At 68.1% G+C, this 164,846-nt stretch carries 140 protein-coding genes, 2 tRNA genes and 2 riboswitches; of the genes, 64 read left to right on the top strand and 78 right to left on the bottom strand.

Annotated elements, in window-relative coordinates:
* Window positions 1-381: 381 nt before the first annotated feature.
* The 12 genes from LDO27_RS24520 to LDO27_RS24465 all read left to right on the top strand — a co-directional run bounded on the left by LDO27_RS24520 (window position 382) and on the right by LDO27_RS24465 (window position 12,506).
* Window positions 382-2,055 (top strand): AMP-binding protein, encoded by a 1,674-nt coding sequence (locus tag LDO27_RS24520; protein WP_224044505.1) that lies wholly within the window; start codon window positions 382-384, stop codon window positions 2,053-2,055.
* A gap of 45 nt (window positions 2,056-2,100) precedes the next feature.
* Window positions 2,101-2,487 (top strand): DUF488 domain-containing protein, encoded by a 387-nt coding sequence (locus LDO27_RS24515; RefSeq protein WP_222203255.1) that lies wholly within the window; start codon window positions 2,101-2,103, stop codon window positions 2,485-2,487.
* Window positions 2,488-2,601: 114 nt separating this feature from the next.
* The gene (locus LDO27_RS24510) at window positions 2,602-3,849 is read left to right on the top strand and encodes a nucleoside recognition domain-containing protein (protein ID WP_222203254.1); all 1,248 of its coding nucleotides are present in this window, start codon (window positions 2,602-2,604) and stop codon (window positions 3,847-3,849) included.
* Window positions 3,850-4,279: 430 nt separating this feature from the next.
* The gene (locus LDO27_RS24505) at window positions 4,280-6,361 is read left to right on the top strand and encodes an FUSC family protein (RefSeq protein WP_224044504.1); all 2,082 of its coding nucleotides are present in this window, start codon (window positions 4,280-4,282) and stop codon (window positions 6,359-6,361) included.
* Window positions 6,362-6,478: 117 nt separating this feature from the next.
* A complete protein-coding gene (locus tag LDO27_RS24500) occupies window positions 6,479-6,757 on the top strand; it encodes a DUF1488 family protein (protein WP_222203252.1) in 279 nt (92 codons plus the stop codon).
* Between the two features lie 179 nt (window positions 6,758-6,936).
* Entirely contained in the window at window positions 6,937-7,959 is a 1,023-nt protein-coding gene (gene paaA, locus LDO27_RS24495) for a 1,2-phenylacetyl-CoA epoxidase subunit PaaA (protein WP_222203251.1), read from the top strand.
* A 22-nt stretch (window positions 7,960-7,981) separates the two neighbouring features.
* The gene (gene paaB, locus LDO27_RS24490) at window positions 7,982-8,269 is read left to right on the top strand and encodes a 1,2-phenylacetyl-CoA epoxidase subunit PaaB (protein WP_222203249.1); all 288 of its coding nucleotides are present in this window, start codon (window positions 7,982-7,984) and stop codon (window positions 8,267-8,269) included.
* Between the two features lie 12 nt (window positions 8,270-8,281).
* On the top strand, window positions 8,282-9,115 hold the full coding sequence (paaC, locus tag LDO27_RS24485) for a 1,2-phenylacetyl-CoA epoxidase subunit PaaC (protein WP_224044503.1): 834 nt from the start codon (window positions 8,282-8,284) through the stop codon (window positions 9,113-9,115).
* Between the two features lie 19 nt (window positions 9,116-9,134).
* The gene (paaD, locus tag LDO27_RS24480) at window positions 9,135-9,749 is read left to right on the top strand and encodes a 1,2-phenylacetyl-CoA epoxidase subunit PaaD (RefSeq protein ID WP_224044502.1); all 615 of its coding nucleotides are present in this window, start codon (window positions 9,135-9,137) and stop codon (window positions 9,747-9,749) included.
* Between the two features lie 47 nt (window positions 9,750-9,796).
* The gene (paaE, locus tag LDO27_RS24475) at window positions 9,797-10,888 is read left to right on the top strand and encodes a 1,2-phenylacetyl-CoA epoxidase subunit PaaE (protein WP_224044501.1); all 1,092 of its coding nucleotides are present in this window, start codon (window positions 9,797-9,799) and stop codon (window positions 10,886-10,888) included.
* 133 nt (window positions 10,889-11,021) lie between these two features.
* Complete coding sequence (locus LDO27_RS24470; RefSeq protein WP_222203245.1) at window positions 11,022-11,816, top strand: DUF1835 domain-containing protein; 795 nt, start codon at window positions 11,022-11,024, stop codon at window positions 11,814-11,816.
* Window positions 11,817-11,888: 72 nt separating this feature from the next.
* Window positions 11,889-12,506, top strand: a complete 618-nt coding sequence (locus LDO27_RS24465) for a TetR/AcrR family transcriptional regulator (RefSeq protein ID WP_222203244.1) — start codon at window positions 11,889-11,891, stop codon at window positions 12,504-12,506.
* Window positions 12,507-12,572: 66 nt separating this feature from the next.
* Here LDO27_RS24465 and kefC read toward each other — a convergent pair whose 3' ends face one another.
* Together kefC and kefF are read right to left on the bottom strand one after the other, a co-directional pair.
* Window positions 12,573-14,387 (bottom strand): glutathione-regulated potassium-efflux system protein KefC, encoded by a 1,815-nt coding sequence (kefC, locus tag LDO27_RS24460; RefSeq protein WP_224044500.1) that lies wholly within the window; start codon window positions 14,385-14,387, stop codon window positions 12,573-12,575.
* A 10-nt stretch (window positions 14,388-14,397) separates the two neighbouring features.
* Window positions 14,398-14,982: a glutathione-regulated potassium-efflux system oxidoreductase KefF gene (gene kefF / locus LDO27_RS24455; RefSeq protein ID WP_224044499.1), complete on the bottom strand. Its 585-nt coding sequence runs from the start codon at window positions 14,980-14,982 to the stop codon at window positions 14,398-14,400.
* A 376-nt stretch (window positions 14,983-15,358) separates the two neighbouring features.
* Between kefF and LDO27_RS24450 the strand changes: the two genes are divergently transcribed.
* Window positions 15,359-16,057 carry a GNAT family N-acetyltransferase gene (locus tag LDO27_RS24450; protein WP_224044498.1) on the top strand — a complete coding sequence of 233 codons (699 nt, stop codon included), beginning with the start codon at window positions 15,359-15,361 and terminating at the stop codon, window positions 16,055-16,057.
* A 94-nt stretch (window positions 16,058-16,151) separates the two neighbouring features.
* Here LDO27_RS24450 and LDO27_RS24445 read toward each other — a convergent pair whose 3' ends face one another.
* On the bottom strand, window positions 16,152-16,643 hold the full coding sequence (locus LDO27_RS24445; protein WP_222203239.1) for an Lrp/AsnC family transcriptional regulator: 492 nt from the start codon (window positions 16,641-16,643) through the stop codon (window positions 16,152-16,154).
* A 260-nt stretch (window positions 16,644-16,903) separates the two neighbouring features.
* On the opposite strand from LDO27_RS24445, the gene hppD reads away from it, so the two are divergent.
* Entirely contained in the window at window positions 16,904-17,995 is a 1,092-nt protein-coding gene (hppD, locus tag LDO27_RS24440) for a 4-hydroxyphenylpyruvate dioxygenase (protein ID WP_224044509.1), read from the top strand.
* Window positions 17,996-18,094: 99 nt separating this feature from the next.
* On the opposite strand, the gene LDO27_RS24435 is transcribed toward hppD, so the two are convergent.
* From LDO27_RS24435 to LDO27_RS24425, 3 genes are all read right to left on the bottom strand, one after another.
* Complete coding sequence (locus tag LDO27_RS24435) at window positions 18,095-18,751, bottom strand: EF-hand domain-containing protein (RefSeq protein WP_224044497.1); 657 nt, start codon at window positions 18,749-18,751, stop codon at window positions 18,095-18,097.
* Between the two features lie 168 nt (window positions 18,752-18,919).
* The gene (locus LDO27_RS24430; protein WP_224044496.1) at window positions 18,920-19,564 is read right to left on the bottom strand and encodes a type II secretion system protein N; all 645 of its coding nucleotides are present in this window, start codon (window positions 19,562-19,564) and stop codon (window positions 18,920-18,922) included.
* Window positions 19,565-19,688: 124 nt separating this feature from the next.
* On the bottom strand, window positions 19,689-19,946 hold the full coding sequence (locus LDO27_RS24425) for a hypothetical protein (RefSeq protein ID WP_224044511.1): 258 nt from the start codon (window positions 19,944-19,946) through the stop codon (window positions 19,689-19,691).
* Here LDO27_RS24425 and gspG point away from each other — a divergent pair.
* From gspG to gspF, 11 genes are all read left to right on the top strand, one after another.
* On the top strand, window positions 19,936-20,319 hold the full coding sequence (gene gspG / locus LDO27_RS24420) for a type II secretion system major pseudopilin GspG (RefSeq protein WP_233472373.1): 384 nt from the start codon (window positions 19,936-19,938) through the stop codon (window positions 20,317-20,319). The genes LDO27_RS24425 and gspG overlap by 11 nt on opposite strands.
* Window positions 20,320-20,359: 40 nt before the next feature.
* Window positions 20,360-20,869, top strand: coding sequence for a GspH/FimT family pseudopilin (locus LDO27_RS24415; protein ID WP_222203233.1), 510 nt, complete (start codon window positions 20,360-20,362; stop codon window positions 20,867-20,869).
* Window positions 20,866-21,285 (top strand): type II secretion system minor pseudopilin GspI, encoded by a 420-nt coding sequence (gene gspI / locus LDO27_RS24410; protein ID WP_222203232.1) that lies wholly within the window; start codon window positions 20,866-20,868, stop codon window positions 21,283-21,285. Before LDO27_RS24415 ends, gspI begins: the two co-directional genes overlap by 4 nt.
* On the top strand, window positions 21,263-22,003 hold the full coding sequence (locus LDO27_RS24405) for a PulJ/GspJ family protein (RefSeq protein WP_224044494.1): 741 nt from the start codon (window positions 21,263-21,265) through the stop codon (window positions 22,001-22,003). The genes gspI and LDO27_RS24405 overlap by 23 nt, the downstream gene beginning before the upstream one ends.
* The gene (gspK, locus tag LDO27_RS24400; RefSeq protein WP_224044492.1) at window positions 22,000-23,037 is read left to right on the top strand and encodes a type II secretion system minor pseudopilin GspK; all 1,038 of its coding nucleotides are present in this window, start codon (window positions 22,000-22,002) and stop codon (window positions 23,035-23,037) included. Before LDO27_RS24405 ends, gspK begins: the two co-directional genes overlap by 4 nt.
* A gap of 234 nt (window positions 23,038-23,271) precedes the next feature.
* Entirely contained in the window at window positions 23,272-24,654 is a 1,383-nt protein-coding gene (gene gspL, locus LDO27_RS24395) for a type II secretion system protein GspL (protein WP_224044490.1), read from the top strand.
* Between the two features lie 49 nt (window positions 24,655-24,703).
* Window positions 24,704-25,315 carry a type II secretion system protein M gene (locus LDO27_RS24390; protein WP_224044488.1) on the top strand — a complete coding sequence of 204 codons (612 nt, stop codon included), beginning with the start codon at window positions 24,704-24,706 and terminating at the stop codon, window positions 25,313-25,315.
* A complete protein-coding gene (locus tag LDO27_RS24385; RefSeq protein ID WP_224044487.1) occupies window positions 25,315-26,136 on the top strand; it encodes a type II secretion system protein N in 822 nt (273 codons plus the stop codon). The genes LDO27_RS24390 and LDO27_RS24385 overlap by 1 nt, the downstream gene beginning before the upstream one ends.
* A gap of 66 nt (window positions 26,137-26,202) precedes the next feature.
* Complete coding sequence (gene gspD / locus LDO27_RS24380; RefSeq protein ID WP_224044486.1) at window positions 26,203-28,641, top strand: type II secretion system secretin GspD; 2,439 nt, start codon at window positions 26,203-26,205, stop codon at window positions 28,639-28,641.
* 15 nt (window positions 28,642-28,656) lie between these two features.
* The gene (gspE, locus tag LDO27_RS24375; RefSeq protein ID WP_224044485.1) at window positions 28,657-30,261 is read left to right on the top strand and encodes a type II secretion system ATPase GspE; all 1,605 of its coding nucleotides are present in this window, start codon (window positions 28,657-28,659) and stop codon (window positions 30,259-30,261) included.
* A 49-nt stretch (window positions 30,262-30,310) separates the two neighbouring features.
* Window positions 30,311-31,528 carry a type II secretion system inner membrane protein GspF gene (gene gspF, locus LDO27_RS24370; RefSeq protein WP_222203224.1) on the top strand — a complete coding sequence of 406 codons (1,218 nt, stop codon included), beginning with the start codon at window positions 30,311-30,313 and terminating at the stop codon, window positions 31,526-31,528.
* Window positions 31,529-31,730: 202 nt separating this feature from the next.
* On the opposite strand, the gene LDO27_RS24365 is transcribed toward gspF, so the two are convergent.
* A complete protein-coding gene (locus LDO27_RS24365; protein ID WP_224044484.1) occupies window positions 31,731-33,137 on the bottom strand; it encodes an NYN domain-containing protein in 1,407 nt (468 codons plus the stop codon).
* Window positions 33,138-33,427: 290 nt separating this feature from the next.
* Between LDO27_RS24365 and LDO27_RS24360 the strand changes: the two genes are divergently transcribed.
* Window positions 33,428-37,021: an indolepyruvate ferredoxin oxidoreductase family protein gene (locus tag LDO27_RS24360; RefSeq protein ID WP_224044483.1), complete on the top strand. Its 3,594-nt coding sequence runs from the start codon at window positions 33,428-33,430 to the stop codon at window positions 37,019-37,021.
* Between the two features lie 188 nt (window positions 37,022-37,209).
* Here LDO27_RS24360 and LDO27_RS24355 read toward each other — a convergent pair whose 3' ends face one another.
* Window positions 37,210-37,839 (bottom strand): HD domain-containing protein, encoded by a 630-nt coding sequence (locus tag LDO27_RS24355; protein ID WP_224044482.1) that lies wholly within the window; start codon window positions 37,837-37,839, stop codon window positions 37,210-37,212.
* Between the two features lie 194 nt (window positions 37,840-38,033).
* On the opposite strand from LDO27_RS24355, the gene LDO27_RS24350 reads away from it, so the two are divergent.
* Window positions 38,034-39,302 carry an MFS transporter gene (locus tag LDO27_RS24350; protein WP_224044480.1) on the top strand — a complete coding sequence of 423 codons (1,269 nt, stop codon included), beginning with the start codon at window positions 38,034-38,036 and terminating at the stop codon, window positions 39,300-39,302.
* 97 nt (window positions 39,303-39,399) lie between these two features.
* Window positions 39,400-40,596, top strand: a complete 1,197-nt coding sequence (locus LDO27_RS24345; RefSeq protein ID WP_224044478.1) for an MFS transporter — start codon at window positions 39,400-39,402, stop codon at window positions 40,594-40,596.
* A 39-nt stretch (window positions 40,597-40,635) separates the two neighbouring features.
* Here the strand turns inward: LDO27_RS24345 and LDO27_RS24340 are convergent, their stop codons facing one another.
* A complete protein-coding gene (locus LDO27_RS24340) occupies window positions 40,636-41,526 on the bottom strand; it encodes a DODA-type extradiol aromatic ring-opening family dioxygenase (protein WP_224044476.1) in 891 nt (296 codons plus the stop codon).
* 276 nt (window positions 41,527-41,802) lie between these two features.
* Between LDO27_RS24340 and LDO27_RS24335 the strand changes: the two genes are divergently transcribed.
* Window positions 41,803-42,138 (top strand): hypothetical protein, encoded by a 336-nt coding sequence (locus LDO27_RS24335; RefSeq protein WP_222203218.1) that lies wholly within the window; start codon window positions 41,803-41,805, stop codon window positions 42,136-42,138.
* Between the two features lie 114 nt (window positions 42,139-42,252).
* The gene (locus LDO27_RS24330) at window positions 42,253-42,879 is read left to right on the top strand and encodes a DNA-3-methyladenine glycosylase I (RefSeq protein ID WP_222203216.1); all 627 of its coding nucleotides are present in this window, start codon (window positions 42,253-42,255) and stop codon (window positions 42,877-42,879) included.
* Here LDO27_RS24330 and LDO27_RS24325 read toward each other — a convergent pair.
* The gene (locus LDO27_RS24325) at window positions 42,876-43,820 is read right to left on the bottom strand and encodes a DUF808 domain-containing protein (RefSeq protein ID WP_224044474.1); all 945 of its coding nucleotides are present in this window, start codon (window positions 43,818-43,820) and stop codon (window positions 42,876-42,878) included. The genes LDO27_RS24330 and LDO27_RS24325 overlap by 4 nt on opposite strands.
* A 1-nt stretch (window position 43,821) precedes the next feature.
* Window positions 43,822-43,944, bottom strand: a complete 123-nt coding sequence (locus tag LDO27_RS25605) for a hypothetical protein (RefSeq protein ID WP_290368855.1) — start codon at window positions 43,942-43,944, stop codon at window positions 43,822-43,824.
* A gap of 236 nt (window positions 43,945-44,180) precedes the next feature.
* Here LDO27_RS25605 and LDO27_RS24320 point away from each other — a divergent pair, with 236 nt between their 5' ends.
* The 4 genes from LDO27_RS24320 to LDO27_RS24305 are packed head-to-tail and all read left to right on the top strand — an operon-like array spanning window position 44,181 to window position 49,960.
* Window positions 44,181-47,336, top strand: coding sequence for a hybrid sensor histidine kinase/response regulator (locus LDO27_RS24320; RefSeq protein ID WP_222203212.1), 3,156 nt, complete (start codon window positions 44,181-44,183; stop codon window positions 47,334-47,336).
* Entirely contained in the window at window positions 47,318-48,178 is an 861-nt protein-coding gene (locus tag LDO27_RS24315; RefSeq protein WP_222203211.1) for a CheR family methyltransferase, read from the top strand. The genes LDO27_RS24320 and LDO27_RS24315 overlap by 19 nt, the downstream gene beginning before the upstream one ends.
* Window positions 48,175-48,822 carry a chemotaxis protein CheB gene (locus tag LDO27_RS24310; RefSeq protein ID WP_224044473.1) on the top strand — a complete coding sequence of 216 codons (648 nt, stop codon included), beginning with the start codon at window positions 48,175-48,177 and terminating at the stop codon, window positions 48,820-48,822. Before LDO27_RS24315 ends, LDO27_RS24310 begins: the two co-directional genes overlap by 4 nt.
* A 7-nt stretch (window positions 48,823-48,829) precedes the next feature.
* Entirely contained in the window at window positions 48,830-49,960 is a 1,131-nt protein-coding gene (locus LDO27_RS24305; RefSeq protein ID WP_224044471.1) for a hybrid sensor histidine kinase/response regulator, read from the top strand.
* A 32-nt stretch (window positions 49,961-49,992) separates the two neighbouring features.
* On the opposite strand, the gene LDO27_RS24300 is transcribed toward LDO27_RS24305, so the two are convergent.
* Window positions 49,993-54,147: a CheR family methyltransferase gene (locus LDO27_RS24300; protein WP_224044469.1), complete on the bottom strand. Its 4,155-nt coding sequence runs from the start codon at window positions 54,145-54,147 to the stop codon at window positions 49,993-49,995.
* A gap of 546 nt (window positions 54,148-54,693) precedes the next feature.
* Here LDO27_RS24300 and LDO27_RS24295 point away from each other — a divergent pair.
* The 6 genes from LDO27_RS24295 to LDO27_RS24270 all read left to right on the top strand — a co-directional run bounded on the left by LDO27_RS24295 (window position 54,694) and on the right by LDO27_RS24270 (window position 65,846).
* Window positions 54,694-57,207, top strand: a complete 2,514-nt coding sequence (locus LDO27_RS24295) for a hypothetical protein (RefSeq protein WP_224044468.1) — start codon at window positions 54,694-54,696, stop codon at window positions 57,205-57,207.
* A gap of 340 nt (window positions 57,208-57,547) precedes the next feature.
* Window positions 57,548-59,962, top strand: coding sequence for a type I restriction-modification system subunit M (locus LDO27_RS24290; RefSeq protein WP_224044467.1), 2,415 nt, complete (start codon window positions 57,548-57,550; stop codon window positions 59,960-59,962).
* On the top strand, window positions 59,962-61,107 hold the full coding sequence (locus LDO27_RS24285; RefSeq protein ID WP_224044466.1) for a restriction endonuclease subunit S: 1,146 nt from the start codon (window positions 59,962-59,964) through the stop codon (window positions 61,105-61,107). Before LDO27_RS24290 ends, LDO27_RS24285 begins: the two co-directional genes overlap by 1 nt.
* On the top strand, window positions 61,100-64,210 hold the full coding sequence (locus tag LDO27_RS24280) for a type I restriction endonuclease subunit R (RefSeq protein WP_224044465.1): 3,111 nt from the start codon (window positions 61,100-61,102) through the stop codon (window positions 64,208-64,210). The genes LDO27_RS24285 and LDO27_RS24280 overlap by 8 nt, the downstream gene beginning before the upstream one ends.
* Window positions 64,207-64,929 (top strand): M48 family metallopeptidase, encoded by a 723-nt coding sequence (locus LDO27_RS24275; RefSeq protein WP_224044464.1) that lies wholly within the window; start codon window positions 64,207-64,209, stop codon window positions 64,927-64,929. Before LDO27_RS24280 ends, LDO27_RS24275 begins: the two co-directional genes overlap by 4 nt.
* Window positions 64,930-65,096: 167 nt before the next feature.
* A complete protein-coding gene (locus tag LDO27_RS24270; protein WP_224044463.1) occupies window positions 65,097-65,846 on the top strand; it encodes a hypothetical protein in 750 nt (249 codons plus the stop codon).
* A gap of 380 nt (window positions 65,847-66,226) precedes the next feature.
* Here LDO27_RS24270 and LDO27_RS24265 read toward each other — a convergent pair whose 3' ends face one another.
* The 21 genes from LDO27_RS24265 to LDO27_RS24165 form a co-directional block, all read right to left on the bottom strand.
* A complete protein-coding gene (locus LDO27_RS24265; protein ID WP_224044462.1) occupies window positions 66,227-69,010 on the bottom strand; it encodes a TOPRIM and DUF927 domain-containing protein in 2,784 nt (927 codons plus the stop codon).
* A gap of 10 nt (window positions 69,011-69,020) precedes the next feature.
* The gene (locus LDO27_RS24260; protein ID WP_224044461.1) at window positions 69,021-69,230 is read right to left on the bottom strand and encodes a helix-turn-helix transcriptional regulator; all 210 of its coding nucleotides are present in this window, start codon (window positions 69,228-69,230) and stop codon (window positions 69,021-69,023) included.
* Between the two features lie 133 nt (window positions 69,231-69,363).
* Window positions 69,364-70,122, bottom strand: coding sequence for a hypothetical protein (locus tag LDO27_RS24255; RefSeq protein ID WP_224044459.1), 759 nt, complete (start codon window positions 70,120-70,122; stop codon window positions 69,364-69,366).
* A 105-nt stretch (window positions 70,123-70,227) separates the two neighbouring features.
* On the bottom strand, window positions 70,228-71,442 hold the full coding sequence (locus tag LDO27_RS24250) for a tyrosine-type recombinase/integrase (RefSeq protein WP_224044458.1): 1,215 nt from the start codon (window positions 71,440-71,442) through the stop codon (window positions 70,228-70,230).
* Between the two features lie 164 nt (window positions 71,443-71,606).
* A tRNA-Ala gene (locus LDO27_RS24245) sits at window positions 71,607-71,682 on the bottom strand.
* 79 nt (window positions 71,683-71,761) lie between these two features.
* A complete protein-coding gene (soxB, locus tag LDO27_RS24240) occupies window positions 71,762-73,483 on the bottom strand; it encodes a thiosulfohydrolase SoxB (RefSeq protein ID WP_224044456.1) in 1,722 nt (573 codons plus the stop codon).
* A 67-nt stretch (window positions 73,484-73,550) separates the two neighbouring features.
* Window positions 73,551-74,051 carry a TlpA family protein disulfide reductase gene (locus LDO27_RS24235; protein WP_224044454.1) on the bottom strand — a complete coding sequence of 167 codons (501 nt, stop codon included), beginning with the start codon at window positions 74,049-74,051 and terminating at the stop codon, window positions 73,551-73,553.
* 12 nt (window positions 74,052-74,063) lie between these two features.
* On the bottom strand, window positions 74,064-74,753 hold the full coding sequence (gene soxX / locus LDO27_RS24230) for a sulfur oxidation c-type cytochrome SoxX (RefSeq protein WP_222203205.1): 690 nt from the start codon (window positions 74,751-74,753) through the stop codon (window positions 74,064-74,066).
* A gap of 18 nt (window positions 74,754-74,771) precedes the next feature.
* Complete coding sequence (soxA, locus tag LDO27_RS24225) at window positions 74,772-75,602, bottom strand: sulfur oxidation c-type cytochrome SoxA (RefSeq protein WP_224044453.1); 831 nt, start codon at window positions 75,600-75,602, stop codon at window positions 74,772-74,774.
* A 111-nt stretch (window positions 75,603-75,713) separates the two neighbouring features.
* Window positions 75,714-76,187 carry a DsrE family protein gene (locus LDO27_RS24220; protein WP_224044451.1) on the bottom strand — a complete coding sequence of 158 codons (474 nt, stop codon included), beginning with the start codon at window positions 76,185-76,187 and terminating at the stop codon, window positions 75,714-75,716.
* Between the two features lie 120 nt (window positions 76,188-76,307).
* A complete protein-coding gene (soxZ, locus tag LDO27_RS24215) occupies window positions 76,308-76,619 on the bottom strand; it encodes a thiosulfate oxidation carrier complex protein SoxZ (protein ID WP_222203202.1) in 312 nt (103 codons plus the stop codon).
* Between the two features lie 60 nt (window positions 76,620-76,679).
* Window positions 76,680-77,135, bottom strand: a complete 456-nt coding sequence (gene soxY / locus LDO27_RS24210) for a thiosulfate oxidation carrier protein SoxY (RefSeq protein WP_222203201.1) — start codon at window positions 77,133-77,135, stop codon at window positions 76,680-76,682.
* A gap of 193 nt (window positions 77,136-77,328) precedes the next feature.
* Window positions 77,329-77,658, bottom strand: a complete 330-nt coding sequence (locus LDO27_RS24205; protein ID WP_224044449.1) for a c-type cytochrome — start codon at window positions 77,656-77,658, stop codon at window positions 77,329-77,331.
* Between the two features lie 119 nt (window positions 77,659-77,777).
* The gene (locus tag LDO27_RS24200) at window positions 77,778-78,845 is read right to left on the bottom strand and encodes a c-type cytochrome (RefSeq protein WP_224044447.1); all 1,068 of its coding nucleotides are present in this window, start codon (window positions 78,843-78,845) and stop codon (window positions 77,778-77,780) included.
* Window positions 78,829-80,175: a sulfite dehydrogenase gene (soxC, locus tag LDO27_RS24195; protein WP_224044446.1), complete on the bottom strand. Its 1,347-nt coding sequence runs from the start codon at window positions 80,173-80,175 to the stop codon at window positions 78,829-78,831. Before soxC ends, LDO27_RS24200 begins: the two co-directional genes overlap by 17 nt.
* Window positions 80,176-80,262: 87 nt before the next feature.
* On the bottom strand, window positions 80,263-80,673 hold the full coding sequence (locus tag LDO27_RS24190; RefSeq protein ID WP_222203197.1) for an ArsR/SmtB family transcription factor: 411 nt from the start codon (window positions 80,671-80,673) through the stop codon (window positions 80,263-80,265).
* A 64-nt stretch (window positions 80,674-80,737) separates the two neighbouring features.
* Window positions 80,738-81,640 carry an EamA family transporter gene (locus LDO27_RS24185; protein WP_224044444.1) on the bottom strand — a complete coding sequence of 301 codons (903 nt, stop codon included), beginning with the start codon at window positions 81,638-81,640 and terminating at the stop codon, window positions 80,738-80,740.
* Window positions 81,641-81,799: 159 nt separating this feature from the next.
* Window positions 81,800-83,083: an NAD(P)/FAD-dependent oxidoreductase gene (locus tag LDO27_RS24180; protein ID WP_224044442.1), complete on the bottom strand. Its 1,284-nt coding sequence runs from the start codon at window positions 83,081-83,083 to the stop codon at window positions 81,800-81,802.
* A gap of 10 nt (window positions 83,084-83,093) precedes the next feature.
* Entirely contained in the window at window positions 83,094-83,432 is a 339-nt protein-coding gene (locus tag LDO27_RS24175; RefSeq protein ID WP_224044441.1) for a c-type cytochrome, read from the bottom strand.
* 288 nt (window positions 83,433-83,720) lie between these two features.
* Entirely contained in the window at window positions 83,721-84,590 is an 870-nt protein-coding gene (locus LDO27_RS24170) for a BON domain-containing protein (RefSeq protein ID WP_224044439.1), read from the bottom strand.
* A gap of 97 nt (window positions 84,591-84,687) precedes the next feature.
* Entirely contained in the window at window positions 84,688-85,062 is a 375-nt protein-coding gene (locus tag LDO27_RS24165; protein WP_222203191.1) for a YraN family protein, read from the bottom strand.
* Window positions 85,063-85,077: 15 nt separating this feature from the next.
* Between LDO27_RS24165 and rsmI the strand changes: the two genes are divergently transcribed.
* Window positions 85,078-85,983, top strand: coding sequence for a 16S rRNA (cytidine(1402)-2'-O)-methyltransferase (gene rsmI / locus LDO27_RS24160; protein ID WP_224044438.1), 906 nt, complete (start codon window positions 85,078-85,080; stop codon window positions 85,981-85,983).
* A 55-nt stretch (window positions 85,984-86,038) separates the two neighbouring features.
* Here rsmI and LDO27_RS24155 read toward each other — a convergent pair whose 3' ends face one another.
* Window positions 86,039-86,824: a septal ring lytic transglycosylase RlpA family protein gene (locus LDO27_RS24155; protein WP_224044436.1), complete on the bottom strand. Its 786-nt coding sequence runs from the start codon at window positions 86,822-86,824 to the stop codon at window positions 86,039-86,041.
* 253 nt (window positions 86,825-87,077) lie between these two features.
* Between LDO27_RS24155 and LDO27_RS24150 the strand changes: the two genes are divergently transcribed.
* The 4 genes from LDO27_RS24150 (at window position 87,078) to LDO27_RS24135 (ending at window position 89,022) form a co-directional block, all read left to right on the top strand.
* The gene (locus LDO27_RS24150; protein ID WP_224044435.1) at window positions 87,078-87,728 is read left to right on the top strand and encodes an MBL fold metallo-hydrolase; all 651 of its coding nucleotides are present in this window, start codon (window positions 87,078-87,080) and stop codon (window positions 87,726-87,728) included.
* 4 nt (window positions 87,729-87,732) lie between these two features.
* Complete coding sequence (locus LDO27_RS24145) at window positions 87,733-88,371, top strand: exonuclease (RefSeq protein WP_222203183.1); 639 nt, start codon at window positions 87,733-87,735, stop codon at window positions 88,369-88,371.
* A 189-nt stretch (window positions 88,372-88,560) separates the two neighbouring features.
* Window positions 88,561-88,779, top strand: coding sequence for a hypothetical protein (locus tag LDO27_RS24140; protein ID WP_222203304.1), 219 nt, complete (start codon window positions 88,561-88,563; stop codon window positions 88,777-88,779).
* 105 nt (window positions 88,780-88,884) lie between these two features.
* Window positions 88,885-89,022, top strand: coding sequence for a type II toxin-antitoxin system VapC family toxin (locus LDO27_RS24135; protein WP_224044433.1), 138 nt, complete (start codon window positions 88,885-88,887; stop codon window positions 89,020-89,022).
* Window positions 89,023-89,065: 43 nt separating this feature from the next.
* Here LDO27_RS24135 and LDO27_RS24130 read toward each other — a convergent pair whose 3' ends face one another.
* Together LDO27_RS24130 and LDO27_RS24125 are read right to left on the bottom strand one after the other, a co-directional pair.
* Window positions 89,066-90,334, bottom strand: a complete 1,269-nt coding sequence (locus LDO27_RS24130) for an ArgE/DapE family deacylase (RefSeq protein ID WP_224044431.1) — start codon at window positions 90,332-90,334, stop codon at window positions 89,066-89,068.
* 60 nt (window positions 90,335-90,394) lie between these two features.
* The gene (locus LDO27_RS24125; protein ID WP_224044429.1) at window positions 90,395-91,651 is read right to left on the bottom strand and encodes an allantoate amidohydrolase; all 1,257 of its coding nucleotides are present in this window, start codon (window positions 91,649-91,651) and stop codon (window positions 90,395-90,397) included.
* Window positions 91,652-92,103: 452 nt separating this feature from the next.
* Between LDO27_RS24125 and LDO27_RS24120 the strand changes: the two genes are divergently transcribed.
* Together LDO27_RS24120 and LDO27_RS24115 are read left to right on the top strand one after the other, a co-directional pair.
* Complete coding sequence (locus LDO27_RS24120; protein WP_224044428.1) at window positions 92,104-93,546, top strand: C4-dicarboxylate transporter DctA; 1,443 nt, start codon at window positions 92,104-92,106, stop codon at window positions 93,544-93,546.
* 50 nt (window positions 93,547-93,596) lie between these two features.
* Complete coding sequence (locus LDO27_RS24115) at window positions 93,597-94,289, top strand: GntR family transcriptional regulator (protein WP_222203176.1); 693 nt, start codon at window positions 93,597-93,599, stop codon at window positions 94,287-94,289.
* Between the two features lie 23 nt (window positions 94,290-94,312).
* Here the strand turns inward: LDO27_RS24115 and LDO27_RS24110 are convergent, their stop codons facing one another.
* Window positions 94,313-94,684 (bottom strand): DUF2784 domain-containing protein, encoded by a 372-nt coding sequence (locus LDO27_RS24110; protein ID WP_224044426.1) that lies wholly within the window; start codon window positions 94,682-94,684, stop codon window positions 94,313-94,315.
* A 2-nt stretch (window positions 94,685-94,686) separates the two neighbouring features.
* Window positions 94,687-95,607: a LysR family transcriptional regulator gene (locus LDO27_RS24105; RefSeq protein WP_222203173.1), complete on the bottom strand. Its 921-nt coding sequence runs from the start codon at window positions 95,605-95,607 to the stop codon at window positions 94,687-94,689.
* 169 nt (window positions 95,608-95,776) lie between these two features.
* Here LDO27_RS24105 and gcl point away from each other — a divergent pair, with 169 nt between their 5' ends.
* The 6 genes from gcl to ypfJ all read left to right on the top strand — a co-directional run bounded on the left by gcl (window position 95,777) and on the right by ypfJ (window position 103,443).
* On the top strand, window positions 95,777-97,561 hold the full coding sequence (gene gcl, locus LDO27_RS24100; protein WP_224044424.1) for a glyoxylate carboligase: 1,785 nt from the start codon (window positions 95,777-95,779) through the stop codon (window positions 97,559-97,561).
* A 50-nt stretch (window positions 97,562-97,611) separates the two neighbouring features.
* The gene (gene hyi, locus LDO27_RS24095; protein ID WP_222203170.1) at window positions 97,612-98,394 is read left to right on the top strand and encodes a hydroxypyruvate isomerase; all 783 of its coding nucleotides are present in this window, start codon (window positions 97,612-97,614) and stop codon (window positions 98,392-98,394) included.
* Between the two features lie 120 nt (window positions 98,395-98,514).
* Window positions 98,515-99,540, top strand: coding sequence for a 2-hydroxy-3-oxopropionate reductase (locus LDO27_RS24090; RefSeq protein ID WP_322790825.1), 1,026 nt, complete (start codon window positions 98,515-98,517; stop codon window positions 99,538-99,540).
* 67 nt (window positions 99,541-99,607) lie between these two features.
* The gene (locus LDO27_RS24085; RefSeq protein WP_224044423.1) at window positions 99,608-100,915 is read left to right on the top strand and encodes a glycerate kinase type-2 family protein; all 1,308 of its coding nucleotides are present in this window, start codon (window positions 99,608-99,610) and stop codon (window positions 100,913-100,915) included.
* Between the two features lie 73 nt (window positions 100,916-100,988).
* Window positions 100,989-102,467 carry a pyruvate kinase gene (gene pyk, locus LDO27_RS24080; protein ID WP_224044421.1) on the top strand — a complete coding sequence of 493 codons (1,479 nt, stop codon included), beginning with the start codon at window positions 100,989-100,991 and terminating at the stop codon, window positions 102,465-102,467.
* A 97-nt stretch (window positions 102,468-102,564) separates the two neighbouring features.
* Window positions 102,565-103,443: a KPN_02809 family neutral zinc metallopeptidase gene (gene ypfJ, locus LDO27_RS24075; protein WP_222203166.1), complete on the top strand. Its 879-nt coding sequence runs from the start codon at window positions 102,565-102,567 to the stop codon at window positions 103,441-103,443.
* 154 nt (window positions 103,444-103,597) lie between these two features.
* On the opposite strand, the gene LDO27_RS24070 is transcribed toward ypfJ, so the two are convergent.
* From LDO27_RS24070 to LDO27_RS24060, 3 genes are all read right to left on the bottom strand, one after another.
* Complete coding sequence (locus LDO27_RS24070; RefSeq protein ID WP_224044420.1) at window positions 103,598-103,954, bottom strand: hypothetical protein; 357 nt, start codon at window positions 103,952-103,954, stop codon at window positions 103,598-103,600.
* A 347-nt stretch (window positions 103,955-104,301) separates the two neighbouring features.
* Window positions 104,302-104,718: a nucleoside diphosphate kinase regulator gene (gene rnk, locus LDO27_RS24065; protein WP_224044418.1), complete on the bottom strand. Its 417-nt coding sequence runs from the start codon at window positions 104,716-104,718 to the stop codon at window positions 104,302-104,304.
* A 400-nt stretch (window positions 104,719-105,118) separates the two neighbouring features.
* Window positions 105,119-105,613: a Cd(II)/Pb(II)-responsive transcriptional regulator gene (locus LDO27_RS24060; RefSeq protein ID WP_224044417.1), complete on the bottom strand. Its 495-nt coding sequence runs from the start codon at window positions 105,611-105,613 to the stop codon at window positions 105,119-105,121.
* Window positions 105,614-105,815: 202 nt separating this feature from the next.
* Between LDO27_RS24060 and LDO27_RS24055 the strand changes: the two genes are divergently transcribed.
* Both LDO27_RS24055 and htpX read left to right on the top strand, forming a co-directional pair.
* Window positions 105,816-106,238 carry a hypothetical protein gene (locus tag LDO27_RS24055; protein WP_224044416.1) on the top strand — a complete coding sequence of 141 codons (423 nt, stop codon included), beginning with the start codon at window positions 105,816-105,818 and terminating at the stop codon, window positions 106,236-106,238.
* A gap of 112 nt (window positions 106,239-106,350) precedes the next feature.
* Window positions 106,351-107,229, top strand: coding sequence for a protease HtpX (gene htpX, locus LDO27_RS24050; protein WP_224044413.1), 879 nt, complete (start codon window positions 106,351-106,353; stop codon window positions 107,227-107,229).
* A 31-nt stretch (window positions 107,230-107,260) separates the two neighbouring features.
* Here htpX and arfB read toward each other — a convergent pair whose 3' ends face one another.
* The 3 genes from arfB to LDO27_RS24035 form a co-directional block, all read right to left on the bottom strand.
* Window positions 107,261-107,659, bottom strand: coding sequence for an alternative ribosome rescue aminoacyl-tRNA hydrolase ArfB (gene arfB / locus LDO27_RS24045; RefSeq protein ID WP_222203158.1), 399 nt, complete (start codon window positions 107,657-107,659; stop codon window positions 107,261-107,263).
* 67 nt (window positions 107,660-107,726) lie between these two features.
* The gene (locus LDO27_RS24040; RefSeq protein WP_224044410.1) at window positions 107,727-108,137 is read right to left on the bottom strand and encodes a VOC family protein; all 411 of its coding nucleotides are present in this window, start codon (window positions 108,135-108,137) and stop codon (window positions 107,727-107,729) included.
* A 72-nt stretch (window positions 108,138-108,209) separates the two neighbouring features.
* A complete protein-coding gene (locus LDO27_RS24035) occupies window positions 108,210-108,650 on the bottom strand; it encodes a helix-turn-helix transcriptional regulator (protein ID WP_222203154.1) in 441 nt (146 codons plus the stop codon).
* 231 nt (window positions 108,651-108,881) lie between these two features.
* Between LDO27_RS24035 and LDO27_RS24030 the strand changes: the two genes are divergently transcribed.
* Window positions 108,882-110,075 (top strand): hypothetical protein, encoded by a 1,194-nt coding sequence (locus LDO27_RS24030; protein WP_224044403.1) that lies wholly within the window; start codon window positions 108,882-108,884, stop codon window positions 110,073-110,075.
* Between the two features lie 100 nt (window positions 110,076-110,175).
* On the opposite strand, the gene LDO27_RS24025 is transcribed toward LDO27_RS24030, so the two are convergent.
* A tRNA-Arg gene (locus LDO27_RS24025) sits at window positions 110,176-110,251 on the bottom strand.
* A gap of 330 nt (window positions 110,252-110,581) precedes the next feature.
* On the opposite strand from LDO27_RS24025, the gene LDO27_RS24020 reads away from it, so the two are divergent.
* Window positions 110,582-111,496 carry a c-type cytochrome gene (locus LDO27_RS24020; RefSeq protein ID WP_224044401.1) on the top strand — a complete coding sequence of 305 codons (915 nt, stop codon included), beginning with the start codon at window positions 110,582-110,584 and terminating at the stop codon, window positions 111,494-111,496.
* Window positions 111,497-111,593: 97 nt separating this feature from the next.
* Here LDO27_RS24020 and hemN read toward each other — a convergent pair whose 3' ends face one another.
* The 3 genes from hemN to LDO27_RS24005 form a co-directional block, all read right to left on the bottom strand.
* The gene (hemN, locus tag LDO27_RS24015; protein WP_224044400.1) at window positions 111,594-113,093 is read right to left on the bottom strand and encodes an oxygen-independent coproporphyrinogen III oxidase; all 1,500 of its coding nucleotides are present in this window, start codon (window positions 113,091-113,093) and stop codon (window positions 111,594-111,596) included.
* A 142-nt stretch (window positions 113,094-113,235) separates the two neighbouring features.
* The gene (locus tag LDO27_RS24010) at window positions 113,236-114,306 is read right to left on the bottom strand and encodes a tetratricopeptide repeat-containing glycosyltransferase (protein ID WP_224044399.1); all 1,071 of its coding nucleotides are present in this window, start codon (window positions 114,304-114,306) and stop codon (window positions 113,236-113,238) included.
* Between the two features lie 215 nt (window positions 114,307-114,521).
* Window positions 114,522-116,630, bottom strand: coding sequence for a UvrD-helicase domain-containing protein (locus LDO27_RS24005; protein WP_224044397.1), 2,109 nt, complete (start codon window positions 116,628-116,630; stop codon window positions 114,522-114,524).
* Between the two features lie 174 nt (window positions 116,631-116,804).
* Window positions 116,805-116,894, top strand: a riboswitch (glycine riboswitch).
* A 28-nt stretch (window positions 116,895-116,922) separates the two neighbouring features.
* A riboswitch (glycine riboswitch) is annotated at window positions 116,923-117,066 on the top strand.
* A 121-nt stretch (window positions 117,067-117,187) separates the two neighbouring features.
* On the opposite strand from LDO27_RS24005, the gene gcvT reads away from it, so the two are divergent.
* From gcvT to LDO27_RS23975, 6 genes are all read left to right on the top strand, one after another.
* Entirely contained in the window at window positions 117,188-118,315 is a 1,128-nt protein-coding gene (gene gcvT / locus LDO27_RS24000) for a glycine cleavage system aminomethyltransferase GcvT (RefSeq protein ID WP_224044395.1), read from the top strand.
* 92 nt (window positions 118,316-118,407) lie between these two features.
* Window positions 118,408-118,788: a glycine cleavage system protein GcvH gene (gene gcvH, locus LDO27_RS23995; RefSeq protein ID WP_377747570.1), complete on the top strand. Its 381-nt coding sequence runs from the start codon at window positions 118,408-118,410 to the stop codon at window positions 118,786-118,788.
* Window positions 118,789-118,879: 91 nt separating this feature from the next.
* Window positions 118,880-121,810, top strand: a complete 2,931-nt coding sequence (gcvP, locus tag LDO27_RS23990; protein ID WP_224044394.1) for an aminomethyl-transferring glycine dehydrogenase — start codon at window positions 118,880-118,882, stop codon at window positions 121,808-121,810.
* A gap of 112 nt (window positions 121,811-121,922) precedes the next feature.
* Complete coding sequence (locus LDO27_RS23985; RefSeq protein WP_224044392.1) at window positions 121,923-122,456, top strand: DUF421 domain-containing protein; 534 nt, start codon at window positions 121,923-121,925, stop codon at window positions 122,454-122,456.
* A gap of 63 nt (window positions 122,457-122,519) precedes the next feature.
* Window positions 122,520-123,896, top strand: coding sequence for an L-serine ammonia-lyase (locus LDO27_RS23980; RefSeq protein ID WP_224044390.1), 1,377 nt, complete (start codon window positions 122,520-122,522; stop codon window positions 123,894-123,896).
* Between the two features lie 139 nt (window positions 123,897-124,035).
* Window positions 124,036-124,773: an MBL fold metallo-hydrolase gene (locus tag LDO27_RS23975; protein ID WP_224044507.1), complete on the top strand. Its 738-nt coding sequence runs from the start codon at window positions 124,036-124,038 to the stop codon at window positions 124,771-124,773.
* A gap of 95 nt (window positions 124,774-124,868) precedes the next feature.
* Here LDO27_RS23975 and LDO27_RS23970 read toward each other — a convergent pair whose 3' ends face one another.
* The 23 genes from LDO27_RS23970 to LDO27_RS23860 all read right to left on the bottom strand — a co-directional run bounded on the left by LDO27_RS23970 (window position 124,869) and on the right by LDO27_RS23860 (window position 155,162).
* The gene (locus tag LDO27_RS23970; protein ID WP_224044388.1) at window positions 124,869-125,984 is read right to left on the bottom strand and encodes a YbdK family carboxylate-amine ligase; all 1,116 of its coding nucleotides are present in this window, start codon (window positions 125,982-125,984) and stop codon (window positions 124,869-124,871) included.
* A complete protein-coding gene (locus LDO27_RS23965) occupies window positions 125,984-127,207 on the bottom strand; it encodes a cation:proton antiporter (protein WP_222203137.1) in 1,224 nt (407 codons plus the stop codon). Before LDO27_RS23965 ends, LDO27_RS23970 begins: the two co-directional genes overlap by 1 nt.
* Window positions 127,208-127,388: 181 nt before the next feature.
* Window positions 127,389-129,311 carry a tetratricopeptide repeat protein gene (locus LDO27_RS23960; protein WP_224044386.1) on the bottom strand — a complete coding sequence of 641 codons (1,923 nt, stop codon included), beginning with the start codon at window positions 129,309-129,311 and terminating at the stop codon, window positions 127,389-127,391.
* A 161-nt stretch (window positions 129,312-129,472) separates the two neighbouring features.
* Window positions 129,473-130,624: a branched-chain amino acid ABC transporter substrate-binding protein gene (locus LDO27_RS23955; RefSeq protein WP_222203135.1), complete on the bottom strand. Its 1,152-nt coding sequence runs from the start codon at window positions 130,622-130,624 to the stop codon at window positions 129,473-129,475.
* Between the two features lie 168 nt (window positions 130,625-130,792).
* Window positions 130,793-134,770, bottom strand: a complete 3,978-nt coding sequence (gene putA / locus LDO27_RS23950) for a trifunctional transcriptional regulator/proline dehydrogenase/L-glutamate gamma-semialdehyde dehydrogenase (protein WP_224044384.1) — start codon at window positions 134,768-134,770, stop codon at window positions 130,793-130,795.
* 156 nt (window positions 134,771-134,926) lie between these two features.
* Entirely contained in the window at window positions 134,927-137,242 is a 2,316-nt protein-coding gene (locus tag LDO27_RS23945; protein WP_224044382.1) for a primosomal protein N', read from the bottom strand.
* A 575-nt stretch (window positions 137,243-137,817) separates the two neighbouring features.
* Entirely contained in the window at window positions 137,818-138,909 is a 1,092-nt protein-coding gene (gene hemE, locus LDO27_RS23940) for a uroporphyrinogen decarboxylase (RefSeq protein ID WP_224044380.1), read from the bottom strand.
* 67 nt (window positions 138,910-138,976) lie between these two features.
* The gene (locus LDO27_RS23935; protein WP_224044378.1) at window positions 138,977-139,933 is read right to left on the bottom strand and encodes an alpha/beta hydrolase; all 957 of its coding nucleotides are present in this window, start codon (window positions 139,931-139,933) and stop codon (window positions 138,977-138,979) included.
* 837 nt (window positions 139,934-140,770) lie between these two features.
* Complete coding sequence (locus LDO27_RS23930) at window positions 140,771-141,187, bottom strand: F0F1 ATP synthase subunit epsilon (protein ID WP_222203128.1); 417 nt, start codon at window positions 141,185-141,187, stop codon at window positions 140,771-140,773.
* 74 nt (window positions 141,188-141,261) lie between these two features.
* Window positions 141,262-142,665, bottom strand: a complete 1,404-nt coding sequence (gene atpD, locus LDO27_RS23925; protein WP_224044376.1) for a F0F1 ATP synthase subunit beta — start codon at window positions 142,663-142,665, stop codon at window positions 141,262-141,264.
* Window positions 142,666-142,698: 33 nt separating this feature from the next.
* Window positions 142,699-143,574 carry a F0F1 ATP synthase subunit gamma gene (gene atpG, locus LDO27_RS23920; RefSeq protein ID WP_222203124.1) on the bottom strand — a complete coding sequence of 292 codons (876 nt, stop codon included), beginning with the start codon at window positions 143,572-143,574 and terminating at the stop codon, window positions 142,699-142,701.
* Between the two features lie 77 nt (window positions 143,575-143,651).
* Complete coding sequence (atpA, locus tag LDO27_RS23915; protein ID WP_224044375.1) at window positions 143,652-145,193, bottom strand: F0F1 ATP synthase subunit alpha; 1,542 nt, start codon at window positions 145,191-145,193, stop codon at window positions 143,652-143,654.
* 37 nt (window positions 145,194-145,230) lie between these two features.
* Window positions 145,231-145,773 carry a F0F1 ATP synthase subunit delta gene (locus LDO27_RS23910; protein WP_224044373.1) on the bottom strand — a complete coding sequence of 181 codons (543 nt, stop codon included), beginning with the start codon at window positions 145,771-145,773 and terminating at the stop codon, window positions 145,231-145,233.
* Between the two features lie 2 nt (window positions 145,774-145,775).
* The gene (locus LDO27_RS23905; RefSeq protein ID WP_222203119.1) at window positions 145,776-146,246 is read right to left on the bottom strand and encodes a F0F1 ATP synthase subunit B; all 471 of its coding nucleotides are present in this window, start codon (window positions 146,244-146,246) and stop codon (window positions 145,776-145,778) included.
* A gap of 99 nt (window positions 146,247-146,345) precedes the next feature.
* A complete protein-coding gene (atpE, locus tag LDO27_RS23900; protein ID WP_222203118.1) occupies window positions 146,346-146,612 on the bottom strand; it encodes a F0F1 ATP synthase subunit C in 267 nt (88 codons plus the stop codon).
* 61 nt (window positions 146,613-146,673) lie between these two features.
* Window positions 146,674-147,537, bottom strand: a complete 864-nt coding sequence (atpB, locus tag LDO27_RS23895) for a F0F1 ATP synthase subunit A (protein ID WP_222203117.1) — start codon at window positions 147,535-147,537, stop codon at window positions 146,674-146,676.
* 273 nt (window positions 147,538-147,810) lie between these two features.
* The gene (locus LDO27_RS23890; RefSeq protein WP_377747562.1) at window positions 147,811-148,347 is read right to left on the bottom strand and encodes an ATP synthase subunit I; all 537 of its coding nucleotides are present in this window, start codon (window positions 148,345-148,347) and stop codon (window positions 147,811-147,813) included.
* Window positions 148,348-148,664: 317 nt separating this feature from the next.
* Window positions 148,665-149,567 (bottom strand): ParB/RepB/Spo0J family partition protein, encoded by a 903-nt coding sequence (locus tag LDO27_RS23885; protein WP_222203116.1) that lies wholly within the window; start codon window positions 149,565-149,567, stop codon window positions 148,665-148,667.
* Window positions 149,568-149,620: 53 nt separating this feature from the next.
* Entirely contained in the window at window positions 149,621-150,406 is a 786-nt protein-coding gene (locus tag LDO27_RS23880) for a ParA family protein (protein WP_222203115.1), read from the bottom strand.
* 25 nt (window positions 150,407-150,431) lie between these two features.
* Window positions 150,432-151,145 (bottom strand): 16S rRNA (guanine(527)-N(7))-methyltransferase RsmG, encoded by a 714-nt coding sequence (gene rsmG, locus LDO27_RS23875; RefSeq protein WP_224044372.1) that lies wholly within the window; start codon window positions 151,143-151,145, stop codon window positions 150,432-150,434.
* A complete protein-coding gene (mnmG, locus tag LDO27_RS23870) occupies window positions 151,146-153,083 on the bottom strand; it encodes a tRNA uridine-5-carboxymethylaminomethyl(34) synthesis enzyme MnmG (RefSeq protein ID WP_224044370.1) in 1,938 nt (645 codons plus the stop codon). It lies immediately after the preceding gene.
* A gap of 227 nt (window positions 153,084-153,310) precedes the next feature.
* The gene (locus tag LDO27_RS23865; RefSeq protein WP_224044368.1) at window positions 153,311-154,165 is read right to left on the bottom strand and encodes an N-formylglutamate amidohydrolase; all 855 of its coding nucleotides are present in this window, start codon (window positions 154,163-154,165) and stop codon (window positions 153,311-153,313) included.
* 4 nt (window positions 154,166-154,169) lie between these two features.
* Complete coding sequence (locus tag LDO27_RS23860) at window positions 154,170-155,162, bottom strand: tripartite tricarboxylate transporter substrate binding protein BugE (RefSeq protein ID WP_224044366.1); 993 nt, start codon at window positions 155,160-155,162, stop codon at window positions 154,170-154,172.
* Between the two features lie 120 nt (window positions 155,163-155,282).
* On the opposite strand from LDO27_RS23860, the gene LDO27_RS23855 reads away from it, so the two are divergent.
* Entirely contained in the window at window positions 155,283-156,269 is a 987-nt protein-coding gene (locus tag LDO27_RS23855; RefSeq protein ID WP_222203110.1) for a LysR substrate-binding domain-containing protein, read from the top strand.
* A gap of 75 nt (window positions 156,270-156,344) precedes the next feature.
* On the opposite strand, the gene LDO27_RS23850 is transcribed toward LDO27_RS23855, so the two are convergent.
* The 7 genes from LDO27_RS23850 to LDO27_RS23820 all read right to left on the bottom strand — a co-directional run bounded on the left by LDO27_RS23850 (window position 156,345) and on the right by LDO27_RS23820 (window position 164,634).
* Complete coding sequence (locus LDO27_RS23850; protein WP_222203109.1) at window positions 156,345-157,088, bottom strand: ABC transporter ATP-binding protein; 744 nt, start codon at window positions 157,086-157,088, stop codon at window positions 156,345-156,347.
* Window positions 157,089-157,097: 9 nt separating this feature from the next.
* Window positions 157,098-158,876, bottom strand: a complete 1,779-nt coding sequence (locus LDO27_RS23845) for a branched-chain amino acid ABC transporter ATP-binding protein/permease (protein ID WP_224044365.1) — start codon at window positions 158,874-158,876, stop codon at window positions 157,098-157,100.
* 22 nt (window positions 158,877-158,898) lie between these two features.
* Complete coding sequence (locus LDO27_RS23840) at window positions 158,899-159,951, bottom strand: branched-chain amino acid ABC transporter permease (protein ID WP_222203107.1); 1,053 nt, start codon at window positions 159,949-159,951, stop codon at window positions 158,899-158,901.
* Between the two features lie 308 nt (window positions 159,952-160,259).
* Complete coding sequence (locus LDO27_RS23835) at window positions 160,260-161,411, bottom strand: ABC transporter substrate-binding protein (protein WP_222203106.1); 1,152 nt, start codon at window positions 161,409-161,411, stop codon at window positions 160,260-160,262.
* A gap of 297 nt (window positions 161,412-161,708) precedes the next feature.
* A complete protein-coding gene (locus LDO27_RS23830) occupies window positions 161,709-162,185 on the bottom strand; it encodes a hypothetical protein (RefSeq protein ID WP_224044363.1) in 477 nt (158 codons plus the stop codon).
* 524 nt (window positions 162,186-162,709) lie between these two features.
* Complete coding sequence (locus tag LDO27_RS23825; protein ID WP_224044361.1) at window positions 162,710-163,750, bottom strand: branched-chain amino acid ABC transporter permease; 1,041 nt, start codon at window positions 163,748-163,750, stop codon at window positions 162,710-162,712.
* Window positions 163,750-164,634, bottom strand: a complete 885-nt coding sequence (locus LDO27_RS23820; protein WP_222203104.1) for a branched-chain amino acid ABC transporter permease — start codon at window positions 164,632-164,634, stop codon at window positions 163,750-163,752. Before LDO27_RS23820 ends, LDO27_RS23825 begins: the two co-directional genes overlap by 1 nt.
* Window positions 164,635-164,846 lie beyond the last annotated feature (212 nt).

The following is a 164,846-nucleotide window of genomic DNA, read 5'->3' as shown; positions in this document are numbered from 1 at the left end:
CGTCTGCCCCGGCTCGCTTTGCTTCGCCAGGCGCTGCTTCGTCAGCAGCAGAGAAACGAGATTATGTAGATCTTTTCGTTTCCCGTCAACAGGGCAGCGCACTTTTTTTCGCCGCCGCAGTGCCGGTCATCCTGCCCCGCCACTACCCCCTGCCAACCCCGCAACGCGCGCCGCGCCTGCCTTGCAGGTCCGCTGTCGTGTTGCGAGGGGGCGAATATTAAGTCAGCCAACCGGGGCTGGCAAGTACTTTTTGGCGCAAGATCGTAACGTCATATTTTGTGCGCGATGAAGCACCATTGTCTTCCCCGTGACAGCGATGGAACCCGGCTGCAGCTAAGGTGGGTCTCATCCACTACGGCGCAAGAAAGCGAAGGAGACAACGTGGCCTCTATTCCCGAGAACGGTCTTTCCCACGTCTTCGGATCGACCGACATTCCCCTGTCCGACCAGACCATTCCCGAATTGCTCCGGGCCGCCGTGGAGGCCCAACCCCAGGCGCCGGCCGTGGTGTTCCGGGAACAGGGGATCCGGTGGTCCTGGCAGCAGTTCAGCGAGCAGGTGGACCGCCTCGCCACCGGTCTGCTGAACCGGGGCGTCCAGCCCGGCGACCGCGTTGGCATCTGGTCGCCCAACCGGGCGGAGTGGCTGGTGACCCAGTTCGCCACCGCGCGGATCGGTGCGATCCTGGTCAACATCAATCCCGCCTACCGGCTGTCGGAGGTGGAATATGCGCTGAACAAGGCCGGCGTCAGGATGCTGGTCACGGCGCCCCGCTTCAAGTCGAGCGACTATCTCGGGATGCTGCAGGCGCTGGCGCCGGAACTGGGCGAGTGCCCGCCGGGCGAGCTGCAGGCCGCGAGGCTGCCGCAACTGCGCCATATCGTCAGGATGGGAAGCGAGAGCAGCCCGGGCATGTACAACTATGAAACGCTGCTCGCCGACGTCGATGCGCAAACCCTGGCGCGCGTCACCGCCGGCCTGACCACCCACGACCCGATCAACATTCAGTTCACCAGCGGCACGACGGGGAACCCAAAGGGGGCCACGCTGACGCACCACAACGTGGTCAACAATGGTCGCTTTGTGGCGATGGCCATGCGCCTGGGCGAGGAGGACCGGCTTTGCATCCCCGTTCCGCTCTATCACTGCTTCGGCATGGTGCTATCCGTGCTGGCCTGCGTTTCGGTGGGCGCCTGCATGGTCTTCCCGGGCGAAGCCTTCGATCCGCTCGCCACGATGCAGGCGGTGAGCGAGGAGCGCTGCACCGCCCTGCACGGCGTGCCGACGATGTTTATCGCCCAGCTCGACCATCCGGATTTCGGCACTTTCGACTTTTCGACCCTGCGCACCGGCATCATGGCCGGCGCCCCGTGCCCGATCGAGGTGATGAAGCGGGTCATCGCGGACATGCATATGGCGGAGGTGACCATCGCCTATGGCATGACGGAAACCAGCCCGGTGTCGTTTCAGAGCGCCACCGACGATCCGCTCGAGAAACGGGTCGCCACGGTGGGGCGGGTCCAGCCGCATCTGGAGTGCAAGGTGGTGGACGCGGACGGCGCCGTGGTGCCGGTCGGCGCGACGGGGGAGCTGTGCACGCGCGGCTATTCCGTCATGTCGGGGTACTGGGACGATGAGCCGCGCACCCGGGAGGCGATACGCGATGGCTTCATGCATACCGGAGACCTCGCGACGATCGACGCCGACGGCTACTGCAACATCGTGGGACGGGTAAAGGACATGGTGATCCGCGGCGGCGAGAATATCTATCCGCGGGAAATCGAGGAATTTCTGTTCCGCCATCCCAAGATCCAGGCGGTGCAGGTGTTCGGCGTGCCGGATCCGAAGTACGGCGAGGAGGTGTGCGCCTGGATCGTCCTCAAGCCGGGGCAGACCGCCACCGAGGACGAGGTGCGGGCGTTCTGCCGCGACCAGATCGCGCATTACAAGGTCCCGCGCTATATCCGCTTTGTGGACGACATGCCGATGACGGTGACCGGCAAGGTGCAGAAGTTCGTGATGCGGGACACCATGATCAGGGACCTGGCGCTCTAGCCTTGCGCCGGCCGTATCGACTTCGACTATAAGAAGGAGCCTCCCATGGCCGTCCGTATCGTCCGCCTGGGTACGCCGCGCGCGGCGGAGGAAGGGTTGCGCATCGGCACGGTGCGCCGTCCGCCCCGGGGCGTGCCCAAGGCGGAATTCGCCAGCCGCGATTTCTACGATGTCTGGTATCCCAATCTGTCGCCGTCGGCCGAACTGGTCACGCAGGCGCTCCAGGCGGATGACGCGGCCAGCTGGCGGCAGTTCGAGCGACGCTTCCGGGCCGCGATGGCCGAACCCGAGGCGTCGCGCACCCTGGACCTGCTCGCCGCGCTCTCGCACCAGACCAACTTCTCGGTGGGCTGCTATTGCGAGCGGGAGGAGCGGTGCCACCGCTCCATCCTGCGCGCGCTGCTGGCCAAACGCGGCGCTGACATCATCTAGCCGGCGGCAGCGGCGCTGTTTAGGCAACATTCCGAGCGGGCCGCCCGCTATGATGGGTGGCTTCGCGGCGCCGGCTCCCGGCCGGGGCCGTCAACCACGCGCCGCATTCCGCCGATGGCATTGAACCTGGTCTGGCTGTCCTTCTTCCTGATTTCCTTCGCCGTCGCCGGCATTCGCCTCATTGACGGCGACACCGCGGTATTCCCCGCCATGCTGGCCAGCCTGTTCGACAGCGCGCGCACGGCCTTCGAGATCTCGCTGGGGCTCGCCGGAATCATGAGTCTGTGGCTGGGGATCATGCGCATCGGGGAGCGAGGGGGCGTCGTGGCCGGTTTCGCCCGCGCGGTCAATCCGCTGCTGCGGCATTTCTTTCCCGGCGTGCCGCAGGGCCACCCGGCGCAGGGCGCGATGATGATGAATGTCTCCGCCAACATGCTGGGCCTGGACAACGCCGCTACCCCGCTGGGGCTGAACGCAATGCGCGAGCTGCAGTCGCTCAATCCCCGGCCCGACAGCGCGAGCGATGCCCAGATCATGTTCATCGTGCTGAACACGGCGGGGCTGACGCTGATTCCGACTTCGGTCATCGCGATGCGCCAGGCCGTTGCCATCAAGCAGGGCCTGGTCGGGTTCAACGCCGCCGACATCTTTCTGCCGACGCTGCTGGCGACCTGCGTGTCCTTCGTCGCGGGGCTCGCCGCGGTTGCCTGGACGCAGCGCCTCAATCTGCTCAAACCCGCGGTGCTGATTACGGCCGGCGTGTTCGCCTCCCTGGTGGGCGGCCTGCTGGCCTGGCTGCTGCATGCGCCGGCAGCGCAGGTCAGCACGCTGACCGCGGTAAGCGGGAGCGTCTTCATCCTGGCCCTGATCGTGGTGTTCCTGGTCTGCGGCGCCGCGCGCCGCGTCAATGTCTACGAGGCCTTCGTCGACGGTGCCAAGGAGGGATTCGGTGTCGCGGTGCAGATCATTCCTTACTTGGTCGCGATCCTGGTGGCCATCGGCCTGTTCCGCGCCAGCGGCTGCATGGATGTGTTGATGCAGGCGCTTTCGCGTGGCGTCGAAGGACTGGGCGTGGATACGCGTTTCGTGCCCGCGCTGCCCGTAGGGCTGATGAAGATCCTGTCCGGCGCGGGCGCGCGCGGGCTGATGGTGGACGTGATGACGGCCTACGGCGTCGACTCCTTCCAGGCGAGACTGGCCGCCATCATCCAGGGGTCGACCGAAACCACCTTCTACGTGCTGGCGGTGTATTTCGGCAGCGTGAATGTCAGGAACACGCGCCACGCGCTGGGCTGCGCGTTGTTCGCCGACCTGGTCGGCCTGATGGCCGCCATTGGCATCGCGTACGCCTTCTTTGGTTAGCCCTGCTCCGCTATCCGCAGCCAAAAATCGTTGCGCCGATGCAACGATCTGCCGCCCGATCGCAACGCTTTGCAGATGGAGCTTGGTGCGTCGCAACAAACCGAGTATAGTGACATCTGTCTCCTCCACCACCTCGGTGGATTCCAGCCCGCGCACAACCTGCGCGGGTTTTTTTTCGTCCCGCGTTTTTCGGCGAGGTGACGCATATGGATATGCGTGGGCTTGGATGTCGCTCCCCGCGCCAAGCGTTCGTGACGCCGCTCGCACCAAGTCGTCGCGCGCAGCGCACCACGCCGACGCACCGCGCACCACGGCGGCGAAAAACCCCAGGCAAGCAGCAAAATGTTGCGATGCACCACACCGACTTCTACAGTGTGACGGTGTGACCGCGCCCCGACGTCCTGTAGGGCGGTCGCCTGCTCCAGTTCCCATGTCCGCCGTTGCTCGCATTCGCTCCTTTTCCTTACCCGCCAGCGCGGTCCGGCGCGGCGCGGTGTACGCCGTTACGTTCCTCGTGCTGGCCGCGGCCGGCTGGATGACGGGCGACGGTGGCTACTACTGGTCCGCGACGGCGGCCATCTGGACCTGCCTGGCCGATACGCCGGGCACCGCGCGGCAGCGCCTGCTGGCGCTCGCCTGCGTGGGGACCGGCGGCGCGCTGGCCAGCATCCTGGGCGCCGCGCTCGGCCTTCAGCCCGCCGTGGCAGTGGCCTTCGTGCTGGCGGCCGGACTGGCGGCCGGCTTCTGCGAAATCCGCGGGCCGGTGGCGGCCATGTGCGCGAAGCTGCTGTATGTCGCGCTGATCGCCGCGACGCTGCAGCCTGCGCTCGATGCGGGCAGCGCGGACCGCGCCCTCGAACTCGGACTGCACTTCCTGCGCGGCGGGCTGGTCGCCTGCGCGATGTGCCTGGCATTCGTGCCCTCCCGGCGGGATACACGGCCTCGCGGCGAGGTCGTCGCGGTGTTCGAGGCGCTGCAGCGCTTCACATCGACGCTGGCGGCGACCGACGGGGAGGCACGCGCCAGCGACTGCAAGGGCGACATCCGCAGCCGCATCGAGGCCGCCCGGCTGGCGATCGCGGCGCGCCGCGGCATCGGCGACCCGGCGGGCTGGCTCCACTATCACTATCTGGTCAGCGCGGCCGACGCCATGTTCGCCCTGCTGATCGTGGCCGCAGAACTGCGCACGCGCGGCAACGCGGCCGGGCTGCCGGTGCGGCACCTGGAGCGCTGCGTGGCCGACATGCTGGAGCAGGTACGCGGCGCGCTGAACCGGCATGCCCCTGACCTGCCGGCGCTGTCCAGCGCGGTTCACAGGGAATTGCGCCGGCTGCACGGCCCCATCGCCAATGCCGGCGCGCCGGCGATCTACCAGTCCGCGCTGGCCGGCCTGGCGCGCTTTCGTGCGTTCGATGCCTGGTGCGCCAATTTCCGCGGCTCGCGCTCGGGCGTGTCGCACTGGCGGCGCCGCTGGGGCGAGGCGCTCGCCGACCACGGGGCGCGCGACGCGCGGGTCCTGCGCCATGCGATCCGGCTTGCGTTGGCCGGCGCGCTGAGCCTGATCCCGGCGCAGCAACTGGACCTGCATCACGGCTACTGGGTCGCCGTCACGGTGATCATGGTGCTCAGTCCGCAATTGCAGACCACACGGCAGATCTCGATGAAGCGGTTCAGCGGGTCGCTGGCCGGCGCGCTGCTGGCCAGCCTGATCGGGCTGGCCCATCCGACGCCCGCCATCGCCCTGGCGATCAGCGCCGGTTGCCTGGCCGCCGCCTACATCACCCGGCTGGCCGGCCAGCCCGGCCGCTTCGCCTTTTTCCTGACGCCAGCGGTCATCCTGTTCTCGTGGGTCGCCGAGCCCGGCACGGACAGCAGCCACTTCGCGGCGCTGCGCGGAGTGGACACGGCGCTGGGCTGCGCGATCGCGCTCATCTGTTACCTGGTGCTGGGGCAGCGCGCCGAGGTTTCGCGCTCGTATCGCCACAGCATGGACGCCGTGGCGGTCAACGCCGTGTATCTGCGCGCGGCCTTCGCCACCGCCGGCCTGGGCGGCCCGTCCACGCCCGAGCGGATGGAAGCGCTGCGCGTGGCGGCCGGCCGCGGCTCCACCCGCGCGGAGCGGACGCTGGCCGAGGCAGGGCCCGAACTGGCGCCGGCGCTCGCCGCGCATTACGCCGCGTTGCACGCGACCCTGCGGCGGATGGCGGCGCTGGCCGGCGTGGTGCGGGCCGAAGCCGAGGCGGCCGACGTTCCCGCGCGACCCACGCCCGCGACCATCGCGCTGCTGGACGACCTGCAGCGCAACCTCGCCGAACTCGCGGTCCGGCCGGGCACCGAAGCGCCCGCCCCCGACCGCGCGCCGGCGCTCATCGACCTGCCCCCGCGCGATGGTTTCCTGTCGGAGCAGGCCGGCTTTGCCCAGGGCTACGCGGCGGCCGCCCATGCCAGCGTCGCAGCGGTGCGGGCCATCACGCACAAGGCGCCGCCGCGGCCGCTGGGCGGCACCGCCTGAACGCCCCGTCCGCGAGAGTCGGATGATCTGCGTCAAGCGCGCCGCCGATCGGCCTTGGCGCCCGACGAGCGTGTCCTAGAATGGTCCCATTGTCCGTTGCCAGGCGCGAGGCATGCCATGTCGAAAGTGTCCTTCCCTTCCAGCGCTCCCAGCTATTGCGCCGCCAGTCTCACGCTGTCGTGCCCGGCCACGGTGAACGGCACCAGCACGCGCTACTCCATCACCGCCGAGGCGCTCGAGTCCCATTTCGGCGCCCGCTCGCCTCGCCGCGAGGATCTGCTGCAGGCCTTCACCAGCCACCGCGAGCGCATCGAGAGCACCGCCCAGAGCGTGTTCGAGATGACGCAGGCCAAGGAGATCCTGCTGCGCAGCGGCCACTTCCGCTTCGTGAACTGACCGCCTCGCACGGCACTGCGTCACGCCGCACCGGCGCCGCCATGTGACGGCCCTTCCGCCTGCCGATCCTTCGCGCAACGATAAATTGACCGACTGGTCGGTTTATATATAATGAGCCCGTTCACCGCCGACGACGCGCGCCCCAGCGCGAGCCGCGCGGTCTCGCTGAAGGAGGCGCCATGTACACCCAAAGTCTGGATCTGCCCGGCGGTCTGCCCGCCAACGGGCCCGCCGATGCCGACAACCGTCCGGAGGCCGAGCGCCAGGCCGCCTTCGACGCCCGGCTGGCCGAGGACGGCAAGATCGAGCCGCAGGACTGGATGCCCGCGGCCTACCGCAAGACGCTGGTCCGCCAGATCTCCCAGCACGCGCATTCGGAGATCATCGGCATGCTGCCGGAAGGTAACTGGATCAGCCGCGCGCCGTCGCTCAAGCGCAAGACCATCCTGCTGGCCAAGGTGCAGGACGAAGGCGGCCACGGCCTGTACCTGTACTCCGCGGCCGAGACGCTGGACGCCTCCCGCGACGAACTGGTGGACGCGCTGCATGCCGGCCGCGCCAAATACTCGTCCATCTTCAACTACCCCACGCTGACCTGGGCCGACGTGGGCGTGATCGGCTGGCTGGTCGACGGCGCGGCGATCATGAACCAGATTCCGCTGTGCCGGTGTTCCTACGGACCCTATGCGCGCGCCATGATCCGCATCTGCAAGGAGGAGTCCTTCCACCAGCGGCAGGGCTTCGACGCGCTGCTGGCGATGATGCGCGGCACCGAGGCGCAGCGCGAGATGGTGCAGGACGCGGTCAACCGCTGGTGGTTTCCGGTGCTGATGATGTTCGGCCCGCCCGATGCGGAGTCGACCAACAGCGCGCAGACGATGGCCTGGGGCATCAAGCGCATCTCCAACGATGACCTGCGCCAGAAGTTCGTGGACGCGGCCGTGGAGCAGGCACGGGTGCTGGGCGTGACGCTGCCCGACCCGGGCCTGCGCTGGAACGAGGCGCGCGGCCATCATGACTACAGCCCGCTGGACTGGGACGAATTCTGGCGCGTGATCAACGGCGACGGCCCCTGCAACAAGGAACGCCTGGCCACCCGCGTGAAGGCGCACGAAGACGGCGCCTGGGTTCGAGAGGCCGCGCTGGCTCACGCCGACAAGCAGGCACGGCGCGCGGCGGACATGCAACGGGCCGCCGCCTGACCGCCATCGACTGGAGACCGACATGACGCAAAAGGAATGGCCGCTGTGGGAAGTGTTCGTGCGCAGCAAGCAGGGCCTGGAACACAAGCACTGCGGCAGCCTGCACGCCGCCGACGCGCAGCAGGCGCTGCACATGGCCCGCGACGTGTACACCCGCCGCCAGGAAGGGGTGTCGATCTGGGTGGTGCCATCGGCCGCCATCACCGCCAGCGCGCCGGAGGAAAAGCCGGCGCTGTTCGATCCGATGGCCGACAAGATCTACCGGCATCCGACGTTCTACCAGCTGCCCGATGAAGTCAACCATATGTAGGCGCGCCCGACCATGACGACATCGCCCACCGCCACCGCCTCCCTGCCGCGCACCGCGCCGCACCAGTACGTGCTGCGCCTGGCCGACAACGCCCTGATCCTCGGCCAGCGCAATGCCGAGTGGTGCGGCCATGGACCAGTGCTGGAAGAGGACATCGCGCTGGCCAATATCAGCCTGGACCTGATCGGCCAGTCGCGCCTGCTCTATACCCGCGCCGGCGAGCTGGAAGCCGCGCTGACGAACCAGCCGCCACGCGGCGAGGACGACTACGCGTTCTGGCGCGACGAGCGCGAGTTCCGCAACTGGACGCTGCTGGAGCTGCCGCACACGGGGCCGCTGGCCGGCACCGCGGCCAGCGATCGCGACTACGCCGTCACCATCGTGCGCAACTTTCTCTATGGCGCGCTGATGGTGGAGCTGTGGACCCGGCTGCAGGCCAGCGGCGATGCGGGACTGGCCGCCATCGCGGCCAAGTCGGTCAAGGAGGCGCGCTATCACCTGCAGCACGCGGCCGGCTGGGTGGTGCGGCTGGGCGACGGCACCGAGCATTCGCACCAGCGCACGCAGCGCGCGCTGGACCACCTGCTGCCCTATATGAACGAGTGCTTCGCCGACGACGACATCGATCGAGAAGCCGCCGCGCAAGGGATTGGCGTGCTGGCGTCCGACTGCCGCGCGGCCTGGGACGCCACCGTGCGCGACACGCTCGCGGCCGCCACCCTCGCCATGCCCGCGGCCACCGGCTTTCTGTCGACCGGCAAGCAGGGCGTGCATTCCGAGCATATGAGCTACCTGCTCGGCGAGATGCAGGGGCTGGCGCGCGCCCACCCCGGCGCGCAGTGGTGAGCCGGCGGAGGACACCAGCATGAGCGCCGTTTCCATCCGACCGGGCCCGAAAGACCTTGCCGCGCCGCCCGTGCAGGCATGCGGCCCTGACGGCGGCGACCGCGCCGCCCGCGCATGGGCCGCACTGCAGGCCGTGCCCGATCCGGAGATTCCCGTGGTGTCGATCCAGGACCTGGGCATCCTGCGCGAGGTCACCATGGCCGGCGACGGCACGCTGGAGGTGGTGATCACGCCCACCTATTCCGGCTGCCCGGCGATGGCCGAGATCGCCGAGGACATCGGCCGTGCGCTGGACGCCGCGGGCCTTGCGCCCTGGCGCATCCGCACCACCCTGGCGCCTGCGTGGACCACCGACTGGATCACCGCCGAGGGTCGCGCGAAGCTGCGCCAGTACGGCATCGCGCCGCCGGGCCGCTGCGGCGAGGGCGAAGGCGGCGCCCGCACCGCAGGCGCCAAACGCATGCAGTTCGTTCCGCACGCCGCGCGCGCGGCGGCCGCGCTGGACCTGGTGGCGTGCCCGCGCTGCGGCAGCCTGCACACCGAGCAGCTCGCCCGCTTCGCCTCGACGGCTTGCAAGGCGCTGTACCGCTGCCGCGATTGCCGCGAGCCGTTCGACTACTTCAAACCCTATTGAGCCGGGCGCGGCCCCCGCGCACCGCCCTTCGCGCCAGAGCACCGTCCATGACCCCACAGTTCCATCCGCTGCGCGTGGCGCAGGTCCGTCCCGAAACGCCCGACACCATCTCCGTCGCCTTCGAGGTGCCCGAGGCGCTGCGCGAAGCCTACCGCTTCACGCAGGGCCAGTTCCTGACCATCAAGGTGCCGATCGCCGGCAAGGACGTGCGCCGCTCCTATTCCATCTGCTGCGGCGTGCAGGACTACGCCGAGCGGGGCGAGCTGCGGGTGGCCATCAAGCGCGTGGACGAGGGCCTGTTCTCCTGCCATCTGCACGACCATCTGGCGCCGGGCCAGACCCTGGACGTGATGACGCCCGACGGCCGCTTCCATGTACCGCTGGACCCGGGCGCGGCGCGCCACTATGTCTCCTTCGCCGCCGGCAGCGGCATCACGCCGGTGATGTCGCTGATCCGCACCACGCTGGCCACCGAGCCGCACAGCCGCTTCACGCTGGTCTATGGCAACCGCGCGGTGGACACCATCATCTTCTCCGAAGAACTCGAGGACCTGAAGAACCGCTACCTCGCGCGCTTCACGCTGTACCACGTGCTCTCGCGCCAGCCGCAGGAAGTGGACCTGCTGCATGGCCGCCTGGACCAGGCGCGCGTGAAGGCTTTCCTCGAGACGCTGATTCCGGTCGACGACATCGATGCCGCCTTCGTCTGCGGCCCCGCCTCGATGATCGACGAGGTGGAGGCGGCGCTGAAGGACGCGGGCCTGGACCCGCACCGCATCCATGCCGAGCGCTTCGGCGTGCCGGTGGCGCGCGCGCCGAAGCCGGCCGCCGCGCACGACCATGCGCATCACGCCGGCACCGCCGAACTGGTGGTGGTGCTCGACGGCAAGCAGCACAGGATGCGGCTGCCGATGGAAGATGCGAACGTGCTGGACACCGCGCTGGCGGCCGGCCTGGACCTGCCCTACGCCTGCAAGGGCGGGGTCTGCTGCACCTGCCGCGCCAAGGTGCTGGAGGGCGAGGTCGAGATGGAGAAGAACTACACGCTCGAGCCGTGGGAGATGGACAAGGGCTTCGTGCTGACCTGCCAGGCGCGGGCGCTGACGCCGCGCGTGGTGGTCAGCTACGACGAGCGCTGAGCCGCCGGCCGGCGGCCGCGATGGCCGCCCGTGAGTAAAATGGATTTCACCCCGTCATGCCGGATCCTTTCCGCGCGCGGCTGGGGTGCCGGACGGTGACTGTGCGCCGCCCTATCCATATACAATCACGCCCATGCAATACATCCACGTCGTCAACGGTGACGTAGCGGGCAACACGCTGCGCCAGGCACTCACTCAGGCCGCGAGACCGGACGCGGTCGTCGTGCTGCGCGACGATCTGGCCGTGGGTCCGATCAGCGACGTCGACGGCTCGGGCTTTACGCGCGCCGGCTTCTGGCAGCGGGTCGCCCCGCACTCCAATATCGATTTCGTCGCCGAGATGCGGCAGGCGCTGAACCAGCTCCACGGGCTGCGCCAGGGCGAACTGGAAGTCGCCATCTGGCACGGCCAGAGCCCCTCGGACCAGCTGATGCTGCGCCGTGCGGTCTTCCATCTGTACCAGATGCCCCAGCGCATCAACGAGGTGGCGATGGACATCCGCGAACTCGATGTGCCCGCGCCCAACCATCTGGCCGCCATCGGCATGTATCCCGCCGCCAAGCTGGCGCGCCGCTTCTCGACCATCGCGCCGGTCTCGGTGCTGCGGCTCGGGCGCCTGGGTTACGAGTGGCAGCAGAACGTGAAGGAAAACGCCGACGTGCGGCTGTGGAAGGGCAATACGCTGGTGCCCGCGGCCTATCACACCGTCGACGAGGTGATTCTCGATCGCGCGCCCGCGCAATGGACGCCTGCCGCGCAGCTGGTGGCGAGCATCATGGGCGCGGTCGAAGGCCTGCAGGCCAGCGACTGGTTCGTGTTCTGGCGCTGCCGCGAGCTGATCGGCGCCGGCCAGATGGTATTGCGCGGCAACGCCGACTCGCTGCAGACCTGCGAGCTGCGCCGCAACCTCTCCGCCGGCGCGGAATAGGCGCAGCGGTCCGCGCCGCGCCGGAACACTACGACCCGCCCCGACGACCCCGACAGCGAGACCAGCCCTTTCATGGCCCGTACCAAGGCGCCCGATTTCGAGGCACAACGCGAACAGATCCTGGAACTGGCCGCCGCCGCCTTCGCCGCCACCAGCTACCCGAGCACCTCGATGGCCGACCTGGCCGCCGCCTGCGGCACCTCCAAGGCGCGGCTCTATCACTATTACGAGAGCAAGGAAGCGATCCTGTTCGACCTGCTGGACCGCTACACCCGCAGGCTGATGCTGATCGTCACCGAGGTGGAGGCCGAAGCGGAGCGGCAGGGGGCCAGCGACCAGCAGAGCTTCGCCAACCTGATCCGCGCCTTCCTGGCCGAATACGAGACGTCCCAGACCCGCCATATCGCGCTGATCAACGACGTGAAGTTTCTCGCCGACGAGCAGCGCGACCTGATCCTCAAGCGCGAACGCGATGTCGTCGCCGCCTTCTCGCGGCAGCTGCGCCGGGCCTATCCGGACAGCGTCACGCGCGAGAACCAGACCGCACTGACCATGACGGTCTTCGGCATGATCAACTGGACCTTCACCTGGCTCAAGCCGGGCGGCAAGCTGTCGTACGCGGACTTCGCGGAGATGGTGATCTCGCTGCTGGCCGGGGGATTGCCGGGCGCGCCGGCGCGGGCGGCGTAGGCGCCGGCGGGCCCTCACGCCCGGCCCCTCTTCCGCTGGCGCTAGAGCCGCGCACATCGGCGGCCATCAACTCCACTCCGCCTCTTCGCGCTTCCTGCGCTCCTCGCGGTCCTGGCGGAACATTTCCTCCAGTTCGTCGCGCGCCTGCCGCGCCAGCGACACCAGCTTCTTCTGGTCGGTGTAGTGCGGGTAGAAGCGGTCGATGGCCTGGATGTTGTGGCGGCGGAATTTCAGCGCCGCGTTGCGCGCCTCCATCGGATCGAAGCCCAGCCCTTCCAGCACCCGCCGGCCCAGCATTAGCGAGCCCTCGAACATCTCGCGCTCGAACAGATGCACGCCGCGGTCCTTGAGCAGGTAGACGTGCGAGACATGGCGCGCCCGCGCATAGATCTGCAGATGCGGAAAGCGCTGGCGCACGCCGTCGATCAGCGTCAGGCTCTCTTCCAGCCCGTCCACCGCCACCACCAGAATGCGCGCCTTGGCCGCGCCCGCGGACTCCAGCAGGTCCATACGCGTGGCGTCGCCATAGAAGATCTTGAAGTCGTACTGGCGCAGGAATTCGATCTGGTCGGGGTCGTGGTCCAGCACGGTGACGCCGATGCCCTGCGCGTACAGCATGCGGCCGACGATCTGGCCGAAGCGGCCGAAGCCGGCGATCAACACCGGGTTGTCCTGGGGTTCGATCACGTCGTCGGGCCGCTTGGACATCCCCCGCAGCCGCGGCGCCACGATCTTGTCGTAGGCGACCAGCAGCAGCGGCGTGGTGACCATCGACAGGGCCACGACCAGCACCAGCAGCGAGGCGGTCGCGGGGTCGATCAGCGCGGCGCCCTTGGCCACGCCGAACACCACGAAGGCGAATTCGCCGGCCTGGGAGATCAGCAGCGCGAACAGCAGCCGCTGGCCGCGGGCGATGCCCAGCCGCGCCGCGAGCAGCCGCATCACCAGCGCCTTGACCCCCACCACCCCGGCCACCAGCGCCACCACCAGCACGGGCTCGCGCATCATCACGCCGAAATCGATCGACATGCCCACGGCCATGAAGAACAGGCCCAGCAGCAGGCCCTTGAACGGCTCCAGGTCGGCCTCCAGCGCGTGCCGGTATTCCGAGTCGGCCAGCAGCACGCCCGCGAGGAAGGTGCCCAGCGCCATCGACATGCCGACGCCCTCCATCATCATGGCGATGCCCACCACCAGCAGCAGCGCGAAGGCGGTGAACATCTCGCGCATGTCCGTGCGCGCGATGAAGCGCAGCGCCGGCCGCACCAGATAGCGGCCGCCCACGACCACCAGCGCGATCACGCCGAGCGCGGCGCCGGCGTCCACCCAGTCGCCGTGCCCGGTGGGCTGCCCCGCCGCGCCCTGCACGGCGAGCATCGGCAGCAGCGCGATCATCGGAATGGCGGCCATGTCCTGGAACAGCAGGATGCCGAAGCTGGCGACGCCGGCCGGCGTGTTGAACAGGTTGCGCTCGGACAGCGTCGCCAGCGCGATCGCGGTGGACGACAGCGCCAGCCCCAGCGCGGCGACCAGCGCCGCCTGCCAGGACAGGCCCAGCAGCACGGCGGCGATGCCGATGGCCAGCGCGCAGCCGGCCATCTGCGCGCCGCCGTAGCCGAAGATGCTCCGGCGCAGCGCCCACAGTTTCTTCGGCTCCAGTTCGAGGCCGATCACGAACATCATCATCACCACGCCGAACTCGGAGAAGTGCAGGATCGACTCGACATTGGTGACCAGGCCGAACGCCCACGGACCGATCGCGACCCCGGCCAGCAGGTAGCCAAGCACCGCGCCCAGGCCCAGCCGCCGCGCGAGCGGCACGGCCGCCACCGCGGCGAACAGGAAGACCAGCAGCGCGATCATGAAATCATGGAAATTCATCGCGTTCCTTTCAGTATGAGTCGGCCAGCGAGTCGGCCGGCGGCGCCGGAACGGGCATCGCCGGCGGCTCGGCGCTCAAGCGCGCCTTTACCTCGTCGATATACCGGGAGAGCTCGTCCGCTTGCAGGTAGTGCGCGTCGTGCGCGACGGCCGGCGCCAGCCAGTTCATGCCGCACAGGCGCGCAGTCTGCGCCAGCGGCAGCAGGAAGGCCTCGACCTCGTGCCGGTGCGCGCCCGCGGGGGAATAGGACTCGGCGGTGCCGCCGGTGGTCGCGGCCACCAGCAGCGACTTGCCGCGCAGCGCGGTGCCGCCGGGACCGTAGGCCCAGCCGCGCTCGAGCACCTCGTCGAGCCACAGCTTGAGCAGCGGCGGCACGCTGAACCAGCGCAGCGGGAACTGGAGCACCACGGTGTCGGCCGCGGCCAGCGCGCGCTGCTCCGCGACGATGTCGATGTTGTAGTCGGTGTAGTCGCGGTACAGGTCGCGTACCTGCACCTGCGGCAGCGCCGCCAGGGCTTCGGCCAGGGGCCGGTTGACGCGCGATCGGTGCGGGAACGGATGCGCATAGATCACGACGGTAGAACGCAGGTTCATGCGGGTAGAGGTAAGAAGCGGAGAACGGGTGGCTGCGCGGGGATCACGAGTGTCGCGCTCGTGCGAGCGCCGCGCGCTGGGGAAAGGAACCGGATGTTAACTGCGGCGTTGCAACATTTCCACACCATTGGGCGAACCCGATCCTGCGCTCGGTACATAAATTATTGATTTCACTGGCATTTTCTTACCCTGCACGCCGGCAGCCGAGGCGGTGCATCGCACAAGGGTTACGAGAAATCGTCAAATTCGCTACAATACTTTCCGCATCACGGCAAGACGGTAATTTCCCCATGCAGCCAAGGATCTGGTCAAAGTGGAGGGACAACCACGCCGGCGGTGCTATGTTTATACCCGAAACACCAACGAAGGAACGCAAGTGAATCCGCTCGAACTGAGCCGGGCCGTCGGCGCCGTGACCGACGAAGATCTCCGCAAAGCTGCCGCCGCGCAGGCCGCCCAACGTCCCACCACCCTGGTGCGCGAACTGGCGGCCCATCATCGCTCGCGCCTGCTGAAGCATTTCCTCGCCCTCGGCGAGGAGGATCGCCTGCTCCGTTTCGGCCAGTCCGTTGGTGACCACGTGATCGAAGCCTATGTCGACAGCATCGACTTCGACCACGACAGCGTGTTCGGCGTCTACGACGAACATCTGGAACTGGTCGGCGTGGGCCACTTCGCCAACCTGCGCGACAACGCGCAGGGCCGGGTCGCCGAGTTCGGCGTGTCGGTATCGCAAAGCGCGCGGGGCCGCGGCATCGGCAGCGCGCTGTTCGAGCGCGCCGCCATGCACGGGCGCAACAACCATGTCCGCACGCTGTACATGCACTGCCTGTCGCGCAACGCCGCGATGATGCATATCGCCAAGAAGGCCGGCATGAAGGTGCAGTACGCCTACGGCGAGGCCGACGCGTACCTGGAGCTGCCGCCGGCCGACACGGTCAGCCGGCTGACCGAGGCGCTGGACGAGCAGGTGGCGGATCTGGACTACCTCGTGCGCCGCAACCTGCGCGATGCCCGCCGCTTCGGCCTGCGCTTCTGGCGCTCGATGGTGCCGCAGAAGCGTACCGCCGCCTGAGCCGCGCTTCGCCCCGCCGACGAAACAATGGCGCGCCTTCGGGCGCGCCATTGTCATTGGGGCGGCAGTTCCCGAGCCGGGCCGCTGGCGGGCCCTACGCGCCGACCACCGGCAGCGCCGTGGTGTCCTTGATCGATTCCAGCGCGAAACTCGACCGCACGTCGATCACCGCCGGGTGGGCCAGCAGCTGGTCCTTCATGAAGCGCGCGAAGTGCTCCATGTCTTCCACGTAGACCTTGAGGAGCAGGTCCATTTCCCCGGTCATGGCGTGGCAGGCGGCCACCTCGGGCCAGATGGCGATGGCGGCACGAAACAGGTCCAGCGGCGCCTTGCCCTTGGGCGCGCCGCCGTGCTTCTCCAGCCTGACATTGATATACGCAAGCAGTCCGAGCCCGATCTTGCCCGGTTCGAGCAAGGCGGCGTATTGCCGGATCACTCCGATCTCCTCGAGCCGACGGATGCGGCGCAGGCACGGGCTCGGCGAGAGGTTGACGCGCTCGGCGACCTCGAGATTGGTCAGCCGGCCATTGGTCTGCAGGACCTCCAGGATTTTCCGGTCGATCTTGTCCAGCTCCACCTTGCTCACGATATTGTTGCTCCGCAATATGTTTGTCGGCAATTTTTTTGCGCAAATTTAGCAAAGCGTGCACAACTACGCAATTTTTAATGTAACTCGGGGTCATACACTCGGCGGTATCAGAAAACCTGCCGCTGCCTGACGTCGCCCCGCCTTGCCCCGGGCAGCGCCATCCAAGGAGGATTGACATGACCACCACCGCTGGCACTCCCGAGACGACCCAGGCCCAGGCCGCCGCTCCCGACCGCTTCACCGGCTGGGAAAATCCCATGGGCACCGACGGCTTCGAGTTCATCGAATATGCCGCGCCGGATCCCGCCGCCATGGGCCAGCTGTTCGAACGCATGGGCTTTACCGCGGTGGCGCGTCACCGCCACAAGAACGTCACGCTGTACCGCCAGGGCGGCATCAACTTCATCATCAACGCGGAGAGCGACTCGTTCGCGCAGCGCTTCGCGCGCCTGCACGGGCCCTCGATCTGCGCCATCGCCTTCCGCGTGCAGGACGCCGCCAAGGCTTACCAGCGCGCACTGGAACTGGGCGCCTGGGGCTTCGACAACAAGAGCGGCCCGATGGAGCTGAACATCCCCGCCATCAAGGGCATCGGCGATTCGCTGATCTATCTGGTGGACCGCTGGGAAGGCAAGGATGGCGCCAAGCCCGGCGACGTCGGCAACATCAGCATCTACGACGTGGACTTCGTTCCCATCGCCGGTGCCAATCCGAACCCGGTTGGCCATGGCCTGACCTATATCGACCACCTCACGCACAACGTCCATCGCGGCCGGATGAAGGAGTGGGCCGAGTTCTACGAGCGCTTCTTCAACTTCCGCGAGGTGCGCTACTTCGACATCGAGGGCCAGGTGACCGGCGTGAAGTCCAAGGCCATGACCAGCCCCTGCGGCAAGATCCGGATTCCGATCAACGAGGAAGGCACCGAGAAGCCGGGCCAGATCCAGGAATACCTGGACATGTATCGCGGCGAAGGCATCCAGCATATCGCGCTGGGCTCGACCGACCTGTACCGCACCGTGGACGCGCTCAACGCCGCGGGCGTCAAGCTGCTGGACACCATCGAGACCTACTACGAGCTGGTGGACAAGCGCATCCCCGGGCACGGCGAGAATGTCGCCGAACTGAAGAAGCGCCGCATCCTGATCGATGGCATGCCCGGCGACCTGCTGCTGCAGATTTTCTCCGAGAACCAGCTCGGCCCCATCTTCTACGAGTTCATCCAGCGCAAGGGCAACCAGGGCTTCGGCGAAGGTAACTTCAAGGCGCTGTTCGAATCGATCGAGCTGGACCAGATGCGCCGCGGCGTGCTGACCGACGACCGCCAGGACAAGAAGCAGCCGGCATAACGGCCGCGCCCTTTTCCCCGCCGCAACGAACAACGCGCGACCCTTGCGGGTCGCGCGTTGTCGTTTTCAGGCCGGCGCGCGAGCCGGCGGCCGCGGGCCTCAGCCGCCGCGGGTCGAGGGCACGGCCGGGTTCGTCGTCGTAGCGCCGCCGTTACCGCGCTGGGTGCGGTCATGGCGCGCCTTCTGCATGCCGCTCGCCAGTTCCTGCTGCGTCAGCTTGCCGTCGCGGTTTGCGTCGAGGCGGTCGAAGCGCTCGCCCAGCCGCGGCATGCCGGCCTGGGCCTCCTGCTTGCTCAGCGCGCCGTCGGCGTCCTTGTCCGCGGCCTTGAAGCGCTCGTCGAAGCGCTGGCGCATCTCGGCGCGATGCTGCTCGAACTGGGCCTTGCGATAGGCGCCCATTTCGGCGCGCTCCAGCTTGCCGTCCTTGTTGGCGTCGACCTTGTCGAAGAACGCGTTCGACTCGGCCCTGGAGATCGCGCCGTCGCCGTCGGTGTCCACCGACTTCATGAACATCGCGCCGTGCATGCCGTGGTGGTGACCGTGGCGATGATGCCCGTGGCCCTTGCCGTGCTCGCCGTGGCGATGCATGCCGTCGTGGCGCGGGGCGGCCTGTTCGGGCGCGGTGGCCGCGGCCGGAGGAGCCGCCGAGGGGGCAGGCGTAGCGGTCTGTGCGAAGGCGCTGCCGCCGACTGCGAGGAACACCGCCGAAGCGGCCAGCAGTTGCTGGAGGGGGCGGGAGGTGAAATGGCGTTGCATATCTGGTTCCTTTCGTCTGAACAGGTCTCACTGACCTTGTACCGATTAGAACGCAGCAGATGCGGGGAAGTTGATGAGATTAATACGATGTTACCGGGCTCACAGAATGGCCTGTGCAGCGTAATGCGTGGCAATATTCGCGAATATCGCGACCGGTTGGGCGCGGCCTCAATCCTTGGCCGCGAACGGCTGGCCACCGGCCAGGCCGTCAGGCTGTTGCTGCTGTGGCTGCTGCTGCGGCACGGCACCCTGCGGCATCGGCGCGGAGGCCGGCACTACCTGGGGCACGGGCATCGGCGTGGACAGTGGCGCGGCGGCGCCCGCCGGCGGGGTCGCCGGCAGCGCGCCGGCCCGCGGCGCGCCACGCGAGGCAACGGGCTCCGCAGGCAGGATGATCTCCTGGCGCACGCCGCCGCGATCGATCACCACCGCGCGGCCGCGGATCTCGGCCAGCTTGATCTGCGGCGAGATCGCGCCGCCCGCGCGTACCGCCTTGGGCGGGCCGCCGTCGACCGAGACGATGGCCGCGCCGGTGCCGCTGCCCAGTTCCGCCACCACGCCGAGCAGGCGCACGTCGCGCACGCCCGACTGCGGCGTGCCGCCGAACAGCGTCGCCACGGCGCCGGTCTCGACCGCTTCGGTCTGCGCCACGCGCGCGGTCTTGGGCACGGGGATGGTGTCCATCGCGCTGAAGCGCAGCACCCACCAGGTGACCAGCGCGCACAGGGCGATAAACAGCGCCACGGTGGCGGCGCGCGGCAGCCAGGCGGTGGCACCACCGATGCGGAGAGCGGGCTGAAGAGTCAGGGGCACGGCAATGAACGCGGATGACGCGGGAACTCGGACGCGGCAAGCGTAACAGAGCGGCATGGCAGTTGTCTTTCCCGGCCGTCGCACGCGCCGCCGCGCCGCGCCGGTACGCGGGCACATCGGGCCGTCACACGCCGGGAGTTATACTGAGCGACCATCCGGTCCACGCCGTGCACGCGGCCAGCATCGTGCCCGGCCGACCGCGCAGACTTTCCATAAGGCTTGAACCGATGCGCAGATCCGCTTTGCTGTTTTCCCGCCGTTCCGCTTCCATGCGTCCCGCTTCCTCGAATCCCTCCCCGAACACTTCCGCCGCCCTCGCCGCGCGTGCGGCCGGCAAGCGCCGCGCCGCGGGCTTCACGCTGATCGAGATCATGGTGGTCATCGTGATTCTCGGCGTGCTGGCCGCGTTGGTGGTGCCCAAGATCATGAGCCGTCCCGACGAGGCGCGCATCGTCGCGGCGCGCCAGGACATCTCCTCCATCATGCAGGCGCTCAAGCTGTACCGGCTCGACAACAGCCGCTATCCGACCACCGAGCAGGGCCTGGCCGCGCTGGTGAGCCGGCCCACCACCGAGCCGATCCCGAACAACTGGAAGGGCGGCGGCTATCTGGAAAAGCTGCCGAAGGATCCGTGGGGCCAGCCCTACCAGTACCTGAACCCGGGCGTGCGCGGCGAGATCGACGTATTCAGCCTCGGTGCCGACGGCCAGGCCGGCGGCAGCGCCAACGACGCCGACATCGGCAACTGGGAATAAGCTCCCCGGCCCGCCGCCCCTCAGCCGCACCCTCGCCACCATGACGTTCCATCCGCGCCGCGCGCCGGCCGCCGGCCTCCGGGCGCGGCGGGCGCGCGGCTTCACGCTGCTCGAGTTGCTGGTGGTGATGGTGATCGCCGGCATCGTGGTGTCGATGGTCGCCATCAATGCCACGCCCAACGAGCGCGGCCGCGTGCTCGACGACGGACAGCGCGTGGCGCGCCTGTTCGAGCTGGCGCAGGAGGAAGCGCAGCTGCGCGCCCGCGCCATCGCCTGGGAGGCGGACCGCGGCGGCTGGCGCTTCCTGGAGGCCTCGCCGTCCGGCTGGATTCCGCTGGCGGGCGACCTGTTCGGCCCGCACCCGTGGCGCCTGCCGCTCGACGGCGTCTCCGTGCTGTCGGGCGCGGCCGGCACCGGCAATGGTCCGGCGCGCCTGGTCTTCGGCCGCGAGTGGATCGACGCGCCGCAGCGGCTGGTACTGGTGCGCGGGGCCATCCGCGTCGAGGTGGCCGGCGATGGCAGCGGCCGCTATTTCGCCAACGCGCAATGACCCCGCTTTCCTCCGGGCACCGGACCCGGCGCGGACCGCCGGCCCGCGGCTTTACGCTGATCGAGGTGCTGGTGGCGCTCACCATCCTGGCCGTCGCGCTGACGGCGGCGATGCGGGCGATGGGCTCGATGATCGACGCCGGCACCTCGCTGCAAACGCGCATGCTCGCGACCTGGAGCGCGGAGAACCATCTGGCCGCGCTGCGCCTGGGCAAGGTCTGGCCCGAACCCGGCACGCGCGGCGTCAATTGTCCGCAGGGCGGCGTCGCGCTGTACTGCGAGGAGACCGTTTCCGGCACGCCCAACCCGGCGTTTCGCCGCGTGGAGATCGCGGTCTATCCCTCGGCCTCCGACAAGTCCGTCCGGCTGGCCTGGCTAGTCACCATCCTTCCCCATGAAACGCGCAACGTGCTGTAGGCCCGGCAGCGGACGCACCGGCGCGCGCGGCTTCACGCTGATCGAGATGCTGGTGGCCATCACGCTGCTGGCGGTGATGGCCGTCATCGCCTGGCGCGGGCTCGACGCGATGACGCGCGGCAGCGAGCGGCTGACCGACCACGATGCGCGGCTGAACGCCCTCAAGCTGCTCTACGGCCAGTTCCAGACCGACTGCGAGCATCTGGCCGACCCGGCCGCGCTCCAGGCCAGTCCGCTCGAGATGTCCCCCGGCCAGCTGCTGCTGGTGCGGGACCGCCGCGACGAGGGCCGGCCCGCTGCCTGGCAGGTGGTGGCCTACCGGCTGGACGGCAACACCGTGGTGCGCGCGGCCGCCGCGCCGGTGCAGAGCCGGCAGGCGGTGCAGTCGGCGCTGCTGGCCTTGCGCGGCGCGGAGCCGGCGGCGGGCATCGTCGCGCGCCCGCTGGTGCCCGATGCGGACCAGCTGTTCGGCCGCGCCTGGGTCGAGCCGGTCGGCTGGCTCGCCGACACCGGCCGGGTGCGCGCCGCACTGCCCATCGTGCCCGCCGGGGTGCGGGCCGCGGCGGACCAGACCGACGCCAGCGCGGCGGCCGCCAACAACGCGGCCATCGGCGCGCGCGCCGGCGTGGTGCGCGCCGTCGAGCTGACCATCAGCGCGCGCATGGGCGACGGCAATACGCCGCGCCGCTACCAGAAGGTCTGCATGACCGGCCTATGAAGACCGCCCGCCCTCGCTTCGCTCCCCTCGCATCGCGCCCGCGGCTCGGCCGCCCACCGCGCGGTGCCGCCGTGGTGACCGCGCTGCTGGTCGTCACGCTGGCCGTGGTGGTGGTATCGGGCATGCTGTGGCGCCAACAGGTCCAGATCCGCTCGGTGGAGAACCAGCGCCTGGTGGCGCAGGCCGCGTGGATCGAGCGCGCCGCCGTGGACTGGGCGCGCCTGATCCTGCGCGACGACCAGCGCCGCTCCCGCGTGGACCATCTCGGGGAGCCGTGGGCCGTGCCCATCGCGGAGACGCGGCTGTCCGACTTCCTCGGCGCGGGCCTGCGCACGGACCAGTCCGGCGAAACGTCTTTCCTGTCGGGGCGCATCGTGGACGCGCAGGCGCGCCTGAACCTGACCAACCTTGTGCTGTGGACGGCATCGGCGGAAGGCCGCACCGCCACCGTTGACCCGGCCGCGCTGGCCGCCTACCGGCGCCTGCTGCAGACGCTCGGGCTCAATGCCTCGCTGGCCGAACCCACGGCCCGCTACCTGCTCGATGCCGAGCGCGGCGGCACGGGGTCGGGACGGCCCGCGCCGCGCCCGCTCGACGGCGTCGACGACCTGCTGGCGATTCCCGGCTACAGCCCGGAGCTGATCCGCACGTTGTCGCCGTTCGTCGTGGTGCTGCCCGAGCGCACCACGGTCAACGCCAATACCGCCGAGGCCGAGGTGCTGGCGGCGGTCATCGACAAGCTGCCGCTCGATCGCGCGCGCGAACTGGTACGCCAGCGCGATCGTGCCTACTTCAACAACCTGGGCGACGTGCAGACGCAGCTGAGCGCCATCGCGCCGCAGGCCGATACCGATACGACCGGCGGCACGCTCGATGTGCGCTCCCACTACTTCCTGATCTATGGCCTGGTGCGGCACGAGCGCGCGAGCCGCCTGCAGGTGTCGCTGATCCACCGGGCCGACGTGCTGGGCACGGCCAGTGCGACGCGCATCGTATGGATGCGCGACACCGACCGGCTGCCGGAGCAGCGCTGACCGGGAACCCGTGGAAAACCCGAGCGCCCGGCCGCGCCGCGGGGCGTAGACTATTGACGCCAATCCGCCACAAAGGCACTGTATGCTGTTGCCTGGCGGAAGCGCCTTTTCCGCCACCCGTCACCGCACGTCCGACGCGGCGCGCCAGCGCGGCATCGGCCGCTATCGCCGCCCGTGGCGCGGCAGCCCGGCGCACCGGGCCGACCGTGTGACCAAACACGCAGTAAGGACATCTTGAGTACCACCCTGTACGTTCGTCTGCCGCACCGGCCGCACGACCAGCCCCAGCCTTGGCATTTCGGCGCGCTGCCGTTTGCGCTGGTCCGCGCGCCGCTGGCGGACAAGGGCAAGGGCAAGGCCGGGCGCCTTGCCGCCACCGGGCCCCATCTGTTGCGCGAGGGCCACGCCACTGTCGAGGCCCTGCCCGCCGCAGACCGGCTCGTGCTGATCCTGGCCGCCAGCGACGTGCTGCTGACCCCCGCCACTGTGCCGCCGCTGGCGCCCGCGCGCCTGCAACTGGCACTGCCAAACCTGGTGGAAGACGTACTGGCCGCCGACGCGCAGCCGTGTCACATCGCCGTCGGTCCCGCGCTGGACGAGCCGGCCACCGGCAAGGCCGCGCGCGGTGCGCGCCGCCGCCTGCTGATGGTGACCGAGCGCGCCTGGCTGCGCGCCGTGCTCGACGCCTTCGCCGGCCACCGCCATCGCACCCGCCATGTGCTGCCCGCGCAGCTGTGCCTGCCGCTGTCGACGCTCGACGAGGCGCCGGCGGCCACGCTCGCGCTCGAAGCCGCCGCCGATGCGGTGGCGGCCGACGCCTCGCTGCTCGGCGCCGACGAGATCGCCGCCGCCCCGGCCGCGTCCGGCGCGCGCCAGTGGCAGCTCACGGTGCGCACCGGTCCCGCGGCCGGCTATGGCCTGCTGCTGGGCGACGATGCGCTCGCGGCCTGGCAGGCGCTGGCCCCTCCGGGCGTCTGGTACGGCGACCGCGCCGCCGCCGACGCCATGGCCGTGCAGCCGCTGACCTGGCAGACCTGGATCGACGGCGCACAGCAGAGCCTGCACGACCGCTCGCTCGACCTGGCCCAGTTCGAATTCGGCCAGGGCCGCGCCGACCGCTGGAACCTGCGCGCCTGGCGCTGGCCCGTGGCGCTGGCCGCCGGCCTGCTGCTGGTGCAGCTGGTCGGCATGAACGCGCACTGGCTGATGCTGCGCCAGGAGCAGCAACGCCTGCAGGCCGCGCAGACGCAGGCGCTGCGCGCCGCCTTCCCGCAGACGCCGGTGGTGGTGGACCCGCCGCTGCAGATGCGCCGGCAGGTCGAGCAGTTGCGCGTGGCCAGCGGCCGCAGCACGCCCGACGATTTCCTGCCGCTGGCGGACCGCTTCGCGCAGGCCGGACGCCAGCTCGCGCCCGACGCGCTGCGCGCGCTCGAATACCGCGGCCGCACCCTCTACGTCACGCTCAAACCCGGCACCGACACCGCGGCGCTGCGCAGCGCCGCGCGCCAGGCCGGCCTGACGATGGAAGAGGACAAGGGCCCGTCCGACGCCGCGCGGGGCATTCCCGGCGCCGCGCCGCAGGAAGGCTCGCGCTGGACCATCAAGCCCTCGCTGTAGCCCTTTCGCCCATGCCCCGTCGACCGCGCCCATCCATGCTTCGCCCGCAATGCCGATAAAGACCAACCTCTCCGCCCGCGGCCCGGCCGCCTCCGGCCTGTCCGCGCGCCTGTCCAGGCTGCGCCCGCGCGTGCCCGCCCGCTTGAGGGAGCGCTTCGACGCCTTCTGGTCGGCCCGCAACCCGCGCGAGCAGGCGATCCTGGCCGGCGGCGGCGCGGTGCTGGCGCTGGTGCTTGGCTACCTCGTGCTGTGGGAGCCGGCGGCCGACGGCCGCGCCGCGCTGACGCGCACCCTGCCGGCGCAGCGCGCGCAGCTGGCCGAGATGGAGACGCTGGCGCAGGAGGCGCGCGGCCTGTCGGCCAGCCCCGCCCCCGCGCTGCGCGGCGAGGCGCTGACCCAGGCGCTGCAGGACAGCCTGGGGCAGCACGGCCTGAAGGCCACGCGGCTGTCCGCCACCGGCGACAGCGCGGTGCAGGTGCAGCTGGACAAGGTGCCGTTCGGCGCGGTGGCCAGCTGGCTGCAGGACGTGCGCCAGCAGCAGCGGATGAAAGTGACCGAGACCCGCATCGTGTACGTGGGCGCCACCGCGGTGGTCAATGTCACCGCCACCCTGCAGGGACCCGGCAGCACAGGTGCCGGCAGCGGCGGCGGACGCGGCTGATGGCGCGGCTGGAAGCGCTCAGGCTGGCGCGGCGCGATGTCCGTCCGGCACGGATCGGACGCACGCTGGGCTGGCTGGTGCTGGGCCTGGCGGCCGTGCTGGCGACCATCGCCGCGGCGCTGCCCGCGGCGTGGCTGGCCGACGGCATTGCGCAGCGCACCGAGCGGCGCGTGCTGCTGGCCGATGCCGAAGGCACGCTGTGGCGCGGCAGCGCGACGCTGGCGCTGTCCGCCGGCGCCGGCAGCGCCACCGCGACCGTGCTGCCCGGCCGGCTGCAGTGGTCGGTCGCGTTCTGGCCGCTGCTGACCGGCTCGCTGCGCCTGTCGCTGAACCATACCGAGGCGATGGCCGCTCCCGTGGCCGTCACCGTGACGCCCACCGGCTGGCGCGCGCAGTCCGGCGCGCTGCGGCTGCCGGCCTCCCTGCTCGAAGGCGTGGGCGCGCCGTTCAACACCCTGCGCCCGGACGGACTGATGCGCGTGGACTGGTCCTCGCTGCGCGGGCGCTTCTTCGCCGGCGGCGGCGAGCCTGCCGGCATGCAGGGCCATCTGAGCCTGCGCATCGAACAAGTATCATCGGCGGTCAGCCGGCTGCGGCCGCTTGGCAGCTACCGCGCCGAAATCGACTGGGCGGGCGCCACCGGCACGCTCAGGCTGACCACCATCGACGGACCGCTGCACCTGGAGGGCGGCGGTCCGCTGGGACGCCGGGCCCGCTTCGAGGGCACCGCGCGCGCCGATCCCGATGCCGAAACCCAGTTGGCGGCCCTGTTGAGCCTGCTGGGACGACGTGAGAACAATGTGACCAGGCTGCGCTTTTGAGAGAGCCGGCGATGGCAGGCGCGGCCTAAGCCGCGCAGGCCCCGCCATGCAGCACCCGAACCAACTATGACGACATCAGCTCACCGCCCTTTCTTCAAGACCGCCTGCGCACGCGCGACCCTGCTGCTGTGCGGACTGTCGCTGCTGGCCCCCGCCCCGCTGTGGGCCCAGCAGCCGAACCAGCCGAGCGCGCCGCCCGACATCACGCCGCGCAACCGCGACCAGGTCGTGCTGAACTTCGTCAATGCGGATCTGGACGCGGTGGTCAAGGCCGTCGGCCAGGCCACCGGCAAGAACTTCGTGATCGACCCGCGCGTCAAGGGCACGGTCAATCTGGTGACCGAGGAACCGGTGTCGCGGGCGCAGGCGCTGCAGACGCTCGGTTCGGTGCTGCGCATGCAGGGCTACGCGATGGTGGAGAGCAACGGCTTTACCAAGGTCGTGCCCGAGGCCGACGCCAAGCTGCAGGGCTCGCCCACCGTGATCGGCGGCGCGCCCAGCCGCGGCGACCAGGTGGTGACGCAGGTCTTCCGCCTCAACTACGAATCGGCCAACGCGCTGGTGCCGGTGCTGCGCCCGATGATCGCGCCCAACAACACGATCACCGCGTACCCGGCCAATAACACGCTGGTAATCACGGACTACGCGGACAATCTGCGGCGCATCGCCCGCATCATCGCCGCCATCGACGCGCCGGCCTCCGGCGAGGTCGAGCTCATTCCGCTGCGCCACGCCATCGCCAGCGATGCGGCCATCGTGCTGCAAAAGCTGCTGGACCCGGCCGCCGCGGTGGGGGTGCCCGGCGGCGGCGGCGCGGCGGGCGGCGACGCCAGCCTGCGCACCACCGTGGTGGCCGAGCCGCGCAGCAATTCGCTGATGATCCGCGCCTCCAGCCGCGCCCGGGTGCAGCAGGCGCGCCAGCTGATCGAGAAGCTGGACCAGCCCCATGCCCGCGCCGGCAATATCTGGGTGGTGCCGCTGAAGAACGCGGACGCCGTCAAGCTGGCGCCGACGCTGCGCGCGATCGTCGCCGCCGACAGTACCTTCAACGTATCGCAGACGGGCACGGGCGCGGGCGCGACGGCCGGCGGCATCGCCAACCTGCAGACCGCCGCCACGCAGGCGAGCCCGCAGTTTACCGGCGGCAACACCGGCAGCGCCGGCGTGGCCGGCATGGGCATGGGCTCGGGCCAGGGCGGCAACTCCGCCTTCGCGGCCTCGTTCGCGCCGAACCAGGCACCCACCACCGGCGGCATCATCCAGGCCGACCCGGCCACCAACTCGCTGATCATCACCGCCAGCGAGACCGTGTACCGCAGCCTGCGCAGCGTGATCGACGACCTGGACGCGCGCCGCGCGCAGGTCTATATCGAATCGATGATCGTCGAAGTCTCGTCCACGCAGTCCGGCCAGCTCGGCATCCAGTGGCAGGGGCTGATCAGCTCGTCCGGCGGCAACAACAACTTCTTTGCCGGCACCAACTTCGGCACCGGCGGGCAGAACATCATCAACCTGACCGGCGCGGTGGCCGCGATCCGCGAGGGCGGCGCCGGCGCGATCCCGGATGTCGCGGGACTGGTGCCCGACGTGGCCGGCCTGAACGTGGGCGTGGTCAACACCGCGCTGGGGCTGGGCGCGCTGCTGCGGGCGCTGGGCACCGACGGCAGCGTCAACCTGCTGTCCACCCCGAACCTGATCACGCTGGAAAACGAGGAAGCCAAGATCCTGATCGGCCAGAACATCCCGATCACGACCGGCTCCTACGCGCAGAACAACGCCGTGGGCGGCGGCACGCCCTTCAACACGTTCGACCGCAAGGACGTGGGCATCACGCTGCGCGTCAAGCCGCAGATCACCGACGGCGGGCTGGTGCGGCTGCAGATCTTCCAGGAGTCGTCGTCGGTGGTGCCGAGCACCGCCGCGCTGATCCAGGGCCCGACCACCAACGTGCGCTCGATCGAGACCAACGTGCTGGTCAACGACGGCCAGATCATCGTGCTGGGCGGCCTGATCGAGGACAACTACAGCGACGGCGTGCAGAAGGTGCCGCTGCTGGGCGACCTGCCGCTGGTCGGCGGCCTGTTCCGCTACGAGAACAAGGCGCGCGGCAAGACCAACCTGCTGGTGTTCCTGCGGCCCTACGTGATGCGCACCTCCGGCGCCACCGACCGCATCTCGCAGGACCGCTACGGCTATATGCGCGCGCAGCAGCAGGGCTACGTGTCGCCCAACATCATGCTGCGCTCGGGCGAGACGCCGGTGCTGCCGCCGGCCGACGCGCCCGGCGCGCCGTTCGTCGACCCGCGCGCCAACGGGCCGGTGCCCGGACCGCTGCCGGTGCCGCAGACCCTGCCGCCGCCGGAGCCACGGCCGCCCGCGACCGGGCCCGCCCCGGGCAGCACGCCCGCGCCCGTCGCTCCGGCCGCGCCGCCCGTCCGTGCGCCGGCGCCCAGCGTCCCGGCCAACGAAACCGGCACGCCGTCGGCATTCAGCCAGGGCGGCTGAGCGAAGGGGATCGCCATGGTTGAACCGCATCTCTCGACGCCGCCCGCCGCGTCCCCCGCCGGGCCGGCCACGGCGCCACCGCGTCCGCTGCCGCCCGCCGCGCCGCTTGCCGCACAGTCTGCCGAGCTGGAGCCGCCCTCGCCGATGGCCGCGCGCCTCGTGTCCTACGGCTTCGCGCGCGAAGGCAAGCTGCTGATCGCCCACCAGCGCCCCGACGGGCTGGAGGTGTGGGTGAGCGCCGCCACCGCGCCCGCGGCGCTGGCCGAAGTGGCCCGCGTGCATGGCGCGCTGCGCCTGCGCGTGATGGATCCGGACGCGGTCGAGCGCGCCATGACGGACGCCTACAACCGGCAGGACGGCAGCGCCGCGCAGGTGGTGGGCGAGGTCGAGGGCGAGGTGGACCTGTCGCGGCTGATGCAGGACATCCCCGCCGTGGAAGACCTGCTGGAGTCCGAGGACGACGCGCCGATCATCCGCATGATCAACGCGCTGCTGACCCAGGCGGCGCGCGAGGGTGCCTCCGATATCCATATCGAGCCCTTCGAGTCGGCGTCGGTGGTGCGCTTTCGCGTCGACGGCACGCTGCGCGACGTGGTGCGGCCCAAGAAGGCGCTGCACGGCGCGCTGATCTCGCGCATCAAGATCATGGCGCAGCTCGATATCGCCGAGAAACGCCTGCCGCAGGATGGCCGCATCACGCTGCGCGTGGGCGGCCGGCCGGTCGACGTGCGGGTCTCCACGCTGCCCACTGGCCACGGCGAGCGCGCGGTGCTGCGTCTGCTGGACAAGGAGGCGGGCCGGCTGGATCTGGCCAAGCTCGGCATGGAGCGCGACACGCTGGCCAGCTTCGACGCGCTGATCCGCCAGCCCCACGGCATCGTGCTGGTGACCGGCCCGACCGGCTCGGGCAAGACCACCACGCTGTACGCGGCGCTGTCGCGGCTCGATGCGCAGGCCACCAACATCATGACGGTGGAGGACCCGATCGAGTACGACCTGGACGGCATCGGCCAGACCCAGGTCAACGCGCGCATCGACATGACCTTCGCCAAGGCCCTGCGCGCCATCCTGCGCCAGGACCCGGACGTGGTGATGATCGGCGAAATCCGCGACCTGGAGACCGCGCAGATCGCGGTGCAGGCCTCGCTGACCGGCCACCTGGTGCTGGCCACGCTGCACACCAACGACTCGGCTTCGGCGGTGACCCGCCTGGTCGACATGGGGATCGAGCCCTTCCTGCTGTCCTCGTCGCTGCTGGGTGTGCTCGCGCAGCGCCTGGTACGCCGGCTGTGCCCGCACTGCAAGCGCGAGGAGACCATCGAGGTCACCCCGGCGCAGGCCGAGGCGCTGCTGGCCGAAGGCAGGCCGCTGCAACGCGTGTGGCACCCGGTGGGCTGCGACAAGTGCGGCCAGTCGGGCTACCAGGGGCGCATGGGCGTCTACGAGCTGCTGGCCGTGGACGACGCGATCCGTACCATGATCCACCGCCAGTCGCCCGAGTCCGAGATCAAGGAAGTCGCGCTGGCGCGCGGCATGCACACCATGCGGCGCGATGCGCAGCGCTGGATCGACAGCGGCGCGACCTCGCTCGAAGAGGTGCTGCGCGTGACGGGCGACTGAGGGGCGGTCCATCGATGGCTAAACACGATATGCAGGATATGCACCGGCCATGACCGCCTTCCGCTACGAAGCCGTCGATGCCGTCGGCAAGACCGACCGGGGCGTGATCGAGGCCGACAGCCCCAAGCAGGCGCGCAACCAGCTGCGCACGCGCGGGCTCACGCCGCTGACGGTGGCCGCCATCGGCAGCGCCGAGGCGGCGCGCCGCAATACCGCGGGCGGCATCGTGCGCCGCCTCTCGACGCAGGAACTGGCGCTGTTCACGCGCCAGCTCGCCAGCCTGATCGTCGCCGGCCTGCCGCTGGACGAGGCGCTGGCCGCGCTGGCCGACCAGGCCGAACGCGCCTATGTGCACGAGCTGCTGGCCAATGTGCGCGCCGACGTGATGGGCGGCAACGCGCTCTCGGCTGCGCTGATGCAGCATCCCCGCGATTTTCCCGACATCTACCGCGCGCTGGTCTCTGCCGGCGAGCATTCCGGTCATCTGGGCGTGGTGCTCGAGCGCCTTGCCACCTATATCGAGACGCGCAATCAGTTGACGGCCAAGATCCGGCTGGCGTTCACCTATCCGGCCATCGTCACCGTGGTGGCGTTCGCCATCGTGATCTTCCTGCTGTCGTACGTGGTGCCGCAGGTGGTCAGCGTGTTCGCCAACACCAAGCAGAAGCTGCCGACGCTGACCATCGTGATGCTGGCGCTGTCCGACTTCGTGCGCAACTGGTGGTGGGCGGCGCTGGCCGTGATCGTCGCGGTCGCGCTGCTGGTGCGCAGCGTGCTGCGCCAGCCGGACGTGCGCCTCGAATGGCATCGCTGGCTGCTGACCGCGCCGCTGGTGGGCAAGCTGATCCGCGGCTACAACACCGCGCGCTTTGCCAGCACGCTGGCCATCCTGGTATCGGCGGGCGTGCCGATCCTGCGCAGCCTGCAGGCCGCGGGCGAGACGCTGACCAACGATGCGCTCAAGGCCAATGTGGAAGACGCCACCACGCGGGTGCGCGAAGGCGCGTCGCTGGCGCGCGCGCTGGCCGCGCAGAACCAGTTTCCGCCGGTGCTGGTGCATCTGATCCGCTCGGGCGAGGCCACCGGCAACCTGCCGGTGATGCTGGAGCGCGCGGCGCAAGGCGAAGGCCAGGAACTGGAGCGGCGCACGCTGTTCCTCACCAGCCTGCTGGAGCCGCTGTTGATCCTGACGATGGGGGTGGTGGTACTGCTGATCGTGCTGGCGGTGCTGATGCCGATCATCGAGATCAATCAGCTGGTGCGGTAGGGGATCGGGCACCGGGGCTTCGGCGGGCGGTCACCCTCACCCCCGGCCCCTCTCCCGCGGGCGGGAGAGGGAAGCGAACCGGCAGTACGGGGCAGGCAAGCAGCCATTGCGCTCGCACACCGACGGTGTGCTCCCTCTCCCGCTAGCGGGAGAGGGTCGGGGCGAGGGTGACCGCCCGCAACCGCGACAAATCCCGCCCGTCTTATTCCGCCGCCTTCGCCGACTTGCGCGGCGCGCGCTTGCGCGGGGCCGCGCTGCGGCGCTTGGTGGCCGGTGCGGGAGCGGCCGGCTCGGCGACGTTCCCGTTGACATCGTCTTCCCGCTCGTCCTCGTCCTCCTCGGGCGTGTCGACCGCGGCCATGGTCGCCGGCACCAGCACCGCGCTGTCGATCGGCCAGGGCGTCTCGCTCAGCTTGACCTCAGGCTTGCGCTGCGGACGGCGCGCGCGGCTCCGGGACCTGTCGTTCTCCACCGGGGGTTCGGCGTCCGCCGCCGGCGTGGGCGCGGCATCGTCGGGCACGGACTCGCGCGGCGCGGGGGCCTGTTCCGGCATGGATGGCGGCGCCTGGTCGGGGATGACCGGCGGCAGCGTAGCGACTTCCACTTCAGGCATGGCCGGCGGCTGCTGGCGTTGCGCCTGCGCCAGGCGCTCGCCCGTCTGCGGCTCGGCGGCGCGCTCCTGGCCGCGCTGGTCGCCTTGCCGAGGTTCCCTGCCCTCGCCCTGCCGGCCCTGTCCGCGCCCTTCGCCTTGCCGGCCCTCGTGCCGCCCTTCCTGACGCCCTTCTTGACGCCCTTCTTGACGTCCTTCCTGACGTCCTTCCTGCCGGCCCTCTTCCTGCCGGGCCTCGCCCTCGCCCTTGTTCCGGCGCTTGAGCCGCACCCACAGCGTCTTGTTGTTGCCGCCGTTGCGCGTCTCCACCTCGAACAGGCCCGTGGCGGTCACCAGCTCGGAAAGCTTGCCGTAGCCGTAGTTGCGCGAATCGAATTCCGGCGCCTGCTTGGCGATATGGGTGCCCATGCTGCCCAGCGTGGTCCAGCCCTCCTCGTCGGACACGGCCTGCGCCGCCGACTGCAGCAGCCGCACCAGGCGCGAGTCCTGGCGCAGTTCGCCGCCGTTGCGCTTGCGAGTGGGCGCGACGGTCTCGTCGGCCTCGCCCTCGGCGCGCAGCACGTCCGAGTAGATGAACTTGTCGCAGGCGGTCACGAAAGGCTTGGGCGTCTTGCGCTCGCCGAAGCCGTACACGGTCAGCCCCTGTTCGCGGATGCGCGAGGCCAGCCGCGTGAAGTCGCTATCGCTGGAGACGATGCAGAAGCCGTCGAAGCGGCCCGTGTACAACAGGTCCATCGCGTCGATGATCATCGCGCTGTCGGTGGCGTTCTTGCCCACTGTGTAGCGGAACTGCTGGATCGGCTGAATGGAATGCGACAGCAGGCATTCCTTCCAGCCCGACAGGTTGGGCTTGGTCCAGTCGCCGTAGATGCGCTTGACCGCGGCGACGCCGTACTTGGCCACTTCGGCCAGCAGGCCTTCGACGATGCCGGGCGCGGCGTTGTCCGCGTCGATCAATACGGCCAGGGTCGCGGTGCCCTGGCGGGAAGAGGTATTCATGTCTGGTCCTGGAGGCCGGTCGGCCTCGGAGTGGGTTGTACCGCCGCCTGGGTGGGGCGTCCGTTTCGGCTTGGATGCAGCGCAGTGTACACGCCAGCCCTTGTCCATCCGGGAAACCGAGGGGAAGCGGGGGCCGCACATGGTGCGCCGCGCCGTGCCGGCAACTCCGCTGCGGTGCTACCATGCCGCACAGAGACACGGTCGCGCAAGCCTTCACAAGAGGCGACGGCGACCGCCCATAACTGAAGTGTGTCGGCGATCCCGACTGCCTTTCCCACAGAGGAGCACTCATGAATGCCCCCTTGACCGCCCCGGTCAGCGACGCCATCCGTCGCGCGCTCGCCAACGTTACCCTCGACGACAAATACACGCTGGAGCGCGGCCGCATCTATATCAGCGGCACCCAAGCCCTGGTACGCCTGCCGATGCTGCAGCAGGAACGCGACCGCGGCGCGGGCCTGAACACCGCCGGCTTCATCTCGGGCTATCGCGGCTCGCCGCTGGGCGCGCTGGACCAGGCGCTGTGGAAGGCCAAGCCCCACCTGAGCGCGCACAACATCGTGTTCCAGCCCGGCCTGAACGAGGACCTCGCCGCCACTGCGGTATGGGGCTCGCAGCAGGTCAACATGTACCCCGGCGCCAAGTTCGACGGCGTGTTCGGCATGTGGTACGGCAAGGGCCCGGGCGTGGACCGCACCGGCGACGTCTTCAAGCACGGCAATTCGGCCGGCTCCTCGCCCCATGGCGGCGTGCTGGTGCTGGCGGGCGACGACCACTCCGCCAAGTCCTCCACGCTCGCGCACCAGTCCGAGCACATGTTCAAGGCCTGCGGCCTGCCGGTGCTGTTTCCCTCCAACGTGCAGGAATACCTGGACTACGGGCTGCATGGCTGGGCCATGAGCCGCTACTCGGGCCTGTGGGTGGCGATGAAGTGCGTGACCGACGTGGTGGAATCGTCCGCCTCGGTCGAGCTCGATCCGCACCGCGTCGAGATCGCGCTACCGCAGGACTTCATCATGCCGCAAGGCGGCCTCAATATCCGCTGGCCCGATCCGCCGCTGGAGCAGGAAGCGCGGCTGCTGGACTACAAGTGGTACGCGGCGCTCGCCTATGTGCGCGCCAACAAGCTGGACCGCATCGAGATCGATTCGCCGCAGGCGCGCTTCGGCATCATGACCGCGGGCAAGGCCTATCTGGACACGCGCCAGGCGCTGTCCGACCTCGGCCTCGATGAACAGACCTGCGCGCGCATCGGCATCCGGCTCTACAAGGTGGGCTGCGTGTGGCCGCTGGAGGCGCAGGGCGCGCGGGCCTTCGCCCAGGGGCTGCAGGAAATCCTCGTCGTCGAGGAAAAGCGCCAGATCATGGAGTACGCCCTCAAGGAAGAGCTGTACAACTGGCGCGACGACGTCCGCCCCAAGGTCTACGGCAAGTTCGACGAGAAGGACAACGCGGGCGGCGAGTGGTCGATCCCGCAGAGCAACTGGCTGCTGCCGGCGCACTACGAACTGTCGCCCGCCATCATCGCCAAGGCCATCGCCACGCGGCTGCAGAACTTCGAGCTGCCCGCCGACGTGCGCGCCCGCATCGCCGCGCGCATCGCGCTGATCGAGGCCAAGGAGAAGGCGCTGGCCACCCCGCGCGTGGCGGCCGAGCGCAAGCCGTGGTTCTGCTCCGGCTGCCCGCACAACACCTCGACCAACGTGCCCGAGGGCTCGCGCGCGATGGCCGGCATCGGCTGCCATTACATGACCGTGTGGATGGACCGCAGCACCAGCACCTTCAGCCAGATGGGCGGCGAGGGGGTGGCCTGGATCGGCCAGGCGCCCTTTGCCGGCGACAACCACGTGTTCGCCAACCTGGGCGACGGCACCTATTTCCACTCGGGCCTGCTGGCGATCCGCGCCTCGATCGCCGCGGGCGTCAATATCACCTACAAGATCCTGTACAACGACGCGGTGGCGATGACCGGCGGCCAGCCGGTGGACGGGCAGCTGTCGGTACAGGACATCGCGTTCCAGGTCGCCGCCGAGGGCGCGAAGAAAATCGCCATCGTCACCGACGAGCCGGACAAGTACAACGCCGCCATCAAGCTGCCCGATGGGGTGCAGGTGCACCACCGCGACCGGCTCGACGACGTGCAGCGCGAGCTGCGCGAGATTCCGGGCGCCACCATCCTGATCTACGACCAGACCTGCGCCACCGAGAAGCGCCGCCGCCGCAAGCGCGGCAGCTATCCCGACCCGGCGCGGCGCGTGTTCATCAACGACACGGTGTGCGAAGGCTGCGGCGACTGCTCGGTCAAGTCCAACTGCCTGTCGGTGGAGCCGCTGGAGACCGAACTGGGCACCAAGCGCCAGATCAACCAGTCGTCCTGCAACAAGGACTTCTCGTGCCTGAACGGCTTCTGCCCGAGCTTCGTCACGGCCGAGGGCGCCCAGGTACGCAAGCCCGAGCGGCACGGCGTGTCGATGGACAGCCTGCCCGCGCTCCCCGAGCCCGCGCTGCCGGCGCTGGACCATCCCTACGGCGTGCTGGTGACGGGCGTGGGCGGCACCGGCGTGGTGACCATCGGCGGCCTGCTCGGCATGGCCGCGCACCTGGAGAACAAGGGCGTGACGGTGCTGGACATGGCCGGCCTCGCGCAGAAGGGCGGCGCGGTGCTGTCGCATGTGCAGATTGCCGCGAAGCCGGAGGATATCCATGCCACGCGCATCGCGATGGGCGAGGCGGACCTGGTGATCGGCTGCGACGCCATCGTGTCGGCCACCGACGAGGTTCTGTCCAAGACCCAGGCCGGCCGCACCCGCGCCATCGTCAACACGGCGCAGACGCCGACCGCCGAGTTCATCCGCAATCCCAAGTGGCAGTTCCCGGGCCTGTCCGCCGAGCGCGACGTGCGCAACGCGGTGGGCGAGCAGTGCGAGTTCGTCAACGCCAGCGCGCTGGCCGTGGCGCTGCTTGGCGACGCCATCTATACGAACCCGCTGGTGCTGGGCTATGCCTGGCAGAAAGGCTGGCTGCCGCTGTCGCTGGACGCGCTGGTGCGGGCGATCGAACTGAACGGCGTGTCGGTCGACAGGAACAAGGCCGCCTTCGAGTGGGGCCGCCAGCTGGCGCACGACCCCGAGCACGTGCTGTCGCTGACCGGCTCGCTGCGGACCAGCGCCGAGGGCGCGGACGTGGTGAAGCTGCCGACCTCGTCGGGCGCGCTGCTCGAGAAGCTGATCCAGCAGCGGATGGCGCATCTGACCGGCTACCAGGACGCGGCCTGGGCGCAGCGCTTCCGCGACGACGTGGAGCGCGTGCGCGCGGCCGAGGTGGCGCTGGTGGGCGCCGGCAAGCCGCTGCCGCTGACCGAGGCGGTGGCGCGCAACCTGTCGAAGCTGATGGCGTACAAGGACGAGTACGAAGTGGCGCGGCTCTATACGGACCCGGCCTTTCTCGACAAGCTGCGCCACCAGTTCGAAGGGGAACCGGGTCGCGACTACCAGCTGAACTTCTGGCTCGCACCGCCGCTGCTGGCGAAGCGCGACGCCAAGGGCCATCTGGTCAAGCGCCGCTTCGGTCCGTCGACGCTGACGCTGTTCCGGCTGCTGGCCCGGCTCAAGGGCCTGCGCGGCGGTCCGCTCGACATCTTCGGCAAGACCGAGGAACGCCGCACCGAGCGCGCGCTGATCGACGAGTATCGCGCCATGCTCGATGAGGTGACCGCGGGGCTGAACGCCGGCAACCACCAGACCGCGGTGGCGCTGGCGAGCCTGCCGGACGATATCCGCGGCTTCGGGCACGTGAAGGAGAACAACCTGAAGGCGGCGCGCGGGCGCTGGACCCGGCTGCTGGAGCAGTTCCGGCACCCGGAGGCGGGGCAGCGGGCGGCTTGATTGAGTTACGCTGACGTGGGCGGCTGCGGCTGGCGGTCACCCTCACACCCGACCCCTCTCCCGCAAGCGGGAGAGCGGAGCACGCCTACCGCAGATTGAGACACCACTGGTTTGCTCCCTCTCCCGCCGGCGGGAGAGGGCCGGGGTGAGGGTGACGGCCCCCACGAGCCCAGGCACCCGACCCGCCCTCACTCGACCTGCGCCACCGTCCCCTCTCCCTTCTTCACATACATCGAATTGCGCGGCTGCGCGAACACCCGCCGCACCATCGGCTCGAAGAACGACAGCGGCAGCGTGTCGTAGTCGGCCATGAACGCGGCCGCGTCGTACTTGGCGCAGAACTCGGCGGTGCGCTCGAACAGCTCCGGCTGGTTGCGAAACTGCTCGCGCAGGTTGCGGTCCAGCCCCAGGTGGTGGAAGAAGTAGTAGCCCTGGAAGATCCCGTGCTTCTCCACCATCCACAGGTTCTCCGGGCTGACGAAGGGCTTGAGGATGGCCGCCGCGATATCCGGATGGTTGTAGCTGCCCAGCGTGTCGCCGATGTCGTGCAGCAGCGCGCAGACCACGTATTCCTCGTCGCGCCCGTCGCGGTGCGCCAGCGTCGCGGTCTGCAGGCTGTGGGTCAGGCGGTCCACGGGAAAGCCGCCGCAGTCACCGTCCAGCAGGCGCAGATGCGCCAGCACACGGTCGGCCTGCGCCGCGGCGAACGGCATGAATTCGGCCGAGATGGCGGCCCAGTCCTCGCGCGTGCCCTGCTCCATATGGCTGAAGCGGGCGCGGCGAAGGGTTTCGGGCGGGTCGGTAAGGATCTCTGACATGGGGTCTCCTGTGGCGGCGCACTGCGGCGCCTTGTGTCCGGCCCATTGTGGCATTGGCCGTGGCGCGACACTGTCAAGCCGACGACAGTCCTCCGGCGCACTCGCCGGCGCCAACCCCGCTACAATCCGCACAGAGCCAACTTTGTGCCGCCGACACCGCATCGGCGGCCTCGCGCCAGCGGACTGGCGCCACCATGACAACCTCCGATCTCTCTCCGGGCCCGGCCGCGAATCTTGCCGATGGCCCCGCTCCGACGCCCTCTCCGCCCCGCGGCCTCGCCTGGGTGCTTGGCATTACCGAGACCATCTCCTGGGGCACGCTGTACTTTGCCTTCACGGTGTTCATCGTGCCGATGCAGGAAACGCTGGGCTTTTCCAAACCCTTCCTCGCCGGCGGCTATTCGCTGGGACTGCTGGTCTGGGCGCTGTGCACCTTCGCGGTCGGCCGGCTGCTGGACCGCGTCCACGCCCGCTTCGTGATGGGCATCGGCTCCGTGCTGGCCGCCGCGGGGCTCGTGCTGTGGGCGTGGTCGCCCACGCCCACGCTGTTCCTGCTGATGTGGATTCCGCTCGGGCTGGCGATGGCGACCACGCTGTACGAGCCGGCCTTCATGGTGATTCGTCAGGCCTATGGCGACGGCTACCAGAAGCCGATTTTGGTGGTGACGCTGGTCGCTGGCTTCGCCAGCACCATCTTCATTCCGCTGGCGCAATGGCTGGTGCTGCATGTGGGCTGGCGGGCCACCCTGCTGGGCTTTGCCGCGCTGCATCTGCTGGTCTGCGCGCCGCTGCATGCGCGGCTGCGCTATGTGCCGCATCCCAGCTATGGCGCGGTGCAGCCGGCCACGCCGCTGGCGGGTTCCACCGCGCCGGGCATCGGCCACCTGGCGCTGCGCCAGCCGGTGTTCTGGGCGGTGGTGCTGGCCTTTACCGCGCTGGCCATCGTCGCCTCGCTGCTCGGCGCGCACCTGATCCCGATGCTGACCGAGAAGGGCCTGCCGGTGGCGGAGCAGCTGTGGGTGGCGGCGCTGATCGGGCCGGCACAGGTGGTGGGCCGCGTGCTGATGGCGCGCCTGTCCGTGCGGCAGCCGGTGCGGCTGGCTATTCCGGTCTACTGCGTGATGAGCGCGGGGCTGCTCGCCTTCGCGCTCGGCCATGGCGCGTGGCTGCTGGTCGCGGCGGCGCTGTACGGCTGCGCCAACGGCATCAACACCATGCTGCGCGCCATGGCGATGCCCGAACTGATCTCGCGCCATCATTACGCCACCCTCAACGGGCTGATGATGACGCCGGTGCTGCTGATGCAGGCGGCGGCGCCGTGGCTGGGCGCCCTGCTGTGGCGCGCCGCCGGCGGCTACTGGCTGATGCTGTGGCTGATGGTGGCCCTGGCGCTGACGGCGCTGGCGGCCTTCGCCTATGCGCTGCGCCAGCGCGGCATGCTGGGTACGCCTGCCAGCGGATGACCGACATCGGCGGTCACGGCGGTATGAGACCATGGCACGCCCGGGCACCGAACGGCATCGCGCCCGGGGCCCGACCGGTTTCCCACCCGCCGTACCCATGACCGATTATTCGACCGACCTGTCCTCCGCCTCGCCACCCTCCGCCGCGCGTACCGCGCATGCCACCCGCGCCACCATGGCGCTGTTCTTCGTCAACGGCGCGACCTTCGCGACCTGGGGCGTCCATATCCCCACCATCAAGGCCCGCTTCGAGCTGTCCGACGCGGTGCTGTCGCTCGCCATGCTGGCCGTGGCGGGCGGCGCCATCGTGGCGATGGGGCCGGTCGGGCGCTGGATCTCGCGCGTGGGCAGCACCCGCGCCTGCATGACCGGCGGCGTGGCCTATGCGCTGGCGACCATCGCCATCCTCGCCATGCCCAGTTTCCTCGCCCTGGTCCCGGCCCTGATCGCCTTCGGCATGGCCAGCGCGGTGTTCGACGTGGCGATGAACGCGCAGGCAGCCACCGTCGAGGCGAGCCGCTCCCGGCCCATCATGTCGGCCCAGCACGGGATGTTCAGCCTCGGCGGCATGGTCGGGGCCGCGGTCGGCGGACTGCTGCTGACGCTGGGCGTGGCGCCGCTCGCCCACGCCTTCGGCATGGCGGCCGTGACCGCGGCGGTGGGCCTGGGCGCCGCGCGCTGGCTGCTGGCCGACCATCCCGCCCCGCCGCAGTCCGCCCATCACGCCCGGCAGGCGGTGCGCGCGCTGTGGCTGCTCGGCTTCATGGCGTTCCTGGGGCTGGTCGGCGAGGGTTCGATGTATGACTGGACCAGCGTCTACATGCGCGAGGTGGTGACCGCGCCGGCCAGTTGGATCAGCTTCGGCTATGCCGCGTTCTCGGGCGGCATGGCAGTCGGCCGCTTCAGCGGCGATATCGCGCGGGCGCGCTGGACCGATGGCGGCACGCTGCGCTTCAGCGCCTGGCTGGCCTTTGCCGGCATCGCGCTGGCGCTGGTGTGGCCCGCGCCGCTGCCCAGCCTGCTGGGCTTCGCGATGATGGGCCTGGGCGCGGCCAACATGGTGCCGATCTTCTTCGTGGCCGCCTCGCGCCTGCCCGGCGTGGCGCCGGCCGAGGGCATCTCGCAGGTGGCGCGCTTCGGCTATATCGGCCTGATGCTGGGCCCGGTGATGATCGGCGGCATGGCGCACGCCACCAATCTGCGCTACGGCCTGGCGCTGGTGGCGCTCACCATGGGCTGGATCGCGCTGGCCGGCGCGCGCAAGGCCACCCCGTACCTGGGCAACGGGCGCTGAGCGCGCCTTGGCCCCGGCCAGCCCGGGTTCGGAACGACGTCAGGCCACCGTGGCGGCCTGGCTCGCCGCGCCCATTCCCTCGAACACGAACGTATCCATCGCCAGCACGCCGTAGGTGACGTCGCGCGCGGCGCGCGAGACCGCCAGCGGTGCGGCCGTGGGCATGCCGGCCGCCGGGCCGAGCGCCGCGCCCAGCGCGACGAAGAACGGCAGCAGATGCTCGTCGGTCGGGTGCGCGCGCCGCGCGAACGGCGCCTGGGCACGGTAGTCGGCGATCAGGCTGGTGTCGCCGCCGGCGACGGCGGTTTCCAGCGCCGCCAGCATCCAGTCGCGGAAGGCGTCCACATACGGCTCGGTGCGCGGTCCATGCTGCGCCGGCCGCTGGCCGCGCTCGCCGCCGAAGATCTCCTGCAGGTTGTGGGTGAAGCTGCCCGAGCCCATCACCAGCACGCCCTCGTCGCGCAATGGCGCCAGCGCGCGGCCGATCTCGATCTGCACCGCGGGCGACAGGTAGGGATTGAGCGCGAGCTGCACCACCGGCACGTCGGCGTCGGGAAAGAAGTGCCGCAGCGGCATCCAGGCACCGTGGTCCAGCGGCCGTTCCTCGTCGGCGGCCACGAACCCGGCGCCGGCGACATGGGCCGACTCGACCAGCGTCTTGACGCGCTGCGCGAGCCACGGCGCGCCGGGCGCGTCGTAGCGCAGCGCATAGAGCTCGCGCGGGAAGCCGCCGAAGTCGTGCCAGGCCTGCTGGCGCTCCCGCGTGCTGACCGCCAGGGTGCTGTAGATCCAGTGCGCCGACACCACCAGGACGGCGCGCGGCCGCCGCGCGCGCAGGGTGGCGCCGAGCGCGTCCAGGGCGGGCCCGCTCGGGCCGGGCTCGATCGCCAGCATCGGGGAACCGTGGGACACGTAGAGCGCGGGTTGCATGATGTGGTCCTTCACAAGGCATGAGTCTGTGCCTGCCAGTTTGACGTTGCGCACGGCGCCGTTGTGGTGCCCTTTTCCGAGCAGTCGGTCAAAAACGTTGAACGGCGGCACGGCTTTGTGGCGTGCGGCCTACGCCTGTGTGGGGCGGCCCACACGGAGCGCGGGGGCGACGCTCCTTGGCGCGCGCAACGGCCTATGATGGCAACAGGCCCCTGCCTTCGCGCACGGGCCCAGCCATATCAGCCCAAACGGACGCCCCGCGCGTTGGAGAGCATCGTGGTCAAGCCATTCCGACCCAGGCGGACGGAGCCCCGGCAACACTGGTGGCAGCCGGGGTTGTACGCGAGCGTGCCCGCCGTGATGCTGTGGATCGCCGCGCGCCTGCCGGCGGGCCTGCTCGATGGCGCCATCGGCGTCTATCCGCTGCCGCTGCTGCTCAACCATGTCGGCGATACCGTGTTCGTGGCCGGCTGGCTGGCCAGCGGCCTGTGGCTGTGGCTTGGACGCGGCCATGCCGGCCCCCTGCCGGGCGGCGACCACACCGCCACGACCGGCACTGCGCCCGACTCCGGCGCCCGCAACGGGCCCGAACCGCGCCCCGGCGCGCACTGAGCCCGTCACCGCCCCCTCCGCTGCGCTTTTTGCCTCGCCGTCACATTGCTGGTGGCGCGCGCCGGGTCGCTCTAAGATGCTGCTCTTTGCGTCCGCCACGAGGAGATCCGGTCCATGCCCAATGCCCAGGCCCTGCCCGCCGACATCCAGCGCTGCAGCTGGTGCGGCACGCTGGAAGACTATTGCCGCTACCACGACGAGGAATGGGGGTTTCCCGTGGCCGACGAACGCCGGCTGTTCGAGAAGCTGTGCCTGGAGGGCTTCCAGGCGGGCCTGAGCTGGCTGACGATCCTGCGCAAGCGCGAGAACTTCCGCCAGGCGTTCGCCAACTTCGATATCGAAAAGGTGTCCCGCTTCGGCGAGCGCGATATCCAGCGTCTGCTGGGCGACGCCGGCATCGTGCGCCACCGCGGCAAGATCGAGGCGGCCATCAACAACGCCCAGCGCGCCTGCGAGTTGCTCGACACCGAATCGTCGCTGGCCGCCTATCTCTGGCGCTTCGAGCCCGACCCGGCCTCGCGCCCGGCCAGGCTGACGCCTGAGGTGCTGCGCACCATGACGACTTGCCCGGAGGCCACCGCGCTCTCGAAGGACCTGAAGAAGCGCGGCTGGCGCTTCGTCGGCCCCACCACGATGTACGCGCTGATGCAGGCCATGGGGCTGGTCAACGACCACCACGAGGGCTGCTGGGCGCGCGCCGAGGCGCTGCGCCAGCGCAAGGCATTCCGGGTCCCGCGCTAGCGGGCCGCCGGGCGCAGCGTGCGCATGCCCCATTTGACCGCCATCACGCCGGCCAGCACCAGCGCACCGGCGACCACGCCGGCGAGCCCGCTGAGCAGCAGCGGGCCGATCACCGCCAGCACGCCGCCCACGCCCGGCACGCCGGCGAGCCAGTGCGCGAAGCCCTCCTCCAGGTGATGGGCCGCGGGCAGCCCGTGCATCAGGATGCCACCGCCCACCAGGAACATCGCGGCCGTACCCACCACCGACAGCGTCTTCATCAGCCAGGGCGCCGCGGTCAGGATGCCGCGGCCGAACGCCCGCGCCCCTGAGGAACCGGCCCGGCTCAGGTACAGCCCCGCGTCGTCCAGCTTGACGATGCCGGCCACCAGGCCGTAGACGCCCACGGTCATGATCAGCGCGATCGCCGTCAGCACGCCGAGCTGGCTGATGAACGGCGCATTGGTCACGGTGCCCAGCGAGATCACGATGATTTCGGCCGACAGGATGAAGTCGGTTCGGACCGCGCCCTTGATCTTGTCCCGCTCCAGGGCCACCAGGTCCGTGGACGGGTCCACTACCGCCTGCTGCAGTTCCGCCCGGTGGCGGTCATCCTCCTCCTTGGGGTGCAGGAAGCGGTGCGCCAGCTTTTCAAAGCCCTCGTAGCAGAGGAAGGCGCCACCGATCATCAGCAGCGGCACCACGGCCCACGGTATCCAGGCGCTGATCGCCAGCGCCGCCGGCACCAGAATCACCTTGTTGAGCAGCGAGCCGCGCGCCACCGCCCACACCACCGGCAGCTCGCGCTCCGCGCTCAGCCCGGTGACCTGCTGCGCGTTCAGCGCCAGGTCGTCGCCGAGCACGCCAGCGGTCTTGCGGGCGGCCACCTTGCTCATGGTGGCGACGTCGTCAAGGATGGTCGAGATATCGTCGATCAGCGCGAGAAGACTGGCTCCGGCCATCTCAGCGGCTCCCTGCGACGGCGACCGGCGCGCTGGCGATGCTGCTGCGGCGAAAAATTGGCATTCTTGCTGCTCCTTCGAGGAAGAAAACGGACGGATTGGCAAAACCATCCATGGTGGGCATGGGCTGGCGGGCACCGCCGCGCCGCGTTGCCATGCGGCCATACTGCCATAGCGCGCATGCGGCACAGCTTTTACCTGCAGGATTCGCGCCTGAGCGGAGCGCCCCGGAAGACGTGCCGAATCGACATATTCGCCGGGCTGCGGTATCAGTTTGATAACATTTGTGTCCTTGCGCAGGTCCCCAGCCGGTTTTCTGCGCCGGCACTGCGCCCGCTGTCAGACCCATTGGCCATCCGTATGCCCCAATCGTTTGCGCGGAGCGATCTGCTCCAACGCGTGTTTGTGCCGCTGTTGTTCGTGGTGATTTTCGCGATCGACCTGATCACCCCGCTTGGCCTGGCCGAGTGGCTGTTCTATCTGGTGCCGATCTGCCTGTGCATCTTCGCCGCGCGCCCGATCACCGCGCTGTACACGGCGGGCGCGGCGACCACGCTGCTGATTGCCGGCTTCCTGCTGTCCCCGGCGGGCGGCAATCCGATGATGTCGATCGCCAACCGCAGCTTCGGCTTCCTGCTGATGTGGTTCGTCGCCGCGGTGGTGTACCGCTACGTTGAGAGCCAGAATGGCATGCGCCGCGTCGCGTGGCTGCAGGAGAGCCATCTGCGCGTGATCCAGCAGACCCGGGGCATCCAGACGCCCGCCGAAGCGGCTGCGGCCTTCCTGCGCTCGCTGGCCGCCAATACCAACGCCCACGCCGGCGTGGTGTACCTGCTCGAAGACGGCCTGCTCCGGCGCCTGGCCGCATGGGCCGCGCCCACCGACCTGGCGGAGACGCTGGTCCCCGGCCAGACGCTGGTGGGACAGGCTGCCGCCGAGAACCGCACCATCGTCGCCGGCGCCTTGCCCGGGCACTACCTGCAGATCGCCTCCGCGCTGGGCAAGACCGCGCCGAACGCCGTGGTCGCGGCCCCGCTGACGGCCGAGGGCGAGGTCATGGCCGTGGTGGAACTGGGTTTCATCGACAGCCCGCGCCCACTGGAAGACGTGGCCGAACTGCTCGGCCGTACCGCCGAGACCCTGGGCACCGCGCTGCGCACCGCCGCCTATCGCGGCCGGCTCGAGGCCCTGCTGGCCCAGACGCAGCGCCAGGCCGAGGAAATGCAGGTGCAGCAGGAAGAGCTGCGCGTCTCCAACGAGGAGCTGGAAGAGCGCGGCCGCGCGCTGATGGACTCGCAGGCGCGGCTGGAGACCCAGCAGGCGGAACTGGAACAGACCAACGTCCAGCTGGAGGAACACACCCAGCAGCTGGAGAGCCAGAAGGTCGAACTGCTGCAGTTCCAGGCGGAACTGGCGGCCACGGCCAAGGCCCTGCAGCGCTCCAACGAATACAAGTCCGAGTTCCTGGCCAATATGTCGCACGAGTTGCGCACGCCGCTGAACAGCGCGCTGATCCTGGCCAAGCTGCTGCAGGACAACAAGGAAGGCAACATGACGCCGGAGCAGGTCCGGTACGCGGCCACCATTCACTCCTCGAATACCGACCTGCTCAATCTGATCAACGATATTCTCGACCTGTCCAAGATCGAAGCCGGGCACATCGTCGTCGAGCCCGAGTCGGTCCCGCTGGACACGGTCGCCTCGGCGCTGGAGCGCGCCTTCGCGCCGGTCGCCGAGCAGCGCAACGTCGCCTTCCGCATCGAGCGCGCGCCGGGCGTGCCGGCCAGCATCGTGACGGACGACCAGCGGCTGCAGCAGATCCTGCGCAATCTGCTGTCCAACGCCTTCAAGTTCACCGAGCGCGGCGAGGTCACGCTGGCGATGGCCCGCGACGGCGACCACGCGGTGCGCTTCGAGGTCCGCGACACCGGCATCGGCATTCCCAAGGACAAGCAGGAGATCATCTTCGAGGCGTTCCAGCAGGCCGACGGCACCACCAGCCGGCGCTTCGGCGGCACCGGCCTGGGCCTGTCGATCTCGCGCCAGCTCGCCGGCCTGCTCAAGGGCTCGCTGTCGGTGGCGAGCGAACCCGGGGTTGGCAGCGTGTTCACCCTCGTGCTGCCGGTGGCGTTCGAGGCCGCCGAGGGCGCGCAGGCCGTGCAGGCGCTTGACGCCGGCAGCCCGGCACCCGTGCCGGCGCCAGCGGGCGCTCCCCAGTCCGCGGCCGCGTGGCTGGCGCAGCAGGCCGCGCTGCCGGCTGCCCCAGCCCCTAGCGCTGGCGGCACGCCGTTCCCCTTCCCCGCGCCGATCGCCGATGACCGCGCACAGCGCTCGCGCGGCAAGCGGCTGATCCTGGTCATCGAGGACGACACCGACTTCGCGCGCATCCTGTACGACCTCGCGCACGAGCTCGACTTCGACTGCATCCACGCCACCAGCGCCGACCAGGGCCTCGCGCTGGCGCGCCAGCACCAGCCGTGCGGCATCCTGCTGGACGTGGCGCTGCCCGACCATTCCGGCCTGACCCTGCTCGACTGGCTCAAGAGCGATCCGGCCACGCGCCACATCCCGACCCACCTGATCTCGGTCAGCGACCACGCGGAGGCCGCCCTGCACCGCGGCGCCATCGGCTACACGCTCAAGCCCAGCGGGCGCGACAACCTCGCCGCGGTGATCCGCCGGCTCGAGGCGCGCATGGCCCAGCAGGTGCGGCGCGTGCTGGTGATCGAGGACGACGCGGTGCTGCGCGAGAGCATCCGCGCACTGCTGCAGTCGCTGGCGGTGGAGATCGTCACCACCGACACCGTCGCCGGCGCGCTGGCCTGCCTGCAGCAGCAGCCCTTCGACTGCGTGGTGATGGACATGGTGCTGCCCGACGGCAGCGGCCACGACCTGCTCGAGCGGATGGCGGCCGATCCGGACCGTGCCATTCCGCCCGTCATCGTCTACACCGGCCGGCAGTTGTCGGCCGATGACGAGCAGCGCCTGCGCCGTTATTCGAAGTCGATCATCATCAAGGGCGCCCGCTCGCCGGAGCGCCTGCTCGACGAGGTGACCCTGTTCCTGCACAGCGTGGAATCGGCGCTGCCGCCCGAGCAGCAGCGCATGCTGCGCGCGGTGCGCAGCCGCGACGACGCCTTCGAAGGGCGTACCCTGCTGCTGGTAGAGGACGACGCGCGCAATATCTTCGCGCTGTCCAAGGTCATCGAGCCGCTGGGCGCCACCGTGGAGATCGCCCGCAACGGCCGCGAGGCGCTCGAGGTGCTGGACGGGCGCGACGATATCGACCTGGTGCTGATGGACGTGATGATGCCGGAGATGGACGGCCTGACCGCGATGCGCCATATCCGCGAGCAGCCCAGGCACGCCACGCTGCCGATCATCGCGCTCACCGCCAAGGCGATGTCCTCCGACCGCGAGGCCTGCCTGCTGGCCGGCGCGAACGACTACATCGCCAAGCCGATCGAAGTGGACAAGCTGCTGTCACTGTGCCGGGTATGGCTGCACGCGAACTGAACCGGGGCGCGCCCACGCAGGCCGCGTCCGACGAGGACTTCGAGCTGGAACTGGACCTGCTGCTGCAGGCGATCTTCCGCAAGTACCAGCACGACTTCCGGGAGTACTCGCGCGCCTCGCTGCGGCGCCGGCTGACGCAGGCGCTGGGCGACCTGGGCCTTGCGACGCTGTCGCAGCTGCAGGACCGCATGCTGCGCGAGCCGGCGCTGTTCTCGCGCCTCTTCCAGTACCTGACGGTGCAGGTCAGCGACATGTTCCGCGACCCAAGCTATTTCCGCGCGATCCGCGAGCAGGTGGCGCCGGTGCTCAAGACCTATCCGTCGGTCAAGGTGTGGGTGGCGGGATGCAGCAGCGGCGAGGAGCTGTGGTCGCTGGCCATCCTGTTCGCCGAGGAAGGGCTGCACGAGCGCACCACCTTCTATGCCACCGACATCAATCCCGATGCCCTGGCGGCGGCGCGCGCCGGCGTCTACGAGGCGGGCCGCCTGCGCGGCTTCGGGCGCAACTACCAGCTCGCCGGCGGACGCCGCTCGCTGGCCGACTACTACCATGCCGCCTATGGCAAGGCCAAGTTCGACGCCAGCCTGATCGAGCGCACGGTGTTCGCCGACCATAGCCTGGCCACCGACAGCGTGTTTCAGGAGGCGCAGCTGATCTCCTGCCGCAACGTGCTGATCTACTTCGACCGCGCGCTGCAGAACCGCGCCATCGGCCTGTTCCGCGACGCGCTGGTGCGGCGCGGTTTCCTCGGGCTGGGCAGCAAGGAGAGCCTGCAGTTCACCGCCCACGCCGACGCGTTCGAGCCGGCCGCCGCCAGCGAGCGGCTGTACCGCAAGCTATGAGCACGCATCCGGGGCCCCGCGGCAGCGGCGAGAGCGGTGTCAGCACCGCGACCGCGGCCGTGCGCCCGGCGGCTGCGCTGCAGGCGGTGGCGATCGGCGCTTCGGCCGGCGGCATCGATGCGCTGAACGCGCTGTTGCCGCTGCTGCCGGGGGACTTCGCCCCCTCCGTGCTGATCGTGCTGCATCTGCGGCCCGACACGCCGAGCCTGCTCAGCGAGATGTTCAGCCTGCGCTGTGCGCTGCCGGTGCGCGAGGCCGAGGACAAGATGCCCGTGCTGCCGGGTCACGTCTACGTGGCCCCGCCCGACTACCACCTGCTGGTCGAGAGCCACGCCGATGGCAGGCGCTTCGCGCTGTCGGTGGAGCCGCCGGTGCGGTTCTCGCGCCCGTCCATCGACGTGCTGTTCGAGTCGGCCGCGGTGGCCTGGCACGACGCGCTCCTCGGCGTGGTGCTCAGCGGCGCCAACGACGACGGCACGCGCGGCCTGCAGGCGATCCGCGCGCGCGGTGGCCGCGCCTGGGTGCAGGCGCCCGAGACGGCGCAGGCGAGCGAGATGCCGAGCCACGCGATCGCCGGGGGGCCGGTGGACGAGATACTGACTATCGAAGATATCGGCAGCCGCCTGCGGCAAGCCGACCTGTGAACAAGACATGGCAAAACCCGTCAAGATCCTAGCCGTCGACGACATCCCGGGCAATCTCGCCGCGCTGGATGCGGTACTGGACCGGCCCGACATCGACATCGTGCACGCCGGCTCGGGGCAGCGCGCGCTGGAACTGCTGCTGGAGCACGAGTTCGGGCTGGCGATCCTGGACGTGCACATGCCGGAGATGGACGGCTTCGAGCTGGCCGAGCTGATGCGCGGCAGCGCCCGCACGCGGCATATCCCCATCCTGTTCCTGACCGCCGCCGGGCGAGACATGCAGCGCACTTTCCGCGGCTACGCCGCCGGCGCGGTGGACTTCCTGTACAAGCCCATCGACGCCACGATCCTCGCGGCCAAGGTCGACGTCTTCGTGCAGCTGGCGCGCCAGAAACAGTTGCTGGCCGAACAGCTCGAAACCACCCAGCGCCTGCTCAAGGCCAACGAGATGCTGATGGCCGTGCTGGCGCACGACCTGCGCACGCCGCTGTCCGCCATCCTGGCTTCCACCTCGTTTCTGGAGCGCTTCGGCGGCGAAGAGAAGCTGGCCCCCGCCACCGACCGCATCCGACGCAGCAGCCAGCGCATGGTGCGCATGGTCGATCAGCTGATGCATATCGCCCGGCTGCACGGCGGGCGGGTGCAACTGTCGCCGCGGCAGGCCGATGTGCGCGAGCTGTGCGTGGCCATCATCGACGAGCACGAGAGCCGGCGCGAGGCCCCGCACGACGGCACCGCCTCGCGCATCACGCTCGCCTGCGAGGGCGTGACGACGGCGGCGATCGATGCCGACCTGCTGTCGCAGGCACTGTCGAACCTTGTGGGCAATGCACTGCAGCACGGCGCACCGGGCGCACCGATCGAGGTGCAGGTGGACGGCGCGCATCCGGCCCGGCTGCTGATCGCGGTGCGCAACGGCGGCGTCATCCCCGCCGACGTGCTGCCGCATATCTTCGACGCCTTCCGCTCGGGCCGCTCCGGCGGCAGCGCGGACGGACTGGGACTGGGACTCTATATCGCCCGCGAGCTGGTGACGCTGCACGGCGGCCAGATCCGCGTGGATTCGACGCCCGAGCACGGCACCCGCTTCACGATCACGCTGCCCCGCGAAGCGGCCGGGGCCGTCATGCAGGAATAGCCGCAGCGCCGCGGGACTGGTCCGCCCCGACGCTATTCGGCGGTGCGCACCGGCGCGGCGCCCACGCCGATCCCCTGCAGCACGCTCAGCAGCTCGGACAGCGTCACGGGCTTGCTGATATGCGCATTGAAGCCGGCTTCCATCACGCGCCTGACGTCATTGGGGCGGCCATAGCCGGTCAGCGCGACGGCCGGCACGGTGGCGCCGCGCGGCTCGCGGCGCAGGGTTTCGAGAAACTGGCAACCGTCCATGTCCGGCATGCCGATATCGGACAGCACCACGTCGAAGTCTTCGCCCCGTGCGATTTCCAGCGCCTTGTACGCGTTGCTGGCGGTGGTCACCACCGCGCCCTCGATGGCCAGCAGGTCGCCGAACGCCTCCAGCGTGTCTTCGGTGTCGTCGACCAGCAGCACCCGCACGCCCTGGAGCACGCCCTGCGTCGGTGCCTCCTTGGCCGGCATCGCCGCCGGCGCATCGAGCGGCAGCCACACCGTGAAGCGCGCACCGCGCCCGGGCCCCTCCGACGACGCCTCGACGCTGCCGCCGTGCAGCGCGGTCAGCTCCTTGACCAGTGCCAGCCCGATGCCCAGGCCCGCCTTGCCAGCCAGTTTGGCCGCCGTGCTCTGCGCGAACATGTCGAAAATATGGGGCAGGCTCTCGGGCACGATGCCCATGCCGTTGTCCACCACATCGACCCGCGCCATCCCGTCCTCGGCGCGCAGCGACAGCACGACCGTGCCGCCGCGCGGGGTGAACTTCAGCGCGTTGCTGGCAAGGTTCCAGATGATCTGTTCGACGCGCACCGCATCGGCGTGGATCCACAGCGGCTCGTCCGTGCACTCCAGCCGCACCGCCACGCCGCTTTCCTCGCCGTCGCGGCGCAGCGCCTCGACGATCGCCTCCAGTACCCGCACCACGTCCACGGCGGTGCGCCGCAGCGCAAGCTTGCCGGTGTGCACCCGCGAGAAATCCAGCAGGTCGTCGATGATCTTGGCCTGGCCCATCACCGCGCGCTGGATCGTCTCGGTCGCGCGCACGGCCGTGCCGGTCGTCTGCACCGCCGGCAGGCGGCTCAGTATCTCGGCGTTGACGTGGATCAGGTTCAGCGGATGCTTGAGCTCGTGCGACATGATCGCCAGGAACTCATCCTTGAGCTGGTTGGCCGCCTGGGCCTTGGCGCTCATCTCGCGCTGCGCCTGCAGCTGCGTCTCGCGCTCGTTTTCCGCGCGCTTGCCGCCCGTGGCATCGCGCGCGATCTTGGCATAGCCGCGCACCGCACCGTGCGACAGCGGCGTCATCACCCCGCTGCAGAACAGCCGTGTGCCGTCGCGGTGCATGTGCCAGCGCTCGTCCTCGGCACGGCCGTCCTCGCGCGCGCGCCGCATCTCCTCGATGTGCGCCCCCGCGGCCAGGTCCTCCGGGGTGAAGATGATGGAGCCCGGCACCCCGAGCATCTCTTCCTCGGTGTACCCGAACATGCGCTCGGCCCCCTTGTTCCACGTGGTGACGAGCCCCGACGGGTCCATCGTGATGATGGCGTAGTCCTTGGTGCTCTCCAGTACGAAACTGACGCGCTCCTCGCCCGCGCGCAGGCGCTCCTCCGCGCGGCGGCGCCCGGTGATGTCGATGAAGGTCAGCACCGCACCCTCGATGCGATCCTCCGTGGTGCGGTACGGGAGCAGGCGGGCGATGTACCAGCGCTCGTCGTTGCCGGTCACCTCGCGCTCGATCATGCGCAGCGAGGTAAATGTCTCGGCCACGTCGTCGGCCAGCTTCGCGTAGTCCAGCCGGTGCGTGATATCGAGCAGCGAGCGGCCCACATCCGACGGGATGATGCTGAAGATGTCGACCGCGCGCGGCGTATAGCGCTTGATGCGCAGCGCGCTGTCCACGAAGATCGTGGCGATGTCGGTCGAAGCGATCAGGTTCTGCAGGTCGTCGTTGATCTTGCCCGTTTCCTCGACCTTCATCTTCAGTTCGTGGTTGACGGTGATCAGCTCCTCGTTGATCGACTGCAGCTCTTCCTTGCTGGTCTCCAGCTCCTCCGTGGCCGAGCGCAGCTCCTCGTTGATGGCCTGCAGCTCCTCGTTGGACGCCTTCAGTTCCTCGGTGGAGGTCTCCGCGTGCTCGATGGTGGTCTGCAGCTGATCCTTGGTCCGCTGCAGCTCGGACTCCAGCTGGGCCAGCATCGAGTCCTCGCCCGCCACGGTCTTGCTTTCGTGGCTGAGCGTGTCTTCCACCTCGTCGAACAGCACCAGCACGAACTCCGCGCCGCCGTCGGGATCGCGGAACGGGCGCGCCGTCATGTTGACGTAGAACGTCCTGCCCTCGCGCTCGATGCGCGTGCGGCGGGCCTCGACGCTCTTGCTGGTCTGCATCGCCTGGTACAGGGCCGTGCGCAGCTCCAGGCGCAGCTCCGGGTACACCAGCGCAACGAGGTTGTGCGACGGCTCGCCGCCGATGTAGCGCAGAAAGCGGCCGGCCCGGTCCGACATATGGATGATGTTGGACTCGTAGTCGATGATGACGCTGGGCGGCGCATATTGCTCGAGCACGCGCTGGTGCATTTCGGCGAACGAGGAGCGGCGGCGCTCGGGCGCGCGCGGCATGCTCAGGTTGCCCCCCAGCGGCCGCAGCTCGGTGCCCAGCGGCAGCGTGGCGGCGTAGCGCGAGGAACGCGACACCGGCTTGGCGCGGAAGATGCGGTTCTTCTTGTCGACCGGCTCGAAATACTTCGCCGCCGAGTCGGCGGATTCCGAACTGCCCAGAAACAGGAAGCCGCCGGGGCGCAACGCGAAGTGGAACATCTCCAGCACTTCGGCCTGCACCTCCCGGTCCAGATAGATCAACAGGTTGCGGCAGCTCACCAGATCCAGCCGCGAGAACGGTGGGTCGCGCAGTACGTTGTGCGCGGCGAACAGCACGTGGTCGCGCAGCGGCTTCTTGACGCGGTAGTACGCCCCCTCCTTGGTGAAGAACTGGCGCAGCCGCGCTGGCGTGACATCGGTGATGATGGATTCCGGATAGCTGCCGGCCCGGCCCACGCCGATGGCCGTGTCGTCGATATCCGTGGCGAACACCTGCACGCCCGGCGGCTGGCTCAGCGTGTCGGCGTACTCGCACAGCAGCATGGCAATCGAATAGGCTTCCTCGCCCGTCGAGCAGCCAGCCGCCCACGCGCGCACCTGCTCCCCGGCCGGCTTGTCTTCGAACAGCAGCGGCACGATATCGCGCTCGATCGCCTCGAACGATTCGCGATCGCGGAAGAAGTTGGTGACGCCAATCAGCATGTCGCGCAACAGGGCGGGCGTTTCGTTCAGATTCGACTGCAGCAGTTCCCGATACGCCCCCAGGTCGGGCACGGCGTTGACCTGCATGCGGCGTTCGAGCCGGCGCAGCACCGTGGCGCGCTTGTAGTGGCGGAAGTCGTGGCCCGTGCGGTTGCGCAGCATGGCGATCACGTCGTGCAGCGCGTCTTCGGCGGCCCGGCTGCGCTCGGGGGTCGGCGGCACGTGGGCCGGCGTGCCGTCGTCGCCGGGCTCGGGCATCTCGATGCGGGAGGCGTTGTCCCACAGTGCCAACAGCTTCTGCGGCATGTCCGCTACGGGCAACACCACGTCGACCGCATTGGTGGCAATGGCGCTGCGCGGCATGCCGTCGTACTCGGCATCGTCGGGCAACTGCGCCATGGTGACGCCGCCGAACTCCTTGACGCGCGCCAGCCCTACCGCACCGTCCGAGCCGGTGCCGGACAGCACGATGGCGAAGGCGCGATGCTGGTGTGCGTCGGCCAGCGTGCGGAAGAACAGATCGATGGCGACATGGCGGCCCTTCGGTCGCCTGGCCTCGTCCACCCGAAGATACCCATCCACCATGGTCAGGTCCTTGCTCGGGGAAATGACGTAGACGTGGTTCTTCTCGATGGGCGTCGGGGAGTTGACCTGTGTCACGCGCAGGCGCGTGGCGTTCTGCAGGATCGAGGCCACGTTGCTCTCGTGGCGCGGCGACAGATGCAGGATGATCACGAACGCCATGCCGCTCTGCGCCGGCATCTGCTCGAAGAATCGCAGCAGCGCCTGCAGTCCGCCCGCCGACGCGCCGATGCCGACCACCGGGAAATCCAGGCTGCTGGGAATCGGTGCGGCGCCAGGCTCGGGCGGTGGGGACGGCTGGCTTTGGTCGTTCATGGGATGGGAAGTGGGAGGCACGTGATCCCGCTATGGTACGCCTGGGGTTTGGCGCATGACAGAGGAACGCGGGCGGCAGCAGCCGCTGCCCCGCAGCCGCACGGAGCCTGCGGCGGCCCTGGATCTTCGCAACGGCATCCGCAAAGGGCGGTTCTCGGCGCCACTTAAACATTAAAGCGCGATTTTTGGCGGAAGCCAGCCGAAGCCCCGCGCTTGCACAATGGGCCCACGTCTTTCCTGTCTTCCCCTGCCATGCCAGACACTGCAACGTACGCCTACGACGCCCAGGCGAGCGCCAGCTTTCGCGCGCGACCCGATGCCGCTTCATCCGCCGTGGCGGACGGGCCGCAGGGGGCGCGCGTGGAGCGGGTGGTCGGGGTCTTCCGCTTTCGCCAGTCCTGCGCGGTGAAGGTCACGATGGCCGGCGACCGGTTTTTCGCGGAGCGGCTGCGATCCCCGGACCAGCCGTTCGCCCGCTCTGCCGCCTCGCACCCGGGACCCGCGCCGCGCGCGACCGCCGGCGGCGCGCTGTCGCGGTGGCAGACGATGCTGGCGGACGTGCTTGCCGGCGTGCTGTACCGGGTCCGCAGCGCGCTTGGGCGGCCCGGCGGCGACCGATGGGAACTGGCCGGGCGCGAGCGCGCCGAAATGGAGGGCCACGCCTACGCGCTGGCCGCGCGGGAAGAGCAGCAGCGGCTCGCCCGCGACAAACACAAGGCGATGCGGGCCGCCGAGGCGGCCCGGGACAGGGAGCTTCATCCGGCGACACTGCCGGCCATGCCCGATGCGCTCGTCGCACGGATCGGATCGTTCCTGCCCGCGCCGGCGTCACTGCACCAGGCGTGCGCGGCCCTGGCGGAGGGTCCGGAGGCCGCCAGGGCTTCGGCGCGGAGCGTGTCGACCCTGTCGGCGCTGCAGGGCGTCGTGCGACAGTGGCTGCAGCCGCCCTCGGCCGATTCCCATCGGCCAACCCTGTCCGCGACCGCCCGAGGGGAAGTCGCCGGCATGCTGGCGAAGCGGCTGCACGCCCTGCCGGAGCCCCAGCAAAGGGCCGGCGCATGCGCGGTGCTGAAGGCGCTGGATGCGGAGCTGATCCGTACCGGACAGGCGGCCGGCGCGCTGCTGCATCTGGCGCAGTCGATGGCGTCCATCGGAAGCTGGTATCAGCCGATGCCGGAGTGGCCCGAGGCCCGCTTGCTGGAGGCGATCCGCGGCATGCCCGCCGCCTCGCGGGTCGGTCCATGCCTGGCGCTGCTCAAGCACGGCACCAAGTTGCAACAGGAGGAGGCCGCCAGGCACCTGATGCCGTCGGCCGATTGGGTCGGTCCGTCCCCGTCCGTGCCGGCGTCGCGCCAGGGCGAGGTCGTGCAGGGGCTGCTGGCATGGTGCAAGGCCGACCGATCGTGGTACCGGTTCGATATCTGGGAGGCCATGCTGCGTTTTGCCGTGGAGTTGCCGGACCAGGTGGTCGTGGCAGCCCCGGCGGAAGGCGCCGGCGCATACGGGAAGAGCACCGTCGCCCTGAAGTCCATGGTCTTGTCGCAACTGCTGCGCAACGCGCCGCACTCCTCGTCGTATCGGAATCCGCAATGGCCATGGGAAAAGGCCGATGCCTCTGCCGCGGCGCCCGGCAAGACAGGCTGGGACCGGCTGTTCGAGATGGCCGCCGGCTGGCCGCTCTCTCATGCCACGCCGGTCATCGCGGGGCTGCTCGGCACCTTGACGTACCGGACAGAGCAGGATCGCGCGATGCGGCTGGAGCAGGTGGAGCGCTGGGTGCAACAGGTCAGGCCCTCGCCCGAGCAGCGGCTGGCCATCGAACTGGCCGCCTTCCACTTGCGCACGCCCGAGCATGGCGTTGCGCACTGGCCGCGGCTATGGACGCTGTGGACGAGCAGCGGTTCGCAGCGTGAAATGGCGACGGGCTTGCGCATCCTCGACTTGTTCCGGCATCGCCCCGACCGGGCCAATTGGGCCAGCGAACTGCTGCCACGGCTCGGCGCACTCCAGCCCGCGGAACGCGCCGCACTGCTTGCCGGCGTCCCTGCCGAGATGTTCCGCGACGTCAAGGAGCCCATCCTCGCCGAAGAGGTGGAATATCTGGCGACCATGGGCCATCTGGAGCCGATGGCACGCTGGATCGAACGCTACCGGTATGACAAGGAAATGCTGGCCCCGATCCGCGCCGCCTTCGCCCCCCTGCCCGCGGCGCGGCAGGCCGAATGCCTGCTGCACATCCATCGCGGCACCCGGGTACCGAAGTCGATGGTCAATGCCGTTCTCCACGCGATCGAGCAGCGGCAGATCGATGCGGCGACCGCGGCTTCGGTCATCGGCGCATTGGCCGACCGGTTTGCCGCCCGTTGCAAGGAAGCAAGCACCGGGTGGGGGGTGGACATCCGCCTGATCGCGCGGCTGGCCGATCTGCTGCCGCAAGTGGATGCCAGCCACGATGCCGACTTGCTGGCCCGCCTCGCGCATCTTGCCGACGTCATGCAGATGCGCGCGCGGTGGAGCAAGGAGCCGGCGGCCCCCGCGCTGGCCCGCCGCATCCGCGATGCGGCATGGAAAGCGATCGGCGGCGATGGAACCGATACACACATCCGCCGCGCCGCGCTCGATGCGCTGTTTCCGCTGCTGGTCGACCGGGAAGGCTATCTGAAGTTCTCCGCCCAGACGTACACCGATGCGCTCGCGGTCGCGACCACGCTGCCCGCGGCGGAACGGGCGGACATGCTGGTGAAGCTCGAACGCCTGGAGCGCCGTCTCGATATGGGATACGGCACACGGCACTTCGACCCCGCCCGGGAAGCGCTATGGCACGCCATCATGACGCTGCCGGAACAACGGATCGCACGGGGGCTGGCCCTGGCGGCGCCGTGGTTTCTGGAGCCATCGCGATACGGGGAGCCGCGCCAGGCGGAGTACGAGAAGGCGGCGCGGGAGTTCGACGCGCGCTGGCGCGCGGTTCCGCCGGAGGACCGCAGCGCCCTCTATCCCCATCAACTGGAAGCCGCGCGAGGCCGCGGCGCAACGGCCGGGACGAAGGCGCGGCACTGAGGCGCGCCACGCACCGGGAGCGCGCCATGAAAAAAGGCCAGACGGATGTCTGGCCTTTTCTGTGTGTGGTGGCCGAAGGGCTATCGAACAACTGACGCAAATCCGCTTATCTACAAGGATTTGCGATGCTGCCCCTTCCAATATGCCCCCAAAGTTGCCCCCACCGGGGTGGCCTTGTTTGTGTATGAGAAACATGCACCTCCCTGCGGACCTGCAACCGCCGTAAGCGAACGGCTTCATCTTGCGGGCAACAGACCGATCGTGCTGTCGCGTCTTCCGCGCCTGGGCATGCCGCTAAGGTAAAGTTCTGCTTTTTGTCGTATTCCGCACGCAGGACCGCATGCCACTGAAGAAATCCGATCTGTACTCTTCCCTTTGGGCTTCCTGTGATGAGCTCCGTGGCGGCATGGACGCTAGCCAGTACAAGGACTACGTCCTTTTCATGCTCTTCATCAAGTACATCAGCGACAAGTACGCTGACAGTGACGAGTTCGCCCCACCCGTTGTGATCCCCAAGGGCGCCAGTTTCAAGGACATGGTGTCGCTCAAGGGCAAGGCCGACATTGGCGACAAGATCAATACGACGATCATTCAGCCACTAATTGACGCCAACAGCCGGCTGGCGCGCAGCGATTTCCCAGACTTCAACGACCCTAACAAGCTGGGCGAAGGCCAGGCCATGGTGGACCGGCTTTCCAATTTGATCGACATCTTCCAGAAGCCGGGACTGGACTTCTCCAAGAACCGCGCCGAGCACGACGATATCCTGGGTGACGCCTACGAGTACCTGATGCGGCACTTCGCCCAGGACTCCGGTAAGAGCAAGGGCCAGTTCTACACTCCGGCTGAAGTCAGCCGCGTTATCGCCAAGGTAATCGGCATCACGCCGGAGAACACCAAGGCCGCCACGACCGCGTACGACCCGACCTGCGGATCCGGTTCGTTGCTGCTCAAGGTGGCCGCTGAAGCGGGAAAGCGAATCACCTTGGAAGGACAGGAAAAGGACGTGACCACGGCTGGTCTAGCGCGGATGAACATGATCCTGCACGACTTTCCAACCGCCAATATCCTTTCCGGCAACACCTTGGCCGCGCCCAAGTTCAAGGACGGCGAAGGGCTGCGCACCTACGACTATGTGGTCGCCAACCCGCCCTTTTCCGACAAGTCTTGGAGCACTGGTCTCACGCCGGAACATGATCCTTACCAGCGCTTTGGCTGGGGCGTGCCGCCTGCGAAGCAAGGCGACTACGCTTACCTGCTTCATATCATCCGCAGCATGAAGGCCGCGGGCAAGGCTGCCTGCATCCTGCCCCACGGTGTGCTGTTCCGGGGTAATGCTGAAGCGGCCATTCGCAAACAGCTTGTGCGCTCCGGCATTCTTAAGGGGATCATTGGCCTGCCGCCCAATCTCTTCTACGGCACCGGCATCCCCGCCTGCATCCTGGTGCTTGATAAGGAGAATGCTGCCGCCCGCAAGGGCGTGTTCATAATCGATGCGAGCAAGGGCTTCATCAAGGACGGCAACAAGAACCGTCTGCGTGAGCGGGACATCCACAAGATCGTGGACACCTTCACTCAGCAAATCGATATCCCGCGCTACGCCCGCATGGTCCCTTTCGCGGAGATCGCCGAGGCGAAGAACGACTTCAACCTCAACCTGCCGCGCTACATCGACAGCAGCGCGCCGGAAGACATTCAGGACATCGACGCCCATCTGAACGGCGGCATCCCGGAACGGGACATCGACGCCTTTGCCGCTGACTGGCAACAGATGCCCGGTCTGCGATCTGTCTTGTTTGAATCGGCGGGCCGTCCAGGCTACGTCCGCCTCAAGTTGCCGGTGGGCGAGATAAAGTCCGCCATCCTCGGCCATGCCGAATTCACCGCCTTCACCAGCAGGGTGAAAACGCTGTTCGACAAATGGCGCGAGGCGATTATGCCGCGCCTCACTGGCTTTGACCAAGGCGACCACCCCAAAGCTCTGATCCACACCGTATCCGAAACGCTCCTTGCCGCCTTCCGGGCCGCGCCTCTGCTCGACCCATACGATGTCTATCAGCACCTGATGGACTACTGGGCCGAGACCATGCAGGACGATGCCTACCTGATCGCTGCCGACGGCTGGGTGGCCAAACCGTCGCGCATTGTCGAAACCGACAAGAAAGGCAAGACGAGGGACAAGGGCTGGGCCTGTGACCTGATTCCCAAGCCTTACCTCGTCGCCCGCTACTTTGCCGAGGAACAGGAGGCACTGGAGGCCAAGCAGGCCGAGTTGGAAGCCATTATTAGCCAAATCGCCGAACTGGAAGAGGAGCACGGCGGCGACGACGCTGCTTTCGGCGGCTTCGACAAAATCAATGCCGCACAGGTAAAGGACCGCATCAAGGAGATCGGTTCCGACCCCGCGGCGCGTGACGAGTCGGCGGTGTTGAAGCGATGGCTCAAGCTCTGCGAACAGCAAAACCAGCTCAAGAAGGCCGTCAAGGAATTGGACGCTCAGCTGGACCGGCAAGCCCACGACCACTACGACAAGCTGAGCGCGGATGAGATCAGGACGCTGGTGGTGGACGACAAATGGCTGGCACGGCTGGCCACCGACCTACAAGCGGAACTGGACCGCGTCGGCCAAAGCCTGGCCGGCCGCATTCGCGAATTAGCCGACCGCTACGCTACGCCGCTGCCGCAACTGTTGAATGACATTTCGCTGCTGTCAAGCAAGGTGGAGGATCACCTCAAGCGGATAAGGGGCATGTAATGACAAATTGGCATACGTTACCTTTAGGCAAGGTAGTCACATTCCAGCGCGGCTATGACCTACCGCATCGAGCTCGCAAAGCTGGAGGTGTTCCGCTTGTTAGCTCGGCTGGAATTACGGATTGCCACCACGTAGCAATGGTCGAGGCCCCCGGTGTCGTTACGGGTCGATATGGAACTATCGGCGAATTGTTCTATCTTGACCGACCTTTTTGGCCGTTGAACACGACCCTATATGTAAGCGAGTTCCATGGCAACCATCCGAAGTTCGTTTATTACCTGCTGCAGAGATTCGACTTTCATTCCTTTAGTGGAAAAAGTGGCGTTCCCGGAGTAAACCGCAATGACTTGCATGAAGAAGTCGTGTCGGTTCCGCCGGACATCGATGAACAGCGAGCCATTGCCAAAGCGCTATCTGATGTGGATGCGCTTCTCGACGGGCTGACCCGGCTAATCGTCAAGAAGCGCGCCCTTAAGCAGGCAACCATGCAACAACTTCTCACTGGCCGAACTCGCCTGCAGGGTTTCCGGGAGGAGTGGAAATCGAAGCGTCTAGGAGAAATGGCAGATATACGAAGCGGTGGAACTCCAAGTACAGCTGATGCCGCCGCATGGAGTGGCGACATTCCGTGGTGTACGCCTACGGACATAACAGCTCTGGCAGGAAAAAAGTACTTAGGTGAAACCAGCAGGCGCATAACGGACCACGGGTTGAAGACAAGCTCGGCCGAATTTATACCGCCATATTCTGTCGTGATGACGTCGCGCGCTACGATTGGGGAATGTGCGATCAATACCGCACCTGTCACTACAAACCAGGGGTTCAAAAACTTTGTGCCCTTCGGCGAAACGGATGTCGATTTTCTTTACTATTTGTTGCAACGGCAAAAGCAAGGCCTTATCAGCCTATGCGGCGGCAGTACGTTTCTGGAGATCGGGAAAGGGCCATTATGCGAGTACGAAGTTTTGGTCCCACAATCGAAAGCTGAACAGATTGCAATCGCAGCCGTCCTCTCCGACATGGACGCCGAACTGGCCGCCCTCGAAGCCCGTCTCGCCAAAACCCGTGCCTTGAAGCAAGCCATGATGCAGGAACTGCTGACAGGCCAGACTCGACTGCTCGCCCCGGAGGCCGTCCATGCCTGAACAGCCGCGTTCCGAACGAAAAACCCAGAACCGCATCGTCGCGCTCTTCACGGACAAGTCGCGCCCGGACTGCCTTGGCTACGACTACCTGGGCGAATGGAATAAGCGGGAGAACAACCGCCCCATTGAGGTCGAATATCTCCGAGCCAACCTCCTGGCGCGCGGCTACTCCGACGCTCACATCGCCGCCGCGCTCCAAAAGCTGGAAACGGCAGCCGATGCGACAGGCATTACCCTGTACCAAGCCAACCTACGCACCTACCAGTTGCTGCGCTACGGTGTGGATGTGCAGGTGGCCGCCGGTCAGCCTCACGACAAAGTACACCTGATTGACTGGACTACACCGGACAACAACCACTTCGCCGTGGCCGAAGAGGTCACGCTCAAGGGCGGTCACCAGCGCCGGCCGGATATCGTGCTGTACATCAACGGCGTCGCGATCGCCGTGCTCGAGCTCAAGCGCAGCTCGGTAGAGGTAGCCGACGGCGTGCGTCAGCTCATCACCAATCAAGAAGAGATCTTCAACAAGAGCTTCTTCAGCACAGTGCAGCTCGTGCTTGCCGGTAGCGATTCGCAAGGGCTGCGCTATGGCACCACTGGCACGCCCGAGCAATTCTTTGTGGAATGGAAGGACGAGGCACCGCCCGCTGCGGGTATGACGCTGAAATCGGGCAGCCTACTCGACCGGCCACTGACTCAGCTATGTGACAAGCCCCGTCTGCTTGACCTGCTTCGTAACTTCATCATCTTCGACGCTGGCCAGAAGAAGGTGCCGAGGCAGCACCAGTACCACGGTGTTAAGGCAGCGCAGGAGCGGGTCGCCAAGCGCGAAGGGGGTGTGATATGGCACACCCAGGGCAGCGGCAAGAGCATCCTGATGGTCCTGATCGCTAAGTGGCTGCTGGAACATGACCCGGCGGCTCGGATCTTCGTCATCACTGATCGCGATGAGCTGGACAAGCAGATCGTCGGCGTCATGCGTAACGCCGGGGTAATCGGCGAGGACAGTCCGTCGCCGCGCATCACCTCTCGGGCCGAGCTGATCGAGAAGCTGGGTGCCACCACACCGCGCCTGCTTTGCGCGCTGATCCATAAGTTCGACACCACCGATCTGAAAGGCGCGCCGCCCAAGGTCCATGGGCGCTTCTACGTCTTTGTTGACGAATGCCATCGCACCCAGGGCGGTGGTATGAACAAGCAGATGAAGCGCTGGTTAGAAGGGGCGATCTTTATCGGCTTCACCGGCACGCCGCTGCTGCGCAAGGACAAGCAGATGACGCGGGACGTGTTTGGCACCTACATCCACACCTATAAGTTCCACCAAGCCGTAGCCGACAAGGTGGTACTGGACCTTAAGTATGAGGCCCGGGACGTGCCCCAGCGGCTAGGGTCCCGAGCCGCCATCGACAAGTGGTTCGAACAGAAGACCAAGCACCTTAACAACTTCCAGAAGTCCATCCTCCGTCGGCGCTGGGCGACGATGGAGGAGCTGATGAGCGCGTCAGAGCGCAAGTTGCGCATCATTGCCGACATCATTCAGGACTTCGCACTGAAGCCGCGTTTGAACAACGACCGTGGCACGGCGATTTTGGTGGCTGCTTCGATATACGACGCCTGCCATTACTTCCAGCTGTTCCAAACTACGCCGTTTGGGAAGTACTGCGGCTTGGTCACCTCCTTTGAGCCCAACCATAACGCCATTTCACGGGAGTCCGCCAACAGCGACGAGCGCTTCAAGTTCGATACGTACACCAAGCATGTGCTTGCGCAAGGCCAAACGACCAAGCAGTACGAGGATGAGGTGAAGCGCCGCTTCAAGGATGAGCCGGCTAACCTGAAGCTGTTGATCGTAGTGAGCAAGCTGCTGACTGGGTTCGACGCACCCAGCTGCACCTACATCTACCTCGACAACGAACTTCGCGATCACAACCTGTTCCAGGCAATCTGCCGCACCAACCGGCTGGACGGCGACGACAAGGATTACGGCCATATCGTCGACTACAAGGAGCTGTTCGGGGACGTGCAGCAAGCAATCGCCGTCTATAGCTCCGACGAACTGGACATCGACGCTGGCAACGGCGGCGAGAATAACGTCCACCTAAAGGACGCGCTGGCAGAAGGCAGAAAGCAGCTGGAGGACGCGCAGCAAGCCCTGCACTACCTGTGCGAGCCCGTGCCCCAGCCCCAAGAGGTCGAGCAGTACTTACACTACTTCTGCGGCGATGCGGCCAATCCCAATGCGCTGAACGAGACCGAACCTTTGCGGGTGTCGTTCTATAAGGCGGTAGCCTTGTTTACCCGGGCCTATGCCGAGGTATCCCAAAACCTGGCTGAAGCTGGCTACACCGATTCAGAAGCCATGGCCTTACGGCATGAGGTCGAGTTCTACACCGATATCCGTGCTGCCATTAAGAAGCACTCGGGGGAGGAGCTTGACATCAAGCCCTACGAGGCGGACATGCGCCACCTCATCAACACATACATCCACGCCGATACAGCTACCGAGCTGGGGGAGTTGGGTGAGTTGTCGCTGACGGAACTGATCATCGAGACTGGCATCCACGACGCTATCGCCAGGAAGCTGAATGAGAAAGGCAAGCTGACCAAGAATGCCATCGCCGAAGGCATCATCAACAACGTCCGCAAAACCATCATCCGCGACCATCTGACGGATCCGAAGTTTTACGATCACATGTCTAAGCTGCTGGACGACCTGATCAAGCAAAGCCGGGACGATGCACAAGCCTATGAGGAATTCCTACGCAAGGCCGAGGAACTGGTGCGCAAGCTCGCCGCGAAGCAGCCGCAAGTTGACGTGCCGACAGTCTTGCACGGCAACCGGGAAGCCACGGTGCTCTTCAACAACCTGGCGTCGATCGCCACCGAGCACTTTGACTGCCCTGCCGATGACGACGGCAAAGCGGAACTGGCCCTCCAGATCGACATGGCCATCCGCGAGCACGCCCCCGCCGGTTGGCAGGAGGACGCCGAGGGCCCGCGCGGTGCCCAGGTGCTGAACGCGCTGTTCCCGCTCTTCAAACGGGACCGTACGGCGACCAGAGCGATGTTCGAGATCATCAAAAACCAGCAAGGTTATCTGTGACCGAGATTATCCAGCTCGGTGAGCTGACCATCGAAGTAACGCGCAAGGTGGTCAAGAACGTACACCTCTCCGTGCATCCGCCTGCTGGTCACGTCACCCTTGTGGCACCGCTTAGCACGCGCTTGGAAGTAGCCCGCTCCTATGCCATCTCCAAGCTCGGATGGATTCGGGCCCAACAGGCAAGGCTCCAGGCCCAAGCCAGGGAAACGCCACGACAGTATGTGGAGCGGGAGAGCCATTATCTTTGGGGGCGGCGCTACCTGCTTTCAGTGGAGGAGTTGGAGGCCAGGCCCCAAGTAAAGCTGGATCATCGGCGCATCACCTTGGTAGTTCGCCCTGGTAGTTCGCCGGAAGAACGCGAGGCGGTTGTCCGCGATTGGCATCGTGCCTTGTTGCACCAGACGATTCCAGCGCTCATCGAGAAATGGCAGCCGGTGCTAGGGGTGTCGGTATCCGCTTATTTTCTGCAGCGTATGAAGACAAAGTGGGGCGGCTGTAATCACCGCACCGGCACGATCCGCTTGAACACCGAATTGGTCAAGAAGCCCAAGGACCTGCTGGAGTACGTCGTGGTGCATGAGATGCTGCACCTGATCGAGCCGACGCATAGTTCGCGTTTCATTGACCTGCTGGACAAACACTATCCGAGCTGGCGGGACGCTCGCGCGGAGCTGAATGAGCTGCCGTTGGCGGCCGAGTCTTGGGATAGCAAACGGTGAAATTCCGTCGGAAGATTCAGGAGTGACATACGTGTGCTGGCATGCGTACCGACTTGCGTACCCGCTTGCGTACCTGCAGGACTACGCCAGAAAAATTGTCCCGACCCAGTAGCACTACCCGGACGACCGAGCGTAGATTGCATGATGTTTCCAACGCGGAGATCGGGATGACCCGTCTAGGCGAACCGAGCATCTTCAATTGCCCCGCCTGTAACCTTGGCACGCGAGTGCGCCAATACCTCAGCGTTAATGACTTCTGGCAAGTGCGCTGGTCCGATGGTTACACGTCGGGCTGGCCGTCAGCGGAGGTGCCGCTGCGCCGGTGCTATCGCTGCGGGCATGTCTATTGGTTGGATGATGCACGCATCCGTTCCATTGGTCGCAAAGAGGAACCCCTAGTTCACGGTCGGCGATGGATGTCCCGGCTGCTGCGTGGCCGGCGTCCCGCTCCGGTCAATGCGGACCTTGATATAGAACCAGACGGGATCGGACGGGCCCTCGATACGGACGGGTACATTCTCGCCCTAGAGGCCCTTGCGGATGGAGCCCGGCACCGCGAATGCGTCCTGCGAACCTACCTCTGGTGGCACTTTAATCATGCCCGACGCCGTAACGGAAACTGGCCTGACGACATCTCTCGCCGGATCCGCGAATTGGTGGAGCCGGCGAACCAAGTCGCCTTGTTGCGTCTTCTTGAAGCGCAACAGAATCTCTCGGAAGACGTGCAGTTGCGGCGCGCCGAACTGTTGCGACAACTGGGCGATTTTCACGCCGCTGCCGCGTGCTTGGACGCCGTAGTGAACCCCGGCCGCGCCGGCCAAGTGGCAGTACTGCGCGAGCGGATCACGGCCCGGGACGTCTTGCCTTGCGTCCTGGTCGCGTCGCCGGAGATGGCGGACGAGCTAGATTTGCTCTAGCCATCGCGATGGCTTCATAGAACATCGCTGTCTGGTCCGGCTTGGCGGCATTCCGATGCCTATGATCTGCTCGGCGCCTGAACATCGTTCGACCTGTAGGCTTGCATGGTGCCTTCCCTGACAGACGAATTCTTTCAGTGGGACAAGGGGACGCAGGGGGCGATCCGCCGCCACGGTTGTGCAGCGTCCCACGAAGGGAGCAAGGATAGGGGACGCAGGGGACGGGCGGCTACCCCCGGAGAACGCCTAGGGAACGGCGCCGTCCCCTTTTTCCCCCTTCGTGAAAGGCTGCGGGGGACGCTGATCCCTGCGTCACCACTGGCGTCCCCTCGATCCCACCGTGTCCCCTTGGACAGACCGGCGAGCTTGTGAAGCTCCCGTTACCCTTCCCATTCCCACATACGTTGCGTGAACACATAGCAACGGGTCGGCCCCATTCCCGGCAGCCTGGGCTTCTGGGTGGACTTGCCATCGCCGCCAGGGATGACCCAACCGGAGCCGAGCAGTACACGGGTCACGGCTTTGCTGTCGAACCCATGGCACACCTCCCGCTTGAACGCCTCAGGCAGCACCAGGAATTCGCGACCGCCGTTTGCGCTGGTACGTTGGAATCCAGCTCGGTTGATAACCCGGGATTCCCGCTCGGCATTCACGTCCTCGAACCGACTTGCGCCGTGTGCTTCAAAAAAGCCCCGGACTTGGGCAAGGATGGCGCGATCTTCGCGGTTGCCCGAACCGCCGAAGGAATCCAGCCACGCACGGAAGCAAGCCTTCGACGCCTGGACCGCTTCCCCCTTGTGCCACCCCGTCAACCCATAGTCCGACGCCAACTCCCCAGCAATGCCCACCAAGGCGAAACGTCGTGCGACGCGGGACACTTGGCCCGCCGCACCCGCAGGGATAACTTGTGCCATGAAGTCCGACATTCCATCGTGCAGCAAGCGCGACAGCGCGTGCCGGTCGGCCACAATGTATTGCAACCAACCGAGCCCCACGGCACCATGGTTGCGGTTCGTGGCTTCCTGAAAGGCGACCGCCAGTTCGGCTGGCGTGCCGTAGCTATGCAACTGCTCGAAGGTTCCCATTCCGGCACCGGCGTCAGCCTCGATCTCCGCAAGGCGAATCTCCTGACCCGCGTTCGCGCGCTTGCCCACACTAGCCATCAGCGCGCACAACGATTCCTCACCGGCAGACAAGAACAGCAAGCGCCAGCGGGCCGCAGCACGGGCAGCGCCCGACCGGGTGGCCCGTACTTTTCCTTGGCCATTAGCCAAGAGGTAGGCGGCGTCGCCCGCCTCCTTCGGGTCGATCTGGGACAGCTCATCCAGAATCAGCAGCCCATCGTTGTGCAGCCCCGCAAGTCCTTCCAGGCCATTCGCGGTGGTCCGCCACATGCGGCAGTAGGCCGAAGGCTCGCCCCAGACAGACGAAGCAACTTTAAGTGCCGTGGACTTTCCGGACGACGATCCCCCTCGAAAGTGGAAGCCACCGGAATCTTCCCCGGCTACCTCCGCGAGGGGACCAGCAAAGGCAGCGGACAAGGCAAACACGATACGAGTGTTGCCAGCCGCCAAAGCGCCGACCGATTCACGCCAGCTTTCGACCGAGCCGGACTGGGACAGAGCGGGCTCGATAGAGTGGGCGTTCTGGAACACCACGATCTCGCCGTTCTCGCCGATCGATTCATCCGCGGTGACGTAGACAGTCCCATGCCAGCCCAGCCGATCCACGCACCGCGCGCGGCTCTCGACCCGCCATACCTGGATGTAGGAGGCCAGCATGTCGCGCGCCGCCTTGGTGGGCGCGATGGTCAACCCAAGGCTGGACAGCTCACGCCGGACCTCAGCCCCATCGCCCTGCAACATATCGATAGGCATCGCCCAGCGATGCGTCACCCCGTCGTCATCGCGCCATTCCAGCAGTCGTCCCCAGGCCCCGCTCTTGGCGTCGCGCGTCTTGGCAATGATTCGGAGCTTGGAACACAAGAACATCGGCGATTTTTCGTTCCCATCTCGGTCCGATCCGATGTAGAAGACGCCCCGCTCCGACACCTCAAAGCGCCCGTCGCCATAGGCTTGCAGCTCCGCAACGTCGGCATTGACGGACAAGACGGGTTGTCCAGCCAACGCAGTCTCGAGGGAGGCGCGTACTGCGTCCAACCCCTCCAAAGCACGCAGATCGTTGAAATCGGTGGGGAGCTTGCCCTCGATCATCGCGTTGCCAGCGAAGTTAGGGGTGGCAATCTGCCCGCGCACCGCGCGTGCGGCGTGTTCGGCAGCAGACAAGCCGTTGCCGACGTCGGCACAGACGACGATCCTGGCGCTCGGGCACTTGGCCCGCACTGCCTCTGCCACCCGGACCAGGTTGGCGCAGGACAGCGCGGCCACGCTTTGATGGCCGGTCGCCTCGTGCAGAGAGATCGCAGTTGCAACGCCCTCACTGATCAAGACGACGGCAGGGCCTTCTTGGACTTGGAGAGGACTGGCGCACCAGTACCCGCCCGCCTTCGGGCCACCATACAAGGCCGACTTCCGACCGTTCTCGTCGATCATCTCCAGGGTTGCCAAGCGGTCATCGATGCAAACCGGGGCGATCAGGATCCGCCCGACCAAAGGCTCCCCACAGGACTTGGGGTAATAACCAAGATGATCGGCAAGGCGTTGGACGTCCAATTCATACAGATTGCCCGACGGCGCGACAACCTTCCGCATCAGGTACGGGTGGTCGGGATTCGCGTCCGTGGCGGCGCGAACAACAATTCCGGCCACCTCGGCGGCATGAGCCGCCTTCCGGGCGCGCTCAGCTTCTACCTCTGCCATAGCGCGCTCGGCGAGCCGCTTGCGCTCGGCGATCTGATCCGCTGGGACGTTGCGGTCGGCATCGGCGAAGAAGGTTTCGGTTTCGCCCTTCCAGTTGCAAACCGTACCGCCAGTGCCATCCGGAAACAGCCGGATGGAGCCGTCGCCTTTGCCCTTATGGTCGCCGAGTACATCAGTTCGGTGCCACCGCCCGTCGGCGGGCACATCCCGGCATTCGATTCCAACCGAAGCGCAGGCGCGAGCCAATCCGGTGTAAAGGTCGTCGGAAGTCGTGCCCGCGGTCAAGCGCCGGTAGACCGGCTGAACCGCGCTTACCATCCGAGCATCTTGGGAAGCGATCGTCATTGCCTTCCCCTTACGCCGCAGCGCGGTATCCCGCGGGATCGGCCAGAAACGCATCGATATCGCCACGGCGCCAGCCAACGGCGCGGGGACCGAGCTGGACGGCCGGCGGAAAGGTCTTCCCCTTGATCCGCTGATAAATCGTAGAGCGGGAGAGTCCGGTTTCGATTTCCACCTGCTTACGACGCAGGATGGCTAGTGCGGTGTGCGCTTGTTCAGCCATGTATGCACCTTATTGAACCGCCCCGGACCATCCGGGACGCATGGCTGTCATTGGAAGTGATCAGTAGGGCGCGGACTACGGCGCCAGCCCGCCAGCCGTGGCGCTCTAGGGGCGTGCCGTATCCGTCTGCCGGCTAGACGGACTTCCGGAACCACTCGGCAATGGTCCGTTGCGCGTTTTGGTCGCTGAGGACGGCGCCAATGGTGCGACCATGCTCGATGACCCGCTCCTTTAAATCGTGAGCAGCGCGGTTTGCAGATGGCCAAGTACCGGCCTTGTATAACTCCACTGCCCATCTCTTCAGCTGCGTCATTGGTTCGTGCCGTTTCCTTGCGCCTTCCTCACCCAACTTCGAGAAGTTGACGAGCTTGGCGCGCGCGACCTCCTCGCCCGTAAGCGGCATTCCGGCGGCGAGTTTTTGAGCGTAGACCAGTGCCTGGTAGGCAAGCAGTAAGGTTTCATAGCGGTGCTCAAGCACGTCTTCGCGGCTCCAACCTTGCTCGTTGTACCCCTCATCGACGATAGGGCCTTTCACTTCGCCGTGGACATTCAACAACCAGAGCCCGTAGGCGACCAGTTGCTGTGCCGGCGAATATGTCGGTCCAATCCCGTCCGGTAAAGGATGGCCCGTGTCGTCCTCGAACCGACCGACCTCATCCGCGAGCCACATGGGGTCCAGCCCTCCGCTCTTGTATAGCCAGAGGTAAAGTGCCTCCACCGGATACACCTTGGAGAAGCCCGCCTCGTCGTCATCTGGCCATTCACGAAGAACATAGTGGAGTTCTGCGCCAATGCTCTTCCACAGGTATGAGGCGAAGGAGTTCTTCTTGATCAGCTCCTCAAGCGCAATGCGGACAAACCTGTGGTGCTCAAAGTAAAGCATTTGTAACATTTACATTCCCGAGAGAGGGGAGATGGCCGAGAGGACGCAACCGAGACCCGTCCATGTCAACGCATACCGGCAGTTTCGACCTAGAAGCAATACCAGGTGGCAAACCTAAGCCGACGCGGAGGTGAAGCGCAGTACTTTCCCGCCTCCTTTCAATTCGTCAAGGTAGTCGGCCCACAGTTGCATCATTTCTCGGCGTTCCTTCAGAAACTTCGTTCGGTTGTACGCCGTACCCAATGCGTCCGCCACCTTGTGCGCCAGCTGGTGTTCAATCACTTCCGGTTTGACGTGCAGTTCTTCATGCAGGATCGTCCGGGCCATGGCCCTGAACCCGTGCCCCGTGATCTCGGTCTTCGTGTCATATCCCATACGCCGCAGCGCGGCATTGATGGCTGCCTCACTCATCGGCTTCTTTGGGTCGCGGCCTGGGAACACGTACTCACGGCTTCCGGTGAGGTTTCCCAGGTCGCTCAATATGGCAATGGCTTGCCGCGCCAGCGGTACCGTGTGCTCAATCTTGGTTTTGGACACGAAGTATCGCCACTCGCCCCGAGCAAATTCGATGTCCGCCCATTTGGCCTTTCGGAGTTCCCCCGGTCGTACGAAAAGCAACGGCGCGAGCAGCAATGCGCTTCGCACCACAAACGTGCCTTTGAACCCATCAATGGCGCGCAGCAACTCTGCGACTTGCATGGGTTCTGTAAGGGACGGAAAATTTTTGTGCTGAGCGGGTGTCAAAGCCCCACGGAGATCCCTGGAGGGATCCTGCTGCGCCCGCCCCGTGGCCACGGCGTACCGGAATATCTGGCCACAGTTCTGCAGCGCGCGATGCGCGGTATCGATTGCCCCCCGCGACTCCAACCGCCGGAGAACTGCCAGCAGCTCTGCGGCGGCTATCTCGGCGATAGGACGGCTTCCAAGCCAAGGGAAAAGGTTCTTTTCAAGGCGTTGTATGACCTTGCTGGCATGGCTCGGAGCCCAGCCCAGTGCCTGCTTGGCAAACCACTCGCGTGCGATACCTTCGAAGTTGTTTGCCGCCCGGTCCGCCTGTGCTGCCTTCTTGGCCTTATATTCCTCCCCCGGATCCGCATCGTTCGCAAGGATCTTGCGCGCAGCATCTCTACGCTCGCGCGCGTCCTTCAGGCCCACATCCGGGTAGACGCCGAAGCTGAGCCGCTTCTCCTTCCCATTGAAGCGGTATTTCATCCGCCACCACTTCCCGCCGCTCGGGGACACCTCTAGGTAAAGCCCCTTGCTGTCGTAGAGCCTTTGGGTCTTGCCGGTGGGCTTGGCAGTACGGACTGCGGTATCGGTGAGGGCCATGCGGGGGCATCTCCTAGGGGCATGAGCGAGTTGCCCCCAATAGTGCCCCTAGTTGCCCCCGGATTTCAATAGGTGTCTTCGGAACATCTTGGACGCAAAAAAGGCCGGAAGCCTTGTATTTATTGGGCTTGCCGGCCTTTCTTGGACTGCTCTGGACTTGTTCTTGGTGGACCGAAGGAGGATCGAACTCCCGACCTCTGCATTGCGAACGCAGCGCTCTCCCAGCTGAGCTATCGGCCCGTGACGGGAGATTGTAGCCCGGTTCCTCGCGACGCTTCAAGGGGTGCAACCTCCGCGCCACATCGCCCGGGCGGCGCGCCTACGCGGCCATGCCCGGATTGCCTGCCATGCCGCGCACCAGCGGCACGTTGAGCGTGCCGGCGGTGACTTCCTTGCGCTCGCGCAGCCATTGGGCCATCACGTCCCAGATCGGCGGGCCGCCGGACTGGCGGCCTTCCTCGGTGACTGGGGCCCAGCCCGCGACCTTGTAGGTCTTGTCCGCCTCGATGGGCTGGCCCCTGAGCCGCATCTCGCTGATGCGGCGGCCCATGCCCGCCGCGGGGTCGATGGCGTACTGCAGGCCCCCCACGCGGACCATGTCGCCGCCCTGCTGGTAGTAGGGATCGGGGTTGAACAGGTTGTCGGCCACGTCCTCGAGGATGGTCTTGATGGTGGCACCGGTAAGCATCGAGACCGTGGTGTACGGGTAGGTGATGGCGGTCTGGTCCATCAGCTTTTCCATCGTGATGGCCTCGCCCGGCAGCAGCGTGGTGCCCCAGCGGAAGCCCGGGGAGAACGCGATGTCGGCGCCCTGCACCTGCATCAGGCCGTCCAGGATCAGCTGGTCGAAGGTGCCGTTGAAATTGCCGCGCCGGTACAGCAGGCCGCGATTGACGGCCAGCGTCTCGCCCAGCTTCTGCTCGTGCGGGGCGCGCACCTTGCGGATCAGCGCCTCCATGGCCGGATCAGCCGGCAGGTAGTTGGCGAAGACCGGCAGCAGGCGATAGCGGAAGTCGCGCACCTTGCCGTCGCGCACGTCGAAGTCGAGCACGCCCAGGAACTTGCCGTTGGAGCCGGCGTTGGTCACCAGCGTGGTGCCGCCCGCGTTGCGCACCGGCACCGGCGCCGGCACGCCGTCATGGGTGTGGCCGCCGAGAATGGCGTCCAGCCCGCGCACGCGCGAGGCGAGCTTCAGGTCCACGTCCATGCCGTTGTGCGACAGCAGCACCACTGCCTGCGCGCCCTTGCCGCGGGCCTCGTCGATGACCTGCTGCAGGCTTTCCTCCTGGATGCCGAACGTCCAGTCCGGCACGAGGTAGGCGGGATTGGCGATCGGCGTATAGGGAAAGGCCTGGCCGATGATGGCCACCGGCACGCCGTTCATCTCGCGGATGACATAGGGCTCGAAGACCGGGTCGCCGAAGTCTTTCGTCTTGACGTTCTGCGCCAGGAAGTCGACCTTGCCCTTGAAGTCGCCATCGACGATCTGCCTGACCCGCTCGGCGCCGAGGGTCATTTCCCAGTGGGCAGTCATCACATCCACGCCGAGCGCGAGCGCGGCGTCGACCATGTCCTGCCCACGGGTCCACAGCGCGGTGGCCGAGCCCTGCCACGTGTCGCCGCCATCGAGCAGCAGCGCGCCGGGGCGCCCGGCCTTGAGCCGCTTGACCAGGGTGGCCAGATGCGCGAAGCCGCCCACCTTGCCGTAGCGGCGCGCGGCCTCGGTGAAATCCAGATAGGTGAAGGCGTGCGCCTGCGGCGTGCCGGCGGGGATGCGGAATTGCCGCAGCAGCGCCTCGCCCACCAGATGCGGCGGCTTGCCGGCGTAGTCGCCCACGCCCAGGTTCACGCTGGGCTCGCGGAAATGCACCGGCAGCAGCTGGGCATGGCAGTCGGTGTAGTGCAGCAGGTGCACGTTGCCGAAGCGCGGCACGTCGTAGAGCTGCGCGGCGGCCTGGGCGGCGTGCGCCTCGCGGGCCGGGAAGGCCATGCCGCCCGCGCCGGCGATCGCCAGCACCTGCATGAATTCGCGTCGATTCATCGTCTCGTCCTGTGGAGGGCCGCTCCGGCGATGCGGCGCAAACCCCCGGGCCTCTGCGGGCAGTTGTTCAAGGCCTGGCGTAGCGGGCCAGCGCGGCCACGTCGTCTTCCAGCATTTCGCCGACTTCCTTCTGCACCACCTTGCCGTTGCCATCGATCACGTACAGTTCCGGCAGGCCCTTGCGTCCGGAGATGGCCGCGCGCAGCGCGGGCGTGTCCATGGCGGCGGGAAAGGTGTAGCCGCGCTGGCGCAGATAGTCGCTCGCCTCGCCGGGCGTCTTGTCGATGCTGATGGTCAGCACCTGCAGCGGCGTGCCGCGCGTGCTCTCGTAGAGTTTCTGGAGCCGGGGGTTCTGCAGCGCGCAGTACGGGCACCACGACGCCCACACCTGCACCACCAGCGGCTTCCCGGCCCAGTGCGATGGCGGCAGCGTGCGGCCGTCCAGCAGCTGCACCGGCGGCAGGCGCACGGTATCGCCCAGCTCCAGCGCCACCGCGGCGCCCGGCCACAGCGACGCGGCGAGCGCCACCGTGGCGATGCCCGAGACGAACCGGCGCACGCCGCGCATCGCCCGCCCCGCCTACTGGTTGACCGGCGAGGCGGGGTCCAGCAGCAGCGCCATCACGTCGCGGATCTGCTTCTCCGTCAGGATGCCCTTATGGCCGAAGCGCGGCATGTTGGAGCACGCCGTGTACGCGTTGGAGTCCCAGATCTTGCCCCAGGTGTACTTGAGCACCGCCTCGGAATCGCCGCGCAGCTTGCCGTACTGGTACAGCGACGGGCCGATATTGCCGAACGAGATCTCGGCCTTGGTCATCTGGTGGCAGGCGTAGCAGTTGGCGCCGTTGACGCCGCCGACCGGGTCGGAGAACTGCATGCCGCGGCCGTTCTGCGCGGTCTTCTCGCCTTCCTTCCAGTCGCCCAGCCACTGGTTGTCCGCCGGGTACTTGACCTGCTTCAGTTCGGCCGCCTCGATCTTCTTTGCCACGGCCGCCGGCACGCGCGAGCGGTCCGCATACTGGCTGCAGGCCTTCTGCGTGGCATCGCGTTCCAGCACGCCCTCGACGGTGGCCGGGCCCTTGGAGGTGAACGACCCTTCGATCAGCGCCTTCATCTCGGCATCGGTCACCTTGACGGGCTTGGTGGCCGCCTTGGCCGGCCGGGCGGGCTTGGCCGCATTGTCCTGTGCCAGCGCGCCGGCGCCATGGGCGGCGCAGCCGGCGGCGAGCGCCAGCGCGAGGACCGCGCGCATCTTGTTGTATTGGCTCATCTGCTTTCTCCCTGGCGATCAGCGCTTCATGGCCGGGCCGTCGTACGTGCCGCCGTTGGCGTTCCGGGCAAGGAACATCGTCAATGCGGTGATCACGTCGGAGCCGTAGGCGGGTTCCGGAAAGCGCTGCTGGCGCAGGCAGTCGTACAGCCGGTGCTGCATGGTGCGGACCTCGCCCTGGGAGACGCGGTAGGCGGGCCAGGTGGTATAGGCCGCCTGCGCGCCCTTCTCGGTCAGCAGGTTGGGCAGGTCCTGCAGGCGGATGCGCTGGCCGTCGGCCGCGTGGCAGGTGGCGCAGGCAAAGTCGTAGGCACCGCCGCGATAGAAAAACATTTTCTCGCCCAGCGCGTAGACGCGCTTTTCCTCGGGGTGGGCGAGCTGCACGTTCATTTTCACGCCGCGCGATTCGCCGGTGAGGAACGCCGCCAGCCGTTCGATCTCGGACGGCTTGCCCGACGAGGAGAACGGTACCTTCTTCGCATCCTGCTCGGACAGTCCCTGCAGCGTGACGCGGCACCAGGCCAGGCGCTGCTCCAGGTCCATCACCTTGCCGGCGTCCTTGAAGTAGCGCGGCAACTCGGCGTACGCGCCCTTGGTGACACCCGGGCCCTTGCCCAGGTCGCACTGTTCGAGCGAGGCGTTCTTCGGGCCCGCGGGCTTCTTCCACAGTTCCTCGCCGGCGGCTTCCCACAGCTCGGCGGGATTGCCCTCGGCCAGCATCTGGCGGTACTTGGCGATTTCGTCGGCAGTGCTGCCGCTTTGCGCATGCACGGCCATCGTGGCCGCCAGCGCCACCGTGCCGCTCGCCACCAGCGCGGCGCGGGCAAGGCGTCGTCGGATCGTGTTCATGGGGACTTCTCTCCTCTGACCTCGCCCCGCATCTGCGCGCGGCGGGTTCGTTGTCGTTGTACGCGACGCACCGGAATGCGCCACGGGCTCGGCGTCGTGGCCTGGCGGACTTCAGGGCTTGATGTAGGCGTAGCCCTCTTCGGACTGCAGGCGCGCGATCTCGACCACGCCCGCCTGCACCACCTTGGTCTCCAGCAGCAGCTTCGATTCGGAGATCTGGCGCGCGCTCAGCGTATTGCGGCAGACGCGGAACTCCACGCCCATGCCGGACAGCGCGCCCACCGCCGCGTCGAAGGTATTGCCGCGCGCATCGCGCGCGCCTTCTACCAGGAAGTCGACGCCATAGCCCAGCGCCACCACCACGATCTTCGTGCCGGGCGCGCCGGCCAGGTGGTTGCGCAGATTGCCGATCCCGCGCACCGCCTGGTCGGTGCCCTCGGACAGCTGGTACACGACCTTGATGCCGCCACTCTTGCCGGCCGCCGGGCGTGCCGCCGGTGCGGGCGCGGTCTGGGCCACGGCCCGTGCGCCCAGGCCGATGGCGGCCAGGGCCGCCGTCGCCTTCGCAAAAAATGCTCGCCGCATAGTTATCCTTCGCGTCGCCCTCTTGCGCGACACACGCAAGGCCAAGGGCCGACTTCGGACCGGCACCTTAACAGAGGCCGGCGCGATGTGCCGCGCGACACGCGCCGCGCGGCGCCGCCATCAAGCGATGGTCGCCTCGTCGGTACGCTTGTCGCCGCGGTTGTCGATCCAGTTGACGGTGACCTTCTGGCCCTTGGCGCCGCCCTTGAACTTGAAGTTCAGGAACGGATCCTTGGACACCGCCGGGCCGAAGCTGGCGCGGAACACTTCCTTGCCGTTGCACTGGGCGGTCACGGTCTGGATATGCCAGGCCGGGATGGTCTTGCCGGAAGCGTCCTTGCGCTGGCCGGTCTCCATGTCGTGCTTCATCAAGATCTTGACGTCGACCACGCCGCCGGTTTCGGTGGCGCGTACGCGCATCGGGTCTGCCATGGTGTTCTCCTGGTACGGTGAATGCGGAAAATCAGGACTGCTATGGAGGTGGGGCCGGCATCAGCCGCCGCAGCCGCCCAGCGTCACCTTGATTTCCTTGGAGGCCACATACCATTTGCCGTCGGCCTTGACGGCCGCATGCACCACGGAGGTCTGGCCCATCTTCACGCGCGTGGAAACGAACGGCTCGGTGCCGGCCGGGATCATGAAATCGGCCGCCAGCGTGTTGGGGTTCTTTTCCACCAGGATGGCGATCTGCTCGGTGTTGGGGATGTTGCTGGTCACGGCCACCGGCACCACGGCGCCGTTCTCGGCGATATCAGGTGCGTTGAAGGTGATCGCGCCGCCCTTCTCGGGGCTGCCGCCGCCCAGCGCCTTGATCACGTCGGCCACGCTCTTGCCCTCGAAGGCGGCCTGGTTCCATTCCGCCGCCTGCGCCTCGCCGATCAGGCCGGTGGCGGCCATCAGCGACAGCACCGCGGTGACCCGCAGCATGTCTCGTCTTGTCGTCGTCATTTGTGTTCCTTTCCTGCTTGATCCGCGCCCCGCGGGTTACCTGCATGCCGAGCCGGCTGTGTCCGCCGGCTTCGGCGGCGGGCGATCCGGTGGCCGCCCGCTGATGTTGTGTCGTACTGTCGTTCTGTCGTGCTGTGATGCTTTGCTGCTGCCCCACGCCACCGGCGCGCTCGCCCCGGTGGCGCGGTCCTGCTTACTTGGCCGGCGCGCCCGCCAGCACCCAATCGACCAGGATCTTCACGTCCGCGTCGCTCAGGTTGGGGTTGGCCGGCATCGGCACCGGACCCCAGACGCCCGCGCCACCGCCCTTGACCTTCTTGGACAGCGCCGCCACTGCGTTCTTGTCGCCCTTGTACTTCGCGGCGACGTCCTTGTACGCCGGGCCGACCAGCTTCTTGTCGACCTGGTGGCAACCCATGCAGGCATTCTTGTTGGCGAGTTCCTGCGCCTTGGCCGCGTCCACCGCGGCATTGGCAGAGGCGGCGCCCGCCAGCATCAGGGTTGCGATGACAAACTGCTTCATTGTGTTGCTCCGAACTGGATGAGCCGTGGGGACGGCGACAGGCCGCGCATCGCAATCTTGGGTCGGCTGGCGCGGCGGCACGCTGGCGCGCGGCATCGGCGACGACGCGGACCAGAACGCTATTTTGCCTCAAGTATCCATCTGACCATCGCCTGCAGGTCGGCATCGGGCACCTGCGGCTGCGCGGGCATGGGCATGCCGCCCCAGGCGCCCTGCCCGCCGGCCCTGATCTTCGCGGCCAGCGAGCGCTGCATGTCCTCCCCCTTCGCCTGGCGCGGCTGGTAGCGGCGGCCGATCTCGGCGAACGACGGGCCCACCAGCTTGCGGTCCACGCCGTGGCACGCCACGCACTGGTATTGCTGCGCCAGCTTCAGGCCGGCGGCCGGCGGCGCTTCTTCCCGCCGCGGCGCCGCGCTGCCCGGCGGCGGGCCGGCCGTGGTGGCGACGCCGCGCACCGGCCCGAACGGCCGCTGCTGCGCCGCGAGGTCGCCATGGGCATCCCGCGCGTAGTCGGGGATCGATGAGGTCACCGCCACCTTGTCCGCGCAGTCCTTCATGCACGCCGTGTTGCGCGTGTCCGGCCGCCCGCGTCCGGGCCACAGCCCATGCTCACGCGTCATGCCGTCGCGGTTGGGAAGGCGGCGCTGCACCTCGCCGATATTGCCCTCGGTCAGCGTGAAGTCGGCCGGCACGATGTCGCCCAGGTGCAGGATATAGGCGGTCACCGCGTAGACCTCGTCCTCGGACAGGCTCTTGGGCGCGTCCCACGGCATCGCGCGGCGGATGTAGTCCCACAGCGTGCTGACCGTGGACAGCTTCATCAGCGTGGTGCGGTAAGGCTGCGTGCCCGTGAGCCCGGCGACCCGGCCGCGCGCGATATCGTCGGCCGTGGTGCCGCCCACGATGGGGGTGAAGACTTCGTTGGACTCGCCGAAGTCGCCATGGCACGACGCGCACTTGCCGTCCCAGATCCGCTGGCCCTGCGCCACCGTGCCGCGCCCCGGCGGCAGGCCGGTGAAGTCGCCGCGCACATCGATGTCCCATGCCTTGAGCTCGGCCGGCGTGGCGGCCCGGCCCAGCGCGGCGCGCGCCTGGCTTTCCGATGGCGGCGGCGCGGCGGACGCGCCCAGCGGCAGCAGGCAGGCCGCCGCCAGCAGCCAGCGGCCGCACTCAGCCAACCTGGACATTGGACACCTCGCCGCTGGCCGCCACCTGCCAGTTCTGGATGGCGTTGTTGTGATAGATCGAGCGCGTGCCGCGCACCGCGCGCAGCTGCGCCATCCTGGGCTGGACGTAGCCGGTCTCGTCGATGGCGCGGCTTTGCAGCAGCGCGGGCGAGCCGTCCCATACCCAGTCGAGATTGAAGCGGGTCAGGCATTTGCTCAGCACCGGCGACTCCAGCCGCGCCGTGCGCCAGTTGCGCCCGCCGTCGGTGGAGACGTCGACGCGCCGGATGCGCCCGCGCCCGGACCACGCAAGGCCGCTCACGTTGTAGAAGCCCTGCCCCGTCAGCCGCTGCCCGCCCGAGGGCGTGGTGATCACCGACTTGCACTCCTGGATGGGGGTGTACTGGCGCAGCATGCCGTCCGGCATCATGTCCACGTAGTGCAGCGTCTCGTCCTTGGTGTCCCAGGGCCGGTCGCCCACCTCCAGCCGGCGCAGCCACTTGACCCACGACACGCCCTGCACGCCCGGCACCACCAGCCGCAGCGGATAGCCGTTTTCCGGGCGCAGCATCTCGCCGTTCATTCCCCAGGCGACGATGATTTCGTCGGCCAGCTCCATCGGGATGGTGCGGGTCATCGAGGAGCCGTCGGCGCCCTCGGCCAGCAGGAAACGCCCGCGCTTGCGGTCGGCGCCGGCGTCGTCCAGCAGCACGCGCAGCGGCACGCCGGTGAACTCGCAGCACGAGAGCATGCCGTGGGTGTACTGCACGGTCGGCACCGCGACATTGCCCCATTCCATGCCGGTATTGGCACCGCACTCGATGAAGTGCATGCGCGAGACCGTGGGCAGCCGCATCAGTTCATCGAGCGTATAGACGCGCGCCGTCCTGACCAGCCCGTTGATCATCAGCCGGTGGCGCGCCGGGTCGATATCGTGCCAGCCCTGGTGGTGCCGCTCGAAGTGCAGACCGTTGGGCGTGATGATGCCGAACAGGCCCTGCAGCGGCGCGAAGCTGACGGAGGCGGCCGCCACGCGCGTGAGGCCCGGCGACTCGCGCCTGACCATGCTGGTTTCGTGCGTGGACGGCTGCCCATACGGGCGCGCGGCGACCGGCTGACCGAGCGAGGTGGCCCACGGCTGGGGCTTGAGGATCGCGTCGTCGCCCGCGGCCGCGGCCGGGCGGCCCGCACCCGTGGCGGCCGCCGCGGTGGCCGCCAGCACAAAGCTCCTGCGCAGGAAGTCGCGGCGCGGCGCGTCGAGCCCGTGCCGGGCGATGTCCTGTTGCAGCGAAGGGGTGACAAAATGCTCGGGCGCTGGATTCACGCGTCCCGGGCGCAGGCTGTGCGGCAAGGCGGTCTCCTGCGGCGCTTGCCGGCCATGCCCCGTGGGGCGGCGGCGCGCCTGTTATCGGTCAAGCGTCGTTTCGCACCAGCGCGGTCAGCGCTGCCGCACGTCCTTGTCCGCCGGCGCGGCGGGCATGAAGCGGTCCACCATGCCGGCATGCAGCGCGGCGTGGTCCTCCATCCGCGTCGCGACCTGCACGCACACCGCCCGGCACAGCGCGACCACGCTTTCGTCAGCGATGGCGTAGAAGACCAGGTTGGCCTCCTTGCGCCGCGACAGCACGCCGGACTTGTACATCGCGTTCAGATGCCGCGACACGTTGGCCTGCGAGGACCCCACTGTCTCGACCACGGCGCCGACGGCTTTCTCGCCGTCGCACAGCGCGTGCAGGATCTTCAGCCGCGACGGTTCCGCCAGCAGGCTGAAGTAGCTCGATACCTTCTCGAAGACGCGGTCCAGTTCGTCCATGCGGTTCACTATATGTGTATATGCGTGAATGCGCATATAACGTTTACCCCCTGACGCGGGGCAGCATCGACATGGGAGGGACCGGCAGGGCGAAGCCGCGTCAGCGGCCAGCGAAAAGCAGCCCGCGCAGGCGCGCGCCGAACACGTTCAGCAGCAGGCCGCCCATCACAACGGCAGCGCCGATCCACTGCAGCGGCCCCATCTGCTCGCCGAGCAGCACCGCCGCGCAGGCCAGCCCCACCACGGGCACCAGCAGCGTCAGCGGCGCCACCATGCTGGCGGGATAGCGCGTCAGCAGCCGGCCCCACATGGTGTAGCCGAACAGCGTGGCCGCGAACGCGAGGTACACCACGGCGAACACACCCATGGCAGACATATGGGTCACGCTGTCGGCGATGCGCGCCGGGCCCTCGAACCACAGCGAGAGCAGCGCGAACGGAACGATCGGAATCAGCGCGCCCCATACCACCAGCGCGACCAGATCCACCTTGCCGATCTTCTTGCTCACGATGTTGCCGCTCGCCCAGCACGCGGCAGAGCACAGCGTCAGCATGAAGCCAGCCACCGACATGCCGCCCGCGTGCCCGGCACCGCCCGCGGTGGCGCCGGCGCCGATCAGCGCCAGGCCGGCCGCGGCCACCGCCATGCCCAGGACATTGTTCCAGCGCACCGGCTCGCCCAGCCACAGCGCCGCGATGGCCAGCGTGAAAAACGCCTGCGACTGCAGCACCAGCGACGCCAGGCCCGCCGGCATGCCCACGGCCATCGCGTAGAACAGGAAGGCGAACTGCCCGAGGCTGATGGTCGCGCCGTAGGCCAGCAGCATGCCCAGCGGCACACGCGGCGGGCGAATGAACAGGATCGCGGGAAAAGCCACCAGCATGAAGCGCAGCGCGCCCATCAGCATCGGCGGCACGCCAGCCAGCCCGAGCTTGATGACGGTGAAGTTCAGGCCCCAGACGAAGACGATGGCAAGGGCGAGGAGGCGGTCTTTGAGCAGCATGGCGGGCGGCAACCGGAGGGACGGGGACAAGGGAAGGGAAAGAGCCGCCGTGGCGGCCGCCGTCAGCGTACCAGATGCCGGCAGCGGCACATGCAGGCCAAATGCCGCACCGGCCGGCGTGTCCGCCCCACCCGCTCTCCCCGTCTTTGCGCCCTCCCCTCAGCCCAGCGCGTCGGCCCAGATCGCGTTGGCCCAGGCAAACGCGTAGCTGCCTTCGAGCGTATTGGGGGCGCTCGACACACCGCCGGAGCCAGGCACCGTCACCATAGTCCTCTTCTCCGGGTCGTAGCGATGCACGCTCGCCACGTGGATGACCTCGCGGTCCGAGGTGAAGCTGTAGCAGGTGTTGTTGTACAGCGGCTGCGGGTCGGGCGACTCGCCCGACAGCAGCGCGACGATGGCCGCGGCCGCCACCTTGCCATGCTGGTTGGCCATATGGCCCGACTTGGGCATCAGCGGCGCGATCTGGATCGCATCGCCCAGCACATGGATATTGGGCACCGCCTTCGACTCGAAGGTGAGGAAGTCGACCTCGCACCAGCGCTGGTTGGCCGTGGCCAGGCCCGTCGCCACCGCGATGGCGCCGGCGCGCTGCGGCGGCACCAGGTTGGCCACGTCCACGCGCTCGTCGTTCTGGATCTCGAACTTGAGCGTCTTCGTGGCGGGGTCCACGTCGACCGTGCGGTATTGCGGGCGATATTCGACGATGCCCTTGTACTTGTTCGCCCACACCTGCTTGAACAGCGCGGCCTTGGAGGTAACGTCCTCGTTGGCGTCCAGGATCAGCACCTTGCTGCGCGGCTTGGCCTGGCTGAAGTAGTGCGCCACCTGGCAGGCCCGCTCGTAGGGCCCGGGCGGGCAGCGGTAAGGCGCCACGGGAATGGTGATCGCATAGGTGCCGCCGTCGCGCATCGCCATCAGCTGCTGGCGCAGCGCCAGCGTCTGCGGGCCGGCCTTCCAGGCGTGCAGGATCTGGTCGCCGCCCGGGCGCTTGAGCCCGGGAATGTCGTCGGTCATGAAGTCCACGCCGGGCGACAGCACCAGCCGGTCATAGGACAGCGTGCCGCCGGAGGCGAGCCGCACCTGGCGGCGGCTCGGGTCGATGGCCGTGACCGTGTCGCGCACCACCTTGACGCCGTGCCGGCGGGTGAGCGCGTGGTACGACACCGTCAGGTCCTCCAGCCGCTTGCTGCCGCCGATCACCAGGTTGGACAGCGGGCACGAGATAAACGCGGTGTTGCTCTCGACCAGCGTCACGTCGATGGTATTGCCGCTCCATTCGCGCAGATAGCGCGCGGCGGTCGCGCCGCCGTAGCCACCGCCCACCACCACCACCTTGGCCCCGGCGGCCTTGCCGCCGCCGGTGGCGCAGCCCGCCACCAGCGTACCCAGCGCTGCGGTGCCCGCCGCGGCGGCGGCGCCCAGGAATTCGCGTCGTTGCATGTCGCGCTCCTTATTTGACGGCGGCGAACCAGGCCGCCATCGCCACGATCTGTTCGTCGGTATAGCCCTTGGCGATCTGGTGCATCACCGTGGCCTCGCGCTTGCCGGTCTTGAACGCCTGCATCTGTTCGACCAGATAGGACTGCGGCCGGCCGGCCAGGCCGGGCACCACGCTGCCGGCCGGGGCGCGCCCGGACGGCCCGTGGCAGTTGGCGCAGGCCGCTGCCCAGTTGCGTGCCTGGACCTGGGTCGGCGTGGCGTCGGCCGCGTTCGCGCCGCCGCTCAGGGCGGCCAGCACCGGGACCGCCAGCGCAGCCAGCCGGCGTGGCATCAGGGTGTGGATATTCATGGGATCTCCTCGCTCGAGTGGGGACCGGCCGCTCGGCAACGGGCGCAAGGCAATGCACGCGAAGCGCCGAGAAAGGCGCCCAACCGTATCACATCGGAGGGCCGGCGGTGCTGCGGATTTCTTCTGTCGATAGTCGCCCCGTGACGAGGCCAGGCTCATCTAGCGTAGCGCAGCCGGCGCGCGCGACAAATCGGCGAGGAGGATGATGCGGATCAGCAGGGCGCGGCCGGGCGGCCGCGCCGGAAGGCATACCGGGCCGGCGTTGCGCCGGCCCGGCGGGCGCTAGCGTCAGGGCAGCGCGCGGCCCGGGGGCACCGCGACCGGCGGCGTGACCGGCGCGGTCACCGGCGCCGGCACCGTCGCGCCGGTGGCGGGCGCTGGCGCGTATTGCGTCGGTGCCGCGGGCGTGGACTGCACCGGCGCGGGCGTGCCGCCGGCGGTGTCGCCGCCCGGCGGCGTGTTCTGCGAGGTCGCCGCGGCGTCCAGGCGCGCGCGCTCGGCTTCGCTGACGAAATCGAAGGCCTTGACGACCTTCGCCACGCCGCTGACATTGCGCGCGGCCTCGGTGGCGCGGTCGCCCTCGGGCGCGGTCACCACGCCCATCAGATAGACCACGCTCTTCTCGGTGGTCACCTTGATCGAGTTCGACGGCACGCCCTCGGCGGTGAGCAGTACCGTCTTGACCTTGCTGGTGAGGTAGGCGTCCTGGCTCTGGGCGGCGAAGCCCGGCGTCGACACGATCTCGATATCGTTGATCACCTCGCGGGCATTGGGCAGGCCGCGCACGTACTGGTCGATCTGCTGCTTGACGTTGGCGTCCTTGGCCTCGCCCGTCAGCAGCACCTTGCGGTTGAAGACGGTCACGTTGACGCGGGCGATGCCGTTGTAGCGCGAGGCGAGCGTGTTCTCGACTTCGAGCTGCAGTCCGCGGTCCACCGTCTGCGTCGCCGTCGGGCGGCGATCGGTCGCGCTGACGACCGTGCCCGCCACGCCCGCGGCGATCACCGGGAAGCAGGCCGTGAGCTGGCTGGTGGCGCCCAGCAGCAGCGCGGCGGCGACGGCGGCGCGAGCGAGGCCGCGCAGCGGGTGGGACGTGGACGACTCAGCCGCGGACTGAGCCCGGGCGTGCGCGTCGCGCGGGAAGGACGAAGTTGTCATGCGTTCCTTGCAATGGGTAGTGCGAAAAAGGGGAAGGCGAAGCAGGGCGCGGCGGGCCGCGCGGGATCAGCCCGCATTATGACCGACGCCCGCGGCGCTACGCCTCGTTGCCCGCGCCAAACGCGTCGCGGATCCAGGCGAGCCGCCCGCGCTCGATGGTCACCACATCCAGCCGGCAGCGCGGCACCGCGTCGAGCGCGGCCAGATAGTGGTTGGCCGCCTGCAGGATGCGCTGCTGCTTGGCTGGCGTCACGCTCGCCGCCGCGCCACCGAACGCGTTGCCGCGCCGCGCGCGCACCTCGACGAACACCAGCGTGCCGTCGGCCTCGCGCATGACCAGATCGATCTCGCCGCCTTTGCAGCGATAATTGCGCACCACCAGCGACAGGCCCTGGGCCTCGAGGTAGGACAGCGCCCTGGTTTCGGCGCGGTCGCCCTGCGCCTGGGTCGAGGATTGGAATGTGCGATTCAATGGAAGTTCTCAAGCATGACTGACTGGATCTCCCTGGCGGCCGGCCAGTCGTATCCCACCGGCACCCTGTATATCGTCGCCACGCCGATCGGCAATGTCGCCGACCTGTCGCTGCGCGCGCTGCATGTGCTGGGACTGGTCGACGCGATCGCCTGCGAGGACACCCGCAACACCGGTCAGTTGCTGTCGCGCCTGGGCATGCAGCGCCCGCTGGTGGCCGTGCACGAGCACAACGAGCGCGAGGCCGCCGTGAAGATCGTGTCGCGGCTGGCGGCGGGCGAGCGCATCGCCTATGTGTCGGACGCCGGCACGCCGGGCATCTCCGATCCCGGCGCGCGGCTGGTGGAAGCGGTGCGCGCGGCGGGTCACGGCGTGGTGCCGCTGCCCGGACCGAGCGCGGCCGTGACGGCGCTGTCGGTCGCCGGCGAACTGCTCGACGCCAGCGCGGGGCGCTTTCACTTCGTCGGCTTTCTGCCGGCCAAGCCCAAGGCCCGCGCCGAGGCCATCGCGGCACTGGCGCCACTGGAGCATGCGTGGGTGTTGTACGAAGCGCCGCACCGGATCGCCGACACGCTGGCCGCGCTGCGCGAGGGGCTGCCGGGTACGCGCCGCCTGCTGATCGGGCGCGAACTGACCAAGCTGTTCGAGAGCATCGCGGTGATGCCGGTGGCCGAAGCGGCCGACTGGCTGGCGGCCGATGCGAGCCGGGGCAAGGGGGAATTCGTCCTGGTGGTGGAAGGCGCCGGCGCGGTGGGGCAGGCGGGCGACGCGGACACCGTCGATCCGCAGGCGCGGCGCGTGCTCGATCTGCTGCTGGCGGAGCTGCCGGCCAAGCGCGCGGCGAAGCTTGCCGCGGCCATTACCGGCGCGAAGACCGACGCGCTGTACCAGCTGGCGCTGACGCGGCGCGCGGGGGATTGAATCACGGGGCTGCGGCACCGGTCTGCGGGCGATCCGGATCGCCGGGTGCGCGGCCTCAGCGCTTGCTGCTGACCTTGCGCTTGGCGACGGCCTTGCGCGCCTTGCGCGTGGAACGGTCCGGCTTGGCGTTGTCGGCATCGCTCAGCTCCGGTGCATCGTCGCCACCGCCCTCGGCGCCCTCGGGCAGGTACTGCGAACCGAGCGCGGCCACCTCGGTGCGCGATAGGCGGCGGATCTCCACCTGCGTGGCGCCCCGGTCGACGAAGCCCAGGCGCTTGGCGGCGCCATAGGACACGTCGAGCACACGGTTGCCGTGATAGGGACCGCGGTCGTTGATCCGCAGCACCGCGACCTTGTCGTTGCGCAGATTGCGCACCAGCACCCAGCTATCGAGCGGCAGCGAAGGATGGGCCGCGGTCATCGCGCCCATGTTGAATCGCTCGCCGTTGGCGGTCTTGCGTCCGTGGAAGGCCTTGCCGTACCAGGAGGCGACGCCGCGCTGCTCGAACGAACCCAGGTCGGGACGCAGGCCCTCGAGCGAACTCTTGGGGCCGACGCCTTCGTTGAGCGCATCGTCGCCGCCCCAGCCAAACAGGTTCCAGCTGCGGCCGACCGGCGGCGTCGCGTTCGCGCTGTCGGGCGCCTTGGCGAGCTTGTCCTGGGAACGGGAAGGCTTCGGTGCCGGCGTTGCCGGCGTGGCCGCGGTAGGCGCCTGGCCCTCTTCGCCATCGGGCGCGGTGGGCGGCATGGCGCACGCCGCCAGCGCGAGCGCGCAGAGGGCGTGGACGCCGGGGCGGAACATGCGCCGCAGGCGATAGGAGGTCTTGCTGAGCCAATGCATCGCGGGAGTCTAACACCGTCGCCGCGCACGATTTCCGCTGATTTTGTTACGAATTGTCGTAAATGCCTGTCAATTCCGCGCAATCCACCAACTGACAACGGATTGCGGCGATTTGCATCGGTACCACAACGGGCGCCTGCGGATCACATTTGGGCGTCAGTCCATGCCGGCCGCAGGGTTGGTTCGCAACTCGGGGCTACAATGCCCTGATCCCCGCAAGCCCTTAGACCGGCCGTGCGCCGGCGCCCCACGCATGCAAGTTGTCCTGATTCCCGTGACGCCCTTCCAGCAGAACTGTTCGCTGCTGATCGACGAGCAAAGCGGCCGCGCGGCCGTGTGCGACCCCGGCGGCGACCTCGACCGCATCCTGTCGGCGATCGCCGAGCGCGGCGTGACGGTGGACAAGATCCTGCTGACGCACGGCCATGTCGACCACTGCGCGGGCGCCGCGGCGCTGGCCCGCCAGCTCGGCGTGCCGATCGAGGGGCCGCATCGCGACGAACGCTTCTGGATCGAGCAACTGCCCGCCCAAAGCCAGCGCTTCGGCTTCGGCCACGCCGAGGCATTCGAGCCGGACCGCTGGCTCGAGGATGGCGACACCGTGCAGTTCGGCGGCGAGACGCTGGAGGTCTACCACTGCCCCGGCCACACGCCCGGCCACGTCGTGTTCTTCTCCCGGCCGCACCAGGTCGCGATCGTCGGCGACGTGCTGTTCGCCGGCTCCATCGGCCGCACCGACTTTCCGCGCGGCAACCATGCCGACCTGATCCGCTCTATCCGCACCCGGCTGTGGCCGCTGGGCGACGAGGTCACCTTCGTTCCCGGCCATGGCCCGGTGTCAACCTTCGGCAACGAGCGGCGCAGCAATCCTTACGTCGCCGATCACCTGATCGACGCGGCCTGACGCCATGGCCAAGCAGCAGCCCCGCGACACCCGCCCGGAAATCTACGTGAGCACCGATGTCGAGGCGGACGGCCCGATTCCGGGCCCACATTCGATGCTGTCCTTCGCCTCGGCCGCGATGCTGGCCGACAAGACCGTGGTCGGCACGTTCTCGGCCAACCTCGAGACGCTGCCGGGCGCGGTCGGCCATCCGGTCCAGATGAAGTGGTGGCAGACCGAACCCGATGCCTGGGCCGCCTGCCGGCGCGACCTGCAGCGGCCCGAGGACGCGATGGTGCGCTATGTGGAGTGGGTCGAGAGCCTGCCGGGCAAACCGGTCTTCGTGGCGTTTCCGGCCGGTTTCGATTTCACCTGGATGTTCTGGTACATGATGCGCTTCGCCGGCCGCTCGCCGTTCGGCTGGGCCGCGCTGGACATCAAGACGCTGGGCTTCGCGCTGACCGGCCTGCCCTACCGGCGCACGGTCAAGCCCGCGCTGCCCGACGCGTGGAAGGATCCGCTGCCGCACACCCACGTGGCGCTGGACGATGCACTGGAGCAAGGCGCCCTGTTCTGCAACATGCTGGCCGCGCTGCGCGAGCGGGAAGCCGCGCTGGCCCGCGCGGCGGCACCGCCGCCGGACGGCGGCGCGGACGGAAACTGAGCCGCGCGGGCCGATCCGGCTATCGCTGGCCGTATCGCCGGCCTATATTGGAAGCGTGCATGGCAGTGCCACCGTCGGCGCGGGTCCGTGCCGGCTCCGCCCCTCGCGGGGCGCCGCGTGGCTCGTCATGCATGGCAGGCACGCACGGTGCGTGCCGGTAGCGCGTTCCAGCCACAGGAGGTGTCCACCATGCGCTTCCATCCCGAACTTCACTTCAGGCACCTGAGCGAGCGCTTTCACCGGCCCCGTGCCGCGCATCCCGTCGCGCGCTTTCATGCATCCGACGAGCAGGCCGAGGCCGCCAAGGCCACGGTCTATATCAGTACGTTGACCCTGGTTCTGCTGCTGGTGGTATTGGTGGCGATCGCCTTCGGTCAGGAGGCCATGCACTGGCTGGGTGTCCGCTAGGGCGACCCACCTGAAGCTGTACAGCCTTCGCGACCGGGCCGGCCCTCAGGATTGAGGGCCGGTTTCTATTTGGGACAACCGGTTTCACGTTGCCACCAACCGTCGATGGCTCGCGAGCATTCGCTCACGGCTTACGACGCAACCTACCTGGATCTCGCCCTGCGCAATGGCGCCGTGCTGGCCACGCTCGACAAAGCTCTGGCCCGGGCCATGCACGACGCCGGCGGCACGGTCTTCCAGTAGCCGCCGAACGGCACGAATCGGCTGCGCTCCCGCAGCCTCTACCTCACCTCATCAAATCCGCCAGCGCCAGCGCCACCACCTTGGTCGCGCGGTTCAGGTCATCCAGGCGCAGGTTTTCGTCCGAGTTGTGGCCGCGCGCTTCCATCAGCGTGCGGGGGCCGGCGCCGTACAGCACGGTGGGGATGCCGTGCTTGGTGTAGTGGCGGGCATCGGTGTACAGCGGCACGCCATGCACCGGGATGTCGACGCCGAACACTTCCTCGGCGCGGCTCTTGAGGGCATGGATGAGCTTGTCGACGCCCGGCAGCTCGGACAGCGGCTCGGCGAGGATGATGCGTTCGACCTTCGCTTCGATGCCCGGCCGGTCCTTGGCGGCCTTCTCCACCACCGCGCGGATCTCGCCTTCGGCATCGAAGCCGATCTCCTCGGGGATCATGCGGCGGTCGACGCGGAACGTTACGAGATCCGGCACCACGTTGGTATTGATGCCGCCCTTGATCAGGCCCACGTTCAGCGTAGCCGTGTCGATGCCCGGCGTCCTGGACTTGCGGGTCGCCAGTTCGGCGCGCAGGTCGTAGATCGCGCGCAGGATATGGGTGGCGGCCTCGATCGCATCGACGCCGGTGTGCGGCATGGCCGCATGGCCCTGCTTGCCCTTGACGGTGACCTCGACATGCAGGCAACCGTTGTGCGCCGAGGTGATGCCGTAGGAGAAGCCGGCGGAGATCGCATAGTCCGGCTTGCTCAGGCCCTGCTCCAGCAGGTACTTCGGGCCGATGTCGCCGCCCGTTTCCTCGTCGTAGGTGAACTGCAGCTCCACCGTGCCTTTGATCTTCTGGCCACGCTTCTCGGCCTCCATCAGCGCCAGCACGGCATAGGTGTAGGTGGCGAAATCCGACTTGGACACCGCCACGCCGCGGCCGTACATGACCGGGCCGTGCTCGCTGTCGGCGATCTCGCCGCCATAGGGGTCCTTGGTCCAGCCCAGGCCCGGGGGCACCACGTCGCCATGGGCGTTCATGGCGATCACGGGGCCGCCCTTGCCGAACGTCTTGCGCACGATCAGGTTGGTGGCGCTGATCATGCCCGCCGCCTTGACCAGCGCCTCCGGCACCGGATGCGCCTCCACCTCGAATCCCAGTTCCTCCAGCAGCGCGCGGGCGCGCTGGCCGTGCGCCGCGCAGTCGCCGGGCGGATTGTCCGACGGCACCTTGACCAGTTCGGCGAGGAAGGCCTGCTGGCGGGGGCGTTGTTCGTCGATATAGCTGGTCAGCGTGGCTTGCAGCGAAGGGATCTGGTCGGGTGCGTTCATCGTTGTCTCGGGATGTGTGCTGTGGGTGTGCTGTGGAAGGTGTTGGGTGCGATGGATGTCTCAGGGCGCCGGCACGAAGTGCTCGACGAAGTCCGAGAACACGCGCGCGGCGATCGCGGCATCTTCCGCGGTCATGGTCTCGGTCGGGTGATGGCTGATGCCGCCGTTGCCGCAGCGCACGAACAGCATCGCGACATCGGCGATGGCGGCCACGGCCATCGCGTCATGGCCGGCGCCCGACGGCAGGTGCCGCACCGGCTGGCCCTGGCGCTCGATGGCCGCGGCCCACTGCCGCTGCAGCCACGGCGCGCACGGCACGCTGCCGGCTTCGTGGGTCTTGCGCATCTGCACGCGCACGTTGCGGCGCGCGCCGATGCGCTCGATCTCGGCGAGCACGTCGTCGACCGCGGATTGGCGCACCGCGTCCTCGCCGGCGCGGATGTCGATGGACAGCACGGCGCGGCCAGGCACCACGTTGGCGGCGCCGTTGGGCACGTTGAACTGGCCGACCGTGCCGACCAGGCCCGGCGTGCCACCGCAGCGGCGCTCGATATAAAGGCCGATTTCGGCGCCGGCCATCGCCGCGTCGCGCCGCAGCTCCATCGGCACCGTGCCAGCATGTCCGGCCAGCCCTTCGAGCTCGACGATAAAGCGCGTGGCGCCCGAGATGGCGGTGACCACGCCCAGCGGCAGGCCTTCGTTGAGCAGCACCGGCCCCTGTTCGATATGCACTTCGACGAAGGCCAGCACGCTGTCCCGCGCGCGGGCCGCGGCCGGCAGCGCGGCGGCATCGAAGCCGGCGGCGCGCATGGCGTCGCGCATCGTGCGTCCGGACTCGTCCACGTTGTCCAGCACATTGGTATCGAACGTGCCGGCGATGGCGCGGCTGCCGAGCAGGGTGGCCTTGAAGCGCACGCCCTCTTCCTCGGCGAAGCCAACCACCTCGATGGCGAAGGGAAAGCGCTTGCCCTGGCGATGCCATTCGGCCACGCAGGCGATCGGCAGGATCACGCCGAGATTGCCGTCGTAGCGGCCGGCGTCGCGCACCGTATCGAAATGCGAGCCGGTCAGCAGCGCGGGCGCGCCCGGCTCCAGTCCCTCGTAGCGGCCGATCACGTTGCCGGCGGCATCGCGCCGCACGGTCATGCCGGCGTCCTGCATCCACGCGGTGAGCTGCGCGGCGGCGCCGTGGTGCGCTTCGGTCAGATAGGTCCGCGTGAGCATGCCGGGCTGCTCGGTATGCACGGCCAGGGCGTCGGCCCAGTCCATGATGCGGGCGCCGACGTCGGAGGCGGGGGTGGGGAATGCTGCTGCCATGCGTGTCTCCTGCAAGCCTGTCGCCGTCCGGGATGACGGCATGGCGGCCGCCCATGCGCGCCGCCCGGATGACGTTATAGCGCGGGGATGCGGGCGTGGATACCGGCGGCGCTCTGTGGGCCTGCGCGGCACGTCCGTGGTGCGCTGCGAGCGCTTGTGGTGCGCCCTGTGCAATCGATGGTAGCACAGCGCATTCAAACTTTGCATACAAAAATTATATGCACTATATTCGGTGACACGTTCGGACAATGCGCTGCGGACAATCCGGTCCGGCCAGCCTCAGATGTGCAATCCGCCCCAACAGGGGGGCCGCGCACATGGACGCCGACACCGGGTTTTCCGGCGCGGCGAAACGGACGCACCACCGCCGGCCGGGCATCGAACGGCAACGGCAGACCTGAACCGACGAGATGGGCCGCGCCAGACGCACGGACCCGTCCATGGAGACAACGATGCACCAACCCACCCCGTCGCCGGCGGCGGCCGGCACCGCCGCGCGCCCGGATGCCCGTCCCCTTCACGTGCGCTTTACCCGTTCCCTGTTCGGCCAGGTGCTGATCGCCCTGGTGTTGGGCGTGGTGCTCGGGCTGGCCGCGCCGGAGTTCGCCGCCAAGCTCAAGCCGCTGGGCGACGCCTTCATCAAGCTGATCAAGATGCTGATCGGGCCCATCGTGTTCTGCGTGGTGGTGGCCGGCATCTGCGGCGCCGGCGAGCTGAAGAAGGTGGGCCGCGTCGGCGTCAAGGCGGTCATCTATTTCGAGATCGTCACCACCATCGCGCTGGCGCTGGGCATCGCGCTGGCGTACGTGTTCCAGCCCGGGGCCGGCATGAACGTCAATCCCGCCTCGCTCGATGCGTCCGCGATGAGCGCCTATGTCGACAACGCGTCGAAGATGGCCAGCGGCGGCACCGTGGACTTCCTGCTGAAGCTGATCCCGGGCACGATGGTGGGCGCGTTCGCCAACGGCGACGTGCTGCAGGTGCTCTTGATCTCGGTGCTGTTCGGCTGCGCGCTGTCGCTGACCGGCGAGACCGGCAAGCCGCTGGTGCGGGTGATCGACAACCTGTCGCAGACGCTGTTCAAGATGATGAGCTTCATCATCAAGCTGGCGCCGCTGGGCGTGCTCGGGGCGGTGGCCTTCACCGTCGGCAAGTACGGCATCGGCTCGCTCAAGCAGCTGGGCTTCCTGGTGGTGCTGTTCTACGGCGCGGTGGTGATGTTCGTGCTGGTCGTGCTGGGCACGGTGATGCGCATGGCGGGCTTCTCGGTGCTGAAGCTGATCCGCTACCTGCGCGCCGAACTGCTGGTGGTGCTGGGCACCGCCTCGTCCGACAGCGTGCTGCCGCAGGTGATGCGCAAGCTCGAATTCATGGGCATCCGCAAGTCGGTCGTGGGGCTGGTGATTCCCACCGGCTACTCGTTCAACCTGGACGCCTTCTCGATCTACCTGACGCTGGCCGCCGTCTTTATCGCCCAGGCCACCAACACGCCGCTGGCCATGGGCGATCTGCTCGGCATCCTGGCCGTGGCGCTGGTCACCTCCAAGGGCGCGCACGGTATTCCGGGCTCGGCCATCGTGATCCTGGCGGCGACGCTGTCGGCCCATCCCGCCATTCCGGCCATCGGCCTCGTGCTGGTGCTGTCGGTGGACTGGTTCATCGGCATCGCCCGCGCCGTGGGCAATCTGGTCGGCAACTGCGTGGCGACCGTGGTGGTGGCCGCCTGGGAAAAGGACATCGACCGCGAGCGCGCGCATGGGGTGCTCAACGGCACCATCGCCGCCACCGAGCTGGAGGAAGGCATGCCCGCCCCGGCACCGCTCGCCCCCGGGCTCGCCGCCGATGCGCCGGTGCAAACCCGCGCCGGCATGCCCGGGGGTGCGGCGGGAGGCTAGAATCTCGCATTCCTTCCTGCGCACCTCGCGCGGGACGCCCTACTCGCCCCATGCCCGAGCACATCGACCCTGCAATGACCGCCGAAGCGATCGCCGACGATATCGTCGGCGCCATCGTTTCGCACCGCCTGCCGCCCGGCACCAAGCTGCGCGAGGAGGCCCTGGCGGCGGTGTATCGCGTGAGCCGTACCAAGATCCGCGCCGCGCTGCTGATGCTCTCCAAGGACAAGGTAATTCGCATCGTGCCCGACAAGGGCGCCTTCGTCGCGCAGCCCAGCGCCGAGGAGGCGCGGGATGTCTTCGCGGTGCGCCGCATCCTGGAGTCCGCGCTGGCGCGCGAGTTCGTGGCGCGCGCAACCGCGGCGGACTACAAGCGCATCGACAAGCATCTGGCCGCGGAGAAGAAGGCGCTGGGCGGCAACGATGCGCAACTGCGCACGCGGCTGCTGAGCGACTTCCATATCCTGCTGGCGGAAGTGGTCGGCAACGGGGTGCTGACAGAGATGCTGCGCGAGCTGTCGATGCGCAGCGCGGTCATCACCATGCTGTACCAGTCGCGCCGCGATGCCGCCTGCTCGTCGGACGAGCACCGCGCCTTTATCGAGGCTGCGCGCGCGGGCGACGTCGAGCGTGCGGTGCAGCTGATGGTCGACCATCTGGGCCATGTCGAAGGCGCGCTGCATTTCGAGGATGACGGTTCCTCCGCGCGCGGCAAGGATCTGGTGACGGCGCTGCTGGCCTGACCAGCCCGCCTCCACCCCGCCCTTCAGTGCCCCCGCCCGCGCCGCCATCGCGCATAGACGAAGCCGTAGGCGGCCAAGTTGACCAGCAGCACCACCGCGCCGAGCACCAGTTGCGTGTCGCGCGTCAGCGTCGCCGGATAGATCAGCGGCACGATATAGCGCTCGACGAAGCCGCCGCCGTAGCCAGGCTCGCCGGCCGCGCGCCGCAGCGCGTTCTCCAGCGGCGTCAGCGGACAGAGCCACCCCGTCCACTCCACCACCACCCCCCACAGCGCGGCCGGCAGATGCAGCCAGACGATGCGCGGCCAGCGCAATGCGAGCAGGGCCCCAGCCAGCACGAAGGCGATGAAGGCCAGGTGCAGCAGCACCACGGCATCGGCGGCCCAGCCCGCCATCGCTAGCCGGGCACGGCGCGCCCGGTCCAGTAGCCGGGCTGGCCGAACTGCGCCTTCAGGTGTTCGATGAAGAAGCGGATCTTGGCGGGCACCGGGCGCTGCTGCGGGTACACGGCCAGGATGTCGTAGTCGGGCAGCGCATAGTCGTCCAGCACGGTGATCAGCTCCCCGCTCTCGAGCTGCGGCAGGATCTCCCAGGTCGAGCGCCAGCCCAGCCCCAGGCCCTCGCCCATCCAGCGGTGCAGCAGTTCGCCGTCGTTGCAGTCGAGGTTGCCCTCGACGCGCACGGTCACCGTCTTGCCGTTCTGGCTGAAGTACCAGCCGCGCTGCTGCCCGCCCTGCAGGTTGAACGCCAGGCAATTGTGCTGCGCAAGGTCGTCCAGCGTGCGCGGCGTGCCGTGGCGCGCGAAGTAGGCCGGCGTGCCGCACACCACCCGCTTGTTGGTGGCGAGCTTGATGGCGACGAAGTTCGGATCGATGGCACCGCCGATGCGGATGCCCAGGTCGTAGCCCTCGCGCACCAGGTCGACCACGCGGTCGGTCAGGTTGAACGAGATCTTCACTTCGGGATTGCTGGCGAGGAAGGCCGGCGCGTGCGGCGCCACGTGCTTGCGGCCGAACGCGGCGGGCGCCGAGACGATCAGGTGGCCGGTGGCCTTGTGGCGTCCCTCGGCGATCAGCATTTCGGCGCGGTCCAGCTCCGCCAGCGCCTTCTTGCACTGCTCCATGAAGGCCGCGCCCTGCTCGGTGACGGCGATGCGCCGCGTGGAGCGGTGCAGCAGCTTGACGCCCACGCGCGCCTCCAGCGCATTGATGCGTCGCCCCACCATCACCGGCGTCACGCCCTGGGTCAGCGCGGCGGCCGCCATGCTGCCGTGCTCCACCACCGCGATGAACGCCTCGATCTGCTTGAACTTGTCCATGTCGTCCGCTCTCCCCCACGCCATTGTGCGCCTGTCGCCCGTGCGCCTCGCCGCCATCATTGCAAACCTGCGGTATCGAATCAACTGATGCGACGGCCCTTTATCCCAGCCGGGGCGCGGGAATAGCATCGTCTCCAACGTCAAGACCCACCACGATTGGAGACAGGACATGCCGAAGATGAGAGCAGTGGACGCGGCGATCGCCGTGCTGGAAAAGGAAGGCATCACCGTGGCGTTCGGCGTCCCGGGCGCGGCCATCAACCCCTTCTACTCGGCCATGCGCCGCGCCGGGTCGATCGAGCACTACCTGGCCCGCCACGTGGAGGGCGCCTCGCACATGGCCGAGGGGTACACCCGCGCGGAGCCGGGCAACATCGGCCTGTGCGTCGGCACCTCGGGCCCGGCGGGCACCGACATGATCACCGGGCTGTACTCCGCCTGGGCCGACTCCATTCCGATCCTGTGCGTGACCGGCCAGGCGCCCCGCGCGCGGCTGTACAAGGAAGACTTCCAGGCCGTCGATATCGAGTCCATCGCCAAGCCGGTGACCAAGTGGGCCGTGACCGTGCGCGAGCCGGCGCTGGTGCCCCAGGTGTTCCAGCAGGCGTTCCACCTGATGCGCTCGGGACGCCCGGGCCCGGTGCTGATCGACCTGCCCTTCGACGTGCAGGTGGCCGAGATCGAGTTCGACCCCGCCACGTACCAACCGCTGCAGCCGTACAAGCCCGCCGCCTCGCGTGCGCAGATCGAGAAGGCCATCGCCATGCTCAACGCCGCGGACAAGCCGTTGCTGGTGTGCGGCGGCGGCGTGATCAATGCCGACGCGGCCGCGCTGATGGTCGAGTTCGCCGAGCTGGTCAACGTGCCGGTGGTGCCGACGCTGATGGGCTGGGGCGTGCTGGCCGACGACCATCCGCTGCAGGCCGGCATGGTGGGCCTGCAGACCTCGCACCGCTATGGCAACGCGAACCTGCTGGCCTCGGACTTCGTGATGGGCATCGGCAACCGCTGGGCCAATCGGCACACCGGCAGCATCGACGTCTACACGAAGGGCCGCAAGTTCGTGCATGTGGATATCGAGCCCACGCAGATCGGCCGCGTGTTCGGGCCGGACCTGGGCATCGTGTCGGACGCGAAGCTGGCGCTGGAGCAGTTCGTCGAGGTGGCGCGCGAGATGAAGCAGGCCGGCCGCCTGCCGTGCCGCAAGGCATGGGTGGCGCAGGTGCAGAAGCGCCGCCGCACCATGAAGCGCAAGAGCGACTTCGACAACGTCCCGGTCAAGCCGCAGCGGGTCTATCGCGAGATGAACCAGTACTTCCCGCGCGACGTGCGCTATGTGTCCACCATCGGCCTGTCGCAGATCGCGGCGGCGCAGTTCCTGTCGGTGAACCAGCCGCGCCACTGGATCAACTGCGGCCAGGCCGGCCCGCTGGGCTGGACCATTCCGGCCGCGATCGGCGTCAAGGTGGCCTCGCCCGCCTCCGACGTGGTGGCCATCTCGGGCGACTACGACTTCCAGTTCATGATCGAAGAGCTGGCGGTGGCGGCGCAGTTCAAGGTGCCCTACATCCACCTGCTGGTGAACAACTCCTATCTCGGCCTGATCCGCCAGGCGCAGCGCAACTTCGAGATGGATTACTGCGTGCAGCTGGCCTTCGACAATATCAACGCCCCCGAGCTCGACGGCTATGGCGTGGACCACGTCAAGGTGGTCGAGGGCCTGGGCTGCAAGGCGATCCGCGTGTTCAAGCCCGAGGACATCGCGCCGGCGTTCGCCGAGGCGCGCGACCTGATGGCGGAATATTCGGTGCCGGTGGTGGTGGAAGTCATCCTGGAGCGCGTGACCAATATCGCGATGGGCACGGAGATCGACAACATCAACGAGTTCGAGCCCATCGAGGACATCGAGGAGGCGGACGAGGCCATCCTGGCGGAAGAGGTCGAGACGACCTGAGTCCGCCCCGCCCCCGCTTCCCTTAGCTCACTACGATACGGAGATCATCGATGCCCAAGCTCGCCGCCAATCTCACCATGCTGTTCAACGAGGTCGGCTTTCTCGACCGCTTCGAAGCCGCCGCGCGCGCCGGCTTTCGGGGCGTCGAGTTCCTCTTTCCCTACGCCTTCCACGCCGACCAGATCGCCGACCGGCTCAACCGCTTCCAGCTCGACCTGGTGCTGCACAACCTGCCGGCCGGCAACTGGGACGCCGGCGAACGCGGCATCGCATGCCACCCCAACCGCGTCGCCGAATTCCAGGACGGCGTGGGCGAGGCCATCAAGTACGCCAAGGTGCTCGGCGTGCGCCAGCTGAACTGCCTGGTCGGCATCGCGCCCGCCGACGCGCGGCGCGAGCAGGCGCACGAGACGCTGGTGGAGAACCTGCGCTTCGCGGCCGGAGCGCTGGCGGCCGAGCAGATCGACCTGCTGATCGAGCCGATCAACACGTTCGATATCCCGGGCTTCTTCCTGTCGCGCACCCAGCAGGCGCTGGCGCTGATCGAACAGGTCAACGCGCCCAACCTGTTCGTGCAGTACGACATCTATCACATGCAGCGCATGGAGGGCGAGATCGCCGCCACGCTCAAGGCCCAGTTGCCGCGCATTCGCCATGTGCAGCTGGCCGACAACCCGGGACGCAACGAACCGGGCACCGGCGAGCTGAACTATGCCTTCCTGTTCCAGTGGCTGGACGAGATCGGCTACACGGGTTGGGTCGGCTGCGAATACAAGCCGCGTGCCGGCACCGAAGCCGGCCTGGGATGGCGCGACCAGTTCGGGGTTCGGTAAAGCATCACTGACGCGAAGGTGTGCGCCCCTCTCCCCATGCGGGGACAGGGGAACACCAAGCGCGAATGACTACACCGCGGCGGTCTTCTCCCCTCTCTCGCCAGCGGGAGAGGGGCGGGGGTGAGGGTGACCGCCCGCAAGAGCGCAAACCGCAATCGAACCGCCATCGCCCATCGCCCTTCCCCACGGCGCAAGCGAAAAACATCACACAACACCAAAGGAGAAACCCAAATGGCAAACCAACGCAACGTCGGCTTCATCGGCCTGGGCATCATGGGCGCGCCCATGGCCGCGCACCTGCGCGCCGCCGGCCACACGCTGTTCGTGCACGACGTGAACCCCGCCCCGCGCGATCTGGTCGATGCCGGCGTGACCGTGTGCACCAGCGCCGAGGAAGTGGCCAAGCGGGCCGACATCGTCGTGATCATGGTGCCGGACACCCCGCATGTCGAAGCCGTGCTGTTCGCCGACAAGGGCGTCGCCGCCGCCTTGAAGAGCGCCGGCAAGGAGGCCTCGCACAGCAAGATCGTGGTCGACATGAGCTCGATCTCGCCCATCGCCACCAAGGACTTCGCCGCGCGCATCAACAAGCTGGGCGCGGCCTATCTCGACGCGCCGGTCTCCGGCGGCGAGGTGGGCGCCAAGGCCGCGACGCTGACCATCATGGTCGGCGGCCCGAAGGAAGCCTTCGACGAGGTCAAGCCGCTGTTCGACCTGATGGGCAAGAACGTGACGCTGGTCGGCGGCAACGGCGATGGCCAGACCACCAAGGTGGCCAACCAGATCATCGTCGCGCTCAACATCCAGGCCGTGGCCGAGGCCCTGCTGTTCGCCTCGAAGGCCGGCGCCGATCCGGCCAAGGTGAGGCAGGCGCTGATGGGCGGCTTCGCCTCGTCGCGCATCCTCGAGGTGCATGGCGAGCGCATGGTCAAGCGCACCTTCGATCCGGGCTTTCGCATCGAGCTGCACCAGAAGGACCTGAACCTGGCGCTGCAGGGCGCCAAGGCGCTGGGCGTGTCGCTGCCCAACACCGCCACCGCGCAGGAGCTGTTCAACGCCTGCGCCGCCAACGGTCTGGGCAAGCAGGACCACTCCGCGCTGTGCCGCGCCATCGAGATCATGTCCAACCACACCATCGCCAAGTAAGCGCGCTTCGCCCGCGCCCGCGCCAGTCGCGCCGGGCGCGGGCGGCGCACGCCGTCCAGGACCGCCCATGCACTCCGACGCCCACGTCGCCCTGCTCACGCCCCAACGCCCCGCCTCCGCCGATCCGCGCACGCTGCTGCGCGCGCTGTTCGACGTCGCGGTCGCCACCGTCAGTCCGGCCAACTGCCTGCCGCCCCATCTGCCCGCTCCGCCCAAAGGGCGCACCGTGGTGATCGGCGCCGGCAAGGCCGCGGCCGCGATGGCGCGCGCGGTGGAGTCGCGCTGGCGGGGCGAGCTGTCCGGCCTGGTGGTCACGCGCTACGGCCACGGCGCGCCGTGCGAGCGCATCGAGGTCGTCGAGGCCGCGCATCCGGTGCCGGACGAAGCCGGCCAGCGCGCCGCGCAGCGCATGGTGCAGATGGTGCGCGGGCTGGGCCCGGACGATCTGGTGCTGTGCCTGATCTCCGGCGGCGGCTCGGCGCTGCTGGCCGCGCCCGCCGAGGGCATCACGCTGGCCGACAAGCAGGCGGTCAACCAGGCGCTGCTGCGCAGCGGCGCCAACATCGGCGAGATGAACTGCGTGCGCAAGCACCTGTCCGCGCTCAAGGGCGGACGGCTCGCGCTGCTGTGCGCGCCCGCCCGCGTCGAGACGCTGCTGATCTCCGACATCCCCGGCGACGATCCGACACTGATCGCCAGCGGCCCCACGCTGCCCGACGCCACCACCTGTGCCGACGCGCTGGCCGTGGTCGCCAAGTACGGCATCGCGCTGCCCGCCAACGTGCGGGCGCATCTGGAGAGCGGCGCGGGCGAAACGCCCAAGCCGGGCGATCCGCGCTTCGCCGGCCATCGCAGCGTAACGCTGGCCACCGCGCAGGACGCGCTGCAGGCGGCCGCCGCGCACGCGCGCGCGCTGGGTTTCGAGGCCCATGTGCTGTCGGACTGCATCGAGGGCGAGGCGCGCGATGTCGCGCAGGTGCATGCCGCCATCGCGAGGCAGGTCGCCCGGCACGGGCAGCCGTTCGGCAAGCCTTGCGTGCTGCTGTCGGGCGGCGAGACCACGGTCACGGTGCGCGGCAAGGGACGGGGCGGCCGCAACGCGGAATTCCTGCTGGGGCTGGCCGTGGCGCTCGACGGCCTGCCCGGCGTGCATGCGATCGCGGCGGATACCGACGGCATCGACGGCTCCGAAGACAATGCCGGCGCGCTGCTGGCGCCCGACACGCTGGTGCGCGCATCGGCCCGCGGCCTGTCCGCGCGCGCGCACCTGGCCAACAACGATGGCTACGGGTTCTTCGCGGCGCTGGACGATCTGGTCGCCACGGGCCCCACCCGTACCAACGTCAACGATTTCCGCGCGATCCTGATCGCCTGAGCGCGTGAGCGCAAGAGCGCCTGAGCGCGTGAGCGCCCGCCCCCCGCCTGCACGAAAGAACGAGGAGAAACACATGAGACGCCACCGCAAAGCCAAGATCGTCGCCACGCTCGGTCCGGCCAGTTCCGATATCGCGGTGATCCGCCAGCTGTTCGAGGCGGGCGCCGACGTGTTCCGGCTCAACTTCAGCCATGGCACGCACGACGATCACCGCAAGCGCTACCTCGCCGTGCGGCAGGTGGAGGCCGAGGCCGGACGGCCCATCGCGGTGCTGGCCGACCTGCAGGGGCCCAAGCTGCGCATCGGCACCTTCGCCGCCGGCAAGGTCGGCCTGCGCGCGGGCGACGTCTTCGTGCTCGACAGCGACCCCACGCCCGGCGACGGGCGCCGGGTGCATCTGCCGCACGCCGAGCTGTTCAGCGTGGCCGCGCCCGGCCAGTCGTTGCTGATCGACGATGGCAAGGTCCAGCTGCGCATCGAGACGGTGGCCAGCGGCAGCATCGTCACGCGCGTGGTCAACCACGGCACGCTGTCGGACCGCAAGGGCGTCAACGTGCCCGACGCCGTGGTGCCGATCCCCGCGCTGACCGCCAAGGACCGCGCCGACCTGGACTTCGCGCTGTCGCTGGGCGCGGACTGGATCGCGCTGTCCTTCGTGCAGCGCGCCGCCGATGTGGTGCAGGCGCGCGAGATCGTCGGCACGCGCGCCGGCGTGCTGTCCAAGATCGAGAAGCCCGCGGCGCTGCAGCAGCTCGACGAGATCGTGCGCGTCTCGGACGCGGTAATGGTCGCCCGCGGCGACCTCGGCGTCGAGCTGCCGCCCGAGCGCGTGCCGGGCGTGCAGAAGCGCATCCTGCGCGTGTGCCGCCAGCTCGGCAAACCCGTGGTCGTCGCCACGCAGATGCTCGAATCGATGATCGACGCGCCGGTGCCCACACGTGCCGAGGCCTCCGACGTGGCCACCGCGATCTATGACGGCGCCGATGCCGTGATGCTGTCGGCCGAGTCGGCCAACGGCCGCCATCCGGTGCCCGCGGTGGCGATGATGGACCGCATCATCGCCGAGGTCGAACGCGACCCGCTGTACCGCAACCTGCTCGATGCGCAGCACGAAGCGCCACTGTCCACCCGGCAGGACGCGATCTGCGCCGCGCTGCGCGAAGTCACGCAGATCATCGGCGCGGTCGCCACCGTCGCCTATACCTCGTCGGGCGCCACCGCGCTGCGCGCCGCGCGCGAGCGGCCCCACGCGCCCATCGTCAGCATCACGCCCAACCTGGAAATCGCCCGGCGGCTTGCGCTCGCGTGGGGTGTGCATTCCACGGTCAGCCCCGATGTGCGCAGCGTCGACGAGATGGTGGAGGCCGCGTCCCGCGCGGCGCTGGCCGAGGGCTATGCCGCGCCGGGAGACCAGATCACCATCGCCGCCGGCATGCCGTTCGGCCAGGGCGGCACCACCAATCTGCTGCGCGTGGCCGAGGTGGGCGGCGCGGCCGGTACGCCGGCCGCCGCGGCGCCGGCCAGCGAACCCGTGGACGCGCTGACGGCCTGACCGGACGCGGGCGCGCGGAGCGCCGTTGCTATACTGGGCAGCGCCTTGCGGCCCGCTCATCCCTGGTGCCGCGATCGATCACCATTGCGGAGCCATCATGCGTCTCGACGACGAAGCCGAAAGCCAGCACGTAGAGGACCGCCGCGGCGGCGGATTTGGCGGAGGCTTCGGTGGCGGCAAGACCATCGGCGTCGGCACCCTCATCGTCGCGCTTGCCGCCGCCTACTTCTTCGGCATCGATCCCACCGTCATCCTGCAGGGCGGCTCGGCGCTGCAAGGCTCCGATCCCTATCCCGAGGCAAGCCAGCAGCAGCAGGCGCCGGCGACGGACCAGATGACCGTGTTCGTGCGCAAGGTGCTGGGCAATACCGAACGCACCTGGTCGCATATCTTCCAGAACGACCTGAACCGCAGCTACGCCCCGCCCACCCTGGTGCTGTTCAGCGGCGCCACGCCCACCGCCTGCGGTACCGGCCAGGCGGCGATGGGCCCCTTCTACTGCCCCGCGGACCAGAAGGTCTATATCGACCTGTCCTTCTATGACGAACTGCGCCAGCGCTTCGGCGCGGCGGGCGATTTCGCCCAGGCCTACGTGATCGCGCACGAGATCGGCCACCATGTGCAGAACCTGCTCGGCGTATCGGACAAGGTCGACAGCGCGCGCCGCCGCGTCAGCGAGAAGCAGGCGAACCAGTTGTCGGTGCGGCTGGAGCTGCAGGCCGATTGCCTGGCCGGCGTATGGGCGGCCACGGCGCAGCGCGCCAACCAGCAACTGCTGGAACCGGGCGATATCGAGGAAGGACTGAGGGCCGCGGCCGCCATCGGCGACGACCGGCTGCAACGGCAGTCGCAGGGCTATGTGGTGCCGGACGCGTTTACCCACGGCAGCAGCGAACAGCGCGTGCGCTGGCTGCGGCGCGGACTGGAAAGCGGCGATATCGCCAAGTGCGATGCCTTCGCGGTCAAGCAGCTCTGAACGGAACGCGGGGGAACGAAGCGGGAACCAGGGGAGGGGAAAAATCACCCACCCGGCATAGAGAGAGAAGGAGGAGGAGGTCTGCCGGGGGGTGGGAGAGAAACCGGTAATGCCTGTCGTGCGCTACACAGGGGCCGCCGCGGCGGCCCGGGCGTCAGACGCGGTAGCCGTACAGCGAACCGTCGCCCGAGCGCGAATTGTCCAGCGAACTCGCCGCGATCTCGCCGCGCACAGCCCGCGCGCCTTCGGTGAACGGGTCGAAATCGCCCTGGCGCGCGCCGTCCAGGAACGGATCGAACTTGCCGCCCTGGCGGGCGCCTTCGCTGAAGGTGTCGAAGCGGCCCTGCCGCGCACCGTCGGTGAAGGTGTTGAACTGGCCGGCGCGCAATGCGTCGGCATAGACATCGAACTTCCCGGCCTTGGTATTGACCGCCGGCGCGGCCATCGCCACGACCGAGGAGGCGGCGATGGCGATGGCTAACGCACCGCCAATGATGCTTTTGGCGTTCATTTCGGACTCCTTCAACTGATTGGGTGTTTTTATCGACTGCTGAACTGGCGCTGCCGGCAGATCTTTGTTGCCATGCGAGCACGGACTGAAGGTTAGTCGCCGGCCGGACGGGGAGAAATACGGCTGCGACGAATGGTGCGTTGCGAGCCGTGAAACGTTGACGCTCGAGAATGAGCGGTCGGTGCGGGAGGGAGTGCGGGGAGCTGCGGGGAAGGGGTGGCGGGACGGCGAAACGGCCGCGCTGCCTCAGGCGGTGCGGTGGCGGCCCCCTCCGCCGGGCGGAAGAGGGGCCGGTGGTGCGGAGAACCGTCCGCGGCGGCAAGGCGCCGCCTGGACGACGCTCCCCCTCAGAGGGTGAACTGGCCGTTCGCCTCCGGCTGGTACGACAGCTCGACCACCGTGACATGCTGCTCGCGCCCGTCCGGCAGCCGGTAGCTGACGGTCTCGCCGGCCCGGGCGCCCAGCAGCGCCGTGCCCACGGGCGAGAGGACCGAGAGCCGTCCCCCCTCGAAATCCGCATCGTCGGGATAGACCAGCGTCCACTGGCGCGGGGCGCTCTCCCCCTCCAGCGCACACAGCACGGAGGAATTCATGGTCACCACATCCGTGGGAATGGTTTCGGCCGGCACGATGGCCGCGCGCTCGAGCAGCGCGTCCAGCATATCGGCCAGCTTGTCGGCGCCCGGCCGTTCGGCGATGCGCTCCAGGCGCGTCACGTCGAGTTCGGTCAGGTACAGCGTCGGTTGCTTGGACAATGCGGTCATGTCAGCTCCTTTGGTTGGCAAGGCCGCTCGCCGCGACGAGGGCGGCGATCGGCCAGCGGCCCGCCCGTGACATCGGGGTCGGGCTTCGGAAAGCAAAAAAAAAAGCGGGATGCGGCAGGTGGCTCAGGCCCGGTTCGGCCTGTGCCCGCTAGCGCGAGGAAGAATCAGGCGGGGAACCGGGCTGGATCAAGTGGCGCTTGAATCCGGCTGGCAGGTTTGGCAATGACGCCCTGGACGACGGCGCGCGGGCGTGCGGCCGCATGCCCGGCAAGGCGGGCGGCGGCGGCAACGGCGGACGTCGGAAGGCAGGCGGTCATCGGTGGTACGGTTGGAAAGAAAAAGTGCGTCCTGCGGGAAGGCGACGCTCAAGGGATGCTAGCACAGGGCGCGGCCCGCCGGCTCAGGGGGCCGGGTGCGTGGCCGGGTGCGCGGCCGCATCGCCGTGCCGGTCCGGGTTCGCACCCGGGTTCGGCTCCGGATGGCATTCGCAGCCGCCCCCGCTCGCGGCCTGCTGCAATGTCTGCAGAATGCCGCACTCGCTGGCCGCCTGGCCATGGTCGCAGGTATGGCGCAGCGCCCGCAGCTGGCCCTCCAGCGCCTCGAGCGCGACCCGCTGGGCGTGGATCTGTTCGATCTGGCGGTCCAGCAGCGCGTTGATGCCGTCGCAGGCCACCGTGGGATCGCGCTCGAAGTCGCGCAGCCGGCGCACATCGGACAGGCTCATCCCCAGCGAGCGGCAATGGCGCACGAAGTTCAGCTGCACCAGGTGCGCGCCGCTGTAGCGGCGATAGCCGTTGTCCTCGCGCAGGGGCCGGTCCAGCAGCCCTTCGCGTTCGTAGTAGCGGATGGTCTCCGCGTCGCAGCCGCTATGGCGGGCAAGTTCACCGATTCGCATGATGGCTTCTACCTTGTAGCGCTTACAGGGTTTTCAAGGGCAGTGTAGCCCGTCGCGCCGCATCGCGCGACCGGCCTGTCGCCCCGGCCCGCAACGTGCGGCCCGCGCTGCGCCGCCGCGCGCTCCTCCTGTAGAATTCCCGACGAACGCGAATGGCCGCTTCGGCCGCTTTCGCCAACCTCCCCAAAAGACCATCGCCATCGTGCTGCGCCCCCGTCGGCTCCTGCGCCTTCTGCTGCTAGTGCTGCTCGCCGTCCTGCCCCTGCAGACCTGGGCGGCCGGTGTCGCGCACGGCGGCGGCATGTCGACCGTGCCCTCCACGCACGCTGCGATTGCGATCCCCGCGGATGCACTGCTGGCCGGCAGCCCGTCGGCCCCAGGCGCGCTCGAAGCCGCCGGTGCCCCGGGCGCGGCGGATCCCGCCGACGCCCCGGTCCCCGCGCCCTTCCCGCTGGCCGAGGCCGGCGAGCCCGCCCCGGCTGGCGCCGACCTGGCCGAGCAACTGCTTCCCGCCACAGCTCCCCGGCTGGCGGCCGGTCCTTGCCGCGCAGGCGTGCCGGGCTACGCCCGCGCCGCGCTCCCCGAACCCCATCTGCCGTTGCCGCCGCGCCCACCGCGCGGCTGAAACGCACCCGCGGCAACCGCCGCGGCGACTGGCATGCACGGACGCCCGACCGCGTCCGCGCGACCGCGGCTCGTCCGCACCTTCTTTTCGTCTTTCTTCGTTCCAGACAAATATGAAACGCGTCCTGTTGTTCCTGGCGACCAACCTCGCCGTCATGCTCGTACTCAGCTTCACGGCCAGCCTGCTGGGCGTGAACCGCTTCCTGACCGCCAACGGTCTGAACCTCGGCATGCTGCTGGTGTTCGCCGCCCTGATGGGCTTCGGCGGCTCCTTCATCTCGCTGTGGATGTCCAAGACCATCGCCAAATGGTCCACCGGCGCGCAGGTGATCACCCATCCGAGCACCAGCACCGAGCTGTGGCTGGTACAGACCGTCCAGAAGCTGGCCGACCGCGCCGGCCTGCCGATGCCGGAAGTCGCCATCTACGAAGGCGAACCCAATGCCTTCGCCACCGGGGCCACCAAGAACAGCTCGCTGGTCGCCGTCTCGACCGGCCTGCTGCAGAGCATGTCCCATGAAGAAGTGGAGGCGGTGCTCGCTCACGAAGTCGCGCACGTGGCTAATGGCGATATGGTGACCCTCACGCTGATCCAGGGCGTGGTGAACACCTTCGTGATCTTCATGGCCCGCGTGGTGGGCTACTTCGTCGACTCGATGCTTCGCCGCAACGACGAGGAATCGAGCGGGCCCGGCATCGGCTATATCGTCACCGTGGTGGTCTGCGAGATCGTGTTCGGCATCCTGGCCAGCATCATCGTGGCCGCTTTCTCGCGTCGCCGCGAATTCCGCGCGGACGCGGGGGCGGCACAGCTGATGGGTTCGCCCTCGCCGATGGTCTCGGCGCTGCGCCGCCTGGGCGGCCTCGAACCGGACGGCCTGCCGCAGAACATGCAGGCCTTGGGCATCTCGGGGCGTTCGTCGTGGCTGGCCCTGTTCTCCAGCCACCCGCCGCTCGAAGCCCGCATCGCCGCGCTGCAGGGCGCGCGCTAACGCCGCCCGCCGACCGGACCGCCGCGTCCGGTCAGTCCACCACCCTGCCGCGCAGCGCCTTGACCGCGCTGCGCTGGCTCTTGCCCTCCAGCCGCCGCCGCTGCGAACCCAGCGTCGGCCGCGTCGGGCGCCGCACCCGCGGCGCCTGTGCCACGCTCTCCACCAGCTCATGCAGGCGCCGCACCGCGTCGTCCCGATTCAGTTCGAGGCTGCGGTGCTGCTGCGCCTTGATGACCACCACGCCGTCGCGCGTGATGCGATGGTCGTGCAGCTGCATCAAGCGCTCCTTGTGGTCTTCCCTCAACGAAGACGCGCGGATATCGAAGCGCAGATGCACGGCGTTCGACACCTTGTTGATGTTCTGCCCGCCGGCGCCCTGGGCGCGGATGGCGGTGATGTCGTATTCGTGGTGCGGGATCTCGGTGGGCATGGTGGCCGAGCTTACCGCGGGATGCGCGAGCGCACCAAGACCCCGCGCCCGGCCCCGCACCACCCGCTTATTTCAGCTGCTGCACGCGGATCATGTTGCCCGCCGGATCCCGGACGCCGAAATCGCGCACCCCGTAGGGCTGGTCGGTGGGCTCCTGGACGATCTCCGCGTCCCGCTGCTGCAAGCGCTGGAAGACCGCATCGAGGTCCCGGGTACCGAGCAACAGCATCGCGAAAGTGCCCTTGGCCATCATCTCGGCGATCGTGCGCTTCTCCGCATCGGTGACACCGGGCGTGGCGTTGGGCGGATACAGCACGATGGAAGTCTCCGGCTTGCCCTTGGGCCCGACGGTGATCCAGCGGTGATCGCCGAACGCGACGTCCTTGCGGACTTCGAAGTCCAAGGCGTCCCGATAGAACGCCAGCGAGACTTCCGGGTCGGTATGCGGCAGGAAGGTCGAGTGAATGGTGATGTCCATGAACGTTCTCCTTGGGCGGATGCAGACGGGAAGCCCGGCAGTCGCGCCGCGTGCCGGGGCATGGACGGCAGTCTAAGCGGGTACCTTGCGAGGCGCTTCTCGATTCCTGATCGGACGGGTGACGACCTTGGCCAGGCAGGCGGGGATGCCTTCGGCCGCCCGGGCGTGGTCGCGCCGATAGGCGCTCGGCGGGACGCCCACCAGCTCGGTGAATCGCGTGCTGAAGGTGCCCAGCGAGGAACAGCCCACTTCGAAGCAGACTTCGGTCACGCTCAGATCGCCCCGGCGCAATAGCGCCATCGCGCGTTCGATCCGCCGTGTCATCAGATAGGAATAGACGGACTCGCCATAGGCGAGCCGGAATTGCCGGCTGAGGTGGCCAGCGGACATCCGCACGCCGCGGGCCAGCGCATCGACGTCCAGCGGCTGCGCATAGTCCCGGTCGATCCGGTCGCGCACGCGGCGCAGGCGGGCAAGGTCACGCAGGACGGTGTCGGAGGCGGCGGCAGGCATCGGCATATGCTGCCACGCGCGGATGGATCCCTCAATCCGCACCGGTTGCCCTGGGCAGCGATCTCGCATGCGCGCGAACAGGCGCCCGTTACCACTTCCGAGGGGTGCATGCCTTTCGTACGGCGGTCGATATGCAGATGGCCCCCGGCCTTCATTCCAGCGAAGAAGCAGATGCGTTGGCTGGGCTCGCAAGCGTGCCATATCACTCCAACCGAGAAGGAATCCATCCCGATGCAATTCGGCCTCAACGCACGAGCGACCCGCTTTGCCCTGTCTGTCTCCATGCTTGCCGCCCTCGCCGCCTGCGGCGGTGGCGACGGCGACGCCGATACGGGCAGCCCCGCGGCCGGCGGTACCGCTACGATCACGCTGAGCGGACAAGTCGTCGATGGCCCCATCGCGGGCGCCAAGGTGTGCCTGTTCTCCGGCGGCGCGCAAGCGCGCAACGCGGCCGGCGAGGCCATCTGCGCCAGCGAAACGGATGCGCAGGGCAATTACACCATGACGGTTCCGCGCAATCTCGCGCCCGGCTTCATCACGCTGGTGGCCACCAAGGGCAGCGACATCAAGCTGGCCTCGACGGTTGGCACGGTGGACCAATTGCTCGCCATCGCCGGCACGGGCGGCGCCGTCACGACCGCCAGCCTGCCCACCGCCAAGGTCACGCATTTCACGACCGCCGACTTCGCCCTGGCCGACACCAACAACGACGGCACGGTCTCGAAGGACGAGCAGGACGCCTATGTGCCGGACTCCACGGTCGTGCAGAAGGCGGCGACCCTGATCAAGGCGGTCATCGATTTCTCGCAAGGCAGCGCGCTGATCGGTGGCCAGACCCCGAACACGCTGGCCCTGGCGGCGGCGGCGGTCAGGAACCAGCCGCTGGGCAGCGGCGGCCAGACGCCGGAGCAATGGTTTGCGGACCCGGCCAACGCGGAAGTGATCGCGGCCGTCAACAAGGACCTGGCCGACACGCTGGACGGCAAGTTCGCCAAGTACCAGCTTTCCAAGGTCGTTACCGCCTCCTTCATTCCGCCCGTGGTTTCCCGCAACGGCGGCGCCGCGACCATCTATTGCGGCATCGAGACCGAGAACACCACCGAAGTGGTGGAAATCGCTCTGGACGCGGCGCGCCGTGCCGCAGTGCTGCGGTACACGGACGAAGGCGAGACGGGGCAGATGGTCGGCAGCTATGACCCGGCGAGCGGTGCAGTCAGCATCGACGACATCTATCCGCGCGAGGTCGCGCAGACCAGCCCCGACGTGGTCTTCTACACCGAGGGCTATTTCAAGGTAAAGGGCACGGTCGACGCGGCCGGCAATTTCGCGGGTACGTTTGCGGACATGAGCGCGACGACGTGGACGCTGGACGCCACGCGCCAGGAGTGCACGGCCTCCGGCACCGTGACCGCCACCAGGCAGTAAATCTGCGTCGGTCCGGCCCGGCGGGTTGCCGCCGGGCCGGCGCGGGCGAACGCGAGCCCGTGCAAGCACACGTACGTCTTCGTTTTACCTGGGGAAATCTTGGCGCGCCCGGCTGGGATCGAACCAGCAACCCCTGCCTTCGGAGGGCAGTACTCTATCCATTGAGCTACGGGCGCACGAGGGTGATGCCTGATGGCCGCGGGCGAACGCCGCTGCCGGAAAGTCGCATAGGATACCGTGTTTGCCCGGCGGCGTCCATGACGCGAGGCCGGAGCCCGGCCGGAGAGGTTTCGCAACGTCCCCTTTTGCCGCCATTGCGTATGCCTTTGGGGCTATAATCGCGAGCTATTTGCGCAAAAACGGGGCAGCTTCGCCTTCACTCGGGGAGCGCTGCGGCCGGCGGTTCGCCGGTGCGGTGCACCGGTGCTGCGCAAACGTCCGATCCGGTCACAAAAAGCAGCCGAGCACGAGCGGCCACAGGTTTCCTGCAAATTCGAGAGTTCCGTATGAGCGACGTCCATAACGAGCACCACGAACACCAGTCTCCCATCAAGACCCCGAAGCAATTGATTGCCGTGGTGATTGCAGCCTTCCTGGTGCCGATCCTGGTGATCATCCTGCTGGTCAGTTTCGTCGGCCTCGGCGCGCCGGAAGGCGCCGGCGGCACGGGCGGCGCCGAAGCCGTCAACGACCGGATCAAGCCGGTCGCCTCGCTGGAGCTGAAGGATCCCAACGCGCCGCGCGTGTTCCGCACCGGCGAGCAGGTCTACAAGGAAGTCTGCGCCGCCTGCCACGCCACCGGCGCGGCGGGTGCGCCGAAGCAAGGCGCGCCTGGCGACTGGAGCGCGCGCCTGGGCCAGGGCTTCGACGGGCTGATGAAGTCGGTCCTCAACGGCAAGGGCGCGATGCCGCCGCGCGCCGGCACCTCGCCCGACGACTACAGCGACTACGAACTGGCCCGCGCCGCGGTCTACCTGGCCGACAGCGCCGGTGCCAAGTTCCCCGAGCCGCCCGCTCCGGCGCAGGCCGCGCCCGCGACGGCCGCCGCTTCGGAACCCGCCGCAGCCCCGGCGGCAGCCGCTCCGGCAGCAGCGCCGGCACCGGCCGCGGCAGCACCCGCAGCTCCGGCGGCACCCGCGGCAGCGGCACCGGCCGCCGCGGCCGCTCCCGCCGCCGCCTCCGCCGAAGTGGGCAAGAAGGTCTACGACCAGGTCTGCGCGGCCTGCCACGCGGCTGGCGTGGCCGGTGCGCCGAAGGTGGGCGACAAGGCCGCCTGGGCGCCGCGCATCAAGGAAGGCATGGACGCCGTGCACAACTTCGCGCTGAAGGGCAAGGGCGTGATGCCGCCCAAGGGCGGCTATGCCGGCCCGGACGCCGATGTGATCGCCGCAGCCGACTACATGGTCAACGCGTCGAAGTAACAGCACGCAGGCCCCGCCACGGCGGGGTGCACAACGACGAAGCCCGCGGCATGCCGCGGGCTTCGTCGTTTCAGGGACCGCACCGGGGCGGAAAGGCTCAGACCACCCGGGAATAGCGCACCAGCGGCGCGACGGCAGCGCCCGGCGCAGCGGTGGGTACGCCCCTCGCCCTGCCCTCGTCGGCGCGGTCCTCGCGCAGGTAGCGGTCGAACACCATGGCCACGCGGCGCACCAGCAGCCGGCCCAGCGGCGTGACCTCGATGCGTTGCGGCGTCAGCCGCACCAGCCCGTCGGCGGCCAGCGGCCGCAGCTCCCGCAACTCCGGCGCGAATTCGTCCGCGAACACCACGCCGTGGCGGCGCTCGATGGCGCCGATATCGAGCACGCCGTTGCACATCAGCTCGCCGATCAAGGCCTTGCGCAGCGTGTCGTCGGCGGACATGGCGAAGCCGCGCCATACCGGCAGCCGGCCCGCGTCGAGCGCGGCGTAGTAGTCGTCCAGCGTGCGCGCGTTCTGCGCATAGCGGCCGGCCACCGCGCCGATGGCCGATACGCCGAAGCCCAGCTGGTCGTAGCCGGCATGCGTGGCATAGCCCTGGAAATTGCGTTGCAGCCGCCCTTGCCGCTGGGCCAGCGCGAGTCCGTCGTCGGGCAGCGCGAAATGGTCCATGCCGATATAGACATAGCCGGCGGCGGTCAGCCGTTCGATGGTGCCGACCAGAATGTCGAGCTTCTCGCCGGGGGCCGGCAATGCGCCGGCATCGATGCGGCGCTGTGCCTTGAACACGTGCGGCAGATGCGCGTAGCTGTAGACGGACAGCCGGTCCGGCCGCATCGCCAGCACGCGCTCGACGGTGGCGGCGAAACGGGCCGTGCTCTGGTGCGGCAGCCCGTAGATCAGGTCCATGCTGACCGACTGGAAGCCGAGCCGGCGCGCCGCGTCGACGACTCGCTGCGTCTGCTCGACACTCTGCTCGCGGTGAATGGCGCGCTGTACCTCCGGATCGAAGTCCTGCACGCCGAGGCTGACGCGGTTCAGGCCAAGCGCCGCCAGTTGCGCCATGCGCGCCTCGTCCACGCGGCGCGGGTCGATTTCGATCGCGTGCTCGCCGTCGGGCAGCAGGTCGAAGTGGGTACGCAGCGCGTCCATCACGGCGCGCATCTGCCCATCGTCGAGAAAGGTCGGCGTGCCGCCGCCCCAGTGCGACTGCATCACGGCCCGGCGGCCGCCCAGATGCCGCGCCACCAGCGCGATCTCGCGGCGCAGGTAGTCGACATAGCGGGCGCTGCGCCGCCGGTCGCGCGTCACCACCTTGTTGCAGCCGCAGTAGTAGCAGACGTTGTCGCAGAACGGGATGTGCAGGTACAGCGACAGCGGTTCCCCACGGCGCGCGGCGCAGTCGGCCAGCGCGGCCAGGTAGTCGCCCTCGGCGAAGCCGCCATGGAAGCGGTCGGCCGTCGGATACGAGGTATAGCGCGGGCCGTGCATGTCGATGCGCGGCGCCAGCGCGCGGAAATCCGCGAGGTCGGCGCGCTCGGGCGCGGCGGCGGCGGCCGAGGTGGCGCCGGGACGATGGATGGGGGCGGAGATAGCCATGCGAGGCGGCCTGTTGATGGAGTCGAGCCATCGTAGTGCCTGCGCCGCACGCTGGACTTGACTGGCGTCAAAGGTCTGTCGATGCCATGCCGCTTCGCCCGCTTGCCGTCCGCGCGCAGCCAGGATGCCGCACCGCAGCGCGCTACAGGCCGTAGAACGGGCGGTTCGCCTCGATGCGCGCGGCCTCGCTGGCCGGATAGCGCGCCTCGTGCAGCAGCCGTTGTAGTGCCGCCCGGCCCTGCGCGCGCGCGCCCACGTAGAACGCATTGACCGCCAACTCGTCCAGCGCGCGCCAGGCGTAGACGGACTCGTCGACGAACAGCGTATCGTCGGGCATCGCCATCGCCGCGGCCTGCTGCGCATACAGGTGGGCCAGCGCGTGCTCGCCGCGCTGGCGGTGATAGCGCGCAAGCTCGCACAGCGGCTCGGCGCGCGTGGGGCGGGCCTGATAGGCGTTCAGATAGCCGTCGCGCACATCGGGAGACGGCGCGTCCAGCGCCTCGGTCAGCACGGCGACCTGGTACAGCGCGAACCAGCACTCCTCTTCCCAGCCGCCCATCGCCACGCGCGTCAGGTAGGCGCGCACGGCCTGCTCGAATTGCCCGGCGTCGCGATAGCTCTGCGCCAGATAGAAGCGATGGCGCGGATTGTCCGGGTCGGCCTGCACGGCGCGCTCGAGGATCTCGATGTCCCGCAGATAGGTATCGGGATCGCGCGCCCGGGCGCCGTCGCGCGAGGCGACGATGGTGGCGCCGGGCAGGCTGTGCCAGGTGTGCGGGCGCTCCTGCGTCAGGTATTCGTGCAGCACGCCTTCCCAGCGCCAGGGCTGGTGCGCGGCCGCCAGCGCGTTGCGCTGGTAGCACCAGCCGTCCAGCTCGCAGCGGAACTGGTAGCCGTCGGCCGCCAGCACCGGCCACCGGAAACCCGCGGGCATGACCAGCGTTTCGTCGGCATCGATGAACAGCAGATAGTCGCCATGCGTGCGCGCCAGCGCCATGGCCTCGTTGCGGTTGTGCGCGAAGTCCTGCCACGGGCGTTCGTACAGCGCGCCGGGCACATCGCCCATCAGCTCGCGGATGAGCGCCTGCGTGCCATCGGTGGAACCGGTATCGACGATGACCCAATGGTCGATCCACGGCTTGACCGAGGCCAGGCACCGGGCGATGACCGGTGCCTCGTTCTTCACGATCATGTTCAGGCAAATGCGCTTCACTTCAGACCCCTCGTCTTATTTTTGTGTGCCTGCCTGTGAGGCGGCCGGGGCAGCATACCGCAAGCCACCGCGCTTGTAGGCGCGCGGTGTGGCTTGCCCCGCCAAAGAGGGGCAAGCCGGCGGCGGCGCGCGCCTGCCACGGCGCGCGTGCGCGTGAAGGTAAGTGGGGTGTTGTGTGGGCGGTGCGACGGCGCCATCGCGCCTGAGCCTGTGGGTCAGCCGGCGGCGGTCTTGCCGGCCGTACCGAGCAGCGCCTTCAGGCCGGCCAGCCGGTCCTTGGGGCTCATTGCCGGCGTCGCGTCCGCTGGTGCGGGCGCCTCCTCCAGCTTCATCTCGCCGATGAAGCGCGACGGCTGGCACGAGTAGGTGTCGCGCGCGCGCTTGCGCTTCTTGCACCAGCTGATATGCAGGCTGCGCTGGGCGCGCGTGATGCCCACATACATGAGCCGCCGCTCTTCCTCGATCTTCTCGTCGGTCATGTCCTCGTCCTCGCGGCAGTGGGGCAGGATGCCCTCCTCCACGCCGACCAGGAACACGTGCGGATATTCGAGGCCCTTGGAGGCGTGCAGCGTGGACAGGCGCACCGCGTCGGGATCTTCCTCGCGGCCTTCGAGCATGCTCATCAGCGCCACGGTCTGCGTCAGCTCCAGCAGGTTCTTGCCTTCGTCGCCGAAGCCGTCGGCGTTGTCGAAGCCGGTGGCCGCCTCGCCGTCGCCCTCCTCGCCCGGCTCGGGCGCGGGCCGGGTCCCCTTGCGCTTGAGCCAGTCGAGAAATTCCAGCGTATTGGTCCACTTGGACTGCGCCTGGCGCTCCTCGAAGGTGTCGTACAGATAGGCCTCGTAGTGGATGCCTTCCATCAGGTCGTCCAGCACCTCGGTGGCCGGATCCTTCGCGGCGCGGTCCGCCAGGCGCACCATCGACTCGCAGAACACCCGCAGCGGCTCCAGCTGGCGGGGTTGCAGCTTCGCCTCGATGCCGCCCATCATCGCCGCCTCGAACAGCGAGACCTTGGCCTGGCCGGCGAAGGTGCCCAGCACCTCCAGCGTGGTGTTGCCCACCCCGCGGCGCGGCGTGGTCACGGCGCGGATAAAGGCCGGATCGTCATCGGGATTGGCGATCAGCCGCAGGTAGGCGCACAGGTCCTTGATCTCGGCCTTGTCGAAGAAGCTCTGCCCGCCCGAGAGCACATACGGAATGCGCTCGCGCCGCAGGATCTGCTCGAACAGCCGCGCCTGGTGGTTGCCGCGGTACAGGATGGCGTAGTCGCGGAACTGCGCGCGGCGCTCGAACTTGTGGGCCGAGAGCCGGAACACCACCGATTCGGCCTCGTGCTCCTCGTCGTTCATCGGGTTTATGGCGATGGGATCGCCCATCCCGTGCTCGCTCCACAGCGTCTTCTCGAACAGCTTGGGATTGTTGGCGATCACCGCGTTGGCCGCGTTGAGGATGCGCACCGTGGAGCGGTAGTTCTGCTCCAGCTTGATCACCTTCAGGTTGGGAAAGTCCGTCTGCAGCAGCCGCAGATTGTCCAGCGTGGCGCCGCGCCAGCCGTAGATGGCCTGGTCGTCATCGCCGACCGCGGTAAAGGCGGGGGCGCGCAGATGCGAGCCGCCGGCCAGCAGCTTGAGCAGCTGGTACTGGCACGCATTGGTGTCCTGGTATTCGTCCACCAGGAAGTAGCGCAGCTTGTTCTGCCACTTGAGCCGCACCGCCTCGTCGCGCGCGAACAGCTCGGCGGGCAGCCGGATCAGGTCGTCGAAGTCCACCGCCTGGTAGGCATGCAGCGTGGCGACGTAGTTGCGGTAGATCAGCGCCGCCTGGTGCTCGTCGGCATCGGCGGCCTGGGCGATGGCGGTCTCGGGGTCGACCATGCCGTTCTTCCACAGGGAGATCGTGCTCTGCACGTTGCGGATCAGCTTCTTGTCGGTGGTGCCCAGCTGCTCCTGCACGAGCCCGAAGCAGTCGTCCGAATCCATGATCGAGAAGCGCGGCTTGAGCCCGACATGCTCGGCCTCGGCCCGCAGGATCTGCACGCCCAGCGAGTGGAAGGTACAGACGGTGAGCTGCTTGAGCGGAATGCGCTTGCCCTCGCGCGTCTTGCCCTCCATCAGCTTGGCGATGCGCTCCTGCATTTCCTTGGCCGCCTTGTTGGTGAAGGTCACCGCGGCGATGTGCCTGGGCTCGAAGCCCTTGTCCTCGATCAGATGGGCGATCTTCTGCGTGATCACGCGCGTCTTGCCCGATCCCGCGCCGGCGAGCACGAGGCACGGTCCGTCCAGGTAGCGGACGGCTTCGGATTGGGCGGCGTTCAGTCCGTGAGTCATGCGAGCGAGGGTCTGTGGATGGCGCGGGCGGCGCGCGGCCGGGCGATGCGCCGGTGGCGCCGCCTCGTGCCGGGAAGGAGCCGGCGATCCTAACACGCCGGGGCGCTCGCCCGCCGCCCGGCGGCCCGGGTACGTCCACGCGTTGACACGTCCATGTCACCCGGTTAGAGTCGCGCCATCCGGCCGGGAGAGCGCGCGAGGACTTCGCGCCGCCGAAGGGGAATCACCCGAAAACTCTCAGGCACCATGGACTGGCCGGATCGATCAGAAGGCGCGCAAATGCACGCCATCGATATCGAACTCTGGAGAGAGATACCCGTCATTCATCGTCGCCATGACGCCAGACGACGCGCGTATCCACCGAAGGGGCGCACGACACGGGATCCGCACCGGATCCGGTCGTAATCTCTCAGGTATCGAGGACAGAGGGGTCATCCGCCACGGCGGCTCGCAAGGAACGCATCGTCCGGTCGCACCGGACGGGACGCCCCGCGAGCCCCGCGGCGGATGACCCTTTTTTGTTTTCCGAACCGAACAGAACCGCTCCGAGGACTCCCATGACGCTCCAGGCCACGCCACTCAACGCCATCCACCGCACGCTGGGCGCCCGCATGGTCGACTTCGGCGGCTGGGACATGCCCGTCAACTACGGCTCGCAGATCGAGGAACACCACGCGGTGCGCCGCGACGCCGGCATGTTCGACGTGTCGCATATGTGCGTGGTGGACCTGACCGGCGCCAATGTGCGCGCGTTCCTGCGCGGCCTGCTGGCCAACAACGTCGACAAGCTCCAGAACGCCGGCAAGGCGCTGTATTCCTGCATGCTGGACGACAAGGGCGGCGTGATCGACGACCTGATCGTCTATTTCTTCGCGGAAGACCATTTCCGGCTGGTGGTGAACGCCGGCACCGCCAACGGCGACATCGACTGGATCCGCCAGCGCAACGAGGCCACCGGCAGCGGCGTGACCATCACGCCCCGCCGTGGCGACAACGTGCCCGACGGCGTGGAGCCGCTGGCCATCGTCGCGGTGCAGGGCCCGAACGCCCGCGCCAAGGTATGGGAGGCCTTCCCGTCGACGCAGCCGAGCGACGCCATCAAGCCCTTCAATGCGGTGGTGGTGCAGGACGCGGCCGTCGGCGAGATCATGGTCGGGCGCACCGGCTACACCGGCGAGGACGGCTTCGAGCTGGTGGTGCCGGCCGCCAACGTGGCCGGGGTGTGGGAAAAGCTGCGCGCCGCGGGCGTGCAGCCTGCCGGACTGGGCGCGCGCGACACGCTGCGGCTCGAAGCCGGCATGAACCTGTACGGCCAGGACATGGACATCAACGTCTCGCCGCTGGATGCCGGCCTGGCCTGGACCGTGGACCTGCAGAGCGAGCGCGACTTCACCGGCAAGGCGGCGCTGCAGCAGGCCGGCCAGAGCCAGCAGTTCGTCGGCCTGATCCTGCGCGACAAGGGTGGCGTGCTGCGCGCGCACCAGCGCGTGATCACCCCGGCTGGCGACGGCGAAATCACCTCTGGCACCTTCAGCCCCACGCTGTCGCAGTCCATCGCGCTGGCCCGCCTGCCCAAGGACGTCGCCATCGGCAGCGACGTGCAGGTGGAAATCCGCGACCGCAAACTCACCGCGTCTGTGGTTAAACTGCCATTTGTGCGCAATGGCAAGGCACTCGTGAGCTGACGGCTCGCACCACAACGGTCGACTTCGCGCCCGCCCCGTCCGGATACGACGCGGCGGCGGGCCACACAAGAATCTGAATCTGGAGAACCCTGATGAATTTCCCCGCTGACCTGAAGTACACCGAGTCGCATGAATGGGTACGCGTCGAAGCCGACGGCACCCTGACCATCGGCATCACCGACCATGCGCAGGACGCGCTCGGCGACATCGTCTTCCTGGAGCTGCCGGAAGTCGGCAAGTCGGTCGGCGCCGGTGACGCGCTGGCCGTGGTCGAGTCGGTCAAGGCCGCGTCCGACATCTACGCGCCGGTGGCGGGCGAAGTCATCGCCGTCAACGACGCCGCCGCCGCGGCGCCGGAAAGCGTCAACGCCAACGCGTTCGACGCGTGGCTGTTCAAGCTCAAGCCGGCCAACGGCGACGACGTCAACGGCCTGATGTCCGTGGACGCCTACAAGGCCAGCGTCGGCGCCTGACGCCAGCGCGGCGCTCACCACGCCAGCGCCGCCGGGCCAGGGGCCGACCACCCCGCCCGGCGCGCGCCGCACCTGCTCTCCGTTTCTTGCCATGAACGCTCCCCTGCCCGCCTCCGCTCCCATGTCCGCCGCCCACACCACCCGGCCCTCGCTGGCCGAACTGGAGGCGCGCGACGCCTTCTCCCATCGCCACATCGGCCCGGACGCGGCCGAACAGCAGCACATGCTGAAGGTGCTCGGCTACGACAGCCGCGCCGCCCTGATGGACGCCATCATCCCGGCCGCGATCCGCCGCCGCGACGGCATGCCGCTGGGCGAGTTCAACGAGCCGCTGACCGAGGAAGCCGCGCTGGCCAAGCTCCGCAGCATCGCGGGCAAGAACAAGGTCTTCAAGAGCTTTATCGGCCAGGGGTACTACAACACCCTGACCCCGGGCGTGATCCTGCGCAACATCTTCGAGAACCCCGCCTGGTACACCGCGTACACGCCGTACCAGCCCGAGATCTCGCAGGGCCGCCTGGAGGCGATGCTGAACTTCCAGCAGATGATCACGGACCTGACCGGGCTTGACATCGCCAACGCCTCGATGCTCGACGAGGGCACCGCCGCCGCCGAGGCCATGACCCTGCTGCAGCGCGTGAACAAGCACGCGTCGAACACCTTCTACGTGGCCGACGACGTGCTGCCGCAGACCATCGAAGTGGTGCGCACGCGCGCGCTGCCGCTGGGCATCGAGGTGAAGGTGGGCCCGGCGGCCGACGCGGCCGGCGCGCATGCCTTCGGCGTGCTGCTGCAATACCCGGGCGTGAACGGCGACGTGGCCGACTACCGCGCGATCGCGGACGCGGTGCATGCGGCCGGCGGCCTGGTGGTGGCCGCGGCCGACCTGCTGGCGCTGACCCTGCTGGCCGCGCCCGGCGAATGGGGCGCGGACGTGGCGGTGGGCAACTCGCAGCGCTTCGGCGTGCCGCTGGGCTTCGGCGGCCCGCACGCCGGCTATATGGCGGTCAAGGACGCGTACAAGCGCTCGATGCCGGGCCGGCTGGTGGGCGTGACCATCGACGCGCAGGGCAACCAGGCGTACCGCCTCGCGCTGCAGACCCGCGAGCAGCATATCCGCCGCGAGAAGGCGACCTCGAACATCTGCACGGCGCAGGTGCTGCTGGCCGTGATGGCGTCGATGTACGCGGTCTACCACGGCCCGCAGGGCCTGAAGCGCATCGCGCAGCGGGTGCACCGGCTGGCCGCGGTGCTCGCCGCGGGCCTGGACACGCTGGGCTACACCCGCGCCAACGCGACGTTCTTCGATACGCTGACGCTGGAAACCGGCGCCGCCACCGAGGCCATCCACGCGGCGGCCGCCGCGCGCGGCATCAACCTGCGCCGCGCCGGCGCGACGCGCATCGGCGTGTCGCTGGACGAGACCACCACCCGCGCCGACGTGGCCGCGCTGTGGGACATCTTCGCGCAGGGCAAGCCGGTACCGGCGTTCGACGCGCTGGAAGCGAGCGTGGAAGACGCCTATCCGGCGGGGCTGGCCCGCCAGAGCGCGTACCTGACCCATCCGGTCTTCAACACGCACCACGCCGAGCACGAGATGCTGCGCTACCTGCGCATGCTGGCCGACAAGGACCTGGCGCTGGACCGCACCATGATCCCGCTGGGCTCCTGCACGATGAAGCTGAACGCCACCAGCGAGATGATCCCGGTGACGTGGCCGGAGTTCTCGAGCATGCATCCGTTCGCGCCGGCCGACCAGACCGTGGGCTATCGCGAAATGATCGATCAGCTCGAGGCCATGCTGTGCGCCGCCACCGGCTACGCCGCGGTCAGCCTGCAGCCGAACGCCGGCTCGCAGGGCGAGTACGCGGGACTGCAGATCATCCACGCGTACCACGAGAGCCGCGGCGAAAGCCATCGCAATATCTGCCTGATCCCGTCGTCGGCGCACGGCACCAACCCGGCGTCCGCGCAGATGGCGGGCATGCAGGTGGTGGTGGTGGCCTGCGACGACGAGGGCAACGTCGACCTGGCCGACCTGGAGAAGAAAGCGCAGCAGCACAGCCGCAACCTGGCGGCCATCATGATCACCTACCCGTCCACGCACGGCGTGTTCGAGGAAGGCGTGCAGCGCATCTGCGAAATCGTGCATAGCCACGGCGGCCAGGTCTATGTCGACGGCGCCAACATGAACGCGATGGTCGGCACTGCCGCGCCGGGCCACTTCGGCGGCGACGTGTCGCACCTGAACCTGCACAAGACCTTCTGCATCCCGCACGGCGGCGGCGGCCCGGGCGTCGGCCCGGTGGCGGTGGGCGCGCACCTCGCGCAGTTCCTGCCCAACCAGCGCAGCGTCGGCTACGAGCGTTCGCAGCAGGGCATCGGCGGTATTTCCGCGGCGCCCTTCGGCTCGGCCAGCATCCTGCCGATCTCGTGGATGTATGTGGCGATGATGGGTTCGGCCGGCCTGACCGCAGCCACCGAGAACGCGATCCTGGCCGCCAACTACGTGGCCAAGCGGCTGTCCGAGCATTACCCGGTGCTGTACATGGGCGCCAACGGGCATATCGCCCACGAGTGCATCCTGGACCTGCGTCCGATCCAGAAGGCCACCGGCATCTCGAACGAGGACGTGGCCAAGCGCCTGATGGACTTCGGCTTCCACGCGCCGACCATGAGCTTCCCGGTGCCGGGCACGCTGATGATCGAGCCGACCGAGAGCGAGGCGCTGCACGAGCTGGACCGCTTCATCGACGCGATGATCGCCATCCGCCGCGAAATCGCGCGGGTGGAGGACGGCAGCTTCGACCGCGAGGACAACCCGCTGCGCAACGCCCCGCACACGGCGGCGGTGATCACCGCCAACGAGTGGAACCACAAGTACACCCGCGAGGAAGCCGCGTACCCGGTGGCGTCGCTGCGCACGCAGAAGTACTGGCCGCCGGTTGGCCGTGCCGACAACGTCTACGGCGACCGCAACCTGTTCTGCGCCTGCGTGCCGATGAGCGCGTACGAGGAGTAAGGCGCCGCGCCCGCCCGCCGGCGTAGGACTGCGGCGGGCGGCGCAAGCGGCATTCTCTCCCTATGCTTGGGTAGATCACGCGCCTTGGGCGCGGCTACCTGGCGGAGGGAATATGTGGGAACTCGGTGCCCCGTGGTGGGAGCTGGTCGTACGCGCCCTGATCGTCTACGTCGCGGTGCTGGTGCTGCTGCGGGTCGGCGGCAAGCGGCAGATGGGCGAGCTGACGCCGTTCGATCTGGTGCTGTTGCTGATCCTGTCGGAGTCGGTGCAGAACGCGATCAACGCGGGCGACGAATCGGTGACCGGCGGCCTGATCCTGGCCGCCACGCTGATCGGGGCCAATCTCGCGGTGGGACGCATCAGCTGGTTCAGCCGCAAGGCCGAGTACGCCATCGAAGGGCGCCCGCAGGTGCTGATTCGCGACGGCAAGGTGTTCACGGATGTGATGAAGGGCGCCAGCCTCACCAGCGACGATCTGTCCAAAAACCTGCGCAGCCAGGGCTGCGCGAGCCTTGACGATGTGTACTGCGCGATCCTGGAAAACGACGGATCGATCAGCGTGCTGAAGTACAAGGATCTGCCCAAGGAACCTCCCGGCCCCGGCGTGTCGCTGTGGCTGGATCCAACCGACGACAGACCGGTGTAAGGCTGGGCTGGCAACTGGCCAGCGCACTGATCAGCCGGTTTGCATGCCTATCCAGGAGCCATCGTGGCTGTCAGCGTCTTCGATCTGTTCAAGGTGGGCATCGGACCCTCCAGTTCCCACACCGTCGGGCCGATGCGCGCCGCCGCCATGTTCGCGCATGGGCTGGAGCGCGACGGCCTGCTGCCCGGGGTGGCCAGCGTGCGGGCCGAACTGTACGGCTCGCTGGGCGCCACCGGCAAGGGCCACGGCACCGACAAGGGCGTGATCCTGGGCCTGATGGGCGAGGCGCCCGACACCATCGATCCCGATACCGTCGACGACAAGCTGGCCGCGCTGCGGCAGTCGCGCACGCTGTCGCTGCTGGGCAGGCACCCGGTGCCTTTCGTCGAGAAGGAGCACGTGGCGTTCTACCGCCGCGAGGCCATGGCCGAGCACCCCAACGGCATGAAGTTCCATGCGTACGACGCCAGCGGCGCGACGCTGCGCGAGGGGCGCTACCTGTCGGTAGGCGGCGGCTTCGTGGTGACGGCCGGCGCGGCGAACACGCATGTCATCGAGGCGGAGCGGCAGTTGCCGCATCCGTTCCGCAGCGGCAAGGCCATGCTCGAGATGGCCAAGGCGAGCGGCAAGTCGATCGCGACGCTGATGCTGGAGAACGAATGCACGTGGCGCAGCGAGGACGAGGTCAGGCAGGGGCTGCTGCATATCTGGCACGTGATGCAGGCATGCGTGGCGCGCGGCTGCCGCACCGACGGCGAGCTGCCGGGCCCCTTCCGCGTCAAGCGGCGCGCGCCGGAGCTGTACCGCCATCTGACCGAGCGCGCGGAACGCACGCTGTCCGATCCGTTGTCGGTGATGGACTGGGTGAACCTGTACGCCATCGCCGTCAACGAGGAAAACGCCGCGGGCGGCCGCGTGGTGACCGCGCCGACCAATGGCGCGGCCGGCATCATTCCCGCCGTGCTGCACTACTACGACCGCTTCGTGCCGGGCGCGAACGACCAGGGCGTGATCGACTTCCTGCTGACCGCCGGTGCCATCGGCCTGCTGTACAAGCTCAACGCCTCGATCTCGGGCGCGGAGGTCGGCTGCCAGGGCGAGGTGGGCGTGGCGTGTTCGATGGCCGCCGGCGCGCTGTGCGCGGTGCTCGGCGGCACGCCGGAACAGGTGGAAAACGCGGCCGAGATCGGCATGGAGCACAACCTGGGGCTGACCTGCGATCCGGTCGGCGGGCTGGTGCAGATTCCGTGCATCGAGCGCAATGCGATGGCGTCGGTCAAGGCGGTCAACGCGTCGCGCATGGCGCTGCGCGGCGACGGCAATCACTATGTGTCGCTGGACTCGGTCATCAAGACCATGCGCGAGACCGGCGCCGACATGAAGACCAAGTACAAGGAAACGGCCCGCGGCGGGCTGGCGGTCAATATCGTCGAGTGCTGAAGCCGCCGGCGCCGCCGGAGCCGCCGAGGCCCGCCCAGGATCGCGGCGCGCCCTGCTGATCAGTGGGGTGGACGGCGCGAAACGCGCGCGTATCATGACACGCGCGCCCCCGTCCGTTACCGCGCCCCGCGCCATCGCCATGCAGACCTTTTTCCAGCAGTTCGATCCCGACTCCTCCACCTACACCTATCTGTTGATCGATGCGGGCACGCGCGAAGCCGTGCTCATCGATCCGGTCGACCGGCAGCTCGAACGCGATCTGGCGCTGGTGCAGGCCACCGGCGCCCGGCTGGCCTGGATCATCGAGACGCACGCGCACGCCGACCATATCACCTCGGCCGGCCATCTCGCGCAGCGCACCGGCGCGCACACCGCCGCGCCGTCGGGCTGCGAGATCAAGCCGGCCAACCGGCAACTGATCGATGGCGACACGCTGGCCTTCGGCGCGCAGACGCTGCGCGCGATCCACACCCCGGGGCATACCGCGGGCAGCATGAGCTATCTGTGGGAGGAAGCGGGGGCGAATGGCGTGGTGCGCCGCGTCTTCACCGGCGACGCGCTGCTGATCGACGGCTGCGGACGCACCGACTTCCAGTCCGGGGACGCGGGGACGCTGTACGACAGTCTCACGCGCAAGCTCTTCACGCTGCCGGCCGATACGCTGGTGTACCCGGCCCACGACTACAAAGGGCGTACCCACTCCACCATCGGGCACGAGCGCGAGCACAACAGCCGCGTTCACGGGCGCACGCGCGAGGAGTTCGTCGCGCTGATGCGCAATCTGAATCTGCCCAAGCCGAAGCTGATCGATGTGGCGGTGCCAGCGAATCTGCGGCTGGGACTACGGGATGGGGAACGGGTGCCGCATGGGGTGTAGCGCGGGGAGGTGAGGCGAGCGTTCTCGCGTCTGCGAGCGGTCACCTCAGCCCGACAAAAGCCCCGCCGTTCCATCCCGCGGTGGCTCTTGCGACATCAAGTCGCCCACCGCTCGCAAGTCTGCCGCACCGTTTCCCGCAGGCTCCGCGTGTCCGCGTTCATCTGCCGCACCCACTCCGCGTCGCCCTTGCGGCTGGCCGCCAGCGCGCGGATGTTGGCAAGCGCCTCCAGCGAGCCCAGTGCCTCCGCGTGCGGCACCAGCGCATCGCAGATCGACAGGATATGGTCCGCGATCGGCATCCGCGTGAGTTCGTTGGGATGCACGTACTCGCCGCCCAGGCCGAAGCGGCAGGCCTGGAAGCGGTTGAAGGTGTACACCAGGTAGTCGTCCTCCTGCGGCACGAACGGGCGCGACAGCAGCAGGTAGCGCGCCAGCGCCTGGATGTATGCGGCGATATCGCAGGCGCGCGACACCGTCAGCGGGGTGTCCATCACGCGGACTTCGATGGTGCCGAACTCCGGCTTGGGACGGATATCCCAGTAGAAGTCCTTCATGCTCTCGATCACGCCGGTCTTGCGCATCTTCTCGAAGTACGCGGCGAAGCCGTCCCACGTCAGCACCATCGGCGCCCGCCCGCTCATCGGGAACGCGGCGACGGAGTTCAGGCGCGCCGAGGCGAATCCGGTATCGACATCCTGCACATACGGCGACGAGGCAGCCAGCGCGATGAAGTGCGGCACGTAGCGCCCGATCGCATGCAGCAGGAACAGCGAGTCGTCCGCGGTCGGGCAGCCGATATGCACGTGCTGGCCGAATACCGTGAACTGCTTGGCCAGATAGCCGTACAGCTCGGAGATGTACTGGTAGCGCGGCGAATCGGAAATCGTGCGGTCGGCCCACTGCTGGAACGGGTGCGTGCCGCCGCCGCAGATGCCCAGGTTCAGCGAGCGCGAGGCGTCGACCATCAGGTCCCGCATCGTGCTCAGTTCCTCCAGCGCCTGCGCATAGGTGTGGCAGACGCCGGTGCTGATCTCGATCATCGAGGGGCTGATTTCCGGCTTGATGTCGCCGGCATGCTGGGCGCCCTTGAGCTGGCGCAGCAGGTCCGGCGCAAACGGCGCCAGATCGTAGTCATGGCGGTTGACGAGCTGCATCTCCAGCTCGACGCCGAAGGTCAGCGGCTCGGAATGCTTGAACGGTTCCAGGGACATCAGCGCTCTCCTCCAGTCGTTCTGACTTCACCGGCATAACGAAGTGCCCAGGCGGTCAAGGTAGGTCCGAGCACTTGTTCGATCGCAAGCGCGCACAGCACGATGGCGGCCAGCGGCTCGCCGGTGCCCGGGTACAGCCGGGCCACATCGCTCATCAGCAGGAAGGCCAGGCCCGACATCGGCCCCAGGGCGACCCCGAGCGCCATGCATTGCTTCAGGCTCAGGCCGGAGAACGGCCCCAGCGCCGCCACGCTGGCCAGCTTGGCCAGATGGCGCATCGCGACCAGCACCACCGCGGCGACGCCGCCGATGGCCCAGTCCCGCGCGGTCAGCGGCAGGCCCAGCGACACCACCATCACCACGATCAGCAGGCTGCCGGCGCTGCCGAAGTGCGCCGGCCAGATGCGCGGCTGCTCGTCCTGGTGCTTGAACACCACGCCGGCCAGCATCAGCGTCAGCGGCATCGACAGCTTCAGCACCCGCGTGAGCGCCAGCGTGAACAACACCATGCCGACCAGCACCAGGAAGCTGTACTGGTCGTCGGACGCCAGCCGCGCATAGAGCGCATGGCTGACCTTGCCGACCACCCAGGCCAGCAGGCACGAACCGACGATCAGGTACAGCGGGTGCAGCAGCGCGGCGCCGAGATTGCCGTATTCCGAATGCAGCCAGCCGGTGGCCAACTGCACGATCACGGCGGCATAGATGCTGTTCAGGGCCGCCATCGCGAGCAGCCGTTCGGTTACCTGGCCCTCCGCGCGCAGTTCGTTCTTCAGCTGCAGCACGATGGTGGGCGACGTGCTGACGGCGATGCCGCCGGCGAGAATCGCGATGCCGGGGCTCGCGCCGACCCACTGCAGGGTGGCGGTGACCAGCCCCCAGGTCAGCAGGCCCTCGGCGGCGCTGGTAAACAGCAGCCACCGGTTGGCGCGCAGCCACGACAGCGAGACGCGGTGGCCCAGTTCGAACAGCGCGAAGGCGAGCGCCATGTCGATCAGGATCCGGGTCTGCCCGATCATGGTCTCGTCGAGGATGCCGCGGCCGAGCATGCCCGCCAGCAAACCCGCGACGGCATAGCCGACGATGCGCGGGATGCGCAGATACATGCGGCAGACTTCTCCGGCCAGGCCCGCGCCGATCAGCGCGAGGCCCACCCAGAACAGCCCGCCCGGAGCCATCGGCAGCGAGGGAAAGAGTTGGCTAAGTCCATTCATGGCCGACATGCTACCGGAAGCCCCTGTTCCGCCTTGTCATCGTTTGTCCGACAAGGCACGACTTTTGCAAATAAAAGCATGCCATCGCCCGCAAAGCCGACGGCATCGTGTCTCCAACTGTCAGAGGAAAAAAACTGCGGCGACGTCGTCCGGGGGCCCCAGGCCGGTACGCCCGCCGCGCACGCGCGCCTCACACGCCCCACAGCTTCCATTTGGGCCGCGTCGCCCGCAGACCCTGTTCCACCCGGGCGTACAGCCCGCGCGTCCTGCCCTCGGCTGCCCCCAACGCACGGGCGCGCTGGAACGTGACGAGCGCCGCCTCGCGCCGCTCCAGGCCCAGCGCGGCCTGCGTCGCATGCAGGTACGCCTCGGGCCCCCAGTCGCCGCGGGCCGCAAAGGCCACGTCGAAGTCCGCCAGCGCACCGGCGTAATCGCCCATCTCGTTGCGCAGTTGTCCGCGCTGCACCCGGGCCGCGGCTTGGTCCTCGGCGTCGCCTTCCGTCAGCGCGACGGCCTGCTCGAGAAGCGGCAGGGCCCGCTCGGCGTTGCCCAGGCCGCGCCATACCTGGCCGAACGCATTGCACAGCCAGGCATCCTGCACCAGCAGCGCCCGCCGCTGCAGCGCCTCGATCTCGGCCAGCGCTTCGGCGCGCTCGTCGGACTCCGGGCCGCTCGCGGCCTGGGCCAGCAGCGCGGCCAGATGCGCGCGGGCGTGGGCCATCGCGGGGGCCGCCTCGCTGCGCTCCTCCACCGGCAGCGCGTCGAGCTGGGCGTCCATATGGGCCAGCGCCGCGCGGGCGGCATGGGTGGCCTCCGTGCCGCCAAGCATCTTCCACGCATGCATCAGGCGGCTGAAGACCCAGCCGACATCGGCGGGATTGCGGTCCACGCCATAGCGGTTGAGCGCCTCGCCGGCCACCTCGACGACCTTCTGGTGCTGGCCAGCGGCATCGTGGCAGTCCAGCAGATCGATCCAGTGGTCGATGAAGTCGCTGACCGCGATGCCCTTTTCATGCAGCGCGATGCGCTCCTCGCGCTGCTCGGCGCCGTCCAGCCGGCGCGCCAGGTGATGGCACAGCATGGAATAGACATGGGGATCGGCATCGTCGTAGCCGCCCTGCCCGCTGGCGAAGTACTGCTCGAAGCGGGCAAGCCCCAGTCGCCACGCCTTGAGCAACTGCGGCGTCAGCGTCTCGCGCGACGCCGGCACCTGTTCGATGAATTCGGCCAGCGCCACGCCGGCGAGGTAGTAGCCGTGCGCGTCGGTGCCGGCCTCGGTCAGCGCGAAGCGCAGCCACGGCTCCGCCTCGCCCGCCTGGTGGCGCAGATCGAGTTCGCGGACCTGGGCCTTGGGATCGGGCACCTGGCGCTGGTACACGGCCAGGTCGTCCCAGGCGCCGTCGAGGTCGCCCGCCCGGTAGCGCAGCGGCGCGCGGATGCGGCGCGCATGCGGATGATCTGGTTCGGCCGCCAGGACCAGGCCGGCCTGCTGGGCCGCCAGCGCGTCGCCGGCCGCCTCGTCCATCTCCAGCAGGTCGGCATTGTCCAGGCCGATGCGGGCCAGGCACAGCCGCATCATCGGCTCCACCGCCCTGCCCTCGACCTCGGCCGTCTGCACGTAGCCGCCGGCGAGCGCCAGGATGTCGTGCGCCCCAAGGTCCGGCGCGCGGTACAGCAGGTCGTACCAGTAGCGGCCCGCGGCGGCATGGTCGCCGAGACGGAAATGCGCGAGGCCGGCATGGAACAGCGCCGTCCACTCGCCGGAGGCCAGGCCGTTGCGGCGCGCCGCCTCCTCCAGCCAGGGCAGCGCCTCTTCGACCCGGCCCAGGCCCATCAGCAGCACGCCGTAGCGGTGGACGATGACCCCGCGCGAAGACCAGCGGTGCGCCGGGTGCAGCGGCAGCTCGGGCAGGCGCGCCAGCGCCGCGTCGAGCACCGCGAAGCCCGCTTCCGGCTCCCCCTTGTCGCAGTACAGCCGCGCACGCAGGCAGTCGTAATCGACTACCTCGGGACGCGCCTGCGACAGCGCATCGAGAATGGCCAGCGCTTCGTCGTAGCGCTCCTGGGTGGCCAATTCGATGGCATGGTCGTAGCTGGCTTGCTGCACGGACACGGACTGCTCCTTCTGGGATGGATGGCAAGAGCGGGATTATGCGCCAGCCGGGGGACGGCCGATGGGGACGGCAGCGCGGGTGTCGCGCCGTGTCCGCACCGGTCCAAAAGAAAAACGCCACCCGGGAGGGTGGCGTCCTTGCGGAACGAAAGAACTCCGGCTTACTTGCCGCCGATCGATTCCAGCACGGTCCACTTGCCGCCGACCACCTTGTAGACAGTGATGCCACCGTCCTTCAGGTCGCCGCGAGCGTCGTACGCCAGCGTCTTGGTGGTCACGCCGGGCGAGTTGGTCGCGGCCAGCACCGGCAGGTAGCGCGTGGGATCGGCCGAGCCGGCCTTGATCATCGCGTTCATCAGCGCGGTGGCGCCGTCGTAGGCGTACGGCGAGTACGTCTGCACCTTGCCGCCGAAGCGCTTCTCGTAGCGCTGCGCGTAGGCGGCACCGCCCGGCATCTGTTCCAGCGGCAGGCCGGCCAGCGACACCACGGTGCCCTCGGCGGCGGGACCGGCCAGCTTCAGGAAGTTGTCGGTCTTGGACATTTCGCCGGACACCAGCGGTGCCTTCATGCCCAGTTCCTTGATCTGCTTGGCCATCGGTGCCGACTGCGTCTCGGCGCCGCCGAAGAAGATCACGTCCGGGTTGCTGCGCTTGAGGTTGGTCAGCACGGCCTTGAAGTCCACCGCCTTGTCGTTGGTGTACTCGCGGCGCACGATCTTGCCGCCGGCGGCCTTGGCGGCCTTCTCGAACTCGTCGGCCAGACCCTGGCCGTAGGCCGTGCGGTCGTCGACGATGGCGATATTCTTGGCGCCCAGCTTCTTGACCACGTAGGCGCCGATGACCGAACCCTGCTGGGTGTCGGAGGTCATCATGCGGAAGGTGGTCTTGAAGCCCTGGCGGGTGTATTCGGGCGCGGTCGCCATGGCGATCTGGGCGATGCCGGCACGGTTGTACACCGTCGAGGCCGGAATGCTGGTGCCCGAGTTGAAGTGCCCGAGCATGCCCTGGATGCCGCTGTCGACCAGCTTCTGGGCGACCACCGAACCGGTCTTGGGATCGGCCTGGTCGTCTTCCGACAGCAGCGTGAACTTGACTTCCTTGCCGCCGATCTTCGGCTTGGTGGCGTTCATTTCCTCGATCGCCAGCACCACGCCGTTCTGCATGTCCTTGCCGTACTGGGCCTGGCCGCCGGTCATCGGCGCGGCGAAGCCCAGCTTGATTTCCTGGGCCTGTGCAAAGGCGCTGGTCGCGGCCGTCAGGCCGGCGAGGCTAAGGGCGACGGTCAGCGCCGTCTTGTTGAAAGTCGAGGTCATCAGTTCTCCTTGGTGGCTTGTAAGCCTGTTCACTGCGCTTGTTGAAGCGTTCGGACGCCCGGCAGCGCGCCCACGCTCTCTGTGGCGCGCGAAGGGCGGGATCACCGCCATCCGCGCGCGCTCTGAAACCGTTGTAGTCCCTATCCCGCCGTTCAGCCGTCCGGCCGCTCAGCCGATCGTCATCAGGCTGGCGTTGCCGCCGGCCGCCGCGGTATTGACCGACAGCGAGCGCTCGATCAGCAAACGCTCCAGCGCCACCGCCGGTTCACCGTGCGCCAGACCCTGCACGCCGATGATCGGACCCGGCCGCACCGCCACCTGTTCGCACACCGCGCGCAGCTGGTCGGAATCGCCGTGGTGCAGGACCGCATCGATATGCACATCGGCCGCGGTCCAGTCCGGCACCACGCGGACGCGCGATTGTACTGCCTTCGGCAGCCGCGGCAGCAATGCCCGCGCATGCTCGCCGTCGGCCCACACGGCGCTGGCACCCACGGCCAGCACGGCGGCCAGTTGCGTGGCCAGGTCGGCCTCCTGCTGCGCCAGGCACAGCACCGTGCGGCGCGGCAGCAGCGAGTAGGTGTTGCGCTCGCCGGTGGGGCCGGGCAGCGTCACCGTCAGGCCCGACGCCGAGGCTGCGGCGAAGCGCTCGCACTGTGCGGCCAGGTCCGGAAACGCGGCCGCTTCGCGCTGCGCCCATTCCTTGAACGTGGCGAGCAGCGCCAGCGCATCGCGGCGCACCGGCGCGCTCTCTTCCAGCGCGCCCTGCGTGTCCGAGGCGCGGATCACGTCGGCCACCGCTTGCTGCGGGCACACCGACAGCAGGCGGTGCAGGTAGAGGGGGCCGCCAGCCTTCGGACCGGTGCCCGACAGGGCCTCGCCGCCGAACGGCTGGACGCCCACCACGGCGCCGACGATATTGCGGTTCACATACAGGTTGCCCACCTCGGCACGCGCGACGATATGCGCGATGGTCTCGTCGATGCGGGTATGCACGCCCATGGTCAGCCCGTAGCCGGTGCCGTTGATCTGGCCGATCAGCGCGTCGAGCTCGTCGCGCTCGTAGCGCACGACGTGCAGCACCGGGCCGAACACCTCGCGCTGCAGTTCTTCGACGCTTTGCAGCTCGATCAGCGTCGGCGGCACGAAGGTGCCATGGCGGCACGCGCCGGTCTGCGCGGCGTTGGCGTCGGCCTGGTGCACGCGGCGGCCCTTGGCCCGCATCGCATCGATATGGCGCAGGATGTTGGCGCGCGCCTCCTCGTCGATCACCGGACCCACGTCGGTCGACAGGCGATCGGGGTTGGCCATGGTCAGCTCCGCCATGGCGCCCTTGAGCATCTCGAGCACGCGCTCGGCCACGTCCTCCTGCAGGCACAGCAGGCGCAGCGCCGAGCAGCGCTGGCCGGCCGAATCGAAGGCGGAGTTGACCACATCGCCCACCACCTGCTCGGCCAGCGCCGAGGAGTCGACGATCATCGCGTTCTGGCCACCGGTTTCCGCGATCAGCGGCACCGGGCGGCCCGCGGCATCGAGCCGGCCGGCCACGTTACGCTGCAGCAGGCGCGCGACTTCCGTCGAACCGGTGAACATCACGCCCTTGACGCGCGCATCGCCCACCAGCGCGGCGCCCACGGTCTCGCCGCGGCCCGGCAGCAGCTGCACGGCACCGGCCGGCACGCCGGCCTCGCGCAGCAGGCGCACGGCCTGGGCGGCGATCAGCGGCGTCTGCTCGGCGGGCTTGGCCAGCACGGTGTTGCCGGCGGCCAGCGCGGCCGCGACCTGGCCGGTGAAGATGGCCAGCGGGAAATTCCACGGGCTGATGCAGACCACCGGGCCCAGCGGACGATGGGTGTCGTTGGAGAACGTCTCGCGCACCTGCACCGCGTAGTAGCGCAGGAAGTCCACCGCCTCGCGCACTTCGGCGATGGCGTTGGAGAACGTCTTGCCGGCCTCGCGCATGATCACGCCCATCAGCTGCTGCATCTGGGCTTCCATCAGGTCCGCGGCGCGCTCCAGCGCGGCGGCGCGCACCTCGGGCGGCGTCGCCTGCCAGATCGGCGCGGCGTTCACGGCGGCCTGCAGCGCGGCTTCCACGTCGGCGGGGCTCGCCTCGGTGACATGGCCGACCACGTCGCGATGGTCCGACGGGTTCAGCACCGGCGCGGTCTCGCCGCCGCCGGCGGTTTCCGCACCGAGCAGCGGCTCCGCCGTGAGCTTCTCGCTCACGCCGTGCAGCAGCGCGGACGACAACGACGCGAGACGGTGTTCGTTGGACAGGTCCAGGCCGGCCGAATTGGCGCGCGACTTGCCATACAGCTGGCGCGGCATCGGAATGCGCGGATGCGGCAGGCCCAGTTCCCCCTCTTCCTTGTGCATGCGCTCGACCTGCGCGACCGGGTCGGCCACCAGCTCGTCGATGGAGATGCTGTCGTCGGCGATGCGGTTGACGAAGGACGTATTGGCGCCGTTCTCCAGCAGCCGGCGTACCAAGTACGCCAGCAGCGTCTCATGCGTGCCGACCGGCGCGTAGATACGGCACGGCCGGTTGAACTTGCCCGCGGCCACCGGACCGACGACCTGGTCGTACAGCGGCTCGCCCATGCCGTGCAGGCACTGGAATTCGTACTGGCCGGGGTAGTAGCTGTGGCCGGCGATCTGGTAGATGGCCGCCAGCGTATGGGCGTTGTGCGTGGCGAACTGCGGATAGATCGCATCCGGCACCGACAGCAGCTTGCGCGCGCACGCGAGGTACGACACATCGGTGTAGACCTTGCGCGTGTAGACCGGATAGCCCTCCAGGCCGTCGACCTGGGCGCGCTTGATCTCGCTGTCCCAGTACGCGCCCTTGACCAGGCGGATCATCAGGCGATGGCGGCTGCGGCGGGCCAGGTCGATCAGGAAGTCGATCACGAAGGGGCAGCGCTTCTGGTAGCCCTGCACCACGAAGCCGATGCCGTTCCAGCCGGCCAGTTCCGGCTCGAAGCACAGGCGCTCGAGCAGGTCCAGCGAGATTTCGAGGCGGTCCGCTTCCTCGGCGTCGATATTGATGCCGATGTCGTACTGCCGCGCCAGCAGGGTGAGCGACTTGAGCCGCCCGTACAGTTCCCCGATCACGCGCTCGTGCTGCGCGCGGCTGTAGCGCGGGTGCAGGGCCGAGAGCTTGATCGAGATGCCCGGGCCCTCGTAGATGCCGCGCCCGCGCGAGGCCTGGCCGATGGCGTGGATGGCCTGCTCGTAGGAGGCGAGGTAGCGCAGGGCGTCGGCCTCGGTCATCGCCGCCTCGCCCAGCATGTCGTAGGAATAGCGGAAGCCCTCGGCTTCGTACTTGCGCGCGTTGGCGAGCGCCTCGGAGATGGTCTCGCCGGTGACGAACTGCTCGCCCATCAGCCGCATGGCCATGTCCACGCCCTTGCGGATCAGCGGCTCGCCGCCCTTGCCGATGATGCGGGTCAGCGCGCGGGTCAGGCCCGCCTCGGTGTGCGTGGACACCAGCTTGCCGGTGACCAGCAGGCCCCAGGTGGCGGCGTTGACGAACAGCGACGGACTCTGGCCCAGGTGCGACTGCCAGTTGGCGCCGCTGATCTTGTCGCGGATCAGCGCGTCGCGGGTGGCCTTGTCGGGGATGCGCAGCAGCGCCTCGGCCAGGCACATCAGCGCCACGCCTTCCTGCGACGACAGCGAGAACTCCTGGATCAGGCCCTGCACCAGCCCCTCGCGGCCCGTGCCGACCTTCTGCTGGCGCAGGTTCAGCGCCAGCTTCCTGGCCATGGCGAGCGCCGCGTCGGCCTGCTGCTGCGGCAGGCGGGCCTGTTCCAGCAGCACCGGCACGCAGTCGGTCTCGGGACGGCGGTAGGCGGAGGTGATCGCCGCGCGCAGTACCGACTGCGGCTGCACGCTTTGCGCGAATTCCAGGAACGGTTGCGGTGCGCCCTCGCCCGGCACGGCGTCCAGCCCGTCGGCGCCGTCGGCCTCGCCCTGTGCGCCCGGCGCGTGGGGGGTGTCGCCGCGCTCGATCTGCTCCAGGTACGTGAAGATCGCCTGCTTGATGAGCCAGTGCGGAGTGCGGTCGATCGATTGGGCGACGCGCTTGAGCCGGTCGCGCGATGCGTCGTCCAGCTTGACGCCGAGGGTAGTGGTGGCCATTGCTTCAGATTCTCCGTAAGACGCGTGTAGCGCGGCCACCGGCTGCAGGGGCCCCGCGAATTGGCGCGATCATACTCCCGAAAAATCCCTTGGTGCAACCTAGTGCAACCCCTGCCGGCATCGGCCGTCCCGGAGGTTGCACCAGCACCCTCCCGTTCAGATCCTCAGCGGGTCGATCTCCAGCTGCCAGCGCACGCCCCTGACGGCGCTGCCGACCTCCGGGAAAGTCTGCGCCCACTCGCTGACGAACCGCTGCAGCGTCGCGCGCGAGCCGCATTCCACCAGCATCTGCGCGCGCTCGCGGTGGTTGATCCGTACCATCGACATGGGCACCGGATCGTGCAGTTGCACCTCGGCGGCCAGCCCAGCCTGATCGGCCCGTTCCCGGGCGGCCTGCAGGAACGCCACCGCCCGCGCCAGTTCGCCGTGCTCGGCCGTCAGCAGCACCTGGTACGCGAAGGGCGGCAGGCCCGCCTGGCGCCGCTCGCGCAGCTGCGCCGCCGCGAATCCATCATAGTCATGGCGCGCGAGCGCCTGCAAAGCGGGGGCGTCGGGATAGCGCGTCTGGATCAGCACCTCGCCGGCCAGGCCCGCGCGTCCCGCCCGCCCGGCCACCTGCATCAGCGAGGCGAACAGATGCTCGGCGGCGCGGAAGTCGTGGCTGAACATGGCGGCATCCGGATGGACGATGCCGACCAGCGTCACGCGCTGGAAGTCATGCCCCTTGGCCACCATCTGCGTGCCCACCAGGATATCGACCTCGCCCGCGTGGACCTCGTCGAGCATGGCCTGGGCGCTGCCCTTGCGCCGGGTGGAATCGGCGTCCAGCCGGGCGATCCGCGCTTCCGGAAAGCGCGCGGCCAGGGCCTCTTCGATGCGCTGCGTGCCGCGGCCCAGCGGGGCGATATCGATGTTGCCGCAGTCGGGGCACTGGCGCGGCACCGGCGCCTCCAGGCCGCAGTGATGGCAGCGCAGGCAGCGCTCGGGCCGGTGCAGCACCAGGTACGCCGAGCAGCGCGGGCAGCCCGACAGCCAGCCGCAGCTGTCGCAGGCGATCACCGGCGCGTAGCCGCGCCGGTTCAGGAACAGCAGGCTTTGCTCCCCGCGCGCGATCCGGGCCTCGATTGCCGCGAGCAAGGGTTTGGACAGGCCCTCGTACAGCGGCTGCTGGCGCTGACGCTCGTGATTCAGGTCGATCAGCCGTACCGCGGGCAGCGCGGCATCGGCCTGCGCCCGTTCGCGCAGCACCAGCTTGCGATAGGCGCCCTGCTCGGCGCGCCACCACGACTCCATCGATGGCGTGGCCGAGCCGAGCACCACCGGTGTACCCAGTTGCTTGGCACGCCAGACCGCCAGGTCGCGCGCCGAGTAGCGCAACCCTTCCTGCTGCTTATACGAGGTGTCGTGCTCTTCGTCGACGATCAGCAGCGCCAGGTGCGGCACCGAGGCCATCACCGCCAGTCGCGTGCCCAGCACGATACGCGCCTCGCCGCGGTGGGCGGCCAGCCAGTGCAGCGTGCGTTCCTGGTCCGCCATGCCGCTGTGCAGGACCGCCAGCGGCAGGTGCGGGAAGCGCGCGGCCACGCGGGCCTGCAATTGCGGCGTCAGGTTGATTTCCGGCACCAGCATCAGCACCTGGGCGCTCGGGTCGCGCGCCAGCGTGGCGGCGATCGCGTGCAGGTAGACCTCGGTCTTGCCGCTGCCGGTCACGCCGTGCAGCAGGAACGGGGCGAAGCCCTGGGCCTGGGCGATCGCCTCGACCGCGTCGCGCTGTTCCGGGTTCAGCGGGGGCGCGACTGTGGCCACGGCGTCGGCGTCGACCGCCAGCAGGGGCCGGTCGACGCGCTCGACTTCCAGCCAGCCCGCGTCCCGCCATTCGGCCAGCCGGGCGGGCGCCGCGCCGCACAGCGCACGGGCCTGCGCCATCGTCAGCCCCGTGCCGGCATCGGGGCCATTGGCGAGCGCGGTCGCGAGCGCCATGACCGAACGGGCACGCGCCGGCACCGCCTGCAGAAGCGGACCGTCCTGTCCGGGCCGCACGCGGTAGCGCGCCGTCTGTACCCGGGCTGCCAGCCGCTCCCAGCCCTGCGGATCGCGCAGGCCGGGCGGCAGGGCCGGCAACATGACTTCGCCCAGGCGGCGGTGATAGTAGGCGGACGCGAAGCGCGCCAGCGCGAGCCAGTGCGGCCCGAGCGGCGGCATCCAGGACAGTCTGCCGGACACGGCGCGCAGCCGGTCCGCCGGTACCTCCGTATGCTCGCTGCGGCCCACGGCCACGCCCGCCACGGTGCGCCGCCCGAAGGGGACGGCCAGCAGGTCGCCGGGCTGGATCGGGACATCGGACCCGCGGTCGGCAGCGCCGACCGCATAGTCGAAGCGATCGTCGGCGGGCGTGTCGAGCGCGACCTGCACGATGGCGGCCGCGTCGACCGCATCGGCGACTGGCACGGTCGAGGTGGGCACGGTGCTCATGAAGGGCGCCGAACGCGCAGCGCGCAGCCGGTGGTGCAAGAGACACCCACGTGTGCGCGATTTTCGTGCAAGGGCAGCACTTTCGAAAACGGACGGGAAGACTCGCTGCGGCGCAACATCAACTTAAAGTAAAACCTCAAATGTGGCCCTAAGTCGATGATAGATGACCAGTTTTCCAAGGTCTGCGTGGAGGCTGTGGATAACTTTGTTGAAAACTTCATCGCACTGCCCGCCGAGCCTGATAAAACAAGGCGTTCCGCGTCTGCGGCACGTGCCGGCGCCGCCAGGCAAGGTCATAAGAATCAAGGACTTACCTATATCCCTCAAACGAGTTAGCCGGCCTTTCCGCTGTGCAGTGCAGAAAACCCATCGATGTGCATAAGTCAAGTCTTGACAGCCTCAAAACGGCGCATGCGAAAGAAAAAAGGGCAAAAATTTTGCTTGACAGAGGCTGGAATGAGCAGGATGCGCCGCTCCACCAACTTAACGCATTGACAGGGCGAGAGCCGCTGCGACGCACACCCCCGCACACCGGTTCGGCCCGATACGGCGGTCCCGCGACCGCCGTACCCGACTCAGGCGCTGCGCAGCGCCCGGCTGTAGGCATGCACTTCGTCCACCAGCACCGTCACGCTTTCCGGCGGCGTGAACTGCGAAATCCCGTGGCCCAGATTGAACACATGCCCGTCGCTGCCGCCGCCGGCGGCATAGGCATCGAGCACGCGGCGCACCTGCGCGCGGATCGATGCCTCCGGCGCGAACAGCACGGTGGGATCCAGGTTGCCTTGCAGGGCGACGCGGCCGCCGGTCCGGCGGCGCGCGTCCGCCAGGTTGACCGTCCAGTCCAGGCCCAGCGCGTCGGCGCCCGTGTCGGCCAGCCCTTCCAGCCAGAGGCCGCCGCCCTTGGTGAATACGATTACGGGCACCTGCTGGCCGTCATGCTCGCGCTTCAGGCCCGCCACCACCCGCTTCATATAGGCAAGCGAGAACTGCTGATACATGCCGTCCGCCAGGGCGCCGCCCCAGGTGTCGAACAGCATCACCGCCTGGGCGCCAGCCTCGATCTGCGCGTTCAGGTAGATGGTGACCGCCTCGGCGTTGACTTCGAGGATGCGGTGCATCAGTTCGGGCCGGGCATACATCATGGACTTGACGGTGCGGAAGTCGTCCGAACCGCCGCCTTCGACCATATAGCAGGCGAGCGTCCACGGGCTGCCCGAAAAGCCGATCAGCGGCACGCGCTGGCGGCCGTCCTGGATCAGCGCGCGGCGGATCTCGCTGACGGCGTCGAACACGTACTGCAGTTCGCTCATGTCCGGCACGGCGAGCTTGCGCACGTCGCCTTCGGTGCGCAGCGGGCGGGCAAAGCGCGGACCCTCGCCTTGGGCGAACGACAGTCCGAGGCCCATCGCGTCGGGCACGGTCAGGATGTCGGAGAACAGGATGGCCGCGTCGAGCGGATAGCGCTCCAGCGGTTGCAGCGTCACCTCTGTGGCATAGGCCGGGTTCTTGGCGAGTCCCAGAAAGCTGCCGGCGCGGGCGCGGGTGGCGTTGTACTCGGGCAGATAGCGGCCCGCCTGGCGCATCAGCCACAGCGGCGTGTAGTCGGTGGGTTGCCGGCGCAGGGCGCGCAGGAAGGTGTCGTTCTGCAATACGGTCATGGTCATCCTTCGTAAGCGCGCCATTTTACGGGATGGCCGGGCGCTGACGCCCCTTTCGCGGACGCCGGAAGGCTCAAATATCGTCCAGCAGGCCGCGGAACGACTGCGCCGCCCGCCGCATCCATTCCCGGGCGCGTGGCGCATCGGGCTGCAGCCGGGCGAAGCCATGCGTCATGCCGCTCGCCTCGATGGTGATCACCGCCGCGCCATGGCGCACCAGGTGGTCGGCATACGCGAGGCCGTCGTCGCGCAGCACATCGTTGGCCGCCACCACGACGAGGGTGGCTGGCGGCGTGTGCGCGGGGGCCGCCGCCATCAGGTGGATGCGGGTGTCGTCGATTGCGGCGCCCTGCGCCAGATGCTCCGGGCCGATGAACTGGGCCCAGTACCACGCCATCTCCTCGCGGGTCAGCCCGGGACCGTCGGCGAAGGCGCGATAGCTTTCGCTGGAGAGCACCGGCGCGGTGACCGGGTAGATCAGGAACTGCGCCTTGACCAGCCCCGGCACGACGCCGTCGTTGACGCACGCCGCCGCCTGCGCCGCCAGGTGCCCGCCGGCGCTGTCGCCGGCCACGGCGAGAAAGGCGCCGTCCAGGCCGAGGCGCACGCGCTGCTCGGCCAGCCACAGCAGCGCGTCGCGCGCGTCGTCGGCGGGCGCGGGATACGGATGCTCGGGCGCGAGCCGGTAATCGACGCTGGCGACCGCGCACCCCGTGTCGGCCGCCAGCAGCGACGCCACGGTGTGGTGCGTGTCGTGCGAGCCGACGACCCAGCCGCCGCCATGGAAATACACCAGCAGACGGGGCGCCGGGACGCCGGCTGGCCGGAACAGCCGCGCGGCGAGCGTGCGGCCCTCGAGGGGGATGTGCATGTCGGCCACCTCGATACCATCGGGATCGGGGACCACCGACGCGGCGGCGATGTCGCGGAAGCGCTCGCGCCGGCCCGGCGCGTCGACGGGAACGGGCAGGCCGGCATAGCGTTCGCCGAGCTGGCGATAGTAGGCGAGGAGCTGGGGATCGATGGCCATGGGCGGCGCTGGAAGTATGTAAACGACGATGCGGCAGTGTAGCCGCCCGTCGCCTGCATTGGGCAGCCCCACGGGCTCCATGCTTCTGCGCCCTCGCCACGGGATTGCATCGCGGGTTGCAACATCCGCATCGCAATGTCGCGCCCCGGGCGTTTTGCGGACCGGGTTGCGGCATCGTTTTCGCCGTGCCGTGCCGGTCGGGCTGTTAACGTAAGCCCTTGAAGATAGTGCGAATCATTCTCTGCGTGAGGCAGGAATGCGCAAATTTTCAGCGGTTTTAGACAGGTTAATGTGCGTACCTGGGCGTTTTTTGCCCAATATCGCTTTCATCTACTTGCAAAACGATACATTTTGTTACTGGCCCCGGTTCCGAGTTTCCCCCACAATGCTTTGGCAGATCGCTGATTTGTGTCAGGCGCCCTTAACCGTAAAACAACGAGGGCCCTGTGAAGAAAGCTCGAAAGGATTAAGCAGTTATTTTCGGACAGCAAAGCTGGCATGTCCGGAATGCAAAGACAGTCATTAGTGGGCTTCAAGATGACCGCGGTACTTAATGACCCGGCATATCGGCACATTAATAGGTGAAGCTGGCGAAAAAAATGCAGCAACGCACCCTCGAGACGGCGGTGCTCATGCTGCGACCCAGATGAACCGAATCGAACCCGTTCCTTCGAATTGACCCCTCGAAGGGATTTTCCCGTCCGCGCGGAGCCTCCCCGGCCCGCGCGCTTTTTTTTGTCCGATTCGCCCGACAGGATAGACGGCCAGCAACAAAAAAGGCAGCCCGAGGGCTGCCTTTTCCGTTTCGCCGCCAAAAATACAACAGCGGCGGTGTACTTAGCGCTTCTTGCGCAGGCGCGCGATGGCCGCCAGTTGCGCGGCCGCGACGGCAAGTTCGCTCTGCGCGCGAGCCAGGTCCAGATCGCTGCCCTGGTTGCGCAGGAGCTCCTCGGCGGCGCGCTTGGCTTCGCTGGCCTTGGCTTCGTCGAGATCGCCACCACGGATGGCGGTATCGGCCAGCACCGTGACGTGCCGGGGCTGAACTTCGAGAATGCCGCCGGCGACGAACACGAACTCCTCGCTGCCGTCTTCCTTCTCGATCCGCACCGCACCCGGCTGGATGCGCGTGATCAGCGGCGTGTGGCCGGGCAGGATGCCAAGCTCACCCGACTCGCCCGGCAGCGCCACGAACTTCGCCTGGCCGGAGAAGATCGATGCTTCCGCGCTGACGACGTCTACCAGAATGGTTGCCATGTGAATTCCTTTATCCAATCGCCCCGCAACGGGCGGCGGCGCCCTTCAACCGCGCCGCCGCCCGTGCGATGTGCTTACTGGAGCTTCTTGGCCTTCTCGAAGGCTTCGTCGATCGAACCGACCATGTAGAACGCCTGCTCGGGCAGGTGATCGCACTCGCCGTCCACCAGCATCTTGAAACCACGGATGGTTTCCTTCAGCGGCACGTACTTGCCCGGCGAACCCGTGAACACCTCGGCCACGTGGAACGGCTGCGACAGGAAACGCTGGATCTTCCGTGCGCGGGACACGGCCAGCTTGTCTTCCGGCGACAGTTCGTCCATGCCCAGAATCGCGATGATGTCGCGCAGTTCCTTGTAGCGCTGCAGCGTCTGCTGCACGCGGCGGGCCACGTCGTAGTGCTCCTGACCCACGACTTGCGGGTCGAGCTGACGCGAGGTCGAATCGAGCGGGTCCACGGCGGGGTAGATACCCAGCGCGGCGATGTCACGCGAGAGCACCACGGTCGAGTCCAGGTGCAGGAAGGTCGTGGCGGGCGACGGGTCGGTCAAGTCATCCGCAGGCACGTACACGGCCTGGATCGACGTGATCGAGCCGGTCTTGGTCGACGTGATCCGCTCCTGCAGCTTGCCCATTTCTTCTGCCAGCGTCGGCTGATAGCCCACGGCGGAAGGCATACGGCCCAGCAGTGCCGACACTTCGGTACCGGCCAGCGTGTAGCGGTAGATGTTGTCGACGAAGAACAGGATGTCGCGGCCTTCGTCGCGGAAGCGCTCGGCCATGGTCAGGCCGGTCAGCGCCACGCGCAGACGGTTGCCCGGCGGCTCGTTCATCTGGCCGAACACCATGGCCACCTTGTCGAGCACGTTGGAGTCCTTCATCTCGTGGTAGAAGTCGTTCCCTTCACGGGTACGCTCGCCCACGCCGGCGAACACCGACAAACCGCTGTGCTGCTTGGCGATGTTGTTGATGAGCTCCATCATGTTCACGGTCTTGCCGACGCCGGCGCCACCGAACAGACCCACCTTGCCGCCCTTGGCGAACGGGCAGACCAGGTCGATCACCTTGATGCCGGTTTCGAGCAGGTCGACCGAAGGCGACAGTTCGTCGAACTTCGGCGCGCGCTGGTGAATCGCACGCAGTTCATCGGCGGCGACCGGACCGGCCTCGTCGATGGGGCGGCCCAGCACGTCCATGATGCGGCCGAGGGTGCCGTGGCCGACGGGCACCGAAATCGGCGCGCCGGTGCTCTTCACCGCCATACCGCGGCGCAGGCCGTCCGACGAGCCCAGCGCAATGGTACGCACCACGCCGTCGCCCAGCTGCTGCTGCACTTCGAAGGTCAGGCCCTTCTCGGCGAACGAGGCTTCGTTGCTTTCTTCCAGCACCAGCGCGTCGTACACCTTCGGCAGCGCGTCGCGGGGGAACTCGATGTCCACCACGGCGCCAATACACTGCACAATATTTCCGATACTCATTTCGTATCTCCGATAGCTTGAATTCTTGACGCCTTAGACGGCAGCGGCACCGCTGACGATCTCGGACAACTCCTTGGTGATCGCTGCCTGACGGGTCTTGTTGTAGACCAGTTGCAGTTCGCCGATCACGTTCTTGGCGTTGTCAGATGCCGCCTTCATGGCCACCATGCGCGCCGATTGCTCGGACGCCATGTTCTCGGCCACGGCCTGGTACACCAGCGCCTCGACGTAGCGGACGAGCAGTTCTTCCACCACGGTCTGGGCGTCGGGCTCGTAGATGTAATCCCACGAGTAGGCGCGCTTTTCATCTTCGGTCTGGACGAGCTTGTCGGCGGCGAGCGGCAGCAGTTGCTCGACCATCGGCTCCTGTTTCATCGTATTGATGAACTTGGTGTAAGCCAGGTACACAACGTCGACTTCGCCATTGATGAAGGCGTCGAGCTGGACCTTGATCGCACCGATCAGCTTTTCCAGATGCGGGGTATCACCGAGATGCACCACATGCGTCACCACCTTGGCGCCAATGCGACCCAGGAACTGCAGGCCCTTGGTACCGATCGCCGTGGATTGCACCTCGACGCCGCGCTCCTTGAGCGAGCGCAGTTCGTTGGTGACCGCACGCAACACGTTCGTGTTCATGCCGCCGCACAGACCCTTGTCGGTCGTCACCACGATCATGCCGGCGCGCTTGACCTCGCGCTGCTGCATGAACGGATGCTCGAATTCCGGGTTGGCCGTGGCCAGATGCGCGGCGATATTGCGCACTTTCTCGGCATAGGGACGGGCATTGCGCATCCGCTCCTGCGCCTTGCGCATCTTGGATGCGGCGACCATCTCCATCGCCTTGGTGATCTTGCGCGTGTTCTGCACGCTCTTGATCTTGGTTCGAATCTCTTTCGTTCCGGCCATATCTTCCTCTCCAGTCGTGCCGCGAGGCGCCGCGCCGTCAGCCCGGCCGGCGCCTCGCGGTCCGTGGAATCACGCGGTTAGAACGCGGCGGACTTCCTGAAATCCTCGATCGCGGCACGCAGGGCGGCCTCGTCGTCCTTCGACAGATCCTTGGTATCTTCGATGCGGTTGACGAGATCGGCGTACTTCGTCTTCAGATGGTCGTGCAGGCCCTTCTCGAACGGCAGAATGTCCTTCACTTCCACGTTGTCGAGGAAGCCATTGTTGGCGGCGTACAGCGACGCTGCCAGCTGCCACACCTGCAGCGGCAGATACTGCGGCTGCTTGAGCAGTTCGGTCACGCGGCGGCCGCGCTCCAGCTGCTTGCGGGTGGCATCGTCCAGGTCCGAGGCGAACTGCGCGAACGCAGCCAGTTCACGGTACTGGGCCAGGTCGGTACGGATACCGCCCGACAGCTTCTTGATGACCTTGGTCTGCGCGGCGCCACCGACTCGCGACACCGAGATACCGGCGTTGATGGCGGGGCGGATACCGGCGTTGAACAGATCGGTTTCCAGGAAGATCTGGCCGTCGGTAATCGAGATCACGTTGGTCGGCACGAACGCGGACACGTCGCCGGCCTGCGTTTCGATCACCGGCAGCGCGGTCAGCGACCCGGTCTTGCCGGTGACGGCGCCGTTGGTGAACTTCTCGACGTAGTCGGCGTTCACGCGGGCGGCGCGCTCCAGCAGGCGCGAGTGCAGATAGAAGACGTCGCCCGGATAGGCTTCGCGGCCCGGCGGGCGGCGCAGCAGCAGCGACACCTGACGGTAGGCCCAGGCCTGCTTGGTCAGATCGTCGTACACGATCAGCGCGTCTTCGCCGCGGTCGCGGAAGTACTCGCCCATCGTGCAGCCGGCGTAGGCGGCCAGGTACTGCATGGCTGCCGAATCCGAAGCGGCGGCGGCCACCACGACGGTGTATTCCATCGCGCCGGTTTCTTCCAGCTTGCGGACCACGTTGGCGATGGTCGATGCCTTCTGACCGATTGCCACGTAGACGCAGAACACGCCCTTGCCCTTCTGGTTGATGATCGCGTCGACGGCCACGGCGGTCTTGCCGGTCTGGCGGTCGCCAATGATCAGCTCACGCTGGCCACGGCCGATCGGCACCATCGCGTCGATCGACTTGAGACCGGTCTGCAGCGGCTGGCTCACGGACTGACGGGCGATCACGCCAGGCGCGACCTTTTCGATCACGTCGGTCTGGGTCGCATTGATGGGACCCTTGCCGTCGATCGGCTGGCCCAGCGTGTTGACCACGCGGCCCAGCAGTTCCTTGCCGACCGGCACTTCCAGAATGCGGCCGGTGCACTTGACCTGGTCGCCTTCCGAGATGTGTTCGTAGTCGCCCAGCACCACGGCACCGACGGAGTCGCGCTCGAGGTTCAGGGCCAGGCCGTACGTGTTGCCGGGGAATTCCAGCATCTCGCCCTGCATCACGCCGGACAGGCCGTGCACGCGGCAGATACCGTCGGTCACGGAAATCACCGTGCCCGTGTTGCGCACTTCAGCTTCCGCGCCAAGGCCCGAGATGCGGGACTTGATCAGCTCGCTGATTTCTGAGGGGTTCAGTTGCATCACAATGCTCCTAATTCTTCAATCCGTCGGCCGGCGCTTACGCGGTCAGCGTCGCTTGCATCGCGGCAAGGCGCGCGCGCACGGAGGTGTCGAGCACTTCGTCGCCGACCTTGACGCGCACACCGCCGATCAGCGACGGGTCTACCGCCACCGTGGGCACCAGCTTGCGGCCGAACTTGCGTTCGAGCACGGCGACGAGGTCGGTCAGCGTGGCGCCTTCCATCGGGAAGGCGCTGGTGATCTCGACATCGGCCGACCCTTCGCGGGCGTTCTTGAGCGCATGGAATTGCTCGGCGATCTCCGGCAGCACTGTCAGGCGGTTGTTCTCCACCAGCAGCGTGACGAAGCGTTTGGCCTCGTCGTTGACCGGAGACTTCAGGACCGACAGGAACAACTGCACCAGCTTGTCGCCGGGCACGTTCGGATCGTCGGCCAGTGCCTTCATGTCGGGATTGGCGGCAACCTGCCCCATTTCCGACACCAGCTCGGACCATGCACCCAGGTTGCCGGCGTTCGATTCGCTGGCGATGCGGAACAGCGCCTCAGCGTAGGGACGGGCAATGGTTGCGGTTTCAGCCATGATTAGAGCTCGGCCTTGAGTTGGTTGAGCAGATCGGCGTGGACCTGCGCATTCACTTCGCGCTTCAGGATCTGCTCGGCACCCTTGACCGCCAGCACGGCGACCTGGTCACGCAGTTGCTCGCGTGCCTTGGTCACTTGCTGATCCGCGTCGGCCTTGGCCTGGGCGATGATGCGTGCCGCTTCGGCCTGGGCGTTCTGCTTGATCTCGTCGGCGACCATCTGGGCGCGCTTCTCGGCGTCGGCGACGCGTTGAGCACCCTCGGTGCGGGCTTCGGCCAGGGCCACGTCCACACGCTTGTTGGCCAGTTCCAGTTCGGCCTTGCCCTTCTCGGCAGCGGCGAGGCCATCGGCGATTTTCTTCGCGCGTTCGTCGAGCGCCTTCACCAGCGGCGGCCAAATGAATTTGGCAACAACCCACCACAGGATGAAGAACACGACCATCTGCGCAAAAAACGTTGCGTTCAGATTCATGGTGTGTCCCTTTCGGTAATCAAACTACAGATAAATGCGCAAGGGCGGCCAGGCTAAGTGGCCTGCGCCGCCCGTCAGCATCATGCAGACCGAAAAGAATTACTGGATAACGGCGAGCAGCGGATTGGCGAACGCGAACAGCATGGCAACACCCACGCCGATCAGGAATGCCGCGTCGATCAGGCCGGCCAGCAGGAACATCTTGGTTTGCAGCGGGTTCATCAGTTCGGGCTGACGTGCGCAGGCCTCGATGTACTTGCCACCCATCAGGGCGATGCCCAGGCAGGCGCCGATTGCGCCCAGGCCGATGATCATGCCGATACCGATGGCGGTCATACCCTGGATGTTGGCGAGAAATTCTTGCATGACGACTCCTTTAATTGAGAGAGACTTAGAACCAAAAAACCAAAAAACGAAAAACCGGAAATCAGTGCTTGTCGTGCGCCTGGCCGAGATACACCAGGGTCAGCATCATGAAGATGAAGGCCTGGAGCAGCACGATCAGGATGTGGAAGATTGCCCATACCGCACCGGCAATCACGTGACCGACGAAACCGAGCGCCGAGAGGTCGGCACCGAACGTCCACATCGAACCCAGCAGCGCGATCAGCAGGAACACCAGTTCGCCGGCGTACATGTTGCCGAACAACCGCATGCCCAGCGAAACGGCCTTGGCCAGGAATTCGATCAGGTTCAGGACCAGGTTGAACGGTGCGAGATACCACTTGGCACCGAACGGCGCCGACAGCAGTTCATGCGCGAAACCGCCCACGCCCTTGATCTTGAAGCTGTAGTAGATCATCAGCAGCAGCACCGCGAACGACATGCCGAGCGTGCCGTTCAGGTCGGCCGTGGCGACCGCCTTGTGGTGCGGGATGTGCAGGCCGAAGATGCCGAGCAGGCCGTTCAGGCCGTGAACCCAGTCGACCGGAATCAGGTCGATCGCGTTCATCACGGTGATCCAGCAGAACACCATCAGCGCAAGCGGCGCGATCCAGGAACGGTCGCCGTGGATGATGCCCTTGGCCTGGTCGTCGACCATTTCGACGATCATCTCGACGAAGGCCTGGAAGCGGCCCGGCACGCCGGAGGTCACGCGGCGCGCGGCCATGTAGAGAAACAGCACGGCGATCGCGCCGCACATCACGGACCAGAACACGGTGTCGTAATTCAGCACGCTGAAATCGACCACGGAGGCTTGCTTGCCACCGAACGAGTTAAGGTTTTGCAGGTGTTCGGCGATATAGCCGGAAGGGGTGAGCGCGGTTTGCGCGCCTTGGGCAGCTGACATGTCGAGACGGACCGTATATTGCGAAACCTGTTAACCGTAAGCCGCGACTGACGCGACACCGGTACGCTTCTTGCACCGCCTTCGGCACGACAGGCCGGTCACCGCGGGCAAGGTCGCATGCACCTTACTGGCGCCGCGCTTCACCATCGTGACGCGCGTACGCACAACTTTTACAAACTCTGCGTCCTGACACCTCTTGCTTTGCCGCCCTCGCGCCCCACTTCTGGAGGCAGCGGGCCGCAGCAACAGGCAGCACGATCGCCGGGCGGCAGGCTAGCGGAACGCCAGCGCCACCCAATAAGTCTTCAACGCAAGCAGGAACGTGACCAGCATCGGGACCCAGCGCAGATCGCGGTACAGCATCACCACCAGTACCAGCATCGCCACGGTGCCGAGCACCTTGATGGCCTCGCCGACCACCAGCCCGCCGATGGATGCCCTGCCCCGCGCGGCCCACAGCCGGAACGCGAAGAACGCGCTCGGGACAAAGCATGCCGCGCCGCCGAGGAAGGCCGACCACCCATAGGGGACCGCGTCCTCGCCGAACATCGCCCAGCCCAGTGCGGACAGCAGACTGACCGCCACCTGCGCCAGCACGACCCGGCCCGGCGTCATGCGCGATGGCCGCAGTGCCTGTTCGCCAAACAGCGAGACCGCTTCGGCGTGCGACAGCGGTTCGACATCGTCCAGCCCGCTTCCGGCTTCGCGTCCATCGTCGTCCCAGCCCTGGCTTTCGCCACGCTGCGCCGGGGTCTGCGGATGGCGCCGATGCTGCTGCTGGCGCGGTGTTGCATGGTCTGTCACTGCCACCTGCCTAGCCTCGTTCCAGGCCGGATACTGTTGCTTACCGGCCAGAATTCAAACCGCACGATTTTACGGGGAAGCCACTCTCTGAGTCAATCTGCTTACAGATGCCTTGCAGTCATGTTCGCAACATTCCTGCTCCGACGCCTCGATCATGCGTGGCTGGAAATTGCGCGGCAATGACGCGGGACGTAATAGGATTGCGCCCGGCCTTGAGAGACGATGGGGGTTTCGACGCTGCGCGGGTGTCGTGTCCGCCGGCGACGGTGTTGCGCGGGCGATAATCGCCCGCTTTATGTTGACAGCGCCTCCCTGGCGGGTACTCAGGCGACCTGCTGGCCCGCCGTGGGCTCGCGCAAGCGGGCGAGCACGCCGTCCAGCGCGTCGTTGCTGGCGAACTGGATGGTCAGCTGTCCTTTGCCGCGCGCGCCCAGTTTGATCTGCACCGGCATGCCGAGCGCGTCGGACAACTCCTCTTCGAGCCGGGCCACGTCGCGACCGCCCTGCCCGCTCTTCTGCTTGATCGACTTCAGGTCGAACGGCTTGAGTTCGGAGGCGACGAGCTTCTCGGTCTCGCGCACCGACAGGCGCTTGTTCACGATCTGGTTGGCCAGCGTGATCTGGTGCGCGCCATCGACGGCGAGCAGCGCGCGCGCATGGCCCATGTCGAGATCGCCCGCCATCAGCATCGTTTGCACCGGCTGCGCCAGATTCAGCAGACGCAGCAGATTGGAGACGGCGCTGCGCGAGCGGCCCACGGACTCGGCCGCCTGTTCGTGCGTGAACGAGAACTCGCGCACCAGGCGCATGATGCCTTGCGCCTCTTCGAGCGGATTGAGATCCTCGCGCTGGATATTCTCGATCAGGGCCATGGCGGCGGCCGCTTCGTCGGCCACCTCCTTGACCAGCACTGGCACCTTGTCCAGTCCCGCCAGCCGCGACGCGCGGAAGCGGCGTTCGCCGGCGATGATCTCGTAGCGATCCGGTTCCGCGATGCGCCGGACCAGGATCGGCTGCATCAGGCCCTGGGCCCGGATGCTGGCCGCCAGTTCCTGCAGCGCGCCCTCGTCCATGCGGGTACGCGGCTGGTACTTGCCGGGCTGCAACTGGTCCAGGCGCAGCACGGTCGGCGCACCTTCCTGCCTGGCGGCCTCCACGATCTCGGCCGGTCCGCCCAGCAGGGCTTCCAGTCCACGGCCCAGGCCTTTCTTTTTCGCGGTGCTCATCTGTCGGTTCCTGTCGGTTCTGCTTTCTGGCTGGCTGGTCGGGTTCGGGGCGCTCATCCTTGCGCCGCATCCAGTTGGCGCACGCGGGCGATCATCTCCGCGCCGAAGTCCAGGTACGCCTTGGCACCCTTCGATGCCGGATCGAAGGCGATGCCGGGCATGCCGTAGGACGGCGCTTCCGCCAGGCGCACGTTGCGCGGGATCAGCGTCTTGAATACCTTGTCGCCGAAGTGCGACTCCAACTGCGCGGACACCTGCTGCTGCAGCGTCACACGTGGATCAAACATCACACGAAGCAAGCCAATCACTTTCAGGTCCTTGTTCAGGTTGGCGTGGACCTGCTTGATCGTATTGACGAGATCGGACAGCCCTTCGAGCGCGAAATACTCGCACTGCATCGGCACGATGACGCCGTGCGCGGCGCACAGGCCGTTGAGCGTCAGCAGCGACAGCGACGGCGGGCAATCGATCAGCACGAAATCGTAGTCGTCCGCGACCTCGGCGAGCGCGTTCTTCAGTCGCCGCTCGCGCTGGTCGATCTCCACCAGTTCCACTTCGGCGCCGGCGAGTTCACGGTTGGCGGGCAGCACGTCGTACTTGCCAGCCTCCGAGCGTTGCCGCGCCTGCGGCACCGTGGCCAGTCCCAGCAGCACCTGGTACACGCTGGCCTGCAGCGACTGCTTGTCGATGCCGGAGCCCATCGAGGCATTGCCCTGGGGGTCGAGATCGACCAGCAACACCCGCTGCTCCTGTGCCGCCAGGCCGGCGGCCAGATTCACGGTGGTGGTGGTCTTGCCGACCCCACCCTTCTGGTTTGCGATCACGAATACCTTGGCCATAAGCTCCTGCTGCTCCTGCTTGAGTTCAATGCGTGCGGCGCGCGAGCACCACCAGATGACGCTCCGCGTCCAGCTCGGGCACGGCGAGCCGGGGGACCTCTTCCAGCTGCCATTGCGCCATCAGGCCCGCGGCCTCCAGCCGCTCGAGTTCGGCGTGCGGATAAACGCCCTTCATCGCGATCAGCTTGCCGCCCGGCGCCAGCAGGTGGCCGGACAGCGTGACGAAGTCCGTCAGTTCGGCGAACGCCCGCGACGTGATGACGGCATAGCCCTGTTCATCGTGAAGCTGCTCGACCGGCCCCCAGTGCGCGGCGGCGTTCGCCAGGCCGAGTTGCGCCCGGCATTGCGTCAGGAACGCGGTCTTCTTCTGGACGATATCCACCATCAGCACCGACACGTCGGGACAGGCGATGGCCAGCGGCAGGCCCGGCATGCCGCCGCCCGAACCGACGTCGAGCACCCTGCCCCGCGCGGCGGCAACCACCTCCATCGCCCGCGCGGCCGCCGCCAGCGACGGTACGGCGGCGAGCGAATCCAGCAGATGATGCGTCAGCATCTCGTCCGGGTGGCGGATGGCGGTGAGGTTGTACGTGCCGTTCCACTTGCGCAGCAGCGCCAGGTAGTCGAACAGGCCATCCACCTGCTGCCCGGTCAGGGCCAGCCCGATGCGCTCGAGGCCGGCCTCCAGCCGGCGCCGCTGATCGGCTTCGTCGATCGGTGCGTGTAGTCGCGCCCGCACTCAGGCAGCCTCCTGGCCGCTGGTCCGGGTACGGCCCATGCCCTTCTTTTTCAGATGTACGAGCAGCAGCGAGATGGCGGCCGGCGTCACGCCCGAAATGCGCGACGCCTGACCCAGCGTCTCCGGACGGTGTTGATTCAGCTTCTGGCTCACCTCGAAGCCCAGGCCGCGCACCTCCGCGTAGTCGAAGTCGGCCGGCAGCCGGGTGGCCTCGTTGGCTTCGAGCTTGTCGACTTCCGCGGCCTGGCGGGCGATATAGCCGTGGTACTTGATACCGATCTCGATCTGCTCGCGAATCTGGTCGGCGAGCATGGCGTCGTCGCTCAGAGCCGACTCGGGAGCGTGGCGGCCGCCCTGCAGCGCCATCAGCGCGTCGTAGCTCACCCCCGGGCGCCGCAGCAGGTCCGCCAGGCTGTATTCGCGTTCGATGGCCTTCCCCAGTAGGGCCGTCGCCTCCTCGGCCGGCAGCACTGCGGGGTTGACCCAGGTGCTCTTCAGGCGCTGTGTTTCACGTGAAACAGCATCGCGCTTGCGGTTGAAGGCGTCCCAGCGCGCGTCGTCGACCACGCCGAGCTCTCTCCCTGCCTCGGTGAGCCGCATGTCGGCATTGTCCTCGCGCAGGCTCAGGCGGAATTCCGCCCGGCTGGTGAACATGCGATATGGCTCGGTCACGCCACGCGTGATCAGATCGTCCACCAGCACGCCCAAGTAAGCCTGGTCGCGGCGGGGCGCCCATGCCTCGCGCTCGGTGGCGTACCGGCCCGCGTTGATGCCGGCCAACAAGCCTTGCGCGGCCGCCTCTTCGTAACCGGTCGTGCCGTTGATCTGGCCGGCGAAGAACAGTCCCGCGATGGCCTTGCTCTCCAGCGACGACTTCAGGGCACGCGGATCGAAGTAGTCGTACTCGATGGCATAGCCGGGGCGCAGGATATGCGCGTTCTCAAGCCCGCGAATCGAGTGCACCAGGTCCAGCTGCACGTCGAACGGCAGGCTCGTGGAGATCCCGTTCGGGTAGAACTCGTTGGTGGTCAGCCCTTCCGGCTCGAGGAAGATCTGGTGGCTTTCCTTGCTGGCAAAGCGGTGGATCTTGTCCTCGATGCTCGGGCAATAGCGCGGGCCGACGCCCTCGATCACGCCGGTGTACATCGGCGAGCGGTCCAGGCCGCCGCGAATGACCTCGTGGGTGCGCGCGTTGGTATGCGTGATCCAGCACGGCAGCTGCTGCGGATGCTGCTCGGGCCGGCCCAGGAAGGAGAACACCGGCACCGGATCCAGGTCGCCCGGTTGCTCCTCCATCAGCGAGAAATCGATGGTACGGCCATCGATGCGCGGCGGCGTGCCGGTCTTCAGCCGCCCTTGCGGCAGCTTCAGTTCCCGCAGGCGGGACGACAGCGAAACCGAGGCGGGGTCGCCGGCGCGACCGCCGGTGTAGTTGTCCAGCCCCACGTGGATCTTGCCGTCGAGGAACGTACCCGCCGTCAGCACCACGGCGCGGGCGCGGAAACGGATGCCGACCTGGGTTACGGCCCCGACCACGCGGTCCCCTTCCACCATCAGATCGTCCACCGCCTGCTGGAACAGCATCAGGTTGGGCTGGTTCTCCAGGCGGGTACGGATGGCCTTGCGGTACAGCACGCGGTCCGCCTGCGCGCGCGTGGCGCGCACGGCCGGGCCCTTGCTGGAGTTCAGGATGCGGAACTGGATGCCGGCTTCGTCGGTGGCGGCGGCCATCGCGCCGCCCAGGGCGTCCACTTCCTTGACCAGATGTCCCTTGCCGATGCCGCCGATGGAAGGGTTGCAGCTCATCTGCCCCAGCGTCTCGATGTTGTGCGTCAGCAGCAGGGTCTGGCAACCCATGCGGGCCGCCGCGAGGGCTGCCTCGGTACCGGCGTGACCACCGCCGACAACAATGACATCGAATTCTTTGGGGTAAAGCATGGGCGCACCTCCTCCGGGAGGCTTGGGACAGAATTTTGGGATGCCGAATTATAACGGCAATCGCGCAACGCCCTTCCCTGTTTCACGTGAAACAAAGTGTCCGCTTGTCCCGTAGGCCGGGCAAAGGTTTCACGTGAAACACGCGCCCGAGCCCGCGAACCCTCTACGACGTTTCACGTGGAACAAAAAAGCCGGGCACCAGGCCCGGCTTATCCGCGATGGGTGGTTCAGCGTTGTTGCCTTAGATAATCGGCAATCTTGCCAAGGACCAGCGCCATATCGCGCTGTACCGTGGCGAAGCCATCGTTGCGCTCGCGCGTCCGCTCGTTCATATACAGCGGACGGCGGATCTCGATCTGCAGGCTGTGACGACGCTCGGCCGGACGGCCGATCTGTGCGATCAGTTGCACACCCTTGTAGGGGTCGTTGCGAGCGACCGTATAGCCCCGCTCGCGTAGCGCCCCTTCCACCAGCGCGACGAAGTCCGGGTCGCAGGTCGTGCCGTCCCGGTCGCCGAGCACGAAGTCGGCCAGCGGATGGGCGCTGACCTTCTTCAGCCGCTCATAGGCGTTGTTGGGCATCGAATGCAGATTCAGATGCCACACTGCGCCGAAGCGCCGGTAGCTGTCCTCCACCGCCTGCCCAAGCGCCGCATGGTAGGGCGCGTAGTAGTGGCTGATCCGGTGCTGCACTTCGGCAACGGTCAGCTTGCGATCGTAGATTGGCGTGCCGGCGTCGATGTTGCGCCAAACCAGCCCGTAGCCCAGCCGCGACTTTTCGCTCGGGGCCAGCGGCGCCGGCCAGGCGGCCTCCAGCAGGTCCGGATCGAGATCGTCGAGCATCCGGTTCGGATCGATATAGACCCGCGGGAAGTTGGCCGCGAGCAAGGTTCCGCCCACTGCGGGCACCGCGTCCCAAAGTGCTTCCACGTGGGTGTCCTCCCCTTCCCGGCAGCGCGTCATCGGCGCCGCCGCACGGAAGTCGGGCGGGTACTGCGTGCCGCTGTGCGGCGAGTCGCACACCAGCGGAAGCGGCTCGCCCTGCGGCAGCGTCAGAACGAAGGGTTCGAAGTCGTCGGCCATGGCTTTAGTTCAGCTGGATATTGGCGGCCTTGGCCACGCGGGCATAGCGCGCCATTGCCTGCTGGATCTGCGCCTTGAATTCTTCCGGCGTGGTCGGCACCAGCGTACCGCCCGACTCTTCCATCTTGCGCTTGAACTCCGGGTTCTTCATGGCCTGGTGGATGGCCTGGTTCAGCTTCGCCACGATCGGGGCCGGCGTGCCGGCAGGCGCCACGATGCCGAACCAACCGCCTTCGCCCATGTCCTTGAAGCCGAGTTCGGCATAGGTCGGCACGTCGGGCAGCTGCGGCGAACGGGTCGCGCCGAGCACGGCGAGCGCGCGCAGGCGGCCTCCCTTGACGTGCGGCAGCGTGGACGACAGGTTGTCCGTGATCGCATTGACCTGGCCGGCGACGGCGTCGTTGAGCGCCAGCCCGGCGCCCTTGTAGGGCACATGCAGCAGATCGATCTTGGCCAGCATCATGAAGTTCTCGATATTCGCGTGGCCGAGGGAACCAGCGCCAGGCGAGGCGAAGCTGTACTTGCCGGGGTTGGCCTTGGCCAGCGCGATGAACTCCTGCATGGTCTTGGCCGGCACGCTCGGGTGCACCGCGAACACGCTCGGGATGGCCGCCACATTGGTGATCGGCGCGAAGTCCTTGATCGGGTCGTAGCTCAGCTTGGGATAGACCGCGGGGTTGGAGCCGTGCGTGCTGACGGTGGCCATGCCGATGGTGTAGCCATCCGGTGTAGCCCGCGCCACTTCACCCATGCCCAGCGATCCGCCCGCCCCACCCTTGTTTTCCACCACGATCGACTGGCCCAGTTCGCGGCCTGCGAATTCAGCCACCAGTCGCGCCGACAGGTCGGTCGAGCCGCCGGCCGCGAAGGGCACAATCAGCCGGATCGGGCGGGTCGGATAGTTGGCCTGCGCGGCCGCGCCGCCGGCATGCAACAGTGCCGCGCCGGCGACACAGGACAACAGGAAGCGGCGGCGTGCGGAAATGGCTCGGACCATGGGGATTCTCCTTGTAATTCAACGTATTGGCGCCCTCAGTGTCCGCAGTTTACGCATAGTGCACAAACGACTATATTGCACGCTTGCATTACCAAAGTTCATCCTCCGCCACCCTGCCCCATGCGTCTGCGCTCGCCCTCGATGTCGGAACTGCATGCCTTCGCGGCCGCCGCGCGGTTGGGCAGCTTTACCCGGGCGGCGGAGGAACTGTGCGTCACGCAGGGGGCCATCAGCCGGGCCATCGCCCGGCTGGAAGCGCACTTCGGCAAGCCGCTGGTCCAGCGCAGCGCACACCGCTTCGCGCTGACGGAGGCGGGCACCACGCTGCTGCAGGCGGTCGGCGGTCCGCTGGCGGCCATCGAGGCGGCCAGTGCGGCGCTCTTGGACGAGGACCGTACCCACCGGCTGGTGCTGTCGGCCGTGCCGACCCTGGCCAGCGTGTGGCTGGTGCCGCGGTTGCCGGACTTCCACCGGCGCCATCCGGACATTCGGCTTGACTTCGTCCCGTACGAGCGCGACGAGGACTTCTCGGGGCCAGCGCCGGACGCGGCGCTGCTGGCGGGCACGCCGGATCGCTGGCCGGGATGGCAGTGCGACTATGTGATCGGCCGGGAAATGGTGCCGGTGTGCCATCCGGACCGCGTCCGCGCGCGGCGTGCGGCGGGCGAATGGAACGAGCCGGCGGACCTGCTGCGGGAGCCCCTGCTCTACCACACCAGCGCGCCGGCCAATTGGCCGCACTGGTTCCACGCCGCGGGCGTACCCAGTGCTGCGCCCCGGCTGGCAACCGGCTTCGACCAGGTGTCGATCCTGATCCAGGCGGTGCGCGCCGACATGGGCGTGGCCGTGCTGCAGCGCTGCCTGGTACGGGAAGAGATCGCGGCGGGCCGCGTGGTGGCGCCGTTCGATCTGCCGATCCGCCTGACACGCGGGTACTTCCTGTGCGCGCCGCGCGGGCGCCGCGATCATCCGGCGCTGGCGCGTTTCCGGGACTGGCTGCTGGATACCGCCGCGCGCGACCCGGATGTGCTCGAAGCCGACAGGAGTCATCGGTCGAATGGATTAACGGACGACGGCCAAGCGGGAGTCAATTCCTCCCAAGAATAGGACAGCGGAAGCATCTTACGGAGGAATGAAAACGGCGCCCCAGGGAGCACCGTCATTCATCCCGTGCATCGTAGGCTATGCCGCTTTTTTCGCCAGTCCCAGATAGGTCTCGATCACCTTCGGATTGGCCGCCAACTCCGCCGCCGGTCCTTCCATCGCCATGTCGCCCGTCTCGATCACATAGCCATAGTCGGCCACCTGCAGCGCGGCGCGCGCGTTCTGCTCGATCAGCAGCGTCGCCACGCCGGTGCGGCGCAGGTCGTTGATGATGTGGAAGATCTCCTTGACGATCAGCGGCGCCAGCCCGAGGCTGGGCTCGTCCAGCATCAGCAACTGCGGCTTGGCCATCAGCGCGCGGCCCACCGCCAGCATCTGGCGCTCGCCGCCGGACAGCGTGCCCGCCTCCTGGCGCGCGCGCTCCTTCAGCCGGGGAAAGAGCCCGTACACCACCTCCATCTGGTCCAGGAAGTTCTTCTCGCCGGCCCGCTTGCGGCGGTAGGCGCCGAGCACCAGGTTGTCCTCCACCGTCATCGACGCAAACAGCTCGCGCTTTTCCGGCACGAGGCACATGCCGCGCGCGACGCGCCCTTCGACCGGGACGCCGGCCATGTCGTGGCCGAGATAGCTGACCGCGCCGCAGGCCGAGCCGCTGACCGGCAGCGCGCCCATGATGGCGTTGAGCATGGTGGACTTGCCCGCGCCATTGGGGCCGATCACCGTGACGATCTTGCCGGCCTCCACCTTGAGGCTCGCGCCGTGCACCGCTTCCACCTTGCCGTAGCGCACGTGGAGGTCCTTCACTTCCAGGATCAGGCTCATCTCGCTTCCTTACTCCACACCGCCCAGATAGGCTTCGAGCACCGCGGGGTTCTTCTGCACGTCCTCGGGCACGCCCTCGGCGATGCGCGTGCCGAATTCCATCACCACCAGGCGGTCGGTCAGGTTCATCACGAAGTCCATGTCGTGCTCCACCAGCAGCACGCTCATGCCCTCGCCCTTGAGCTTGCGCAGCAGGTCGGCCAGCGCCTGCTTCTCCTTGTAGCGCAGGCCCGCGGCCGGCTCGTCCAGCAGCAGCAGCGCGGGATCGCAGCACAGCGCGCGGGCGATCTCGAGGATGCGCTGCTGGCCCAGCGCGAGGCTGCCCGCTTCCATGTACATGCAGTCGGCCAGCCCCACGCGCTCGAGCTGCCGCCGCGCCTCGAACAGCAGCTTCTGTTCCTCGACGCGGTTCATGCGCAGGATCGCGGCCGACACGCCGCCCTGCGGGCGATAGTCGCCGCGCAGATGGGCGCCGATGGCCACGTTCTCCAGCACCGTCATGGTCGGCAGCAGATGCACGTGCTGGAACGTGCGGCCAATGCCGCGCTTGACGATCTCGCGCGACGGCAGGCCCGAGATGACCTCGCCGCAGTAGCGCACCTCGCCGCGCGTGACCGGCAGCACGCCGGTGACCAGGTTGAACGTCGTGGACTTGCCGGCGCCGTTGGGCCCGATCAGCCCGACGATCTCGCCGGCGTTCACCTGGAAGCTCACGTCGTTGACCGCCACCAGCCCGCCGAACTCCTTGCGCGCGGCACGCACGTCCAGCACCAGCTCGCCAGCCTGCGGCTTGCGGCGCACCGGCAGCGCGGGCGCGTCCTGCGGCGCGCGCACCGGCGGCCCGCTCGGGAACAGGCGCTTGACGAACGGCCACATGCCCTCGCGCGCGTACTGCAGCAGCAGCACCAGCAGCACGCCGAACACGATGATCTCGAAGTTGCCGTTGGCGCCGAGCAGCTTCGGCAGCAGCCCCTGCAGCACGTCCTTCAGGATCGTCAGAACGCCCGCGCCGAGCACCGCGCCCCACACATGGCCCACGCCGCCGACCACGGCCATGAACAGATACTCGATGCCGTAGTTGAGCCCGAACGGCGTCGGGTTCACCGCGCGTTGCAGGTGCGCGTACAGAAAGCCCGACACGCACGCCAGCACCGCGGCGACGACGAAGATCACCACCTTCATCCAGGCCGTGTTCACGCCCATCGCCTCGGCCATCACGCCGCCGCCCTTGAGGGCGCGGATGGCGCGCCCCGGACGCGAGTTCAGCAGGTTGTGCATGGCCAGCACCGACAGCAGCACCACGGCCCAGATCAGGTAGAACATGGCGCGCCCCGACACCAGCTCGATGCCGAAGAACTGCAGCACCGGGATGCCGTTGATGCCGTCGTACTTGCCGAGAAATTCGAGGTTGCCGAACAGGAAGAACAGCGACAGGCCCCACGCGATGGTGGCCAGCGGCAGGTAGTGTCCGGACATGCGCATGGTGATCAGCCCGATCACATAGGCGGACACGACCGTGATGGCGAGCCCGACCACCAGGCCGAACCAGGGCGACAGGCCGAACTGCGTGGTCAGGTACGCGGTGCTGTAGGCGCCCAGGCCCACGAACGCGGCCTGGCCGAACGAGGTCATGCCGCCCACGCCGGTCAGCAGCACCAGGCCGATCGCCACGATGCTGTACAGGCCGATGTAGTTGCCCAGCGTGATCCAGAATTCCGGCGTCGGCAGCACCGGCAGCAGCGCGACGATGGCGACGAAGGCCAGCGACAGAATGCGGTTCTTGTTCATCGTTTGGTCCTATCCCCGTCTCTTATTCTTCGTCTTCCACGTGCTTGCTGGTCAGCGAACGCCACAGCAGCACCGGAATGATCAGGGTGAACACAATCACCTCCTTGAAGGCGCTGGCCCAGAACGAGGAGTACGACTCCAGCAGTCCCACCAGCAGCGCGCCGGCGGCGGCAACCGGATAGCTGGCCAGCCCGCCGACGATGGCGCCGACGAAGCCCTTCAGGCCGATCAGGAAGCCCGACTCGTAGTACACGGTGGTCAGCGGCGCGATCAGGATCCCGCACAGCGCCCCCATGGCGGCCGCCAGCGTGAACGACAGGCGCCCGGCCTGCGTGGTGCCGATGCCGACCAGGCGCGCGCCCAGCCGGTTCACCGCGGTCGCGCGCAGCGCCTTGCCGGCGATCGTGCGCTCGAAGTAGAAATACAGACCCGCGATCAGCAGGCCGGACACGCCCACGATCCACAGGCTCTGGCCCGAGACGGTCAGCGCGCCGACCTCGAAGCGCGCGTCGGAGAACGGCGTGGTGCGCGAGCCTTCGGCGCCGAACATCACCAGCCCCAGCCCCACCAGCGCGAAATGCACGCCGACCGAGACGATCAGCAGCACCAGCGTGCTGGCCTCGGCCAGCGGCTGGTAGGCCAGCCGGTACAGCATGGGGCCGAGCGGAATGACGATCAGCAGGGTCAGCGCGATCTGCGCCAGCATCGGCATCGGCTGCGCGCCGTAAGACTGCGTCAGCCAGTGCACCGCGAACGGAAACAGCAGGTATTTGCCGGCCAGCACCGCGGTGCGCGCGCCGGCGGTGCGGCGCAGCTCGCTGCTGCGCATGACGGTCACGAGCTCGTACACGAAGGTAAGCACGCCCATGGCCAGCAGCAGCCACGACGTCTTGGGCGCGTGGCCGGCCTGGATGGCCGCCAGCGTCAGCGCGCCGAAGGCGACGAACTCGCCTTGCGGAATGAAGATGACCCGCGTCACCGAAAACACCAATACCAGCGCCAGCGCCAGCAGCGCGTAGATCGCGCCCGAAGTGATCCCGTCCTGCGCCAGGATGGCGGCAATCGAGAGGTCCATGGTCTCCCCGTCTTGTTGAATGCTGCCTGCCGCCGTTGCGGCGCAGGTCTGGCCGTGGCCGCGTGGCGGCCGGCGCGGCGCCCTGGGCCCGAGGCGCGCGTTACGAAATAGTAAACACCTTACGCATAGCGGAAATACTGGCGAACCCTAGGATGACGCGGCGCCGCATCCGGGGTTCGGGCGAGCATAGCGGCAGGCGGCGAGGCTGACCAGCGTTTCGGTCGCCCCCCGCCCGGTGCGCGCATGCGCGAGACGCCAATAAAAAAGGCGCATGGCTATGCATGCGCCCTGGCGGCCGGCTGCGCGACCTACTTGGTCTGCAGCTTCCACTTGCCGTCGGCGATCTGCACCATCACGCGCGAGCGCTGGTCCAGGCCGAGGTGGTCGGTCGGGCTCATCGTCATGATGCCGTGCGACACCGGGAGCTCCTTGGTGTTCTCCAGCGCATCGCGCAGCGCCTTGCGGAATTCCTTGGTGCCGGGCTCGCCCTTCTTCAGCGCCTCCGGAATGGCCCGCTGCAGCAGCAGGCCGGCGTCCCAGGCATGGCCGCCGAAGGTGGAGACCTGACCGCCGAACGCCTTCTCGTAGGCGGTCTTGTAGGAAAGCGCGGGCTTCTTGACCGGATTGCTGTCCGGCAGTTGCTCGGCCACCAGCAGCGGGCCGGCCGGCAGCAGCGTGCCTTCGCAGTCCTTGCCGCACACGCGCAGGAAGTCGGCATTGGCCACGCCGTGGGTCTGGTAGATCTTGCCCTTGTAGCCGCGCTCCTTCAGCGTCTTGGCGGGCAGCGCGGCGGGCGTGCCCGAACCGGCGATCAGCACGGCATCCGGGTTGGACGCCATGATCTTCAGGATCTGGCCGGTCACCGACGCATCGGTGCGGGCGAAGCGTTCGCTCGCCACGACCTTGATCTTGCGCACGTCGGCCACCTTGCCGAACTCCTGCGACCAGCTTTCGCCATAGGCGTCGGCGAAGCCGATGAACGCGACCGTCTTCACATTGTTGTTGCCCATGTGTTCGGAGATCGCGGTCGCCATGTGCGAGTCGTTCTGCGGCGTCTTGAAGACCCACGCGCGCTTGGCGTCCATCGGCTCGATGATGCGGGCCGAGGCGGCCATGGTGATCATTGGCGTCTCGCTCTCCGCGGCGATATCGACCATGGCGAGCGAGTTCGGCGTCACGGTGGAGCCCACCACCACGTCCACCTTGTCCTCGCTGATCATCTTGCGCGTGTTCTTGACCGCGGTGGTGGTGTCCGAGGCGTCGTCGAGCACGATGTACTCGACCTTCTTGCCGCCGATCTCCTTGGGCAGCAGCGAGAAGGTGTTCTTCTCGGGGATGCCCAGCGAGGCCGCCGGACCCGTGGCCGATACCGTGACCCCGACCTTGACCTGAGCGCTCGCTGCGCCTGCAAAGAGGCTGCCCGCGGCAATGGCCAGCAGGCTGGCGCGCGTGAATTTCATCGTGTCTCCTTCGATGGCTGCAAACGAAAGACGCTCCGCGGCATGCGCCGCCGACGCCTCTTCATCGCGGCAGGCCTGTGGCCGCGCCGCTCGGAGCACAACGCTGGTGCCCCGCCGATACCGATTTTCCCGTCCGCGCGAGCCGCGCCGGCGTGCCCGCTCGGACGCCGACGGCGCCCAGCAGGCGTTATTCACCGACCGATCGGTCGGGAATGCGGATCGAGTCTAACACAGGGGTTGGGGCGGAAAAGGCAGGATTAACCCGCATCGGCACGCCGCCGTTGGCGTGCCGGCACGCTAGCCGAGCGACTTGGCACCGGGTTCGATCCCGATATGCCAGAGGCCCGAGGCATGGCGGCGCCGGCGGGCGGGCGCGACGGGCAGGCCGGGTGCCAACAGCAGATGGCGGACGCCATGCGCCGCGCACCACTCGGCCAGCGCGGCCAGGCAGGCGTCGAAGTACGCACCGGAAGCGGGCGTACCGGCTTCCCACCACTCGCTCGCCTGCGCCACCAGTCCGTGCAGACCAAGATGCGGTGACAGCAGCGCCGGCAGGCAGGCCCGCGGGCGTCCGGCGGCTTCGGCGACCACGCAGGCGCCCAGCTCGGGCCGCGCCAGCAGGCGCTCCAGCATGGCGCGCCGTCCGCGCGCGGCCAGCTCGGGCAGCGGCCAGTGCGCGTGCAGCCAGTCCGCCAGCCCGGCGGCGTCGGCGCGCGTGGCGATGCGGATGGCGAAAGAGTCGGAGGCGGGAATGGAAGAAGCGGCGGGGAGCATGGCGTCTCGCAAGGTGGCGGGATTGTCGCATGCGCGCAGGGAGCGCCGACTGGGTGCTCCCGCTCCCGCCGGCGGGAGGGCGGCCGGGTTGAGGGCGACGGCCAGCAGAGGCGCAAACGCTCAAGGCTTGTGCATGCTTGCCGTTAAACCACCAGGCAGGTGCAACGCCTTGCCTTCGGCCACCATTTACCCTGGCCGGCGCCTCTCCCGCTGGGGGAAGCAGAGCTGACCGCTCATCACTGCCAGCGCCGAGTGTTTTGAAAAACGGCCGCCACAATGAAAAAGGCGTTGCCGAGGATCACCCGGCAACGCCTTTTATTTTATAAACGCAGCAGCCTCATCCGCGGGCGCGCGCCTGTCGTCTCCTCGCTTCCGCCTCTATTTACCCTGCGAAAACCGTGACTCCAATGTAACGAAGCGGTGCGTGCCCAACAAGCTAGAAAAAACCCTAGCCCCAAAATCGGGCATGTCTGCTTTACATCACCTCACGATGCACCGTCACGCATCGTGCGCCACCTGGCGGATCAGCGGTCCCGCCCTGCCCCGAAGCGCGCCTGCAACTCGCCCATGATGCCGCGGCGGAACGTCAGCACGCAGATCACGAAGATGATGCCGGTCACCATCGACACCGACTCGCCCAGCGAGTTGAACCACTCCACGCCGGTGGCCGAGGCAAGGAAGGAGCCGATGTCGCCCAGCTTGTTCTCCAGCGCGACCACCACGAAGGCGCCGACGATCGGACCGGACAGCGTACCCAGTCCACCCACCAGCGTCATCAGGATCACGGTGCCGGACATCGACCAGTGCACGTCGGTCAGCGTCTCGAAGCCCAGCACCAGCGCCTTGATGGCGCCGGCCAGGCCGGACAGCGCGGCGGACAGCACGAACGCCATCAGCTTGAAGCGGTCGGTATCGTAGCCCAGCGACACCGCGCGCGGCTCGTTTTCCTTGATGGCCTTCAGGATCTGGCCGAACGGCGAATGCACGGTGCGCACGATCAGCGCGAAGGCCGCCACGATGATGGCCAGCGCCACGTAGTACAGCGTGGTGTCGTCCGCCAGCGAGATCACGCCGAACAGATTGCCGCGCGGAATGCCCTGCAGGCCGTCCTCGCCGCCGGTGAACGGCGCCTGCAGGCAGATGAAGAACAGCATCTGCGCCAGCGCCAGCGTGATCATCGAGAAGTAGATGCCCTGGCGCCGGATGGCCAGCGCGCCCACCACATAGCCGATCGCCGCGCCGGTGACGGTGCCCAGGATCAGGCCGACCTCCGGCGTCACGCCCCACACCTTCATCGCATGGCCGGCCGCGTAGCCCGCGCCGCCGAAGAAGGCCGCGTGGCCGAACGAGAGCAGGCCGGTATAGCCGATCAGCAGGTTGAAGGCACAGGCGAACAGCGCAAAGCACAGCACCTTGAGCACGAACACCGGATACAGGCCGATCCACGGCGCGGCCAGCAGGCCGGCCAGCAGCAGGCCGTAAAACACGACAGGCACGGTCTTGCGCACGCCTCGTTCCCCTTTGGCCGCATCCGGCCTGATCCCGACCACGGATTGTCCGTCCATCACTTTTCCCTCCCGAACAGGCCGGCCGGCCGCAGCAGCAGCACGATGACCATGATGAAGAACACCACCGTGGACGATGCCTCCGGATAGAACACCTTGGTCAGGCCCTCGATCACGCCCAGGCCCAGGCCCGTGACGATCGAGCCCATGATCGAACCCATGCCGCCGATCACCACCACCGCGAACACCACGATGATCAGGTTCTGTCCCATCAGCGGCGAGATCTGGATCACCGGCGCCGCGAGCACGCCGGCGAACGCGGCCAGCGCCACGCCGAAGCCGTAGGTGAGCGTGACCATCAGCGGCACGTTGATGCCGAAGGCCTCGACCAGCTTGGGGTTCTCGGTGCCGGCGCGCAGGTAGGCGCCCAGCTTGGTCTTCTCGATCAGGTACCAGGTCGCCAGGCACACCACCAGCGACGCCGCCACCACCCAGCCGCGGTAGTTGGGCAGGATCATGAAGCCCAGGTCGGTGGCGCCGGAGAGCGCATCGGGCGTGGAGTACGGCAGGCCCGACACGCCGTAGATCGAGCGGAACACGCCCTCGATCACCAGCGTGATGCCCAGCGTCAGCAGCAGGCCGTAGATATGGTCGAGCTTGTAGATCCAGCGCAGCATGGTCTTCTCGATGACCACGCCGATGAGGCCGACGATCACCGGCGCGAGCGCGAGCATCACCCAGTAGTTGAGCCCGAAGTAGTCCATGCCCATCCAGGCCAGCACCGCGCCGAGCATGAACAGCGCGCCGTGCGCGAAGTTGATGACGTTGAGCAGCCCGAAGATGACGGCGAGCCCCAGGCTCAGCATCGCATAGAAGGCGCCGTTGACCAGCCCCAGCAGAAGCTGGGACAGCATGGCGGGCAGGGGAATACCGAAGATGTCCATCGCAGCCGTTAGCTAGATGGCGCCGCGCGCGGCCACGAGGCGCGCCGCCGGTGCGCGCGCGAAGGGCGCGATCACGGCGGGCGCTGGCCGCGGGTGCTCACGGGCGCCGGGAATTCACTGGACCGCCGCCCGCGCCCCGCGCGTGAGGCTCGCGGCCCGGGGCGGGGGCGACAGCTGGTGGCTTTCGTAATCATCAAAGCGCACATGGACGC

The sequence above is a fragment of the Cupriavidus respiraculi genome (genome assembly GCF_914271545.1).
Lineage (GTDB): Bacteria > Pseudomonadota > Gammaproteobacteria > Burkholderiales > Burkholderiaceae > Cupriavidus > Cupriavidus respiraculi.
The sequence above is the reverse complement of the archived record's forward strand: the minus strand, read 5'-3'. Positions and strand labels throughout refer to the sequence as shown.

Excerpts from the sequence above, each read along its gene's own strand:
- LDO27_RS24145 (WP_222203183.1), top strand. The coding sequence starts at position 87,733 with ATGGCCAAGCAGCAGCCCCGCGACACCCGCCCGGAAATCTACGTGAGC.
- LDO27_RS23880 (WP_222203115.1), bottom strand. The coding sequence starts at position 150,406 with ATGGCCAAGGTATTCGTGATCGCAAACCAGAAGGGTGGGGTCGGCAAG.
- LDO27_RS23830 (WP_224044363.1), bottom strand. The coding sequence starts at position 162,185 with ATGCTCCCCGCCGCTTCTTCCATTCCCGCCTCCGACTCTTTCGCCATC.
- LDO27_RS24130 (WP_224044431.1), bottom strand. The coding sequence starts at position 90,334 with ATGAACGCACCCGACCAGATCCCTTCGCTGCAAGCCACGCTGACCAGC.
- LDO27_RS23860 (WP_224044366.1), bottom strand. The coding sequence starts at position 155,162 with ATGGTCCGAGCCATTTCCGCACGCCGCCGCTTCCTGTTGTCCTGTGTC.
- paaC (WP_224044503.1), top strand. The coding sequence starts at position 8,282 with ATGACGACATCGCCCACCGCCACCGCCTCCCTGCCGCGCACCGCGCCG.
- LDO27_RS24205 (WP_224044449.1), bottom strand. The coding sequence starts at position 77,658 with ATGAAGCAGTTTGTCATCGCAACCCTGATGCTGGCGGGCGCCGCCTCT.
- LDO27_RS24465 (WP_222203244.1), top strand. The coding sequence starts at position 11,889 with ATGGCCCGTACCAAGGCGCCCGATTTCGAGGCACAACGCGAACAGATC.
- LDO27_RS23970 (WP_224044388.1), bottom strand. The coding sequence starts at position 125,984 with ATGTCCCTGGAACCGTTCAAGCATTCCGAGCCGCTGACCTTCGGCGTC.
- LDO27_RS23985 (WP_224044392.1), top strand. The coding sequence starts at position 121,923 with ATGTGGGAACTCGGTGCCCCGTGGTGGGAGCTGGTCGTACGCGCCCTG.
- LDO27_RS24350 (WP_224044480.1), top strand. The coding sequence starts at position 38,034 with ATGACAACCTCCGATCTCTCTCCGGGCCCGGCCGCGAATCTTGCCGAT.
- gspI (WP_222203232.1), top strand. The coding sequence starts at position 20,866 with ATGACCCCGCTTTCCTCCGGGCACCGGACCCGGCGCGGACCGCCGGCC.
- atpG (WP_222203124.1), bottom strand. The coding sequence starts at position 143,574 with ATGGCCGGAACGAAAGAGATTCGAACCAAGATCAAGAGCGTGCAGAAC.
- LDO27_RS24115 (WP_222203176.1), top strand. The coding sequence starts at position 93,597 with ATGCCCGAGCACATCGACCCTGCAATGACCGCCGAAGCGATCGCCGAC.
- LDO27_RS24470 (WP_222203245.1), top strand. The coding sequence starts at position 11,022 with ATGCAATACATCCACGTCGTCAACGGTGACGTAGCGGGCAACACGCTG.
- LDO27_RS23825 (WP_224044361.1), bottom strand. The coding sequence starts at position 163,750 with ATGGACGGACAATCCGTGGTCGGGATCAGGCCGGATGCGGCCAAAGGG.
- LDO27_RS23835 (WP_222203106.1), bottom strand. The coding sequence starts at position 161,411 with ATGAAATTCACGCGCGCCAGCCTGCTGGCCATTGCCGCGGGCAGCCTC.
- pyk (WP_224044421.1), top strand. The coding sequence starts at position 100,989 with ATGAGACGCCACCGCAAAGCCAAGATCGTCGCCACGCTCGGTCCGGCC.
- atpB (WP_222203117.1), bottom strand. The coding sequence starts at position 147,537 with ATGTCAGCTGCCCAAGGCGCGCAAACCGCGCTCACCCCTTCCGGCTAT.
- paaD (WP_224044502.1), top strand. The coding sequence starts at position 9,135 with ATGAGCGCCGTTTCCATCCGACCGGGCCCGAAAGACCTTGCCGCGCCG.
- hppD (WP_224044509.1), top strand. The coding sequence starts at position 16,904 with ATGGGCACCGACGGCTTCGAGTTCATCGAATATGCCGCGCCGGATCCC.
- LDO27_RS24515 (WP_222203255.1), top strand. The coding sequence starts at position 2,101 with ATGGCCGTCCGTATCGTCCGCCTGGGTACGCCGCGCGCGGCGGAGGAA.
- LDO27_RS24320 (WP_222203212.1), top strand. The coding sequence starts at position 44,181 with ATGCCCCAATCGTTTGCGCGGAGCGATCTGCTCCAACGCGTGTTTGTG.
- LDO27_RS24265 (WP_224044462.1), bottom strand. The coding sequence starts at position 69,010 with ATGACGATCGCTTCCCAAGATGCTCGGATGGTAAGCGCGGTTCAGCCG.
- LDO27_RS24260 (WP_224044461.1), bottom strand. The coding sequence starts at position 69,230 with ATGGCTGAACAAGCGCACACCGCACTAGCCATCCTGCGTCGTAAGCAG.
- gcvH (WP_377747570.1), top strand. The coding sequence starts at position 118,408 with ATGAATTTCCCCGCTGACCTGAAGTACACCGAGTCGCATGAATGGGTA.
- LDO27_RS24085 (WP_224044423.1), top strand. The coding sequence starts at position 99,608 with ATGCACTCCGACGCCCACGTCGCCCTGCTCACGCCCCAACGCCCCGCC.
- gspF (WP_222203224.1), top strand. The coding sequence starts at position 30,311 with ATGACCGCCTTCCGCTACGAAGCCGTCGATGCCGTCGGCAAGACCGAC.
- ypfJ (WP_222203166.1), top strand. The coding sequence starts at position 102,565 with ATGCGTCTCGACGACGAAGCCGAAAGCCAGCACGTAGAGGACCGCCGC.
- LDO27_RS24235 (WP_224044454.1), bottom strand. The coding sequence starts at position 74,051 with ATGCGCGGCGTGCGCCGGTTCGTCTCGGGCATCGCCACGGTGGCGCTC.
- atpA (WP_224044375.1), bottom strand. The coding sequence starts at position 145,193 with ATGCAACTGAACCCCTCAGAAATCAGCGAGCTGATCAAGTCCCGCATC.
- LDO27_RS24280 (WP_224044465.1), top strand. The coding sequence starts at position 61,100 with ATGCCTGAACAGCCGCGTTCCGAACGAAAAACCCAGAACCGCATCGTC.
- hyi (WP_222203170.1), top strand. The coding sequence starts at position 97,612 with ATGCCCAAGCTCGCCGCCAATCTCACCATGCTGTTCAACGAGGTCGGC.
- LDO27_RS24120 (WP_224044428.1), top strand. The coding sequence starts at position 92,104 with ATGCACCAACCCACCCCGTCGCCGGCGGCGGCCGGCACCGCCGCGCGC.
- LDO27_RS24005 (WP_224044397.1), bottom strand. The coding sequence starts at position 116,630 with ATGACTCACGGACTGAACGCCGCCCAATCCGAAGCCGTCCGCTACCTG.
- LDO27_RS23905 (WP_222203119.1), bottom strand. The coding sequence starts at position 146,246 with ATGAATCTGAACGCAACGTTTTTTGCGCAGATGGTCGTGTTCTTCATC.
- gspD (WP_224044486.1), top strand. The coding sequence starts at position 26,203 with ATGACGACATCAGCTCACCGCCCTTTCTTCAAGACCGCCTGCGCACGC.
- LDO27_RS23855 (WP_222203110.1), top strand. The coding sequence starts at position 155,283 with ATGCGTCTGCGCTCGCCCTCGATGTCGGAACTGCATGCCTTCGCGGCC.
- rsmI (WP_224044438.1), top strand. The coding sequence starts at position 85,078 with ATGACTGACTGGATCTCCCTGGCGGCCGGCCAGTCGTATCCCACCGGC.
- LDO27_RS24425 (WP_224044511.1), bottom strand. The coding sequence starts at position 19,946 with ATGACCACCATGATCTCGATCAGCGTGAAGCCCGCGGCGCGGCGCTTG.
- LDO27_RS23840 (WP_222203107.1), bottom strand. The coding sequence starts at position 159,951 with ATGGACCTCTCGATTGCCGCCATCCTGGCGCAGGACGGGATCACTTCG.
- LDO27_RS24185 (WP_224044444.1), bottom strand. The coding sequence starts at position 81,640 with ATGCTGCTCAAAGACCGCCTCCTCGCCCTTGCCATCGTCTTCGTCTGG.
- LDO27_RS23820 (WP_222203104.1), bottom strand. The coding sequence starts at position 164,634 with ATGGACATCTTCGGTATTCCCCTGCCCGCCATGCTGTCCCAGCTTCTG.
- gcvP (WP_224044394.1), top strand. The coding sequence starts at position 118,880 with ATGAACGCTCCCCTGCCCGCCTCCGCTCCCATGTCCGCCGCCCACACC.
- LDO27_RS23930 (WP_222203128.1), bottom strand. The coding sequence starts at position 141,187 with ATGGCAACCATTCTGGTAGACGTCGTCAGCGCGGAAGCATCGATCTTC.
- LDO27_RS24365 (WP_224044484.1), bottom strand. The coding sequence starts at position 33,137 with ATGAATACCTCTTCCCGCCAGGGCACCGCGACCCTGGCCGTATTGATC.
- LDO27_RS24155 (WP_224044436.1), bottom strand. The coding sequence starts at position 86,824 with ATGCATTGGCTCAGCAAGACCTCCTATCGCCTGCGGCGCATGTTCCGC.
- LDO27_RS24405 (WP_224044494.1), top strand. The coding sequence starts at position 21,263 with ATGAAACGCGCAACGTGCTGTAGGCCCGGCAGCGGACGCACCGGCGCG.
- LDO27_RS24505 (WP_224044504.1), top strand. The coding sequence starts at position 4,280 with ATGTCCGCCGTTGCTCGCATTCGCTCCTTTTCCTTACCCGCCAGCGCG.
- arfB (WP_222203158.1), bottom strand. The coding sequence starts at position 107,659 with ATGCCCACCGAGATCCCGCACCACGAATACGACATCACCGCCATCCGC.
- LDO27_RS24150 (WP_224044435.1), top strand. The coding sequence starts at position 87,078 with ATGCAAGTTGTCCTGATTCCCGTGACGCCCTTCCAGCAGAACTGTTCG.
- LDO27_RS23935 (WP_224044378.1), bottom strand. The coding sequence starts at position 139,933 with ATGGCCATCGATCCCCAGCTCCTCGCCTACTATCGCCAGCTCGGCGAA.
- LDO27_RS24125 (WP_224044429.1), bottom strand. The coding sequence starts at position 91,651 with ATGGCAGCAGCATTCCCCACCCCCGCCTCCGACGTCGGCGCCCGCATC.
- LDO27_RS24170 (WP_224044439.1), bottom strand. The coding sequence starts at position 84,590 with ATGACAACTTCGTCCTTCCCGCGCGACGCGCACGCCCGGGCTCAGTCC.
- LDO27_RS23975 (WP_224044507.1), top strand. The coding sequence starts at position 124,036 with ATGCAGACCTTTTTCCAGCAGTTCGATCCCGACTCCTCCACCTACACC.
- LDO27_RS24270 (WP_224044463.1), top strand. The coding sequence starts at position 65,097 with ATGACCCGTCTAGGCGAACCGAGCATCTTCAATTGCCCCGCCTGTAAC.
- LDO27_RS24250 (WP_224044458.1), bottom strand. The coding sequence starts at position 71,442 with ATGGCCCTCACCGATACCGCAGTCCGTACTGCCAAGCCCACCGGCAAG.
- LDO27_RS24385 (WP_224044487.1), top strand. The coding sequence starts at position 25,315 with ATGGCGCGGCTGGAAGCGCTCAGGCTGGCGCGGCGCGATGTCCGTCCG.
- LDO27_RS24035 (WP_222203154.1), bottom strand. The coding sequence starts at position 108,650 with ATGCCTGCCGCCGCCTCCGACACCGTCCTGCGTGACCTTGCCCGCCTG.
- LDO27_RS24300 (WP_224044469.1), bottom strand. The coding sequence starts at position 54,147 with ATGAACGACCAAAGCCAGCCGTCCCCACCGCCCGAGCCTGGCGCCGCA.
- LDO27_RS24140 (WP_222203304.1), top strand. The coding sequence starts at position 88,561 with ATGCGCTTCCATCCCGAACTTCACTTCAGGCACCTGAGCGAGCGCTTT.
- kefC (WP_224044500.1), bottom strand. The coding sequence starts at position 14,387 with ATGAATTTCCATGATTTCATGATCGCGCTGCTGGTCTTCCTGTTCGCC.
- LDO27_RS24070 (WP_224044420.1), bottom strand. The coding sequence starts at position 103,954 with ATGAACGCCAAAAGCATCATTGGCGGTGCGTTAGCCATCGCCATCGCC.
- LDO27_RS23965 (WP_222203137.1), bottom strand. The coding sequence starts at position 127,207 with ATGTCGGCCATGAATGGACTTAGCCAACTCTTTCCCTCGCTGCCGATG.
- soxX (WP_222203205.1), bottom strand. The coding sequence starts at position 74,753 with ATGAGCCAATACAACAAGATGCGCGCGGTCCTCGCGCTGGCGCTCGCC.
- LDO27_RS24345 (WP_224044478.1), top strand. The coding sequence starts at position 39,400 with ATGACCGATTATTCGACCGACCTGTCCTCCGCCTCGCCACCCTCCGCC.
- gcl (WP_224044424.1), top strand. The coding sequence starts at position 95,777 with ATGCCGAAGATGAGAGCAGTGGACGCGGCGATCGCCGTGCTGGAAAAG.
- LDO27_RS23910 (WP_224044373.1), bottom strand. The coding sequence starts at position 145,773 with ATGGCTGAAACCGCAACCATTGCCCGTCCCTACGCTGAGGCGCTGTTC.
- LDO27_RS24060 (WP_224044417.1), bottom strand. The coding sequence starts at position 105,613 with ATGCGAATCGGTGAACTTGCCCGCCATAGCGGCTGCGACGCGGAGACC.
- paaB (WP_222203249.1), top strand. The coding sequence starts at position 7,982 with ATGACGCAAAAGGAATGGCCGCTGTGGGAAGTGTTCGTGCGCAGCAAG.
- soxY (WP_222203201.1), bottom strand. The coding sequence starts at position 77,135 with ATGACGACGACAAGACGAGACATGCTGCGGGTCACCGCGGTGCTGTCG.
- soxZ (WP_222203202.1), bottom strand. The coding sequence starts at position 76,619 with ATGGCAGACCCGATGCGCGTACGCGCCACCGAAACCGGCGGCGTGGTC.
- LDO27_RS23865 (WP_224044368.1), bottom strand. The coding sequence starts at position 154,165 with ATGGCCGACGACTTCGAACCCTTCGTTCTGACGCTGCCGCAGGGCGAG.
- LDO27_RS24040 (WP_224044410.1), bottom strand. The coding sequence starts at position 108,137 with ATGGACATCACCATTCACTCGACCTTCCTGCCGCATACCGACCCGGAA.
- hemN (WP_224044400.1), bottom strand. The coding sequence starts at position 113,093 with ATGGCTATCTCCGCCCCCATCCATCGTCCCGGCGCCACCTCGGCCGCC.
- LDO27_RS24190 (WP_222203197.1), bottom strand. The coding sequence starts at position 80,673 with ATGCGCATTCACGCATATACACATATAGTGAACCGCATGGACGAACTG.
- putA (WP_224044384.1), bottom strand. The coding sequence starts at position 134,770 with ATGGCCACCACTACCCTCGGCGTCAAGCTGGACGACGCATCGCGCGAC.
- LDO27_RS24325 (WP_224044474.1), bottom strand. The coding sequence starts at position 43,820 with ATGGCCGGAGCCAGTCTTCTCGCGCTGATCGACGATATCTCGACCATC.
- soxA (WP_224044453.1), bottom strand. The coding sequence starts at position 75,602 with ATGAACACGATCCGACGACGCCTTGCCCGCGCCGCGCTGGTGGCGAGC.
- mnmG (WP_224044370.1), bottom strand. The coding sequence starts at position 153,083 with ATGCTTTACCCCAAAGAATTCGATGTCATTGTTGTCGGCGGTGGTCAC.
- LDO27_RS24020 (WP_224044401.1), top strand. The coding sequence starts at position 110,582 with ATGAGCGACGTCCATAACGAGCACCACGAACACCAGTCTCCCATCAAG.
- gspG (WP_233472373.1), top strand. The coding sequence starts at position 19,936 with ATGGTGGTCATCGTGATTCTCGGCGTGCTGGCCGCGTTGGTGGTGCCC.
- LDO27_RS25605 (WP_290368855.1), bottom strand. The coding sequence starts at position 43,944 with ATGCCCACCATGGATGGTTTTGCCAATCCGTCCGTTTTCTTCCTCGAA.
- LDO27_RS23845 (WP_224044365.1), bottom strand. The coding sequence starts at position 158,876 with ATGAACAAGAACCGCATTCTGTCGCTGGCCTTCGTCGCCATCGTCGCG.
- LDO27_RS24290 (WP_224044467.1), top strand. The coding sequence starts at position 57,548 with ATGCCACTGAAGAAATCCGATCTGTACTCTTCCCTTTGGGCTTCCTGT.
- LDO27_RS24390 (WP_224044488.1), top strand. The coding sequence starts at position 24,704 with ATGCCGATAAAGACCAACCTCTCCGCCCGCGGCCCGGCCGCCTCCGGC.
- LDO27_RS24285 (WP_224044466.1), top strand. The coding sequence starts at position 59,962 with ATGACAAATTGGCATACGTTACCTTTAGGCAAGGTAGTCACATTCCAG.
- LDO27_RS24340 (WP_224044476.1), bottom strand. The coding sequence starts at position 41,526 with ATGCAACCCGCGCTCTACGTGTCCCACGGTTCCCCGATGCTGGCGATC.
- LDO27_RS24105 (WP_222203173.1), bottom strand. The coding sequence starts at position 95,607 with ATGGACAAGTTCAAGCAGATCGAGGCGTTCATCGCGGTGGTGGAGCAC.
- LDO27_RS24200 (WP_224044447.1), bottom strand. The coding sequence starts at position 78,845 with ATGTCCAGGTTGGCTGAGTGCGGCCGCTGGCTGCTGGCGGCGGCCTGC.
- LDO27_RS24220 (WP_224044451.1), bottom strand. The coding sequence starts at position 76,187 with ATGCGGCGAGCATTTTTTGCGAAGGCGACGGCGGCCCTGGCCGCCATC.
- LDO27_RS24330 (WP_222203216.1), top strand. The coding sequence starts at position 42,253 with ATGCCCAATGCCCAGGCCCTGCCCGCCGACATCCAGCGCTGCAGCTGG.
- LDO27_RS24110 (WP_224044426.1), bottom strand. The coding sequence starts at position 94,684 with ATGGCGGGCTGGGCCGCCGATGCCGTGGTGCTGCTGCACCTGGCCTTC.
- soxB (WP_224044456.1), bottom strand. The coding sequence starts at position 73,483 with ATGAATCGACGCGAATTCATGCAGGTGCTGGCGATCGCCGGCGCGGGC.
- LDO27_RS24360 (WP_224044483.1), top strand. The coding sequence starts at position 33,428 with ATGAATGCCCCCTTGACCGCCCCGGTCAGCGACGCCATCCGTCGCGCG.
- kefF (WP_224044499.1), bottom strand. The coding sequence starts at position 14,982 with ATGAACCTGCGTTCTACCGTCGTGATCTATGCGCATCCGTTCCCGCAC.
- LDO27_RS24180 (WP_224044442.1), bottom strand. The coding sequence starts at position 83,083 with ATGCAACGACGCGAATTCCTGGGCGCCGCCGCCGCGGCGGGCACCGCA.
- LDO27_RS24355 (WP_224044482.1), bottom strand. The coding sequence starts at position 37,839 with ATGTCAGAGATCCTTACCGACCCGCCCGAAACCCTTCGCCGCGCCCGC.
- paaA (WP_222203251.1), top strand. The coding sequence starts at position 6,937 with ATGTACACCCAAAGTCTGGATCTGCCCGGCGGTCTGCCCGCCAACGGG.
- gcvT (WP_224044395.1), top strand. The coding sequence starts at position 117,188 with ATGACGCTCCAGGCCACGCCACTCAACGCCATCCACCGCACGCTGGGC.
- LDO27_RS24510 (WP_222203254.1), top strand. The coding sequence starts at position 2,602 with ATGGCATTGAACCTGGTCTGGCTGTCCTTCTTCCTGATTTCCTTCGCC.
- LDO27_RS23885 (WP_222203116.1), bottom strand. The coding sequence starts at position 149,567 with ATGAGCACCGCGAAAAAGAAAGGCCTGGGCCGTGGACTGGAAGCCCTG.
- rnk (WP_224044418.1), bottom strand. The coding sequence starts at position 104,718 with ATGACCGCATTGTCCAAGCAACCGACGCTGTACCTGACCGAACTCGAC.
- atpD (WP_224044376.1), bottom strand. The coding sequence starts at position 142,665 with ATGAGTATCGGAAATATTGTGCAGTGTATTGGCGCCGTGGTGGACATC.
- LDO27_RS24500 (WP_222203252.1), top strand. The coding sequence starts at position 6,479 with ATGTCGAAAGTGTCCTTCCCTTCCAGCGCTCCCAGCTATTGCGCCGCC.
- LDO27_RS23850 (WP_222203109.1), bottom strand. The coding sequence starts at position 157,088 with ATGAGCCTGATCCTGGAAGTGAAGGACCTCCACGTGCGCTACGGCAAG.
- LDO27_RS24315 (WP_222203211.1), top strand. The coding sequence starts at position 47,318 with ATGGCTGCACGCGAACTGAACCGGGGCGCGCCCACGCAGGCCGCGTCC.
- htpX (WP_224044413.1), top strand. The coding sequence starts at position 106,351 with ATGAAACGCGTCCTGTTGTTCCTGGCGACCAACCTCGCCGTCATGCTC.
- LDO27_RS23945 (WP_224044382.1), bottom strand. The coding sequence starts at position 137,242 with ATGAGCACCGTGCCCACCTCGACCGTGCCAGTCGCCGATGCGGTCGAC.
- hemE (WP_224044380.1), bottom strand. The coding sequence starts at position 138,909 with ATGACCATGACCGTATTGCAGAACGACACCTTCCTGCGCGCCCTGCGC.
- LDO27_RS24175 (WP_224044441.1), bottom strand. The coding sequence starts at position 83,432 with ATGAATATCCACACCCTGATGCCACGCCGGCTGGCTGCGCTGGCGGTC.
- LDO27_RS24415 (WP_222203233.1), top strand. The coding sequence starts at position 20,360 with ATGACGTTCCATCCGCGCCGCGCGCCGGCCGCCGGCCTCCGGGCGCGG.
- LDO27_RS24310 (WP_224044473.1), top strand. The coding sequence starts at position 48,175 with ATGAGCACGCATCCGGGGCCCCGCGGCAGCGGCGAGAGCGGTGTCAGC.
- LDO27_RS24305 (WP_224044471.1), top strand. The coding sequence starts at position 48,830 with ATGGCAAAACCCGTCAAGATCCTAGCCGTCGACGACATCCCGGGCAAT.
- LDO27_RS24135 (WP_224044433.1), top strand. The coding sequence starts at position 88,885 with ATGGCTCGCGAGCATTCGCTCACGGCTTACGACGCAACCTACCTGGAT.
- LDO27_RS24295 (WP_224044468.1), top strand. The coding sequence starts at position 54,694 with ATGCTGGCGGACGTGCTTGCCGGCGTGCTGTACCGGGTCCGCAGCGCG.
- gspE (WP_224044485.1), top strand. The coding sequence starts at position 28,657 with ATGGTTGAACCGCATCTCTCGACGCCGCCCGCCGCGTCCCCCGCCGGG.
- paaE (WP_224044501.1), top strand. The coding sequence starts at position 9,797 with ATGACCCCACAGTTCCATCCGCTGCGCGTGGCGCAGGTCCGTCCCGAA.
- LDO27_RS24255 (WP_224044459.1), bottom strand. The coding sequence starts at position 70,122 with ATGTTACAAATGCTTTACTTTGAGCACCACAGGTTTGTCCGCATTGCG.
- LDO27_RS24435 (WP_224044497.1), bottom strand. The coding sequence starts at position 18,751 with ATGCAACGCCATTTCACCTCCCGCCCCCTCCAGCAACTGCTGGCCGCT.
- gspK (WP_224044492.1), top strand. The coding sequence starts at position 22,000 with ATGAAGACCGCCCGCCCTCGCTTCGCTCCCCTCGCATCGCGCCCGCGG.
- LDO27_RS23955 (WP_222203135.1), bottom strand. The coding sequence starts at position 130,624 with ATGACCTCGACTTTCAACAAGACGGCGCTGACCGTCGCCCTTAGCCTC.
- LDO27_RS24030 (WP_224044403.1), top strand. The coding sequence starts at position 108,882 with ATGCAATTCGGCCTCAACGCACGAGCGACCCGCTTTGCCCTGTCTGTC.
- atpE (WP_222203118.1), bottom strand. The coding sequence starts at position 146,612 with ATGCAAGAATTTCTCGCCAACATCCAGGGTATGACCGCCATCGGTATC.